The following is a 229,569-nucleotide window of genomic DNA, read 5'->3' as shown; positions in this document are numbered from 1 at the left end:
CGGGATGGTCAAATATGAGGAAGGTATGATGGAAACCGGAAGCAGTGAAAAAATAGCCGACAGGATTGCGAATATTTTCCTGTCGCCAGATACGATATATTTCCTCATTGAACCTGTCGTCAAATTTTTCGTGGATGCGATTCACATTGCCGTTACCCGCGGACAGCCCGAATTTGAAAAAATAATAAATATGGTTGGAGAGAAATTACATGTCCTTCAATAAGGTAACACGCGGCTTGTTAGACATTCTGCTGTTTGCCATCGTAAATACCTGGGACGTTGTCCAGTCAATCATTTTTATCGGCGGCTTTATTGTCTGCATCATGCTGCCTGTGGTGTGGCCGATGAAATTTGTCTATATGGCCGTATGGTTCATTACTGCCTGGGCCATATCAAAGCTCGTCGATCGTTTAGACGAGTATCGTAAAAAAGGTAAAAATATAAATTAAGGATATCGCATGTCAAATCCAGCCTATTTGTGGTTTATCGATGAAAATGGATCTCCAATTGTTGGCGGTTCCATGGTACTCGGGCGTGAAGGTTCAATTGAGATAAAATCGCTCTCTCATCATCTGACTATTCCGACTGACCATAACACGGGGAAGTTAACCGGTACGCGTATTCACACCCCAATACTGATACAAAAAGAGTTCGACCGCACTACACCTTTGTTGGCTCGGGCTATCTGCAAAGGGGTTACGCTCAAGTCGGCCGAGATAAAGATGTATCGTATTAACGAGGCTGGGTTTGAGGTCGAGTACTTCAACATGCTTTTAGAAAATGTAAAGGTAACAGGCTTCACTCCAGGTCTGCATCCGGGAGTTGCATCGGGAACGCATCTGGAAAATATTGAAATGCGTTATGAAACCATTCAGTGGAAGTATATTGACGGGAATATCATATTTAAAGATGGCTGGAACGAACGAGCCACTGCGTAGCTTGATATTGGCTATCAAAGGCCCAAATTCTTGGGGCCTGTTTCTTTCTCTGAATTGAGTTGGGTACCTTAGTCGGATGCAAGGTCGGTACAGCGTCAATAGCAGGCGGAGCAGGGGGTTAGGGCGTTTGTGAACCAGAAGCTGGTGGTGATTCGCCGGTAAGTCTGGGACACTAAAAGAAAAACCTGCCATCCGGCAGGTTTTTTCGCGCTTATTGGCGCTATCAGAAGGTGATTCCGCCGCCAACGTAGGCGCCATCGATCAGGGTGTGGTTCGGACGGCCATCTTTCCCGTCGACGCTCACGTGACGGTAACCCACTTTCAGCGTCACCGGGGTAATCGGGGTCCAGCTCACGCCGCCGTTGGCTTCAACGTAGTTTTTCACGCTGTTGTTCAGGCCTTCCGGTGCGGCATAGCCTTCACCGAATACGTGGATACTGTCAGTCAACGCAACGTTAACGCCGCCACCGATTGGGAACGCCACGCCGTTATCGCCTTTTTTCGGCCCAAGGTAGATGGCTTTTGCGCCGGCATTGAACATCACCGGGCCAACTTCCAGGTTATAACCCGCGCCAACACCCCCGGTCTGGGTACCGTCGTCGGTATTTTTGAGCCAGTTGCTTTCGGCATAAACGCCGGAGGAGGATTTACCCAGTTCCATATTGAGGTTGGTAAAGTTTTTCCCCTGCTCGACGGTGAAGCCCATCGCCATTGCGGAGCCTGAAACTGCGGTCAGCGCAGCAAGGATAAGGATATTGAGCTTTTTCATGGTTTATACCTCGTCATCAAATTAATCTGAGGACACCCTAACAGGTGATATTTACAACTGCAAATTTGATGGCGGTCGAGGTTTTATGCCGAAACTGTTATTAAAACCCTCTATTGATGTTGTTGATGGGGTGCTTTGTCGCAGCGTCAATGGTTAACGTTTTGGCGTTTAGGTTAAGTTTAATTTTTTGCCTAAACATTGACTGAACGAGGCGGGAGATATTGATTGGCGCTGAACTAATTCGCTTTCTAATAATTTCCGAAAATGTTTCTATAGTTACAAGTAAAAACTTAAATTTACATTTTTGTGATTAAAAATGACGCAGTGATACCTTAAAACAGGCTCTGCCGAAGAGGCATGGTGCATAGTGATGAGCCTTATTGATGTGGAGAAACGGCATCCGGCTAATGCCTTTACAGTTGTCGGTGCAGTTTATCTTACCTCTTTATTATTTAACGTTCTGGTAATTATTAAATTGATGGTATGAATATATCCCTGCCCGTTGTGCTGGTGCGTGAGAAATCTAAAACAGATGATGTAATAATCTTGTAATTGTTGCGTTATTTAAACTGCATTTTTATCTGCTTAATATCCGATCGCGATCGCAACCCTATCTCTAAATAGACGTTTACCAGAAAATGTAGAGTGTTTAAACTTTGCTCATGGAGTTAGTAATTGCAAGGAGCGGCTATGTACTATCGAAATGAAGTTGTCAGTTATTTACAGGCTAACAGAATTCTCGCATTGAAGCTTGACCATGCATTAACGGGTGTCGGAAAGACGGTATCAGAACAGATTAAATTGACGGGCGTGGGCGCTAAACGTGCGCTGTATTATACATCCTGCTTTACGGATGAATATCAGGAGGTATGTCAGCGGCAGAAGAGTGAGGATGTCCGGTTTACTATGGGTGTGACCCATCTTTTACGGCATAGCGATGTTGTCTATGAAATGCTCAAAATATATTTTGAAGAAATATTTAAATACAAAACGTCCGATCAAATAGAGCATATCCAAAAAATGCTGATGGCGGTCAATGTGCATATTGCCGCCAGCTCTCTTACCAAAGTAGGCTTCGCTTTAGCGGCTGCTACATCGGTGGCTGTTAGCATGAATCTTAGACTTGAATTGAGCAGCCTAGCCGGTAGGGCGATTGGTACGGCGTCAATGATAGCTGGTATTTATGGCATTTTTCAGAAGGCCGCCGATAGCGCCTGGCGTCTGCATATTACCTCCCCTGCTTATTACGACGCGTTATATGCAAGAGAACTTGAAATGATGTATTTCCTGGTGGAGCCGATTTTTGAACGCGCTGGCGCCTTTAGCGCTCACCGGATCTCCGACGCGGATATTGCGGATATCATAGCTAAAATGATTCGATAGCTATGATTAATTTCCTCAAAAGATTTTTATGCTGGCAATGTCGGTTTTTATTTTCCATGTATGAGCCTGGACTGCTCACTCTGGTATTTGCAATGGCTGCACAGTACTTTTTTCCAGGTAGCCCCATTTGGCCTGTAGGCGTGTTCGCCATATTAGTGATAGTGATGGTTGGGCGCTATGTGAAATGGTAGTGCAAGAAAATGAGGATATTATATGGTGTTTTCAGCGTGATTGGTGGAATGGTGATATACATCAGGAGAATGCTTTTGTGGCTATGCCGTCAATTATTTTCTTTATACGCGCCTTCGATTTGCGTAATCATCTTTATATTGATTTATATACCTTTGTTTCCTGATGGTCCATTCTGGCCTGTAGGATTGTTCATAATATTAATAATCTATATATTTGCGCGCTACGTGAAATGGTAGCACCAAAAATAAACTTTTTATCAAATTGATTTATGCCCTAAATATTTCGAGCCGCGGCGGCCCATAAGGGCGAGGCATCATGCATGCGCCGAGTAGTAAAGCCAGCGCGCATGCGGCTTGAAGTTCGACGGGTATATAAGGAAATGAAATATGTCTACTCCCGCGCACCTGTGGCTTGAGGATGAAAACGGTTCTCCGCTTGTTGGTGGTTGTTTAATGCCTCTGCGTTTAGGCTCCATCGAATTAAAATCCTTCTCGCACGGCATCACCATTCCCGTAGATACGAACCGGGGCAAACTTACCGGCACGCGTATTCATCGGCCGATCGCCATCGTGAAAGAGTTCGACAAGACGACGCCCGCTCTCTATCGCGCCGTGTGCGAGGGGCGGACCCTGAAAAAAGCCACCATCAGGATGTACCGCATTATGGAGTCAGGCATTGAGTCCGAGTATTTCAATATCATCCTCGAAAACGTCAAAATCACCACGGTTTCGCCGTACCTTTCCCCCAACGGCCTGAGCAGCACCCACCTTGAAACGCTCGAGCTGCGTTATGAGGCCATAACCTGGAAGTACACCGAAGGAAACGTTATCTATCGTGATACCTGGAATGAGTTCTGCACTTCCTGATGCCTTCACGCTGGCCCTCTTCCACAGGAAGAGGGAACGTGCGAACCGCTACTTCCGCAATCCGGCAAACGCCGCCCGAATCTCCTCTTCCGGCAGGTTAATGCCGATGAACACCAGCGTGCTGTGCGGCCGCTCGTCGCCCCAGGGGCGATCCCAGTCGGCGCTATACAGGCGCTGGACGCCCTGGAACAGCAGGCGGTTAGGCTCGCCGTCAATCCACAGCATCCCCTTGTAGCGCATCAGCTGCTCGGCGAATGAGAGCAGCAGGTTTTCCATAACCCGCGATACCTCGCTGATATCGACCGGATAGTCCAGCTCCACCACGATCGACGAGACGTCGTTTTGCTGGTCGGCAATAAAGTGGAAGCGCGGCTTCGCGCTCACCACCTGCTCTTCCAGCATAAAGCCGCTGGTATTAAACAGCTGGCCGAGGTCGATATCGCCATGGGTGACGGCGTAAACCGGCGCCCGGGCGTTGATGCGCGCCAGCCGTTCGCGCAGCGCTTCGCTGTCGCCGGCGACGTCGGTTTTGGTTAGCAGAATACGGTCGGCGTAGCCCACCTGCGACTGGGCGATGGTGAACTGATTCATCTGCTGGTCGGCGTGGACCGCATCAACCAGCGCAATCACCCCATCCAGCAGGTAGCGTTCACAGAGGATCTCATGGGAGAAAAAGGTCTGAATAATCGGGCCGGGATCGGCCATGCCGGTGCACTCAATCACCAGCCGGTCAAAGGCAATCTCACCGCGATCGCGGCTGTCGAGCAGGTCGAGCAGGGCGTCTTCCAGCTCGTTGGAACGGGTGCAGCAGATGCAGCCGTTGGTCAGGGTTTTGATCTGGGTGGCGCGATCGCCAATCAGCTGGTCATCAACGGAGACTTCACCAAATTCGTTTTCGATCACCGCGATTTTAAAGCCGTGCTGCGCGTTGAGAATATGCCGCAGCAGGGTGGTTTTGCCTGCGCCAAGAAATCCGGTCAGCAGGGTGACTGCAATCGGTGTCATGCGTGCCTCCATTAACAGCAGCGTACGCCGCCTTCTCCGCTCCCGCCGTAGCGCGCTTGCTGGCGCTCGCGGAAGAATTCGTTGTAGGTCATATACGGTTTATCCGGATGGTTGGTCTGCATATGTTCGACGTAATTGTCGTAGTCCGGAATGCCAATCAGCATCTTCGCCGCCTGACCCAGGTATTTTTTAGCCTGACCTAAGTTACCAAACATTGCTCGTTCCAGATATGCGTTGCGCCCGTCGTTCGGGCTATTTTAGTGCCGGGTTGAGTCGCTCACTGAAAAGCCCCGCCGAAGCGGGGCTGAACGGGGCTGGACTAGTGGTGTGAAGAGGTCTTCACGCCGCCTTCCGGCACCGGCACGTACGGGGTCTCTTTGTCGGTGCGTACCTTATTGTTACGCACGTTGATCCACGTTTTGATGCCGTAGAAGATGATGCTGTAGACCACCACCAGGAACAGAATACTCAGGCCGGCGTTGGTATAGTTGTTGACCACGATATGGTTCATGTTGGCAATCTGCTGCGCGCTCAGTTCGCCGCCGGCGGCAATCTTCTCTTTGTACTGCTGGGCCATAAAGAAGAAGCCTTCCATCTGCGGGTTGGTGCTGAACAGTTTCAGACCCAGCGCCCAGGTGGTGCACAGCAGCAGCCACAGGGCGGGAACCACGGTGACCCAGATGTATTTGGTGCGCTGCATTTTGACCAGCACCACGGTGCCAAGAACCAGCGCCACGGCGGCCAGCATCTGGTTAGAGATACCGAACAGCGGCCACAGGCTCTTCACGCCGCCCAGCGGGTCGACCACGCCCTGATACAGCAGGTAGCCCCACAGGCCGACGCAGCCGGCGGTTCCCACGACGCCGGCAACCAGCGAATCGGTTTTCTTCAGGAACGGCACGAAGTTGCCCAGCAGATCCTGGAGCATAAAGCGGCCTGCGCGGGTACCGGCATCCAGCGCGGTGAGGATAAACAGCGCCTCAAACAGAATACCGAAGTGGTACCAGAAGCCCATATCCGCCATCGGGATGATTTTGTGGAACACGTGGGCGATACCGACGGCCAGGGTCGGCGCGCCGCCCGCGCGGTTCAGCACCGACGGTTCGCCGATGTCTTTCGCCGTTTGCAGAATCTGCTCGGGCGAAATCACGAAGCCCCAGGAGCTGACGGTGGCCGCCGCGTGTACGGTCACGTCTTTCAGCTGCGCGGCAATCATCGCGGCGTTTTCACCGCCCATTTCATGCAGGTTCGGCATCACGATACCGAGGCCGGCCGGCGGGGTGTTCATCGCGAAGTAGAGGCCCGGCTCGATAATCGACGCCGCTACCAGCGCCATGACCGCTACGAAGGACTCCATCAGCATTGCGCCATAGCCGATAAAGCGCGCGTCGGTTTCATTCGCCAGCAGCTTCGGCGTGGTGCCGGAAGCGATCAGCGCATGGAAGCCGGAGACCGCGCCACAGGCAATGGTGATAAACAGGAACGGGAACAGGGCGCCTTTCCACAGCGGGCCGGTACCGTCGATGTACTGGGTGACCGCCGGCATTTTCAGGTCCGGGTTAAGGATAACGATACCCAAAGCCAGGCCGACGATAACGCCGATTTTCAGGAACGTCGCCAGGTAGTCGCGCGGCGCCAGAATCAGCCACACCGGCAGCAGGGCGGAGATAAACGCGTAGCCGATCAGGGTAAAGGTGATGGTGGTGTCTTTAAAGGTCAGCGCCGGGCCCCAGTACGGGTCGTGGGCAATCACGCCGCCGAACCAGATGGCGGCCACCAGCAGCACGATGCCAATCACCGACACTTCGCCCACGCGGCCGGGGCGCAGGAAGCGCATGTAGATCCCCATAAACAGCGCGATCGGCACGGTTGAGCAGACGGTGAAGACGCCCCACGGGCTTTCCGCCAGCGCCTTCACGACGATCAGCGCCAGCACCGCAAGGATAATGATCATAATCAGGAAGCAGCCGAACAGGGCAATCGACCCCGGAATCGGGCCCATCTCTTCTTTGATCATCTCCCCCAGCGATGAGCCGTTACGGCGCGAGGAGATAAACAGCACCATAAAGTCCTGCACCGCCCCCGCCAGAACCACGCCCGCCAGCAGCCACAGCGTGCCGGGCAGGTAGCCCATCTGCGCGGCCAGCACCGGGCCGACCAGCGGGCCGGCGCCGGCAATCGCGGCAAAGTGGTGGCCGAACAGCACGTAGCGGTTGGTCGGCACGTAGTTGAGGCCATCGTTGTTAATAACCGCCGGCGTCGCGCGGGTCGGGTCGAGCTTCATCACCTTTTGGGCGATGTACAGGCTGTAGTAGCGGTAGGCCACCAGATAGACCGATACCGATGCGACGACAATCCACAGGGCGCTGACGTGCTCCCCGCGACGCAGGGCGACGACCGAGAGGCAAAATGCCCCGATGATTCCAAGAATCACCCAGGGTATGTGCTTGAATAGTTTTTTAGTATCCATAGTAAAACCTGGCGTTATGAGATGAATAATTGGCCGAAGCCGTCTGAACGTAATTTTGCGGAGGTATTGAGTCACTATGCTGGGGACGATCTTGCCAGAACTCTGCGCGCGTAAAGTTGGGTAAATCTATGAGTGGTTGTATGGCGGGTTAAGCGGTCACTTGCGGGAGTAAGCGGTTGGGCGGGAAACGTACAGTGGCATAATATGTGATTGAGATCACAAGAATTTCTCCCCCTCGCGGAGGGGGAGAATAAGCCCGGTTAGACGGCGGCTTCCATCGCCATCATCACCGGATGGAAGCGACGCTTGAAGTAAATCAGCCCGTGGCCTTCCTGACTTAGGGTGATGTGCTTAATCTCGACCAGATAGACCAGGTGGCTGCCAATGGTCTGCACCTGGCTGATATCGCCTTCGAGGCTGGCCAGAGAATCCTTCAGCACCGGCTGCCCCAGCGCGCCTTTTTGCCAGCACGAGAGGCTGAAGCGCTCCTCCATCGTCACCCCGGTCATCCCGGCGAAGTGGCGCGCCATCACCTCCTGCTCGTGGTTCAGGACGTTGATGCACAGCCTGCCGTTGCCCTGGAACACCGGGTTCATGGCGCTGTTGGCGTTGATGCACACCATCACCGATGGCGGCGTGTCGGTGACCGAGCACACCGCGGTGGCGGTGATGCCGCAGCGGCCGGCATCGCCTTCGGTGGTGATCACGTTCACCGCCGCCGACAGGCTGGACATGGCATCGCGAAAGCGCAGGCGTTGTTCATCTAATTGCATTGTGACCTCCCGCTGTGAATTACTTCAGCAGCTTATCCAGGATATTGATATCTGAGTTATTGTGCAGGTGCGGCACCGTCCAGCCGTGCTGGTCGTACTCGGAAAGGCAGCGCTCGACCATCGCCATCATTTTGTCCATGTTGCCGGAGCTCTGCGCCTGACGCAGGCACTGTAGGCGAATCTCATCCTGGCTGCCGGAGTAGTTGATTTCATACAGCTCGTGGCGGCCGCCGAATTCGCTGCCGATCGCGTCCCACATCAGCTTGAGGATCTTGATGCGTTCGACGTGATCCATGCCGTTCGATCCGCGCACATATTTCGCCAGATACTGGTCGATCTGCGGATTGTTGAGATCGCGCGCGCTGGACGGCAGGTAGATCAGGCCGCTGGTAACGTTGCGCTCGATGATGTTTTTGATTTTGGCGTAGGCCATCGGCGCCATCACCCGGTAGGTCTGCAGCGCGGCGTGATCCGGCAGCCAGGCGCCGTTGATCCACGGGGTGGCTTCCGAGCACATCGAATCGCTCAGCGCCCAGAACATATTGCGCCAGGCCACCACCTCGCCGAGATCCGCCTGCACGCCGCGGAACTCCAGGGTGCCGGTACACTCCAGCGAGCGCTTGAGCAGGGCGGTGATAAAGTCGAGTTTAACCGCCAGGCGCACGCAGGCCTGCAGCGGGTACATGCGGGCGAAGCCGCCCTCCATCGTCCAGCGGCGGCAGCGGTCGAAATCGCGATAGATCAGCACGTTCTCCCACGGGATCCGCACCTTATCCATCACCAGGATCGCGTCGTTCTCGTCGAAGCGGCTGGAGAGCGGATAGTCGTACGGCGAACCGGTGGCGCCGGCGACCATCTCATAGGAGGCGCGGGAGATTAGCTTGACGCCTTCGGCATCCATCGGGGCGACGAACATCAGGGCGAAGTCCGGGTTTTCCCCCATCACCTGCGCGGAGCCGAAGCCGATCATGTTGTAGTGGGTCAGCGCCGAGTTGGTGGCGACGACTTTCGCCCCGCTGACGACGATCCCGGCGTCGGTCTCCTTTTCCAGCTTGATGTAGACGTCTTTCACCTCGTCGGCCGGCTTATGGCGGTCGATCGGCGGGTTGACGATGGCGTGGTTAAAGTACAGGCCGGTCTCCTGAATGCGGGAGTACCAGCTGCGGGCGTTCTGTTCAAACTGGCCGTAAAACGCCGGGTTGGCGCCCAGCGCGCAGCCGAAGGCGGCCTTGTAGTCCGGGGTGCGGCCCATCCAGCCGTAGCTCAGGCGCGACCACTCGGCGATGGCGTCGCGCTGCTGGCGCAGATCGTCGGCGCTTTTCGCCTTCCGGAAGAACTTATGCGTATAGCCGCCGCTGCCGGTATCGGTGTTCCAGCACAGGGAGTCCTGCAGCTCGGGCTTGTGCAGCGCATCGTACAGCTGGCCGACGGAGGCGGCGGCGTTGCGGAACGCCGGGTGGGTGGTAACGTCCTTGACGCGCTCGCCGTAGATATAAATTTCGCGGCCGTCCTGCAGGCTCTTCAGGTACTCCTCCCCGGTTAACGGGCGTTTAGCGTCTGCGCGGAAATCTTCAGGTTTCATCGGGACCTCTTCAGTATTAATCGGCGTATCCCGTCATGCTGCGGGCGGCGCTGTTCGGTCGCGGCTCGAATCATTCAGGGCACAAAGGTTAAATTTATGTTTTCTTTTTGTTGCTTAATTGAATCGGTTCAGACGGGTTACGTGAAGAGACTTTTAGGTCAACGGCGGGTACTTTTCAGGCAGGATGGCGTTCTGTGATCCGGGTCGGTTTTTCGTTTTTTTGCCGCCGGCGCCGGGCGCTACGGCGGCGGATTTCCCCAACCGCGCGCCGCGGCCGGGGAAAATTCAGGACACCGGCACTTTTTGCGTTCTGAAGGTGCTGGGCGAGCAGCCGACCAGGCGATGGAAAAAACGGGAAAAATAGGCCGGATCTTTAAACCCCAGCTGCCAGGCGATCTCATTGACCGCGCTATCGGAAAACAGCAGCAGCCGCTTGGCCTCGCGCAGCTGCCGGTCGAAAATAAGGCGCTTCGGCGGCCGGTTGGCAAAGCGCCGGCAGATGTCGGTAAGCCTTGATTCGGTAATATGTAGCTCATTGGCGTAATCCGGCACCGTCCAGTGCTGGTGGTAGTGGCCGTCGATGGTCTGGTTAAAGCGCTGGAACAGCTTGAGCTCGCCGCGGATGCCGCTGGCGGCGTGGTCGTCGAGCCTGGCGTTACGCAACAGCAGGGTGAACACCGCCTGCGCCAGCAGCACCAGCGTATGCTCGCGTCCCGCCAGCTGGGAGGTCGACTCGCGCTCAATCAGCCGCCAGTAGTGGGCCAGCGCCGCGAGCTCGTCCGGCTTATCGGCCAGCGACAGGCACATCCCCGGCAGGCCGAAGGCCTCCCGGGTGCCGGGATAGAGCACCTCCAGCAGCGGCCAGATCAGATCCTCGCGCACGGTCAGCACGTGGCCGTCGCTCTCGGAGCCGGTGATAAACGCGTGCGGTACCGACGGCGGCGTCAGGACGAACAGCGGCGCCTGTACCGAGTAGCGGTGGTCGTCGAGCTGCAGCTCAATCTGCCCGGTATCGAGAAAGTGCATCTGAAAATACTGGTCGTGGCGATGGGCCTGCATGTCGCGGCCAAAAAAGGCCGCCATGCGGGCGAACGACTGGTAGTGCACGTCCTCCGTGCCCAGGCTTTCATCGTACTCTTTATTGATATCGATATTGGCGATCGAACGCTGGGGCATAGCCGCTCCTTAAGGCGTAGCGCGCGGGCGCGAGGCTTTCATCGGAATGGCCCAGATAATCACGGCGCCAATCACCAGCAGGCTGGCGACGAACCACAGGCCGCTGTTAAAGCTGCCGGTCAGATCCTTCAGCCAGCCGATCATCAGCGGGCTTAGCGCCGATCCAATATTGCCGGTCGCGTTGATCACGGCGATGCCGATGGCCCGCGCGCGCAGGCTGATCGACTGGTCCGGCGTGGTCCAGAAAATGGCCATTGCGCTAAAGGAGCCGGTGGAGGCCATAACGATCCCCAGCATCTGGATCAGGCTGTGATCGGTCGCCGAGGCCAGCAGCCAGCCGGCGGCGGCAAACAGAAACGGCAGGGCGGTATGGTGCTTGCGCTCCTGGCATTTATCCGAGTGCCGGCTCCAGTAAATCATCCCCAGAATGGTGCAGATCTGCGGGATCGCCGCCAGCAGGCCGATGGTGATATTGCTGCTTCCCTCGTTAAAGCTTTTGAGGATCTGCGGCGTCCAGATGCTGATCGCGCTGAGGGTATTGGTCAGGCAAAAATAGGCCAGGGTGTACATCAGCACGATCGGCGTGAAGACTTCGCGCCACAGGCTGCGCTGCTGCATCGCGCGGTGGCTGACGGCGCCTTCCGGCTGCACCAGCGTCAGCCGGTCGTTATCCATCATCTCCTGCAGGCACTTTTTGTCCTCTGTAGTCAGCCATTTGGCTTTTGCCGGGGAGTCATCCAGCCAGTACCACACCATGATGCCCAGCAGCACCGACGGGAAGCCTTCGAGCAAAAACAGCCACTGCCAGCCGTGCAGATTGAACAGGCCGTCCAGCGACAGTATATAGCCGGAAATAATCGAACCGATGGCGGTGGTCACCGGCATGGCGATCATAAACAGGGCGTTGGCGCGGGCGCGGAAAAAGGCCGGAAACCAGTAGGTTAAATAGAGCAGAATGCCGGGCAGAAAGCCGGCTTCGGTAATCCCCACCAGCATGCGCAGCACGTACAGGCTTTTGGGGCCGGTGGCGAACATCGTGGCGGTGGAGGCGATCCCCCACAGCACCATGATGGTGGCTATCCAGCGGCGGGCGCCGACAATGCTGAGCATGATATTGCTCGGAATGCCGAAGATAACGTAGGCGGCGTAAAACAGCGTGGTCGCCAGGCCGAACATGGTGGCGTTGAGCCCCAGATCCTGGCCCATCGTCAGCCCGGCAAAGCCGATATTGATGCGGTCAAGGAATGAGAAGATAAACAGCACGAACAAAAATACGATCAGGCGGCGAAACAGCTTGTTGATAACCGACTGCTGCTGCGCCGTCAGCTGCTTGTGCTGATTAGCGGGATCGCGCGTCTCCGGAATGGCTGATGATGTGTCGCTCATGGTTCTTTCCTCTAATGGGAATTTTTGTAGGGTCGTGATTTGGCGTTAATAGACGCCGGACTGGGCCGCGCTTCCGCCGGCGCCAAAACGCCCGGCTAAGGCTTCGGCGGCGCGGGCGAGCAGGGTGGTGTCGACGCCGACGGCGACGAACAGCGCGCCGAGCTCGAGATAGCGTTTTGCCAGCTGCTCGTTGGCCATCAGAATGCCCGGCGCTTTGCCCGCCTGCCGGATTTGCACGATGGCGCTTTCAATTGCCGCCTGCACTTGCGGATGCTGCGGATTGCCGCCGAAGCCCATATCGGCGCTGAGATCCGCCGGGCCGATAAACACGCCGTCCACCCCCTCGACCTCGAGGATCTGCGGCAGGTTTTTCAGCGCCTCGCGGGTCTCAATCTGCACCAGCACGCACATGGCGTCGTTGGCCAGGTGGAGATAGTCCGGGATGCGGTTCCAGCGTGAAGCGCGGGCCAGGGCGCTGCCGACGCCGCGGATACCTGCCGGCGGATAGCGGGTGGCTTTCACCGCCAGCCGCGCTTCTTCGGCGTTCTGCACCATCGGCACCAGCAGGGTTTGCGCCCCGACGTCCAGCAGCTGCTTAATCTGTACCGGGTCATTCCACGAAGGGCGAACCACCGGCTGGCTGGCGTAGGGCGCCACCGCCTGCAGCTGGGTCAGCACCGTTTGCACGTTATTCGGCGCGTGTTCGCCGTCAATCAGCAGCCAGCCGAATCCGGCGCCGGCCAGCAGCTCGGCGCTGTAGCTGCTGCAGAGTCCCAGCCACAGGCCGATTTGCGGGCGCCCGGCCTGCAGCGCATCTTTAAAGGCATTATTCATCTTCTTTCCCCTACGCAAAGCGGCAGCTAATCGCGCCCATGCGGCCGTAATCGACGTGGAAGGTATCGCCTTTGCACGCCGCCACCGGACGGGTAAACGAGCCGCCGAGGATAATTTGCCCGGCCTCCAGCTGCACGTCGTGCGCCGCCAGCTTGTTCGCCAGCCAGGCCACGCCGTTGGCCGGGTGATTCAGCACCCCGGCGGCCACGCCGGTCTCTTCGATGACCCCGTTGCGGTACAGCAGGGCGGAGATCCAGCGCAGATCCAGCTCATCGGGCTTAACCGGCCGGCCGCCGAGGATCACCCCGGCGTTGGCGGCGTTATCGGAGATGGTGTCGAACACCTTGCGCGGGCGCTGGGTTTCAGGATCGACGTTGTGGCAGCGGGCGTCGATCAGCTCCAGCGCCGGGATCACGTAGTCGGTGGCGTTATAGACGTCGAACAGCGTGCAGTTCGGGCCGCGCAGCGGTTTGGCCAGCACGAAGGCCAGCTCGACCTCGATGCGCGGCACGATGAAACGGTCGGTGGGAATATCGCCGCCGTCGTGGAAAAACATATCATCGAGCAGCGCGCCGTAGTCCGGTTCGCTAATCTGCGAGCTGGCCTGCATCGCCTTCGAGGTCAGGCCAATCTTATGGCCCTTCAGCACCCGGCCTTCGGCAATTTTCAGCTCGACCCACTCGCGCTGAATGGCGTAGGCGTCCTCGATGGTGATTGAGGGATAGTCGAGCGAGATGGCGCGGATCTGTTCACGCTGCTTTTCGGCCTGGTTCAGCCGCCGGGCGATCAGGGTGCGGGTCTGTTTATCGAGCATAGGGATTCCTGTGACATTGCCTGCGAATGTGTACTATCGGGTCTTCGGCGCTGCGCCCGCCGGATGACGTCAATTATTTAAACAGCGCGTGGACGTTGTTCTGCTTGTAGTTCAGGGTTGGGTGCAGCTCCTCAATCTCAAACGACAGCGCCAGGTAGCGGCTCTCCATCAGCGCGGCGAAGTGCGCCTTTATCAGGGCGAAGAGCATCTCTCCCGTCTCCTGGCGGCTTTCGAGGCTGCGCCCGCTGCCGATTTTCAGCGTCATATGCACGAAGGCGTAATCGTGCCTGCCGTCGGCCATCTGCCAGGTATCCAGCCAGATGGCGCGGCTGCGGATGCCGCCGATCGGGAAAATACCGGTGGCGGCCAGCGCCTGATTGACCTCGGCGAACAGGCCCGGTAGGTCGGCCTGTTCGCGGATGTTGTCCGTACACTCGGCGATAAAATGTGGCATCGCGGACCCCTTACGCCTGAGCCGGCAGCGGGAAGACGGCGTTGACCTGGCCGGTGCCGGAGCTGGCGAACAGGTCGGTGATAAACTCGACCTTGCCGTCGTATTTATCCCAGCCGAGCACCCCGAGCAGCATCACCGTGTCGTGCATATTGCCCTCGCCGTAGCAGTAGTCGGCGTACTCCGGCAGCATGGTGCAGAACTCTTTGAATTTGCCTTCGCGCCATAGCTTCACCACCCGCTCATCCATCTGATGGTCAAACTCGCGGGTGTAGCTGTTCATCCCCTCTTCGGCGCGCTGGTCGTCGATAAAGCGGTGCGAAAGCGAGCCGCTGGCGAGGACCGCCACGGTACCGTCATATTTTGCAATTGCTTTGACGATGGCTTCCCCCAGCCTGCGGCTGTCGGCGAAGTCGTGGACGGTGCAAAAGGCGGAGATCGACACCACTTTGAAATGTTTATCGCTGTTCATATAGCGCATCGGCACCAGGGTGCCGTACTCCAGCTTGAGGCTCGGGATGTTGTGCGCCTTGGCGCGCACGCCCAGTTTGACCGCTTCATCGGCAATCAGCTGGCCCAGCTCCGGGTTGCCGTCGTAGTCGTAGGTCATGTCGCGAATAAAGTGCGGCAGCTCGTTGCTGGTATAGACGCCCTTAAAATGGTCGGCGCAGTTAATGTGGTAGGCGCTGTTCACCAGCCAGTGGGTATCGAAAACGATAATCGTATCGACGCCCATTTCGCGGCACCGTTTACCGATCTCCTTATGGCCGTCGATCGCCGACTGGCGGCAGCCGTGGTTTTTCCCCGGCAGCTCGGAGAGATACATCGAAGGTACGTGAGTAATCTTGGCGGCTAACGCTAATTTGCCCATTTTGTGCTCCTTATAAGCCCCATTTCGGGATCGGATGGTCACCCATGGAAATACAGACGTTTTTCATTTCGGCGAACACCTCGAAGCTGTACTCGCCGCCTTCGCGGCCGGTGCCGGAGGCCTTCACGCCGCCGAACGGCTGGCGCAGGTCGCGGACGTTCTGGGTATTGACGAAGACCATGCCTGCTTCAATCCCGCGCGCGAGGCGCAGGATCTTGCTGACGTCCTGGGTCCAGATATAGGAGGCCAGGCCGTATTCGATATCGTTGGCGAGGCGCAGGCCTTCGGCTTCGTCTTTAAACGGCAGCAGGCAGGCCACCGGGCCAAAAATCTCTTCCTGGGCCACCCGCATGCGGTTATCGACGTCCGCCAGCACCGTCGGGCGCAGGAAGTTGCCGCCTCGAAGATGCGCCGGCAGGTCGGCGGGCTTATCCGGGCCGCCGGCCAGCTGGGTGGCGCCTTCTTCGATGCCGAGGCGGATATAGCCGGAGACTTTTTCCCAGTGCTGCTGGCTGATCAGCGCCCCGACCTGGGTGTTGGGATCGGTCGGGTCGCCGACGCGCAGGCGGCCGGCGCGTTCGGCGAAGCGCTTGACGAACTCCGGGTAAATGCTCTGCTGAATGAAGATGCGCGAGCCGGCGGTGCAGCGTTCGCCGTTGATCGAGAAGATGGTGAACAGGGCGGCATCCAGCGCGCGCTCGATATCGGCATCTTCAAAAATCAGCACCGGCGATTTACCGCCCAGCTCCATCGAGTACTTTTTCAGCCCGGCGTTTTTCATGATGTTGCGCCCGGTGGCGGTGCCGCCGGTAAACGACACCGCGCGCACGTCGTGATGGCGCACCAGCGCGTCGCCGGCGCTGGCGCCGTAACCCTGCACCACGTTCAGCACCCCTGGCGGAATACCGGCTTCCAGCGCCAGCTCGCCGAGACGGTCGGCGGTGAGCGGCGACAGCTCGGACATTTTCAGCACCGCGGTGTTGCCCAGCGCCAGGCACGGCGCCACCTTCCAGGTGGCGGTCATAAACGGCACGTTCCACGGCGACACCAGCGCGCAGACGCCCACCGGCTGCACGAGGGTGTAGTTGAGCATCTTGTCGTCAACCGGATAGGTCTTACCGTTCATCTGCTGGCACACTTCGGCGAAGAACTCGAAGTTGTGTGAGGCGCGCGGGATCAGCACGTTTTTGGTCTGGTGGATCGGCAGGCCGGTATCGGCGGTCTCCATCGCGGCGATCTGCGGGACGTTCTGGTCGATCAGATCGCCCAGCCGGCGCATCAGGCGCGCGCGCTCCTTCATCGGCAGGTTGGCCCATTTCGGGAACGCCGCTTTGGCCGCCGCGACCGCCTGATTCACCTCGGCCTCGCCGCCGGAGGCGACCTCTGCCAGCACTTCGCCGGTGGCCGGGTTGGTGGTGTGGAAGTATTCCGCGCTTGCCACGCTTTCGCCGTTGATCCAGTGGTTAATTTTTTTCATGACAGCTTCTCCTCATAAGCTTGCTGGCTGATGATGCGGTTGACCAGACGGCCCACGCCCTCGACTTCGACGATCACTTCGTCACCCGGCACTACGTCGGACAGCCCCTTCGGCGTGCCGGTGGCGATCATGTCGCCGGGCTGCAGGGTCATAAACTCGCTCAGGTACGCGATCAGGAACGGGATGCTGAAGATCAGATCGGCGGTGGTGCCCTGCTGGCGCAGCTCGCCGTTGACCCAGGTGCGCAGGGTCAGGTTGTGTGGGTCGGGGACCGTTTCTTTGCTGACGATCCACGGGCCGATGGGGGTCAGGGTGTCGCGGCTTTTGACCCGCAGATTCGGCCGGTAGTAGTTCTCGAGATAGTCGCGGATGGCGTAGTCGTTGCAGACCGTATAGCCGGCGACGTACTCCAGGGCGTCGGCCTCGCTGACCCTGCGCGCGGTTTTGCCTATCACCACCACCAGCTCGGCTTCGTAATGCATATATTCGACGTTATCCGGACGCACCGACTCCTGGCGATGGCCGAGGAAGGTGTTCGGCGCTTTGATAAACACCAGCGGCTCTTCCGGCGGCTTGAATTCCAGCTCGCTGGCGTGGTCGGCGTAGTTCAGCCCCAGCGCGAACAGGGTGCCGTCGGCGGGCGGCAGCCAGCGGAACTCCCCCTCCTGCAGCCGGGTGCCGTCGTCGAGAATGACCTGCTCGCGATCGTCGACCTGTACGCTGCGTACCTGTCCCTGCCACTCAATACGTGCCTGTTTCATGCCGGCTCTCCTTCTGCGACGACCGGGTTTTCCAGCGCCGGGAAGCCCTCGGCGAGAATGCGTACGCGATCGCCGGGGTGCAGCGTGACGCGGGCGTGCGGGGTGCCGATCAGAATGGCATCGCCGGAAGTAAGGGTGGCGAACTCGCTCAGGGCGCTCAGCAGCTCGGCGGCGCCGCGCTGCAGGTCGGCGGTGTTCCAGCTATCCGCTTCGCGACCGTTGATTTCGGTGATGATGGTCAGGTTATCGACGCTCCGTACCGGGGCGAGGGCGCCCAGCGGACAAAAACCGTCGCGGCATTTGGCCTTGATCGCCGGGCGGTAAAAGCTCTCTTCCGGCAGGCTGACGTCGTTGGCCAGCGCGTAGCCGGCGATGCAGGAGGCGGCCTCTTCGACGGAGACGTCGCGGGCGGTTTTGCCGACGATCAGCGCTACGGTGGCGCCGCTCTGCACGATTTCCCCCTGCGGGTAAGGGATCGCGTCGCCGCTGCCGATAACGGTATTGCGCGGTTTGATAAACCAGACCGCGGTCTGCGGCGGCGTTTTGTACGGGGCCTGTTGGAACGCTTCGCGCCAGGCGGCGATCTGGCTGGCGTGGTTAAGCGCAACGGCGAAGATGGTACCTTTCATTCACCACTCCTCTGGGACTGATTTCGGAAGCTTAAGGGATTTCATTAATATGTTAATGATTACCTTTTATTCCTTGCGGTAGGGTTTGGCAAACAGAAGTGAATGTTTTGTGATCGGATTAACATTAAATTTACAAAAATGAAATTTAATTGTTTATAATCAAACTGTTAATTTTTAATTCTGAAAAGGCTGGTACTTTTCAGCAGCAGAAACCGGTTGCGTCATCGGCAAATAAGCGCTAGTTATTAACTTGTTAATAGATTCTGAAATACGATGTAGAGGGTATGTGATGCATGATTCGTTAACTATTGCGCTGTTGCAGGCGCGGGAAGCGGCGATGGGCTATTTCCGGCCGATCGTCAAACGCCATAATCTCACCGAGCAGCAGTGGCGTATTGTGCGCATCCTTGCCGAAAGCCCGTCGATGGATTTCCACGATCTCGCCTTCCGCGCCTGCATTTTGCGCCCGAGCCTGACCGGTATTTTGACCCGCATGGAGCGCGGCGGCCTGGTGCTGCGCTTAAAGCCGGTCAGCGATCAGCGCAAGCTGTACGTTTCGCTGACGGCGGAAGGGACAAAGCTGTATCAAAGCGCCCAGGCTCAGGTTGAAGAGGCCTATCGGCTGATCGAAGAGGAGTTTACCAGCGAAAAAATGCGTCAGCTGACCGCGCTGCTGGAGGAGTTTATCGCGCTCGGCAACCGCAACGGCGCCGCGCGCGACGATCGGCAGGAGGAGTAGGTCAGCGCTCGCCGCTCTCCTGGGCGAGGGCGATAAGCGTTTCCGCCCGCGCGGGGGAGAGCGGCTCGCGCGGCGCGACCAGCGGCCAGCCGTACAGCCAGCGGGCCGTGGTCGCGCAGGTTTTCCCCTGGCAGGAGCCCATGCCGCAGCGCAGCGCCAGCTTTGCCTGCTGCCAGCCCTCGGCGTTCGCCACCTCGCCGCAGCGGACGTCTTCGCAGCGGCACAGCAGGCTCTCCGGCGTGGCGAGGGTTTTCAGGCTCTCCGGCAGGATAAACGCCCGCCTGACGGCGTCGGCAAAGCGCTGCCAGCGCGCGCGGCGGGTGAAGAGGGCCCGCGCCCGATCGCCGGCATCCGCCGCCGCAAAGCCGGCAATCTCCCCTTCGGCCAGCGCCAGCTCGCTGCCGCCGAAGCCGGTGCACTCTCCGGCGGCATACACGTCCGCGACGCTGGTTTGCTGCCAGCAATCAACCTGCACCGCCTCATCCACAATGGCGCAGCCAAAAAACAGCGCGCTCTCGAGGCTCGGCACCAGGCCGTAGCCAATTGCCAGCCGATCGCACGCCAGCGTACGCTCGACGCCGCGCCGGCGGATCGTCACCGCTTCAAGACGCGTTTTGCCGTGGGCGCGAATAACATGGCTGCCGCTCAGGTAGCGCCGCGGGGCGAGGCTGGCGAGCTGGCGCAGCTTTTCCGGCCAGCGCCACAGCCGGCTGCCGAAGCGCATCAGGGCGGAGAGCGGCGCCTGCTCGACAATCTGCACTATCTCGCCGCCGCTTTTTTTCACCGTCTCGGCCACCGCCAGCAGCAGCGGACCGCTGCCGGCCACCACGACCCGCTCGCCGTTTTTCAGCGCCAGGCCGTGCTTGATCTGCGCCTGCAGGCCGCCTGCCGCCGTTACGCCGGGCAGCGTCCAGCCGGGAAACGGCAGCGACAGCTCGCGCGCCCCGCAGCACAGAATCAGCTTCTGCCATTCGACGATCCCGCACGCCCCGGCGGTTTCAAACATCACGCTGCGCTCGGTCGGTCGGGCGATGAGGCGGGCGCCGCTGAGCAGGGTGATATTTTCAGCCGCGGCGACGGCTTCGCGATAGCGCCGCGCCGGGGCCGGGAGCTTGACCTGCGGCCCGTCGCGCCAGATCTGCCCACCGGGGCGCGGGTTGTCATCAAGCACGATCGTTCGCTTACCGCAGGAGGCGGCGGCCAGCGCGGCGGCGAGGCCGGCAGGGCCCGCCCCGAGAATCAGCACCTCACAGCGTAGCGTTTGCATGGCGACTCCTTTCAATGTTCATTCCCGGCAGGCACAGCGTCTGGCAGGCCAGCACCCGACGGCCGTTGGCGGTCACCCGGCACTCCTGGCAGACTCCCATACCGCAAAACGGCGCGCGCGGATCGCCGCCGACGGCAATTCGCGTCGTGGGGTCGGCGGTGAGCGCCAGCGCGGCGGCGATGCTGATCCCCGCCGGCACTTCGAGGCTGGCGCCTTCAATGATTATCTGGATCGTAGGCATCAGGCGATGGCCTCCTGTTTCCGCAGGCGAGCGGGCAGCCAGGCGTCGGGGGCCAGCGCCGTACGTTCGCCCGTCAGCTGGGCGCAGAGGAGCTCCGCGCTGGCGGGGGCGGTGGTCACGCCGAGCCCCTCGTGGCCCAGCGCCAGCCACAGGCCGCGGCGCGACGGGTGAGGGCCAATCAGCGGATTGCCGTCCTGCGACGCGGCGCGAAAGCCGCTCCAGCAGCGGATGATATTCAGCTCGCCGAGGGTCGGCAGAAACTGCCGCGCGCGGCCCAGCATCTGCGCCAGCAGGGGTAAATTCAGCTGGCGATCGGTGGTATCAAACTGGCGGGAAGAGCCGATCAGCAGCTGTCCGGTGGGCCGCGGCTGGACGTTAAAGGCCACCGAGGTGCCGCTGCCGTGGGCGCTGGCGCCGTAGCCGAGCTCGACCAACTGATGCCGGAGCAGCGGGCCGTAGCGATCGGTAATCGCCAGCTGGCCCTTTTTCGCCCGCAGCCAGCTTTCTCCCAGCAGCGTGTTGGCATCAAGGCCGCAGGCGACCACGATAGCCGGCGCCCGCAGCCGCCTGCCGCTGGTCAGGGTCACCGTCGGCTCCTCCAGCGTTTGGGCGGCTTCCCGCAGATGGGTCAGCCCGGCGCCGGCGTCGGCGATAAACCAGCGGGCGGCGTTGGGGGCATAGACGATTCCGTCGCCGGGAACCCACAACCCGCCCGGCAGGCCCGCGCGCAGCAGGGGCTCGCGCTGCGCCAGCTGCTCCGCGCTCTGCATCTGCGTGATGACCTGATACTCCACCATCCGCCGCTGCTTTTCCCGGGCGATCTCCAGCTCCTGCGTCGTTTCCGCCAGCCACAGGGTGCCGCAGCCGCGCCAGGCGCAGCTCTCCGGCATGCGCGGCGTGATTGCGCGCCAGCGCTCGAGCGACCAGGCGGAGAGGGCCAGCTCGGCGGGGTTATCATCCATGCACACCAGGTGGCCCATTCCGGCGGCGGTCGCCCCCGGCTGGCCGCTGTCGATCAGGGTGACCTTTTGGCCGCGCTTTGCCAGCCGCCAGGCGCAGGCTGCGCCGACGATCCCCGCGCCGATGACTATGACGTCGCTGCCGCTCACGGCACGATCCCCCAGCGGAAGGGATCGTCAGGATTGAGGATCAGGCGATTATCGCCGCATACCCAGGCTTCGCCGCGAATGGTCGGGATAATGCCGACGGCCTCGCGGGCGTAGCTGGCGGTAAAGCGGCTGCCGATGATGCTGGCCTGCTGCCAGATCTCGCCGGGCCGCAGCTTGCCGTCCTCCGCCAGGCAGGCCAGCTTGGCGCTGGTTCCGGTCCCGCACGGCGAGCGATCCCACGCCCTGCCGGGGCACAGCACGAAGCTGCGGCTGTCAGCGGTTTCATCGTCGGCAAACAGCTCAACGTGGTCGATCGCGCCGCCGTCATCGCCGCGGATCCCTGCGGCCTCCAGCCCTTCGCGTACGGCCCAGGCGTATTCGGTGAGCTGGGGGATCTGCGCGGGCTCAATGCTGAAGGGGTGATCGCTAATGAGAAAGAACCAGTTGCCGCCCCAGGCGATGTCGCCGGTCACGGTGCCGAAGGCGGTTTCCACGCCGATCCCCTTTTTCCAGCGTCGGGCCGGAACGTTCTCCACCGACACGCTGCCGTCTTCATGCAGCGTCGCGCTCACGTCGCCGACCGGGGTCTCAATCAGGTGCCTGCCCGGCCTAATGCGGCCCAGCCACGCCAGCGAGGCGATAAGGCCGATCGTGCCGTGGCCGCACATATTCAGGAAGCCGGCGTTGTTGAAGAAGATCACCCCGGCGGTGGCGGCCGGCGAAACCGGCTCGCACAGCAGCGCGCCCACCAGCACGTCGCTGCCGCGCGGCTCGAGGATAATCGCCTGACGCCAGCGGTCGAATTCGGCGGCAAAGCGCTCGCGACGTTCCGCCATGCTGCCCTGGCCGAGATCCGGAAAACCGTCAACGATCAGGCGGGTTGGCTCGCCGCCGGTATGTGAATCAATGGCCCTCAGTTCAGCGGGCCGGCGTGGCGCGGTCATGAATCTCTCCGGTGGTTAATAAGATGTTTCACAATGCTGGCGCAAGAGGCCGCCTCCCGCTTGAGCGCTTTCATCAGGCGAAGTGACGAAATCAGCACAGTCAGCGGCGGAACTATCCGTTGAAATTCATAATTATTTCTTATTAATCATTCCATTAACGATGTGGTAAACCGAAAGGCGCAATAACGCCAGCCGGCTATTCGGCAGAAAACTTAAACCGCCGCCAGGATCGCAAAACGCGCTGCTGCCGCTTGATGTGTTAATAAAAGGTGAATAAATATCCTCCCGTTACCCGCCATGAGGAAGCGTTATGTTGTGTGTTACCGAGGCTGCTCCGGCATGCGAGCCGGTGGATGAAACGGGCCTGGCCGTGGACGAGCTGAGCCAGATTTGCGAAGGGCTGGCGCGCCAGCGTCCGGAGAATATGCCGGCGCTGCTCAACGCGCTGGCGCTGATTGCCCCTCTGCTGAACGCCATTCCCAACGTCGTGTTTTTTATTAAAGACCACCAGGCGCGCTATCTGCTGGCCAACCTGACGCTGGCCCGCCGCTGCGGGTTTAAAACCGTCTCGATGCTGCTGGGCAAAACCTCGGCCGACGTCTTTCCCTCGGCGCTCGGCCAGGGCTACACCGAGCAGGATCTGCGGGTTCTGCGCGAAGGGGTGATGCTGCGCGACCAGCTGGAGATGCACCTTTACAACGGCCGCGAACGCGGCTGGTGCCTGACGCAGAAGCTGGCGCTGCGCGATATTCACGGGCAGGTGATCGGGATGGCCGGGATCTCGCACGATCTGCAGGAGGCCCACGCCCGCCACCCGGCGTGGCAGCGGCTGGCGATCGTCGACGATCATATCCGGCGCCACTATCATCGGCCGATCGCCATGGATGAGCTGACCGCGCTCAGCGGCATGTCGGTGGCGCAGATCGAACGCTACTGTAAGCGAATCTTTCACCTCACTCCGCGGCAGATGATCCATAAGGTCCGGCTCGAAAAAGCCACCGAGCTGCTGGCGGGAGATACGCCGATTACCGACATTGCGCTGCAGTGCGGCTATACCGATCACAGCGCCTTCAGCCGTCAGTTTAAGGCGATGACCGGCTCAACTCCCCGCGATTTCCGCATAACCCTGGCGGGATAACCGCCGCTTCACGCTTTTGCGACTGTGCTAATTTCGTCATCGTATTGGAGGAAAACCCACAAGCCGCCGGAACCATGACGCGTCAATCTGTCAGTGAATATTCACCAATCATTCACTTTGACTTAACAAAATGACGACAAGGAACCGAGCATGAGCACAAAAGCGATTCACTGGAGCGGCGTATTTCCGGCAGTCAGCACGCAGTTTCATCGCGACTATTCTCTCGACTTAGACGCCACCCACGCGGTGATGAAAAATCTGGTGAAAGATGGCGTTTCCGGGCTGGTGGTGTGCGGCAGCGTCGGGGAAAACACCTCTCTGAGCACCCAGGAAAAGTTGCAAATTATCGAGGCGGCGAAGGACGCCGCCGGCGGCAAAATCCCGGTTCTTGCCGGCGTTGCCGAATTCACCACCGCCTTCGCCCGGACGATGGCGAAAGAGGCGGAGCGCGTGGGGGTCGACGGGATTATGGTCATGCCCGCGCTGGTCTACTCATCAAAACCGCATGAAACCGCCGCCCATTTCCGCAGCGTGGCCGCCGCCACCGACCTGCCGATTATGGTTTATAACAACCCGCCGATTTACAAAAACGACGTCACGCCGGAGATTCTCGCGACGCTGACCGACTGCGACAACATCGTCTGCTTTAAGGATTCATCGGGCGATACCCGGCGCTTTACCGACCTGCGCAACACCGTGGGCGATCGCTTCGTGCTGTTTGCCGGCCTTGACGACGTGGTGGTCGAGAGCATCGCCGTCGGCGCCGAGGGGTGGATTTCGGGGATGTCGAACGCCTTCCCGCGCGAGGGCGAGACGCTGTTCCGCCTGGCTATTCAGAAACGCTATGACGAAGCGATGGCGCTCTACCGCTGGTTTATGCCGCTGCTGCACCTCGACGCGCGTCCCGATCTGGTGCAGTGCATCAAGCTCTGCGAAGAGCTGCTGGGCCGCGGGAGCGAAGTGACCCGTCCGCCGCGCCTGGCGCTGGAAGGTGAGACCCGCCGGCAGGTGATCGCGATAGTCGAGCAGGCGATGGCGACGCGCCCCGAGCTGCCGGACGTGGGCCTTTAGGCCGAGGAGCGATGATGAGCGAAAAACAGATAACGGCGGGGCGACAGTTTATCGCCGGCCGCCGCGTAGCCAGCGGTGAAGCCACGCTGCTGAGCCTGCGGGCGGCGGATGGCGAAGCCACCGGCCACCGTTTCTATCCGGCCTCCCGCGAGGAGGCGGCGCAGGCGGCGCAGGCGGCACAGCAGGCGTTCAGCGCCTTTTCTCAGACCTCGCCCGAGCTGCGGGGGCGCTTTCTGCAGCGCGTTGCCGACGAGCTGGACGCCCTCGGGGAGGATTTTTTGGCGATTGCCCACGAGGAGACCGCGCTGCCGCTGGCGCGGCTGCAGGGGGAGCGGGCGCGCACCAGCGGCCAGCTGCGGATGTTTGCCGACCTGCTGGCCCGCGGCGATCTGTTCGGGGCGCGCATCGATACCGCGCTGGCGGAGCGCAAGCCCGCCCCGCGGCCCGACCTGCGCCAGTATCAGACCGCGATTGGCCCGGTGGCGGTGTTCGGCGCCAGCAACTTCCCGCTGGCGTTCTCCACCGCCGGCGGCGACACCGCGTCGGCGCTGGCGGCCGGCTGTCCGGTGGTGGTCAAAGCGCATCCCGGACATATGGCGACCGCCGAGCAGACGGCGCAGGCCGTGGTTCGCGCGGTGGAGGCGTGCGGCCTGCCCGGCGGCGTGTTTAACCTGATTTTTGGCACCGACATCGGCGCGGAGCTGGTGAGCCATCCGGCGATTCAGGCTGTGGGCTTTACCGGCTCGCTGGAGGGCGGACGCGCGCTCTACCAGCGGGTGCAGCAGCGCCCCCAGCCGATTCCGATGTTTGCCGAAATGTCGGCCATCAATCCGCTGATTATCCTGCCGCAGGCGCTGGCCTCCCGGGCGCCGCTGCTGGCAAAAGAGCTGGTGGCGTCGTTTACCCTCGGCGGCGGCCAGTTTTGCACCCGTCCCGGCCTGATTCTGCTGCTCAAAGGGGCGGGCAGCGAGCGCTTCAGGGCGGCCCTCTGCGAGCAGGTGCGCGCCGCCGCCGCGCAGGTGCTGTTGAATGCGCCGACGCGCGAGCACTATCGCGCGGGCGTCGCGGCGCTCGACGCCTGCCCCGGCGTGCAGCGTCTGGCCGCCGGCCAGGCCGCAGAGGGCGCCCAGGCGCAGGCCATGCTGTATCAGGCGACGGCGGAGCAGGTGATGGCCGCCGACTCTCTGCTCCAGCGCGAAATCTTTGGCCCGCTGTCGGTGCTGGTGGAGGTGGCCGATGAGGCCCAGCTGCAGGCCCTGCTGCAGAGCCTGCAGGGGCAGCTCACCGCCACGCTGCACGCGGAGGCCGACGATCGTCCGCTGGCGTCGCGCCTGCTGCCGCTGCTGAGCGAGAAGGCGGGGCGGGTGCTGTTCAACGGCTATCCCACCGGGGTGGAGGTGTGCGATGCGATGGTCCACGGCGGGCCCTGGCCGGCCACCACCGACGCACGCGGCACCTCGGTCGGCACCCGGGCGATAGAGCGCTTTCTGCGCCCGGTTTGCCTGCAGAACGCGCCCGCCGCGCTGCTGCCGCCGGCCCTGCAGGATGCGAACCCTTTAAACCTGCTGCGCCTGGTGAACGGGCAGTGGACCCGGGAAGCAATTTCCCCACTCTGATTGATGAAAGGGCAACACCATGACCATTCACACTACGCATAGCAGTCAAACCCGCGTTGCTGAGTCGGGTAAGTTTAAAAAGCAGCTGACCTTAACCGACCTGACGTTTATCGGCCTGGGGGCGATTTTTGGCTCCGGCTGGCTGTTCGCCGCCAGCCACGTGGCGTCGATTGCCGGGCCGGCGGGGATCGCCTCCTGGACGATCGGCGGGTTTGCGGTGCTGCTGCTGGGGATCGTCTACTGCGAGCTGGGGGCGGCGCTGCCGCGCGCCGGCGGGATTATCCGCTATCCGGTCTTTTCCCACGGCGAGCTGATGGGCTATCTGCTGGGATTTATCACCCTTATCGCCTTTTCCAGCCTGATCTCGATTGAAATTGTCGCCGCTCGCCAGTACGCCGCGGCGTGGTTCCCGATGCTGACCCAGCCGGGCTCCGGCTCGCCGACGCTGCTCGGCTGGATCGTGCAGTTTCTGCTGCTGTGCTTTTTCTTCGGCCTCAACTACTACAGCGTCAAAACCTTCGCTCGCTCGAATAACGTGATTAGCGTGCTGAAGTTTCTGGTGCCGCTGCTGGTGGTCATCACCCTGTTCGCCTTCTTCAAGCCGGAAAACCTGCATACCCAGGGATTCGCGCCGTTCGGCATGTCGGGGGTGGAGGCGGCCATCAGCGCCGGCGGTATTATTTTTGCCTACCTGGGGCTGACGCCGATTATCTCGGTGGCCAGCGAGGTGAAAAACCCCCAGCGCACGATCCCGGTGGCGCTGATCCTCTCGGTGGTGCTGTCGACGATTATCTACGTGCTGCTGCAGGTGGCGTTTCTCGGCAGCATCCCGACCGATATGCTGAGCGGCGGCTGGGCTGAGGTCAGCAAGCAATTCTCGCTGCCGTATCGCGATATCGCCATCACCCTCGGCATGGGCTGGCTGGCGTTTATGGTGATTAGCGATGCGATCGTTTCCCCGAGCGGAACCGGCAATATCTATATGAACGCCACGCCGCGGGTGATTTACGGCTGGGCGAAAAGCGGGACCTTTTTTAAAGCCTTTACCCATATCGATAAAGAGTCCGGTATTCCGCGTCCGGCGCTGTGGCTGACCTTCGGCCTCTCTATTTTCTGGACCCTGCCGTTCCCGTCGTGGGAGCAGTTAATTAGCGTGGTGTCGGCGGCGCTGGTGCTGAGCTACGCTATCGCCCCGGTGACCGCCGCCGGGCTGCGCCGCAACGCGCCGGATATGCTGCGCCCGTTCCGCGTACGCGCGTTCCATATCATTGGCCCGGTGTCGTTTATGGTTTCGGCGCTGATCGTCTACTGGTCCGGCTGGACGACCCTCTCCTGGCTGCTGGGGCTGCAAATCGTGATGTTTGCGGTGTACGTGCTGTGCAAAAGCAAGGTGCCGGTCCATGCGGTGAGCTTTGCGCAGCAGGTGAAATCTTCGCTGTGGCTGATTGTCTTCTATGCCCTGATTATGCTCTGCTCGTGGCTGGGGAGTTTTGGCGGCATTAACGCGCTACCTCACCCCTGGGATACGATAATAGTGGCGGCAATGTCGCTCGGTATTTATTACTGGGGCGCGCGCAGCTGTCTTCCTCAGGCTAACTTTAATGGCGATGAAGAAGAGTAGAAGAGTAGAAGAGTAAAGGAGAAGAGTATGGATACGGTAACGCTGACGTTGCCAGAGGCTGAGGCGCTTTCCCGCGAGGTGCTCAGCGACAATGGTTTCAGCGAGAGCCATGCGGCGGCCGTGGCGCGTAACGTGACCGCCGGGGAGCGCGACGGCTGCGCTTCCCACGGCCTGTGGCGCCTGCTGGGGATCGTCGATACTCTGCGCAAGGGGAAGGTTTCGCCCGACGCCGAGCCGCAGATTGACGACCGGGCGCCGGCGGTGGTGCGGGTGGATGCCAACGGCGCCTTTTCGCTGCTGGCCTTTGAGCGCGCGCTGCCGCTCTTGTGCGCTAAGGCGCGCCACAGCGGTATTGCCGCGCTGGCGATTAACCGCTGCGTGCACTTCTCGGCCCTGTTCGCCGACGTTGAGCCGCTTACCGAGGCGGGGCTGGTGGGGCTGGCCTGCACGCCGGGCCACGCGTGGGTTGCGCCGGCGGGCGGCAGCCGGCCGCTCTTCGGCACCAACCCTATCGCCTTTGGCTGGCCGCGCGGCGACAAGCCGCCGTTTATTTTTGATATGGCAACCAGCGTGGCGGCGCGCGGCGAGATCCAGCTGCATCAGCGCGCCGGGAAACCTTTACCGGAAGGCTGGGGAATCGACGCCGAAGGAGAGCCCACCACCGATGCCGCCGCCGTTCTCGACGGGGCGATGCTGACCTTTGGCGGCCACAAGGGGTCGGCGCTGGCGGCGATGGTGGAGCTGATCGCCGGGCCGCTGATCGGCGATATGACCAGCGCGGAGTCGCTGGCGTGGGACAACGGCGCCGGCGGGCTGCCGTACGGCGGTGAGCTGATCCTGGCGCTCGATCCGCAGTGCTTTCTCGGACCGCAGGCGGACGAGCACCTGGCGCGGGCGGAGACGCTGTTTGACGCCATGCGTTCGCAGGGGGCCCGGCTTCCCGGCGAGCGCCGCTTTGACCGTCGTCAGGTCAGCGAACGCCAGGGGGTGACCATCGGGCGTTCGCTGTACGAGGAGATTGTCGCCCTGCGGCGTTAGGTTTTTTTGCGCCCGGCGGGCCCGGGCGCAGGCCGTCATCCGGGATTAATCAGAACAGCGTATCCAGCTCTTCCAGCACGTTATAGTCGTCGTCGACCAGCAGCAGCGCCTTCCATTTGTCGAAGGTCAGGCACGGGTGCGAGGTGCCGAAGACCAGGATATCGCCGACCTGCACGTCGCTGCCCGGCGCCAGGCGCAGCATGCAGTGCTGATCCATGATCCCGACGCTGACGATCGCCTCCGCGCGCAGCGCCAGCGGCTCTCCGTCGCGATAGTGGGCGATGGGCTGCGGCAGTCCGGCATCGAAAGCGCAGTCGCGCTTGCCGAAGTTCACCACCGCGCGATCCGCTTCCGGAACCGACTGCACCATCGCCATCAGTTCGAGGGCCGAGGTCAGGTCGCCTGCCAGACCGCAGGCGATCGGATCCCGAGCGATCAGCGCCCGCTGGGCATCATCGTAGATCCCCATATCGTGCGTGATGTAGCAGCCGGGGCGGATGGCTATCCGGCAGCGTGCCGGCTTTTTGGCCGCCAGCCAGATGTTGCACACCACGTCATACCATACGGTGCCCGCGCCGGTGAGGATGAACTCGCCGTCGACCAGTGGCTCCATCCGGCAGGCGAGGTCCGCGGCCTGGCGCAGCAGCGCTTCGACCTGCGGCTGCGGATCGTCGCCGTGCAGCACCCCTTCATACAGCTCCAGCCCGCGCAGCGTCAGGCCCGGCAGCTCCGCCGCGGTCTGCGCCAGCGCCAGCGCATCCTCTACGCTGCGGCAGCCGCAGCGCCCGCCGGGTACTCCTAGCTCAATCAGCACGTCCAGGGTTTGCCGGCGTTCGGCGAAAAAGGCCGACAGCGCCCGGGCGTTAGCGAGGCTATCGATGCAGCAGATGAAATCGACGCCGCGGTAGTGGGTTTTCAGCTGCGAAACGGCCTGCATGTTGGCCTTGCCCACCAGCTGATTGACCATCAATACGCGCTGGACGCCGCTGGCCATCGCCGCTCCGGCCTGCCAGGCGCTGCCGACCCCGATCCCCCAGGCGCCGGCCCGCTGCTGGGCCTGAAAAATCCACGGCGTCATCGTCGTTTTGCCGTGCGGCGCCAGCGAGACGCCGCGGGCGTCGGCGTAGCGCTGCATCCAGGCGATATTGTTTTCCAGCGCGCTTTTTTTCAGCAGCGCGGCGGGCAGGCAGACCTCTTCCGCCAGCAGGTTCGCCGGCGATGTCATCGGCGCGGACTTATGCGGGACAAGCGTCGTGCAATGGTATTTCATAACACTATCCTTTCAGGTTTCACGTGCGGACTTGGAATGAGTATCATGTATAACTGTTTGATAAATATTATTTTAATACTTAAAAATTATTCGTTGTGAATAAAAGTATCACAAAACGATCTGGGTTTTGCGTAGTTTTCCACTGTTTTTATGCCTTGTAAATGGTTAACTTGTCGGCAGAGTTGAAAGGGAGTAATTGCGATGAAGGTTGACTGGCTTTTTAAGAACGTCACGGTAATTGACGGCAGCGGCGGGCCGCAGTATCGCGGCGACGTGGCGGTGAAGGGGGATCGTATTGTGGCGATCGCTCCGGCGCTGCCGGTGACGGCAGAGCGCGAAATTGAGGGCCAGGGCCGCGTGCTGGCGCCCGGCTTTATCGATGTGCATACCCATGACGATATTAACGTCATCCGGATTCCGGAATATTTACCCAAACTCAGCCAGGGCGTGACGACGGTGATCGTCGGCAACTGCGGGATCAGCGCGGCGGTGGCGACCATGCGCGGCGCGGTGCCTGACCCGATGAACCTGCTGGGCGAGCAGGAGCACTTTATCTATCCCACCGTGCAGGACTACGCGCACGCGGTGGAGGTGGCCAGGCCCTCGCTTAACGTCGGCACGCTGATTGGCCATACCGCGCTGCGTAATAACCATATGGACGATCTGTTCCGCCCGGCGACGGAGACGGAGATTGCCGGCATGCGCGTCCAGCTGCGCGATGCGCTACGTGAAGGGGCGCTGGGTCTGAGCACCGGCCTGGCCTACGCCAGCGCGTTCCACTCCACCACTGAAGAGGTGATGGCGCTGGCGGAGGAGTTGGCGGCGGAGAAGGGGATCTACACCACCCATCTGCGGTCCGAGTTTGAGCCTATCCTTGAGGCTCTCGACGAAGCGTTTCGCATCGGCCGCCACGGCAACGTCCCGGTGGTGGTTTCTCATCACAAGTGCGCCGGGGCGAAGAACTGGGGGCGCACGCGCGAGACGCTGGCCTTCTTCGACGAGATGCGCCAGCGCCAGGAGATCGCCTGCGACTGCTATCCCTATTCCGCCAGCTCCTCGACGCTGGATATGAAGCAGGTGACCGATGAATTCGACATCGTGATCACCTGGTCCGAGTCCCGGCCGGAGCAGGCGGGAAAAACGCTGCGGCAGATCGCCGACGAGTGGCAGGTCAGCCTGCACGACGCCGCGGCGCAGCTGATGCCGGCGGGCGCTATCTACTACAACATGGACGAGCAGGACGTGCGGCGGGTGATGCGCTATCCGGTGACCATGATCGGCTCCGACGGCCTGCCGAACGATCCGATGCCGCATCCGCGGCTGTGGGGCGCTTTCCCGCGGGTGCTGGGGCACTACAGCCGCGACGAGCAGCTTTTCCCGCTGACCACCGCGATTCACAAAATGACCGGGCTGTCGGCGGCGCGCTTCCAGCTGCCGGAGCGTGGGCTGGTGAAAACCGGCTACTTTGCCGATTTGGTGCTGTTTGACCCACAGACGGTGCGCGACGTGGCCAGCTTCTCCGACCCGAAGCGGCCGGCGGAGGGCATTGAGGCGGTGATGGTCAACGGCGTTATGAGCTACGGCAGCGATAAAAAAATTACCGGGCGCGCGGGGCGTTTCCTGCGCCGCCGGATGGACTAAGGAGTGAGTATGAGCATTAAACGTTACGGCGTGGAAGGTGGAACTGGCACCGGCGGGCAGCATCTGCCGTTTGCCCGCGCGGTGGAAGCGGGCGGCTGGCTGTACGTGTCCGGCCAGACGCCGATGAAAAACGGTGAAGTGGTGGAGGGCGGTATCGTCGAGCAGTCGCGGCTGGCGATGCAGAACTGCGTCGATATCATGAATGAAGCGGGCTATGCCCTTGCCGACGTGGTGCACGTGAAGGTGATCCTCACCGACTCGCGCTATTTCCAGTCTTTCAACAAAGTGTTCCGCGAATTCTTTGGCGAACATCCGCCGGCGCGGATCTGCTGCGTCGCCGATCTGGTGGTGGACTGTAAAGTTGAAGTGGATGTGACCTGCTATAACGCCGCCCGCGTCTAAATAATAGCTCCCCGCCGCGGGCCGGGGAGCGACCCATAACAATGTACAAGCAGCGCCAGGCCGAATATATCGGCCGGCGCGACCGGGATTGCTGTGCCTTTTTTCGGCATCGTTACTATTAACTCATAATATTCAGCGGTACGAATATTATTTATTACGCCTGGATGTGAGCAATGAATAATATGTCATTCCTGATTTGGTTTTCCGTTTATGCCTGCGCGATGATCGCCTTAGGCTGGTACGTTTCGCGCAAGCAAAAGAACGGCGACGACTTCCTGCTGGGCGGGCGCTCGCTGCCGATGTTCCTGACGCTGGGGTCGACGGTCGGCACCATGGTCGGCACCGGCTCCAGCGTCGGCGCCGTCGGCTTTGGCTACAGCAACGGCTGGGCGGGGATGCTGTACGGCCTCGGCGGCGCGGTCGGTATTTTGCTGGTGGCGTGGCTCTTTGCCCCGGTGCGTAAATTTCGCTTTATGACCATGAGCGAAGAGATGGCGTATTACACCGGCGGCAGCAAAATTATTAAAAACCTGGTGGCGATCCTTATATTTATTGCCTCTATCGGTTGGCTCGGGGCCCATATATTGGGCGGCGGCCTCTATCTGGCGTGGGCCAGCGGCATTGATATCAACGTCGCCAAAATTATTATTGCGCTGGCTTTTGTGGTTTACGTCGGCATTGGCGGCTACTCGGCGGTGGTGTGGATCGACACCATTCAATCAATCGTCCTGTTTGTCGGCTTTATTTTAATGGCGATCTTCGCGGTCCACCACGTCGGCGGCTGGAACCATATTCAGCAGGCGGTTGACCCGGCGGCCCAGAGCCTGTTTGCCGTCGATAAGCTCGGGGTGCTGCCGGCGCTCTCTCTGGCGGTGGTGATTGGCGTAGGCGTTCTGGCAACCCCATCCTACCGCCAGCGTATCTACTCGGCAAAAACCGTCTCCTCCGTGCGCCAGTCGTTCACCATCACCGGCCTGCTCTATCTCGGCTTTTCGTTCCTGCCGGCGATTATCGGCATGGCGGTGTGGACGATGAACGCCAATCTCGAAAACAGCGGCTTTGCCTTCCTGTTTGCCACCCAGGTCCTGCCGCCGGTGCTGGCGATGGCGATTCTGATCGCCGGGATGTCGGCCAATATGTCCTCCGGCAGCTCTGACGCCATCGCCGCCGTCTCGATTATGCTGCGCGACCTTTACACCCTGGTGACTGGCCATATGCCTGCGCCAGAGAGGGCGATTCGCCTGTCGCGGATGTTCCTCGTGCTGGTTATCGCCCTGGCGCTGCTATTTGCCCTGACCTCCAACGACATCATTAGCTACATCACCAAAATGATCTCGATGATTATGTCCGGGATGTTTATCTGCACCATGCTCGGCCGCTTCTGGACGCGCTTTAACTGGCAGGGTGCGGTGGCCGCGCTGGCCGGCGGCGCCGGCGCATCGGTCGCCGTGCTGATGGACAGCGGCTGGCTGGCATCCTGGGGCAACCCGTGCATTCCGTCGGTGCTCACCAGCCTGGTGGCTTCGGTGGTCGTCACGCTGCTGACGCCGGCGAGCGGCATGAGCCGCGAAGAGGCGCTGGAGATGATTACCCGCGAACGGGAAAGCACCCCGGCGGCACCGCCGCTGGCCATCGGCAAACGCAATACGTCGCAGGGCTAAGGGGACGCAGATGCAGGACTATATCGCCGTCGACTGGGGATCCACGCAGCTGCGCGGCTGGCTGATACGCGACGGGAAGTGCGTGACAACGAAACAGCTGCCGCTGGGGATCTCGCGGCTTAACGGGCAGGCGCCGGCGGAGATCTTCCGCCAGCATCTGGTGCCCTGGCGCGGCGAGCGGGCGCTGCCGGTAGTGATGGCCGGGATGGTCGGCAGCGATGCCGGCTGGCAGCCGGTGCCCTATCTGGCCTGTCCGGTCGCCATCGACGCGCCGGGCCGCCGGCTGTTCAGCGTTGCTGAAAACGTGTGGATCGTGCCCGGTCTCAAGGTCGAACAGGCCGGGGACTACGGCGTGATGCGCGGCGAAGAGACCCAGCTGCTGGGCGCCGGGCACATTGCTCCGGCCGATTGTTACATTATGCCGGGCACCCACAGCAAGTGGGTACAGGTCGAGCGCGGGGTCGTGCAGCATTTCTCCACCGCCATGACCGGCGAGCTGCATCACCTGCTGCTTAGCCAGTCGCTGATTGGCAGGCAGCTTCCCGAACAGCGGCCGGACGACGCCGCTTTTGAACTGGGGCTGGAAAAAGGCATGGCCTCGCCGCTGGCAGCCGAGCTGTTCACCGCCCGCGCCGCGCGGCTGCTGGGGGCGCTGGCGCCGGCTTCGGTCAGCGACTATCTCTCCGGGTTGCTGATTGGCGCCGAGGTGGCGGCTTTTGGCGATCGCTACCGCAGCGCCGCCGTCACCCTGGTAGGCGATCCGGCGCTGACTGCCCGCTACCGACGGGCAATGTCGGCGCAAGGTTGGGTCGTGCAGAGCTGTAGCGGCGATGAGGCGTTTCTGAATGGTATGGCGAGGATAATGAATGAACGCAGTTAAACTGATCGCGATTTTGCGCGGTATTGGCCCCGCAGAGGCGGCGGAACACGTTGAGACGCTGATTGACGCCGGTTTTCGCTATATCGAAATCCCGCTTAATTCACCGGACTGGCAGCACAGTATTCCGCAGATGGTCGGCCGCTTTGCAGATCGGGCGGTGATTGGCGCAGGGACGGTACTTAACGTCGAACAGGTGGATTTTCTTGCCGCGGCGGGGGCGAAGCTGGTGGTGACGCCGAATACCCAGCCGGCGGTGATCCGCCGGGCGGTGGCGCAGGGGATGCTGGTCTGCGCCGGGTGCGCCACTGCGACCGAAGCGTTTAACGCCCTGGAGGCCGGCGCGCAGTGGCTGAAAATCTTTCCGTCATCCGCCTTTGGCCCGGACTATATCCGGGCGCTGAAGGCGGTGCTGCCCCCGGAGGTGCCGGTGCTGGCGGTAGGGGGCGTTACGCCGGATAACCTCGCTATCTGGGTACAGGCCGGATGCGCCGGCGCGGGGTTGGGGAGCGACCTCTACCGAGCCGGGCAGACGCCGGCGCACACCCGCGCGCAGGCGGATCGCTTTATTGCCGCCGGCCGGGGGCTAGTCGCCTAGGGGCTGACGATCGACGCCGCCGCGGTGGCTGTCGAGCGCCAGCTTGATGCGCCGCAGGCGGTCTTTGGCCTGCGGCTTGTTGGCCATTGCCAGTTCGGTGGCCAGCACGTCGACCATCGCCAGCATGGCGTAACGCGAGGTGCTGGGTTTGAAAATATAGTCGTTTTCGCGCACCAGCAGCGGCAGCAGCAGATCCGCCTGCTCCGCCAGCGGCGTACCCGCCGGGGCGATAGCGATCACCTTCGCCCCGTACTGCCTGGCGATCGCCGCGCTTTCAATAATCTCTTTGGTATAGCCCCCCAGCGACAGCACGATAACCACGTCCTTCGGCGTCACGGCCGAGCTCATCATGCGCACCAGCAGGCCGTCGTTCTGGCTGACGACCGGCAGGCCGAGGCGAAACAGGCGATACTGAATCTCCTGGGCGCAGATGGTCGAGCCGCCGCCCATGCCGAGCGCCAGTATTTGCCGGGCATCGCTAAGCCAGGCGACGGCGCGCTTGAGCGCGTTAATATCCAGCGCCCGACGGTTGGTCTCGAGGACGCCAATGATTGACTCGTAGATCCCCTGTACGCCTTCCAGATCCGGGACATCCAGAATAAAGCGCTGCCCGACGGCCAGCGACTGCGCGAGCTTCATTTTCAGCTCGCGGACGTCCTTGCATCCCAGCGCCCGCGCAAAGCGGGTGACGGAGGCCTGGCTGGTGCTGGTCAGGCGAGCGATTTCGGCAATCGGCAGCTCGGCCGCGGCGGCGACATCGTCGAGAATAAACTGGGCAATTCGCTTTTCGGTAACGGTCAGCTCGAGAAAGCGATCGGTGATGCAGGAGATGATATCGATCGAGTAGGCCATACGGGTGTCAGTCGCTAAATGTGTAATGATACTTTGTACCATATTCAGGGCCAAAAAAGCAGCGCCGGCGCGGCAATGTGGCCTACAGCGCGAGGCGCATGGCGCAGCGGGTCTCCGGTAGCAGGCCGTGGTCCGTTTCCCGCTGCCTTTTGGCCGCCAGCCCGGACGGCAGGTGCTGCTCATCGAGCATGCAGAACCCCAGGCGGGTGTAGAACGGGGCGTTCCACGGCACCTCGCGGAAGGTGGTGAGGGTCAGCGCCGGATAGCCCATGCCGCGGGCGGTATCGATAACCCGTGCCAGCATCATCCGGCCAATGCCGCGCCCCTGCCACTGCTGATGGACGGCGATTTCCACGATAAACAGCGCATCATCGAGCGGCTCGCTCAGCAGGAAGCCGACGGGCTCGCCGCCGACGATGGCCAGCAGGCTGTGGTCCGTTTCGAGATACTGATAATGCTCCCGGGCGCTGATGACCGCGCTATCTGCCAGCCAGGCGAGAGCGGGGATCTGACGAAAAGCCTGCGCCGCCGATCGCTCAATAGCGGGCAGCCGGGGAATATCGCTCTCCCCGGTCAGGCGCAATGTCACTTCGGCGGTTATAGTGTTAGTTTTCATTGCCTCAGCATAGCACCTTTGGGAGAAACGTATGGAGTTGACCGCCGTCCCCGCCACCTGCTTTAGCAGCGAACAGCTGACGACGATCCTATGCGACTGCTTCGAAGATTACCTGGTGCCCGTTGCGCTGTCGGTCGAGGTGTTTGTCCAGCGCTTCGGCTCTGAAGGGCTGAGCCTGCTGGATTCCTGCGTCTGGCTGGCGGGGGATACGCCGGCGGCGTCCGGCCCTCAGAGAGCCGGACGAGTAGGTTTAGCCTTCGCGCTTGACGATTTTTATATCCACCATGCCGATTCCTAGCTGGCGCGGCGCGTGGCCGAGAATATTGCCTTCGTTGGTGGACTGCGGGTCCGGCGGGACGATGATCAGCGTATCGCTGCGCGCCGGGTTGTCGAAATGCAGCGTGGTGGTGGAGACGTCATTCGCCAGCGTCAGCATCTGTTCGCTATCGCCAACGCGCACCGGGATCGGCTTGTTGGCGTTGGGTCCGTAGGCCTTGGCGGTGATCACCAGATCGAATTTCTCCGGCAGCGGGTTCTTAAACTCGATTTTGACTTCGCTGCCCAGCTGCGCGTTGGACCAGCGGCCCCAGGATTCCGGCCGGGAGATGCCGCTAAACTGCCTGACCTCCTCCGGCGCGCCGGCGACGTTAAACACGAAGCTGTCGGCCTTATAGCGAATATCGTTATCGACAATTTTCAGCGTGTTGACGTTGCCTTTATAGCGCTCCATATCGATGAGGGTGTCTTTAAATGCCGTTTTTCCCTGCCACTGGGGCTTATCGACGCGCTGGACGGTCTGCTCGCCGCCGAGCTGGCCCTGCGATACGCACCAGTCGGTGGAGAGCGACAGCTCGCTGGACCACAGCTGGCCCATCTTGTAGCAGCGGTCGATCCAGACAAAGTTATCGCGCGGGGCAAAATCGGCCAGCTGGTAGCGCAGCGGGGCGGAGTATTCGCTCTCCGGCAGCGGCTCGACGCGCTTATCGGAGACCCGCAGCAGCAGCGGCAGGCGGAAGTGGCTGCCGGAGAAGGAGACCATGCTTTTCTGCGCGTCAACGGTGAAGTTTTTCATCTCTTTCGGGAAGTTCCACAGGCGGATGACGTCCGGCTTCCAGGCCAGCACCTTCTCTTTCATATTGAGGAATATACCGGAAAGCGACTGCCCGGAGAGGCTGCTGCGGCCGAGACCGATATAGTTGTCGCCGCCGAGGATATCCAGCACCGTGGCGCCGTTGTCCATGGTATTGCGCTTCACTGCCAGCGTATCCTGCTGCGGCTGGTCACCGCGCAGCACGAAGAACAGGTTGCTGCGATCCTGCTTGTTGAGATATTCCCAGGCGGTGTTTTTCATCGCCAGGTGATCGGAAGAGACCACGATCACCGTGTTTTTGAAATAGGGCGAGGCTTTGATCTTCTCGATAAGCGCCGCGATATGCTCCTGGCTGCAGCTTACCGCGCTAAAGGAGAGGTTCTTTTTACCGCCTATTTCATAGCTTTTGCGTTGGCAGGTGCGCGAAATAAAACCGTCAGGATGGTGGGTATCCACCGTCAGCGCAAAGAGCGAGAAGCGTTTACCGGACTGCGAAAGCTGTTCGAATTTTTTCCAGGTTTCATCCAGCACGGTATCGTCGTAGAAGCCCCAGTCGTTGCGATAGGCGGGGTCGGCAACGGTGGTTTTCAGCTCTTCAGCGCCGTACAGGTGATCGAAGCCGTGGGACTTCAGGAACACGTCCTTCCCGGCGAAACGCAGGTTGGCGCCCTGTACAAAATAGTTTTCATAGCCGGAGTTTTTCAGAATGTCGCCGAGGCAGATATTCTGCGGGAAGAAGCTGGATACCGAGGCCGAGGCGTTGCCTTCAAACGGCGCAAACAGCGGAATACCGCACTGCGAGGCGACCATCCCGGCGATAGTGTAGTCGGTACCCGGCAGCTGCACGGTGTTGCTGAAATCGAGGCCTTCGCTTTTCAGCCTGCCAAGCTCGGGCGCCAGGTCAGGGAAAGCGTCGTTATCAAAATAGGTGCGCTCAAGGCTTTCGCCGTAGATATAGACCAGGTTGAGCTGCGGGTTGGCGATGCTTTTCGACGGCTCTTTATAGTAGGCGACAAAATCCGGATCGCCGTCGCGGGACTGGGATTTCACCAGCTCGCTAATCTGGCGGAACGCCGGGCTGGCGTCAACGGAAGCCAGCGCGAGAACCAGCGCCAGCAGGCTGTAGCCAAAGTGGTGAGGATGATGGCGGCGTCGGCGCAGTATCCAGCCAAGGGCGCTAAAAACGCTCACCAGCGCCACGATAATCCCGGCGCCGGGAAGAATATATTTGCCGACGCCCGCGCCGGTCAGGCTGTTGGTCAGGGTATAAAGCACCGCGTCATTAATGCCGTCGCCGGTAAAATAATCGCTGGCGTAGAGGGTGATGTTGAGGACCACAAACAGGCCCAGCACCGTCAGCGTAGCGGCAAACCACCAGGTATTGCGACCGGCTTTTAAGGCATAAATCACCACCGAGGTGAAAAACAGGGCGATGGATAACAACTCTGACACAGCTTACCCTCATTAGCGCCAGCTGACCGCAGGCAGAATGGATCGGTTTCCACGGTACACTGTAATGGCAGCGCCATATTGCTGCAATTGTAGAGTCATTAAAGTGTGCTGTGGTTCAGAATTGGTCTATAAGTCGCCATTTTTGATCGACGTCTCATCCTTCCCGGCGGGGAAAAATGAGACCATCAATGTTAAAAAACGGCGTTGCGGCCGCGTTGGCTACGCTAAGGCGCCAAACGCGGCATCGGGGGAGGGGATCAGGAGAGGAATTTCGCGCCCTGCTCGAGGACCAGATCGCAGGCTTTGGTTTTCACTTTTTCCGCCAGCGGGCTGCTGCCGAGAGTGCTCAGGTTCAGCTGCTGGCCGTTATTGCTGTTCAGCAGACCCTGTAAACCTTCAAGATAGCCGGTATCCTCTTTCTGTTTTTCCGCGGTGCCGAGGCCGAGCTTATCCAGAACCTGGTTTTTGATGTTTTCGGTATTGGTCACCGAGGCGAGCTTTTGCTTCGCGCAGTACGACATAATGCCGGCGGCGTTGTTCATGCTGCTGGAGGTTAGCGACTGGCTCCCTCCGTTCAGCAGGCCGGTCAGCGAGGAGAGCGACAGCGCGCCGCTTTGCTGCGAGCCGCTCTGGCTGCTGCCGCTGAGCTCGCTGGCGGCGCTGGAGAGGGAGTCCTGCCAGGAGGCGGCCTGCGCGCCGGCTGCGAAAAAGGCGCCGGCAATCATCAGAGTGCGGAACAAGGAGTGTGCAGATTTCATAAGTTTACTCATCGTGGTTACGGAAGTATTCCGCAGTATAACCCCGCCTGAGCTCGGAAATGTCTTAATACTCTTTGCCGGTGACCCGGTGACGATAGCTATCCCAGTTGAAAATCACCCACAGGCTATTGCCGAGGCGCATGCGGTCCATCACGCGCTCGCCGAGCAGCTTGTTCATCTCGTCCATGTTGCTGTTGGTTAACATGCCTGTCGGGCGCTTTGATGAGGAGCGGCGATCGACGATCTGATTGATGATCACCTTTTCATAGCGCGATTCGGTTTGCATGCCGATCTCATCGATCACCAGCAGATCGACCCGGCTGAGATCGTTCAGCAGCTGCTCTTCGCTGATCTCCCGGTTGCCGAAGGTGTCCTTCATTGCCGACATAATGTCGGCGACGGTAATGATCAACACCGATTTACCGCGCAGCAGCAGCTCGTTGCAAATGGCGGCCGCAAGGTGGTTTTTACCGGTGCCGGGCTTGCCGGAAAAGATAAAGCTGGCGATGTTGCCGTCGAACTCTTCAACGTACTGGCGGGCTCTGGACAGCGCGTTCATCTGGCCCTCGCACTCAACCCGGTAGTTCTCAAACGAGCAGTTCTGGTGCAGCGGGCGGATGCCGGAGCGGTTAAACGTGCGCTGCATTTTCATCGCCCGGTTCTCCCGCTCAAGGGCCTCAGAGCGCAGCTTGCCCTGCTCTTTCTGCCAGGCCAGCAGCTCTTCGCCGCTTTTGAACGCCGGTTCGATATGGGCAGGCATCATCTTTTGCAGGCGCTTCATCAGTTCGCCAACGTTTTTCATGCTCATCCTCTGAACCCCCGTGGAATATGGCTATCCGGCTCGCTGAGCGTATTCACATCGCGTCGTGGCTGGCCGCCGTTGCCGGCACGCCCGATTTGCACGCTACGCGCCAGCTTCTGCTGCCACTGCACGTGATGAAAGACTTTACCTTCCGCCTGCCAGTAGGCGACGAATGCCGCCAGCTCTTCCGGCGTGACCGGCTGGCTTAGGGCGATGCCCCACAGCGCCGCGAGGCGCTGAAAATCCGCGTCCGGCTGCCAGTCGGCGTACATGGCGAATTTCCCCATGGGGACTGCGACCGGCGCGGCGGCCGGCTCGTCAAAAAACTGCGTATCAAGCGCGATATCGCTGCCGGGGCGCGTCAGCTTACTCTCCAGCTCAAGCAGCTGGGCCAGGCGTTCCGGCGTCAGCGCATAGAAGGCGGGAGCGTTGTTGGCAAAAACGGCAACCGCGCCGCGGGCCGATTTTGCGAGAATGGCCGCAGGATCCTGCATGAAATCATCCAGGCCGCTAAAATCGGTAGTTAAAATTCGCGAAGACATAACACTATCTCAACTCTGAACAACGATAGAGAGGGGGAATAGCACACATAGTAGCACAGCGCCCGGCCGGGATGGAGCGACTGACCGATCCCGGCGGCGCGGCTCGCTATACCCGCGGACGCTTGCGGTACAGCCACAGGCCAGGAATAGAGAGGCCGATAGAGAGCGCACCCACGATCGACGATGCTTTTAAAAAGTTGCTTAACAGCATAATCATCATCTCTTCAGAATAACCAAAATGACTGATTTTTACCGCCGAGATCATCGCCGTATAGGCGGAGATGCCGGGGAACATTGGGATCACCGCGGCAACGGTAAAGATCTTCGGGTGCGCCAGGTACCAGCGGGACCACTGAATGCCGATGCTGCCAATCAGCAGGGCGGCAAGGAAGGTGGCCCACTCGATATTAAAGCCCGCCGTCATCATCACCATCCGTGAACCGTGACCAATGGCGCCCAGCAGCGCGCACCAGCGCAGCGCCCGCTGCGGAACGTTAAATACCATCGCGAAGCCAACGGCAGGGATGGCCGCCAGCGCCATATCCTGCGCCAGCGCAAACAGATACGTCATTATGCCCATCCGCGCAGCCCCCACATGGTCATCGCCATCACTACGCCAATGCAGGTGGCAAGGGTCAGCAGGCTGGCCAGCGCCCAGCGCGCAAGGCCGGTATTGATATGCCCTTTGAACATATCCGCCACGGCGTTGATCAGCGGAAAACCGGGTACCAGCAGCAGCACGCTGGCGGCCATCGCCACGGTTGGCGTGCTGGAAAATGCCGGTAAACGTAGCATCAGCCCGGAGATGGTGGTGGCGACAAAGGCGGTAATGCAAAAGTTAATCTGCGGATGCATCGAGCGGTGGGTCAGCAGCTGGCGGATATACATGGCGATGGTGCTGGCGCAGAAGGTGACCAGCGCGCCGTCCCAGCCGCCGTTGTTTAATTTGCAGAAGCAGGCGCAGGAGAGCCCGACCATCAGCACCAGCAGCCAGCGCGGGTAGCGCAGCGGCTTGATCTGGGAGAAGCGCTTTTCCACATCTTTATAATCCAGCAGCTTATGCTCGGTAAGGATCACTATATGCTGCACTTCGGTCACCACGTGCATATTAATGCCGCGATCGATATTCTTGCGCGTGGAGGTCAGGCATTCGCCGTCTTTGATGGTGGTGAGGACAATCGCATTCGATGAAATGGCGCTTTCCACGCTGTCCATGCCTAACGCCCGCCCCAGGCGAGTAGAAAGCTCCTCAACCAGCGCGCTTTCCGCCCCGTGTTGCAGTAAGAAAAGACCACACTGAATGCACAATCGCGTAATTGTGCGCTGAACTGCTCGATCTGCTTGCATAAATACCTGCCGTCAGTAACGCCCGATGCCGTAGTGTCCGTTGCTACTTTAACCTGAACTCTCGCTTTAACTGAGGGGGCGAGTCAAACAATATGAAAAAAGCCGCCTCCCGGACGGATGGATAAATTTTGCACCGCAGCACATTTATAAAACTGTCGAAAAGTGCAGTTCTTGCCGCCGTTATTGCTTTGAACGACAGACGCCTGAATAGGTCCGCGGACGGATCCGGCAGGTATCCTCGAAAGCGGCATCGTCGATCTGCTCCGCGAAGCGGCCGCGGCGCGCGGATGGCCGCGGAGGAACTGGTGCATCACGGCGTTGAATTTTTATGTGAGGGGCAGCGCGTCCCGGCCGTCCTGACGGAGCTCAGCGGCGGGGGAAACGCACCGCCTCAGCGGTGATTTCATTGTCGGCTGCGATGGCTTTCACGGCGTGTCGCCAAAGGTATTCAGAAATAGCATCAAATGAAATAGCGTTATTCTCTCCCGCTATAAATTACTTATCCTAATTTTTATTTTAAATTTTTCTAACTTATTGAGCGTTATTGCCTGTGCTAGCGTTGATGGTTGGCAAGGTCAGGCTCAATTCCTCGCCAGACCAATAAAGATTTATCTGGCGCGGTAATATAAAGATCGCCAGGTTATTCATCTTTATTGTAAAAGGCGCGAGTCTTCGATGGGAAGCGGAGGGTTTATGTTACCGGGACAGGGTAAATACGGCATTATTATCAGTAAAACACCGGTTATGCAGCGCGGACTAAAGGCGATTGCCGGGGAGCACCTTCCCGAATATGCCTTCGGCGCCTGCGGCTCTCTGGAAGAGCTGACTCTTCTTCAGCTGCGGCAGGCGGCGCTGGTTGTCGCGGATTTATCGGGCGAAATCCATCAGCCCCGCGAGGTGTGTAAGGGCTATCACTCATTGATGACCCAATATGGCGACATTCACTGGGTCTATATGATTGGTCATTCCTGCTATCTCCACGCCATGGAGATATTAGTCTGTACGCAAAGTACGCTCGTTTCCAGCCATGAGTCGGTAAAACACCTGGTTGAGGTTATTCGCGCGGACGATACGGCGCGGGAGAGTGTCAGCCAGACGCTAGTATCCTCCACGTTAGGAAATAGCGAAGAGATTCGGCCAACGGCGATTTTTCTGACGCTATCCGAACGTAAAGTTTTACGTTTGCTGGCGAAAGGCTGGGGAATTAACCAAATTGCCGCGCTGTTGAAAAAGAGCAATAAAACGATTAGCGCGCAGAAAAATAGCGCTATGCGCCGCCTCTCTTTGCGCAGCAATGCGGAAATGTACGCCTGGATTAATAGCGCTCAGGGAATGAAGGAGCTGAATATCTACGCCGCTTTTGGAGAACAAAAGCAATGGAAAAAAACAACTCACCGCGATATGTCGCTGTCGTAGAAAAATGCATGCTGACCGAGCTGGCGCTGCGTCATATATTAACCGGCGTGGGAGCGGGTAACTATATTGTCCGGTTTTTTAAAGATACCCAATCGCTGCGCTGGATGCTGAGGTCCCAAAAAGCTATTGCCGTTATTTTTTCACTCTTCAGCAATCGCCTGTTCCGCATGGAGAGCCTGCTTTTTCTTCATGAAATCGCCTGCGCCACTCCTGAAATACGGCGCATCGTTTTAGCTCATGATAGCGCTGAAGCGCGCTTAGTCAGACAGCTGACGCCGTCCAGCCTGCACGGCGTGCTGAATAAATCGATCTGCCATATACGGCTGCAGGAGCAGCTGATTGAGCTGGTTAACCAGACGCTGCAGGCGGAGGAGCCGTTAATTAGCCCGGTGCCGGGCTTCGGCTGCCAACTTCTGAGCCCAACGGAACAGCAAATTCTTCGCTATATGACCCGTGGCTATTCATTGCCAGAGATAGCGGCCCGGTTGGATCGTAATATCAAAACCATCCGCGCCCATAAATTTAACGCTATGACTAAGCTCGGCGTCAGTTCAGATATCGGCCTGCTGAGCGCGGCCGATATCCTGATGCATTTATCGGCCCTTAACGAAGACGCGGCGGAGGAGTGTCTCGGCTAACCTTGCTGCAGGTTTTTACAGACAAACGTCAACCCAGGTGGCGCCGGTGAGCTGGGCCATTCGCTCAGGAGAAATGCGTACCGCGCTGTGGATGGCGCCAGCCGCGGGCAGGACTTCCTGATACTGCTTCAGTGAAATATCGCAATAGACCGTCAGCGGGTTTTCCAGGCCGAAAGGGCATACGCCGCCAACGGGATGCCCGGTTAGCGTAACGACCTCATCGCTGCTCAGCATGCGGGCCTTCGCCCCAAACGCTTCCTTCAGCTTTTTATTATCCAGACGCACGTCGCCACGAGAGACGACGAGTATTACCCGGTCTTTGACCTTTAACGACAGGGTTCTGGCGATTTGTCCCGGCTCAACGCGATGCGCCGCGGCGGCGAGAGCCACGGTGGCGGTACTTTGCGTAAGCTCGATGATTTCGATATCGGGGGCGTGTTCGGCAAAAAACTGCCGTACGGACTGCAGACTCATTAGGATCTCCTGATTAATGCCCGTTTAAATCTGGCATAAGCCTGGCGGAGTGTAAATATTGCCGGCTGATAATCGAGAATTTTTCTAATTTCTGGATCTTCTTCACAATCGCCGCAACCGGTTACTGTAACCGGTTGCGGTTACGGTCGGTCAGATGAATACTGAATGGGTAACTTCCCTGCGTCACTTATAACAAAGAGCCGTGTATGAATCGTACTGACTTGAGCAGTATAGCTGGGCGAATGGCTAATGTGTTTTTTCGCTCACAGAACATGTTTCATCACAACGGCAGGATAATCGTTGTTGGGCCTGTTTCTATAGCCTGTCAGGAGGGCTGCTATGTCTGCTAACCAAGCTGCGTTTAATCTGATATTCCGCTTTGTCGAAAATTATATTAGCCCTGTCGCCGGGCGAATCTCGTCGCAGCGCCACGTCATGGCTATCCGTGACGGCTTTATCTCGGCCATGCCGTTTATGATCGTCGGTTCATTTCTGCTGGTTTTTGCCTATCCGCCGTTTTCCCCGGATACCACCTGGGGTTTTGCGCGCACCTGGCTGGATTTAGCAAAAGAGTTTGAAGGGCGAATTCTGACGCCGTTCGATATGACGATGGGCATCATGTCTATCTACATCTGCGCCGCGATTTCTTATAACCTCGGCAAGCATTACGTAAAATCTCACCAGCTCGATCCCTTTATGTGCAGCATGCTGTCAATTATGGCATTCCTGCTGGTGGCGGCGCCGAAAACTAACGGGACTTTACCGGTGGATAGCATGGGCGGGACGGGGATCTTTACCGCGATCCTGGTGGCGATCTATTGCGTTGAGATGATGCGCTTTCTGAAGGCGCATAACATCGGGATCCGCCTGCCGGATCAGGTTCCGCCGATGATTAAAAACTCGTTTGACCTGCTGATCCCGGTGCTGGTGGTGGTGCTGACGCTCTATCCGCTCAGCCTGTTTATTCAGCATCAGTTTGACATGCTTATTCCGCAGGCCATTATGTCCGTCTTTAAGCCGCTGGTTTCCGCCGCGGATTCACTGCCGGCAATTTTACTGGCGGTACTGATTGGCCATCTGCTGTGGTTCGCAGGGATCCACGGAGCGGCAATCGTCTCCGGCATGCTGCAGATGTTCTGGCTGACCAACCTGGGCATGAACCAGCAGGCTCTGGCGCAAGGCGCGCCGTTACCGCACATCTTTATGGAGGCGTTCTGGACGTTCTTCATTGTGATCGGCGGGTCTGGCGCCACGATGGGACTGGTTATCTGCTATCTGCGCAGCCGCTCGGCCCATCTGCGGTCTATTGGTCGTCTGAGCGTGGTGCCGAGCCTGTTTAACATTAACGAGCCGGTTATTTTCGGCACGCCAATCGTCATGAACCCGGTATTCTTTATTCCGTTCCTGCTGTCACCGATGGTGAACGCCGTGCTCGCCTGGGCGGCCATGAAGCTGGATCTGATTGGCCGGGTTATCTCGGTTGTTCCCTGGACGGCGCCGGCGCCGATTGGCGCAGCATGGGCGTTAGGCTGGGATTTCCGCGCGGCGGTCCTGGTGATTCTTCTGGCCTGCGTTTCAGCCATCATCTATTTCCCGTTCTTCAAGGTATACGAGAAACAGCTTTTAGATCAGGAGGCGGAAGAGGCCCAGCGCGTATCTGAAGAGAGCCAGCAAACGGCATAAAAACGGGCGGGCGGCGCTAATGCCGCCCGCGTCAAAAAGCGGATTATTTTAGCGTACAGTCTCCGCACTGCTGAACATCCGGCAGGCGATAGCGCTGGCAGCAGGTACGCCGTACCAGCGTGCCTTCACGGATAACGACCGTACGCCATAGCGGGTTATCCCGGCCATCGGCGAACTGCTTTTCAAAGAAGCAGTGCTGGCGCAGAGCCGCCACCTGTTCCTCTCCCAGCAGCGTTTTCATCTCACCCAGATACCAGTTAATCAAATAGCCGGTATTGCTCCAGACAAGCTTCGCGTTAATATCGCCGGTCGCTTCCAGCGCCTGAATGACCGGCTGCAGAGCGTCATTGACCAGCGTTTCTATCCGCCGCTGCGGCGACTGCGCGCTGCCGGCGGCAGCGGAGTGGACGTCGATCCAAAAGCAGGCCGCCCGGCCGGTTTCATGAAACTCGACGCGAAAATGTTCCGGCGCCAGGCTGATGGTTTGCTCTTCGCTTAACAGGGCCAGCATCAGCGGCGGTACCAGCAGGCCGATATACCATTGCGCCCACAGCGAGAGCAGCGGTTTTTGCTCGCGCGGCCGCGTTGGCTGATTGCGGTAGATATGATCGGAGTAGGTGGCCAGCAGGGAGCTCAGGGTAACCGGCGAGGACCACTCGGCAAGCGTCAGCGCGCAGGGCGGGGCCTCTTCATCCAGGCGGAGGAAATCCAGCAGATGCGGGCGTAAGGCGGTGATTTTTTCCCGTATGGCATCCGCCAGCGCACGCTCAGCGGGCTGAAACGGGGCCTGCCAGATAATGTCGTTGCTGAATGGAATTGAACGGTAAGCCATCAGATTGTCAAATATAAATCTAAATGATAATGATTTCTGATACTAGTTGCTTGCGTAGAGGATGGCAAGATCTTTGTCCGCGCTGCGCTACCATGGCGGCGCGGGGAGGGGATTAGCTGGCGAGAATAATATTACGGCCGAGGTTTTTAGCCTCGTAGAGCGCGCTATCGGCCCGCTTCAGGGCACCGTCGATATCGGCATCGATCAGCGGCGTCATGCCGATGCTGATGGTGACGTTGGTGGCGACGCTCTCATTAAACATATGGGCGATTTTCAAATCGTAGACCCGCTGGCGGATCCGTTCTGCTGCCTGCTGGGCGGTTTCCGCCGTGCTGTTGGTCAGCAGTACCATAAACTCTTCTCCGCCGAAACGGGCCACAATATCGCGTGAACGAACGGCGTTACGGATCGCGGCGGAGACCTGAATCAGCGCCTGATCGCCCATCATATGCCCGTAGTGATCGTTGTAGGCTTTAAAGTGATCGATATCCAGCAGCAGCACGTGATGGCTATTACCATCCAGAGCCAGCAGCGTATCCAGCCGATTTTGCAAACCGCGGCGGTTGTACAGCCCGGTAAGCGGGTCGAGCATGCTCAGGTCATTCAGCGTATTACGCTCCTTCAACAGCTTATCCATCAGGCCCTGGGTAAAGGTATCGCTATGTTTCTGAATCAGGTTTTGTATCGTGATGCCCACAATGGGCAGCACAAAGCAGTAGAGCATGCGCAGCCACTGCTCGCCTTCCGCAAGGATCAGGCAGGCTGCAAAAGTAGGGAAGGAGTGCAGGGTAAAGGCAATGATATTATTGGAAAAAGCGATTGCGCCAATAAACAGCACGCTTAACAGGGCGATGGCCAGAAAGTTAAAATGCGGCGGCGGCATCATTAATGATTTTTCGCTAACGTGCCACGCCCATAGCAGGCCAAATATCAGAGAAATAAAGGAAATGTTTATTCTACGCCGGGCGAATCTCCAGTGCCATAACAATAAACCGGCGCTGCAGGCGAAAATCAGGGTGCAGGGCAGGGTAAAGCCCACGACGGCAAAGAGCGGGCTGGCCATGGATAAGAGGGCTGAAAGCAAATTAAGGACTAAAAAAAGTCGTAAGGAATACTGATATTTTTTTTCGTAATGAGCTTGCCAGGATTGTGCAGTCATATGGGGATATCATTATTAGTCGTTAAATTTCAAAATGATGGCTGCCAAAAAATGAACGATAAAAAACAATACGCAATATAAGGTTTTTGCGAAATAATCAAATGTTTTAATATATAAACGTTTCGCGCTTAATTTATCACCTTCATGAATGTATGTCATTACCGCGAACGTAAAGAATAAAGTATCCGCTCTGGTTAACATGACAAATGATAAAAGTTATCATATGATATTGGTTATCATTATCGTTATGAGAGGTAGAAACATGTTGCAGCGGACTTTAGGCAGCGGGTGGGGCGCACTGCTTCCTGGCGCAGTCATTGCTGCTCTCGGGTTTGCTGATTTGTCGCTGGATGCCTGGCGCGGATTGGTCACCCTGGGACTGCTGATGTCTGCCGTGATGATCTGGCACCGACAGCTGCGTCATTTCGTTTTGCTGCCGTCATGCGTGGCGTTGGTTAGCGGTATTATGCTGATAACGTTGAATTTAAGGCTGATGGGGTAATTCAGAGAAGGGTAAGAATAGTGGTGCGAGGGGGGGGACTCGAACCCCCACATCCTAAGGACACTAACACCTGAAGCTAGCGCGTCTACCAATTCCGCCACCTTCGCACAGTATTCTTAATTTCGATATCGCCTCGTTGGTGCGAGGGGGGGGACTCGAACCCCCACATCCTAAGGACACTAACACCTGAAGCTAGCGCGTCTACCAATTCCGCCACCTTCGCACAGTGCGAGCGATATCTACGTGGTTTATGGTGCGAGGGGGGGGACTCGAACCCCCACATCCTAAGGACACTAACACCTGAAGCTAGCGCGTCTACCAATTCCGCCACCTTCGCATACCATCGACACTATGAAAGTATCGTTACCACGGAGGCGCATTCTAGTGGTTTTCAGCTATTCGTCAATAGTTAATTGTGCCAGTGGAATTGATTGTTGCAAAAATACGCGTCGGGAGGCGCTAACGGCCGGCGACGCGCGTCTCGTCGCCGGACGGTTGCGGAGACTATTTCTTCGCCTGACGGGTCATCACGGTGCGGTAGACCTTAAAGCGCCCGGTCTGCGCGAGGACTTCGTGGAAGCCGAAGACTTCGTCAAGCACGTCCGGATAAGGCAGGAAGGCGTTAGCGACAATGCGTAGCTCGCCGCCGCTGCCGAGGTGGCGTACCGCCCCGCGAATCAGAGTTTGCGCCGCTTCCTGGCTGGTCTGCAGGCCGTCATGGAACGGAGGGTTGGAAATGATCATGTCAAAGCGGCCGTTAACTTCGGAAAAGACGTTGCTGGCGAAGACTTCACCTTCAATGCCGTTGGCGGCGAGGGTCGCGCGGCTGGCCTCTACCGCCGGCGCGCTGACGTCACAGAGGGTTAGGCGGACCTTCGGCGAGTGGCTTGCCAGAACGGTCGCCAGCACTCCCGCGCCGCAGCCGACGTCGAGCACTTTGCCCTTGGTATGCGGCGTCAGCGTTGAGAGCAGCAGCTGGCTACCAACGTCCAGCCCGTCGCGGCTGAAAACGCCCGGCAGGGTTTTAATCGTCAGGTTGTCGAGCGGATATTCGCCCCAGTACTGCTCGGGGTCGAAGGTTGGCTGTTTTTCCAGGCGACCGTGATACAGCCCACAGCGGCGGGCGCTGTCCACTTTGGTCAGCGGCGCGTAGTCGGCCAGCATCTGCTCGGCGCTGCGCACGCCGCTGCGGTTTTCACCGACCACGAAAATATCGATACCGATCGGCAGCAGCGAAAGCAGGTTCATCAGCTGGAACTGGGCTTCCGGCTTATTCTTCGTCCAGTAGTAAATCAGCGTATCGCAATCGGCGACGTCGCTGGCCTGCGCCACCAGGCCAAAGCTGGCGTCCTCGCCCATCTGGCGGCTCAGGACCTGCCAGTGGTGAAACTGCTGGGTGTGGACGCGGCTGGCGGCGGTCTCCAGACGTGCGGGCAGGTCATCCTGCAGGTCACCGGCAAACAGAACGCGGGCGGACTCGAAATCATCACTGTGGCGCAGCAAGACTTCACTTGCCGGGGTAAAAGCAGACATGAAACACTCCTTCATTAAGACTGGCGCCGATTATACACGTTATCCTTCGCGCTGCCTCTTTGTTGGCTGCCCCTGCGAGCATCGCCCTATTCTGCCGCCGACGGGGCGGAGTTTGTTGGCGCAAATACGACGGATTTGCTATATTGCGCGCTTGATTAACAGGAGTGTTTCGCTATGACATCCCGACGAGACTGGCAATTACAGCAGCTGGGCATTACCCAGTGGTCGCTGCGTCGCCCCGGGGCGTTGCAGGGCGAAATCGCTATCTCGCTTGCCGGGCATATTCGTCTGGTGATGGTGGCGGAAAATCCGCCGTCGCTCAGCGAACCGCTAATCGGCGACGTTCTGCGCGCGCTGGCGCTGACGCCGGATCAGGTGCTGCAGCTGACGCCGGACCGCGTGGCCATGCTGCCGCAGAATAGCCGCTGCAACAGCTGGCGGTTAGGCACGGACGCGCCGTTGCTGCTGGCGGGCGCCCAGGTAACCTCGCCCGCTTTTGATGAACTCCAGACCAGCGCGCCTGCCCGTATGGCGCTCTGGCAACAAATCTGCGCACATGAACACGATTTCTACCCTCAACGCGGCTGATTTGCCCCGCGCCTGGCAAATAGAAACCCTCGCCCACGCGTTTCCGTGGAGTGAGCAAACCTTCGCCAGCAATCAGGGAGAGCGCTACCTGAATCTTCAGCTGGCGGTCGATGGTGAAATGGCGGCCTTTGCTATTACGCAAATTGTGCTGGACGAAGCGACCCTGTTTAACATCGCCGTCGATCCGGTCTTCCAGCGGCGCGGCCTCGGGCGAGAGCTGCTGGAGCGGGTAATTGATGAGGTCGAAAAGCGCGGCGTCGTCACGCTGTGGCTGGAGGTGCGCGCCTCTAACGCTGCGGCCATTGCGCTGTATGAAAGCTTAGGCTTCAACGAGGCGACCATCCGCCGCAACTACTACCCCACGGCCGACGGTCGTGAGGATGCAATCATTATGGCTCTACCGCTAAGCATGTAAGACAAGGTGATACGATGAAGTGGGACTGGATTTTCTTTGATGCCGATGAAACGCTGTTTACGTTTGACTCCTTCACCGGTTTACAGCGGATGTTCCTCGACTATAGCGTGACGTTTACCGCTGAAGATTTTCAGGACTATCAGGCCGTGAATAAACCGCTGTGGGTGGATTATCAAAACGGCGCTATCACCTCGCTACAGCTGCAGCACCAGCGTTTTGACAGCTGGGCCAGCCGCCTGAGCGTACCGCCGGGCGAGCTGAACGATGCGTTTATGAACGCGATGGCCGAGATTTGCTCGCCGCTTCCCGGTGCGGTATCGCTGCTGAATGCGCTGCAGGGCAGGGTGAAGATGGGGATTATCACTAACGGCTTCACCTCGCTGCAGCAGATCCGTCTGGAGCGCACCGGTTTGCGCGATCACTTTGATTTATTGATTATTTCTGAAGAAGTGGGCGTCGCAAAACCGGATGCGCGGATCTTTGATTACGCGTTGGCGCAGGCGGGCGTGGCGGATCGTTCCCGCGTGCTGATGGTGGGAGACACCGCAGAGTCTGATATCCGCGGCGGCGTCAACGCCGGCCTCGCGACCTGCTGGCTCAACGCCCATCAGAACGAGCTGCCTGCGGATCTCCGTCCGGACTGGACGGTAACTTCGTTAAGCGAACTGGAGCAGCTCCTGTGTAAACACTGATTGCCTCCCCCCCGTTGATGGGTAAAATAGCCGCAATTTTTCGTATTTAACATGCGTGGCCGGTTGCCGCGTTCACTAAGAAGATTCAATTATGACGTTGTCTCCTTATCTGCAAGAGGTGGCGAAGCGCCGCACTTTTGCCATTATTTCTCACCCGGATGCCGGTAAAACTACCGTCACCGAAAAGGTGCTGCTGTTCGGACAGGCGATTCAAACCGCCGGTACCGTTAAGGGTCGCGGCTCCAGCCAGCACGCCAAGTCGGACTGGATGGAGATGGAAAAGCAGCGCGGTATCTCTATTACCACCTCGGTGATGCAGTTCCCGTATCACGGTAGCCTGGTTAACCTGCTCGATACCCCGGGCCACGAAGACTTCTCCGAAGATACCTATCGTACGCTGACGGCGGTGGACTGCTGCCTGATGGTGATCGATGCGGCCAAAGGCGTCGAAGATCGTACCCGTAAGCTGATGGAAGTCACCCGTCTGCGCGACACGCCGATCCTGACGTTTATGAACAAGCTCGACCGCGATATTCGCGATCCGATGGAGCTGCTGGACGAAGTTGAAAACGAGCTGCGCATCGCCTGCGCGCCGATCACCTGGCCGATTGGCTGCGGGAAGCTGTTTAAGGGCGTGTATCATCTCTATAAAGATGAAACGTATCTCTATCAGACCGGTAAGGGCCACACCATTCAGGAAGTCCGCATTGTTAAGGGCCTGAATAACCCGGATCTCGACAGCGCGGTCGGTGAAGACCTCGCACAGCAGCTGCGCGATGAGCTGGAGCTGGTGCAGGGCGCCTCTAACGAATTTGATAAAGACCTGTTCCTCTCAGGGGAGATCACCCCGGTCTTCTTCGGAACGGCTTTAGGCAACTTCGGCGTCGATCATATGCTGGATGGTCTGGTGGAGTGGGCGCCAGCGCCGATGCCGCGTAAGACCGATACGCGCGAAGTTCGCGCGGAAGAGGAGAAGTTCAGCGGCTTTGTGTTTAAAATTCAGGCCAATATGGACCCGAAACACCGCGATCGCGTCGCCTTTATGCGCGTGGTTTCCGGGCAGTATGAAAAGGGCATGAAGCTGCGCCAGGTGCGTATTGGCAAAGACGTGGTGATTTCCGATGCGCTAACCTTTATGGCCGGCGACCGCTCGCACGTTGAAGAAGCGTACCCTGGCGATATTATCGGCTTACATAACCACGGCACCATTCAGATCGGCGATACCTTTACCCAGGGCGAGATGATGAAGTTCACCGGCATTCCGAACTTCGCGCCGGAGCTGTTCCGTCGTATTCGCCTGAAGGATCCGCTGAAGCAGAAACAGCTGCTTAAAGGGCTGGTTCAGCTCTCTGAAGAGGGCGCGGTACAGGTCTTCCGTCCGATCGCCAATAACGATCTGATCGTTGGAGCCGTTGGGGTGCTGCAGTTTGACGTGGTGGTTGCGCGCCTGAAGAGTGAATATAACGTGGAAGCGATTTACGAATCGGTAAACGTGGCGACCGCCCGCTGGGTCGAATCGACCGACGTAAAGAAATTCGAAGAATTTAAGCGTAAAAACGAAATTCAGCTGGCCCTCGATGGCGGCGATAATTTGACCTATATCGCCCCGACGATGGTAAATCTCAACCTGACTCAGGAGCGTTATCCTGAGGTCATGTTCCGTAAAACACGCGAGCACTAATCCCTTCTGGAGCGCGGCTTTAGCCGTGCTCTACTCGATTTCCCCGCCGTTCCCGCCGCTAAAGAAAGTTCTTAAATTTTTCCGCTCTCTCATTTTTTTATGCATATTTCCCTCTCTCCTTGCGACCTTCTACTATATTTAATAAGCAATTTTTAAAATTCTGGCTTAATAAACTACTTATTTTGCTTTACCGATATAGAAATAACGAGGAGATCACCATGACAAGACTAAAGAATACCAGCACGCTGCTGGCTCTCTTCTTAGGCTCGGCCATGATCAGCGCCTCGGCATATGCGGACAACTCAACGACGGATAGCGCCAGGTCCGTTGCTAACAGCGCCGGGCAGGCTGTCGATAGCTCGATGAATAAAGTCGGCGACTTTATGGACGACAGCACGATTACCGCCAGAGTTAAGGCGGCGCTGATCGATGATAAAAGCATCCGCAGTACGGATATTTCGGTGAAAACCGAGAATAAAGCGGTCATCCTGAGCGGCTCGGTAGAGAGCTCCGCGCAGAAAGAGCAGGCGGTCAGGATCGCGAAAGAGGTTAAGGGCGTCTCGACGGTTAACGATAAGCTGAGCGTGGTCAACGAGCCGTCCGCAAGCCTGAAGGGCTACGCTGGCGATACGGCGATCACCAGCGAAATTAAAGCTAAGCTGCTGGCCGATGACATTGTCCCTTCGCGCAAGGTGACGGTTGAAACCAGCGCCGGCACCGTGCATCTCTCCGGGACGGTGGCGTCTCGTCAGCAGGCGGAGCGCGCCGCCGGGATCGCGAAAGAGGTGACTGGCGTAAAAACCGTGAAAAACGACCTCAAAGTTCAATAACACCGTTCACTAAACACATTTTTTCGGCTACTGCCGTTGAATCAGAGCACGACAGGGTTGGTGCCTGCGCGACCTGAGCGCGTAGAAAAGCGACCGTTATCCACTATGGTAAGGAGAGCATTATGTTTCGATGGGGCATTATTTTTCTGGTCATCGCCTTAATTGCCGCCGCTTTAGGATTCGGTAGCCTGGCAGGTACGGCAGCCTGGGCGGCGAAAATTGTCTTTGTCGTCGGTATTATTCTGTTCCTGGTCAGCCTGTTTACCGGGCGTCGGCGCCCGTAGATGCTAAGGCCGGAACGGCGTCAGGCGTATTAAGGAAATAGTGTTTTACATAAAGCCAGTCTATATGACTGGCTTTTGCTGTATCAGGGGTATAAAAATTGCGTTACCTTGATGTTATAAAATAAGCAAAACAGGAACGCAGAGTGGGGCATCGAATTCCCGTCACGCTTGGCAATATTGCGCCATTATCGGTTAAACCTTTTCACCCGGGCAAGCTTGGCCTGGTGTGTGAGGGGGGTGGACAAAGGGGGATCTTTACCGCCGGGGTGCTGGATGAGTTTATGCGCGCCGGATTCAACCCTTTTGACATCATGCTCGGCACCTCTGCCGGGGCGCAAAATCTGTCAGCCTATATGTGCAATCAGCAGGGCTACGCGCGCAAGGTCATCACCCGTTACACCACCTCCCGCGAGTTTTTTGACCCGATGCGCTTCGTGCGCGGCGGGAATCTTATCGACCTCGACTGGCTGGTGGGCACCACCGCGGAAAAAATGCCGCTGGCGATGAGCTATGCCGAAGAGCGGTTTGCGCAGGGCAAAGAGCTGTGGATGTGCGCCTGCCGCGGCGATGACTATATGCCAAACTACTTTTCCCCGACGCAGGCCACGTGGCTCGATCAGATCCGCGCCTCCAGCGCGATCCCCGGTTTTTATCGCAGCGGCGTGGTGCTTGACGGCATCAGCTATCTCGACGGCGGCGTCAGCGATGCGATCCCGGTGCAGGAGGCCGCAAAACGCGGCGCGCAGACGATTGTGGTGATCCGCACGGTTCCGTCGCAGATGTACTATACCCCGCAGTGGTTTAAACGTATGGAGCGCTGGCTCGGCGAAAGCAGCCTGCAGCCGTTTGTGAATCTGGTCCAGCACCATGAGGCGACCTATCGTGCGACCCAGCAGTTTATTGAGACACCGCCGGGCAAGCTGCGGATCCTCGAAATCTACCCGCAGAAGCCGTTAAAAAGCATGGCCCTGGGGAGCCGGCTGCCGGCGCTGCTCGAGGACTATAAAACCGGGCGCCAGTGCGGCCGCTATTTTCTGGCCACCGTGGGCAAGCTGCTGGCCGATCGTCCGCCGCTGCTGCGCCATATGCCGCGTCTCGCGGTGCCCGCGCCGGTGGTGGTGCCGCCGGCTTCCGTGGCCAACGATGCGCATCAGGCAACCCTGATTGACGCCGCCCAGGCCAACGATGCCAGCTTCGATAATGAGGATCTGGCATGATGCGGCAGTTTATCGATACCCACTGCCATTTCGATTTTCCACCGTTCGCAGGTGATGAGGCGGAGAGCATCGCCCGGGCCGCGCGCGAAGGGGTGATGCAGATTATTGTCCCCGCCATCGAGGCGGATAATTTTCCCCGCGTGCTGGCCCTGGCCGAACGTTACGATGCGCTGTATGCCGCGCTGGGCCTGCATCCGATAGTGATTGAGCGCCACGACGAGAGCAGCCTTCAGCGGCTTGAAGCCTGCCTGCAGCAGCGTAGCGCCAGGGTAGTGGCAATAGGTGAAATTGGCCTCGATCTCTATCGTGAGGACCCGCAGTTCGATCGCCAGCAGGCGCTGCTTGAGGCGCAGCTGCGGCTGGCAAAACGCTACGATCTGCCGGTGATCCTCCATTCGCGACGCACCCACGATAAGCTGGCGATGCTGCTGAAAAGGCATGCGCTGGCGCGTACCGGCGTGGTGCATGGTTTTGCCGGCAGCCTGCAGCAGGCGGAGCGATTCGTGCAGTCAGGCTACAAAATTGGCGTTGGCGGCACCATCACCTATCCCCGCGCCAGCAAAACCCGCGAGGTTATGTCGCGGCTGCCGCTGTCGGCGCTGCTGCTGGAAACGGATGCCCCGGATATGCCGCTAAACGGTTTTCAGGGTGAGCCAAACCGCCCGGAGCAGGCGGCGCGGGTCTTTGACACGCTGTGCGAGCTGCGCCGGGAGCCGGCCGATGTTATCGCCCACGCTCTCCTGAGCAACGCCAAAGCGTTGTTCGGCACGCTGTAAATCCTCGCTAAACGGTCCTGGCCTGCCCTCTCCGCCGCCGCGGCGGCAAAATGTACGCTACAGTCCTTTTTTGTGAAAATTCCATCATTTCCTAACGTTAAATAAAATATCTATTTTTCAATGGATAACTATATATCCTCTTTTCTTTAGCACAATATGTGCGCGCTGTAGTCGAGTTTGTTAGCGCCTTTATGTTACAATAATAACATTGTCGCGCGATGAGGAATTCTGATTATGCTTAAAGAAAACTTGTCGCTGAGATGGTGAGTGTGGCTATTTTGTGTGATTTGCATCTCATTATGGTTGTGCAATCTAGTAATTAGTTTTCATTAACTGTGATGGATGTCGAAGTGTGGCGGCGAGGTGATGTTACAATAGTAACAGACTCGCAAGGTGACAAACTATTCAACCGGCAATAGGCCGTTGGAGTATGAAATGACTGATTTATCTGCAAGCAGCCTGCGCGCATTGAAACTGATGGATCTGACTACCCTGAATGACGACGACACCAATGAGAAGGTGATTGCGCTGTGTCATCAGGCAAAAACCCCGGTAGGCAATACGGCTGCTATCTGTATCTATCCACGCTTTATTCCGATTGCTCGTAAGACCTTGAACGAGCAGGGCACTCCGGATATCCATATCGCCACGGTGACCAACTTCCCGCACGGTAATGACGATATCGCTATCGCCCTTGCGGAAACCCGCGCCGCGATCGCCTACGGCGCCGATGAAGTTGACGTGGTATTCCCGTACCGGGCGCTGATTGCCGGCAACGAGCAGGTTGGATTCGACCTGGTTAAAGCCTGTAAAGAGGCCTGCGCGGCGGCTAACGTGCTGCTTAAGGTGATCATCGAAACCGGCGAGCTGAAAGAAGAGGCGCTGATCCGCAAAGCTTCCGAAATCTCCATCAAAGCGGGCGCGGATTTCATCAAAACCTCTACCGGTAAAGTGCCGGTCAACGCCACGCCGGAAAGCGCGCGCATCATGCTGGAAACGATCCGCGATATGGGCGTACAGGAAACCGTAGGCTTTAAACCAGCGGGCGGCGTACGCAGCGCGGAAGACGCACAGCAGTTCCTGGCCATTGCCGATGAGCTGTTCGGCGCCGACTGGGCCGACTCGCGCCACTACCGTTTTGGCGCTTCCAGCCTGCTGGCTAGCCTGCTGAAAGCGCTGGGCCACGGCGACGGCAAGAGCGCCAGCAGCTACTAAGGCGTTGCGGCGATATCGCCGTATCCCGGACGAGGCGCCACAACGCCGACGCCGGGAGATCCCCGGGCCGCAACCTGCGGCCGGGCTTCAGGATTTTAGCGCGGGCGCAGATAACTCCGCCCGTCGTATTTAACCTTATCTCTCAGGGGGTTACCTTGTTTCTCGCACAAGAAATTATTCGTAAAAAACGCGATGGTCACGCGCTGAGCGATGATGAAATTCGCTTTTTCATCAACGGCATCCGCGATAATACCGTCTCCGAAGGGCAGATAGCCGCCCTGGCGATGACCATTTTTTTCCACGATATGACTATGCCGGAACGCGTTTCGCTGACCATGGCGATGCGGGATTCAGGAACCGTCCTGAACTGGAAAAGCCTCAATCTAAACGGCCCGATCGTGGATAAGCACTCCACCGGCGGCGTGGGCGACGTGACGTCGCTGATGCTTGGCCCGATGGTCGCCGCCTGCGGCGGCTACGTGCCGATGATCTCTGGCCGCGGTCTCGGCCATACCGGCGGAACGCTCGATAAGCTGGAAGCGATCCCGGGCTTCGATATTTTCCCGGACGACGGCCGTTTTCGCGACATCATTAAGGATGTTGGCGTGGCGATCATCGGACAGACCAGCTCGCTGGCGCCTGCCGACAAACGTTTCTACGCCACCCGCGATATTACCGCGACGGTGGATTCCATCCCGCTGATCACCGCTTCTATTCTGGCGAAAAAGCTGGCTGAAGGCCTGGATGCGCTGGTGATGGACGTGAAGGTTGGCAGCGGCGCCTTTATGCCGACCTACGAACTCTCTGCGGCGCTGGCCGAAGCGATCGTTGGCGTCTCCAACGGCGCGGGCGTGCGTACCACCGCTCTGTTGACCGATATGAATCAGGTACTGGCTTCCAGCGCCGGTAACGCCGTGGAGGTTCGCGAAGCGGTGCAGTTCCTGACCGGCGAATACCGCAATCCGCGCCTGTTTGACGTGACGATGGCGCTGTGCGTCGAAATGCTGATCTCCGGCAGGCTGGCCCAGGACGAGGCCGACGCGCGGGCGAAACTGCAGTCGGTGCTGGATAACGGTAAGGCGGCCGAGGTCTTTGGCCGCATGGTGGCTGCGCAGAAAGGTCCGAACGATTTCGTTGAAAACTATGATAAATATCTGCCGACCGCGATGTTGAGCAAAGCGGTCTATGCTGATGGCGAAGGCTTTATTAGTGCAATGGACACCCGGGCGCTGGGCATGGCGGTGGTGTCGATGGGCGGCGGTCGCCGCCAGGCATCCGACCCGATTGACTATAGCGTCGGCTTTACCGATATGGCCCGCCTGGGCGATAGCGTAGACGGGCAGCGGCCGCTGGCGGTGATTCATGCGAAAGATGAATCCAGCTGGCAGGATGCCGCCAAAGCCGTGAAAGCGGCAATTAAACTGGACGGTACCGCAGCGAAAGAAACGCCGACGGTCTATCGTCGCATTACCGAATAGCGGTATACTGATCTGATCGCTTTTTTGCAGCGCAAAAGGTACGGAGAACAATATGAAACGTGCATTTATTATGGTGCTGGACTCCTTCGGCATCGGTGCGACTGAAGACGCCGCTCGCTTTGGCGACGTTGGCGCAGACACCCTGGGACACATTGCGCAAGCCTGTGCCAAAGGGGAAGCCGACAACGGCCGTCAAGGCCCGCTGAATTTACCAAACCTGACCCGTCTCGGTCTGGTAAAGGCGCACGAAGGTTCTACGGGTTCCATCGCGGCGGGTATGGATGGCAATGCGGAAGTTGTCGGCGCCTATGCGTGGGCACACGAACTCTCTTCCGGTAAAGACACGCCGTCAGGCCACTGGGAAATCGCCGGCGTGCCGGTGCTGTTCGACTGGGGCTACTTCCCGGAACACGAAAACAGCTTCCCGCAGGAGCTGCTGGACAAACTGGTTAAGCGCGCAAATCTGCCGGGCTACCTCGGCAACTGCCACTCTTCCGGTACCGTCATTCTGGATCAGCTCGGCGAAGAGCATATGAAAACCGGCAAGCCGATTTTCTACACCTCCGCTGACTCGGTGTTCCAGATTGCCTGTCACGAAGAGACCTACGGTCTCGATAAGCTGTATGAGCTGTGCGAAATCGCGCGCGAAGAGCTGACCGAAGGCGGCTACAACATCGGCCGCGTCATTGCGCGTCCGTTTATCGGCGACAAGGCGGGTAACTTCCAGCGTACCGGCAACCGTCATGACCTCGCCGTTGAGCCGCCTGCCGCCACCGTGCTGCAGAAGCTGGTGGATGAGAAAGACGGTCACGTGGTATCGGTGGGTAAAATCGCCGACATCTACGCGAACTGCGGGATCACCAAAAAAGTGAAGGCGACCGGCCTTGACGCGCTGTTTGACGCCACCGTCAAAGAGATGAAAGAAGCGGGCGATAAGACCATTGTCTTCACCAACTTCGTCGATTTCGACTCTTCCTGGGGCCACCGTCGCGATATCGCCGGCTACGCCGCGGGCCTGGAGCTGTTCGACCGCCGCCTGCCTGAGCTGATGGAGCTGGTCGGGGAAGATGACATTCTGATCCTCACCGCCGACCACGGCTGTGACCCAAGCTGGCAGGGCACCGACCATACCCGGGAACATATTCCGGTGCTGGTTTACGGTCCGAAGGTTAAACCCGGCTCGCTTGGCCAACGCGAAACCTTCGCGGATATCGGTCAGACTCTGGCTAAGTACTTCGGTACCTCTGATATGGAATATGGCAAAGCCATGTTCTGATGGATTTGGGCGGGGACTTCCCGCCCATTATGCAGACAAAAATAAAAGGATAAAACGATGGCAACTCCACACATTAACGCCGAGATGGGTGATTTCGCTGACGTCGTGCTGATGCCGGGCGACCCGCTGCGCGCGAAGCACATTGCGGAAACCTTCCTTGAAGACGTGCGCGAAGTGAACAACGTGCGCGGCATGCTGGGCTTCACCGGGACCTACAAAGGCCGCAAAATCTCCGTTATGGGCCACGGTATGGGTATCCCATCCTGCTCCATCTACACCAAAGAGCTGATCACCGATTTCGGCGTGAAGAAAATCATTCGCGTCGGCTCCTGCGGCGCGGTGCGCGCTGACGTGAAGCTGCGCGACGTGGTTATCGGTATGGGCGCCTGCACCGATTCCAAAGTGAACCGTCTGCGTTTTAAAGACCATGACTTTGCCGCGATTGCCGACTTTGGCATGGTGCGCAACGCCGTTGATGCCGCGAAAGCGCTGGGCGTTGACGCGCGCGTCGGTAACATCTTCTCCGCCGATCTGTTCTATACGCCGGATCCGTCCATGTTTGACGTGATGGAAAAATACGGCATTCTGGGCGTGGAAATGGAAGCGGCCGGTATCTACGGCGTGGCGGCGGAGTTCGGGGCGAAAGCGCTGACCATCTGCACCGTCTCTGACCATATCCGTACGCACGAGCAGACCACCGCTGCCGAGCGTCAGACCACCTTTAACGATATGATCAAAATCGCGCTGGAATCCGTTCTGCTGGGCGATAAAGAGTAAGATGAGCGGCTCTCCCCCGATGCGGGGAGGGTCGTCTTTTCCGGCTAAGGCGTGAACGCCGCAGCCGGATACCCGCCTCCCGAGATTACCGCACCGCGCCCGCTATCCACGCGGACAGCTCATTGAGCTCGGACTCCTGTTCAGGAAAATCGGCCCGTAGCGCTTCGCACTGCTGCTGCAGCGCTTCGCACTGCTGCTGCAGCGCCTCGGCGCGATACGCACAGCCCTGCAGCCGCGCGGCCAGCGCCTCCAGCGGCGCCGGGTTCAGGCTATCGGTAAACATCTGCGTACGGGTGATATGCCCCTTCTCAACGTCGAAATGCAGCTCGACGCCTCCCCAGCGAAAGCGCTCATCCAGCAGGTGAGAGAAGGCCGGCGCCTGGCCAAAATTCCACTCCCAGCTGCTCTGACGGGCGAAGGTTTCGGCAAAATTGGGCAGATCGGGCGTTTTATCCGGGGAAATGACTTCGGCTTCCACCCGCTCGCCGTAGTAGTTGAAAAAAGCCTCTTCAATGGCGGCGCAAACCTGACGGTGGGTGATCCCCGGCAGCAGCTCCACCAGATTAGCCACCCGGCCGCGTACCGAGGTTATCCCCTTGGCCTGCAGCTTTTTTTGGTCCGGATTGAGGTAGTTGGCGAGGCGGCTTAAATCGGCGTTCAGCAGCAGCGTGCCGTGGTGAAAACCGCGATCCAGGGTTTCACGGTAGGCGGAGCCGGAGACCTTGCGGTCGCCTTCGGTGGTTTTCACCACCAGATCGTTGCGCCCGGATGCTTCCGCTACGACCCCCAGCGCGTTGAGCGCCTGCAGGACGATACGCGTGGAGACGGTTTTATCGTACTCGGGCTTGCCCGCCATAAAGGTAAAGCAGGTGTTGCCCAGATCGTGAAAAACGGCGCCGCCGCCGCTGCTGCGGCGGGCCAGACGCACGTTGTCTTCCTCCATCCGCCGGGTGTTGCACTCTTTCCACGGGTTTTGCGCCCGGCCAATCACCACCGTATCGGCATTGCGCCACAGGAACAGGACTCTCTGGGTTGCCGGCATCTGGCGGAAAATAGACTCCTCAACCGCGAGGTTGAACCATGGGTCATAAGAGTCGGAGAGCAGCAGGCGTAGCGTCGACATTGGCGATTTCCTTATTCATCTTTATCTTCGTCCTGTACCGGCTTATTGGCGGTGAGCAGGAAGGGCGATTGCTGCCAGCGGGTACGCTTGCCCTGCAGCAGGGTACGGGTCAGCACGACGCCGATAGCCAGCGACAGCAGCAGCATCAGGCGGAGAATGTTGGTGGTATTATCCACCTGTTTCGCCTCGGTGGCTAAGGTGTGGGTATCGAGGGTCAGGCGCAGATAGCCCAGCGGACCGTTTTTACCCGCAATGGGTTCGACGATTTGCTGATTAAAGTAGCCGCCGGCTTTTTTGCCGTCCAGCGCCAGCCGGTCGCGCACGTCGACGCCTTCGCCGGAGCGTGCTACCAGGTCGCCCTGGTCGTCATAGACGCCGGCATCAAGAATGCGGCTGCGCTGGGTCAGCTGTTCCAGCAGCTGGCCGATGCGCTTCTCATCGGGCGTTTCGCTGCGCATCATCGGCGCAAGATTTAGCGAAACCTGCCGGGCAAGCGTGCGGGCCAGCTCTTCCAGCTGCGGGTTCCGCTGCTTTTGGCTGTTCTGGCTGAACCACGAGGCGCCCTGCATCAGGGCAACGAGAAGCGCCAGACAGATCAGAACGATGACGGCGCGATGCAGTCGGAATTTCAGTTTTGCGCGTACCATATTCCACCTTTAATATTTGCAGCTTAATGTTGCCAGAAGCGCTGGTTACAAGGTAGCCTCATGCGTTATTTTCCTCGCCTGAATGAAGAGATCTGGAGCCGTAATGCCAAACAGTTTGACCTGGTGCGATCTGCCCGAAGATGTTTCCCTGTGGCCTGGATTACCGCTTTCGCTGAGCGGTGACGAGGTCATGCCGCTGGATTATCATGCCGGACGCAGCGGCTGGCTGCTCTACGGCCGGGGCCTTGATAAGCGTCGTCTAACCGACTGGCAGCGTGAGCTGGGCGCGGCGCTGGTTATCGTCGCCTCCTGGGTCGTTGAGGACTATCAGGTGATTCGTCTGGCCGGCTCTCTGACCCTGCGCGCGACCCGGCTGGCCCACGAAGCCGGGCTGGACGTCGCGCCGCTGGGCAAAATCCCGCACCTGCGCTCGCCGGGGCTGCTGGTGATGGATATGGACTCCACCGCCATTCAGATTGAGTGTATCGATGAAATTGCGAAGCTCGCGGGAACCGGCGAGCTGGTATCGGAAGTGACCGAACGCGCGATGCGCGGCGAGCTGGACTTTACCGCCAGCCTGCGCCAGCGGGTGGCGACGCTGAAAGATGCCGATGCCAATATTTTGCTGCAGGTGCGTGACGCGCTGCCGCTGATGCCGGGGCTGACCCAGCTGGTGCTGAAGCTGGAGGCGCTGGGCTGGAAGGTGGCTATCGCCTCCGGCGGCTTCACGTTCTTTGCGGAATACCTGCGCGACAAGCTGCATCTTGACGCCGTGTTCGCCAACGAGCTGGAAATCATGGACGGCAGGCTAACCGGCAACGTGATTGGTGATATCGTCGATGCTAAATACAAAGCCGCGACGCTGCGCAAGCTGGCGGAAAAGTATGAAATTCCGCCGGCGCAGACCGTGGCCATCGGCGACGGCGCCAACGATCTGCCGATGATCAAGGCCGCAGGCCTCGGTATCGCCTATCATGCGAAACCGAAAGTGAACGAGCTGGCGGAAGTGACGATCCGCCACGCTGACCTGATGGGGGTATTCTGTATTCTCTCGGGCAGCATGAATCAAAAGTAAGAGGTTAACGTGGCGAAAGCTCCAAAACGCGCATTTGTCTGTAATGAATGTGGTGCGGATTACCCCCGCTGGCAGGGGCAGTGCAGCGCCTGTCATGCCTGGAATACCATCACCGAGGTGCGTATTGCCGCTTCGCCGCAGGTGGCGAGAAACGAACGCCTGACGGGCTATGCCGGTCATGCCGGCGTGTCGAAGGTGCAAAAGCTGTCGGAGATAAGCCTTGAGGCGCTGCCGCGCTTTTCCACCGGCTTTAAAGAGTTTGACCGCGTGCTTGGCGGCGGCGTGGTGCCAGGGAGCGCGATTCTGATTGGCGGCAGCCCGGGAGCGGGGAAATCGACTCTGTTGCTCCAGACGCTGTGCCGGCTGGCGGAAGGAATGAAAACCCTGTACGTCACCGGAGAGGAGTCGCTGCAGCAGGTGGCGATGCGCGCGCGTCGTCTGGGGCTGCCGACGGCCAATCTCAATATGCTCTCCGAAACCAGCATTGAGCAAATCTGCCAGATCGCCGACGAAGAGAAGCCGCAACTGATGGTGATCGACTCGATCCAGGTGATGCATATGGCCGACGTCCAGTCCTCGCCGGGCAGCGTGGCCCAGGTGCGTGAGACCGCCGCTTATCTGACGCGGTTTGCCAAAACCCGTGACGTGGCGATTATCATGGTGGGTCACGTCACCAAAGACGGCTCGCTGGCCGGGCCGAAGGTGCTCGAACACTGTATTGACTGCTCGGTGCTGCTGGATGGCGACGCCGATTCCCGCTTTCGCACCCTGCGCAGCCATAAAAACCGCTTCGGCGCGGTGAATGAGCTGGGGGTCTTCGCGATGACCGAGCAGGGGCTGCGCGAAATCAGCAACCCTTCGGCTATTTTCCTCAGCCGCGGCGATGAGGTCACCTCCGGCAGCTCGGTGATGGTGGTCTGGGAAGGCACCCGCCCGCTGCTGGTGGAGATTCAGGCGCTGGTCGATCACTCGATGATGTCCAATCCGCGCCGGGTGGCCGTGGGGCTGGAGCAGAACCGTCTGGCGATACTGCTGGCGGTGCTGCACCGTCACGGCGGCCTGCAGATGGCCGACCAGGACGTCTTCGTCAACGTCGTTGGCGGGGTGAAGGTGGCGGAAACCAGCGCCGATCTCGCGCTGCTGCTGGCGATGGTTTCAAGCCTGCGCGATCGTCCGCTGCCGCACGATCTGGTAGTGTTTGGCGAAGTGGGGCTGTCCGGTGAGATCCGCCCGGTGCCCAGCGGTCAGGAGCGCATCTCCGAGGCGGCCAAGCATGGGTTCCGTCGCGCCATCGTCCCGGCGGCCAACGTGCCGAAAAAAGTACCGGAAGGGATGCAAATCTTTGGCGTGAAAAAACTTGCGGATGCGCTAAGCGTTTTTGACGACTTATAATTAAATATCCGTCGTCTTTCCGGCGGCAGGTATGTTGGCGGCGTTCGCTTGCCGCCTTCCTGCCGGCCGAAACCCAGCGGATATTTTTTCAGTATTGCTAAAGCAGGAGGCTCTTGTGTCATCGTTCGACTATCTCAAAACCGCGATTAAGCAAAAAGGCTGCACGCTGCAGCAGGTGGCTGAAGCCAGCGGGATGACCAAAGGCTATCTGAGCCAGCTGCTGAATGCGAAAATTAAGAGCCCGAGCGCGCAGAAGCTGGAAGCCCTGCACCGCTTTCTCGGCCTTGAGTTCCCGCGTCGGCAGAAAAGCGTCGGCGTGGTGTTTGGTAAGTTTTACCCGCTGCATACCGGCCATATCTATTTGATCCAGCGCGCCTGCAGCCAGGTCGATGAGCTGCATATCATCATGGGCTATGACGATACCCGCGACCGCGAGCTGTTTGAAGAGAGCGCCATGTCGCAGCAGCCTACGGTGCCCGACCGCCTGCGCTGGCTGCTGCAAACGTTCAAATATCAGAAAAACATCCGCATTCACGCCTTTAATGAAGAGGGGATGGAGCCTTATCCGCACGGCTGGGACGTCTGGAGCCGCGGGATCCGCGCCTTTATGGACGAGAAGGGCATTCAGCCGAACTGGATCTATACCTCAGAAGAGTCCGACGCGCCGCAGTATCTGGAGCACCTCGGGATCGAGACGGTTCTGATCGATCCGAAGCGCACCTTTATGAGCATCAGCGGCGGGCAGATTCGCGAAAACCCGTTCCGCTACTGGGAATATATTCCCACCGAAGTGAAGCCGTTCTTCGTGCGTACGGTGGCGATTCTGGGCGGCGAGTCGAGCGGTAAATCGACGCTGGTCAATAAGCTGTCCAATATCTTTAATACCACCAGCGCCTGGGAGTACGGCCGGGATTATGTCTTCTCGCATCTGGGCGGCGACGAGATGGCGCTGCAGTATTCTGACTATGACAAAATTGCGCTTGGGCACGCGCAGTACATTGATTTTGCTGTTAAATATGCCAACAAGGTCGCGTTTATCGATACCGATTTCGTCAGTACTCAGGCGTTCTGTCTGAAGTATGAAGGCCGCGAGCATCCCTTCGTCCAGGCGCTGATTGACGAGTACCGTTTCGACCTGGTTATCCTGCTGGAGAACAATACGCCGTGGGTGGCCGACGGTTTACGCAGCCTGGGAAGCTCGGTGGATCGTACGGAGTTCCAGACCCTGCTGGTGTCGTTGTTGAAAGAGAACGAAATAGACTTCGTGCACGTGAAAGAGGCGGACTACGATACGCGCTTTCTGCGCTGCGTCGAGCTGGTGAAACAGCTGATGGGCGAGCCGGGCTAACGACCGCTCCGGCTCCGTGGCAGAGGCGTGGAGCAGAAAAACGGGCGGCCCAGGCCACCCGTTTTTTATTACCTGCTTTTATTACTTGGCAATACGTTTGTACTTGATGCGCTTCGGCTCCAGCGCATCGGCGCCGAGGGTACGCTTCTTGTACTCTTCGTATTCGGTAAAGTTACCTTCGAAGAACTCCACCTTGCCCTCATCCTGGTAATCCAGAATGTGGGTCGCGACGCGGTCAAGGAACCAGCGGTCGTGCGAGATAACCATCGCACAGCCCGGGAACTCCAGCAGGGCGTTTTCTAACGCGCGCAGGGTTTCGATATCCAGGTCGTTGGTTGGTTCATCGAGCAGCAGCACGTTACCGCCAACCTGCAGCAGCTTGGCGAGGTGCAGACGACCGCGCTCACCGCCGGACAGCTCGCCGACGCGTTTGCCCTGATCGACGCCTTTGAAGTTAAAGCGGCCAACGTAGGCGCGGCTCGGCATCTCGGTGTTGCCGATCTTCATGATATCCAGCCCGCCGGAGACCTCTTCCCACACGGTTTTGCTGTTATCCATCGCGTCACGGAACTGATCGACGGAGGCCAGCTTGACGGTCTCGCCCAGGGTGATAGTACCGGCATCAGGCTGTTCCTGACCGGACATCATGCGGAACAGGGTGGATTTACCCGCGCCGTTTGGCCCGATAATCCCGACGATGGCCCCTTTCGGTACCGAGAAGCTCAGGTCGTCAATCAGCAGGCGATCGCCGTAGGATTTACGCAGGTTGCTAACCTCAACGACCTTATCCCCCAGACGGGCTCCAGGCGGAATAAACAGTTCGTTGGTTTCGTTACGCTTCTGGTACTCAACGCTGTTAAGCTCTTCGAAGCGCGCCAGACGGGCTTTACCCTTGGACTGACGGCCTTTGGCGCCCTGGCGGACCCACTCCAGCTCTTTCTCAATCGACTTGCGGCGCGCCGCTTCCTGAGAGGCTTCCTGGGCCAGACGCTGATCTTTTTGCTCCAGCCAGGAGGAGTAGTTGCCTTCCCACGGAATGCCTTCGCCGCGGTCGAGCTCGAGGATCCAGCCGGCGACGTTATCAAGGAAGTAACGGTCGTGGGTAATGGCCACAACGGTGCCTTCGAAGTCGTGCAGGAAGCGTTCCAGCCAGGCCACGGATTCGGCATCCAGGTGGTTGGTCGGTTCGTCGAGCAGCAGCATGTCCGGCTTTTCCAGCAGCAGGCGGCACAGCGCCACGCGGCGGCGCTCACCGCCGGAGAGGTTGGCGATTTTGGCATCCCAGTCCGGCAGGCGCAGGGCGTCGGCCGCGCGCTCGAGCTGCACGTTCAGGTTATGGCCGTCGTGCGCCTGAATAATCTCCTCAAACTTGCCCTGCTGGGCGGCGAGCTTATCGAAGTCGGCATCCGGCTCGGCGTACTTCGCGTACACCTCATCGAGGCCTTTCAGCGCGTTAACCACTTCGGCAACCGCTTCTTCCACGGACTCGCGAACGGTCTGCTCCGGGTTAAGCTTCGGTTCCTGCGGCAGGTAGCCAATCTTCAGGCCCGGCTGCGGGCGGGCTTCGCCTTCGATATCGGTATCGATACCGGCCATAATGCGCAGCAGGGTGGATTTACCGGCGCCGTTCAGGCCGAGAACGCCGATCTTCGCCCCAGGGAAGAAGCTCAGGGAGATATTTTTCAAAATATGACGTTTCGGCGGAACCACTTTGCCGACACGATGCATGGTATAAACGAATTGAGCCACGTTGGACTTCGCCTCTTTTATATACTCTTCATCCTTCAGGCTGCATTAGCGAGAATGATTTTGAGTAGGGTAGTGAATAGTTTTCAAAGGCGAAGTGTAGCCTTTTTCGCGCTTTAATCCCAGAGAGGCGATGGGATTCACAGAAGAGTAAAAAAATGTTCAGGACGTGGCGCGTTTGGCGTTGTCTGGTTAGCATATCTAAAGCGATACCGGAATATTTTAAAAGCGGCACGATGCTGCTCTGATGGACTTAAATAGGGGAATAGCTTGTGGAAAAGGCCAAAACTACGGCATGGCGCCTTCTGGCTGCCGGCGTAAGTCTGCTGACGCTTAGCCAGCTGGCGCATGCGGATTCACTGGATGAACAGCGCAGCCGCTATGCCCAAATTAAGCAGGCGTGGGATAACCGGCAGATGGCGGTCGTCGATGCGCTGATGCCCACGCTGTCGACCTATCCGTTATATCCGTATCTCCAGTACCGGCAGATAACCGATGACCTGATGAATCAGCCGGCGCTGGTGGTGAAAAATTTCATTGAGGCTAACCCCACGCTTCCGCCCGCCCGCTCCCTGAAATCGCGCTTCGTCAACGAGCTGGCCCGCCGCAGCGACTGGCAAGGCCTGCTGGCGTTTAGTCCCGACAAGCCGGCCGGCACCGAGGCGCAGTGTAACTATTACTATGCGAAGCTGAGCGTGGGCCAGGCGCAGGAGGCCTGGGAGGGCGCAAAAACGCTGTGGCTCACCGGTAAAAGCCAGCCCAACGCGTGCGATGCGCTGTTCAGCGCCTGGCGCGCTTCCGGCCAGCAGGACCCACTGGCGTGGCTCGAACGCATCCGCCTGGCGATGAAGGCGGGCAACACCAGCCTCGTGCGATCGCTGGCGCAGCAGATGCCGCCGGAGTATCAGACCATCTCTTCGGCGATTGTGGCGCTGGCCAACGACCCGAATAGCGTGATGAATTTTGCCCGCACCACCGGGGCCACCGATTTCACCCGTCAGATGGCGGCGGTGGCCTTTGAAAGCGTGGCGCGTCAGGACGTTGAAAACGCCCGGCTGATGATCCCCTCACTGGTCCAGGCGCAGCAGCTCAATGACGATCAAACCCAGGCGCTGCGGGATATCGTGGCCTGGCGCCTGATGGGCACCGACGTTACCGACGAGCAGGCGGCCTGGCGCGATGACGCCATTATGCGCTCGCAGTCCACGCCGCTGGTGGAGCGCCGCGTGCGCATGGCGCTGGGGACCGGCGATCGTCGCGGCCTGAATACCTGGCTGGCTCGGCTGCCGATGGAGGCCAAAGAGAAAGACGAGTGGCGCTACTGGCAGGCGGATTTGCTGCTGGAGCGCGGGCGTGACGATGAAGCGAAAGCGATTCTCCGTTCGCTGATGCAGCAGCGCGGCTTCTACCCGATGATTGCCGCCCAGCGGCTAGGGGAAGCGTTCACCTTCCGCATCGACAAGGCGCCCGCTACCCTCGATTCGGCGCTGACTTCGGGGCCGGAAATGGCCAGGGTACGCGAGCTGATGTACTGGAATATGGACAACACTGCGCGCAGCGAGTGGGCCAACCTGGTGACCAGCCGGACCAAAGATCAGCAGGCGCAGCTGGCGCGCTACGCCTTCAACCAGCACTGGTGGGATCTTAGCGTGCAGGCGACGATCGCCGGGAAGCTGTGGGATCAGCTGGAAGAGCGCTTCCCGCTGGCCTGGAACGATCTTTTCTCCCGTTACATCAGCGGCAAAGATATTACGCAAAGCTACGCCATGGCGATCGCCCGTCAGGAGAGCGCCTGGAACCCGAAGGTCCGCTCGCCGGTTGGCGCCAGCGGCCTGATGCAGATTATGCCGGGCACTGCGACCCATACGGTCGGGATGTTTAATATTGCCGGCTACGGCGGCCCGTCGCAGCTGCTGGATCCGGAAACCAATATCAATATTGGCACCAGCTATCTGCAGTACGTTTATCAGCAGTTCGGCAATAACCGCATTTACGCTTCCGCCGCCTACAACGCCGGGCCTGGACGGGTGCGCACCTGGCGGAGCAATAGCGCCGGGCGGATCGACGCGGTGGCGTTTATCGAGAGCATTCCGTTCTCGGAAACGCGCGGCTACGTGAAGAACGTGCTCTCCTATGACGCTTACTATCGCTACTTCATGGGCGAGAAAGCGGGGATGCTCAGCGATGCGGAGTGGCGGCAGCGTTACTAGCGCCGGCGGGCGGCATAGCATTTTGCTATGCCGCCCGAAATCGATAGAGTATTGACCGGAGTATGCTATGCTTTGTACTCGTTAATGAGTACATACGCCCGGCGGTTCGAACCGTCGGCCTTAACATGGCGGCGCAACATGACCCAACAATCCCCTTATTCTGCGGCGGTGGCCGAACAACGTCATCAGGAGTGGCTTCGCTTCGTGGCCTTACTTCAGCAGGCGTACGCCGACGATCTGCACCTGCCGCTGCTGCAGCTGATGCTGACGCCCGACGAGCGCGAAGCGCTGGGCACCCGGGTGCGGATTATCGAAGAGCTTTTGCGCGGGGAGATGAGCCAGCGCGAGCTGAAAAGCGAGCTCGGCGCCGGGATTGCCACCATTACCCGCGGCTCGAATAGCCTGAAATCGGCGCCCGCCGAGCTGCGCCAGTGGCTGGAGCAGGCGCTGCTGAACGTTAACGATAAATAGCGTTATGAAACGGGCTAAGAGCCAGCACCACCGCCTGATGATACACGCTGCTGCGCGTCAGCTTACCGGCGGTAAAAATGCCGATAGCCCCCTCTTTACGGCCAATTTCATCGATGCCGGTGTGCTGTGACATCACCGGCCCGAGGGCCGCGCCGGCGCGGACCTGCTCGAGAATGACCGCCGGTAGCGGCAGGGTGGCCGAGCGCGCTTCGCCGCGCTGTAGGCTATTTTCGATAACCACCCAGCTAAACGTGCTGCCGTCATCTATTCCGGCCTCAATGGCGACCCAGAAATCGGCATTCGGGCGCGCGGCCCGCGCATTCGCGACCCGATTTCGTGCGCCAGCGCGCGTTTCGGCGCTGCCAAACGGCTGTTCCGGCACGCCGCTCTCGACGGAGACGGACTCAATGTGGCAGGATCCTTCGCCGAAGATCTCGTTAAAAGCCTGCAGAATTGCCTGAATTTTGGCGGGATTAGTGGTAGCTGAGACAACATGGTGCATAATCAAACAACTCAGAATAAATTAACGTCATCGCAGTATACTCCAAATCGTTTTCGCTGCAGGCCGCCGGCCCGCTAGCTGAAATTATGAAGAGCACAGAACGGATAAAAAGCATGTTACAGGTACACCTTGTTCGCCACGGTGAAACGCAGTGGAACGCCGAGCGACGTATTCAGGGCCAGTCCGACAGTCCGCTAACCGCCCACGGTGAGCGTCAGGCCTGGCAGGTTGGCGAACGCGCCAAGACGCTGAACATTACGCATATTATTGCCAGCGATTTAGGACGTACGCGCCGAACGGCAGAAATTATCGCGGAAGCCTGCGGCTGTAGCGTTGTCCTCGACTCACGCCTGCGCGAGCTGGATATGGGGGTTCTTGAGAAACGCCATATTGATTCGCTGAGCGAGGAGGAGGAGAGCTGGCGTCGTCGGCTGGTTAACGGCACCCCGGACGGACGTATTCCGCAAGGCGAGTCGATGCAGGAGCTTAGCCAGCGTATGCACGCGGCCCTGACCGCCTGTCTGGAGCTGCCTGAAGGGAGCCGGCCGCTGCTGGTGAGTCACGGGATGGCGTTGGGCTGTCTGGTGAGTACGATTCTTGGCCTGCCCGCGCACGCCGAACGTCGGCTGCGTCTGCGCAACTGTTCGATTTCACGCGTTGATTATCAGCAAAGCCCGTGGCTGGCTTCAGGCTGGGTGGTGGAGACCGCGGGGGATATTTCGCATCTTGATGCCCCCGCGATGGACGAACTGCAGCGCTAGCGGCGGATCGGGATCAGATACTCGCAGCGTAGCTGAATCGGCGTATCCTGATCCCGGTTTTCATCCTGAGGGAAGAAGCGTTCGATATCCAGGCCCTTGCGGCGGGTGAGGTTCAGCATCGGCATGCAGGTACCGTACACCGTCAGGATAAACTCCTGCAGCCCGCTCCCCAATCCTTCATAGGTGAACATCACATACTCACCGCCTTCCAGGACGATCGGATGCGAATTGTGCAGGTGACCGCTGGCCATCTCAGGCGTCACGGCGGTGGTATAGAAGACCTCCTGCTCGTCATCTTTCTCAAGGCTTGGGCGCGGTTCATGCAGGCCGTAGAGGGTGGGTGGAATCGACGGCGAATTGCCGAGGAAATCCCGCCAGAACTGCACGCGCATCTGGTTACGGAAGTCAGAGATCTCCTCCAGCTTACAGGTATAGCTCTGGGTCACGCCAATCAGCGGCGTATTGCGCAGGGTGATAAACTCGTGCTGCGGCATGGTGAATTCGCCAAGGCGCAGCGGAGGACGGATACCGTAAGCGCTCCAGTCAGGGGTGCGGCGGTAGAGCGCAGGGGTCAGAGAGAACTGTTTTTTAAACGCCCGGGTAAACGTCTGCTGAGAGTCAAAGCGATACTGCAGCGCGATGTCGAGGATTGGGCGCGCGGTCAGGCGCAGCGCCACCGCCGATTTTGATAAACGGCGCGCGCGGATATAGGCACCTATAGCATGGCCGGTCACGTCTTTGAACATTCTTTGCAAATGCCACTTGGAATAACCGGCCTTCGCTGCCACATTGTCCAACGACAGCGGTTGATCCAGGTGACCTTCCAGCCAGCTAAGGAGATCGCGAATAATCCCTGCTTGATCCATAAAATGTCCTCATCCTTAAACTTAGGTGCCTGCTACTTAAGGTAGCGGATAATAGCATTTTTTGATGTTTTAGCATTCAGTGTTTTTTTTGCCTTTAAATGCGATGTGTCAGCGAACACTCCTGCTATTTTTGTAAAGCTGTGATCTATAAACCTTTTCCATTGAGCCAATAATCATCGCTCGGGGAAAATCTAAAAAATGGTAACAATATGAAATACAAGAAGTTAATGATCGGACTGCTCTTACTGGCCGGCTGCCAGGCGGCTCAGGCGGAGCAGATTGGCTCGGTGGATACCGTTTTCAAATTCTTTGGCCCGGACCATAAGATCGTCGTTGAAGCCTTCGACGATCCGGACGTGCAGAACGTGACCTGCTATATCAGCCGGGCGAAAACCGGCGGCATTAAGGGCGGTCTGGGGCTGGCGGAAGATACCTCTGACGCGGCGATCTCCTGCCAGCAGGTCGGGCCGATTGAAGTGACCGATAAAATCAAAAACGGCAAGTCGCAGGGCGAAGTGGTGTTCCAGAAACGCACCTCGCTGGTGTTTAAAAAGCTGCAGGTCGTCCGTTTTTATGACAGCAAACGTAACGCCCTGATCTACATGAGCTATTCCGATAAGGTCGTCGACGGATCGCCGAAGAATGCGCTCAGCGCCGTGCCGATCATGCCGTGGAATAAATAACAGGGAACGACGATGCAACAGCCGCGGATCTGGTTGGTGGAGGATGAGCAGAGTATCGCCGACGCGCTGGTCTACATGCTCCAGCAGGAAGGCTTTGTGGTGAGCGTTTTTGAGCGCGGTCTGCCCGCGCTCGACGCCGCCCGCCAGCAGATGCCGGACCTGGCCATTCTGGACGTGGGCCTGCCCGACATCAGCGGTTTTGAGCTGTGTCGTCAGCTGCTGGGCCGCTATCCGACGCTGCCGGTTCTGTTCCTCACCGCCCGTAGCGAAGAGGTGGATAAGCTGCTGGGTCTTGAAATAGGCGCCGACGACTACATCGCGAAGCCCTTTTCGCCGCGCGAGGTTTGCGCCAGAGTGCGCACCGTTCTGCGGCGGGTGCAAAAGTTTGCGGCCCCTTCCGCGGTGCTGCGGGTCGGCGAATTTTTGCTCGACGAGGCCGCGGCGCGGGTCACATGGTGCGGCCAGCCGCTATCCCTGACGCGCTATGAATTCCTGCTGCTAAAAACGCTCCTGCACTCGCCCGGGCGGGTCTTTTCCCGCCAGCAGCTGATGGATAGGGTGTGGGGAGATGCGCATGAAAGCTTCGACCGCACCGTCGATACCCATATCAAAACCCTGCGCGCCAAGCTGCGCGAGGTAAACCCCCATCTCTCACCGGTTAATACACATCGCGGCATGGGATATAGCCTGGGAGGCGCCTGATGCGCATCGGCATGCGGCTGCTGCTGGGCTATTTTCTGATTGTCGCGATTGCGGCATGGTTCGTGCTGTTCATTTTCGTCCAGGAGATCAAGCCCGGAGTGCGCCGGGCGACGGAAGGTACGCTGATTGATACCGCCACGCTGCTGGCGGAGCTGGCGCGCCAGGATCTACTTTCCGCTCAGCCGCAGCAGGGGCGCCTGGCCCAGGCGTTTCAGGCGCTGCACCAGCGACCGATTGAGGCGAATATCGCGGGTATCAGCAAAACGCGCAACGAGTATCGCGTCTACCTGACGGATGCGAAGGGCAAGGTGGTTTTCGATTCCGCGGGAGAAGCGGTGGGGCAGGATTATTCTCGCTGGAATGACGTCTGGCTGACCCTGCGCGGTGAGTACGGCGCGCGCAGCACCCTGGCCGATCCCAACGACGCGGACAGTTCGGTGATGTACGTTGCCGCGCCGGTTACCGATGGCGGCCGAATTATCGGGGTGCTTAGCGTCAGTAAACCCAACCAGGCGATGGCGCCGGTGATTCAGCGCAGCGAGCGGAGAATACTCTGGGCCGGCGGGGCGCTGCTGGGGATCGCGCTGCTGATCGGCTCGCTGATGGTCTGGTGGATTAATTTCTCGATCGGCAAGCTGGTGCGCTACGCCGATTCGGTCGCCGCCGACCGTCCGCTTCCGCTGCCCGACGTCGGCAGTAGCGAGCTGCGCAAGCTGGCGCTGGCGCTGGAAAGCATGCGCGTCAAGCTGGAAGGGAAAAACACGATTGAAAACTACGTTCACGCCTTGACGCATGAGCTGAAAAGCCCGCTGGCGGCCATTCGAGGCGCCGCGGAGATCCTGCGCGAAGGGCCGCCGCCGGAGGTCGCCGCGCGTTTCACCGACAATATTCTTACGCAGAATGCGCGCATGCAGTCGCTGGTAGAAAAGCTGCTGCGCCAGGCGAGGCTGGAGAACCGGCTGGAGATCGCCCTCCAGCCGCTGGCGATTGATAGCCTTTTCCGTCAGCTAGCCGAGGAGCGCGAGGCGGTGCTGGCGGTGAGGCAAATCAGATTGCGCTGGCAGGAGAGCGGCGTGACGGCTGAGGGCGACGGCGAGCTGCTGGCGCAGGCTCTGGGCAATCTGTTGGATAATGCTATAGATTTTACCCCCGCGGCAGGGGAGATCGTCATGAGCGCGGAGCAGCAGGAAGCGGGCGTGGCGCTGACCATCAGCGATAGCGGCAGCGGCATCCCGGATTATGCGCTCGGACGCGTTTTTGAACGTTTCTATTCGCTCCCGCGCGATAACGGCCATAAAAGCAGCGGCCTGGGGCTGGCTTTCGTCCGCGAGGTGGCGCGGCTGCATCAGGGGGATATTCAGCTGAGCAATCGCCCGGAAGGCGGCGTCCGCGCGGTGCTGATACTTCACCGTCCCTTCACATAGCTTCAAACTTTCCCCACATAGCCCGGCTAAGGTGAGCGCTTCACCGAGGAGGACGCTATGTTGAAATCACCGCTATTCTGGAAAATGGGCACCCTGCTGGGGTGCATTATGTTGTTATCTATCCCCCTGATGATGGTCCGGCAGCTAATCGTCGAGCGGGCGGACTATCGTAGCGACGTTGTGGATGCGCTGGAGAGCAGCACCAGCGGTGCGCAAAAGCTGACCGAGCCGCTAATCGCCATCCCCGTCACCGAGACGTTGACCCGTCTTGAGGATAAAAAAGAGGTCGAGTATCAGCAGACATGGGTGCACTACTGGCTACCGGAATCGCTGGCGATAAGCGGAAAGCAGAACGTGGAGTCCCGGCAGATAGGCATTTATGAGGGGCAAATCTGGCACAATACGCTCGGGATCAGGGCGCAGTTTGATACCTCCCGGCTGGCTGAACTCAAAAAAGATAATATTACGCTGGGTAGACCCTTTGTGGTGGTCGGCGTTAGCGATGCGCGCGGAATTGGCGCTATTGAAGCGCCGGAGATAGACGGCGAGACGCTGCCCGTGGAGCCCGGGCTGGGCCTTAGCGGCAGCGGAGAGGGGATTCATATGCCGCTGCCGCCGCTGTCGGCGCAGCAGAAAACGCTGGACCTTGCGTTCACCCTCAACCTGAACGGAACGGGAAGCTTTTCGGTGGTGCCCGTTGGGCGCAATAGCGAGTTGCAGCTGGCAAGCAACTGGGCGCATCCCGGTTTTCTTGGCGATTTTCTTCCCGTTAGCCGCGAGGTCAGCGCTTCGGGCTATAGCGCCCGCTGGCAAAGCAGCTGGTTTGCTAACAATATGGCGAAGTTCTTTGTTGACGATCGTGAGGTTGAGTGGAGTCAACTGCCGGCTTTCAGCGTAAACGTCACCACGCCCGCCGATCAATATCAGTTGACCGATAGGGCGACTAAATATGCCATTCTTTTGATTGCGCTGACTTTTATGGCTTTCTTTGTTTTCGAAAGCCTAACGATGTACCGCCTGCATCCTCTGCAGTATCTGCTGGTTGGCCTGTCGCTGGTGATGTTCTACCTGGTATTGCTGGCGCTCTCGGAACATATTGGCTTTACGCCATCATGGATTGCCGCCAGCGCGATCGGGGCGCTGATCAACGCCGTGTATCTGCACGCCGTGCTGAAAGGCTGGCGCAACAGCCTGCTCTTCGTCTGCGCGCTATTATTGCTGGATAGCGTTATGTGGATGCTGCTGCGTTCGGAAGATAGCGCGCTGCTGCTCGGGACCGGCGTACTGCTGCTGGCGTTAAGCGCGCTGATGCTGCTGACCCGCCACGTTGACTGGTATGCGCTATCGTCTCAGAAGCCAAAAAAAGCGGAGCAGCCTGACGGCGGGGGTGACGATACGTTCAGAATCTGGAAATAAAAAAACGGCGCCCTGGGCGCCGTTTTACGTTGTTGCTGCGGGAAAAGTTAATTATTCCTGCAGATCGCCACAGAAGCGGTAACCTTCACCGTGAATGGTAGCGATGATTTCCGGCGTATCCGGAGTAGATTCAAAGTGCTTACGAATGCGACGGATGGTCACGTCTACGGTACGGTCGTGCGGCTTAAGCTCACGGCCGGTCATTTTCTTCAGCAGTTCAGCGCGTGACTGGATTTTGCCCGGGTTTTCGCAGAAGTGCAGCATTGCGCGGAATTCACTGCGCGGCAGCTTGTACTGCTCACCGTTCGGGCTGACCAGAGAACGGCTATTGATATCCAGTTCCCAGCCGTTGAACCTGTAGCTTTCTACGCTGCGGCGTTCTTCGCTTACGGTACCCAGATTCATGGTACGGGAGAGCAGGTTGCGCGCGCGGATAGTCAGTTCACGGGGGTTGAATGGCTTGGTGATATAGTCATCTGCGCCAATTTCAAGGCCCAAAATCTTATCAACTTCATTATCGCGGCCGGTAAGGAACATCAGCGCGACGTCCGCCTGTTCGCGCAGTTCACGCGCCAGCAGGAGACCATTTTTACCCGGCAGGTTAATATCCATGATTACCAGGTTGATATCATTTTCAGACAGGATCTGATGCATTTCCGCGCCATCGGTCGCTTCGAACACATCATAACCTTCTGCTTCGAAAATACTTTTTAACGTGTTGCGTGTTACCAACTCGTCTTCAACGATAAGAATGTGCGGGGTCTGCATGTTTGCTACCTAAATTGCCAACTAAATCGAAACAGGAAGTACCAAAGTCCCTGACCTGCCTGGTACATGTCGCAAATTAACATGTCCGGCGTAACATGACTAAAGTACGTAATTGCGTTCTTGATGCACTTTCCATCAACGTCAACAACATTATTAGCTTGGTCGTGGGTACTTTCCCTCTGGACCCGACGGTGTCAAAAACGGCTGTCATCCTAACCATTTTAACAGCAATATAACAGGCTAAGAGAGGCTGAACACCCAATAAAACTACGCTTCGTTGACATATATCAAGTTCAATTGTAGCACGTTAACAGTCTTGTGAAATCATCGTATTAAAATGCTATTTATAGTCACAAACATTACACAGCTCAAATGGTTGCGTGGAGAAACTGATAAATATGCTGAATCCAACGCCTGAAACGGTATCCGGTGGGAAATTTCATTGGCAAACATATGGATAAAAGCGTTCTATTAACATACCTCGTGTCGCGGCTGGTTGGAAATAGTTTAGTTTTTTTTAAGGGTGATCGAACGCAATTTTAGTGATACTTGTTGCAAATTTGTAAATTTTCGCTGCGTAAAATGAGGGATAACTTTCATTTTCGCCCCCTGAGAGAGTAGAAGAGAAGCACAATGCGCGTATCTATTGTATTGGTATCCCCGGCTCGGGCAGAGAACGTTGGCGCGGCCGCGCGAGCGATGAAAACGATGGGTTTTAGCGATATGCGGATCGTTGAAAGCGATACCCATTTGCAGCCTGCGGCGCGCTGGGTCGCCCATGGTTCCGGAGATATTCTCGATAATATAAGCACTTATTCAACCCTGGAGCAGGCGCTGCACGATGTTGATTTTACGGTCGCCACCACGGCCCGTAGCCGGGCGCGTTTCCATTACTACGCCACCCCGCAGCAGCTCCTGCCGCTGATGGAGGAGAAGGCGCAGTGGATGAACCACGCGGCGCTGGTGTTTGGCCGGGAAGATTCCGGCCTGACCAACGACGAGCTGGCCCTTGCCGACGTGTTGACCGGCGTGCCGATGGTTGCCGACTACCCGTCGCTCAACCTCGGCCAGTCGGTGATGGTCTACTGCTATCAGCTAACCTCCCTGGTTCAGCAGGCGTCCGCCGTTTGCGCGAGCGTCGATGAAAACCAGCTGCAGGCGCTGCGTTTGCGAACCCTCGATCTATTGACCCGCCTCGGCGTTGCGGAAGACGTAAAGCTCACCGATTGGCTACAGCAGCGGATCGGGCTTTTGCAGCAGCGCGATACGGCAATGCTCCATCGCCTGCTGCACGATATTGAAAAAAACCTTCCAGATTAAAGTTCTGTCATAAGTTTTGGGTATAGTCTTTTCTGCTGATTGAAGTCGCGCGACTGTGCGAACAGGGATGAATGAGGGGGGCATTTTGGCGCATTGCCCAGGTGCGTGAAAACCGGCGAAAAGCAGAAATTCATTGACTTAAGCCGGCAGATACTTTAACCAATATAGGCACAGGACACAGACAGATAAAAATTACAGAGTACACACATCCATGAAACGCATCGGCATGATTACAACGATTATCACCACCACTATTACCACAGGTAACGGTGCGGGCTGACGCGTACAGGAAACACAGAAAAAAGCCCGCACCTGAACAGTGCGGGCTTTTTTTTCGACAAAAAATCTAGGGGTAACAACCATGCGCGTGTTGAAGTTCGGCGGTACATCAGTGGCAAATGCGGAACGTTTTCTGCGTGTTGCCGATATTCTGGAGAGCGATGCCAGGCAGGGGCAGGTAGCGACCGTCCTGTCTGCCCCGGCTAAAATTACCAACCATCTGGTCGCGATGATTGAAAAAACCATCGGCGGTCAGGACGCGCTCACCAATATCGCTGACGCTGAACGCATTTTTGCCGAACTGCTGCAGGGACTCGCCGATGCTCAGCCGGGCTTTGCGCTGGCGCAGCTGAAAACCTTCGTCGAGCAGGAGTTCTCCCAGATAAAGCACGTGCTGCACGGCATCAGCCTGCTTGGCCAGTGCCCGGATAGCGTTAACGCGGCGCTGATTTGCCGCGGTGAAAAGCTCTCCATCGCGATTATGGCCGGCCTTCTCGAAGCGCGCGGCCATAAGGTCAGCGTGATCAATCCCGTCGAAAAACTGCTGGCCGTAGGTCACTATCTCGAATCCACCGTCGATATCGCCGAATCTACCCGCCGCATCACCGCCAGCCAGATCCCGTCAGACCATATGGTGCTGATGGCCGGTTTTACCGCCGGCAATGAAAAGGGCGAGCTGGTGGTTCTCGGCCGTAACGGCTCCGACTATTCTGCCGCCGTACTCGCCGCCTGCCTGCGCGCCGACTGCTGTGAAATCTGGACCGACGTCGACGGCGTTTACACCTGCGATCCGCGTCAGGTACCGGATGCCCGCCTGCTGAAGTCGATGTCCTATCAGGAAGCGATGGAGCTCTCCTATTTCGGCGCGAAGGTTCTGCACCCGCGCACCATTGCCCCTATCGCCCAGTTCCAAATCCCCTGCCTGATTAAAAATACCGGTAATCCGCAGGCGCCAGGTACGCTTATCGGCGCCAGCCTTGATGACGACGGCCTGCCGGTGAAGGGGATCTCTAACCTCAATAATATGGCGATGTTCAACGTCTCCGGCCCGGGCATGAAGGGCATGGTCGGCATGGCCGCCCGCGTCTTCGCCACCATGTCCCGCGCCGGCATTTCGGTGGTCCTGATCACCCAGTCCTCTTCCGAGTACAGCATCAGCTTCTGCGTGCCGCAAAGCGACTGCGCCCGGGCAAAACGGGTGATGGAGGAGGAGTTTTATCTGGAACTGAAAGAGGGGCAGCTGGAGCCGCTGTCGATCATGGATCGCCTGGCGATCATCTCCGTTGTCGGCGACGGTATGCGCACCCTGCGCGGTATTTCAGCCAAGTTCTTCGCCGCGCTGGCCCGCGCCAATATCAATATCGTGGCGATTGCCCAGGGCTCTTCCGAACGCTCCATCTCCGTCGTCGTTAGCAATGACGATGCCACCACCGGGGTCCGCGTTACCCACCAGATGCTGTTCAACACCGACCAGGTCATCGAGGTGTTTGTCATCGGCGTTGGCGGCGTTGGCGGCGCGCTGATTGAACAAATCAAGCGTCAGCAGGGCTGGCTGAAGAACAAGCATATCGACCTGCGAGTGTGCGGCGTCGCCAACTCCCGGGCTCTGCTGACCAACGTCCACGGCCTGAATCTGGAAAACTGGCGCGCTGAGCTGGCCGAAGCGAAAGAGTCGCTTAACCTCGGCCGCCTGATTCGCCTGGTGAAAGAGTATCACCTGCTGAATCCGGTGATCGTTGACTGTACTTCGAGCCAGGCGGTCGCCGATCAGTACGCTGATTTCCTGCGCGAAGGTTTCCACGTGGTGACGCCGAATAAAAAGGCCAACACCTCATCGCTGGACTACTATCATCAGCTGCGTCACGCGGCGAGCAGCTCAAGGCGTAAATTCCTCTACGACACCAACGTCGGCGCCGGCCTGCCGGTTATTGAGAACCTGCAAAACCTGCTCAACGCCGGCGACGAACTGCTGCACTTCTCCGGTATCCTCTCCGGCTCGCTGTCGTTTATCTTCGGTAAGCTGGACGAGGGAATGACGCTCTCCGCGGCGACGACGCTGGCGCGGGATATGGGCTATACCGAACCGGATCCGCGCGACGATCTCTCCGGCGTCGACGTTGCCCGCAAGCTGCTGATCCTGGCCCGTGAAACGGGACGCGAGCTCGAGCTGTCGGATATTATCGTTGAGTCGGCCCTGCCTGAAGCGTTTGATGCCAGCGGCGACGTCGACAGCTTTATGGCGCGCCTGCCAACGCTGGATAACGAATTTGCTTCCCGGGTGGCGAAGGCGCGCGATGAAGGTAAAGTCTTGCGTTACGTCGGTAATATCGAAGAGGATGGAACCTGCCGCGTGAAAATCGCCGCGGTGGACGGGAACTATCCGCTGTTTAAAGTCAAAAACGGTGAGAACGCGCTGGCCTTTTACAGCCACTATTATCAGCCGCTGCCGCTGGTGCTGCGCGGCTATGGCGCGGGTAACGATGTGACGGCGGCCGGCGTATTCGCCGACCTGCTGCGTACCCTGTCATGGAAGTTAGGAGTTTAAGATGGTCAAAGTATATGCCCCGGCTTCCAGTGCCAATATGAGCGTCGGGTTTGATGTGCTGGGCGCGGCGGTCACGCCGGTTGACGGTACGCTGCTGGGGGACAACGTCTCGGTTGAGGCGGCCGCCAGCTTCAGCCTGCAAAACGTCGGCCATTTTGCCAGTAAACTGCCGGCGGTGGCGCAGGAGAATATCGTTTATCAGTGCTGGGAGCGTTTCTGCGAAGAAATTGGCCGGAAGGTTCCGGTGGCGATGGTGCTGGAAAAAAATATGCCGATTGGCTCCGGCCTCGGCTCCAGCGCCTGTTCGGTGGTGGCGGCGCTGGTGGCGATGAATGAATTTTGCGGCAAGCCGCTGAACGAAACGCGGATGCTGGCGCTGATGGGCGAGATGGAAGGGCGCATCTCCGGCAGCATTCATTACGATAACGTCGCGCCGTGCTATCTGGGCGGCATGCAGCTGATGATTGAAGAAAACGACATTATCAGCCAGCAGGTGCCCGGTTTTGACGAGTGGCTGTGGGTACTGGCCTACCCCGGTATTAAAGTCTCGACGGCGGAAGCGCGCGCCATTCTGCCGGCCCAGTATCGCCGGCAGGATTGTATTGCGCACGGCCGTCATCTGGCGGGCTTTATTCACGCCTGCTATACCCGCCAGCCGCAGCTGGCAGCGAAACTGATGAAAGATGTGATTGCCGAACCCTATCGTACAAAGCTGCTGCCGGGCTTCAGCGAAGCACGGCAGGCGACGCTGGAGATTGGCGCGCAGGCCTGCGGAATTTCCGGCTCTGGTCCGACGCTGTTTGCGTTGTGCGATAAGCCGGAAACCGCGCAGCGCGTCGCCGACTGGCTGGGTACGCATTATCTGCAGAATCACGAAGGTTTTGTTCATATTTGCCGGCTGGACACGGCGGGCGCACGAGTAGTGGGATAACCAATGAAACTCTATAACTTAAAAGATCATAACGAACAGGTCAGCTTTGCGCAGGCCGTCACGCAGGGGCTTGGCAAGCATCAGGGGCTGTTCTTTCCGCACGATCTGCCGGAATTTAGCCTGACCGAAATCGATGAGATGCTGGCGCTGGATTTTGTCACCCGCAGCGCGAAGATCCTGTCGGCATTTATTGCCGAAGAGATCCCGCAGGCGGTCCTGCAGGAGCGTATCGGCGCGGCCTTCACCTTCCCGGCGCCGGTCAGCAAGGTGCAGGATGACGTCGGCTGCCTTGAGCTGTTCCACGGCCCGACGCTGGCGTTTAAAGACTTCGGCGGCCGTTTCATGGCCCAGATGCTGACCCATATCGCAGGCGACAAACCGGTCACTATCCTGACGGCGACGTCCGGCGATACCGGCGCGGCGGTAGCCCATGCGTTCTACGGTCTGCCAAACGTGAAGGTGGTGATTCTCTACCCGCGCGGCAAGATTAGCCCGCTGCAGGAGAAGCTGTTCTGCACCCTGGGCGGCAACATTGAAACCGTGGCTATCGACGGCGACTTCGACGCCTGCCAGGCGCTGGTGAAGCAGGCCTTCGACGACGAAGAGCTGAAAGCGGCGCTGGGCCTGAACTCCGCCAACTCGATTAACATCAGCCGCCTGCTGGCGCAGATTTGCTACTACTTCGAAGCGGTCGCGCAGCTGCCGCAGGAAGCGCGCAACCAGCTGGTGATTTCGGTCCCCAGCGGCAACTTTGGCGACCTGACCGCCGGCCTGCTGGCGAAGTCTTTGGGCCTGCCGGTGAAGCGCTTTATCGCCGCCACCAACGCCAACGACACCGTTCCTCGTTTCCTGCAGGACGGCAGCTGGGCGCCGAAAGCGACTCAGGCGACGCTGTCCAACGCGATGGACGTCAGCCAGCCTAACAACTGGCCGCGCGTCGAAGAGCTGTTCCGCCGCAAAACCTGGCGCCTGAACGAGTTGGGTTACGCGACCGTGGACGATGAGACGACCAAAGAGGCGATGCGCGAGCTGAAAGCCATCGGCTACACCTCGGAGCCGCATGCGGCCATCGCCTGGCGCGCGCTGCGCGACCAGCTGCAGCCGGGCGAATATGGCCTGTTCCTCGGTACCGCGCATCCGGCGAAGTTTAAGGAGAGCGTTGAAGAGATCCTCCAGGAGACGCTGCCGCTGCCGAAAGAGCTGGCCGATCGCGCCGACCTGCCGCTGCTGTCGCATAACCTGCCTGCGGACTATGCGGCGCTGCGCGAGCTGATGATGGCGAAAGCGTAACGACCGCGACCGACGCTTTTTACTACGTAAACCGGGCCAGGGCGTCCGGTTTTTTTACGGCCAAAAAAGGAGAAATTATGCATGAATTATCAATAAATGCCGGGGCCTGAAGAATAGGATTGCGGAGAATAACAAGCGCCGCTAGGCAGGGTTAACCTTTGGCTATCGACCCGTTGCGGGCACTGTTAACAAAGGGGAAACCTATGTCAAAGCTGAAATCTGTGATCCTTGCGCTTTCGATGCTGCTGGTGGCTCCTGCGGCCGTTCACGCCGCTGAAATTACGCTGGTTCCGGCGGTAAAACTGCAGATTGGCGATCGCGATAACTCCGGCAACTATTGGGACGGCGGCCGCTGGCGCGATCGCGAGTGGTGGGGACATCATTACGACTGGCGCGACAACCGCTGGCATCCGCATGATGAGCATCGTTATCACCCGCGCGAACGCTATCATAACGATCGCGGTCCGGATCGCGACTGGCACCACCGCTAGGAGATGCTCCCGGCCGGCAGGCTGTCGGCCGGGAAGCCTGTTAGCGTTCGTGGCGCTTAAAGACCATCTCGCCTTTATCGGAATCGGAAGCATCGGCGTCGAAGAAGTACCCCTCGCTGTCGAAATGCGCGAGCTGCTCCGGCCGGGTTAAGCGGTTCTCAATGATATAGCGGCTCATTAAGCCGCGCGCTTTTTTGGCGTAGAAGCTGATCACCTTGAACTGGCCGTTTTTCTCATCGAGGAACACCGGCTTGATAATCTGGCCCTGCAGCCGCTTCGTCTTGACCGAGCGGAAGTATTCGTCGGAGGCGAGGTTAATCACCACGTCGTCGCCCTGCGCCTTCAGCGCCTGATTCAGCGTATCGGTAATCGTCTCATCCCAGAACTGGTAGAGATCCTTGCCTCTGGCGTTTTCCAGCTTAATGCCCATCTCCAGGCGATAGGGCTGCATCAGATCCAGCGGGCGCAGCACGCCGTACAGGCCGGAGAGCATGCGCAGATGCTGCTGGGCGAAATCGAAATCCGCCTCGTCGAAGGTTTCCGCCTGCAGCCCGGTATAGACGTCGCCTTTAAAGGCCAGAATGGCCTGGCGGGCGTTTTGCGGCGTGAAGTCAGGATGCCAGTCGTGAAAACGGGTGGCGTTGAGATCCGCCAGCTTATCGCTAATGCCCATCAGCTTGCCTATCTGCGGCGCCGAAAGCTGGCGCGCCACGCCGATAAGCTGTTGAGAGTACTCCAGCAGCTCGGGCTGGGTGTAGCGCGTCGTCGCCAGCGGGCTTTGATAATCGAGCGTTTTAGCAGGTGAAATCAGAATCAGCATATCCAGTCCTTGCGGGAGATTTTCCGCGATTTTAGCAAAAAAAGAGCGCGGAGGGAGCGATAGCTGCGATTGCTGCGCTATTCGCGCGACGGTCCGTCCCAGGTTCCCGGCGCCAGCTGCTGGCTAATTTCCGGGTAGCGCGTGGCGTCGAACGCGGGCTGTACGCCCAGCCGTCGCTGGTGGAGGTAGTCGCTGGCCAGCAGCCGCACCGTGGGCGACAGCAGGAGGATGGCCGTCAGGTTGGTGATAGCCATTAGCGCCATAATAATATCCGCCAGCCGCCAGACGACGGGAAGGCTCATCATCGTTCCCGTTAAGACCATCAGGATAGTGGTAATCCGCAGCGCCCAAATGCAGCGAGGGCTATTAAGACGCAGAAAAATCAGGTTATTTTCGGCATAAATATAGTTTACTACGATGGCGCTAAAGGCAAACAGCAGCACGATGACGGCGACGAAGCCGGCGCCCCAGCCGCCGACGAGTCCGCTCATCGCATGCTGAATGGCCTGGATACCGTTAACGCCATCCTCGCCGCCTGCGCGCGGCGCCAGCATGATAATCACCGCGCTGGCGGTGCAGATAATAACGGTATCGATAAACACGCCAATCATCTGGACTATCCCCTGGGCCGCCGGATGCGGGGGCCAGGAGGCGGCGGCCGCGGCGGCGTTAGGCGTTGAACCCATCCCCGCCTCGTTAGAGAACATCCCGCGCTGAAAGCCGCTGGTTAACGCCTGACTGATGGTATAGCCCACCGCCCCGGCGGCGGCCTCCTGCCAGCCGAACGCGCAGCGGAAAATGGTGTTAAAAATGGCCGGCAGGGCGGTGATGTGCCACAGGCCGATTAGCAGGCTGGCGGCGACCCACAGGATTGCCATCAGCGGGACGAGCCATTGCAGGATTTTTGCCACGTTGCGTAAGCCGCGAACGATAACCAGCAGGGTGAGCAGCGCCAGCGCGCCGCCGGTGATAATGCCGGGCAGATCGAAGGCGTAGGCCATCGCATGCGCCACCGAGTTGGCCTGAACGGTGTTGAAAATAATGCCGTAGGCGAGCAGCAGCAGGATTGAGAACAGCACGCCCATCCAGCGCATCCCCAGGCCCCGGGCCATATACCACGCGGGACCGCCGCGAAATTGCCCCTGCGCATCGCGCTCTTTGTAGAGCTGCGCAAGAGAGCATTCGGCGAAGCTGCTGGCCATTCCGAGCAGGGCGGAGACCCACATCCAGAAGATGGCGCCCGGCCCGCCGGCGGCGATAGCCAGCGCCACGCCGGCCAGGTTACCGCTACCGACGCGGGCGGCCAGGCTGGTGCACAGGGCCTGAAAAGAGGTTAGGCCGTCGGGCTGGGGCAGAAGGCTTTTGCGCAAACTTTTCCCAAACTGGCTAACATAACGGAACTGAATGCATTTCGTCCGCCAGGTAAACCATACGCCGGCGCCCAGTAACAGATAAATCATTACCGAACCCCAGAGTATTTCATTGATAAATGAGAAAAAGTCAGGCATCAGGCATCCTCTTGTCCATGTTGGTCGGCGCATGTAAGCGCTACCATTTTAGTGACAATCCTTTAACATTCAGAGAATTAATTCATCCAGTTTATCACACTCTGCGCTCTTGCATGGTCCGCAGTTGCGCTGACCCGGCAGCGTGTTATCATCTTGGCAGACCGGTTACATCCCCTTAACTGCTGTTTAAGAGAACACTATCATGACGGATAAATTGACTTCTCTGCGTCAGTACACCACTGTCGTAGCTGATACCGGAGATATTGCGGCAATGAAGCTGTATCAGCCTCAGGATGCCACGACTAACCCTTCCCTGATTCTTGGCGCGGCTCAGATCCCTGAGTACCGTAAGCTGATTGATGACGCTATCGTCTGGGCCCGCGCCCAGAGCAGCGATCGCGCTCAGCAGGTTATCGACGCTTCCGATAAGCTGGCGGTGAATATTGGTCTCGAAATCCTTAAGCTGATTCCAGGCCGTATTTCTACCGAAGTTGACGCTCGTCTCTCCTATGACACCACGGCATCCATCGCTAAAGCTAAACGCATCATCAAGCTCTACAACGATGCGGGCATTGGCAACGATCGCATTCTGATCAAACTGGCCTCTACCTGGCAGGGCATCTGCGCCGCCGAGCAGCTGGAAAAAGAAGGCATCAACTGTAACCTGACCCTGCTGTTCTCCTTCGCTCAGGCTCGCGCTTGTGCGGAAGCGGGCGTATTCCTGATCTCTCCGTTCGTAGGCCGTATCCTCGACTGGTACAAAGCGAACACCGATAAAAAAGAGTATGCGCCGGCGGAAGATCCGGGCGTGGTTTCCGTTAGCGAAATCTACGAGTACTACAAGCAGCACGGTTATGAAACCGTGGTGATGGGCGCAAGCTTCCGTAACGTCGGCGAAATCCTCGAGCTGGCCGGCTGCGACCGGCTGACCATTGCTCCGACGCTGCTGAAAGAGCTGGCGGAAAGCGAAGGCGCTATCGAACGTAAGCTGGCCTTCAGCGGCGAAGTGAAAGCCCGTCCGGAACGCATCACCGAATCTCAGTTCCTGTGGCAGCACAACCAGGATCCAATGGCGGTAGACAAACTGGCGGAAGGTATCCGTAAGTTTGCTATCGACCAGGAAAAACTGGAAAAAATGATCGGCGACCTGCTGTAATCATTGCGCGTGGCCGGGCTCCCGGTCACGCTACTTCTTTTACGCCCTGTCTGTATTTCCCTCAAGCGTGTATCATTCCGTCTAACTGCACTATTTGAACGGAATAACGATGAATACCTTACGAATCGGCTTAGTTTCCATCTCCGATCGCGCCTCCAGCGGCGTTTATCAGGATAAAGGCATCCCGGCGCTTGAAGAGTGGCTGGCGCGTGCGCTGACGACCCCTTTTGAGCTCCAGACCCGCTTAATCCCCGATGAACAGGCGATCATCGAGCAAACGCTATGCGAGCTGGTTGACGAGATGGGTTGCCATCTGGTGTTGACCACCGGCGGTACCGGCCCCGCGCGGCGCGACGTGACGCCGGATGCGACGCTGGCGATTGCCGATCGCGTGATGCCGGGCTTTGGCGAGCAGATGCGTCAGGTGAGTCTGCACTTTGTCCCGACGGCCATTCTCTCCCGCCAGGTTGGGGTGATCCGTAAACAGGCGCTGATCCTCAATCTACCCGGCCAGCCGAAGGCTATTCAGGAAACCCTGGAAGGGGTCAAAGATGCCGACGGCCAGGTGCTGGTACATGGCGTCTTTGCAAGCGTACCGTATTGTGTACAGTTGCTTGAAGGGCCTTACGTCGAGACTGCGCCGCAAGTGGTAGCGGCTTTCCGCCCAAAAAGCGCAAGACGCGAAAGTTTATCCTGAATTTGATGCTTTCCTGACATAACCTGCAATCCTGGTGGTGTGCCGTTTTATTTACGATATAGTGTTTTTTACTTTACATATTGCGTGATAACACCTACATATCTCTGGATGAATAGCTCGTTATGTCACAACATACCCGACCTCTGAATCGACAAGACTATAAAACTCTGACGCTGGCCGCCCTTGGCGGGGCGCTGGAGTTTTATGACTTCATTATCTTCGTCTTCTTTGCCGCCGTCGTCGGCGAGCTCTTCTTCCCGGCGGATATCCCGGAATGGCTGCGCCAGGTGCAAACCTTCGGCATCTTCGCCGCCGGCTATCTGGCGCGCCCTCTCGGCGGCATTATCATGGCCCACTTTGGCGATCTGGTCGGGCGCAAGAAAATGTTTACCTTGAGCATTTTGCTAATGGCGCTGCCGACGCTGGCGATCGGTCTGCTGCCGACCTATGAATCGATGGGGATCGTCGCCCCGCTGCTGCTGCTGCTGATGCGCGTGCTGCAGGGCGCGGCGATTGGCGGTGAGGTTCCCGGCGCCTGGGTGTTTGTTGCGGAGCACGTGCCGGAGAAAAAAATCGGTATCGCCTGCGGCACGCTGACGGCGGGCTTAACGGTGGGGATCCTGCTGGGGTCGGTGGTGGCGACGCTGATTAATACCAGCCTGACGCCGCAGGGCATCCATGACGGCGGCTGGCGCATTCCTTTCCTGCTGGGCGGCGCGTTTGGCCTGGTGGCGATGTATTTACGCCGCTGGCTGCAGGAGACGCCAATCTTCCTCGAGATGCAGCAGCGCAAAGCATTAGCCCAGGAGCTGCCGGTTAAAGCCGTGGTGCTGAAGCACCAGAAAGCCGTGGTGGTCTCGATGCTGCTGACCTGGATCCTCTCCGCCGGCATCGTGGTGGTGATTTTGATGTCGCCGGTGTGGCTGCAAAAACATTACGGTTTTGCGCCGGCGCTCACCCTGCAGGCGAACAGCATTGCGACGATTATGCTGTGCGTCGGCTGCCTGCTGGCGGGTCTGGCGGCAGATCGCTTTGGCGCCAGCCGAACTTTTATCGTCGGCAGCCTTCTGCTGGCGGTTTCCAGCTGGGCGTTCTACCACCTTTCCGGCACCTCGCCTGAAAATCTTTTCCTGCTGTACGGCACCGTAGGGCTGTGCGTCGGCGTGGTTGGGGCGGTGCCTTATGTCATGGTCCGCGCCTTCCCCGCGGAAGTGCGTTTTACCGGGATTTCATTCTCGTACAACGTCTCCTACGCCATTTTCGGCGGCCTGACGCCTATTGCCGTCACTATGCTGATGGGCGTGTCGCCGATGGCTCCGGCGTGGTACGTGCTGGCGCTTTCGCTGATCGGGCTGGGGCTGGGAATTTGGCTGCGTCAGGGGCTGGGGAGAGATGCCGCCGTTGCGGCTGGCGAACTGCAGCGCCTGCCTTAGCGCGACTGCGGAATACCCTCGCCGTCAGGCGAGGGTATCGTCGATCAATGAGGCGCGCCGATCGGCAGAATGGTGCGGCCAAACTGCTCGTTGAGCACTTCACCCATCGCCAGATAGATGGCGCTACCGCCGCAGACTAAACCAATCCAGCCCGCGATTTTAACGATGCCTTCGTTATCAGCCAGGTGACCAATTGCCAGCAGGGCAAACAGTACGGTCAGGCTGAGGAAGACGAACTGCAGCATCCGTGCGGCTTTCAGGGTACCGAAGAACATAAACAGCGTGAAGATGCCCCACAGTCCGAGATACATGCCCAGGAAGTGCGCGTTCGGCGCCTCTGCCAGGCCCATTTTCGGCATGAGAAGAATCGCGACCAACGTCAGCCAGAAGGAGCCGTAGGACGTAAAAGCGGTTAAACCAAAGGTGTTACCTTTTTTGAACTCCAGCAGGCCTGCGAAAATCTGCGCAATGCCGCCGTAAAAAATGCCCATCGCCAGGATAGCTACATCAAACGCGAAAAGGCCGCTATTCGCCAGGTTAAGCAGAATAGTGGTCATGCCGAAGCCCATAAGGCCCAGCGGTGCCGGATTAGCCAACTTAGTGTTGCCCATAATTCCTCAAAATAATGATTAGAAAGGGAAGCATTACCCCGCCGCTCGGCGGTGGGGCGCGGCATAATAATGAGGAGTCGACAGGCTGTCTATGATCTGGCGAGGTATTTTTCACCAATTTTATACTCTGGCCGAACGATGGCGGGCATTTGCCTGAAGTCGGGCGGGGGATGATGGTTGTAAGGCTATGATCCGTTTGGCTTCAGGCCCCTCAAAGTCGGAGCGAACCCCCTGCTGCAAGCGTATGGCTTTAATCATCATTCATTTAAAGGGCCACCGCGGATGAACGATGTGAAGCTCGTTTTTTCGCGCTATATCGGCAAAACCCCCCACGTCGTCGCCCGGCTTCGTGGAACGATGAAAATAAAAATTTTTTTGTCTCCCCCCTTGATGAAGCGGTGGGCGACCCCATCTTGTAGTCAACCGCAGTGAATGAACCTGAAAAAAAAAGATGTTGGGCAGTTGAAACCGCACGTTTCGCCCTTATTACAGGTTCACAACCACATGTTGACTGAATTTTTAGTGGAGACGTTTAGATGGGTAAAATTATTGGTATCGACCTGGGTACTACCAACTCTTGTGTAGCGATTATGGATGGCACTACTGCTCGCGTGCTGGAAAACGCCGAAGGCGATCGCACCACGCCTTCTATCATTGCTTATACCCAGGACGGTGAAACTCTGGTTGGTCAGCCGGCTAAACGTCAGGCAGTGACAAACCCGCAAAACACCCTGTTTGCGATTAAACGCCTGATTGGCCGCCGCTTCCAGGATGAAGAAGTTCAGCGTGACGTTTCTATCATGCCGTACAAAATCGTTGCCGCAGACAATGGCGACGCATGGCTTGACGTGAAAGGTACCCGCACCGCGCCGCCGCAGATTTCTGCTGAAGTGCTGAAGAAAATGAAGAAAACCGCGGAAGATTACTTGGGTGAGCCGGTAACTGAAGCCGTTATCACCGTACCGGCATACTTCAACGATGCTCAGCGTCAGGCGACGAAAGACGCCGGTCGTATCGCGGGTCTGGAAGTTAAGCGTATCATCAACGAACCGACCGCCGCCGCGCTGGCCTACGGTCTGGATAAAGAAGTTGGCAACCGTACTATCGCGGTTTACGACCTCGGCGGTGGTACCTTCGATATCTCTATTATCGAAATCGACGAAGTTGACGGCGAGAAAACCTTCGAAGTTCTGGCAACCAACGGTGATACCCACCTGGGCGGCGAAGACTTCGATAGCCGTATGATCAACTACCTCGTTGACGAGTTTAAGAAAGATCAGGGCATTGACCTGCGTAACGACCCGCTGGCGATGCAGCGCCTGAAAGAAACGGCAGAAAAAGCGAAAATCGAGCTTTCTTCCGCTCAGCAGACCGACGTGAATCTGCCGTACATCACCGCAGACGCCACCGGTCCGAAACACATGAACATCAAAGTGACCCGTGCGAAACTGGAAAGCCTGGTAGAAGACCTGGTTAACCGTTCTATCGAGCCGCTGAAAGTTGCGCTGCAGGATGCTGGCCTGTCCGTATCCGACATCCAGGACGTTATTCTGGTTGGTGGTCAGACTCGTATGCCAATGGTGCAGAAGAAAGTTGCCGAGTTCTTTGGTAAAGAGCCGCGTAAAGACGTTAACCCGGATGAAGCTGTTGCTATCGGCGCAGCGGTTCAGGGCGGCGTACTGACTGGCGAAGTTAAAGACGTTCTGCTGCTCGACGTTACCCCGCTGTCGCTGGGTATCGAAACTATGGGCGGCGTGATGACTGCGCTGATCAACAAGAACACCACTATCCCGACCAAACACAGCCAGGTGTTCTCAACGGCGGAAGATAACCAGTCTGCGGTAACTATCCACGTGATTCAGGGCGAGCGTAAACGCGCCTCCGATAACAAATCACTGGGTCAGTTTAACCTCGACGGCATCAACCCGGCGCCGCGCGGCATGCCGCAGATCGAAGTGACCTTCGATATCGATGCCGATGGTATCCTGCACGTCTCCGCGAAAGATAAAAACAGCGGTAAAGAGCAGAAAATTACCATTAAAGCGTCTTCCGGCCTGAACGAAGAAGAGATCGCCAAAATGGTTCGTGAAGCGGAAGCGAACGCGGAATCTGACCGTAAGTTCGAAGAGCTGGTTCAGACCCGCAACCAGGGCGACCATCTGCTGCACAGCACCCGTAAGCAGGTTGAAGAAGCGGGCGACAAGCTGCCGGCCGATGACAAAACTGCGATCGAGTCTGCGCTGACCGCGCTGGAAGCTTCCCTGAAAGGTGAAGATAAAGCCGATATCGAAGCGAAAATGCAGGCGCTGGCTCAGGCTTCCCAGAAGCTGATGGAAATTGCCCAGCAGCAGCATGCTCAGCAGCAGGCTGGCGGTGCTGAAGCTTCCGAAAGCAATGCGAAAGACGATGACGTCGTCGACGCTGAGTTTGAAGAAGTGAAAGACAAAAAATAATCGCCCTTTGAACGGGTAAAACACTGGCACGGGCGAAGAGGTTTCCTCTCCGCCCGTGCACGCATGTTAAGGGGCTGAAAAACACCAATGGCAAAGCAAGATTATTACGAGATTTTAGGCGTTTCCAAAACAGCGGAAGAGCGTGAAATCAAAAAGGCGTACAAACGCCTGGCCATGAAATATCACCCGGACCGCAACCAGGGCGATAAAGAGGCCGAAGCTAAATTTAAAGAAATCAAAGAAGCCTACGAAATCCTGACGGATGACCAGAAGCGTGCGGCCTACGATCAGTACGGCCACGCCGCGTTTGAGCAGGGCGGCATGGGCGGCGGCGGCGGTGGTTTCGGCGGCGGCGCGGATTTCAGCGATATCTTTGGCGATGTTTTCGGCGACATCTTCGGCGGCGGCCGCGGTCGTCAGCGCGCATCGCGCGGGGCTGACCTGCGCTATAACATGGATCTGACGCTGGAAGAAGCGGTTCGCGGCGTAACGAAAGAGATCCGTATCCCGACGCTGGAAGAGTGTGACGTCTGCCACGGCAGCGGCGCGAAATCGGGCAGCAAGCCGCAGACCTGTCCGACCTGTCACGGTGCCGGCCAGGTGCAGATGCGCCAGGGCTTCTTCGCCGTTCAGCAGACCTGTCCGCACTGTCAGGGCCGCGGAACGTTGATTAAAGACCCGTGCAATAAATGCCACGGTCACGGTCGCGTAGAGAAAACCAAAACGCTGTCGGTGAAAATCCCGGCGGGCGTAGACACCGGCGATCGCATTCGTCTGTCTGGCGAAGGTGAAGCCGGCGAGCACGGCGCTCCGGCTGGCGATCTGTACGTTCAGGTGCAGGTCAAACAGCACGCCATCTTTGAGCGTGAAGGCAATAACCTGTACTGCGAAGTGCCGATTAACTTCACCATGGCGGCGCTGGGCGGCGAGATTGAAGTCCCGACGCTGGATGGCCGCGTGAACCTGAAGGTGCCTGGCGAAACGCAGACCGGTAAGCTGTTCCGCATGCGCGGTAAAGGCGTGAAGTCCGTACGCGGCGGCGCGCAGGGCGACCTGCTGTGCCGCGTGGTGGTTGAAACGCCGGTCGGCCTCAACGACAAGCAGCGCCAGCTGCTGAAAGAACTTCAGGAAAGCTTCGGCGGCCCGACGGGTGAGAACAACAGCCCGCGCTCGAAAAGCTTCTTTGACGGCGTGAAGAAATTCTTCGACGATTTGACGCGCTAACCATCATGCAGCGTAAAAAGCCACTTTATTGCGAAGTGGCTTTTTTATTTCTCACCGTCTGTCCGCGAAGGGGTCTCAATCTCTCACGCGGATGCCTTTCTGGACCTTCATTTTCCATTTCGTAAAAGTCGAGTTAAGTGGCAGTAATAATCTTATTTTTTCGATCTGTTATGGCGTTTAAACTAGCTTAAACGATGAGTAATCTGATAGAGAGAATAAAAAGTGAAACACCTGCAGCGTTTTTTAAGTAGCGATGCGTCCGGGGGCATAGTGCTTATTTTTGCCGCCGCGCTGGCGATGCTGTTGGCGAATACCGACGCCACCAGCGCTCTGTACCACGCCTTTTTGGACACGCCCGTGCAGCTGCGCGTGGGCGTGTTAGAAATTAACAAGAACATGCTGCTGTGGATTAACGATGCGCTGATGGCCGTCTTCTTCCTGCTGATTGGCCTCGAAGTGAAGCGCGAGATGATGCAGGGGGCGCTGGCCAGCCGCCGTCAGGCGGCGTTCCCGGTGCTGGCCGCCCTGGGTGGGATGATCGTCCCGGCGCTGATCTACCTTGCGTTTAACGCTCAGGATCCGATTGCCAGAGGAGGCTGGGCGATCCCGGCGGCAACCGATATCGCGTTTGCGCTGGGCGTGCTGGCGCTGCTGGGCAGCCGCGTGCCGGTGGCGCTGAAGGTTTTCCTGATGGCGCTGGCCATTATTGATGACCTGGGGGCGATCGTTATTATTGCCCTGTTCTATACTCACCACCTTTCGATGCTGTCGCTGGTGGTCGCGGCCGGAGCCATCGTCGCGCTGGCGGCACTGAATTGGTGTGGCGTACGGCGGACCGGTATTTATATTCTGGTGGGCGTTGTGTTGTGGACCGCGGTGTTGAAATCCGGCGTGCACGCGACCTTAGCCGGGGTGATTGTCGGCTTTATGATCCCACTGAAGGAGCAGGACGGCAAATCGCCGGCGAAGGAGCTGGAGCACGTTCTGCATCCGTGGGTTGCGTGGCTTATTTTGCCGCTTTTCGCCTTCGCCAATGCCGGCGTGTCGCTGCAAGGGGTAACGCCTCAAGGGCTGACCTCGCTACTGCCGCTGGGGATTATTGCCGGGCTGTTTATTGGCAAGCCGCTGGGGATCGGCCTGTTCTGCTGGCTGGCGCTGAAGCTGAAGTGGGCTTCGCTGCCGGCAGGGGCCAGCTTCCGGCAGATTATGGCCGTCGGCGTGCTCTGCGGGATTGGCTTTACCATGTCGATTTTTATCGCCAGCCTGGCCTTCGGTAGCGTGAGCCCTGAATTAATCACCTGGGCGAAGCTGGGGATCCTGACGGGGTCTGTCCTGTCGGCGGTCATCGGCTATACGATTCTTAGGATGCGGATGACGGCTCCCGCCGCCGCTTAACCTTCAAGCGAGAGCCGGCAGAGGCTCTCGCGACATTATCAGGGAGAGAAATATGTCGCATATGAATTACAACCACCTTTATTACTTCTGGCACGTCTACAAGGAAGGCTCCGTGGTCGGGGCGGCAGAAGCGCTATTTCTGACGCCGCAGACTATCACCGGGCAAATTAAAGCGCTGGAAGAGCGTCTGCAGGGCAAGCTGTTTAAGCGCAAGGGCAGGGGGCTGAAGCCGAGCGAGCTGGGCGAACTGGTGTTCCGCTATGCCGACCGCATGTTTACGCTAAGCCAGGAGATGCTGGATATCGTCAACTATCGCAAGGAGTCTAATCTGCTGTTCGACGTTGGCGTAGCGGATGCGCTGTCGAAGCGGCTGGTGAGCGGCGTGCTGGATGCCGCGGTGGTGGAGGATGAGCAGATCCACCTGCGCTGCTTTGAATCGACCCACGAGATGCTGCTGGAGCAGCTGAGCCAGCATAAGCTCGATATGATTATCTCCGACTGCCCCATCGACTCAACCCAGCAGGAGGGGCTGTTTTCGGTGCGCATCGGCGAATGCAGCGTGAGCTTCTGGTGCATGAATCCGCCGCCGGAAAAGCCGTTTCCCGCCTGCCTTGAGGAGCGTCGCCTGCTGATCCCCGGCCGCCGTTCGATGCTGGGCCGCAAGCTGCTGAACTGGTTTAATTCGCAGGGGCTCAAGGTTGAGATCCTCGGGGAGTTTGACGACGCGGCGCTGATGAAGGCGTTCGGCGCGGCGCACAACGCGATTTTTGTCGCGCCGACGCTCTACGCGCATGATTTCTACCATGACGAGTCGATTATGGAGATTGGCCGGATGGAGAACGTGATGGAGGAGTATCACGCCATCTTTGCCGAGCGCATGATCCAGCACCCGGCGGTGCAGCGTATCTGTAACCGCGACTATTCGGCGCTCTTCACCTCGCCGCCGCGCTGACGGGCGGCGGATTTCAGGCATAAAAAAACCCGCTTTCGCGGGTTTTTCTACAAAGCGATAACAAGCAGGCGATTAAGCCAGTTTGTTGATCTGAGCGGTCAGGTTTGCTTTATGACGCGCAGCTTTGTTTTTGTGGATCAGACCTTTAGCAGCCTGACGGTCCACGATCGGTTGCATTTCGTTAAATGCTTTCAGTGCAGTAGCTTTGTCGCCAGCTTCGATAGCTGCGTATACTTTCTTGATGAAAGTACGCATCATAGAGCGACGGCTAGCGTTGTGCTTGCGGGCCTTTTCAGACTGAACGGCGCGCTTCTTAGCTGATTTGATATTAGCCAAGGTCCAACTCCCAAATGTGTTCTATATGGACAATTCAAAGGCCGAGGAGAATGCCCGTTTAGCCTTCTTTTGTCAATGGATTTGTGCAAATAAGCGGCGCTTAAAACAACGACGCTTCATTACGTAGTGATGGCGCAAGATTCTATCAGCTTGTTGTCGGCGAATACAGCCTTTCCACCATAAAAATCGACGGGCGCGCGTAGTTTTCCCCGCATTCCAGCGCTGAGTTGATGAATTCTCGGGATCTTTCAACTAAGAGGTGCAATCGCTGGTTAACGTCGCCAGTTGTACAAGGTATACTCGGACGATTTTCACTGTTTTGAGCCAGACATGAAGCTGATACGCGGCATACATAATCTCAGCCAGGCCCCGCGCGGGTGTGTGCTGACCATTGGTAATTTTGACGGTGTGCACCGCGGGCATCAGGCGCTGCTGCAGCGCCTGCGCGCAGAGGGCCGCCAGCGTGGCTTGCCGGTGGTGGTGATGATTTTCGAACCGCAGCCGCTGGAGCTGTTTGCCGCCGATAAGGCGCCCGCACGCCTGACGCGCCTGCGTGAAAAGCTGCGCTATCTGGCTGAAAGCGGCGTCGACTACGTGCTGTGCGTGCGCTTCGACCGGCGTTTTGCCGCCCTGACCGCTCAGGACTTTATCAGCGAACTGCTGGTCCGCCGGCTGGGCGTGCAGTTCCTCGCAGTGGGCGATGATTTCCGCTTTGGCGCTGGTCGTCAGGGGGATTTCTTGTTATTACAGAAAGCCGGGGCGGAGTTTGGCTTTGACATCACCAGCACCCAGACCTTCTGTGAAGGCGGCGTCCGCATCAGCAGCACCGCGGTGCGGCAGGCGCTGGCGGATGACGATCTGGCCCTCGCGGAAACCCTGCTGGGCCATCCGTTTACCATCTCCGGGCGCGTGGTCCACGGCGATGAGCTGGGGCGCACCATCGGCTTCCCGACGGCGAACTTACCGCTGCGTCGTCAGGTTTCCCCGGTTAAAGGGGTCTATGCGGTGGAAGTGACGGGGCTTGGCGACAAACCTTTGCCGGGGGTTGCCAATATCGGCACTCGGCCAACGGTCGCCGGCGTCCGTCAGCAGCTGGAAGTGCATCTGCTGGACGTTGTAATGGACCTCTACGGTCGCCATATAGATGTAATACTGCGTAAAAAAATACGTAACGAACAGCGATTTGCGTCGCTCGATGAGCTGAAGGCGCAAATTGCACGTGATGAGTTAACGGCCCGAGAGCTTTTTGGGCTGACCAGCCAGGCATAAACCTGTTGGTGTTTATCAAACCGAAATACGGAACCGAGAATCTGATGAGTGACTATAAATCCACCCTGAATTTGCCGGAAACAGGGTTCCCGATGCGTGGCGATCTCGCCAAACGCGAACCGGGAATGCTGGCGCGTTGGACCGATGATGATCTGTACGGCATCATCCGTGCGGCGAAAAAAGGCAAAAAAACCTTCATTCTGCATGATGGCCCTCCTTATGCGAATGGCAGCATTCATATTGGTCACTCGGTTAACAAGATTCTGAAAGACATTATCGTTAAGTCCAAAGGGTTGGCGGGCTATGATTCTCCCTACGTTCCGGGCTGGGACTGCCACGGTCTGCCGATCGAGCTGAAAGTGGAGCAGGAGTACGGCAAGCCGGGCGAGAAGTTCACCGCGGCTGAGTTCCGCGCCAAATGCCGTGAATACGCGGCGACCCAGGTTGACGGCCAGCGTAAAGACTTTATCCGTCTCGGCGTGCTGGGCGACTGGTCGCATCCGTACCTGACCATGGACTTCAAAACCGAAGCCAATATCATCCGCGCGCTGGGTAAAATCATCGGCAACGGCCACCTGCACAAGGGCGCGAAGCCGGTGCACTGGTGCGTAGACTGCCGCTCCGCGCTGGCGGAAGCGGAAGTTGAGTATTACGACAAAACCTCCCCGTCTATCGACGTGGCGTTCCACGCGGTCGATAAAGCGGCGGTGTTGGCGAAATTCGGCGTTGCCGACGTCAGCGGCCCGGTCTCCCTGGTTATCTGGACCACCACGCCGTGGACCCTGCCGGCTAACCGCGCTATCTCCCTGTCGCCGGAGTTCGACTATGCGCTGGTGCAGGTTGACGGCCAGGCGCTAATCCTGGCGAAAGACCTGGTTGAAAGCGTGATGAAGCGCACGGGCGTTGCGGATTACACCATCCTTGCGGTGGTCAACGGCGCCGGGCTGGAGCTGATGCGCTTTAAGCACCCGTTCCTCGACTTCGACGTTCCGGCGATCCTTGGCGACCACGTTACCCTTGATGCGGGTACCGGCGCGGTGCATACCGCCGGCGGCCACGGCCCTGACGACTACACCATCAGCCAGAAATACGGTCTGGAAATCGCCAATCCGGTTGGTCCGGACGGCGCCTACCTGCCGGGAACCTATCCGTCGCTGGACGGTATCAACGTCTTCAAAGCTAACGACATCATCGTTGAGCTGCTGCGCGACAGCGGCGCGCTGCTGCACGTTGAAAAAATGCAGCACAGCTATCCATGCTGCTGGCGCCACAAGTCGCCGATCATCTTCCGCGCCACGCCGCAGTGGTTCGTCAGCATGGATCAGAAAGGCCTGCGCGCGCAGTCGCTGAAAGAGATTAAAGGCGTGCAGTGGATCCCGGACTGGGGCCAGGCGCGTATCGAATCGATGGTGGCCAACCGCCCTGACTGGTGTATCTCCCGCCAGCGTACCTGGGGCGTGCCGATGTCCCTGTTCGTGCATAAAGAGACCCAGGAGCTGCATCCGCGCACCCTGGAGTTGATGGAAGAGGTGGCGAAGCGCGTTGAGGTTGACGGTATTCAGGCGTGGTGGGATCTCGACTCCCGCGACATCCTCGGCGCAGACGCAGACAGCTACGAGAAAGTGCCGGATACCCTCGACGTGTGGTTCGACTCCGGCTCTACCCACTCCTCGGTGGTCGACGTGCGTCCGGAGTTTGCCGGTCACGCCGCCGATATGTATCTGGAAGGCTCCGACCAGCACCGCGGCTGGTTCATGTCCTCGCTGATGATCTCCACGGCGATGAAGGGCAAAGCGCCGTATCGCCAGGTGCTGACCCACGGCTTTACCGTTGATGGCCAGGGCCGCAAGATGTCCAAATCCATCGGCAATACCGTCTCTCCGCAGGACGTGATGAACAAGCTGGGCGCTGATATCCTGCGCCTGTGGGTGGCTTCCACCGACTATACCGGCGAAATGGCGGTCTCCGATGAGATCCTCAAACGCGCCGCCGACAGCTATCGTCGTATCCGTAACACCGCGCGCTTCCTGCTGGCGAACCTTAACGGCTTCGACCCGCAGACCGACATGGTGAAACCGGAAGAGATGGTGGTGCTCGATCGCTGGGCGGTGGGATGCGCGCAGGCGGCGCAGGAAGATATCCTCAAAGCCTACGAGTCCTACGATTTCCACGAAGTGGTGCAGCGCCTGATGCGCTTCTGCTCCATCGAGATGGGCTCGTTCTACCTCGACATCATCAAGGACCGCCAGTACACCGCGAAAGTGGACAGCGTAGCGCGTCGCAGCTGCCAGACCGCGCTGTTCCACATCGTGGAAGCGCTGGTGCGCTGGATGGCGCCGATCATGTCCTTCACCGCCGACGAAATCTGGGGCTACCTGCCGGGTTCCCGCGAGCAATACGTCTTCACCGGCGAGTGGTATGAAGGCCTGTTCGGTCTGGCCGAGGACGAAGCGATGAACGACGGCTTCTGGGACGAACTGCTGAAAGTGCGCGGCGAAGTCAACAAGGTTATCGAGCAGGCGCGCGCCGACAAGCTGGTAGGCGGCTCTCTTGAGGCTGCGGTCACCCTGTATGCCGATAGCGAGCTGGCGACCAAGCTGAACGCGCTGGGCGACGAGCTGCGCTTTGTCCTGCTGACCTCCGGGGCGAAAGTGGCCGATTACGCGCAGGCGCCGGCCGATGCCTGGCAGAGTGAACTGCTGAAGGGGCTGAAGGTGGTGCTGAGCAAAGCGGAAGGCGATAAGTGCCCACGCTGCTGGCACTACACCAGCGACGTCGGTAAGGTGGCGGAACACGCGGAAATCTGCGGTCGCTGTGTCAGCAACGTCGCCGGTGACGGCGAACAACGTAAGTTTGCCTGATGAGTAAATCTGTCTGTTCAACCGGGCTACGCTGGCTGTGGGTCGTCGTCGCCGTGCTGATTATCGATCTGGGCAGCAAATTCCTGATCCTCCAGAACTTTGCTCTGGGGGATACGATTTCGCTGTTTCCATCGCTGAACCTGCACTATGCGCGCAACTACGGCGCCGCTTTTAGCTTCCTCGCCGATAGCGGCGGCTGGCAGCGCTGGTTCTTTTCGGGGATCGCCCTCGGCATCTGCGTGATTCTGACGGTGCTGATGTACCGCTCGAAGGCGACGCAGAAGCTGAATAACATCGCCTACGCGCTGATTATTGGCGGGGCGTTAGGCAACCTGTTCGACCGGCTGTGGCACGGTTTTGTCGTCGATATGATTGATTTCTACGTCGGTGAGTGGCATTTCGCCACCTTCAACCTGGCCGATACCGCCATCTGTATCGGCGCGGCGCTGATTGTGCTGGAAGGCTTTTTGCCCGGCGCTGCGAAGAAAACCGCGTAATTCTTGCCGGGTGGCGTTTTCGCCGGCCCGGCCTACATTATAAGCGTACCCCACCGCCGCGCGGGGGAAACGCAGAACCAACTTAGAGCAAACCTGCATGTCAAACTCTGTACAGAGCAACAGCGGGGTGCTAGTGCACTTCACGCTGAAACTTGATGATGGCTCCACCGCGGAGTCTACGCGCAATAACGGCAAGCCGGCGCTGTTCCGTCTCGGCGATGCTTCGCTCTCCGAGGGGCTTGAGCAGCACCTGCTGGGGCTGAAGGCGGGGGATAAAACCAACTTCTCTCTCGAGCCCGATGCCGCGTTTGGCGTACCCAGCCCGGACCTGATTCAGTACTTCTCCCGCCGCGAATTTATCGATGCGGGCGAGCCGGAAATCGGCGCAATTATGCTCTTTACCGCAATGGATGGCAGCGAAATGCCCGGCGTGATTCGGGAAGTTAACGGCGACTCTATCACCGTTGATTTCAACCATCCGCTGGCCGGGCGCACCGTTCATTTTGATATTGAAGTGCTGGAAGTCGATCCGGCGCTGGAGGAGTAAAATGCAGATCCTGTTGGCTAACCCGCGCGGCTTCTGCGCCGGCGTTGACCGCGCTATCAGCATTGTCGAAAACGCGCTGACGCTGTACGGCGCGCCGATCTATGTTCGTCATGAAGTGGTGCATAATCGCTATGTGGTCGATAGCCTGCGCAAGCGCGGCGCTATTTTTATCGAGCAAATCGGTGAAGTGCCGGACGGCGCGATCCTGATTTTCTCCGCTCACGGCGTCTCGCAGGCGGTACGCAACGAGGCGAAAAACCGCGACCTGACGGTTTTCGATGCCACCTGTCCGCTGGTGACCAAGGTGCATATGGAAGTGGCTCGCGCCAGCCGCCGCGGCGAAGAGTCGATTCTGATCGGTCACGCCGGCCACCCGGAAGTCGAGGGGACGATGGGCCAGTACAGCAACCCGCAGGGGGGCATGTACCTGGTGGAGTCGCCGGACGACGTCTGGACGCTGGAGGTGAAAAACGACGTCAGGCTGTCGTTTATGACTCAGACCACGCTCTCCGTCGATGACACCTCCGACGTCATTGACGCCCTGCGCGAGCGCTTCCCGAAAATCGTCGGGCCGCGTAAAGACGATATTTGCTACGCCACCACCAATCGCCAGGAAGCGGTACGCGCGCTGGCGGAACAGGCGGACGTGGTGCTGGTGGTGGGGTCGAAGAACTCCTCCAACTCCAACCGCCTGGCCGAACTCGCGCAGCGCATGGGGAAAGCGGCATATCTGATCGATGATGCGGCCGATATCCAGGAGTCGTGGGTCACAGCGGCTAAATGCGTGGGCGTGACCGCTGGCGCATCGGCGCCGGATATTCTGGTACAGAACGTGATCGCTCGCCTGCAGGAGCTGGGCGGCGGCGAAGCGGTGCCGCTGGAAGGGCGCGAAGAGAATATTGTCTTTGAAGTGCCTAAAGAGCTGCGGGTTGATGTCCGTGAAGTAGAGTAGGTTCTTTACGCCGTCAGTATGCGAAGATGCCAGACTTAATGTCTGGCATTTTTTTTGGAGAATTTATGCGCTTACCGATCGTTCTTGATACCGATCCCGGCATTGATGATGCGGCGGCGATCGCCGCCGCGCTGTTCGCGCCCGAGCTGGATCTACAGCTGATGACCACGGTGGCCGGCAACGTGTCGGTGGAAAAAACTACCCGCAACGCGCTGCAGCTGCTGCATTTCTGGAACGCCGACGTTCCGCTGGCTCAGGGCGCCTCGATGCCCCTGCTACGCCCGCTGCGCGATGCGGCCTCCGTCCACGGCGAATCGGGAATGGAAGGATATGATTTCGTCGAGCATGACGGTCAGCCGCTGCAGAAGCCGGCGTTTCAGGCCATTCGCGATGCGCTGATGCACGCCCCGCAGCCGATGACGCTGGTGGCCATTGGCCCGCTGACCAATATTGCGCTGCTGCTGACGCAGTATCCGGAGTGCCGCTTTAACATTCGCCGGCTGGTGATTATGGGCGGCTCCGCCGGGCGCGGTAACTTTACCCCTAACGCCGAGTTCAATATCGCCATCGACCCGGAAGCGGCGGCGAAGGTGTTTCAGAGCGGGCTGGAGATCGTGATGTGCGGGCTGGATGTCACTAATCAGGCCATGCTGGCGCCGGGGTACCTCGCTACGCTACCGACGCTAAACAGGACCGGGAAAATGCTCCACGCGCTGTTCAGCCACTACCGCAGCGGCAGTATGGAGAGCGGGCTGCGCATGCACGACCTGTGCGCCATCGCCTGGCTGGTTCGCCCCGAGCTGTTTACCCTGAAATCGTGCTTTGTGGCGGTGGAAACCCAGGGCGCCTGGACGGCGGGCACCACGGTCGTAGATATCGAAGGCCGGCTTGGCCAGCCGGCGAACGCCAGCGTGGCGCTGGATCTGGACGTGGCGGGCTTCCAGCGCTGGGTGGCTGAAGTCCTGGCGCTGGCGCCGTAGGCCGCCTAGCGGCGGTAAATTTTCTCGCTCAGATAGTCGATCATGGCCCGCATCCTGGCGGGCATATGCTTATTTCCCGCCCACAGCAGCCACAGCTGGCCAGAGTAGCTGCTGATAAACTCCCATTCCGGCAGAACCTGCACAATCTCCCCGCGCTCCAGCGCTTCGCGGGCGGTGAACAGCGGCAGGCTGCCAATGCCTAAATTCTGCTTCACCGCATCCAGCCGCACGGCTGTGTGGTTGGCGGCGTAGCGTCCGCGGGTCTGAACGGTTTCGGTTTTCCCTTCACGACGAAATTTCCAGCGCGCATCGGCGGGCGTTTCACCGAGGCTGATACAGCTATGGGCGCGCAGATCCTGCGGATTTTGCGGCGCGCCGTGCTGCTGTAAATAGCGCGGGGTGGCGCAGATCACGTGGCCGATCGGCATTAGCGGCTTACCGTGCAGCCCCGGCGAAGGAGAATGGGTGATGCGCAGCGCCAGGTCGATGCCATCATCAATCAGATCCAGATAGCGATCTTCGAGACGCAGACAGACATCAACCTGCGGAAAGCGGGTCAGAAACTCCGTCATCAGCGGATGGATAACAAACCGCCCGACGGCCTTCGGCACGCTGAGCGTCAGCTTACCCTGCGCCACCTGCTGGGCGCTGCCGCCAGCATCCATCGCCAGCCGCGCGGCTTCCAGCATCTCCAGCGCATGGGCGTAAACCGTCTTGCCGGCATCGCTCAGGCGGAGTTTGCGCGTGGAACGATGCAGCAGCTTGCTGCCCATCTCCCGTTCAAGGCGCGAGACGCTGCGGCTGACCGCCGAGGGCGTGGTACCCGCAAGCCGGGCGACCGCGGAAAAGCTGCCCTGGTCGACGATCTGCACGAAGAGGGCCAAATCGGGAAGTAAGTTTAAGTTCATTTGTGCTCTTTAAGCAAAGGTGCATTGATGGATGGCGGGATTATCGCTACGCGCATTATCAATATACTGTGCGCAAAGAGAGGAGAACAACCATGACCGAACGTCTTTATTACACCAGCGATGCCACCGAAGGGCGCGCGCGGGTGGTGAGCTGCTTGGCGCAGGCCGATGGCCGCTACGCAATCGAGCTGGACCGGACGCTATTTCATCCGCAGGGCGGCGGGCAGCCGGCGGATCGCGGCTGGATAGCGGAGATCGCCGTTGAAGGGGTGACGGCGTTTGGCGACAGTATTCTGCACCTTGTCCCGCAGCCGCTGGCCCCGGGGGAGGTGACGATCCGGATTGACGCCGACGTGCGGCGAGAGCACGCCCGCCTGCACTCCGCCGGCCACCTGATTGGTCTGGCAGGAGAGCAGTGCGGCTGGCAGCCGACGAAGGCCCACCACTGGCCCGGTGAGGGGCGGATTACCTTCACTTCAGACGCTAACGCGGCCCTGCCGGAGGCCGGCGCGCTGCAGGCAAAAGTTGCCGGCTGGCAGGCGGAAAACCTGGCGCGTCATATCTCCGTGAGCGACGGGCTGCGCCGGGTGGGGTTTGGTTCGCTGCCCGCCTATCCCTGCGGCGGAACCCACGTTGCCAGGCTCGCTGAGCTGGGGGAGGTGGTGATAACTCAGGTGAAAATGAAAAAGGGCCAACTGATCGTGAGCTACACGCTGGCGTGAAGGCGCGTTAGCTGTGATATGGGCTACAAAGTGGCGTGCTGGTCCAGCCGGCGCTGACCACCATATCGGTGGCGGCGAAAGAGATCGGCCGTAAAGCGGGGGAGCTGCTGTATAGCCGTATTCAGGGTAATGATGAGCCGCCGAAACGGATTATCCTGCCGCCGGCGCTGGTCATCCGTGAATCATGCGGATTTCGCCAGGAAGAGTCAGCGATATCAGGCCGTTAGCGGCGCATTTCGTGCGCTATCTGCCGGCGAAGCGGCGCTTTCGCGCAATGATATCTCTCCTTTACACGATGACAAGCATATAGTTTTTACTGATATCGACCGCGGTTTGTCATAAATTTCTAATTATCGGCGTTTTTGAGTAGCGGCCCGTCGATGGGCTGGTTACTCTGAAAACAATTTACGTAAAGTTAACAAAAGAGAATAGCTATGCATGATGCACAAATCCGCGTGGCCATCGCCGGCGCGGGCGGCCGGATGGGACGCCAGTTAATCCAGGCGGTACAGCAGATGGACGGCGTGGCGCTTGGCGCGGCGCTGGAGCGCGATGGCTCCTCCCTGATCGGCAGCGACGCCGGCGAACTGGCGGGCGCAGGTAACATGGGCGTCACGGTGCAAAGCAGTCTGACGGCGGTGAAAGATAATTTTGACGTGCTGATCGATTTCACCCGCCCGGAAGGGACGCTGAACCATCTCGCGTTCTGCCGCGAGCACGGGAAAGGGATGGTGATCGGCACCACCGGCTTTGACGATGCGGGAAAAGAGGCCATTCGCGACGCGGCGCAGGAGATTGCAATCGTCTTCGCGGCCAATTTCAGCGTCGGTGTCAACGTCCTGCTCAAGCTGCTGGAAAAGGCGGCGAAGGTGATGGGCGACTACACTGATATTGAAATTATTGAAGCGCACCATCGGCATAAAGTGGATGCCCCGTCGGGCACCGCCCTGGCGATGGGCGAGGCGATTGCCGGCGCGCTGAACAAAGATCTGAAAGATTGCGCGGTCTACAGCCGAGAAGGCTATACCGGCGAACGCGTGCCGGGGACGATCGGCTTTGCCACGGTGCGCGCGGGGGATATCGTCGGCGAACATACGGCGATGTTCGCCGATATTGGCGAGCGTATTGAGATCAGTCATAAAGCGTCAAGCCGGATGACCTTTGCCAACGGCGCGGTTCGCTCGGCATTATGGCTGAAAGGCAAGAAAAGTGGACTTTTCGATATGCGTGATGTCCTGGAACTGAACGCTTTATAAGGTTTATTACCCATCGTGATGTGGTTGTGGAATTCAATAAGTGATTGATTGCAGAGGGCAATGCTTTATTGCCCTTTTTATTTTTATCGTATTTTCATTTCATATTCATTAAGATTGCTATAATCTTCTCTTATCCTGTCTCATTCTGTTATTTTTATGTAAATTTTGACCATCCGGTCTACTTTTTTGCACTCATGAGTCATTCTTTACAGTCCAGGCGCTGCGCAAGCGTTTTCTAAGGCTAGTTTGTTGATCTTTTTAGCGGCTAAGGCGGAGCTAATGGATAAGTTGCGTAAAATGATATTAAAAATATGCGCTTTAAGTTGACTTTTCCCCGACATCTCTCCAGAATGCCGCCGTTTGCCAGAAATCCATAGGTAAGCAAATTTGCATTGATTCATGCTACGTGGATGCATTAATATGCAAATAAAGTGAGTGAATATTCTCTGGAGGGTGTTTTGATTAAGTCAGCGCTATTGGTTCTGGAAGACGGAACCCAGTTTCACGGTCGGGCCATCGGGGCAACGGGCACGGCGGTTGGGGAAGTCGTTTTCAATACTTCAATGACCGGTTATCAAGAAATCCTCACTGATCCTTCCTATTCTCGCCAAATCGTCACTCTTACTTATCCCCATATCGGTAACGTCGGCACCAACGCCGCCGATGAAGAGTCTTCTCAGGTACATGCTCAGGGTCTGGTTATTCGCGACCTGCCGCTGATTGCCAGCAACTTCCGCAATACCGAAGATCTCTCTTCTTACCTCAAGCGCCATAACATCGTGGCAATTGCCGATATCGATACCCGTAAGCTGACTCGCCTGCTGCGTGAAAAAGGCGCGCAGAACGGCTGCATCATCGTTGGCGATAACCTCGACGCGCAGCTGGCGCTGGAAAAAGCGAAAGCGTTCCCGGGGCTGAATGGCATGGACCTGGCAAAAGAAGTCACGACTTCAGAGACCTACAGCTGGACGCAGGGCAGTTGGACTCTGGCGGGCGACCTGCCGGAAGCGAAGGCGGAAAGCGAGCTGCCGTTCCACGTGGTGGCCTATGATTTCGGCGCGAAGCGCAACATCCTGCGCATGCTGGTGGACCGCGGCTGCCGCCTGACGGTGGTGCCGGCAAAAACCCCCGCCGAAGAGGTGCTGAAGATGAATCCGGACGGCATCTTCCTCTCTAACGGCCCGGGCGACCCGGCGCCGTGCGACTATGCGATTGAGGCCATTGAGAAATTCCTCACCACCGATATTCCGGTATTCGGCATCTGCCTCGGCCATCAGCTGCTGGCGCTGGCGAGCGGAGCGAAGACCGTGAAGATGAAGTTCGGCCACCACGGCGGCAACCACCCGGTTAAAGATATTGATAATAACGTGGTGATGATTACCGCGCAGAACCACGGTTTTGCGGTAGACGAAGCCTCCATGCCGGCTAACCTGCGGGTGACCCACAAGTCCCTGTTCGACGGCACGCTGCAGGGCATTCACCGCACCGATAAGCCGGCTTTCAGCTTCCAGGGGCACCCGGAAGCGAGCCCAGGCCCGCACGATGCCGCGCCGTTGTTCGACCATTTCATCGAGTTAATTGAGCAGTACCGCCAGTCCGCGAAATAATCAGGAGAAAAAAGCCATGCCAAAACGTACAGACATAAAAAGCATCCTGATTCTTGGCGCTGGCCCGATCGTTATCGGCCAGGCTTGTGAATTTGACTACTCTGGAGCTCAGGCCTGTAAAGCCCTGCGCGAAGAGGGTTACCGCGTCATTCTGGTGAACTCGAACCCGGCCACCATCATGACAGACCCGGAAATGGCCGATGCGACCTATATTGAGCCGATCCACTGGGAAGTGGTACGCAAAATCATCGAAAAAGAGCGTCCGGACGCAGTACTGCCGACCATGGGCGGCCAGACCGCGCTGAACTGCGCGCTGGAGCTGGAACGTCAGGGCGTGCTGGAAGAGTTTGGCGTCACCATGATTGGCGCCACCGCCGACGCGATTGATAAAGCGGAAGACCGCCGTCGCTTCGACGTGGCGATGAAGAAAATCGGCCTCGACACCGCCCGTTCCGGTATCGCGCACACCATGGAAGAAGCGCTGGCGGTTGCCGCTGACGTCGGCTATCCGTGCATCATCCGTCCCTCCTTTACCATGGGCGGCACCGGCGGCGGTATCGCCTATAACCGCGAAGAGTTTGAAGAAATTTGTACCCGCGGCCTGGATCTCTCTCCGACCAACGAACTGCTGATCGATGAATCGCTGATCGGCTGGAAAGAGTACGAGATGGAAGTGGTGCGCGATAAGAACGACAACTGCATCATCGTCTGCTCCATCGAAAACTTCGATGCCATGGGCATCCATACCGGCGACTCCATCACCGTGGCTCCGGCGCAAACCCTGACCGATAAAGAGTACCAGGTGATGCGTAACGCCTCGATGGCGGTGCTGCGCGAAATCGGCGTCGAAACCGGCGGTTCCAACGTTCAGTTCTCGGTGAACCCGAAAGACGGTCGCCTGATTGTTATCGAAATGAACCCGCGCGTATCGCGCTCGTCGGCGCTGGCCTCGAAGGCGACCGGCTTCCCGATTGCCAAAGTGGCGGCGAAGCTGGCGGTGGGCTACACCCTTGACGAGTTGATGAACGACATTACCGGCGGCCGTACCCCGGCCTCGTTCGAGCCCTCTATCGACTACGTTGTCACCAAGATCCCGCGCTTCAACTTCGAGAAGTTCGTCGGCGCCAACGACCGCCTGACCACGCAGATGAAATCGGTCGGCGAAGTGATGGCGATTGGCCGCACCCAGCAGGAGTCCTTGCAGAAAGCGCTGCGCGGCCTGGAAGTGGGCGCCACCGGCTTTGACCCGAAAGTGAGCCTCGACGATCCGGAAGCGCTGACCAAAATTCGCCGCGAGCTGAAAGACGCGGGCGCCGAGCGTATCTGGTACATCGCCGACGCCTTCCGCGCCGGCCTGTCCGTTGACGGCGTCTTCAACCTGACCAACATCGACCGCTGGTTCCTGGTGCAGATTGAAGAGCTGGTGCGCCTGGAAGATAAAGTGGTAGAGACCGGCATCAACGGCCTTGACGCTGACTTCCTGCGGACGCTGAAGCGTAAAGGCTTTGCCGACGCGCGCCTGGCTAAGCTGGCGGGCGTTCGCGAAGCGGAGATCCGCAAGCTGCGCGACCAGTACAACCTGCACCCGGTCTACAAGCGTGTGGATACCTGCGCGGCGGAGTTCGCCACCGACACCGCCTATATGTACTCCACCTATGAAGACGAGTGTGAAGCGAACCCGTCGGTTGACCGCGATAAAATTATGGTCCTTGGCGGCGGCCCGAACCGTATCGGCCAGGGTATCGAATTCGACTACTGCTGCGTGCACGCCTCGCTGGCTCTGCGCGAAGATGGTTACGAAACCATTATGGTTAACTGTAACCCGGAAACCGTCTCCACCGACTACGACACCTCCGACCGCCTGTACTTTGAGCCGGTCACCCTCGAAGACGTGCTGGAAATCGTGCGAATCGAGAAGCCGAAGGGCGTGATCGTCCAGTACGGCGGCCAGACTCCGCTAAAGCTGGCGCGCGCGCTGGAATCGGCCGGCGTGCCGGTTATCGGCACCAGCCCGGACGCGATTGACCGCGCGGAAGACCGCGAGCGTTTCCAGCAGGCGGTTGACCGTCTGAAGCTGAAACAGCCGGCGAACGCCACCGTGACGGCTATCGAGCAGGCGGTCGAGAAAGCGAAAGAGATTGGCTACCCGCTGGTGGTACGTCCGTCCTACGTTCTCGGCGGCCGGGCGATGGAAATCGTCTATGACGAAGCCGACCTGCGCCGCTACTTCCAGACCGCGGTAAGCGTCTCTAACGACGCGCCGGTGCTGCTGGACCGCTTCCTTGACGATGCGGTAGAAGTCGACGTTGACGCCATCTGCGACGGCGAAATGGTGCTGATTGGCGGCATTATGGAGCACATCGAGCAGGCCGGCGTTCACTCCGGCGACTCCGCGTGCTCTCTGCCGGCCTACACCCTGAGCCAGGAGATCCAGAACGTGATGCGCGAGCAGGTGCAGAAGCTGGCCTTCGAACTGCAGGTGCGCGGCCTGATGAACGTCCAGTTCGCGGTCAAAAACAACGAAGTGTATCTAATTGAAGTCAACCCGCGTGCCGCGCGTACCGTACCCTTTGTCTCCAAAGCCACCGGCGTTCCGCTGGCGAAAGTGGCGGCACGCGTGATGGCTGGCCAGACGCTGGCGCAGCAGGGCGTCACCAAAGAGATTATCCCGCCGTACTACTCGGTGAAAGAGGTGGTGCTGCCGTTCAACAAGTTCCCGGGCGTCGACCCGCTGTTAGGGCCGGAAATGCGCTCTACCGGGGAAGTGATGGGCGTTGGCCGCACTTTCGCGGAAGCCTTCGCCAAGGCGCAGCTGGGCAGTAACTCGACGATGAAAAAACAGGGCCGCGCGCTGCTCTCCGTGCGCGAAGGCGACAAAGAGCGCGTGGTGGACCTCGCGGCGAAGCTGCTGAAGTTCGGCTTCGAGCTGGATGCCACCCACGGGACCGCGATTGTCCTCGGCGAAGCCGGGATCAACCCGCGTCTGGTGAACAAGGTGCATGAAGGTCGTCCGCACATTCAGGACCGCATCAAGAATGGCGAATACACCTACATCATCAACACCACCGAAGGCCGCCAGGCGATTGAAGACTCCAAGCTGATTCGCCGCAGCGCCCTGCAGTACAAGGTGCACTACGACACCACCCTGAACGGCGGCTTCGCCACGGCGATGGCGCTGAACGCCAACGCCGTTGAGAAGGTAACCTCGGTTCAGGAAATGCACGCGCAAATCAAAAAATAAGCCGTTCCGGCGCTGCCGGCTGCGCAACAAAACGGGCTGACGTTATCGTCGACCCGTTTTTTTATATTGGTCATCTTCGGAGAGTTCTGCTTTTAACTGCCTCCCTGCTCGGGCTAACTATAATTAGCACGATAAGCATATTCATTGACGGAAAAACAGGAGGATACAATGCGGAACAAAATTCTGGTGGCATCCGCACTGGCAGCGACGGCAGCGTTATTTGTGGCGGGGTGCTCGTCAAATCAGTCGCTGAAAACCACCGATGGCAGGACCATCGTGACCGACGGCAAACCGCAGGTGGATAGCGATACCGGCATGGTCTCTTACAAAAATGCCGCAACCGGCCGCACCGAGCAGATCAATCGCGATCAGGTGAAATCGATGGACGAGCTGGATAACTAAGCGTTATCCATGGCCCCGCGAGGGTGAGTGCGGGGCCGGTTATCGCTACCGGATTTAAAGCAGGGCGTGGTCTATTTTGACGATAATTTTACGCAGCGGCGCGCCGGCATCCAGGGCGCCCATTGGCCGGTGAAGCTCGCCGGGAAACAGAATCGCCAGCTCCTCAGGATGTAAGTGAATCAGCGTTTCGCTGCTAATTTCGCTGCAAAAGCCAATATCGTGAGCCTCTTTAAACGGCCCGTCCGGGGTGATGGTCAGCCCTTTATTTCCCGCCCCAATAATCTCCGTCCCCGCCAGCACGATATGAATATCGATGTACTGACGATGGTACTCCGGGCGCTGCTCCGCCAGCGGGCGCGTCTGGCCTTCGACGACGGTGAAAAACAGGTTGTCGCCGTCGACCGTATATTTCCCCGGCGGCAGGGAGTGCGGATCCTGCTGAGCGACGGCCTGCAGCGCCCGGCGAATCACCGACGGATAGAACGTATTTTTTGCCGCGGCGGTTAAGGTATCAATAATCATGCCGGCATTCCCTGTAGTGATTGATGCTCTAGTAAATGTAATGACTGCGCCACGATGCTGGCGACGTCGGGGGCAATATCAACGGCTACAATATCGCCTTCGCTGGCGTCCGGCGCCTCCAGGGCGGCAAACTGGCTGCGCAGCAGCGCCTCCGGCATAAAATGCCCCTTACGCTGCTGCATCCGCTGCAGAATGCATTCGTACTCGCCGGTCAGCCACAGAAAGCGCAGATTGCCGCTGCCCTCGCGCAGCCGATCGCGGTAGCGCCGCTTCAGCGCCGAGCACACCAGCACGCCCGATTCATTCTTCTGCTCAAGGCTAAAAATCACGTCCGCGATCCGCTCCAGCCACGGCCCGCGGTCTTCGTCATTGAGCGGCTGGCTGGCGGCCATTTTAACGATGTTCTGCCGCGGGTGGAGATCGTCGCCATCGATAAATTTCGCGCCGAGCGCCCGGGCTAACGCCTGGCCGACGGTGGTCTTGCCGGTGCCTGAGACACCCATCAAAATAATGCATTGCCCTGCCATAATGCGCTCCTTAATTACACCGCAACCAGCATGCCGCCGTCGACGAACAGCAGGTGGCCGTTGACGAAATCCGAGGCTTTAGACGACAGGAACACCGCGGCGCCAACCAGCTCCTGCGGATCGCCCCAGCGGGCGGCCGGCGTGCGCTTGCACAGCCAGTCGGTAAAGGCTTTATCATCAACCAGCGCCTGGGTCATGGCGGTTTTAAAGTAGCCCGGCGCGATGCCGTTGACCTGGACGTTATAGCGCGCCAGCTCGACGCACATGCCGCGGGTCAGCATTTTTACCGCGCCTTTGGCGGCGGCGTACGGCGTAATGGTGTCGCGGCCAAGCTCGCTCTGCATTGAACAGATATTGACGATTTTTCCGCCCCGGCGTGCGACCATGCGCTTCGCCACCGCCTGGGAGACGAGAAATACCGCGGTTTGGTTCACGGAAATAACATCGTTCCACTCCTGCAGCGGAAATTCGGTAAACGGATGGCGGCGCTGAATGCCCGCATTATTAAATAATACGTCGATAGCGCCAATTTCTTCTTCGATTTTACTAATTGCCTGCTCGACGGAATCCGCATCGGTAACATTAAATACCGCCGCGTGGGCGATGGCGCCTTCGTCACGTAATTTCATGACCGCATCATCCGCACGGGGCGCAGAAATATCGTTGATAATAATTTCTGCGCCATATTGTGCAAGACCCTGGGCCATGACAAAACCAATACCTTGTCCTGCGCCAGTAATTAAAATGCGTTTACCCTGTAAGCTGAAAAGATCTTTCATCTTGATATCCTGATTAACGGCTGAATATAAATGACGGTGTGCGCTTTTATTCCTGATTCACGAAAAGGCGAAGCGAAGAACCTGTGCTCTATCTCACGGATTTTCGCCGGGTAAAACCGTGATGGAGATCACTCAAAACGGTGTTACGAAAAGGGGTTACATTAAACGTGAAGCCGGGCGTAAATTACCGTTACTCAAGGGGTTAACGATAGTGAGGTGCGATTCTCTTTTTGTTCAGCGGCAGGCATAATGGCCTGATGCAGTGGACGTATTTGACGGGCAGGTAGATGAAAGCACAACGCATAACGCTCAATGATATTGCGGCGCTGGCCGGCGTAACCAAAATGACCGTCAGCCGCTATTTACGCACCCCGGATAAAGTCAAACCGGAGACGGCGGAGCGCATCGCCGGCGTGATCGCGGAAATTGGCTATGAGCCCGATCCCGATAATCCGGCGATGATCGGCGCCGTCGTACCGCGCATCGGCGTGCTGATCCCCTCCTTTCATAACCAAATTTTTGCCGACCTGCTGGCCGGTATCGAATCGGTTACCGCTGCCCACGGCTACCAGACGCTGGTGGTGAACTATGATTATGACCGCCAGCGCGAAGAGGAGCAGATTGCCGCCGTGCTGGCCTTTAACGTCAAAGGCCTGCTGCTGACCGAATCTGTTCACACCCTGCGGGCCGATAAGTACCTCAATGCGGCGAAAATCCCCGTCGCGGAAGTTATGGGGCTGGCGGAGAACCCGGGGCGAATCAACGTGGGCTTTGACAACTTCAAGGCCGGGTTCGATATGACCAATATGCTGCTGGCCAGCGGTAAACGGCAGATCGTCTATTTTGGCGCGATGTCCGACGTGCGCGACGAGCAGCGCTACGCCGGCTACTGCCAGGCGATGGAAAATGCCGGGCTGGCGGTGGGGCGTATCGCGCCGAATAAGGTGTCGTCGGTTTCGATCGGTACCGGCATGATGACCCTGGCGCGCCAGATGTACGCCCGCATGGACGGCATTCTGTGCACCAATGACGATCTGGCGGTTGGCGTGTTACAGGAGTGCCTGGCATCGGGTATCAATGTGCCTGAAGAGCTGGCGATAGCCGGTTTTCATGGCCTGGAGATCGGTCAGATTGTCTCCCCACGCCTGGCAAGCGTGCTGACGCCGCGCTTCGAAATGGGCAAGGTCGCAACGGAGATATTAATTAAAAAAATCAAAGGACTGCCCACCATTGAAAAGGTCGATCTGCACTATCGCCTGTCGATGGGGGAGACCATCTAGCGCCCCCGGTGCGGTGATAGCGCGGTGTTAGCAGAACGTTAACGTACGATCCGCTCGAGGCCCGCTATCCGCGGGTTTTGTCTTAGCGATCACGCAGGGCGTAACAGCTATTTTTAACACGATTCAGCGTGATGCAGATCGCAAAACGCTGCGCCAAAAACCCGTTTGATAGTGGCTACAGTCGTTACGAAACTTCAAACAGGTGATCCGATGAATAGTGCTATTACCCGAGCCGTCCTTTTAGTGGCCCCCGTTATTGAGACCTTACAGGAGCAGCTGGCCGCTGAATTCCCGCTGCTGCGCCTGTACGAGCAGGACGATCCGATCGCCTTTTTGCGCGAACAGGGGGAGAACGTGGCGGCCGTCGTCACCCGCGGGGACGTCGGCGTGCAGAACGCCGTGCTGGAGCTGCTGCCGCACGCAGGCCTGATCGCTATCTTCGGCGTCGGCACCGACGCGGTGGATTTAGCGTATGCTCGCTCCCGGCAGATCGCCGTCTCCATTACCTCCGGCGTGCTGACCAACGATGTCGCCGACCTGGCGATGGGGCTGCTGCTGGCCGGCTCGCGTCAGCTGGTTCAGGGCGACCGCTTTGTGCGCGAAGGGCGCTGGCTGAACGGCGGCCTGCCGCTGGCGACCCAGGTCAGCGGCAAGCGCATCGGCATTCTGGGGATGGGCAATATCGGCCAGGCCATCGCCCGCCGCGCCCGCGGTTTTGATATGCAGGTGCTCTATTCCGACCGTAAGCCGGTGGCCGAACCCGATTATCAGCGCTGCGCCGATCTGCATACCCTGGCCCATGAAAGCGATTTTTTGGTGATTGCCGCCTCGGGCGGTGAAGCCAACCGTGGGATTATCGATGCCTCCGTCTTTAACGTGATGCCGAAACGGGCGTGGCTTATCAACATCGCCCGCGGGTCGCTGGTCGACGAAAAGGCGCTGATTCAGGCGTTACAGGATGGTGTTATCGCCGGGGCCGCTCTTGACGTCTTTGAAGACGAACCGTGGGTTCCCGCCGAGCTGATTGCGCTCGATAATGTGGTCCTGCAGCCGCACGTGGCCAGCGCAACCCATGAAACCCGGCAGAAAATGAGCGATGTGGTGTTTGCTAACGTTGCCGCCTATTTTGCCGGCAAGCCGCTGCCCAACGCGATTAATTAATTACCGCTCTTATTTCTGTACCCGACTTTAATTTAATGACAACAATAACCTCTGCATAGAGAGTGCGAAATATGAATGATAAAATTCCCGGCACCCGCTGGCTGCGTATTATTACGCCGGTGCTGATCGCCTGTATTATTTCGTTTATGGATCGGGTTAATATTAGTTTTGCTCTGCCCGGCGGCATGGAAGAGGATTTAGGTATTACCAGCCAGATGGCCGGCGTTGCCAGCGGTATATTTTTTATCGGCTATTTATTTCTGCAAATACCCGGCGGGCGAATTGCGGTTAACGGCAGTGGAAAACGTTTTATTGCCTGGTCGCTGGTGGCCTGGGCGATAGTATCGGTGGCCACCGGCTTTGTGACCCACGAATATCAGCTGCTGGTGCTGCGCTTTATTCTCGGCGTTTCCGAAGGCGGAATGCTGCCGGTGGTCCTGACGATGGTCAGCAACTGGTTCCCGGAAAAAGAGCTGGGCCGGGCCAACGCCTTTGTCATGATGTTTGCCCCGCTGGGCGGCATGCTGACCGCCCCGGTTTCCGGCGCCATTATTGCCGCGCTCGACTGGCGCTGGCTGTTTATTATCGAAGGGCTGCTGTCGCTGGTAGTGCTGGCGGTGTGGTGGTTCATGATTAGCGACCGCCCGGAAGAGGCCCGCTGGCTGCCGGAGAAGGAGCGCGACTATCTGGTCACCACCCTCGCCGCCGAGCGGGCGGCAAAGCTGGCGGAAGATGCGGTGAGCAACGCGCCGGTAAAAGACGTGTTCCGCAATTCCGGATTGATGAAGCTGGTGATCCTCAACTTCTTCTACCAGACCGGCGATTACGGCTACACCCTGTGGCTGCCGACCATTCTTAAAGGGCTGACCGGCGGCAATATGGCCAGCGTTGGCCTGCTGGCGGTGCTGCCGTTCGTCGCGACCCTCGCCGGGATCTATGTGATTTCACTATTTAGCGATCGCAGCGGCAAGCGTCGGCTGTGGGTTCGCTTCTCGCTGTACAGCTTCGCCGCGGCGCTGGTGGCGTCGGTGGTGCTGCGCGAACACGTGGTGGCGGCCTATATTGCGCTGGTGATTTGCGGCTTCTTCCTGAAATCGGCCACCAGTCCGTTTTGGTCGATGCCGGGACGGATTGCCTCAGCGGAAGTGGCCGGCAGCGCGCGCGGGGTGATTAACGGCCTCGGCAACCTCGGCGGCTTCTGCGGCCCTTATCTGGTGGGCGTGATGATCTATTTCTACGGGCAAAACGTGGCGGTCTGCGCGCTTGCCGGATCGTTGATCATTGCCGGAACCATGACCTTCCTGCTGCCGAAACGCTGCGACCTTGCGGTCAGCGAGCCCGAGGTCAGCGTCAGCAAGCAGCCGCGCAACGCGTAGGCTAAGGCGGCATAAATCACAGTTATCATTGTAAGCGTTTCGATTAACTGACTACACTCTTGCTGATTACAACAAGAGTTAACGCAGGCTAATCAATGATTCTGATAATTTATGCCCATCCCTATCCGCATCACTCGCATGCGAATAAGCGGATGCTTGAGCAGGCAGGGACGCTGGACGGCGTAGAGATACGCTCCCTTTATCAACTTTACCCCGATTTTAATATCGATGTCGCCGCCGAACAGGCGGCGCTGGCCCGCGCGGATCTGGTTATCTGGCAGCATCCCTTACAGTGGTACAGCGTCCCGCCGCTGCTAAAGCTGTGGATGGACAAGGTGCTTTCGCACGGCTGGGCCTACGGCCATAACGGCATCGCGCTGCGCGGCAAATCGCTGCTATGGGCGGTTACCACCGGCGGCGGCGAAAGCCACTTCGATATTGGCTCCTTCCCCGGTTTTGAGGTGCTGGCCCAGCCGCTGCAGGCCACCGGACTGTACTGCGGGATGACGTGGCTGCCGCCGTTTGCGATGCACTGCACTTTTATCTGCGATGATGAAACCCTCCAGGCGCAGGCGCGCCGCTATCGACAACGCTTAATCGAATGGCAGGAGGCGCACAATGGATAGCCATACACTGATACAGGCGCTGATCTATCTCGGATCCGCCGCGCTGATCGTTCCGATTGCCGTCCGCCTTGGCCTCGGCTCGGTGCTGGGCTATCTGATCGCCGGCTGTATTATCGGTCCGTGGGGGCTGAAGCTGGTGACCGACGCCGGGACGATCCTCCACTTCGCCGAAATCGGCGTGGTGCTGATGCTGTTCGTGATCGGCCTTGAGCTCGACCCGCAGCGCCTGTGGAAGCTGCGGGCCTCGGTATTTGGCGGCGGGGCGCTGCAGATGGCGGCCTGCGGGGCGCTGATTGGCCTGTTCTGCATGCTGCTGGGCATGCGCTGGCAGGTGGCGGAGCTGATCGGCATGACGCTGGCGCTATCGTCTACAGCGATCGCGATGCAGGCCATGAATGAACGCAACCTGACGGTGTCGCAAATGGGGCGTAGCGCCTTTGCGGTGCTGCTGTTTCAGGATATCGCGGCCATCCCGCTGGTGGCGATGATCCCGCTGCTGGCCAGCAGCGGCGGCTCCACCACGCTGTGGGCGTTCGCCCTGTCGGCGCTAAAAGTGGCGGGCGCGCTGGCGCTGGTGGTAGTGCTCGGTCGCTACCTGACCCGGCCGGTGCTGCGCTTCGTTGCCCGCTCCGGCCTGCGGGAGGTGTTCAGCGCCGTGGCCCTGTTCCTGGTCTTTGGCTTTGGGCTGCTGCTGGAGGAGGTCGGGCTGTCGATGGCGATGGGCGCCTTCCTCGCCGGGGTGCTGCTGGCCAGCTCCGAGTACCGCCACGCGCTGGAAAGCGATATTGAACCGTTCAAGGGCCTGCTGCTGGGGCTGTTCTTTATCGGCGTCGGGATGTCGGTGGATTTTGGCACCCTGGTGAGCCATCCCCTGCGCATTTTGATTCTGCTGGCCGGGTTCCTGGCTATCAAAGCCCTCATGCTGTGGCTGATTGCGAAACCTCTCGGCGTGCCGCGCGCCCAGCGCCGCTGGTTTGCGGTGCTGCTGGGGCAGGGGAGCGAGTTTGCTTTTGTGGTATTCGGCGCCGCGCAGATGGCCGAGGTGCTGGATAGTGAATGGGCGAAGGCGCTGACCCTGACGGTGGCGCTGTCGATGGCGGCGACGCCGATTCTGCTGGTGCTGCTGACCCGGCTGGAGAAATCCTCCTCCGGCCAGGAGCGCGAGGCCGATGAGATTGATGAGGAGCAGCCGCGGGTGATTGTCGCCGGCTTTGGCCGCTACGGGCAGATCGTCGGCCGCGTGCTGCTCTCCGGCGGCGTGAAGATGGTTATCCTCGACCACGATCCTGACCACGTTGAGACGCTGCGTAAATTTGATATGAAGGTGTTCTACGGCGACGCGACGCGGGACGATCTGCTGGAGTCGGCGGGGGCGGGAAAAGCGGAAGTGCTGATCAACGCTATCGACGATCCGCAGACCAGCCTGCAGCTGGTTGAGCTGGCGAAAGAGCGCTTCCCGCATCTGCAAATTATCTCGCGGGCCCGCGATATCGACCACTATATTCAGCTGCGCCAGGCCGGGGTCGAGGCGCCCGAGCGTGAAACCTTCGAGGCGGCGCTGAAATCCGGGCGCACGGCGCTTGAGGCCCTGGGCCTCGGCGCCTATGAGGCGCGCGAGCGCGCCGATCTGTTCCGCCGCTTCAATATCAAAATGGTGGAAGAGATGGTGGAGATCGCGGGCAACGATCCGGCCTCCCGCGTGGCGGTCTTTAAGCGCACCAGCGATATGCTGACTGGCATCATCAACGAAGATCGCGCCCATCTGTCGCTTGTTCAGCGCCACGGCTGGCAGGGGACGGAAGAGGGCAGGCATACGGGTGATATCGCCGATGAGCCGGAGAATAAGCCTTCAGCTTAAGGCATCGCCTAAGGTATAGCGCATCGTTCTAATCTGGCGGCCCGCGAGGCTGACGTGGGCCTGCCAGCAAATGCGAAAATTTTCGTATTCTTTACTCTCCGTCCAGTCGACGAAGTATTATGCTTTCCGTATAGTGGCGGCAATTTTTTGTATTTGGGAAATATTCAATGATCAGTCTGATTGCGGCGTTAGCGGTGGATCGCGTCATTGGTATGGAAAACGCCATGCCATGGAACCTGCCTGCCGATCTCGCCTGGTTTAAACGTAATACGTTAAACAAGCCGGTAATTATGGGGCGTCTGACCTGGGAATCTATTGGTCGTCCGCTGCCTGGCCGTAAAAATATCGTCATCAGCAGCCAGCCCGGGAGTGACGATCGCGTGCAGTGGGTTAAATCGGTTGATGAAGCCATTGCCGCCTGCGGCGACGTTGAAGAGATGATGGTGATCGGCGGCGGCCGCGTGTACGAGCAGTTCCTGCCGAAAGCCCATAAGCTCTACCTGACGCATATTGATGCTGAAGTGGAAGGCGACACCCACTTCCCGGATTACGATCCGGACCAGTGGGAATCGGTATTCAGCGAATTCCACGACGCCGATGCACAGAACTCACATAGCTACTGCTTCGAAGTTCTCGAACGCCGCTAAGCCACTTCCCGGTAGCGTCGAGCTTCCGGGAACAGGGCTTCCCAGATAACCCGGATAACGCGCAGCTATCCGGGATGTTTCTCAGGAGGCGACCGCCTCACCTTCATGCAGATCCTTCTGCCGGTTTGACGGCTGGGTGAAGTACGCCTTGTCTTCCCAGCGCAGGCAGGTGAGATCTCCCCCCCAGCAGCAGCCGGTATCGAGCGCATAAATGCCCTCAGGCGTCCCGCGCCCCTCCAGCGAAGCCCAGTGGCCAAACGCAATGCTGTACTCGTTCGCCACCGGTCCGGGGATGGTAAACCACGGCTTCAGGGGCGCCGGCGCATCCTCCGGCGCTTCTTTGGCATACATATCCAGCTGTCCGTTCGGGAAGCAGTAGCGCATGCGGGTAAAGGCGTTGGAGATGAAGCGCAGTCGCGCAAGGCCGCTCAGCTCGCTGCTCCAGTTATTGGGCATGTCGCCATACATGGCGTCGAGGAAGAACGGATAGGAGTCGCTGGAGAGCACTGCTTCTACATCGCGCGCGCACTGCTGCGCCGTTGGCAGATCCCACTGCGGCGTGATGCCGGCATGGGCCATCACCAGCTTTTTCTCTTCATCAATCTGCATCAGCGGCTGGCGACGCAGCCAGTTGAGAAGCTCATCGGCATCCGGCGCTTCCAGCAGCGGCTTCAGGCGATCTTTCGGCTTGTTGCGGCTAATGCCGGCGAAGACCGCCAGCAGATGGAGATCGTGATTGCCAAGGACAATACGCACGCTGTCGCCAAGGGATTTTACGTAGCGTAAAACCTCCAGCGAGCCCGGGCCGCGGGCGACTAAATCACCGGTAAGCCATAGCGTATCGCTGCCGGGGGTAAACGCCACCTGCTTTAATAATGCGATCAGTTCATCGTAGCAACCGTGAACGTCGCCAATAAGGTATGTAGACATGGTTTTAGTGAATGAGCGTTGGTACTGCGAGACGGAAAACAGGGATGTCGACGGAGAACGGCGCGCCGTTCACGTCGATCATGGCGTAATGTCCCTGCATGGTGCCCAGCGGCGTTTCGATAACCGCGCCGCTGGTGTATTGAAACTCCCCGCCAGCGGGAATATGCGGCTGCTCGCCGACAACCCCTTCACCCTGCACCTCGGTCTCACGACCGTGACCGTTGGTGATCAGCCAGTAGCGGCCAAGAAGCTGAACCTGACTCCGCCCCAGATTGCGGATGGTGACGGTATAAGCGAAGACGTAACGATCGTTTTCCGGAGAAGATTGCGATTCGATATAGACGCTCTGTACCTGTACACAAACTCGGGGCGAATTGATCATGGTTAGCTCTCCTTGGTGGGCGAGTTTTCAGTTAACCAGTTAGCTAGCTGACAATACTGCGCCACGGAAATATTCTCTGCACGTTGCGCCGGGTCGATGTCCAGCTCGGTCAGCACTTCAACGCTGAACAGATTGCCGAGGCTATTGCGAATCGTTTTCCGCCGCTGGTTGAACGCTTCGGTGGTGATTCGGCTCAGTACGCGAACCTCTTTCACCGGATGCGGCAGCGTGCGATAGGGCACCAGGCGCACCACGGCGGAATCGACTTTAGGCGGCGGCGTAAAGGCGGTCGGCGGAACTTCAAGCACCGGGATTATCTGGCAGTAATATTGCGCCATCACGCTCAGTCGACCATACGCCTTACTGTTCGGACCGGCAACCAGGCGATTGACGACCTCTTTTTGCAGCATAAAGTGCATGTCGGCAATGGCATCAGTATAGCTGAACAGGTGGAACATCAGCGGCGTGGAGATGTTGTAAGGCAGGTTGCCGAACACGCGCAGCGGCTGACCCATGTTCTGCGACAGCTCGCCGAAGTTCATGGTCATGGCATCCTGCTGATAAATGGTCAGCTTTGGCCCTAAGAACGGGTGCGTTTTCAGGCGGGCGGCGAGGTCGCGGTCCAGCTCGATAACGGTGAGCGCGTCCAGACGTTCGCCTACCGGCTCGGTCAGCGCGGCCAGGCCCGGGCCGATTTCGACAATCGCCTGGCCCTTCTGTGGATTAATGGCTGAGACGATACTGTCGATCACGAACCGATCGTTGAGAAAGTTTTGCCCGAAGCGTTTACGGGCTAAGTGGCCCTGATGGACTCGATTATTCATTGCGTATTAACAATCATTTTAATGGCGAGATTAAGCGCCGTGATAAAACTGCCGACATCCGCTTTCCCCTGGCCCGCCAGTTCAAGGGCGGTGCCGTGGTCAACGGAGGTTCGAATAAAGGGTAAACCGAGCGTAATGTTCACGCCGCGGCCAAAGCCCTGGTATTTTAGCACGGGAAGGCCCTGATCGTGGTACATCGCGAGCACCGCATCGGCATGGTCGAGATATTTGGGCTGAAAAAGGGTATCCGCCGGCAGCGGCCCGCTGAGATTCATCCCCCGAGCGCGCATCTCTTCCAGTACCGGAATGATGGTGTCGATCTCTTCCGTGCCCATATGGCCGCCTTCTCCCGCGTGCGGGTTCAGACCGCACACCAGCACATGTGGCTGGGCAATACCAAACTTGTGCCGCAGATCGTGCTCAAGGATGGTGATGACTTCGCGCAGCAGGTCGGGGGTAATGGCGTCACTGATCGCTTTCAGCGGCAGATGGGTGGTCGCCAGCGCGACGCGAAGCTCTTCCGTGGCCAGCATCATTACCACTTTACTGGCCTGGGAACGCTCTTCAAAGAACTCGGTATGCCCGGTGAAGGCGATCCCGGCGTCGTTGATATTGCCTTTATGAACCGGCCCGGTAATTAACGCCGCAAACTCGCCGTTCAGGCAGCCGTCGCAGGCGCGCGCCAGGGTGTCTACCACGTAGCTGCCGTTGCGCACCTCCAGCACGCCGGGCGTTACCGGGGCGTTTAGCGGGACGGGAAGCAGGGTCAGGGTGCCGGCGCGCTGCGGGGCGGCGGGGCGGGACGGGTCGTAGGGCTGAAGCGATAAAGGAAGACCGAGCCGTTGGGCTCGGTCAGATAACAGCGCGCCATCGGCGCAAACCACCAGTTCAACCGGCCAGTCTCTCTGCGCAAGCTGCGCGACGAGGTCAGGCCCAATCCCGGCAGGTTCCCCGGGAGTGATGACAACACGATTCATACGCTTCATCCTTCAGGCTATTTCCTGGTTGGCTACGCCGTTGGCGGTTCATCCATGAGCCTCGCCCGTTTTGGGCCGTCGCAGGCAACGTTGCGGTCAGCGGCAGCGCCCCGGCGGCTCATCGGTCAGCCTGGGGCGCTATGCGCTTGCCGCCCGATACGCGTGGAACGGCTGGCGTATCGGGCGGTAAATTAGTTACTCAGAACTTTGACGTAAGCGCTGGCGCGCTGTTCCTGCATCCAGGTCGCCGCTTCTTCCGAGAACTTACGGTTCATCAGCATCCGGTAGGCGCGATCTTTCTGCGCCGCGTCGGTTCTGTCAACCTGGCGGGTGTCCAGCAGCTCGATCAGGTGCCAGCCGAAGGAGGAGTGCACCGGAGCGCTGGTCTGGCCTTTGCTCATGTGCATTAGCGCATCGCGGAACGCCGGATCGAAGATATCGGTGGTTGCCCAGCCCAAATCGCCGCCCTGGTTAGCAGAGCCCGGATCTTCAGAAAACTCTTTCGCGGCTTTCGCGAAGGTAGTTTTGCCGCTCTTAATATCCGCAGCGATCTGTTCCAGCTTGGCCTTCGCCTGGGCATCGTTCATGATCGGCGACGACTTCAGCAGAATGTGGCGGGCGTGGACTTCGGTAACGGAGATATTCTTGCTTTCGCCGCGCATGTCGTTGACCTTCAGGATATGGAAGCCAACGCCGGAGCGGATCGGGCCGACGATGTCGCCTTTCTTCGCGGTGCTCAGCGCCTGGGCGAAGATCCCCGGCAGCTCCTGAATACGGCCCCAGCCCATCTGGCCGCCTTTCAGCGCCTGCTGGTCGGCAGAGTAGCTGATCGCCAGCTTGCCGAAGTCCGCGCCGCTGCGCGCCTGCTCAACGATAGAATTCGCCTGATCCTGCGCGGCGGCTACCTGGTCGGAGGTTGGGTTTTCCGGCAGCGGAATCAGGATGTGGCTCAGGTTCAGCTCGGTGCTGGCATCGTTCTGATCGCCAATCTGTTTTGCCAGCGATTCAACTTCCTGCGGCAGCACGGTAATGCGGCGACGCACTTCGTTATTACGCACTTCTGAAATCAGCATCTCTTTGCGAATCTGATTACGGTAGGTGGCAAAGTTCAGACCATCATAGGCCAGACGGCTGCGCATCTGATCCATGGTCATATTGTTCTGCTTCGCGATGTTGGCAATCGCCTGATCGACCTGGTCGTCAGAGATTTTCACGCCCATCTTCTGGCCCATCTGCAAAACAATCTGGTCCATAATCAGTCTTTCGAGGATCTGATGACGTAGGGTGGCATCATCCGGCAACTGCTGACCGGCCTGGCCGGCGTTAAGCTTAACCGATTGCATCAGGCCGTTGACGTCGCTTTCAAGAACAACGCCATTATTGACGACAGCCGCTACTTTATCGACAACCTGTGGGGCAGCGAAACTGGTATTCGCGATCATGGCGATACCGAGAAGCAGCGTTTTCCAGTTCTTCATACTTTTTCCATTTCAATTAACCGCAAAGGCGGATTACGTTTTAAACCAGCCACATCACAGGGAGTTCTGGTACGGTAGAATGTTCGAACGCAGCATCTGCTGGGTGCCGAGACCGTAGTTGGAGCTCAGACCGCGTAGCTCAATGTTGATGCCAAAGGTATTGTCGTATTTGCTCTCGCCGTTACCGCTGTTATCCCAGCCGTTGATCTTGCGTTCATAGCCGAGGCGAATCGCGTAGCAGCAGGAGTTATACTGGACCCCTAACATCTGGTTGGCGCTCTTTTTGGTATTGGTATCAAAGTAGTATGCGCCGACAACGGACCAGCGATCGACAACAGGCCAGCTGGCGGTCATACCCACCTGAGAAATACCGTTTCTGTACTGCTCAGCGGTTGAATACGAAGGCAGGGTTGCCTGAATGTATTCCGGGCTGGCGTAACGATAGTTAAGTTGGACTAAGCGGTTTTCGTCGCGACGGTATTCAACGGTGCCGTTACCGGTTGCGACGTTATCCAGACGCGTATCGTACTGAATTCCCCCGCGTAAACCCCAGTCATCGGCGATGCGCCAGTAAGTATCTCCGGCCCAAACCAGTGAACCCCTTGTGTCGTTATTCTCCCAGTTGATGTTGTCATCACCGGTACGGGACTCGGTGAAATAATAGATTTGACCAACGGAAATATTAAAACGTTCAACGGCGGCTGCATCATATACGCGAGACGTGACGCCGGTGGTCACCTGGTTTGCGGATGCTATACGGTCCAGGCCGCTGTAGGAGCGGTCGCGGAACAGGCCGCTGTAGTCCGATTGCAGCAGGGTGGAGTCGTAAGAACCGATATGGCTCTGGTCGCGATACGGGATGTACAGGTATTGCACGCGCGGTTCCAGAGTCTGGGTAAAGCTCTCCTGCATATCGCGCTCGAAGACCATTTTGCCGTCGATTTTGAACTGCGGCATCACGCGGTTAACGGACTCTTTGTAGTCCGCATTGTTCGCCGCGTTGTAGTCGTCGAGGTTGCTCTGCTGGTAGTGGGTCGCCAGCAGCTTGGCTTCGGTATTGATGCTGCCCCAGCCGTTGGACAGCGGCAGATTGATCGTCGGCTCGAAGTGAACGCGGGTCGCTTCCGGCATGTTGGCGTTACTGTTGACGAAGTGCACCGCCTGGCCGGACAGGTGGGTATCAAACGGCCCAACGTCGTTCTGGTAGTAGTTAACGTCCAGCTGCGGCTGAGCGGCGTAGGAGTTGCTCGACTGGCGGTTAAAGACCTGAAACTGTTTGGTCGACACGGTGGCGTCGAAGTTCTGGTTGACGTAGCCGGCGCTGAATTTCTGCGTGGCGTAGCCGTCGGTGCTGGAGCCGTATTTTGAGCTGAAATCGTTAAAGTAGTCCGGATCGCTGACCTTGGTATAGTCGGCGTTCAGGCGCCATACCTGATCGATAACTCCGGAGTGGTTCCAGTAGAACAGCCAGCGGCGGCTGTTGCTGTCGCTGGAGTGATCGTCCTGGTAAATTTTATCGGACGGCAGATAGTCGAACTCGAACAGGCCCGCGCCGGCTTTGGTCAGATAGCGGAATTCGTTTTCCCACATCACGCCGCCGCGCTTGCTCATATAGTGCGGCGTCAGGGTGGCGTCGAAGTTAGGCGCGATATTCCAGTAGTAAGGAAGAGAGAACTCCGCGCCATTTTTGGTGCTGTATTTGGCGTTAGGGATCAGGAAGCCGGAACGACGCTTATCGCCTACCGGCAGCTGCAGGTAGGGGCTGTAGAAAATAGGCACCGAGCCGAGCTTAAAGCGCGCGTTCCAGATTTCCGCCACCTGCTCTTCGCGGTCGTGGATAACTTCGCTGCCGACGACGCTCCAGGTGTCAGAACCCGGCAGACAGGAGGTAAAGCTGCCGTTTTCCAGAATGGTGTAGCGGTTTTCACCGCGCTGTTTCATCAGATCGGCCTTGCCGCGGCCCTGACGGCCGACCATCTGGTAATCGCCTTCCCAGACATTGGTATCTTTGGTGTTCAGGTTTGACCAGCCTTTCGGCCCTTTGAGGATGACCTGATTATCGTCATAGTGAACGTTGCCCAGCGCATCGACCGTGCGCACGGGCTGAGGCTGGCCCGCAGCCTGCTGCTGATGAAGCTGAACCTCATCCGCCTGAAGACGGCTATTCCCCTGGTTAATATCGACGTTACCGGTGAATGTGGCATTATCCGGATAGTTGCCCTTCGCATGATCGGCATCGATCGTCACCGGCAGCTCGTTCGTTTTGCCTTCTACGAGGGGACGATTATAGCTTGGGACGCCAAGCATACACTGCGTGGCGAGATCGGCAGCGAGGCCCTGTTGACTATACAAGGCGCTGGCGATCATGGTGGCCAGGAGGCTGGGAATACGTTTTTTCATACGTTGTATTTGTTGTTCCGTCATCTTGTGGCAGCGGCTTGCAAACGGTCAGAGCCTAACGTACTCATCCTGATCGCGCTAGTGTTAATCCTGCCCGTTTCAGTCCCGAGCGTTAGGCACCGTGTAGAATGACGAGTATGATAAAGCAAATTATAGGCTATGTCCCACAATTGACCGAAGCGTCAGTGCTTTGTAACGTGCGGTCATATATAGCTTAACTGGCGGCGTAAAGTTTGGGGAGTCTATGCAGTATTTGGGAAAAATAATTGGGGTTGCGGTGGCGCTGATGATGGGCGCGGGCTTTTGGGGCGTGGTGCTGGGCCTGCTGGTCGGCCACATATTCGATCGCGCGCGCCATCGGCGGATCAACGTTTTTGCTAACCAGCAGGAGCGGCAGTCGCTGTTCTTCTCCACCACCTTCGAGGTGATGGGCCATCTGACCAAATCGAAAGGTCGCGTGACCGAAGCCGATATTCACGTCGCCAGCATTCTGATGGATCGCATGAATCTGCACGGCGAGTCGCGCACGGCGGCGCAGCAGGCGTTTCGCGTAGGGAAATCAGACGATTATCCGCTGCGTGAGAAAATGCGCCAGCTGCGTAGCGTCTGCTTCGGCCGCTTTGATTTGATTCGGATGTTTCTGGAAATTCAGCTGCAGGCGGCCTTCGCCGACGGCGAATTGCATCCTAATGAACGCGAGGTTCTGTTCGTCATCGCCGACGAGCTGGGGATCTCCCGCGCCCAGTTTGAGCAGTTCCTGCGCATGATGCAGGGCGGGGCCCAGTTTGGCGGCGGTTCGCAGCAGCACTCCGGATACCAGGGCCGCGGCCAGGGCGGCTGGCAGCAGGCGCAGCGCGGGCCGACCCTTGAGGACGCCTGCAACGTGCTGGGCGTGAAGCCGACCGATGACGCGGCGACCGTCAAGCGCGCCTACCGCAAGCTGATGAGCGAGCACCATCCGGATAAGCTGGTGGCGAAGGGCCTGCCGCCGGAAATGATGGAGATGGCGAAGCAGAAAGCGCAGGATATTCAGAAGGCCTGGGAGCTGGTCAAAGAGCAGCGCGGCTTCTGAGTTAACGGCCTCTCCCGCCGGGGAGAGGCATCAGGACGGGCTCCTGGCGCGGCGGTACATCCTCCGCGGATGGCCAATTTTGCCGTACAGCATCTCCACTTCCAGAAAGCCCGTTTCCACGCAGTGCTCCAGATAGCGGCGGGCGGTTGTTTTACTCAGCCCGGCGTCGTTCACCACCTCATCGACCGAAAAGCAGTGTTCTTCCCGCCCGCTAAACAGGTTCTGCACCAGCGCCAGCGTTTTCTCTTCAATTCCTTTGCTGCCGCTATCGGCGCGATAGTTTTTCGCCTGCAGCTGATATAGCGAATCCACGTTTTGCTGATCGACAATCTTCCATTCCCGCTGCTGGTCATAAAACTGAACGAAGCGCTCGAGCGACTGGCTCAGGCGCTTCCACGACACCGGCTTCAGGATGTAGTCGAAGGCGCCGTTGCGAATGGCGAGGCTGCAGGTTTCCATGTCGCTGGCGGCGGTAATAAAAATCACCGAACAGTTGGCGTTTGCCAGCAGCGGGTCGGTTATCAGCGTCACCCCCTTGCCGTCGGGTAAATAGTTGTCGAGCAGCACCAGCTGCGGCGGACGGGCGTTGAGCATCTGCCGCGCCTGGGTGAGGGAGGCGGCCATTCCCGCCAGCCGCATGCGCGGGTGTTTTTGAATCAGCTCGGCGTGGAGCCGCGCCAGCTCGCTCTCATCTTCGACGATCAGCACATCGACCAGGTCATGATGCATAGTTTGCCCCTTGTGGCGGGTGGGCCGGACCGTCGGCGGGGATAAATAGCGTAAAGATGGCCCCGCGCGGCGAGTTATCGGCAACCTCGATGGTGCCGCCAGCCTGAGTGACATAATGTTCAATAAGATACAGGCCGATGCCGTGATCGCCACGGGTTTTGGTGGTGACGCCGCGTTCAAAGATTCGATCGCGGATTTCCGGGCGAATCCCGACGCCGCGGTCGGCCACTTCAATCATCAGCTCCCGGGCGTTGAGCTGGATCAGCACCTCAACCGGCTCGTGCGGCAGTTCGGCGCGCTGGGTGGCTTCAATGGCGTTATCCAGCAGGTTGCCGATAATCGAGATCAGCTCCGATTCGATTAATGACGGCAGCGGCCGGTCGATGTGGCAGGCGGGATCGAAGCTCAGCGCGACGCCTTTCTCCCGCGCCCGGGCGGCCTTGCCAAGCAGCAGGCCGCAGAGCGTCGGCGAGCTAAAGCGGGATGATATAAAGTCCAGCAGCTCCTGGGCGTGTTCCGACTGCGCCTGAATATAGCGAATGGCCTCGTCGTAGTGGCCCATATGCAGCAGACCGGAAAGCGTGGTCATGCGGTTCAGCTGCTCATGGCGCATGATGCGCAGGTTATCCACGTAGCGCTTCACCTGGCTGAGCTGGGCGCTAAGCGAGTTGATCTCATCGCGATCGCGGAAGGTGATCACCCAGCCCTGCAGCGAGTTCTCCAGCATGATGCGTACCCGGCTGGCAAGAACGGTGAGCTGGTTGAAGCGGCATAGCTCATCGTGCGTATCGCTTTCCAGCATCTCGCCGCTGGCGAAAAACGGCTGCGGGACGATGACGCTATCGATAGACTGCCCGCGCAGCCGGTGCGCGGGCTGGCTAAGGCCGAGCAGGCTGCGGGCGGCGTGGTTAATGACGTTAATGCGGCGGGTATGATCGATGACGATAACCCCTTCATAAATTGACTCCATCATCGCCTTTTGCTGGCGCACCAGCAGGCCGATCTCCCGCGGCTCCAGGGAGAAGATCTGCTTTTTGATGCTGCGGGTGAAGTACCAGGAGAAGATAAATAGCGCAACCAGCAGCAGCACGGCGGCGACGAAGATATTGATGACTTTTTGCAGCGTAACGCTCTCGAGATAGCTGGTCAGATAGCCGACGGAAACAATCCCCACCACCTGGCCCGCGTCGTTACGTATCGGCGCCTTGCTGCGCAGCGAAACCCCGAGCCCGCCTTTGCGGATGGTGGTAATAGTTTGCCCCTCCAGCACCGCCTGATTATCGCCGCCCACCAGCCGGGTGCCGATCCACTCCGGGTGCACGGAGTGGAACAGATGCACGCCCCGCGCGTCGCCGATAACAATAAAGCTGGCGTCGCTGCGGGCGGCGATTTCCTGCATAAAGGTTTTTATTCCCTGCGGGTCCTTGCGGGCAACCTGCTGGCGTAAATTGGGCATCAGGGCGATCTCTTCGGCCTGTATTTGGGCGCGGGTGCTCATCTCCTGATAAAGCTGATGGCTGGCATCGAAATAGTAATAAACGCCCAGCAGGGCGAACAGGATCGAGAAAAACGCCACCAGGGAAATAAACAGCTTAAATTGAAAGGAAACTTTCATAGGCTTTGTTCAGAGTCTCAGTAAGGCGGGCAAGAAACGAGTGGCCGCCTGCGCCGGGGTCAGGGAACGGAAACGATCCGCGAAGCCTATTTATAAATGATCTATAGCGCTGACGACAAAAAACCATAAAAACCACGCTAATAAATCAGAGATATATCACGCCGGGAATAGAAACCATAAAAACCATAGTGCCCATTAAAACTTCATTTTTAATCTGGCGATCCTCACATTAAGCCGGCTTATTCCCCCCTAGTCTGAAGATGGATAATAACTAAAGGGCTAAACCTATGAGCACCACAGACAATGCATTCTCTGCGACCCTCGACCCCATCGACACCCCAAAGGCCACGCTGAAACAGCGCTGGTGGCACGTTATGGACAACCGGAAAGTCGGGATTATCCCGCTGCCTCTGTTCCTGCTGGCTGGCGGCTTAATTGCCCTTGACTGTCTGGGCGGCAAGCTGCCGAGCGACATTGTGGTGATGGTGGCGACGCTGGCCTTTTTTGGCTTTGCCTGCGGCGAGTTTGGCAAGCGCCTGCCGGTGCTCGGCAAGCTCGGCGCGGCGGCAATCTGTGCGACCTTTATTCCCTCGGCGCTGGTCCACTACGGCCTGCTGCCGGACGTGGTGGTGGAATCCACCACCAAATTCTACAAGTCGACCAATATTCTCTATCTCTATATCTGCTGCATTATCGTCGGCAGCATAATGAGCATGAACCGCACCACGCTGATTCAGGGCTTTCTGCGCATTTTCTTCCCGATGGTGTGCGGTGAAATTGTCGGCATGCTGGTCGGCGTTGGCGTCGGGACGGCATTAGGCCTGGAGCCGTTCCAGGTATTTTTCTTTATCGTCCTGCCGATTATGGCCGGCGGCGTAGGGGAAGGGGCGATACCGCTGTCGATTGGCTACGCCGCGCTGATGCATATGGATCAGGGCGTCGCGTTAGGCCGCGTCCTGCCGATGGTTATGCTGGGCAGCCTGACGGCGATTGTCATCTCCGGCAGCCTGAACCAGCTGGGCAAGCGCTTCCCGCATCTGACCGGCGAAGGCCAGCTGATGCCGAACCGCAGCAACGAAGCGCAGCGCAACGATTCCGGTGACGAAAGCTTCGGCGGCAAAACGGACGTGGCGACCCTGGCGTCCGGGGCGCTGCTGGCGGTGCTGCTCTATATGCTTGGGATGCTGGGCCAGAAGATGATTGGCCTGCCGGCGCCGGTGGGCATGCTGTTCCTGGCGGTGCTGCTGAAGCTGGCTAACGGCATATCGCCGCGCCTGCAGGAGGGCTCTCAGGTGGTGTATAAGTTCTTCCGCACGGCGGTGACCTATCCGATTCTGTTTGCCGTTGGCGTCGCCATTACGCCGTGGCAGGAGCTGGTTAACGCCTTTACTATCACTAATCTGCTGGTGATTATCTGCACCGTTTCCGCGCTGGTGGCGACCGGGTTCTTTGTCGGTAAAAAAATTGGTATGCACCCGATCGATGTGGCGATCGTCTCCTGCTGCCAGAGCGGCCAGGGGGGAACCGGCGACGTGGCGATTCTGACCTCCGGCAACCGCATGAACCTGATGCCGTTCGCCCAAATCGCCACCCGCATCGGCGGCGCGATCAATGTCTCTCTGGGGCTGCTATTTCTTAGCCACTTCATGGCGTGATTTAGTTCTGCGCTAACAGGAAAAACTGCTATTTCGCACCACAGGACGAAGAAAATTTCTTTGTCCTGTATCGCTAAATTCTGTGCATTTAGCGATACAATCAGCAGCGAAATCCGTTATCGCGACGGCCCCTGCCGCCGTTATTTTATTTAGTGAAGGAGAGGAATTAATGTCCGTGGATACTCCCGCCCGTGCGGGCGCCAGCGTTGAAAACCTGCTGGCGGTGAAAGCGCAGCGTGAAGCTCGTCAGAACGACTGGTTAACCCATTATCAGCAGCCGGTTATTTCGCTCACCCTGGTGACGCCGGGCGCGGAGAAAGACAGCATCCGCTATCGCAATATGATGGGCGTGGCGCTGCAGGCTTTCGATCAGCTGCTGTGGAAACACCGCTGGCAAACGCTGGATCGTCAGGTGCAGTGGCTGCCAACCGGGCCGGAAGCGCTGTGGTGCGTTGAGCACTCTGCCGGTGAAATTAACGCGCTGTGCACGGAGCTGACGCAATCCCATCCGCTGGGGCGTTTATGGAATATCGAAGTGATTTGCCCGGCGGACGGCCTGCAGAGCCGCCCGTCTGCTGCCGAGAGCAACGATCGCCACCCGCAGCAGTCGGCCGCTCACGTAGAACAGATGATTGACGCCTGGTTTGCCCGCGACTAACGGATGCGTGCCTGAGGATCGCCCGGGCAAGGCGTGACGCCGTAGCCCGGGGAATCAGCGGTCAGAAGTCGACCGGCGCGCGGAAGGTCATCGCGTTGCCGAACGCGGGATGGGTGATGGTCAGCGTCTCGGCGTGCAGCAGCAGGCGCGGGGCCATCGCCAGCGCTTCCGGCGTCGCATAAAAGCGGTCGCCGAGAATCGGGTGGCCGAGGGCCAGCATATGCACGCGCAGCTGGTGCGAGCGCCCGGTAATTGGCTTCAGGCGCACGCGGGCGCTGTTATCGTCCGCGTACTCCAGCACCTCATACTCGGTTTGCGCCGCCTTGCCGGTTTCGTAGCACACCTTCTGCTTTGGCCGGTTCGGCCAGTCGCAAATCAGCGGCAAATCCACCAGACCTTCCGCAGGCTGCGGGTGCCCCCACACGCGGGCGACGTACTGCTTCTTCGGCTCGCGCTCGCGAAACTGCCGCTTCAGCTCGCGCTCCGCCGCTTTGGTCAGCGCCACCACAATCACGCCGCTGGTGGCCATATCCAGCCGGTGAACCGACTCGGCCTGCGGGAAGTCGCGCTGCACGCGCGTCATCACGCTGTCTTTATGCTCCTCCAGGCGCCCCGGCACGGACAGCAGGCCGCTCGGCTTGTTGACCACCATAATGTGCTCATCCTGATAGAGGATAATCAGCCAGGGATCCTGCGGCGGATTGTAGTTTTCCATCGCCATATTCGCGTTCCGTTACTGGTGAGTGACGACGATTAAACGCAGCGCATCCAGACGCCAGCCGGTCTGGGCCAGCGCATCCATTACTTGCTGACGATTGCTCTCAATGGCCGACAGTTCGTCATCGCGGATGTTCGGGTTCACCGCCTTAAGCGCTTCCAGACGCGACAGCTCCGCCGACAGCCTGTCGTTAGCCTCATCGCGCGCCGCGTCGATCAGCGCCTGAGCGGCCTTCGCGACCTGCGCTTCGCCGAGCTGCAGGATCGCGTGAACGTCCTGCTGCACCGCGTTGACCAGCTTGCTGCCGGTATGGCGGTTAACGGCGCTCAGCTGGCGGTTGAAGCTCTCAAACTCCACCTGGCCGGCGAGGTTGTTGCCGTTCTTATCCAGCAGCATGCGTACCGGCGTGGCCGGCAGGAAGCGGTTAAGCTGCAGCTGCTTCGGCGCCTGGGCTTCGACGACGTAAATCAGCTCGAGCAGCAGCGTCCCGACCGGCAGCGCCTTATTCTTCAGCAGCGAGATGGTGCTGCTGCCGGTATCGCCGGAAAGGATCAGGTCCAGGCCGTTGATAATCAGCGGATGCTCCCAGGTGACGAACTGCGCGTCTTCGCGGGAGAGAGCGACGTCGCGCTCGAAGGTGATGGTGCAGCCGTCCTCCGGCAGGCCCGGGAAGTCCGGAACCAGCATATGATCGGACGGGGTCAGCACGATCAGGTTTTCGCCGCGGTCATCCTGGTTGATACCGACGATATCAAACAGGTTCATGGCAAAGGCGATCAGGCTGGTGTCGTCATCCTGCTCTTCAATGCTTTCGGCGAGCGCCTGCGCCCCTTCGCCGCCGTTGGAGTGGATCTCCAGCAGGCGGTCGCGGCCCTGCTCCAGCTGCGCTTTCAGCGCGTCGTGCTGCTGGCGGCAGGCTTTAATCAGCTCGTCGAAACCGTCGGTGGTTTCCGGCGCGGCAAGATAGTTAATCAGCTGGTCATGGACGCTATCGTAAACGGTACGGCCGGTCGGGCAGGTGTGCTCGAAGGCATCAAGCCCTTCGTGATACCAGCGGACCAGTACCGACTGGGCGGTTTTTTCCAGATACGGCACGTGGATCTGAATTTCGTGCGCCTGGCCAATACGATCCAGGCGGCCAATACGCTGCTCCAGCAGATCCGGGTTGAACGGCAGATCGAACATCACCAGGTTGCTGGCGAACTGGAAGTTACGGCCTTCGGAGCCGATTTCAGAACACAGCAGCACCTGCGCGCCGGTGTCCTCTTCGGCAAACCACGCCGCGGCGCGGTCGCGTTCGATGATCGACATCCCTTCGTGGAATACCGCGGCGCGAATGCCTTCCCGCTCGCGCAGCACCTGCTCCAGCTGCAGCGCGGTGGCGGCTTTGGCGCAAATCACCAGCACCTTCTGCGAACGGTGGCTGGTCAGGTGACCCATCAGCCACTCGACGCGCGGGTCGAAGTTCCACCAGGTTCCGCTATCGCCTTCGAACTCCTGATAGATCTGCTCCGGGTAGAGCATGTCGCGCGCGCTCTCTTCGGCGGTTTTACGCGCGCCCATAATGCCGGAGACTTTGATGGCCGTCTGGTATTGTATCGGCAGCGGCAGGCGAATGGTGTGCAGCTCGCGTTTCGGGAAGCCTTTGACGCCGTTACGGGTGTTGCGGAACAGGACCCGGCTGGTGCCGTGGCGGTCCATGAGCATGGAGATCAGCTCCTGGCGCGCGGAGGGCGCCCCGTCGCGATCGCTGTTAGCGGTCTGCAGCAGCGGCTCAATATCCTGCTCGCCGATCAGCTCGCCGAGCATATTCAGGTCGGCATCGCTCAGCCTGTTGCCCGCCAGCAGCAGGGCTACGGCGTCGGCCACCGGGCGGTAGTTCTGCTGCTCTTCAACGAAGCGGGCGAAGTCGTGGAAACGGTTCGGGTCCAGCAGGCGCAGACGGGCGAAATGGCTCTCCATGCCCAGCTGCTCCGGCGTGGCGGTCAGCAGCAGGATCCCCGGCACGCGCTCGGCCAGTTGCTCAATCGCCTGATATTCGCGGCTCGGCGCCTCTTCGCTCCACACCAGGTGGTGCGCCTCATCGACGATTAGCAGATCCCATTCGGCGTCGCACAGGTGCTCAAGGCGCTGCTTGCTGCGGCGCACGAAATCCAGGGAGCAGATCACCAGCTGCTCGGTTTCAAACGGATTATAGGCGTCGTGCTGCGCTTCGGCGTAGCGCTCGTCGTCAAACAGCGAAAAGCGCAGGTTGAAGCGGCGCAGCATTTCGACCAGCCACTGGTGCTGCAGGGTTTCCGGCACGACGATCAGCACCCGCTCGGCGGCGCCGGCCAGCAGCTGCTGATGCAGGATCATTCCGGCTTCAATGGTTTTACCGAGCCCGACTTCGTCCGCCAGCAGCACGCGCGGGGCGTGGCGACGGCCAACGTCGTGAGCGATGTGCAGCTGGTGCGGGATCAGGCTGGTACGCTGGCCGCGCAGGCCGCTCCACGGCATCCGGTACTGCTCGCTCTGATATTTACGCGCGCGGTAGCGCAGCGCAAAACGGTCCATGCGGTCGATCTGCCCGGCAAACAGGCGATCCTGCGGCTTGCTGAAAACCAGCTTGCTGTCGAGCAGCACTTCACGCAGGACCACGTTGGTCTCCTCGGTATCCAGACGGGTACCGATATAGGCCAGCAGGCCGTTCTCTTCATTAACTTCGTCAACCTGGAGCTGCCAGCCTTCGTGGCTGGTGATGGTGTCGCCTGGATTAAACATCACGCGGGTGATCGGGGAGTCATTGCGCGCGTACAGACGATTTTCGCCGATGGCGGGGAAAAGAAGGGTAACCATGCGCGCATCCAACGCGACTACCGTCCCTAATCCCAGTTCGCTCTCTGTGTCGCTAATCCAGCGTTGACCAAGTGTAAAAGGCATATGTGTTCGGCTCTTTAGTTCTTAAATTGCAGGCAATAGTTGATCATCTCCAAATAGGCTGGAGAGAGATCAAAATTGAGGCCAGGAGTGGAAAGGGCGCTATGGTACTGGATGCCGCGGTGATAGTCACCTGTCAAAATAGCCCCAGCTGCCCTGTCACTATTGTAGCAAAATCATCGTCGACAAAGGGAAGTATTCCTTCCGCGACCGGCTGCAGTTGCTTCGACAAATAGTGCTCGTAATCGAGCGGCGAGTGCTGATAATCGACCGGCTCCGGCCCGCTAGTGGTCCAGACATATTTGATGCTGCCGCGCTGCTGGTACTGCTGCGGCCTGCCCAGCCTGACGTTGTGCTCGTCGGCAAGTCTTGCCGCGCGGACGTGCGGCGGAACGTTGCGCTGATATTCCGCCAGCGGCCGGCGCAGGCGCTTGCGGTAGATCAGCCGATCGTCGAGCTCGCCGTTCATCAGCTGACGAATCGTCTCCAGCACGTAGTCGCGGTAGGGCTGGTTGCGGAAGATGCGCAGGTACAGCTCCTGCTGAAACTGCTGGGCCAGCGGCGTCCAGTCGGTTCGCACCGTCTCCAGCCCTTTAAAGACCATTTTCTGCTGCTGCGCCTCCTGAATCATCCCGGCGTAGCGCTTTTTGCTGCCGGTATCGGCGCCGCGGATGGTCGGCATTAAAAAGCGGCAGAAGTGGGTTTCAAACTCCAGCTCCAGGGTGCTGGTGAGGCGCGCTTTCCCCAGCTCGGCGGCCCACCAGTCGTTGACATAGGCCACCAACGAACGGCCGATTTTCGCCGCCTCTTGTTCATCATGGGCGCGCCTGAGCCAGACAAAGGTGGAGTCGGTGTCGCCGTAGATAACGTCATAGCCCTGCGACTCAATCAGCGCTTTGGTCTGGCGCATGATGGCGTGGCCGCGCATGGTGATGGACGAAGCCAGCCGCGGGTCGAAAAAGCGGCAGGCGCTGGTGCCGAGTACGCCATAAAAGGCGTTCATAATGATCTTCAACGCCTGCGACAGCGGTTTATTTTTATGCCGCCTGGCGTCGTCGCGGCCGAGCCAAATCTGGCCGACGATGTCCGGCAGGCAGTGCTTTTCGCGAGAGAAGCGCGCGCCGAGAAAGCCTTCGGTGCTGTGCTCGTCATCGGGCAGAGCGCCGCCTTCGACCAGCCCCACCGGGTCGATCAGGAAGGTGCGGATAATCGAGGGGTACAGGCTTTTGTAGTCCAGCACCAGCACCGAATCGTAGAGGCCGGGGCGGGAGTCCATCACGTAGCCGCCGGGGCTGGCCTGCGGCGGCACTTCGCCGAGGTTCGGCGCAACGTAGCCCAGCCGGTGCATGCGTGGAAAGTAGAGGTGGCTGAAGGCGGCCACCGACCCGCCGTGGCGGTCGGCGGGCAGGCCGTTAACCGTGGCGCGCTCCAGCAGAAACGGCACGATCTCCGTTTTCTGGAAGATGCGCGTCACCAGCTCGCAGTCCTGCAGGTTGTAGGTTGCCAGCGCGGGTTTATCCTCGCTGAAGCGGCGGTCGATTTCGTCCATCCGATCCCACGGGTTATCAATGGCTTTGCCTTCCCCCAGCAGCTCGCGGGCCACCGTCTCAAGCGAAAAAGAGGGGAAGTTCCAGAACGCGGATTTCAGCGCCTCTATGCCGTCAATAATCAGCCGCCCGCTGGCCTGGGCAAAGAAGACGCCGTTTTTAAAACCGTGCTCGCGCCACTCCAGCTCGCTGTTGCCGCGGCCGAGCAGCAGCGGAATGCGGTAGCGCTCGGCGTGTTTTTGCAGCACGCGCAGGTCGAACTGGACGACGTTCCAGCCGATCAGGATGTCCGGATCGTGGGCGGCAAACCAGGCGTTGAGCTTTTCCAGCAGCTGCGGGCGGCTGGCGACGTACTCCAGCTGAAAATCGACGGTAGGAGCGACCGCCGGCTCCGGCCCGAGCATGTAGACCACCCGCTGGCCGCAGCCCTCCAGGCCGATGCAGTACAGCTCGCCGTGGCGGCTGGTTTCGATATCCAGCGAGACCCACTTCAGCGGCGGCCGGTAGTGCGGGCTGGCCTTCATACGGGCGTTGATCAACTGCGCGCCGCGCGCTTCGCCTTCGACCCAAACCGGGGCGGTAATAAAGCGCTCCATCAGATAGCGTTCCGGCGGGCGGACGTCGCCTTCGTAGACGGTAACCCCCTGTTCGCGCAGCTTCTTTTCGAGGCGCATCAGCTAGCGATGGGCGCGGCAGTAAAGGCCGAAAACCGGCTGGCGGTGAAAATCTTTCAGGCTGAGCGGGGCGAGGCGCAGGCCGTTTTCGCCCTGCAGCAGGCGCTCAGCCTGGGCGCGCTGCGCTTCCGGGATAAAGGCCACCGACTCCTGCGGCGGCAGGGTGACCAGCAGGGGGCCGTCGTCGGTCGCCAGCCAAAAGGTCAGCTCCGTGCCCTGGGGAGTATCCCGCCAGTGACGGGTCAGTAAAAAACCTTCTCGTGGCTGAGTCACGCCGCGCTCTCATCAAGTCAAACCAGGCCTGAGTATAGCCTGGTTCACGGCGCGATGCTGGGGTTTTATACAGGCGTTTGGCCGGATGCGGCGGCGCTACTGACCGTAATAGGCCTGCGCGCCGTGCTTGCGTAGATAGTGCTTATCCAGCAGGGTTTGCTGCATATCCGCCAGCTGCGGCGCCAGCTGGCGGCAGAAAATCCCCATATAGGCGATCTCTTCCAGCACAATCGCGTTATGCAGCGCATCCTCCGCGTTTTTTCCCCACGCGAACGGGCCGTGGGAGTGCACCAGCACGCCGGGCATTTGCGCCGGGTCGATGGCGTTGTCGCGGAAGGTTTCGACGATCACGCGCCCGGTTTCCCACTCATACTCGCCGTTGATTTCGCTGTCGGTCATCAGCCGGGTGCAGGGAACCGCGCCGTAGAAGTAGTCGGCGTGGGTGGTGCCGGTGGCCGGGATGGGCTGGCCCGCCTGCGCCCAGATGGTCGCGTGGCGCGAATGGGTATGTACGATACCGCCGAGGGTCGGGAAGGCCTGGTACAGCAGGCGATGGGTCGGGGTATCCGACGAGGGTTTCTTTTTCCCCTCCACCACTGCGCCGGTTTCGAGGCTTACTATCACGATATCCTCAGCGCTCATCGCGCCGTAGTCGACGCCCGACGGTTTAATCGCCAGCAGGCCTCGCTCGCGGTCGACGGCGCTGACGTTGCCCCAGGTTAAGGTCACCAGGTTGTGCCTGGGCAGCGCGAGATTCGCTTCCAGCACCTGACGTTTCAGATCTTCTAACATGATGTGCTCCGAGTCGCGGGTCTGCGCGGTTTCCCCTCTCCTTAGCGGTGGAGAGGGGGGAAGTGCGCGCGATCGCCTAGCGTTTGCCGGCGTAATAAACTTCGTTCCAGCGCAGCGCATCTTTGAAGGAAGGCAGGCGGGTTTCGTTATCAATGACGGTCAGCTCGATATCCTGCAGCTCCGCAAACTGACGCATATCGTCGAGAGTCAGGGCGTGGCTGAAGACGGTATGGTGCGCGCCGCCGGCAATGATCCAGGCTTCGGAGGCGGTGCGGAGATCCGGCTGCGCTTTCCACAGGGCGTTGGCCACCGGCAGCTTCGGCAGAGCGTGCGGCGTCGCGACCGTCTCCACGGTGTTAACCAGCAGGCGGAAGCGATCGCCGAGATCGATCAGGCTGGCGACGATCGCCGGGCCGGTCTGGGTGTTGAAGATCAGGCGCGCAGGGTCGGCTTTACCGCCAATGCCCAGCGGCTGGACGTCGAGGATCGGTTTTTCCGCCGTGGCGATGGTGGGGCAGACCTCCAGCATATGCGAGCCGAGCACCAGATCGTTGCCGCTGTCGAAGTGGTAGGTGTAATCCTCCATAAAGGAGGTGCCGCCCTGCAGACCGGTCGACATCACCTTCATGATGCGCAGCAGGGCGGCGGTTTTCCAGTCGCCTTCGCCCGCAAAGCCGTAGCCCTGCTGCATCAGACGCTGCACGGCGAGGCCCGGAAGCTGCTTGAGGCCGTGTAAATCTTCAAAGGTGGTAGTGAAGGCGTGGAAGCCGCCCTCCTGCAGGAAGCGCTGCATTCCCAGCTCGATGCGCGCGGCATCGACAACGTTCTGCCGCTTATCGCCGTGAACCTGCGCCGCCGCGGTTAGGCGGTAGCGGCTTTCATACTCGTCAACCAGGGCGCTAATCTCGCCGTTGCTGACGTCGTTGACCACCTGCACCAGATCGCCCACCGGCCAGGTATTGACCGAGAAGCCGAATTTGATCTGCGCGGCGACCTTATCGCCGTCGGTGACCGCCACTTCGCGCATATTATCGCCAAAGCGGCAGACCTTCAGATGGCGGGTATCCTGCTTCGAGACCGCCTGGCGCATCCACGAGCCAATGCGCCGATGCGCCTCGCCATCCTGCCAGTGGCCGGTCACCACGCTATGCTGCTGGCGCATGCGGGCGCCAATAAAGCCGAACTCGCGGCCGCCGTGCGCGGTCTGGTTGAGGTTCATAAAGTCCATATCGATGCTGTCCCACGGCAGCGCCGCGTTGTACTGGGTGTGGAACTGCAGCAGCGGTTTATTGAGGATGGTCAGGCCGTTAATCCACATCTTGGCCGGAGAGAAGGTATGCAGCCACACCACCATGCCGGCGCACTTATCATCGTAGTTAGCGTCGCGGCAGATATGGGTGATTTCGTCCGGCGTGGTGCCCAGCGGCTTTAACACCAGCCGGCACGGCAGTTTGGCCTCGGCGTTCAGGCTGTTCACCACCTGCTCGGCGTGCTTCGTAACCTGACGCAGCGCCTCCGCGCCGTACAGATGCTGGCTGCCAATCACGAACCAGACTTCATAGTTAGCAAAAATCGTCATTTTGGTGTCCTTAATGGGTGAGGGCTGGCTGAGATTGCGAGGCTTTTTCCGCCTGTGCAGCCGAAGGGAGATACCGTTGTTCAGCGCTGGCTGCCCACTGCTGGTAGCGCTGATAGAGCTGTTCGAAGCGCTCGGCCTCATCCGGGCGCGGCTGCAGGGTGCTTTCCACCCGGCTTGCCATATGCCGCTGGGCCGTTGGAATATCGCGATATACGCCGGCGGAGACGGCGGCAAAGATGGCGGCGCCCAGCGCGCAGCACTGATCGGAGGCGACAATCTGCAGCGGGCGGTTCAGCACGTCGCAGCAGGCCTGCATGATGACCGGGTTTTTGCGCGCGATGCCGCCCAGCGCCATCACGTTGGTTACCGGGATCCCCTGGCCGGTGAAGCACTCCATAATGGCGCGGGCGCCGAAGGCGGTGGCCGCCACCAGGCCGCCGAACAGCGCCGGCGCATCGGTGGCGAGATTCAGATCGGTTATCACCCCTTTCAGGCGCTGGTTAGCGCCCGGGGTGCGTCGCCCGTTGAACCAGTCCAGCACCACCGGCAGATGGTCGAGGGAGGGATTTTGCGCCCACGCCTCGGTCAGCGCCGGCAGCAGCTGCTTCTGGCTGGCGCGGATCGGCTCTTTCAGCTCCGGATGGGCCAGCGCCAGCTGCTCCAGCGGCCAGCCGAGAATGCGGCCAAACCAGGCGTAAATATCGCCGAAGGCCGACTGTCCGGCTTCCAGACCGATAAAGTCGGGCACCACGCTGCCGTCGACCTGGCCGCAGATGCCCTTCACCGTGCGGTCGCCAACGCTGTGCTTATCGGCAATCAGGATGTCGCAGGTGGAGGTGCCGATGACTTTAACCAGCGTATTCGGCTGCGCGCCGGCGCCCACCGCCCCCATATGGCAGTCGAAGGCGCCGCCGGAGAGGGTCACCGTTTCCGCCAGGCCCAGGCGCAGCGCCCATTCGGCGCTGAGGGTGCCGACCGGCGCGTCGGCGGTCCAGGTGTTGCTAAACAGCGGCCAGCTGAGGTGCTGATTGATAACCGGGTCGAGCTCGTCGAAGAAGCTGGCCGGCGGCAGGCCGCCCCAGTCGGCGTGCCACAGCGATTTGTGCCCGGCGCTGCAGCGGCCGCGGCGAATATCCTGCGGGCGAGTGGTGGCGGAGAGCAGCGCCGGAACCCAGTCGCACAGCTCAACCCACGAGGCCGCGGCCTGCGCGACGGCGCTATCCTGACGGGTGATGTGGAGGATCTTGGCCCAGAACCATTCGCTGGAGTAGATGCCGCCGATGTAGCGGGAGTAGTCCTCTTTGCCCGGCTGGTGGCACAGACGGGTGATGGCCTCCGCCTCTTCCACCGCGGTATGGTCTTTCCACAGCACGAACATCGCGTTCGGGTTATCGGCGAACTCTTCCCGCAGGGCCAGCACGTTGCCGTCGGCGTCGACCGGCGCCGGCGTCGAGCCGGTGCTGTCAACGCCGATGCCGACGACGGCGGCGCACTGCCCGGGGCTCAGCTGCGCCAGCACGCTTTTCAGCGCGGCTTCCATTGATTCAATGTAATCCCGCGGGTGGTGGCGAAACTGATTATTCGGGGCGTCGCAAAACAGCCCCTGCTGCCAGCGCGGATACCATTCGACGCCGGAGGCGAGCTCTGCGCCGGTGGCGCATTCCACCGCCAGCGCGCGAACTGAATCGCTACCAAAATCGAGGCCAATCGCAATTGCCATGCTGTTACTCCATGCTGAAAACCATTCATGGTGAAACAGTAGATATCCCCAGCAAAAACCGTCAGGCCGTATTCGCTAATCTTATGGACTATATTGCTATGGCATCGCAAAGTGTGACGCCGTGCAAATATTCAATGTGGACTTTTCTGCCGCATTTATAGACACTTTTGTTATGTGCTGGAAGGGCTTACGTTGGGCGATGTTATCGATTTTTGCTGAAATCAGGCGGGTTTTACTTCAAATTTCAACCCACATCCCATTACGAAAATCGCGTCAGGAATAAAATAACCAGTATGGACAATTAGTGTCCAGCACCTCTCCGGGAGAGCTGAGTTTATGGCTGAAACACAAAACGATCCTTTGCTGCCGGGCTACTCTTTTAACGCCCACCTGGTGACGGGCCTGACGCCGATTGATGCGGATGGCTACCTGGATTTCTTTATTGACCGCCCGCTCGGCATGAAAGGCTTCATCCTCAACCTGACGATCCGCGGCGAAGGGGTGATCAACAACCAGGACGAACAGTTTGTCTGTCGGCCCGGGGATATTTTACTCTTCCCGCCGGGGGAGGTTCATCACTACGGCCGCCATCCCGACGCCCGCGAGTGGTATCACCAGTGGGTCTATTTCCGTCCGCGGGCCTACTGGCTCGAGTGGCTGAACTGGCCGACGATTTTCGCCCATACCGGTTTTTTCCGCCCCGATGAGCAGTGGCAGGCGCGCTTCGGCGAGCTTTTCGGCCAGATCGTCGACGCCGGACAGGGGGCCGGACGCTACTCCGAGCTGCTGGCGATCAACCTGCTGGAACAGCTGCTGCTGCGGCGCATGGAGGCGATAAACGAATCCCTCTATCCGCCGCTGGATAACCGGGTTCGCGACGCCTGCCAGTATATTAGCGATCGCCTGGCGGACAGCCGCTTTGATATCGCCAGCGTCGCCCGCCACGTCTGCCTGTCGCCGTCGCGGCTATCGCACCTGTTCCGCCAGCAGCTGGGCATCAGCGTGCTGGGCTGGCGGGAAGATCAGCGGATTAGCCAGGCCAAGCTGCTGCTGAGCACCACGCGAATGCCCATCGCCACGGTGGGGCGCAACGTCGGTTTCGAAGATCAGCTCTATTTTTCGCGGGTCTTTAAAAAATGCACCGGCGCCAGCCCGAGCGAATTCCGTGCAGGATGTGAATAAAACGTAAATAAAGTGAAATGATGCGCCGAACAATGGTCGTAACCGGTAAACTATTCAGACAATTGATGGCTTGACGAAGGCGCGACGGCTCTGGAGAATCCGTGCTTCGTTTTTAAACCGGGCACACTATGCAAGCATTGCTGGAACATTTTATCACCCAATCCACGGTCTACTCGCTGATAGCCGTGATGCTGGTCGCCTTTCTTGAATCGCTGGCGCTGGTGGGGTTGATACTGCCGGGCACGGTGATGATGGCCGGGCTGGGGGCGCTTATCGGCAGCGGAGAGGTTAACTTCTGGCAGGCGTGGCTGGCGGGCATTGTCGGCTGTTTATTCGGCGACTGGATCTCATTTTGGCTCGGCTGGCGGTTTAAAAAACCGCTGCATCGCTGGTCGTTTATGAAGAAAAACAAAGCGCTGCTTGATAAGACCGAACACGCGCTGCACCAGCACAGCATGGTCACGATCCTGATCGGGCGCTTCGTCGGGCCGACGAGGCCGCTGGTGCCGATGGTTGCCGGGATGCTCGACCTGCCGGTGGCGAAGTTTATTCTGCCGAATATTATCGGCTGCCTGCTGTGGCCGCCGCTCTACTTTTTGCCGGGCATTCTTGCCGGCGCGGCCATTGATATTCCCGCCGATGAGAACAGCGCCAGCTTTAAGTGGCTGCTGCTGAGCGCCGCGCTGCTGGCGTGGCTGGCCGGCTGGCTATGCTGGCGCCTGTGGCGCAGCGCAAAAATGCGCGATCGGCTGACCCGGCTGCTGCCGCGTGCGCGCCTGCTGTGGCTGACGCCGCTGGCGCTGGTGCTGGCGGGCGTGGCGTTAACGGTGGTGATTCGCCACCCGCTGATGCCGGTCTATCTCAATATTCTGCACCACGTTATCGCGCGCTGATCCCGAGCAGATGGGAGGCGCTGCTGTTGCCGCTTAAGAGCGCCTCGGTGGCGCCATCCCAGGCGATGCGTCCGTCGGCCACCACCAGCGACCGCGGCGCGATGCGGGCGGCATCCTCCACGCTATGCGACACCATCATCAGCGTCAAATTGCGGCGCTGGCAAACCTCTGCGACCAAAACCAGCATCTCCTGGCGCAGCGCCGGATCGAGCGCGGAAAACGGCTCATCCAGCAGCAGTACCGGCTGCTCGCGCACCAGACAGCGCGCCAGCGCCGCCCGCTGCCGCTGACCGCCGGATAGCTCGCCGGGAAGCCTCTCCAGCAGGGAATCGATGCCCATCTGTTCGGCAATAGTCTGCAGGCTGGCATTTTGCCCGGCGCTCAGCTTAAGCCCTGGGTTCATGCCGAGGCCGATGTTCTGGCGGATGGTGAGATGGTTAAAGAGGTTATTTTCCTGAAACAGCATCGATACCGGGCGCCGGGCCGGCGGAGTCGCGGTATGCGGCTGACCGTCGATGACGATGCTGCCGCTCGCCGGCGGCAAAAAGCCGGCGATCAGGTTCAGCAGCGTGCTTTTCCCCGCCCCGCTGGGGCCGAGTACCGCAAGACGTTCGCCGCGCTGTACGGAGAGGGTGAAGCGCATCGGTAGGTGCTGATACAGCCAGGTCACATCATTCAGTTTTAACATCACGCCCCGGTAGCTTCTCAATTACGGTAAAGAGGACAAAGCACAGCGCCAGCAGCAGCAGGGCGGTAACGGCACCGTCCTGGCTACGATAGGCGCCAATCTGCTGATACAGATAGAACGGCAGGGTGCGGAAATCGTCGTTGCCGAACAGCGCCACCACGCCGAAATCACCGATCGAAAGCACGCAGGCAAAGGCCAGCGCCTGGGCCAGCGGGCGCTTCAGGGCGCGCAGCTCAACCACCCGCAGGCGGGTAAAGCCGCTCATCCCCAGCGAGTGACAGAGCATGCCGTAGCGCGCGGCGACGTCGCGCATCGGGTTTTCCAGCACCTTCAGCGCATAGGGGATCGCCATCAGCGCATTGGTGAAGATAACGATGCCGTCGGCGGAGTCGGGCAGGCCAACGCTATTATTGAGCAGCAAAAAGAAGCCGGTCGCTAGCACGATCCCCGGCATGGCGAGGATCAGCATCCCGCTAAGCTCCAGCGCCTGACCGGCCAGCGGGCGGCGGCGGATGCGCAGCTCGCGGCTGCTCCACAGCAGCATCATCGTCAGAACAACGCTGAGCACGCCGGCGGCCAGCGCGATGCGCAGGGAGGTCGCCAGGGTCTGCCATAGCGCAGGCTGGGCCAGCACCCGCGGCAGATTGCTATTCAGACCGTCGATGACGACCGCCAGCATCGGCGGCAGCAGCAGCAGCAGGGCGATCGCGATCAGCACGAAGTCGGTGAGGCGGCTGTGCAGGCGATCGTCGGGGTCGCGCCAGCCGCGAACGTGGGTCACGCCGATCGCCACGGCCTTGCTCAGGCGCTGGCTGAGCAGCACCAGCCCGAGGCAGCAGCCCATCTGGATCAGCGCCAGCATCGCCGCGCGGGCCGGATCGTAATCAAAGCTCAGCGCCTGGTAGATCGCCAGTTCGATGGTGGTGGCCCGCGGGCCGCCGCCGAGGGAGAGGACGGTCGCGAAGCTGGCGAAGCAGAGCATAAAGATCAGCGCCGCCACCGGCGGAATTTGCCGCCGCAGCCACGGCCACTCCACGAAGCGGAAAAAGTGAAAGCCGCGCATACCAAGCTGGGCCGCTATTTGCCGTTGTTCGCCGGGGATATTCTCCAGCGCCTGCAGCAGCAGGCGGGTCGCCATCGGCATATTGAAGAAGACGTGGGCCAGCAGAATTCCCTGCAGCCCGTAAGGGGAGAAATCCCACCGCCATCCCAGGGCGCTAAACGCCGCCGCCAGCCAGCCCTGACGGCCGTAAACGCTGAGGATGCCGAATACCGCCACCAGCACCGGCAGGATCAGCGTCATCGCGCACAGGCGCAGCAGCAGCGTGCGGCCGGGAAAGCGGCGCCGGTAAAGGGCGCGGGCAAGAAAAACAGCCGGCGCCACCGAAAGCAGCGCCGAAAGAGACGCCTGCCAGAAGGAGAAGCGCACGACGTGCCAGAGATAGCTGTCGTCAACGAAGGTCAGCCAGGCAGCCTCCGGCGCGCTGCTCCAGAGCGCCAGAAAGGCGGCCAGCGCCACCACAACCAGCACGGCCGCGGCGATCAGGCCCGGCAGCAGCCAGCCGATGCTTAGCGGCTGACGGCGCGTTGCCATGCGTTAATCCAGTTCTGCCGTTCGCCAGCAACCTGCTGCGGAGTGAACTCCAGGGTGGTCTGCGGTTTGACCAGCGTGTCAAAGCCGGCGGGGAGCGCCACCTGGGCGACCGGGTACATCCAGTTGCCCGCCGGAATCGCATTCTGGAATCCCGGAGAGACCATAAACTTAAGGAACTTCTCCGCCAGCTCCGGCTGCTTGCTGGCCGCGGTGCGGGCCGCCACTTCGACCTGCAGGTAGTGGCCTTCGCTGAAGCCGGCCGCCGCGTAGTTATCCTTTTTCTCTGCGATAATGTGATAAGCCGGAGAGGTGGTATAGCTCAGCACCAGATCGCTCTCCCCCTTCAGGAACAGGCCGTAGGCCTCGCTCCAGCCTTTGGTCACGGTGACGGTTTTCGCCGCCAGCTTCTCCCATGCCTGCGGGGATTTGTCGCCGTACACTTTCTGCATCCACAGCAGCAGGCCGAGGCCCGGCGTGCTGGTGCGCGGATCTTCGTAGATCACCCGCCATTTCTGGTCGCTCTCAACCAGCTCTTTCAGGCTCTTGGGCGGATTTTTGAGCTTGTTTTTATCGTAGACGAAGGCGAAATAGCCGTAATCAAAGGGGACGAAGGTATCGTTGTTCCAGCCGCCGGGGACGGTGAGCGCGTCGGTCGGCACGTTGCTTTTGGCGAACAGCTTGCTTTGCGCCGCCGCTTCCAGCAGGTTGTTGTCCAGCCCGAGCACCACGTCGGCTTTGCTGTTTTTGCCTTCCATGCGCAGGCGATTGAGCAGCGAGACGCCGTCTTCCAGCGCCACGAACTTCAGCTCGCAGCCGCAGTCGGCTTCAAACGCCTTTTTGACGGCCGGGCCCGGGCCCCAGTCCGCGGAAAAGGAGTCGTAGGTATAGACGGTGAGAACGGGCTTAGCCAACGCGGGAGCGGCGACTAGCACCAGCAGCGGGAGTAGTTTTTTCAACACTTTGCACCTCATAAAAAAGGGGTGGCAAAGGATTTTGAGTGAGCCTCAAATCCCTTCGCCGGCGTTATCCGGATCAGGTTCGACGGGTATTTTCTCAGCCCATACGCTTTATCCCACAGGTTGCCTTGCAGCGGCCTGGATGATACGGCGTATGTTAATTAGCACCCCGTTGAGAACGGCGACCAGTGTAATGATTTTGTTAGCGGACCGAAAGGGCTTAAGCGTCCGCCGGGGAGGGAGCTAGGGCTCCGGCGGCGCAAACCACGCCGATTTAAAATCAAACCAGCCGAGGGTGTTCATTCTCACCCCGCGCATGCTGCGCTGCCCCTGGATCATCAGCCAGTGGTGGATCAGCGGCACGATCGTTTGATTGGCCAGCAGCTGCTGGCTCCAGGTGGCCGGGTTTAGCTCGCCTGCATGCCAGCGGCCGGCATCCTCCTGCCAGTCAATCGGGATGCAGTGGCGAACGAGCGGGACTTCATACAGCCAGGCGAACAGGGAAAAGTCGATCGGCAGGGTAAAGTTGGCGCTGTTGAGCCAGATGTCGCTGACCACCTCGCCGCGATGCCACTCCGCGTACTCCAGCTCCCGGATCTCCAGCCTGACCTGATGCTTGGCCAGCAGCGTCGCCATAATACCGCCGATTGCGCGGTGCTCAATATGGTCCTGGTAATAGGTCAGCGTTACCGACTCGAGGCCCGCGGGCTTCTCGCAGGCGTGGCTGCGCGCGTGATGCCAGCGCGGCAGCAGGCCGTAGGCCGGGAACCAGTTGCCCTGATAATGTTCGCCCGCGTGGTAAAGCAGGTTCGCCGGCTGGAACAGATAGCTCAGCCACTGGCGCACGGCCGCATTGGCGCCGAGCGGGCTGCGGGAATCAAACAGCAGGTAGTAGCAGCCCTCTTCCAGGCGGCTTTCGATGGCTTTCTCGCTCTGCGTGGTGCCCTGCAGGGTCAGGCCGCCGTTCGGCTCGTCGCCAATCTCCGGCAGCACCCAGACGTTGACCTCGTCAATTAATGCCCGATAGCCGAAGTAGTCGTCGAAGGCGTGGATCTTTAGCTGGTTTTGGTTATTGCGCGCCACCGCATAGGGCCCGGTGCCGATCGGCATCGCGGAGAAGTTCTCCATCGAATGCCATTCGCGCGGCAGTATCACCGCGGAAACCTGGCCCAGCAGCCACGGCAGCCAGCGATCCGGCTGCGTCAGATGGATATCCAGCGTCCAGGCGGTAGGCGAGACGATGCGCTCAATATGGGAGTAGAGCGGCAGGGCGTTGCTGCGCTGCAGGGAGGCGATCACGTCCTCCATTTCCAGCTCGCGGCCGTGGTGAAAGTGGATACCGGGGCGCAAAAAGAAGCGCCAGTGGGTGGGCGAGAGCTGCTGCCAGTGGTGGGCAATATCGGCTTCCAGTTCCCCATTTTCCTCATTTACCCGCGTCAGGGCGCTGAAGATTTGCCGGGCGATATGGTTTTCCGAACGGCGCAGCGCGCTGCCGGGGAGCAGATTTTTCATCGGCCGGTAGTAGAGCACGCGCAGAATATGCCGCCCCTGGCGAAAGCTCCGTCCGAGATGGGAGACCAGCATCTGGCGCACGGCGGCCTTATCGCCGACCAGTTGTACCAGCTGATCGATGCGATCCTGCTCCAGCAGATCTTCCGCCCGCTGCTGCTGCAGCGCCAGGCCGGTGTAGAGGAAGGCCAGCTTCGATCGCTTACCGCGTCCCGCTTCCGCCTCCCAGGTGAGCCAGCCGCGCTCCTCCATCATGTTCAGCAGGGTTCTCATATGGCGGCGCGAACAGCTAAGCATCTCCGCCAGCTCGTTGAGCGTCGTCTCCTGCGACCTGCCTTCGCAGCATTGCCATAAGCGGATGAACTGTTGTTGCAGACGGGCGGAAGACATAAAAGGGGAACTCCTGATGAAAACTCAGCAATTTATTAATCCCTATATTAGGCCAATAATAGATTCCGATGAAGCGAGGAGATGAATATGATGGGGTCAACCGCTAAGCAGTTCTACCAACGCTACTTTTCTGCGACGCAGGATGCGTCATGGCTAGCCCGCCTGATGGCAGGACGACAGCAGGAAATACTCGGCGAGCTGATGCAGTGGGGAGTTACGTCACCGACCTCTGATCGTTAACTTGCAGACATCATGTGTGACTGAGTATTGGTGCATACCTGTCGTCTTTCACGTTTCCGGCGTTACCGCGGCCCGCTTGCTATAGCCGCCGGCCTGTAACCTGAAATAGATAGCGTATAAAATCACCCGCCAGCAGATGACTTCTGCTGGCTTTTTTCGTTTTCTTCGCGCGCTAAGGACATGACATGCTGTGGTTAATGACGATGGGGCGGCGGCTGAACGGCGTCTACGCGGCTTTTATGCTGGTCGCTTTTATGATGGGGATTGCCGGCGCGCTGCAGGCCCCGACGCTCAGCCTGTTTCTCAGCCGCGAGGTGGGCGCGCAGCCCTTCTGGGTCGGGCTGTTTTATACCGTTAACGCCATTGCCGGGATTGCAGTCAGCCTGGCGCTGGCGAAGCGCTCCGACAGCCAGGGCGATCGCCGGCGGCTGATTATGTTCTGCTGCCTGATGGCGGTGGGCAACGCGCTGCTGTTTGCTTTTAATCGCCACTACCTAACCCTGATTACCTGCGGCGTGATGCTGGCATCCATCGCCAACGCCGCGATGCCGCAGCTGTTCGCCCTGGCGCGGGAGTATGCCGACAGCTCGGCGCGGGAAGTGGTGATGTTCAGCTCGATCATGCGCGCCCAGCTGTCGCTGGCGTGGGTTATCGGCCCGCCGCTGGCCTTTATGCTGGCGCTGAACTACGGCTTTACCACCATGTTCACGATTGCGGCCGGGATTTTCGTCATTAGCCTGGCGCTGATTGCGTTTAAGCTGCCGTCGGTGGCGCGGGTGGAGCAGCCTTCGGAAGCGGCGGGAGCGATAGCCCAGGCCGGCGGCTGGCAGGATAAAAACGTGCGGATGCTGTTTATCGCCTCGACGCTGATGTGGACCTGCAACACCATGTACATCATCGATATGCCGCTGTGGATCAGCAGCGATCTCGGCCTGCCGGATAGCCTGGCGGGGATCTTAATGGGCACCGCGGCCGGGCTGGAGATCCCGGCGATGATCGTTGCGGGCTACTATGTTAAACGCTGGGGCAAGCGGCGGATGATGGTCGCCGCCGTAGCCGCCGGGGTGCTGTTCTACGCCGGGCTGATCCTGTTCCACGACCGCACCGCGCTGCTGGCGCTGCAGCTGTTTAACGCGATTTTTATCGGTATTGTCGCCGGGATCGGCATGCTGTGGTTCCAGGACCTGATGCCGGGACGCGCGGGAGCGGCCACCACGCTGTTCACCAACAGTATTTCCACCGGCGTGATTCTGGCCGGCGTGCTGCAGGGGGCGCTGTCGCAAAGCTACGGCCACGCCAGCGTTTACTGGGCGATTGCGGCGATTTCGCTGGTGACCCTGTTCCTGACCGGCAGGGTCAAGGATATCTAGCGCCGGGCGGCGAAAGAGCTAAAAAAATGCCCGGTCACGGGACCGGGCAGGATAGCAGGCGGCTCTATGAGTTCATAAAGGCCGGCAGCTTGCGCTCGTAGGTCGAAATCGCCTCCTCGTGCTGCAGCGTCAGGCCGATGCTGTCGAGGCCGTTAAGCATGCAGTGGCGGCGGAAGGCGTCGATTTTAAAGCGGTACGACCGGTCGCCCGCTTTCACCACTTCTGCTTCCAGATCCACCTCAAACTTAATGCCCGGGTTGGCCTGCACCAGCTTAAACATCTCGTCAACCTGCTCGTCGCTCAGGGTGACCGGCAGCAGCTGGTTGTTGAAGCTGTTGCCGTAGAAGATGTCGGCGAAGCTTGGCGCGATTACCACTTTAAAGCCGTAGTCGGTCAACGCCCAGGGCGCGTGCTCGCGCGATGAGCCGCAGCCGAAGTTTTCCCGCGCCAGCAGAATCGAGGCGCCTTTAAACTCCGGGAAGTTGAGCACGAACTCCGGGTTCGGCTGCTCTCCCTTGTCATCGAGGAAGCGCCAGTCGTTGAACAGATGCGCGCCAAAACCGGTGCGGGTCACTTTCTGCAGGAACTGCTTGGGAATGATCGCATCGGTATCGACGTTTGCGGCATCCAGCGGCACCACCAGGCCAGTATGTTGGGTAAATTTCTCTGCCATGATGGTCTCCTTATTTGATATCGCGGATATCGGCGAAATGACCGCTAACGGCCGCCGCTGCGGCCATTGCCGGGCTGACTAAGTGGGTACGTCCGCCGCGGCCCTGACGGCCTTCAAAGTTACGGTTGCTGGTGGATGCGCAGCGCTCGCCCGGGTTCAGGCGGTCGTTGTTCATCGCCAGGCACATGGAGCAGCCCGGCAGACGCCATTCAAAGCCGGCTTCGATAAAGATCTTATCCAGACCTTCCGCTTCCGCCTGCGCCTTCACCGGGCCGGAGCCAGGGACAACCAGCGCCTGCACGCCCGGCGCGACCTTGCGACCTTTGGCAATTTCCGCCGCCGCGCGTAAATCTTCAATGCGCGAGTTGGTACAGGAGCCGATAAAGACTTTATCAATTGCGACTTCGGTCAGCGGGATGCCGGGCTTCAGGCCCATGTAGGCCAGCGCTTTTTCCGCGCTCGCGCGCTCTACCGGATCGGCGAAAGAGGCCGGGTCGGGAATGATGTCGGTGACGGAGATAACCTGGCCCGGGTTGGTTCCCCAGGTGACCTGCGGCGCGATCTCTGCGGCCTGTAAGGTGACGACGGTGTCAAAGGTGGCGTCGGCGTCGGTGGTCAGGGTTTTCCAGTATTCAACGGCTTCGTCGAAGTTCTGACCCTTCGGCGCATGCAGACGCCCCTTCACGTAGCTGAAGGTGGTTTCGTCCGGCGCCACCAGGCCGGCTTTGGCGCCCATCTCGATGGCCATATTGCACAGGGTCATGCGGCCTTCCATGCTCAGGTTGCGAATGGCTTCGCCGCAGAATTCGACCACGTGGCCGGTACCGCCGGCGCTGCCGGTTTTGCCGATGATCGCCAGTACGATATCTTTCGCGGTGATGCCGGGAGCCGCCTGGCCCTGAACCTCAATCTTCATCGTTTTGGCGCGGCCCTGCTTCAGGGTCTGGGTGGCCAGCACGTGTTCAACTTCGGAAGTCCCGATGCCGAAAGCCAGCGCGCCGAACGCGCCGTGGGTTGCGGTATGGGAGTCGCCGCAGACGATGGTCATCCCCGGCAGGGTCACGCCCTGCTCGGGGCCCATCACGTGAACAATCCCCTGATACGGGTGGTTCAGGTCGTACAGCTCAACGCCGAACTCTTTACAGTTCTTAATCAGCTCCTGCATCTGGATACGCGCCATTTCGCCGGACGCGTTGATGTCTTTGGTCTGAGTCGAAACGTTATGATCCATGGTGGCGAAGGTTTTCCCCGGCTGGCGCACCTGGCGGTTGTGCGCGCGCAGGCCGTCAAACGCCTGCGGGGAGGTCACTTCGTGTACCAGATGACGGTCGATGTACAGCAGCGGGGTTTCGTTTTGTGCTTCATAAACTACGTGAGCATCAAACAATTTTTCATACAACGTCTTCGCCATGATTACACCCCTTCAGCGACATAGCGAGCAATGATGTCGCCCATTTCATCGGTACTGACCGCCGCCGCGCCGCGCGCTAAATCGCCGGTGCGGATGCCTTCTTCTAACGCGCGGTTGATCGCGCTTTCGATTGCCGTTGCTGCAGCGTCCGCATCGAGGCTGTAGCGCAGCAGCAGAGCCAGCGACAGGATCTGGGCGATCGGGTTGGCGATGTTCTTGCCGGCGATATCCGGCGCCGAGCCGCCTGCCGGCTCATACAGGCCAAAGCCCTGTTCGTTCAGACTGGCGGACGGCAGCATGCCCATTGAGCCGGTGATCATCGCGCATTCGTCGGACAGAATGTCGCCGAACAGGTTGGAGCACAGCAGCACGTCGAACTGGGACGGGTCTTTAATCAGCTGCATGGTGGCGTTGTCGATGTACATATGCGCCAGCTCAACGTCCGGGTACTCTTTGGCGATTTCGCCGACGATTTCCCGCCACAAAATGGAGGACTGCAGCACGTTAGCTTTGTCGATAGAGGTCACTTTGCTCCGGCGCTTGCGGGCCGATTCAAACGCGATGTGCGCGATGCGCTCGATCTCAAAACGGTGATAAACCTCGGTATCAAAAGCCTTTTCGTGATGGCCGCTGCCTTCGCGGCCCTTCGGCTGGCCGAAGTAGATGCCGCCGGTCAGTTCACGGACGCACAGGATGTCGAAGCCGTTGGCGGCGATATCCGCGCGCAGCGGGCAAAACTCTTCCAGCCCCTGGTACAGCTTCGCCGGGCGCAGGTTGCTGAACAGCTTAAAATGTTTACGCAGCGGCAGCAGCGCGCCGCGCTCCGGCTGCTCTGCCGGCGGCAGGTGCTCCCATTTCGGGCCCCCGACCGAGCCGAACAGAATGGCGTCTGCCTGCTCGCAGCCGTCTACGGTTGCCTGCGGCAGCGGGGTGCCCTGACGGTCGATGGCGATGCCGCCAACGTCATACTGGCTGGTGGTAATGCGCATATCAAAACGGTTACGGACGGCTTCCAGTACTTTCATCGCCTGGTTCATGACTTCCGGGCCAATACCATCACCTGGCAAAACAGCAATATGGTAATTCTTCGACATTACACGGTTTCCTTCTTGTTCTCGTTATTTTGAGCTTTGCGTTGCAACTCTTTTTCGACTTCAGCGGCGCGCCAGATATTGTTCAGGACGTGAACCATCGCCTTCGCCGAGGATTCGACGATATCCGTCGCCAGCCCGACGCCGTGGAAGCGGCGGCCGTTGTAGTTAACGACGATATCAACCTGGCCCAGCGCGTCTTTACCGTGGCCCTTGGCGCTTAAACCATACTTAACCAGCTCGATGTCATATGCGGTGACGCGGTTGATTGCCTGATAGACGGCATCGACCGGGCCGTTGCCGTTGGCCGCTTCGGACTTAACTTCATCGCCGCAGGCCAGCTTGACGGAGGCGGTGGCGATGGCGTTGGAGCCGGACTGCACGCTGAAGTAGTCCAGGCGGAAATGCTCGGGCTCTTCCTGCTGCTTGTTAATAAAGGCCAGCGCTTCCAGGTCGTAGTCGAAGACCTGACCCTTTTTGTCCGCCAGCTTCAGGAAAGCGTCATACAGGTGGTCCATGTTGTAGTCGCTTTCCTTGTAGCCCATCTCTTCCATGCGGTGCTTCACCGCCGCGCGGCCGGAGCGGGAGGTCAGGTTCAGCTGTACCTGATTCAGGCCGATGGATTCCGGGGTCATGATTTCGTAGTTTTCGCGGTTCTTCAGCACGCCGTCCTGGTGAATACCGGAAGAGTGGGCGAAAGCGCCGGTGCCGACGATGGCTTTGTTTGCCGGGATCGGCATGTTGCAAATCTGGCTGACGGTCTGGCTGGTGCGCCAGATTTCGCTGTGATTAATGCGGGTGCGTACGTCCATAATATCTTTACGCACCTTGATGGCCATGATGACTTCTTCCAGTGAGCAGTTGCCCGCGCGCTCGCCAATGCCGTTCATGGCGCCTTCAACCTGGCGCGCGCCGGCGTGGACGGCGGCAATGGCGTTGCCGACGGCTAAGCCCAAATCGTCATGGGTGTGAACCGAAATGATCGCTTTGTCGATGTTCGGCACGCGCTCGTACAGGCCGGTAATGATGTTGGAGAATTCGAACGGCATGGTATAGCCGACGGTATCCGGGATGTTAATGGTGGTCGCACCGGCGCGAATGGCCGCTTCAACGACGCGCGCCAGGTCGGCAATCGGCGTACGGCCGGCATCTTCACAAGAAAATTCAACATCGTCGGTATAGTTACGGGCGCGTTTAATCATATAGATCGAACGCTCAATCACTTCATCGAGGGTGCTGCGCAACTTGGTCGCGATGTGCATCGGCGAAGTGGCGATAAAAGTATGAATACGGAACGCTTCGGCGACTTTCAACGACTCGGCCGCGACGTCGATATCTTTCTCTACGCAGCGGGCCAGGGCGCAGACGCGGCTATTTTTGACGGTGCGCGCGATGGTCTGTACGGATTCAAAGTCGCCCGGAGATGAGACAGGGAAACCGACTTCCATCACGTCTACGCCCATACGCTCAAGGGCCAGAGCAATCTGCAGCTTCTCTTTAACGCTCAGGCTGGCCTGTAACGCTTGTTCCCCGTCACGTAAGGTCGTATCGAAAATAATGACTTGCTGGCTCATGGTTAAATCCTTAATCGGTGTCCTGGGCGCCTTGCTGACGAGCATAAAAAAACCCGCGCAATGGCGCGGGTTTTATAGTCTTACTGGAAGATGACTAACGCTTAACGTCGCCCAGCAGCCTACCGCGCAAATTGGATGCGTTTAGTAGTAGTAGGCTGGTGAAACGAGTGCTGCGAATCATTGCGTCATGCTCCAGATGAAATCGATATGCTTTTAGAGTTACTGGATACGCCTTTTGATGTCAACCCCTGAGGGAGAAAAACGTCTTTTTACCCTGGCGCTGAATTAGCTAATTGTGCTGAAGATCGCGCTTTTTTGCCGACAATCGTTTTTGGCGCCGCGGCAGGGGCGAGGCCATTTAAAACATTCACAGCATTTCCTTTTCATTCAAGGCATCACGTTGCCGGGGCGGCAGCGGTCGGCATCTTAATGAAAATGGTGAGAATATTTTCCTTGTGAATATATTTAAATAAGCTTAGGTTAATTATCTATGATAATGGAATGTTAATTTTAATAGCGATTTTTAATCGATACTTTAATGTGGCTTAAATTTAAATTAACTATTTCTGCCGTTGTTTATCTTTATAAGTTATGAGTAAACTTAACCCCATCAAGTAATCGATATAGTTAAAATAAATCGGTCATTTTCTTATTGTGCTTATTTTTGTCGAAATCATAACTTTGATATATTCCTAAAATGCGTTTTTACCCTTTTGCAAATTTCATATGCGTGCTAAATGATATTCTCAACATTAATTACGGTACTTGTGCAAAGGGAATTTAGCCTGATGGTGAAATTAGATATGATAATTGAAAGTACTGAATATCAAACGGCCCCCGCGGTGGAAGCGGTGAAACCTCAGCTACGAATGGTCGATCTCAATCTGCTCACCGTGTTTGATGCGGTGATGCAGGAGCAGAATATCACCCGGGCGGCGCACTCTCTGGGGATGTCGCAGCCGGCGGTCAGCAACGCGGTAGCGCGCCTGAAGGTAATGTTTAATGACGAGCTGTTCGTTCGCTACGGCCGCGGCATTCAGCCTACGGCGCGCGCGTTTCAGCTTTTTGGCTCGGTGCGCCAGGCCCTGCAGCTGGTGCAGAACGAGCTGCCGGGATCCGGCTTTGAGCCAATAAGCAGCGAGCGGGTGTTTAATCTGTGCGTCTGCAGCCCGTTGGATAACTATTTGACGGCAACGATCCTCAATAAAGTTAGCGAAGCCGCGCCAAATATTCATTTGATTTTTAAATCGGCGCTGAATCAAAATACCGAACATCAATTACGTTATCAGGAAATTGAATTCGTGGTGGGCTATGAAGAGTTTCGCCGTCCTGAATTTTCCTGCGTGCCGCTGTTTAACGATGAGATAGTATTAGTCGCCAGCCGTCAGCATCCGCGTATTAGCGGATTGTCGGCAGAGGACGACATTTATCGGGAAGAGCACGCGGTTGTTGCCCTGGATCGCTACGCCTCGTTCAGTCAGCCCTGGTATGACAATCTCGATAAGCAGGCGCGGATTGCCTATCAGGGCAATGCGCTGGTCAACGTATTAAACGTGGTTTCACAAACGCAAATGGTGGCGATTGCGCCGCGGTGGCTGGCGGCTGAATTCGCGGATAAGCTTAACCTGCAGCTGGTCACGCTACCGCTGCCGGTTAATAGCCGGACCTGCTATCTTTCATGGCACGAAGCCGCTGGCCGCGATAAAGGCCACCAGTGGATGAAAGAACTGCTGGTCAATATCTGCCGGCGCTAATCTGTCCGCGCATCACCACAAACGGGAGCCGCGGCTCCTGCTTTGTGAAGGGGCCGCAGGGGATATTCGAGCCTGCCGTTGAGGGAGGCTCATAGGGTGGCCCTTTTAGATTTCATTATCTATTTATAAGCAATAAAGTAGAATTTTATTCTGTTTGACGGCCTCGACTATGCGCAGATGCAGATGAAAAATGGATGATTTACTGCGACGCGGCAATTTGCCCGAGTAATGATTTGCGCCATTCCCTGTCGATGAAGTTTTCCACCTGATTTTTTATTAAATCCTGTTTTTTATTCTTTTAATACCTCTCGCGTACCCGCGGCGGCTAATTGCCTGCCCGTTAGCGACCAGTTATGGTAATGGCATCCAGTCCATTCACCTCAATGCGAAGACAAGTTTCTGCGCATTTGTGCGAACGCGCGGAAATTGAATTCCGCCGTCGTTAAAAACAATAAGCCGGGAGGCAAACCATGGAGATGTTGTCAGGAGCCGAGATGGTCGTCCAGTCGCTTGTCGATCAGGGCGTCAAGCAAGTATTCGGTTATCCCGGGGGGGCGGTCCTCGATATCTATGATGCGTTACACACCCTCGGCGGTATCGATCATATTTTGGTCCGCCACGAGCAGGCCGCGGTGCATATGGCGGACGGGCTCGCCCGCGCAACGGGTGAGGTCGGGGTCGTGCTGGTGACCTCCGGACCCGGAGCAACGAACGCCATCACCGGCATTGCGACAGCGTACATGGACTCGATCCCTCTGGTGATCCTCTCCGGGCAGGTGGCGACTTCCCTGATTGGCTACGACGCTTTCCAGGAGTGCGATATGGTCGGTATTTCCCGGCCGGTGGTGAAGCACAGCTTCCTGGTTAAGCAAACCGAAGATATCCCCGGCGTCCTGAAGAAAGCCTTCTGGCTGGCGGCCAGCGGCCGTCCCGGCCCGGTTGTCGTCGATCTGCCGAAAGATATCCTCAACCCGGCGAACAAGCTGCCGTACGTATGGCCGGATGCGGTCAGCATGCGTTCCTATAATCCGACAACCAGCGGGCATAAAGGACAAATTAAACGCGCTCTGCAAACGCTGATCGCGGCCAAACACCCGGTGGTGTACGTCGGCGGCGGGGCGATTAACGCCCGATGCGAAGAGCAGCTGTATAGCCTGGTGGAAAAACTGAATCTGCCGGTTGCTTCGTCGCTGATGGGGCTGGGAGCTTTCCCGGCCACGCACCGGCAGGCGCTGGGCATGCTGGGCATGCACGGTACCTATGAAGCCAACATGACGATGCATCATTCCGACGTGATTTTCGCCGTTGGCGTCCGCTTTGACGATCGCACGACCAACAATCTGGCAAAATATTGCCCGAATGCCACGGTGCTGCATATCGATATCGATCCGACGTCAATTTCGAAAACGGTGCCGGCAGACGTGCCGATCGTTGGTGATGCCCGTCAGGTGCTGGAGCAGATGCTGGATCTGCTGGAGCAGGAAGAGGCGCAGCAGCCGCTGGACGAGCTCCGCAACTGGTGGCAGCAGATCGAACAGTGGCGAGCGCGTCACTGCCTGCAATACGATACGCAAAGCGGCAAGATCAAACCGCAGGCGGTGATCGAGACCATCTGGCGTCTGACCAATGGGGATGCCTACGTCACCTCCGACGTTGGCCAGCATCAGATGTTTGCCGCGCTCTATTATCCCTTTGATAAGCCGAGACGTTGGATCAACTCCGGCGGCCTGGGCACCATGGGCTTCGGCCTGCCGGCGGCACTCGGCGTGAAGATGGCGCTGCCGGATGAGACCGTTATTTGCGTCACCGGCGACGGCAGTATTCAGATGAATATCCAGGAGCTTTCCACCGCGCTGCAGTACGAACTGCCGGTCCTGGTGCTGAATCTGAATAACCGCTATCTCGGGATGGTGAAACAGTGGCAGGACATGATCTATTCCGGCCGTCACTCGCAGTCGTATATGGAGTCGCTCCCGGATTTTGTCCGCTTGGCAGAAGCGTATGGCCACGTCGGGATTCGCATTAACGAGCCGCACGAGCTGGAGTCGAAGCTGGCCGAAGCGCTGGAACAGGTGCGTAATAATCGCCTGGTCTTCGTCGACGTAACGGTTGACGGCAGCGAGCACGTGTATCCGATGCATATTCGCGGCGGCGGGATGGACGAGATGTGGTTGAGCAAAACGGAGAGAACCTGATTATGCGCCGGATATTATCGGTATTACTGGAAAACGAATCGGGCGCCTTATCGCGCGTTATTGGTCTCTTTGCGCAGCGTGGGTACAACATTGAAAGCCTGACGGTGGCGCCCACCGATGACCCGACGCTCTCGCGGATGACGATTCAGACCGTGGGCGATGAGAAAGCGATTGAGCAGATCGAAAAGCAGCTGCATAAGCTGGTGGACGTGCTGCGCGTCAGCGAGCTCGCACAAAACTCGCACGTTGAGCGCGAGATTATGCTGGTGAAGGTGCAGGCCAGCGGCTTTGGCCGCGAAGAGGTCAAGCGCAACACCGAGATCTTCCGCGGGCAGATTATCGACGTCACTCCGTCTATCTACACCGTTCAGCTGGTTGGTACCAGCGATAAGCTGGATGCGTTCATCGCCTCGCTGCGCGACGTCGCGAGAATCGTTGAAGTGGCTCGCTCGGGCGTCGTTGGCCTGTCGCGCGGTGATAAAATAATGCGCTGAGTCGCTGAAAATGACGTAAAAATAGCCCGTCATAAACTGTCGGGCTATTTTTTTGCGAAATCGGTAGGAACTGGAGATAAAAGCGGTTGCTGCGCTAACTATTCTGCGTTTAGATGTTATAGAAATGAATCCATACCTGAAGAAAGGTTATGTTCTGTACTAAATTACCCAAGGGGCAATTGTGAAACTGGATGAAATCGCCCGGCTGGCCGGTGTCTCGCGAACCACCGCTAGCTATGTGATTAATGGTAAAGCGAAGCAGTACCGCGTGAGCGATAAAACGGTCGAAAAAGTGATGGCTGTGGTTCGTGAACACAACTATCACCCAAATGCGGTCGCTGCCGGTCTGCGTGCAGGACGCACGCGTTCTATTGGTCTGGTCATTCCGGATCTGGAAAACACCAGCTATACCCGCATTGCTAACTATCTGGAGCGTCAGGCGCGCCAGCGCGGCTATCAGCTGCTGATCGCCTGTTCGGAAGATCAGCCAGATAACGAGATGCGCTGCATTGAGCACCTGCTGCAGCGCCAGGTCGACGCCATTATCGTGTCGACCTCATTACCGCCTGAGCATCCGTTCTATCAGCGCTGGGCCAACGATCCGTTCCCGATAGTCGCGCTCGATCGCGCTCTCGATCGCGAACACTTCACCAGCGTCGTCGGCGCCGATCGGGACGATGCCGAAATGCTGGGCGCCGAGCTGCGCAAATTCCCCGGCGACAGCGTGCTCTATCTTGGTGCTCTGCCGGAGCTTTCAGTAAGCTTCCTGCGCGAGCAGGGCTTCCGGGCCGCGTGGCAGGACGATCCGCGGGAGGTGCAGTATCTCTACGCTAACAGCTACGAGCGTGAAGCGGCGGCTCAGCTGTTCGAAAAGTGGCTGGAAACCAACCCGATGCCGCAGGCGCTGTTTACCACTTCGTTCCCGCTGCTGCAGGGCGTGATGGACGTGACGCTGCGTCGGGAAGGCAAGCTGCCCTCCGAGCTGGCGATTGCGACCTTCGGCGATAACGAACTGCTGGATTTCCTCCAGTGTCCGGTGCTGGCAGTGGCCCAGCGCCACCGCGATGTTGCCGAGCGCGTGCTGGAGATCGTCCTCGCCAGCCTCGACGAACCGCGCAAACCAAAGCCAGGCCTAAGCCGAATTCGCCGGAATTTGTATCGCCGCGGGAGCCTGAACCGCCGTTGAATATTTCCGGCAGGAGGCTGCCGGGATAATTCTGCCGCTCGCCAGACGGATGCGCATCTGGCGATAATCCATACAAATTGCCTTAAAAATGCAAAACTGAATATCTTTCAGACAAATCCCTAAACTTCTTTACGTATTATTTTGTTTTATCCTGGAGCAGGGGCTTTCTTGCACCTGCTGGGTATAAGAAAAGATCTCCCGGCCGATATTTGTATTATTTTGTTACATTCACTAAGTTAATCGCTGAATTAACACTCATTTTAACGCGGATAATACCCCCTAATCTTCTCCACCCCGCAACAAGAGAGCCTCTGCGACGACAACAGGCACTGTTAACGGGCATCAGAATCGCCTAAAATGCCGCTCGCGTCGCAAACTGACACTTTATATTTTCCCGCCGAAGATATTTTGTTGCTTTTAACTGTTACGAATTTGTTGGTTATTTTCTTACACGTATTCATAGCGTTAATTTGCCTCGTTAGTTGATGATTATTTCATCAGGCCTAATATCGGCTGCAAATAATGGGTTTTTGAGCTTCGTTAGTATTCATGCTGGCTTGACAAGCTTTTCCTCCGCTCCGTAAACTCCTTCTGGTGGGAATTTGTGGGGTAAAGTGGCGAAAAGGGGTGAGGCTGGCATGTTCCGTGGGGCAACGTTAGTCAATCTCGACAGCAAAGGCCGTCTGGCCGTACCGACGCGTTACCGCGACGGGCTGATTGAGAGCGCTTCCGGTCAATTGGTTTGCACCATTGACATTCATCACCCGTGCCTGCTGCTTTACCCCTTGCCTGAATGGGAAATCATCGAGCAAAAATTGTCGCGTTTATCGAGCATGAATCCCGCTGAGCGGCGCGTCCAGCGTCTGCTTTTGGGACATGCCAGCGAATGTCAGATGGATAATGCCGGGCGGCTATTGATTGCCCCGGTGTTACGGCAGCATGCCGGGCTGACAAAAGAAGTGATGCTGGTCGGGCAGTTCAATAAGTTTGAGCTGTGGGATGAAACGACCTGGTATCAACGGGTCAAGGAAGATATCGACGCTGAGCAGTCCGCAACCGGGGAACTGCCGGAGCGACTGCAGGATTTGTCTTTATAAAATGATGGAAAATTTTAAACATACTTCGGTACTTCTGGATGAAGCCGTTAACGGCCTGAATATTCGCCCGGATGGTATCTACATTGATGGCACTTTTGGCCGCGGTGGTCACTCGCGCCTGATCCTCTCCCGGCTGGGAGCGGAAGGACGCCTGCTGGCAATCGATCGCGATCCGCAGGCGATCGCCGTGGCGAAAACCATTGATGACCCCCGCTTTTCCATCGTACACGGACCTTTTTCTGCGCTCGCGGATTATGTTAGTGAGCGCAAACTTACGGGCAAGATCGACGGTATTCTTCTCGATCTTGGCGTCTCGTCACCCCAACTGGATGACGCGGAGCGTGGCTTCTCGTTTATGCGCGATGGCCCGCTGGATATGCGTATGGATCCGACGCGCGGCCAGTCGGCCGCCGAATGGCTGCAGACGGCTGAAGAGGCCGATATTGCCTGGGTGATTAAGACCTTTGGCGAAGAGCGTTTCGGTAAGCGCATCGCGCGCGCCATCGTCGAGCGCAACCGCATTGAGCCCATGACCCGCACCAAAGAGCTGGCGGAAGTGGTGACGGCGGCGACCCCGGTGAAGGATAAGTTCAAACATCCCGCGACCCGTACCTTCCAGGCGGTGCGCATTTGGGTGAATAGTGAACTGGAGGAGATAGAGCAGGCGCTAAAAAGCTCGCTCAGCGTGCTGGCCCCGGGCGGGCGGCTTTCCATCATCAGCTTCCACTCGCTGGAAGACCGTATTGTGAAGCGCTTTATGCGTGAGCAAAGCCGCGGTCCGCAGGTTCCGGCAGGGCTACCGATGACCGAAGAGCAGCTTAGTAAACTGGGCGGCCGTGAGCTGCGAGCATTAGGCAAGTTGATGCCGGGCGAAGAAGAGGTGGCAGAGAATCCACGCGCCCGTAGTTCAGTTCTGCGCATTGCAGAGAGGACGAACGCATGATCGGCAGAGTGACAGAAGCCTTAAGCAAGGTTAAAGGGTCGATAGGAAGCAACGAGCGCCATGCCTTGCCTGGCGTCATCGGGGACGACCTTCTGCGGTTTGGGAAGCTGCCACTCTGTCTGTTCATTTGCATCATCATTACGGCAATTACGGTGGTCACGACGGCGCACCATACTCGTTTGTTAACCGCCCAGCGCGAACAGCTGGTTCTGGAACGTGACGCGCTGGATATTGAATGGCGCAACCTGATCCTCGAAGAGAACGCCCTGGGCGATCACAGTCGGGTTGAGCGGATCGCGACCGAGAAGTTGCAGATGCAACACGTCGATCCATCACAAGAAAATATCGTTGTACAAAAATAAGGATTATTGCGACGCATGAAAGCAGCGCCGAAAACGCCAAGACCAAAACGTCAGGAAGAACAGGCCAACTTTATCAGTTGGCGTTTTGCGTTGCTGTGCGGCTGTATTCTGCTGGCTCTGACTTTCCTGCTGGGCCGCGTGGCGTGGCTGCAGGTTATCAGTCCGGACATGCTGGTGCGTCAGGGCGATATGCGCTCCCTGCGCGTACAGGAGGTGTCGACCGCGCGCGGAATGATTACCGACCGCTCGGGCCGTCCGCTGGCGGTGAGCGTGCCGGTGAAGGCGATCTGGGCCGACCCGAAAGAGCTGCACGATGCCGGCGGCGTCACTCTCGACAACCGCTGGAAAGCGCTGGCGGACGCGCTGAATATGCCGCTGGATCAGCTGGCGTCGCGCATCAATAGCAACCCGCGGATGCGCTTTATCTATCTGGCTCGTCAGGTCAATCCTGATATGGCCGATTACATCAGGAAGCTTAAGCTGCCGGGGATCCACCTGCGCGAAGAGTCGCGCCGTTACTACCCGTCAGGCGAAGTCACCTCTCACCTGATCGGTTTTACCAACGTCGATAGCCAGGGGATTGAGGGCGTTGAGAAGAGCTTTGACAAGTGGCTTACCGGCCAGCCCGGCGAGCGTATCGTGCGTAAAGACCGCTATGGCCGGGTCATTGAGGATATCTCTTCCACCGACAGCCAGGCCGCGCACAACCTAGCCCTGAGCATCGACGAGCGCCTGCAGGCACTGGTTTATCGCGAGCTCAACAACGCGGTGGCGTTTAACAAGGCGGAGTCGGGAAGCGCGGTGCTGGTTGACGTCAGCACCGGCGAAGTGCTGGCGATGGCCAACAGCCCGTCCTACAACCCGAATAACTTCTCCGGCACGGCAAAAGATATCATGCGTAACCGCGCCATCACCGACGTCTTCGAACCGGGTTCAACGGTCAAGCCGATGGTGGTAATGACGGCGCTCCAGCGCGGGATCGTCAACGAAAATACCGTGCTGAATACCATTCCTTACCGGATTAACGGCCACGAAATTAAAGACGTGGCGCGCTATAGCGAATTGACCCTGACCGGGGTACTACAGAAGTCGAGTAACGTCGGTGTTTCCAAGCTGGCGTTAGCGATGCCGTCCTCAGCGTTAGTAGATACTTACTCACGTTTTGGACTGGGAAAAGCGACCAATTTGGGGTTGGTCGGAGAACGCAGTGGCTTATACCCTCAAAAACAACGGTGGTCTGACATAGAGAGGGCCACCTTTTCTTTCGGCTATGGGCTAATGGTAACCCCGTTACAGTTAGCGCGAGTCTACGCAACGATCGGCAGCTATGGCGTTTATCGGCCGCTGTCGATTACTAAAGTTGATCCACCGGTTCCGGGCGAGCGAGTCTTCCCGGAACCGCTCGTTCGTACCGTGGTGCACATGATGGAAAGCGTGGCGCTGCCGGGCGGCGGCGGCGTGAAGGCGGCGATTAAAGGCTACCGCATCGCGATCAAAACCGGTACGGCGAAAAAAGTGGGGCCGGACGGCCGCTATATCAACAAATATATTGCTTACACCGCAGGCGTTGCGCCCGCCAGCCACCCGCGTTTCGCGCTGGTGGTGGTGATCAACGACCCGCAGGCGGGTAAATACTACGGCGGCGCCGTTTCCGCTCCGGTCTTCGGTGCCATCATGGGCGGCGTTCTGCGCACCATGAACATCGAACCGGATGCGCTGGCAACGGGCGAAAAAAGTGAATTTGTGATTAATCAAGGCGAGGGAACAGGTGGCAGATCGTAATTTGCGCGACCTTCTCGCTCCGTGGGTGCCAAATGCGCCGGAGCGAATTCTGCGAGAGATGACGCTGGACAGCCGGGTGGCTGCTTCCGGCGATCTCTTTATCGCGGTATTAGGTCATCAGGCGGACGGGCGTCGTTATATCCCGCAGGCGATAGCGCAAGGTGTTGCTGCCATTATAGCTGAGGCCAAAGATGAGGCCGACGACGGTGAAATCCGTGAAATGCACGGCGTGCCGGTCATTTATCTTAGCCAGCTCAACGAGCGCCTTTCCGCGCTGGCCGGGCGTTTTTACCATCAGCCCTCTCAGCAGCTGCGCCTGATCGGCGTGACCGGGACCAACGGCAAAACCACCACCACTCAGCTGCTGGCGCAGTGGGGCAAGCTGCTCGGCGAAACCAGCGCGGTCATGGGGACGGTAGGCAACGGCCTGCTGGACAAGGTTATCCCGACGGAAAACACCACCGGTTCTGCGGTAGACGTTCAGCACGTGCTGTCCGGTCTGGCAGGGCAGGGGGCGACGCTGGCGGCAATGGAAGTTTCTTCTCACGGCCTGGTGCAGCACCGCGTAGCCGCGCTGCAGTTTGCCGCCTCGGTCTTTACCAACCTCAGCCGCGATCACCTGGATTATCACGGTGATATGGCGCATTACGAAGCGGCAAAATGGCTGCTCTACTCCGCCCACCACTGCGGTCAGTCGATCGTCAACGCCGATGATGAAGTGGGCCGCCGCTGGCTGGCGAAGCTGCCGGATGCGGTTGCGGTATCGATGGAAGACCATATTAATCCGAACTGCCACGGCCGCTGGCTGAAGGCCACCGCGGTGAGCTATCACGACAGCGGGGCGACCATTCAGTTTGACTCCAGCTGGGGCAAGGGCGAAGTCGAAAGCCGCCTGATGGGCGCCTTTAACGTCAGCAACCTGCTGCTGGCGCTGGCTACGCTGCTGGCGCTGGGCTATCCGCTGGCCGAGCTGCTGAAAACGGCTTCCCGACTGCAACCGGTTTGCGGGCGCATGGAAGTCTTTAGCGCGCCGGGCAAAGCGACCGTGGTGGTGGATTACGCTCATACGCCCGATGCGCTTGAAAAAGCGCTGCAGGCCGCGCGTCTGCACTGCAACGGCAAGCTGTGGTGCGTATTCGGCTGCGGCGGCGATCGCGATAAGGGCAAACGTCCGCTGATGGGCGCTATCGCCGAAGAGTTCGCCGATATCGCCGTGGTCACCGATGATAACCCGCGTACCGAAGAGCCTCGCGCCATTATCAACGATATCCTCGCCGGCATGCTTGATGCCGGGCGCGCGAAGGTGATGGAAGGCCGGGCGGAAGCGGTGACCAATGCGGTCATGCAGGCGAAAGAGGGCGACGTGGTGCTGGTCGCGGGCAAAGGCCATGAGGATTACCAGATTGTCGGCAACCGCCGCCTGGACTACTCCGATCGCGTGACCGTCGCGCGTTTACTGGGGACGGTAGCATGATTCGCTTTACGCTCACTCAGCTTGCCGATATCGCCAGCGGCGAACTGCACGGTAGCGATCTGGCCATCGATGAGGTCACATCGGATACCCGCAAAATAACGGCGGGGTGCCTGTTTGTGGCCCTCAAAGGCGAGCGCTTCGACGCTCACGACTTTGCCGCGCAGGCTAAACAGGCCGGCGCCGGCGCGCTGCTGGTCAGCCGCAGGCTGGAGTGCGATTTACCCCAGGTGGTGGTGAAGGATACCCGGCAGGCTTTCGGTAAGCTGGCCGCGTGGGTTCGCCAGCAGGTGCCGGCGCGCGTGGTCGCGCTGACCGGCTCCTCCGGGAAAACCTCGGTGAAAGAGATGACCGCGGCGATCCTCGGACAGTGCGGCACCACGCTGTATACCGCCGGCAACCTGAATAACGATATTGGCGTCCCGATGACGCTGCTGCGCCTGACTCACGAGCACCGGTACGCGGTGATTGAGCTGGGCGCCAACCACCAGGGCGAAATCGCCTGGACCGTTAATCTGACGCGTCCGGAAGCCGCGCTGGTGAACAATCTGGCCGCCGCGCACCTTGAGGGCTTTGGCTCGCTGGCGGGCGTGGCGAAAGCGAAAGGCGAAATCTTTACCGGCCTGCCGGCAAACGGCATCGCCATTCTCAACGCCGACAATAACGACTGGCTGAACTGGCAGAGCGTGATTGGCGATCGTAAAGTTTGGCGCTTCTCGCCAAACGCCGCGAACAGCGACTTTACGGCGACCAATATTCATGTCACCAGCCACGGTACGGAATTTACCCTGCAAACCCCGACGGGAAGCGCGGACGTGCTGCTGCCGCTGCCGGGCCGCCATAATATCGCCAACGCATTGGCCGCAGCCGCGCTGGCGATGGCGGTCGGCGCTGATTTAGCCGCGGTGAAGGCCGGGCTGGCTCAGCTTACCGCGGTGCCTGGGCGCCTGTTCCCGATCCGGCTTACGGAAAATCAGCTGCTGCTTGATGATTCCTATAACGCCAACGTCGGGTCAATGACCGCCGCGGTGCAGGTGCTGTCCGAAATGCCGGGCTACCGGGTGCTGGTGGTCGGCGATATGGCCGAGCTCGGCGCGGAAAGCGCCTCATGCCACCGTCAGGTTGGCGAAGCGGCGCGGGCCGCAGGGCTCGATCGGGTACTGAGCGTCGGCGCGCTGAGCGCCGATGTCAGCTCCGCCAGCGGCGTTGGAGAGCACTTTAGCGAGAAATCCGCGCTGGTGGCTCGTCTGCGCGAGCTTATCGCAGAGCATAAAATTCTGACCGTTTTAGTGAAAGGTTCACGTAGTGCCGCCATGGAAGAGGTAGTACGCGCATTACAGGAGAATGGAACATGTTAGTATGGCTGGCCGAACACCTGGTCAAATATTATTCAGGCTTTAACGTCTTTTCCTACCTGACGTTTCGCGCCATCGTCAGCCTGCTGACCGCGCTGTTCATCTCTTTGTGGATGGGCCCGCGTATGATCGCTCGTCTGCAAAAACTCGCTTTCGGCCAGGTCGTTCGCAACGACGGTCCGGAGTCCCACTTCAGCAAACGCGGTACGCCGACCATGGGCGGGATCATGATCCTCACCGCGATCGTGGTATCGGTCCTGCTGTGGGCTTACCCCTCTAACCCGTACGTCTGGTGCGTGCTGACGGTGCTGGTCGGCTACGGCATCATTGGCTTCGTTGATGACTACCGCAAGGTGGTGCGCAAAGATACCAAGGGCCTGATTGCCCGCTGGAAATACTTCTGGATGTCGGTGATTGCGCTGGGCGTCGCCTTTGCGCTGTATATGGCCGGGAAAGACACGCCGGCCACCCAACTGGTGGTGCCGTTCTTCAAGGACATCATGCCGCAGCTGGGGCTGCTGTACATTCTGCTGGCCTACTTTGTGATTGTCGGTACCGGCAATGCGGTTAACCTCACCGACGGCCTTGACGGCCTGGCGATTATGCCTACCGTGTTTGTTGCCGCCGGCTTCGCGCTGGTGGCGTGGGCGTCGGGCAACATGAACTTCGCCAACTATCTGCATATTCCCTATCTGCGTCACGCCGGCGAACTGGTTATCGTCTGTACGGCCATTGTCGGCGCGGGCCTTGGCTTCCTGTGGTTTAACACCTATCCGGCTCAGGTCTTTATGGGCGACGTGGGTTCGCTGGCCCTCGGCGGCGCGCTGGGCATCATTGCCGTGCTGCTGCGTCAGGAATTCCTGCTGGTTATTATGGGGGGCGTTTTTGTTGTTGAGACCCTGTCGGTCATTCTGCAGGTCGGCTCCTTTAAGCTGCGCGGTCAGCGCATCTTCCGAATGGCGCCGATTCATCACCACTATGAACTGAAAGGCTGGCCGGAACCGCGCGTGATCGTGCGCTTCTGGATTATTTCGCTGATGCTGGTGCTGATTGGCCTGGCGACGCTGAAGGTACGTTAATCATGGCAGATTATCAGGGTAAGAAAGTCGTCATTATTGGGCTGGGTATGACCGGCCTGTCTTGCGTGGACTTTTTCATGGCCCGCGGCGTGACGCCGCGCGTCATGGATACCCGCGCTGCGCCTTCCGGCCTGGATAAGCTGCCGGAAGAGGTGGAGCGCTATGTTGGCGGCCTGAATGAAGATTGGCTGCTGGCGGCCGATCTGATCGTGGCAAGCCCGGGTATCGCCCTGGCGCATCCCTCCCTCAGCGCGGCGGCGGACGCCGGCGTGGAAATCGTTGGCGATATCGAGCTGTTCTGCCGCGAGGCGCAGGCGCCGATCGTGGCGATTACCGGCTCAAACGGTAAAAGCACCGTCACCACCCTGGTGGGTGAAATGGCGAAAGCGGCCGGCGTCAACGTCGGCGTCGGCGGCAATATTGGCCTGCCGGCCCTGATGCTGCTGGATGCTGAACGCGAGCTGTACGTTCTGGAACTTTCCAGCTTCCAGCTGGAAACCACCTCCAGCCTGCGGGCGGTGGCGGCGACGATCCTCAACGTGACCGAAGATCATATGGACCGCTACCCGCTGGGCCTGCAGCAGTATCGGGCGGCCAAGCTGCGCGTTTATGAAAATGCGAAGAGCTGCATCGTGAATGCCGATGACGGATTGACGATGCCGGTGCGCGGGGCCGATGACCGCTGCATTAGCTTTGGCGTTGACGTCGGCGACTACCACCTCAACCGCCAGCAGGGGGAAACCTGGCTGCGGGTGAAAGGTGAGAAAGTGCTGAACGTCAAAGAGATGCGCATCACCGGCCAGCATAACTACAGCAACGCCCTGGCGGCGCTGGCGCTGGCGGATGCCGCGGGTCTGCCGCGGGCCAGCAGCCTGAAAGCGTTGACTACCTTTACCGGCCTGGCGCACCGTTTCCAGCTGGCGCTGGAGCATAACGGCGTGCGCTGGATTAACGATTCCAAAGCCACCAACGTTGGCAGCACCGAGGCGGCGCTGAACGGCCTGCATCTGGACGGCACGCTCTATCTGCTGCTCGGCGGTGACGGCAAATCCGCTGATTTCACGCCGCTGAAGCGTTACCTGGCCGGCGATAATATCCGCCTCTACTGCTTCGGTCGAGACGGCGAGCAGCTGGCGGCGCTGCGCCCTGAGGCGGCGACGCAAACGGAAACGATGGAGCAGGCGATGCGTCAAATTGCGCCGCTGCTTAAGTCTGGCGATATGGTGCTGCTGTCACCGGCCTGCGCCAGCCTCGATCAGTTTAAAAGCTTTGAACAACGGGGAGATATCTTTACCCGCCTGGCGAAGGAGTTAGGCTGATGCGTTTCTCTCTCCCGCGCCTGAGAATGCCCCGATTGACGCTGCCGCGTTTCCCGGGTATGCGTATCTTCTCCTGGCTGTTTGCCGCGCTGAAGGGCTGGGTGATGGGCTCGCGGCAGAAAGATAACGACAGCCTGGTGATGTATGACCGGATGCTGCTGTGGCTGACGTTTGGCCTGGCGGCGATCGGCTTCATCATGGTGACCTCGGCCTCGATGCCGGTGGGTCAACGTCTGGCGAACGATCCGTTTTTGTTTGCCAAGCGCGATGGCCTCTACATCCTGCTGGCGCTGGGGCTCGCGCTGGTGACCCTGCGCCTGCCGATGGAATTTTGGCAGCGGCACAGTACCGCGATGCTGATCGCCTCGATCGTGATGCTGCTGATCGTGCTGGTGGTGGGGAGTTCGGTAAACGGGGCATCGCGCTGGATTGCGCTGGGCCCGCTGCGTATTCAGCCCGCGGAGTTTACCAAGCTGTCGCTGTTCTGCTACATCGCCAACTACCTGGTGCGTAAGGGCGATGAGGTGCGTAATAACCTGCGCGGCTTCCTGAAGCCGATGGGCGTGATTTTCGTGCTGGCGATTCTGCTGCTGGCGCAGCCGGACCTCGGAACGGTAGTGGTGCTGTTCGTGACGACCCTGGCGATGCTGTTTCTCGCCGGTGCCAAGCTGTGGCAGTTCATTGCCATTATCGGCATGGGGATCTCGGCGGTGGTGCTGCTGATCCTCGCCGAACCGTATCGTATTCGCCGCGTGACCTCCTTCTGGAACCCGTGGGAGGATCCGTTCGGTAGCGGCTACCAGCTGACCCAGTCGCTGATGGCCTTTGGCCGCGGCGAAATGTGGGGGCAGGGCTTAGGCAACTCGGTACAGAAACTGGAGTATTTACCGGAGGCGCACACTGACTTCATCTTCGCCATTATCGCCGAGGAACTCGGTTATATCGGTGTGGTACTGGCGCTTTTAATGGTATTCTTCGTCGCTTTTCGCGCCATGTCCATTGGCCGCAAAGCCCTGGAGATTGACCACCGTTTCTCCGGCTTTCTGGCCTGCGCGATCGGGATCTGGTTTAGCTTCCAGGCACTGGTTAACGTCGGCGCGGCTGCGGGCATGCTGCCGACCAAGGGGCTGACGCTGCCGCTTATCAGCTACGGCGGCTCCAGCCTGCTGATTATGTCGACGGCCATTATGCTGCTGTTGCGTATTGATTATGAAACGCGTCTGGAAAAAGCCCAGGCGTTTACACGGGGTGTTCGATGAGCGGTCAGGAAAAGCGGTTAATGGTGATGGCGGGCGGTACCGGCGGGCATGTGTTCCCGGGACTGGCGGTCGCGCACCATTTAATGGACCAGGGCTGGCAGGTTCGCTGGCTGGGTACCGCCGATCGTATGGAAGCGGACTTAGTGCCGAAGCACGGTATTGAGATCGATTTTATCCGCATCTCCGGCCTGCGCGGCAAAGGCCTGAAGGCGCAGCTGCTGGCGCCGGTACGTATTTTCAACGCCTGGCGCCAGGCGCGCGCGATTATGCAGCGTTTCCGGCCGGACGTTGTGCTGGGGATGGGCGGATACGTTTCCGGCCCCGGCGGGCTGGCGGCGTGGTCGCTGGGCATTCCGGTGGTGCTGCACGAACAGAACGGTATTGCCGGCCTGACCAATAAATGGCTGGCAAAAATTGCGAAGAAAGTGATGCAGGCGTTTCCCGGCGCTTTCCCCCACGCCGACGTGGTGGGCAACCCGGTGCGTACCGATGTGCTTGCGCTGCCTCTGCCGGAGCAGCGGCTGGTTGGGCGTCAGGGGCCGACCCGCGTTTTAGTGGTTGGCGGCTCGCAGGGCGCCCGTGTGCTGAACCAGACCATGCCGCTGGTGGCCGGAAGGCTGGGCAGCGCGGTAACTCTCTGGCACCAGAGCGGCAAAGGCGCCCAGCAGACGGTACAGCAGGCTTACGCCGATGCCGGGCAGCCGCAGCACAAGGTGACCGAATTTATTGATGACATGGCGGCGGCGTATGCCTGGGCCGATGTGGTGGTCTGTCGTTCCGGTGCGCTGACGGTGAGCGAAATTGCCGCCGCAGGATTACCGGCGCTGTTTGTGCCGTTTCAGCACAAGGATCGCCAGCAGTACTGGAACGCGCTGCCGCTGGAGAAAGCAGGAGCCGCGAAAATTCTCGAACAGCCCCAGTTCACGGTGGATGCCGTGGCGCACACCCTGGCCGGCTGGGATCGTGAAACGCTGCTGGATATGGCGGAACGAGCGCGTAGAGCCTCGATTCCGGATGCTACCGAGCGGGTAGCGGAAGAAGTGAGCGCTGCAGCACTGGCGCGCTAATCGCGGTGAATCCCACCGCTCGAATAGAGAAGTTGATGGCGTAAAGAATGAATACACAAGATTTGGCGAAACTGCGTTCCATAGTGCCCGAGATGCGTCGCGTCCGGCACATCCACTTTGTTGGCATTGGCGGTGCCGGTATGGGCGGTATTGCCGAAGTTCTGGCCAACGAAGGCTACCAGATTTCCGGCTCCGACCTGGCGCCGAATCCGGTTACGCAACAGCTGACTAAGCTTGGCGCCACGATCTATTTCAACCATCGCCCTGAAAACGTGCGTGACGCCAGCGTGGTGGTGGTTTCCAGCGCAATCTCTGCGGACAATCCGGAGATTGTTGCCGCCCATGAAGCGCGTATTCCGGTTATCCGTCGCGCGGAGATGCTGGCAGAGCTGATGCGTTTTCGCCACGGTATCGCTATCGCCGGCACGCACGGTAAAACCACGACCACCGCGATGGTCTCCAGTATTTATGCCGAGGCCGGCCTCGATCCGACCTTTGTCAACGGTGGGCTGGTCAAAGCCGCCGGCGTGCACGCCCGTCTTGGGCACAGCCGCTATCTGATTGCGGAGGCGGATGAGAGCGATGCGTCGTTCCTGCATCTGCAGCCGATGGTTGCCGTGGTGACCAATATCGAAGCCGATCACATGGATACTTACCACGGTGATTTTGAAAACTTAAAGCAGACGTTCGTTAACTTCCTGCACAACCTGCCGTTCTACGGACGCGCGGTGATGTGTGTGGACGACCCGGTCATTCGCGAACTGCTGCCGCGCGTTGGCCGCCAGACGACGACCTACGGCTTTAGCGATGATGCCGACGTGCGTATTGAAGACTACCGCCAGCTCGGCGCGCAGGGCCATTTCCGCCTCGTGCGCCAGGACAAAGAGGTTATCCAGGTCACGCTAAACGCGCCGGGTCGCCATAATGCGCTGAATGCGGCGGCGGCCGTGGCGGTGGCGACGGAAGAGGGCATTGAAGACGACGCGATTCTGCGGGCGCTGGAAGCGTTCCAGGGCACCGGCCGTCGTTTTGATTTCCTCGGTGAATATCCGCTGGCCGAGGTCAACGGTAAAAGCGGCAGCGCGATGCTGATTGATGATTACGGTCATCACCCGACGGAAGTGGATGCGACCATTAAAGCGGCCCGCGCCGGCTGGCCGGATAAAAATCTGGTGATGCTGTTCCAGCCGCACCGCTTTACCCGCACGCGCGATCTGTACGACGATTTTGCCAACGTGCTGACCCAGGTCGACTCGCTGCTGATGCTGGACGTCTACTCCGCCGGCGAAGCGGCGATCCCGGGGGCGGACAGCCGCTCCCTGTGCCGCACTATTCGCGGTCGCGGCAAGGTGGACCCGATTCTGCTTTCCGACCCGGCCCAGGCGGCAGAGATGCTGGCATCGGTGCTGACCGGCAACGACCTGGTGCTGGTGCAGGGCGCAGGGAATATAGGCAAAATTGCCCGCCACCTGGCTGAAATTAAACTCATGCCGCAAAAAGCGGAGGAGGAGCGCCGTGGCTGATAAAATCGCGGTTCTTTTCGGCGGGACCTCCGCCGAGCGCGAAGTGTCGCTCAACTCCGGCGCGGCGGTGCTTGCCGGTCTGCGTGAGGGCGGCGTTGACGCGCATCCCATCGACCCTCGCGATGTCGATATTACCCAGCTAAAGCATCTGGGTTTTAAGAAAGCGTTTATTGCTTTGCACGGCCGCGGTGGGGAAGATGGAACGTTGCAGGGACTGCTGGAGCTGATTCAGCTGCCTTATACCGGCAGCGGCGTGATGGCGTCGGCAATCTCGATGGATAAAGTGCGCAGTAAATTACTGTGGCAGGGCGCGGGTTTACCCGTTGCGCCGTGGGTAGCGCTGACCCGTTCGCAGTTCAACGCGGGCCTTACCGCTGAGGTCGCGCAGCAGATTACGGCGCTTGGCCTGCCGCTGATTATTAAGCCGAGCCGGGAAGGTTCCAGCGTCGGCATGTCGAAAGTGAGCGAAAGCTGTGAATTACACAATGCATTGGCGCTGGCTTTTCAGCATGATGATGAAGTTCTGATTGAGAAATGGCTCAGTGGGCCGGAATTCACCGTCGCTATCGTCGGTGAAGAAATTTTACCGTCAATTCGTATCCATGCGGCTGGAACCTTCTATGATTATGAGGCGAAGTATCTCTCTGATGAGACGCAATATTTCTGCCCTGGTTGTGAGGATCCGGCCCGCGAGTCAGAAATTCAGGCTCTGGTACTGAAAGCCTGGCATGTTCTTGGCTGTAGCGGCTGGGGACGGATTGACGTGATGCTGGACAGCGATGGCCAGTTTTATCTGTTGGAAGCGAATACTTCTCCTGGCATGACCAGCCATAGCCTGGTGCCGATGGCGGCGCGTCAGGCGGGGATGAGCTTCTCACAGCTTGTTGTTCGAATTTTGGACCTGGCGGGGTGATATGTCGCAGGCTGCGCTGAATACGCGGAACCACGAAGAAGAAGAAACCTCTTCTTCGCGCCGAAGTAATGGAACTCGTCTGGCGGGGATTTTCTTCCTGCTGGCGGTGCTGTGTACCGTATTGGTCAGCGGGTGGATGGTTCTGGGCTGGATGGAAGACGCACAGCGTTTACCGCTGTCCAAGATGGTGGTAACCGGTGAGCGTCACTACACGCGTAATGACGATATTCGCCAGGCAATTCTGGCGCTGGGTTCTCCGGGGACCTTTATGACTCAGGATGTGAATATCATCCAAAGTCAGATTGAGCGCCTGCCGTGGATTAAGCAGGCGAGCGTCAGAAAGCAGTGGCCGGACGAATTGAAGATTCATCTGGTTGAATATGTGCCGATTGCGCGTTGGAATGATCAGCATATGGTCGACGTCGAAGGTAACTCTTTCAGCGTCCCGGCGGATCGCACCAATAAACAGAATTTACCGATGTTGTATGGCCCGGAAGGCAGCGAGAACGAAGTGTTGCAGGGATATCGCGACATGGGGCAGGTGCTGGCAAAGGATAAATTCACGTTGAAAGTGGCGGCGATGACCGCGCGTCGTTCCTGGCAGCTGACGCTTAATAACGATATTAAGCTCAACCTTGGCCGCGGCGACACCATGAAACGTCTCCAGCGCTTTATGGAACTTTACCCGGTTCTTCAGCAGCAGGCGCAGACCGATGGCAAACGGATAAGCTACGTTGATTTGCGCTATGACTCGGGCGCGGCGGTAGGCTGGGTGCCTGCTCCCGTAGAGGAAACTAATCAACAACAGAATCAGGCACAGGCAGAACAACAATGATCAAGGCGACGGACAGAAAGCTGGTAGTTGGACTGGAGATTGGCACCGCGAAGGTTGCCGCTTTAGTAGGGGAAGTTCTGCCCGACGGCGTGGTTAATATCATTGGCGTGGGTAGCTGCCCATCGCGTGGTATGGATAAAGGCGGGGTTAACGATCTGGAATCGGTGGTGAAATGCGTACAGCGCGCCATTGATCAGGCCGAGCTGATGGCGGATTGCCAGATTTCGTCAGTGTATCTGGCGCTTTCAGGTAAACATATTAGCTGTCAAAATGAAATTGGCATGGTGCCGATTTCAGAAGAAGAGGTGACGCTGGACGACGTTGAAAACGTGGTGCATACCGCCAAGTCGGTCCGCGTACGCGATGAGCATCGCGTGCTGCACGTCATCCCGCAGGAGTACGCCATTGACTACCAGGAGGGGATTAAAAACCCGGTTGGCCTGTCCGGCGTGCGTATGCAGGCAAAAGTGCATTTGATTACCTGCCATAACGATATGGCAAAAAATATTGTTAAAGCGGTGGAGCGCTGCGGTCTGAAAGTGGACCAGCTTATCTTCGCCGGTCTGGCGGCCAGTTATTCCGTGTTGACGGAGGATGAACGTGAGCTGGGCGTCTGCGTGGTGGATATCGGCGGTGGTACAATGGATATCGCCGTCTATACCGGCGGCGCGCTGCGTCATACCAAAGTGATCCCGTACGCGGGCAACGTGGTAACCAGCGATATCGCCTATGCCTTCGGTACGCCGCCGAGCGATGCCGAAGCGATCAAGGTGCGCCACGGCTGCGCGCTGGGCTCAATGGTCGGCAAAGACGAAAACGTCGAAGTCCCGAGCGTAGGCGGACGCCCGCCGCGCAGCCTGCAGCGTCAGACGCTGGCAGAGGTTATTGAGCCGCGTTATACCGAACTGCTCAACCTGGTCAATGAAGAGATCCTGCAGCTGCAGGAACAGCTCCGCCAGCAGGGCGTTAAGCACCATCTGGCGGCGGGGATTGTTTTAACCGGCGGCGCGGCGCAAATTGAAGGCCTTGCCGCCTGTGCGCAGCGGGTATTTCATACGCAGGTGCGTATCGGTGCCCCGCTGAACATTACCGGTTTAACGGATTATGCCCAGGAGCCGTATTATTCAACGGCGGTTGGGCTGCTGCACTACGGGAAGGAATCTCATCTTAGTGGTGAAGCAGAAGTGGAAAAACGCGTAACTGCATCAGTTGGCTCGTGGATTAAGCGACTAAATAGCTGGCTGCGAAAAGAGTTTTAATTTTTTAAGAGAACGCAGAAAATTAGCGTTCTCAGGCGACAGGCACAAGACGGAGAGAAACTATGTTTGAACCAATGGAATTAACCAACGACGCGGTGATTAAAGTCATCGGCGTCGGTGGCGGCGGCGGTAATGCCGTAGAACACATGGTGCGCGAGCGCATCGAGGGCGTTGAATTCTTCGCGGTGAACACCGACGCGCAGGCGCTGCGTAAAACGGCCGTTGGCCAGACGATTCAGATCGGTAGCGGTATTACCAAGGGTCTGGGCGCAGGCGCTAACCCGGAAGTCGGCCGCAATGCGGCGGATGAAGACCGCGAAGCGCTGCGCGCTGCGCTCGACGGCGCAGACATGGTGTTTATCGCGGCAGGTATGGGCGGCGGTACCGGCACCGGTGCGGCGCCCGTTGTCGCAGAAGTGGCGAAGGATCTGGGGATCCTGACCGTTGCAGTTGTGACTAAGCCCTTCAATTTTGAAGGCAAGAAGCGTATGGCTTTTGCCGAGCAGGGGATCACCGAGCTTTCCAAGCACGTGGATTCACTGATCACTATCCCGAACGACAAGCTGCTGAAAGTTCTCGGCCGCGGCATTTCGCTGCTGGACGCCTTCGGCGCAGCAAACGACGTGCTGAAAGGCGCAGTGCAGGGGATCGCCGAGCTGATTACCCGTCCGGGTCTGATGAACGTCGACTTTGCGGACGTGCGCACCGTGATGTCCGAAATGGGCTACGCGATGATGGGCTCCGGCGTGGCGAGCGGTGAAGACCGTGCGGAAGAAGCGGCTGAAATGGCGATTTCTTCTCCGCTGCTGGAAGATATCGATCTGTCCGGCGCGCGCGGCGTTCTGGTCAACATCACCGCTGGCTTCGACCTGCGTCTGGATGAGTTCGAAACCGTTGGTAACACTATCCGCGCATTCGCATCGGATAACGCGACCGTGGTTATCGGTACTTCTCTGGATCCGGATATGAACGATGAGCTGCGCGTGACCGTGGTTGCTACCGGTATTGGCATGGACAAACGTCCGGAAATTACCCTGGTAACCAACAAGCAGGTTCAGCAGCCGGTAATGGATCGCTACCAGCAGCACGGTATGGCGCCGCTGAATCAAGAGCAGAAACCGGCAGCGAAAGTGGTGAACGACAATACGCCGCAAGCCGCGAAAGAGCCGGATTATCTGGATATCCCAGCCTTCCTGCGTAAGCAAGCTGATTAAGAATTGGCTGGAAGTTGGGCATCAGCGCTCTTTGTGCTAAACTGGCCGTCCGAAAGTGTTATACACTTCGGTTGGATTGGTAACTTGGCGAGATTATACGATGATCAAACAAAGGACACTTAAACGTATCGTTCAGGCGACTGGCGTCGGTTTGCATACCGGCAAGAAAGTCACGCTGACGTTACGACCTGCGCCGGCCAATACCGGGGTCATCTATCGTCGCACCGACTTGAATCCACCGGTAGATTTTCCGGCAGATGCCAAATCCGTGCGGGATACTATGCTGGCGACCTGCCTGGTAAACGAGCATGATGTGCGGATTTCAACGGTCGAGCACCTGAATGCTGCGCTGGCCGGGCTGGGTATCGACAACATTATTGTTGAAGTCGATGCGCCGGAGATCCCGATTATGGACGGTAGCGCCGCGCCGTTCGTCTACCTGCTGCTTGATGCCGGGATTGACGAACTGAACTCGGCCAAAAAGTTTGTCCGCGTGAAAGAGACGGTTCGCGTTGAAGACGGTGACAAATGGGCTGAAATCAAACCGTTCAATGGTTTTTCGCTGGACTTTACCATCGATTTTAACCATCCGGCGATTGATTCAAGCACTCAGCGCTACGCGATGAACTTCTCTGCTGATGCATTTATGCGCCAGATTAGCCGCGCGCGTACCTTCGGTTTTATGCGTGATATCGAATATCTGCAGTCCCGCGGCCTGTGCCTGGGCGGCAGCTTCGATTGTGCCATCGTTGTTGACGATTATCGCGTATTGAACGAAGACGGCTTACGCTTTGAAGATGAGTTTGTCCGCCACAAAATGCTGGATGCGATTGGTGACCTGTTTATGTGTGGTCACAATATCATTGGCGCATTCACGGCGTTCAAATCAGGTCACGCGTTGAATAACAAACTGCTGCAGGCCGTCCTGGCAAAACAGGAAGCCTGGGAGTATGTGACCTTCGAAGACGAAGCGGAAATGCCGTTAGCATTCCGTGCGCCATCAATGGTTATGGCGTAAGCCTGACCATTCAGTAAAATCGACTGGTAACCTGGTACTCTCTCTCCGGCCAGGGAGCCAGTCGTTTTCTTTTTTGCCTCCCGGTTCTCATTTCATTCCGATTCCACGCTCGCTGACGCCGCGCGTTCGCTGCTTAATTGACCGCTTTTACCTGCGCAAAGCTTTCATTCCTGCTGCCGTGGCGCGGTATTAATGGTAAGATTTGGGCGCAAAATTATTTACTGGGATTGCTTCAACTAAAGGTAATGGACGTGAGTGGATTGCTGACGCGCTGGCGACAGTTTGGCAGACGGTATTTCTGGCCGCATCTCCTGTTGGGGATGGTCGCGGCTAGCCTTGGCCTGCCTGCGTTAAGCAATAGTCACGAAACGGCATCCCCGACGAAAGCAACCGCCAGCAGCCATACGCCAAATAAAGTTAATTTCTCCCAGCTGGCGCTGCTGGACGCCAGCCGCCGGCCAAACTTTACCGTCGATTACTGGCACCAGCACGCCATCCGCACGGTTATTCGCCATCTCTCATTTGCGATGGCGCCGCAGGCGCTGCCGGTAGCGGAAGAGTCTTCGCCGCTGCAGGCGCAGCACCTGGCCCTGCTTGATACGCTCAGCGCGCTGCTGACCCAGGAAAGCAAACCGCCGGTCATGGTGCGCCAGACGGCATACAACCCCTCCCATCGCGCCTTTTGCGTCTCCGCCTGGATTAGCCAGGTCTCCGGGATACGCGCCGGGCCACAACGCCTCAGCTGAACTAAAAACGGATCATTCTATTTTTTGTGACTCCGCATCGCGGGGCGTTTGAGATTTTATTATGCTAATCAAATTATTAACTAAAGTTTTCGGTAGCCGTAACGATCGTACACTGCGCCGTATGCGCAAAGCTGTGGCGCTGATTAACGCCATGGAACCTGCCATGGAGAAGCTCTCTGATGATGAGCTGAAGGCGAAAACCGAGGAGTTCCGCGCGCGTCTGGCAAAAGGCGAAAGCGTAGAAAGCCTGATCCCGGAAGCCTTTGCCGTGGTACGTGAAGCCAGTAAGCGCGTATTCGGTATGCGTCACTTTGACGTACAGCTGCTTGGCGGCATGGTGCTCAACGAGCGCTGCATCGCAGAAATGCGTACCGGTGAAGGTAAAACTCTGACCGCTACCCTCCCGGCCTACCTGAACGCGCTGTCGGGTAAAGGCGTTCACGTCGTGACCGTCAACGACTACCTGGCGCAGCGTGACGCTGAAAACAACCGTCCGCTGTTTGAGTTCCTCGGTATGACCGTGGGTATCAACATGTCCGGCCTGCCGGCTCCGGCCAAGCGTGAAGCCTACGGTGCCGATATCACCTATGGCACCAACAACGAATACGGCTTTGACTATCTGCGCGATAACATGGCGTTCAGCCCGGAAGAGCGCGTCCAGCGTAAGCTGCACTACGCGCTGGTGGATGAGGTCGACTCCATCCTGATCGATGAAGCGCGTACGCCGCTGATCATTTCCGGCCCGGCTGAAGACAGCTCGGAAATGTACAAGCGGGTGAACAAAATTATCCCGAGCCTCGTGCGCCAGGATAAAGAGGACTCCGACACCTTCACCGGCGAAGGCCACTTCTCCGTCGATGAGAAGGCGCGTCAGGTTAACCTGACCGAACGCGGGCTGGTGCTGATCGAGGAGCTGCTGGTACAGGAAGGCATTATGGAGGAGGGCGAATCCCTGTATTCACCGTCCAATATTATGCTGATGCACCACGTGACCGCCGCGCTGCGTGCACACGTGCTGTTCACTCGCGACGTTGACTACATCGTCAAAGACGGCGAAGTCATTATCGTCGATGAGCATACCGGCCGTACCATGCAGGGGCGCCGCTGGTCAGATGGCCTGCACCAGGCCGTCGAAGCCAAAGAAGGCGTTGATATTCAGAACGAGAACCAGACGCTGGCCTCTATCACCTTCCAGAACTACTTCCGTCTGTACGAGAAGCTGGCGGGGATGACCGGTACTGCGGATACCGAAGCCTTCGAGTTCAGCTCTATCTATAAGCTGGATACCGTCGTCGTACCGACCAACCGTCCGATGATCCGTAAGGATATGGCGGATCTGGTCTATATGACCGAAGCGGAAAAAATTCAGGCGATTATCGAAGATATCAGAGAGCGTACTGCCGCCGGTCAGCCGGTCCTGGTGGGTACGATTTCTATCGAAAAATCAGAAGTGGTTTCGCAGGAGCTGACCAAAGCGGGCATCAAACACAATGTCCTGAACGCCAAGTTCCACGCCAGCGAAGCGGATATCGTGGCTCAGGCCGGCTACCCGGCCGCGGTGACCATCGCGACCAACATGGCCGGTCGCGGTACGGATATCGTGCTGGGCGGCAGCTGGCAGGCGGAAGTCGCCATGCTGGAAGACCCAACGCCAGAGCAGATCGCCCAGATCAAAGCCGACTGGCAGACGCGTCACGAAGCGGTGCTGGCCTCCGGTGGTTTACATATCATCGGTACCGAACGTCATGAATCTCGCCGTATCGATAACCAGCTGCGCGGCCGTTCAGGTCGTCAGGGCGATGCCGGTTCTTCCCGCTTCTATCTGTCGATGGAAGATGCCCTGATGCGCATCTTCGCCTCCGACCGCGTGTCGGGCATGATGGGTAAGCTGGGGATGAAGCCGGGCGAAGCGATTGAACACCCGTGGGTGACCAAAGCTATCGCCAACGCGCAGCGTAAGGTGGAAAGCCGCAACTTTGATATTCGTAAGCAGCTGCTGGAATATGATGATGTAGCCAACGATCAGCGCCGTGCCATTTACAGCCAGCGTAATGAACTGCTGGACGTCTCTGATGTTAGCGAAACTATTAACAGCATTCGCGAAGACGTTTTCAAAACGACTATCGATGCGCACATTCCGCCGCAGTCGCTGGAAGAAATGTGGGACGTCGAAGGTCTGCAGGAACGTCTGAAAAACGACTTCGATCTCGATCTGCCGCTCAAAGAGTGGCTGGACAAAGAGCCTGAACTGCATGAAGAAACTCTGCGCGAGCGTATTCTGCAGAACGCGGTGGAAACCTATCAGCGTAAAGAAGAAGTCGTCGGCGCCGAAATGATGCGTCATTTCGAAAAAGGCGTGATGCTGCAGACCCTGGACTCCCTGTGGAAAGAGCATCTGGCGGCGATGGACTACCTGCGTCAGGGTATCCATCTGCGCGGCTACGCGCAGAAAGATCCGAAGCAGGAATATAAGCGTGAATCGTTCTCGATGTTTGCGGCGATGCTTGAATCCCTGAAGTATGAAGTGATCAGCACCCTAAGCAAAGTTCAGGTACGGATGCCGGAAGAAGTTGAAGCGATGGAGCAGCAGCGTCGCGAAGAGGCGGAGCGCCTGGCGCAGATGCAGCAGCTGAGCCATCAGGATGACGATACCCTGGCCGCTGCCGCATTGGCTGAGGAAACCGGCGAACGTAAAGTTGGCCGCAACGATCCTTGCCCGTGCGGTTCCGGTAAAAAATATAAGCAGTGCCATGGTCGCCTGAGCTAAGCCCAGAGAATAAAAACGAAGGCGCAGATATCTGCGCCTTTTTTATGGAATTAACGCAATGAAAATACTGCAAATCTCAGTTGGTATCATCCGTAACCCGCAGGGTGAAATCTTTATTACCCAGCGCGCTGCCGATGCGCATATGGCCAATAAGCTAGAGTTTCCCGGTGGCAAAATTGAGGCGGGAGAGTCTGCCGAGCAGGCGCTGGTGCGCGAGCTGCAGGAAGAGGTGGGTATTACGGTACGCGCGTCCAGCCTGTTTGATAAGCTGGAGTATCAGTTCCCCGATCGGCATATCACGCTGTGGTTCTGGCTGGTTGATGAGTGGGAAGGTGAACCCTGGGGCAAAGAGGGGCAGCCGGGGCGCTGGATTGCCCAGCGGGAGCTGCTGGCCGAGGAGTTTCCGCCGGCTAACGAACCGATTATCAGCAAGTTAGTGCAGTCCGCTCGCTGAGAAAATGGCCCGGACAGGACGCAAGGTCATCTCCGGGATTTTCTCTGCCGCCGCGTCGCTACTGCTGCTGTTCGCTCCAGTCATCGCTATCGGACAGGTCGCCGGCGCTGGGAATGCGTTTTTCTTCCGCAGCCCATTCACCTAAATCAATGAGCTGGCAGCGTTTTGAGCAAAACGGCCGAAACGGGCTATGCTCATTCCAGACCACATTTTTACCGCAGGTCGGGCAGTTAACGGTTGTCTCTTCCGACATATTTCCTCCTTAACAACAGGCCAGTTCAAAATCAAAGCGCTCGGGGACGATACCGAGCTCGCTGTCCAGCGGGAGAAAGCGAATGGCAAAGCGGCTTTTATGGCCAGAAATTTGCGGATACAGCTGGCTGGCGAGATCGAGGCGTAAGCGCAGCAGATCGGCATCATCGCCGTTATCCTGATAAAAACCGTTGAGGCTGGTCTGCTTGCGAAAGGGCGCCGAGTTGCGAATCAAATCGAGGATCAGCACCAGCGCCTGGGTGAGCGGCTGAAGGCTCGCTAACCACCTGCCCACCTGCTCGTCGCGATACTCCTGAGGCATATGCAGCCAGATATGCAGCGTCGGCAGATCGAAGCTGCAGCAGCCTCCCGGAATGCTCAGACGCTGGCGAACCAGCGCAATTAAACGATCTTCACGCAGGAACTGGCCGATGCGTGGAGCGGACATCAGCGCGCTGCCGGAGTGCTTCAGCTGCTGGCGCAATTCGTCAATACGCCCGCGGTCGACGCCCGGCTCTTCTGCCCAGGACTGCAGCTTACGCTGCTGGCGCTCGAGCTCTTTGAGCAGATCCGTCCGCACCTCGCCGCGTTCAAGGACGTCCAGCAGGTCGCCCGTATTGCGAAAGAAGTGGAGCGCGTCCGCGTAGGTGGCGATGGCCGGGAGCGCGGAGAGCTGTTGAATCAAAAATTCAATACGCAGCCAGGTGCGCATTTTCTCATTGAGTGGATGTTCAAATAGAACGGGGGTATGCATTACGATTTTTCCTGTGAGGCGGCCTGCGCTGCCAGCATTAGATACTTTTCGTGCAGGCGGGCGACATCCTGAGCGATGGCATCCGGAGGGCCCATATTTTCAATGACATCATCCGCAGCGGCGAGGCGTTGTTCACGCGTCGCCTGGGCGGCGAGAATGCGTTCTGCGTGCTCACGGCTGACCCGATCGCGCAGTATGGTTCGCTCTATCTGCGTCTCTTTTGGCACATCGACGACCAGTACGCGGTCTGCGTTGGCCACGAGGTTGTTTTCGACCAGCAGGGGAACGACCCAGAGAACATAAGATGAGGACGCCGCCTGCATTTGCCGGCGGGTTTCCTGCTGAATGAGCGGGTGCAGCAGCGCGTTAAGCCAGGCTTTATCCTCCGCGTGAGCGAAGATGCGTTCCCGCAGGCTGCGGCGGTTCAGCGTGCCGTCATCGTTAATCATTTGTTGGCCGAAGCGAGCGGCAATCGTCGGTAGTGCGGGGGTTCCAGGTTCGACCACCTGCCGGGCGATAACGTCGGCATCAATAACGTTAACACCAAGGTGAGAAAATGCATCGGCTACGGTGCTTTTACCGCTACCGATGCCGCCCGTTAACGCTACCGTATACCTCATATACCCCGTTCCTGAAACTGACCATACACACATTGACTTTTCAGCAGCGCCCGCGCTTCACGAGCCGTGACTCTGCGGTGGGTGTCCCGCCAGGCAGTTCAGGCCGGGACGAGACTTTTACGACGGATACTGGATTGCTTTGTACATATAAATCAAATGGTTAAAAACAACGCTCTGGCCGTTGATTGTCGCGATCGCGCTTTTTTCAATCCACCAGGTAAATTTGTACGATTGTAGCGTAAAAAAAGTGAAAATCGCAGTCTTGCGCGGTCATGATTCGCGCGTATGATAACGTCACTGGAGTTGTGCTCTCACAATAATGCAATTAACCCCAGGAATTCGCACATGCGTATTGAAGAAGATCTGAAGCTTGGTTTTAAAGACGTTCTTATCCGCCCCAAGCGCTCTACCCTCAAAAGTCGTTCTGATGTTGAACTGGAACGCGAATTCACTTTTAAACATTCTGGCCTCTCCTGGTCCGGCGTGCCGATCATCGCAGCGAATATGGATACCGTCGGTACATTTAGTATGGCAAAAGCGCTGGCTTCTTTCGGGATCCTGACTGCCGTACATAAGCACTACAGCGTAGAAGAGTGGCGCAGCTTTGTGCAGACCACGCCTGCCGATGTGCTGAAGTACGTCATGGTTTCTACCGGCACGTCGGATGTCGATTTCGAAAAAACCAAACAGATCCTCGCGCAGAACCCGCAGCTCGGCTTCGTTTGTATTGATGTGGCAAACGGTTATTCCGAGCATTTTGTGCAGTTCGTGGCGAAGGCGCGCGAAGCCTGGCCGCTGAAAACGATCTGCGCGGGTAACGTCGTGACCGGCGAAATGTGCGAAGAGCTGATTCTGTCCGGCGCGGATATTGTGAAGGTCGGCATCGGTCCGGGTTCCGTTTGTACTACCCGCGTGAAAACCGGCGTTGGCTACCCGCAGCTCTCTGCGGTTATCGAATGCGCCGATGCGGCTCATGGCCTTGGCGGTCAGATCGTCAGCGATGGCGGGTGCACCACGCCGGGCGACGTCGCGAAAGCCTTCGGCGGCGGCGCTGATTTCGTCATGCTGGGCGGTATGCTGGCAGGCCACGAAGAGAGCGGCGGCAGCGTAGTCGAAGAGAACGGCGAGAAGTTTATGCTGTTCTACGGTATGAGCTCTGAATCCGCCATGACCCGTCACGTCGGCGGCGTTGCGCAGTATCGTGCTGCGGAAGGTAAAACCGTTAAGTTGCCCCTGCGCGGCCCGGTTGAGAATACCGTCCGCGATATCCTCGGTGGCCTACGTTCCGCCTGCACCTATGTCGGCGCATCTCGCCTGAAAGAGCTGACCAAACGCACAACCTTTATTCGCGTACAGGAGCAAGAGAACCGCGTGTTCAATAGCCTGTAGCCTGTAGTGCCGTTTGCTGGCGCACCTCCTGCGCCAGCCGCTATCCCCCCATTCCGCTAATGGCATCGCCCAGATGAAAAATGGGTAAATACATCGCCACCACCAGCAGGCCGACAACGGCGCCGGTTGTCAGCAGCAGCATCGGCTCCAGCAGCGTGGCCAGACCATCCGCCTGACGGTGCGTGCGTTCGCTATGATGGCGGGCAAGGTTCTCCAGCATGATATCCAGCGACCCTGAAGCTTCACCGGTACGGATGAGCTGCAGGCAGAGCGGGGTAAATCCTCCACTGTTCGCCAGCGCCTGCCAGATGGCGCTCCCGTGGGCAATCTGCGTATTAACCTGATGGATCCTCTGGCGCCAAAGCGGGCAGCTTAGCGTCTCCTCTACGCTTTCCAGTCCCTGGATAAAGCTGATGCCGGCGCTCTGGGTGAGGGTTAAAACGGTAAATATCTGGCTGAGCCGCTGTCCGCCTATCAGCTTTCCGACCACCGGCAAAGCGTGCAGCAGCTTTTGCCGCCGCAGTAGCCAGGACGGGCGACGCCGGGCCAGCCGGTTGAGGAGAAACGGCAATGTCGCCATCAGCAGCAGCAGCGGCCAACTGCCGCTGAGGCTTTCTCCGGCACCTATCACTACTTTGGTCAACAGGGGGAGCGGCGTGTTGAAGGTCTGGTAGATAGCGGCAAACTCCGGCAGGACAAAGGTGAGCATGCCCATCACCACCAGCAGCGCCAGCAGCAGAATGACCAGCGGATAGCGCAGCGCCTTTTTGACCTTGTCGCTCAGCTGCAGCTGCTCCTGCTGCTGGCGAGCCAGGTGAAAGCAGCAAAGATCTAGCTTACCGGTAAGCTCGCCGGTGCGGATCATGGCCAGATAGAGCGGAGGAAACGCCTGCGGCCATCTTTCCAGAGCGCGGGAAAGCGAGGTGCCCTGCGCGAGATCCTGAGCCAGCGTTCGCAGCAGCGCCTGCCACTGCGCGCCCGTCTGCTGCTGCGCCAGCAGCTCCAGCCCCTCGGCCAGAGGCAGACCCGCCTGCAGGAGGGTCGCCAGCTGATGGATAATCTGGCCGCTGTAGCGCGGATGCCAAAGCGCGCTGCGTACCGCGCAGCGGCGGAGCGCGAGGGGAATAATCCGTTCATGCTGCAGCGCCTGAATCGCCTCCGGACGAGAGCTTTTCCACAGCGATCCCTGGCGGAGCGCACCTTTGGCATCAAGCCCGCGCCAGCGCCAAAGACGCTCAGTCGCCATGGGGGAGCCCCAGCACGCGGACCACCTCTTCAAAGCAGGTCAGCCCCTGCTCAATGGCAAGGCAGCCGCTTTCAAACAGCGTCGTCATTCCGCCCTCGCGCGCCAGAGTCTCAATCTCCATCGCGCTCAGCCCCTGGGAAATAGCCTGCTGCAGCGCGCTGCCTATCGGGAGCACCTCAAATAGCGCCAGGCGCCCATAGTAGCCGTGATAGCAGTGTCGACAGCCCGTCGCCTGCCAGCGGGGCAGCCGGCGCGGCCACAGGCTGTGCGGCACGTCAATACCGCCTTCGGCCTCCCGCCGGCAGTGCGGACAGAGCCTGCGCACCAGGCGTTGCGCAATGACCAGCGATAGCGCGGATGAGAGCATCCAGCAGGCGATCCCCATCTGCTGCAGGCGAATAAGCGTTTCGCTGGTCGAGTTGGTGTGCAGCGTTGAGAGCACGAGGTGCCCGGTTTGCGCCGCTTTAATCGCAATTTCTGCGGTTTCCGCATCGCGAATTTCGCCCACCATAACAATATCCGGATCCTGACGCAGTAGCGCGCGCAGAACGCTGTTAAAGGTTAATCCGGATCGCGGGTTGATCTGCGTTTGATTCAGGCCGGCGATGGGAATTTCCAGCGGGTCCTCTACGCTGCAAATATTAACCTCATCCTGGTTTCGCTTCTGCAGAGCGCTGTAGAGCGTGATGGTTTTGCCGCTGCCGGTTGGGCCGGTGACCAGCAGCAGCCCCTGGGGCTGATTGAGCGCCGAATCAAAGGTGGCGAGCTGCTCCGGGGAGAAGCCGAGCGCCTCCAGCTCCAGCGCCTGTTCTACCTGGTGCAGCAGGCGCAGAACGATTTTCTCACCGTAGCGGCAGGGCAGGGTGGCGATGCGAAATGACACTGATTGCCCCGACAGCGTCTGCGTAAACTGACCGTCCTGCGGCAGGCGGTGTTCGGCGATATCAAGGTTCCCGAGCACCTTAAGCCGTGCCGTTATCGGCAGCGCCAGTTCGGCAGCAAGGGGCGCAAGCGGATGGAGCACCCCATCGACCCGCAGGCGGATGCGCAGGCTATTTTCGCAGGGCTCGACGTGAATATCCGATGCGCGCTGGCGCAGCGCCTGCTCCAGAATCTGATTGACCTGGTCGATGATGCCCGTCGGCGCGTCACCGCTGGCGGCAGCTCGCGCAGGCTGCGTGGACGATTGTTGGCGCTGGTTCATTTTATCCTGGCTCCAGCACTCGATATCGATCCGCTTTTGCGTGGCAAAGCGCAGCGCTTCCATCAGCTCAGGAGGCGGAGAGTCTACCACCGCGATGGAGAGGGTTTGCTCATCGCTGTTGAGCAGCAGGGCGTGGTAGCGCTGGCAGAGGGCGATCAGTTTTTCGGCTTTCATCGCGGTGGCCTCAGTTAAAGCGGAAGACGTCTTCACACGCCTGCTTGAGCGCGCTGCCGCTGGCGATGTCGCACTCTCTCTGCCAGCCGGTAATACCATTTGCGCTATCCCAGCCCGGCGTCATGATGACGCGTAGCCCATTCAGGCTCTCCTGCCCGCTAAGGGTGACGACGCCTTTAGCCACCGTCAGCGCGGAAACGTAGCGCGTGGTGGTGGGAGAAGGAATGCCGTTGCTGCCGCCATCGCAGCTTGCCAGGCCGCCGTGCTCAAGGGCGCATAGCTCAACCGCCGTGCGGTAGGGAATAAAGGTTTGCAGCACATCGGTGAGCGCCGCCTTGCGCAGATAGTTCTGGTAGGCGGGAATGCCGATGGCGCTGAGAATGGCGATAATGCCAATCACCACCATCAGTTCGATAAGGGTAAAGCCGCGTTGTTTGTCCATCGATTGCTCCTTGTTATCGTCGGGAGCACTGTGGCGGTCTGCGAGGAGGATGACGAGCGATAAATGAGCGCTCAGGAAACGGCTTCCCAGGCTTTCTTTGTTCGTTACAGGGAGAGGGCAAAGCGCTGAGATCGCGCTCGCAAAGCGTGCGCCCCGGCAGGTGAGCTGCGCCGGGGCGGAGCCTTAGCGAAAACGCATTGACAGATCGAGCGCGCGGACGTGCTTGGTCAGGGCGCCAACGGAGATGTAATCGACGCCGGTTTCGGCAAATTCGCGGATAGTATCGAAGGTGACGTTGCCGGAGACTTCCAGCGCGGCCTGGCCGTTGGTACGTTTCACCGCTTCGCGCATCAGGTCGAGGGTGAAGTTATCGAGCATGATGATATCGGCCCCGGCCTTCAGGGCTTCATCCAGCTCATCAAGGGATTCAACCTCAACTTCTACCGGCACGTCCGGATGCAGCCAGAAGGCCTTCTCGACGGCCTGGCGCACGGAGCCGGAGGCGATAATGTGGTTCTCTTTGATCAGGAAGGCATCGAACAGCCCCAGGCGGTGATTGGCGCCGCCTCCGCACAGGACCGCGTACTTCAGCGCGGTACGCAGGCCGGGCAGGGTTTTACGGGTATCGAGCAGCTGGGTTTTGGTGCCCGCCAGCAGATCCACGTAGCGGCGCACCTCGCTGGCGACCCCGGAGAGGGTCTGCACGAAGTTCAGCGCGGTACGCTCGCCGGTCAGAAGCAGGCGGGAAGGGCCCTGCAGCTCAAACAGCGGCTGATCCGCCTTGACCGCGTCGCCATCGTCAACCAGCCAGGTGACGCTAACGTCGTCGCCGGCCAGCTGAATAAAGACCTCCTCCACCCAGCGCTTGCCGCAAAACACGCCGTCTTCGCGCGTAATGACCACCGCGTGCGAACGCGCGCTTTCCGGCAATAATTGCGCGCTAATATCGTTGCGAGCGTCAACTTCGCCGCCTAAATCTTCGCGCAGGGAGTGGGCTACGGCATCGGTAATATCGAGGTTAATTCGTTCCAGCAGCGCGTCACGGCGGCGGTCGGGGTTGTAGCGACGAGGCGACATGATAAAGCTCCAGATAGATAAGATTCAGAAGTGGGAAACATGCTAACCTGAACGGCGTTTCTACACCATATACTCTTCATCCTTCAGGCTATTGCAGCGCCGGCGGAGGTTGAGGCGGGGCGGCCATAGCAGGACACCGGACATCTTCGCGGATGACGCATTTTCCGCCCGCCGGCTGCGGCGATCGGCCCCGAACGAATGTGTTTATGATAATCGGCATTCCCGGGCCATGGGCGGCCCGGGAGCATGCGTTAGCGAAAGGAGACTCCGCAATGCAGTTGAACGGAGGATGGCTGGTGGGCGCGCGTCGGGTACCTTCGCCGCACCATGATTGCCGCCCGGATGATGAAACCCCCTCTCTGCTGGTGGTGCATAATATTAGCCTGCCGCCGGGTGAATTTGGCGGTCCGTGGATTGATGCTCTGTTCAGCGGCACGCTCGATCCCAACGCGCATCCCTATTTTGCCGGGATCGCTCAGCTGCGGGTTTCGGCACATTGTCTGATTCGCCGCGATGGTGAAATCGTGCAGTATGTACCTTTCGATAAGCGCGCGTGGCACGCCGGCGTATCCTGCTATCAGGGGCGCGAGCGCTGCAACGACTTCTCCATTGGTATTGAGCTGGAAGGAACGGACACGCTGGCCTATACCGACGCGCAGTATCAGCAGTTGGCCGCGGTTACGCGGCAGCTGACCGCGCTCTATCCGGCCATCGCTGAAAACATGACCGGCCATAGCGATATCGCGCCGGTGCGTAAAACGGATCCCGGCCCGGCGTTTGACTGGGCAAAATTTCGCGGTCTGCTGACCGCTTCGTCAGATAAGGAGATGCCATGACGTTGTTTTCTACGCTGCTGGTTCTCATCGCCGAACGCTTGTTTAAGCTGGGCGAGCACTGGCAGCTCGATCATCGCCTCGAGGTTCTGTTTCGCCGCGTGAAGCACTTCTCGCTGTTCGGCACGCTGCTGATGGCGGCGGTGGCGATGGTCGCGGTGTACATTATTCAGCGCCTGCTGCACGGCGTGCTGTTTAACGTTCCGCTGCTGGTGTTCTGGATCCTGCTCGGCCTGCTGTGCATTGGCGCCGGCAAAGTTCGCCTGCACTATCACGCCTACCTGAAGGCCGCTTCCCGCAATGATAAGCATGCCAGCGACGCGATGGCCAGCGAGCTAACGCTTATCCACGGCGTTCCGCCGGGCTGCGACAACCGTGAATATCTCAGCGAGCTGCAGAATGCGCTGCTGTGGATCAACTACCGCTACTACCTTGCGCCGCTGTTCTGGTTTGTGGTCGGCGGGCCGTGGGGACCGATCACCCTGATTGGCTACAGCGTCCTGCGCGCGTGGCAGTCGTGGCTGGCCCGCTATCAAACGCCGCACCATCGTTTACAGTCAGGAATTGATGGTATTTTGCACGTCGTGGACTGGGTGCCGGTGCGGCTGGTTGGCGTGGTTTACGCGCTGGTGGGGCACGGCGAGAGGGCGCTACCCGCGTGGTTCGCTTCGCTGGGCGATCGCCATTCGTCGCAGTATCAGGTACTGACGCGCCTGGCGCAGTTCTCACTTGCCCGTGAGCCGCATGTCGATAAGGTCGAGACGCCGAAAGCGGCCGTTTCAATGGCCAAGAAAACGTCGCTGGTGGTGGTGGTGATTATGGCCCTGCTGACGATTTACGGCACGCTGATTTAAGCGCCCGCCGTTGGGTTTGTCTCCGCAAGCGGGATGCCAAAATCAGGCATCCCGTTTTTTTGCCGGACGATCCGCTTCAGCCGCGCATCGTGGCCAGGAACGATATGGACAGAACGACTGATGTGCGGGAAGCTTGAGGGGGCTGTGCCCGCGAAGATACGGCGGGCACAGCGTTTAGCGATGTATTAGTGCGCTTTTACGGCGCTGGCGCTTTTTTGCTTGACCAGGTAGCCGACGCCGAGAATGGCAATCCACACCGGGATCAGGTAGACGGAGATGTCCATGCCCGGGGTGATCAGCATGATGTACAATACCGCAGCCATGAACAGCAGGCAGATCCAGTTACCGACCGGATAGAACAGGGCCGGGAAGCGGGTAACCACGCCCTGCTGCTGTTTTGCGCGACGGAACTTCATATGCGCCAGGCTGATCATCGCCCAGTTAATTACCAGAGCGGAAACCACCAGCGCCATCAGCAGACCAAACGCCGATTCCGGCGCGAGGTAGTTAATCAGCACGCACAGCGCGGTCACCACGGCGGAAACCAGGATGGTGTTCACCGGCACGCCGCGCTTGTCGACGTTCATCAGCGCTTTCGGCGCGTTACCCTGCTGGGCAAGGCCGAACAGCATCCGGCTGTTGCAGTAAACGCAGCTGTTATACACCGACAGCGCGGCGGTCAGCACCACCACGTTCAGCGCGTTGGCAACGAAGGTATCCCCGAGCTCGTGGAAGATCAGCACAAACGGGCTGGTGTCTGCGGTTACGCGCGTCCACGGCAGCAGGGAGAGCAGCACCGCCAGCGAGCCCACGTAGAAAATCAGAATACGGTAGATAACCTGATTGGTGGCTTTGGGAATGCTCTGCTCGGGGTTATCCGCTTCCGCCGCGGTGATCCCAACCAGCTCCAGGCCGCCAAACGAGAACATGATGATGGCCATCATCATCACCAACCCGGTGAAGCCGTGCGGCAGGAAGCCGCCCTGATCCCACAGGTTGCGTACGGTTGCCTGCGGGCCGCCGTTGCCGCTGAACAGCAGCCAGCCGCCGAACAGAATCATCGCCACAACGGCAACGACTTTAATAATGGCGAACCAGAACTCCATCTCGCCGAAGACCTTCACGTTGGTGAGGTTGATGGCGTTAATGGCCACGAAGAAGATCGCCGCAGAGACCCAGGTCGGGATCTCCGGCCACCAGAACTGGACGTATTTTCCGACCGCCGTCAGCTCGGCCATGGCGACCAGCACGTACAGCACCCAGTAGTTCCAGCCGGAGGCAAAGCCGGCAAAACCGCCCCAGTACTTGTAGGCGAAATGGCTGAATGAACCTGCCACCGGCTCTTCCACCACCATCTCACCGAGCTGGCGCATAATCAGAAAAGCAATAAAACCGGCGATGGCATAGCCAAGGATAATGCCGGGACCTGCCGACTGGATAACGGACGCGCTGCCCAGGAACAGACCGGTACCGATAGCGCCGCCCAGAGCAATGAGCTGTATATGGCGGTTTTTCAGGCCGCGCTTTAGCCGATCGCCTTGCTGTTGACCTTCCATCATGAAACCTCGTGTGTGGTTATTTTGCGTTTACGCTTCATCCTTCAGGCTGTTGCTTTATTGTCGACTCCTGCCAGATAGCATAGCTATCTCTATTGCAGAGAGTTGATGACCAGCCCTGTTATACGTGATTCAGCGTCGACATTATTGTGTTGTGTAATTATGAAATTCCGTTTCTGTATTAATTTCTTTACGAAAGGCGGAATATAAAATCACTAAAAGGCCTTTTGTATCATGGAGAATAGTGATAAGTGCGGGCGAATGCACCTGCTTTATGAAGGGGTGATGACGAAGCGAGCAAAAAGAAAGCATTTGTAAATAGAGCAGCGGCAGGGGGCTTTACCCCTAATGACTATCTACGCAGTAAAACTGAATTTAAAGACGCTTTTTTGCCTGTTGAATCGGTTCATATGGCGTATTTTTCGTTTCATAAAAGTTAACGCTACTTCCAATGGGGTAAAGACGTCATTTGTGAGAAGTTACAATTCTGAAATGTTATTTCTGTAAGGTTGTTAAAATGTGCCTGCTTTACTGATTTCAATCAAAACCTGTATGGACAGAAGGTGAATACTTTGTTACTTTACCGCTACGAACTGCAAATTGGTAAGACCAATTGACTACGGGCTAATGGCAGAGACAGGGAATATGGCCTACAGCAAAATCCGCCAACCAAAACTATCTGATGTGATAGAGCAGCAGCTTGAGTTTTTAATCCTTGAGGGGACCTTGCGCCCCGGTGAAAAACTCCCGCCTGAACGCGAACTGGCTAAACAGTTCGACGTTTCCCGTCCCTCGCTGCGTGAGGCGATTCAACGCCTCGAAGCCAAGGGCCTGTTGCTTCGTCGCCAGGGCGGTGGAACTTTTGTACAGAGCAGCCTGTGGCAGAGCTTCAGCGACCCGCTGGTTGAGCTCCTGTCCGATCACCCTGAATCCCAATTCGACCTGCTGGAAACCCGTCACGCGCTTGAAGGCATCGCGGCTTATTACGCGGCGCTGCGCAGCAATGATGCCGACCGCGAACGCATTCGCGAGCTGCATCAGGCCATTGAGCGGGCTCAGCAGTCCGGCGATCTTGACGCCGAATCCGATGCCGTCGTCCAGTATCAAATTGCCGTCACCGAAGCGGCGCATAATGTTGTGCTGCTGCATCTGCTACGCTGCATGGAGCCGATGCTGGCGCAAAACGTTCGCCAGAACTTTGAATTGTTGTACGCCCGTCGGGAAATGCTCCCGCAGGTCAGCAATCATCGCACTCGTATTTTCGAGGCGATAATCGCCGGGGAGCCGGAGCTGGCGCGTGAAGCGTCGCATCGACACCTGGCGTTCATTGAGGAAATTTTGCTGGATCGTAGCCGTGAGGAGAGTCGTCGAGAACGCTCACTGCGTCGTTTACAGCAACGAAAGGATGAGAACTCCGGTTCTTAAGCGCCATTTTTTAGAGCGCGGCAACTAAACGCAGAACCTGTCTTATTGCGCTTTTAGTTTCAGTTGCCCTAAATAATTCGGCTTGTATCGCGGCGGTAAGCGTCGGAATTCCCGGGAGCATAGCTAACTATGTGACCGGGGTGAGGACGAGAAGCCAACAATGAGACAAGCCGAAGTATGACGGGCAAAGAGTGCAATGGGACAGGTTCCAGATTAATCAACGATTAGATAGATAAGGAATACCCCCCATGTCAGAACGTTTACCAAATGACGTGGATCCGATCGAAACTCGCGACTGGCTACAGGCGATCGAATCGGTCATCCGTGAAGAAGGTGTTGAGCGTGCTCAGTATCTGATTGACCAACTCCTTTCTGAAGCCCGCAAAGGCGGGGTGAAGGTTGCTGCTGGCACATCTACGGGCAGTTACGTCAACACTATTGCCGTTGAAGATGAACCGGAATACCCGGGGAATCTGGATCTGGAACGTCGCATTCGTTCTGCGATTCGCTGGAACGCCATCATGACCGTTCTGCGCGCATCGAAAAAGGATCTTGAGCTGGGCGGCCACATGGCTTCCTTCCAGTCCTCCGCGACCTTCTATGAAGTGTGCTTCAACCACTTCTTCCGCGCGCGTAACGAGCAGGACGGCGGCGACCTGGTTTACTTCCAGGGCCACATCTCCCCGGGCGTATACGCACGTGCGTTCCTCGAAGGCCGTCTGACCGAAGAGCAGATGAACAACTTCCGTCAGGAAGTTCATGGCAAAGGCCTCTCTTCCTACCCGCACCCGAAACTGATGCCGACCTTCTGGCAGTTCCCGACCGTATCCATGGGTCTGGGGCCAATCGGTGCAATCTACCAGGCTAAATTCCTGAAATATCTGGAACACCGTGGCCTGAAAGATACTTCCAAACAAACCGTTTACGCCTTCCTGGGCGACGGCGAGATGGACGAGCCGGAATCTAAAGGCGCTATCACCATCGCGACCCGTGAAAAACTGGATAACCTGGTCTTCGTCATCAACTGCAACCTGCAGCGTCTGGACGGCCCGGTCACCGGTAACGGCAAAATCATTAACGAGCTGGAAGGCATCTTTGCCGGTGCCGGCTGGAACGTTATCAAGGTTATCTGGGGCGGCCGCTGGGATGAGCTGCTGCGTAAAGACACCAGCGGTAAGCTGATTCAGCTGATGAACGAAACCGTTGATGGCGACTACCAGACCTTCAAATCCAAAGACGGTGCCTACGTCCGCGAGCACTTCTTCGGTAAATATCCGGAAACCGCAGCGCTGGTTGCCGACTGGACTGACGAGCAGATCTGGGCCCTGAACCGCGGCGGTCACGATCCGAAGAAAGTCTTCGCCGCGCTGAAAAAAGCGCAGGAAACCACCGGCAAAGCTACCGTCATCCTGGCCCATACCATCAAAGGTTACGGCATGGGTGATACCGCTGAAGGTAAAAACATCGCTCACCAGGTTAAGAAAATGAACATGGACGGCGTACGTTACGTCCGCGATCGTTTCAACGTGCCGGTTGCCGATGCCGATATCGAAAAACTGCCGTACGTGACCTTCCCGGAAGGTTCCGAAGAGCACACCTATCTGCACGGGCAGCGTGAGAAGCTCCACGGCTACCTGCCGAGCCGTCAGCCTAACTTCGATGAGAAGCTGGAGCTGCCGACCCTGGAAGATTTCGCTCCGCTGCTGGAAGAGCAGAACAAAGAAATTTCTACCACCATCGCCTTCGTTCGAGCCCTGAACGTGATGCTGAAGAACAAGTCTATTAAAGACCGCTTGGTGCCGATCATCGCCGATGAAGCGCGTACCTTCGGTATGGAAGGCCTGTTCCGTCAGATCGGTATCTACAGCCCGAACGGCCAGCAGTACACCCCGCAGGACCGTGAGCAGGTTGCTTACTATAAAGAAGACGAGAAAGGTCAGATCCTGCAGGAAGGGATCAACGAACTGGGTGCCGGCGCATCCTGGCTGGCTGCTGCGACCTCTTACAGCACCAACAACCTGCCGATGATCCCGTTCTACATCTACTACTCCATGTTCGGGTTCCAGCGTATCGGCGACCTGTGCTGGCAGGCAGGCGACCAGCAGGCTCGCGGCTTCCTGGTAGGTGGGACTTCCGGTCGTACCACGCTGAACGGCGAAGGTCTGCAGCACGAAGATGGCCACAGCCATATTCAGTCTCTGACTATCCCGAACTGTATCTCCTACGATCCGTCCTACGCGTACGAAGTTGCCGTCATCATGCACGATGGCCTGGAGCGTATGTACGGTGAGAAACAAGAGAACGTTTACTACTACATCACCACGCTGAACGAAAACTACCACATGCCGGCAATGCCGGAAGGCGCTGAGGAAGGTATCCGTAAAGGTATCTACAAACTCGACACCCTCGAAGGTAGCAAAGGTAAAGTTCAGCTGCTGGGTTCCGGTTCTATCCTGCGTCACGTGCGTGAAGCCGCAGAGATTCTGGCGAAAGACTACGGCGTAGGTTCCGACGTCTACAGCGTAACCTCCTTCACCGAGCTGGCGCGCGATGGCCAGGACTGTGAGCGTTGGAACATGCTGCACCCGCTGGAAACCCCGCGCGTACCGTACATCGCTCAGGTGATGAACGACGCACCGGCCGTGGCTTCTACCGACTATATGAAACTGTTCGCCGAGCAGGTTCGTACCTATGTACCGGCTGATGATTACCGCGTACTGGGTACCGACGGCTTCGGTCGCTCTGACAGCCGTGAAAACCTGCGTCACCACTTCGAAGTAGATGCTTCCTACGTGGTTGTTGCGGCGCTGGGCGAACTGGCTAAACGTGGTGAAATCGATAAGAAAGTTGTGGCAGAAGCAATCGCCAAATTTAACATCGATGCAGATAAAGTTAACCCGCGTCTGGCGTAAGAGGTAAGAGAATAATGGCTATCGAAATCAATGTACCGGACATCGGGGCTGATGAAGTTGAAATCACCGAAATCCTGGTCAAAGTTGGCGACAAAGTTGAAGCTGAACAGTCGCTGATCACCGTAGAGGGCGACAAAGCCTCTATGGAAGTCCCGTCTCCGCACGCTGGCGTTGTTAAAGAGATCAAAGTCTCCGTTGGCGACAAAACCGAGACCGGTAAACTTATCATGATTTTCGATTCCGCCGATGGTGCAGCAGCCGCTGCACCTGCGCAGGAAGAGAAAGCAGCAGCGCCGGCTCCGGCCGCTGCACCGGCTGCGGCCGCGGCGAAAGACGTGCACGTGCCTGATATCGGCGGCGATGAAGTTGAAGTCACCGAGATCATGGTTAAAGTGGGCGACACCGTTACGGCTGAACAGTCACTGATCACCGTTGAAGGCGACAAAGCGTCAATGGAAGTTCCGGCTCCGTTCGCGGGTACCGTGAAAGAGATCAAAGTCAGCACCGGCGACAAAGTTTCTACCGGCTCGCTGATTATGGTCTTCGAAGTGGCGGGTGCGGCACCTGCTGCGGCACCGGCGCAGGCTGCTGCTCCGGCAGCGGCGGCTGCACCAGCGGCTTCCGGTTCTAAAGAAGTCAACGTACCGGACATCGGCGGCGACGAAGTTGAAGTGACCGAAGTGATGGTTAAAGTGGGCGACAAAGTTGCCGCTGAACAGTCACTGATCACCGTTGAGGGCGACAAAGCCTCGATGGAAGTTCCGGCTCCGTTCGCGGGTACCGTGAAAGAGATCAAAATCAGCACCGGCGATAAAGTCTCCACCGGTTCGCTGATTATGGTCTTCGAAGTGGAAGGCGCGGCGCCTGCTGCGGCTCCGGCGGCAGCTGCTCCGGCACCTGCGGCGGCTGCACCGGCTCCGGCTGCGAAAGCGGCGGCGCCAGCGGCGAAAGCCGAAGGCAAATCCGAGTTCGCTGAGAACGACGCCTACGTCCACGCGACTCCGCTGATCCGCCGCCTGGCGCGCGAATTTGGCGTGAACCTGGCGAAAGTGAAAGGCTCCGGTCGTAAAGGCCGCATCCTGCGCGAAGACGTTCAGGCCTACGTGAAAGACGCCGTTAAACGCGCTGAAGCAGCGCCTGCTGCCGCGACCGGCGGTGGTATCCCGGGCATGCTGCCGTGGCCGAAAGTGGACTTCAGCAAGTTTGGTGAAGTTGAAGAAGTCGAGCTGGGCCGTATCCAGAAAATCTCTGGTGCTAACCTGAGCCGTAACTGGGTGATGATCCCGCACGTTACGCACTTCGACAAAACCGACATCACTGACCTGGAAGCGTTCCGTAAGCAGCAGAACGCGGAAGCCGAGAAGCGTAAGCTGGACGTGAAATTCACCCCGGTGGTCTTCATCATGAAAGCGGTGGCCGCTGCCCTTGAGCAGATGCCTCGCTTCAACAGCTCCCTGTCCGAAGATGCGCAGCGTCTGACGCTGAAAAAGTACATCAACATCGGTGTTGCGGTTGATACGCCTAATGGTCTGGTTGTTCCGGTCTTCAAGGACGTGAACAAGAAGAGCATTACCGAGCTGTCCCGTGAGCTGACGGTGATCTCTAAGAAAGCGCGTGACGGTAAGCTGACCGCTGGCGAAATGCAGGGCGGTTGCTTCACCATCTCCAGCATCGGCGGCCTGGGTACTACCCACTTCGCGCCGATTGTTAACGCGCCGGAAGTGGCTATCCTCGGTGTGTCCAAATCCGCGATGGAACCGGTATGGAATGGTAAAGAGTTCGTTCCGCGTCTGATGATGCCGATCTCTCTCTCCTTCGACCACCGCGTGATCGACGGTGCTGATGGTGCTCGCTTTATTACCATCATCAACAATACCCTGAGCGATATTCGCCGCCTGGTGATGTAAGCGCAAAGCCGGCCTGACGGCCGGCTTTTTTCTGGTAACCTCCCGTGCGTTTTGGGGTTATCGGCAATCAAAGGACAAAATCGTTTGCCGTTTGTTGTTTCAAAATTGTTAACAATTTTGTAAAATGCAGGCGGATAGAACGTCCCGGTGGATATAAGGGTATTAATATACATACCCTATGGATTTCTGGATGCAGCAAGGCAGCAAGCGCCAGAGTCCCCAGCAGCTTACTTAAGTAAGTGGCTGGGGTGAAGGCGTGAAGCTAACGCAGTTGCGGCCTGAAAGACGACGGGTATGACCGCCGGATACTAACTACAGAGGTCATGATGAGTACTGAAATCAAAACTCAGGTCGTGGTACTTGGGGCTGGTCCCGCAGGTTATTCTGCTGCCTTCCGTTGCGCTGACTTAGGTCTGGAAACCGTCATCGTCGAACGTTACAGCACCCTGGGCGGTGTTTGTCTGAACGTCGGCTGTATCCCTTCTAAAGCGCTGCTGCACGTTGCTAAAGTTATCGAAGAAGCAAAAGCGCTGGCCGAACACGGTATTGTTTTTGGTGAGCCGAAAACCGATATCGACAAAATTCGTACCTGGAAAGAGAAAGTTATCACTCAGCTGACCGGCGGTCTGGCCGGCATGGCCAAAGGCCGTAAAGTTAAAGTGGTAAACGGTCTGGGTAAATTTACCGGGGCTAACACCCTGGAAGTTGAAGGCGAAAACGGCAAAACCGTGATCAACTTCGACAACGCGATCATCGCGGCGGGTTCCCGTCCGATCGAACTGCCGTTCATTCCGCATGAAGATCCGCGCGTGTGGGACTCCACCGACGCCCTCGAACTGAAATCCGTACCGAAGCGCCTGCTGGTTATGGGTGGCGGTATCATCGGTCTGGAAATGGGTACCGTTTACCATGCGCTGGGTTCAGAGATTGACGTGGTTGAAATGTTCGACCAGGTTATCCCGGCTGCCGATAAAGACGTGGTGAAAGTCTTCACTAAACGCATCAGCAAGAAGTTCAACCTGATGCTGGAAACCAAAGTGACCGCCGTTGAAGCAAAAGAAGACGGCATCTACGTTTCGATGGAAGGCAAAAAAGCCCCGGCTGAAGCGCAGCGTTACGACGCCGTGCTGGTAGCTATCGGCCGCGTGCCGAACGGTAAAAACCTCGATGCGGGCAAAGCCGGCGTTGAAGTTGACGACCGCGGCTTTATTCGCGTTGATAAGCAGCTGCGTACCAACGTACCGCACATCTTCGCGATCGGCGATATCGTCGGTCAGCCGATGCTGGCGCACAAAGGCGTTCACGAAGGTCACGTTGCCGCAGAAGTTATTTCTGGCCTGAAGCACTACTTCGACCCGAAAGTGATCCCGTCTATCGCCTATACCGAACCGGAAGTTGCCTGGGTTGGTCTGACCGAGAAAGAAGCGAAAGAGAAAGGCATCAGCTACGAAACCGCCACCTTCCCGTGGGCGGCATCCGGCCGTGCGATCGCTTCCGATTGTGCAGACGGTATGACCAAGCTGATCTTCGACAAAGAGAGCCACCGCGTTATCGGCGGCGCGATTGTCGGCACCAACGGCGGCGAGCTGCTGGGTGAAATCGGTCTGGCTATCGAAATGGGCTGTGACGCAGAAGACATCGCTCTGACTATCCACGCGCACCCGACTCTGCACGAGTCCGTTGGCCTGGCGGCGGAAGTCTTCGAAGGTAGCATCACCGATCTGCCGAACGCGAAAGCGAAGAAAAAGTAACTTTTTCTTTCCGACAAAAAGCATAAGCGGCTCTGTGAGCCGCTTTTTTTATGCCTGATGTTTAGATCTGTGTCTGCATTCATAACCTGCTACAGGTTATAGATACTTTGACAATAATTGCGAAGTAAACTTATAGCTGGTTAATTATTAGTGGGGTGGGTTATGAAACTATTTTTAACAACGACGTTGTTAGCGGCAACGCTGGCATCCGTTATGGCCTGTGCCGCCGATCCTTCCATTCCGTGGGCTGACAACAGCGGCGGCACGGAAAATACGCATATCGCCACGATGGGGCAGAACCTGAATACGCAGCACCAGGCGATCAGCAAAACGAGTGAAGGCGTCTGGGCGGCGAACTCGGGCAGCATCAAGGATGATGAAGCCGCATTGAGCAGCACTAAGCCGGCATTTAGCGGCTACCCGCAGCTGATGCCGCATCAGGGCTAAAATCGCTTCAGCCTCTCAGATGCCCGGCGCAGGCTGAGGCGCCGGGCATGTTTTATGCCTTTTCCCCTGAAAGGGCGCGCCAGCCGCACGACGGGATGAGACGGCCGATTTTGCCGAAATATTGCCCAGTCCCCGACGGCGGTATGAAATTTATATACCGGGAAAGCGGTGTAAAGGCTGCAAAATCCTGCCCTTAACGATTCAGCTAATTTTTAATGTTGCTTTTTTGTAAACAGATTAACACCTTCCCAAAATCCTGCTATGCTGCCGACGCGGTATCGGGCATTTACCCTACAAACTGCTGTCTCACAGGAGCGTGAAGAGAATCGCCTACCGCATTTTACAATGAGAGCGAGGAGAACCGTCGTGCTAGAAGAATACCGTAAGCACGTAGCTGAGCGTGCCGCCGTTGGGATTGTTGCCAAACCCTTAGATGCTACCCAAATGGCCGCGCTGGTAGAACTGCTGAAAAACCCGCCAGCGGGTGAAGAAGAATTCCTGTTAGACCTGTTAATTAACCGCGTACCGCCGGGCGTCGACGAAGCCGCCTACGTTAAAGCCGGATTCCTTGCCGCCATCACCAAAGGTGAAGCGACCTCCCCACTGGTTACCCCTGAAAAAGCCGTTGAACTGCTGGGCACCATGCAGGGCGGCTACAACATTCATCCGCTGATTGACGCGCTGGACGATGCTAAACTGGCTCCGATTGCCGCCAAAGCCCTGTCCCATACGCTGCTGATGTTCGATAACTTCTATGATGTAGAAGAGAAAGCAAAAGCGGGTAACGAACACGCTAAGCAGGTGATGCAATCCTGGGCCGACGGCGAGTGGTTCCTGAGCCGCCCGCAGCTGGCGGAAAAAATCACCGTCACCGTTTTCAAAGTTACCGGTGAAACCAACACCGATGACCTTTCCCCGGCGCCGGACGCCTGGTCCCGCCCGGATATTCCGCTGCACGCCCTGGCGATGCTGAAAAACGCCCGTGAAGGCATCGAACCGGATCAGCCGGGTTCAGTTGGCCCGATCAAGCAAATTGAAGCGCTGCAGAAAAAAGGCTTCCCGCTGGCGTATGTGGGCGACGTGGTCGGCACCGGTTCTTCGCGTAAATCCGCCACCAACTCCGTACTGTGGTTCATGGGCGACGATATCCCGAACGTGCCGAACAAGCGCGGCGGCGGCCTGTGTCTTGGCGGGAAAATTGCGCCAATCTTCTTTAACACCATGGAAGATGCGGGCGCACTGCCGATTGAAGTGGACGTCAATAACCTGAATATGGGCGACGTTATCGACGTGTACCCGTTCAAAGGCGAAGTGCGTAACCACGAAACCAACGAACTGCTGGCAAGCTTTGAGCTGAAAACCGACGTGCTGATCGACGAAGTCCGCGCCGGTGGCCGTATTCCGCTGATTATCGGTCGTGGCCTGACTACCCGCGCGCGCGACGCCCTGGGTCTGCCGCACAGCGACGTTTTCCGTCATGCGAAAGACGTTGCCGAAAGCACCAGCGGCTTCTCGCTGGCGCAGAAAATGGTTGGCCGCGCCTGCGGCGTTGCCGGCATTCGTCCTGGCGCCTACTGCGAGCCGAAAATGACCTCCGTTGGCTCCCAGGATACCACCGGCCCGATGACCCGCGATGAGCTGAAAGACCTGGCGTGCCTCGGCTTCTCCGCCGACCTGGTGATGCAGTCCTTCTGCCATACCGCGGCCTATCCGAAGCCGGTTGACGTCACCACGCACCATACTCTGCCGGACTTCATTATGAACCGCGGCGGCGTTTCGCTGCGTCCGGGCGATGGCGTTATCCACTCCTGGCTGAACCGCATGCTGCTGCCGGATACCGTCGGCACCGGCGGTGACTCCCATACCCGTTTCCCGATCGGTATCTCCTTCCCGGCGGGCTCTGGTCTGGTGGCGTTTGCCGCGGCAACCGGCGTAATGCCGCTGGATATGCCGGAATCCGTGCTGGTGCGCTTCAAAGGGAAAATGCAGCCGGGGATCACCCTGCGCGATCTGGTTCACGCCATCCCGCTGTACGCTATCAAGCAGGGCCTGCTGACCGTTGAGAAGAAAGGTAAGAAAAACATCTTCTCCGGCCGCATTCTGGAAATCGAAGGTCTGCCGGATCTGAAGGTTGAACAGGCGTTTGAGCTGACCGACGCCTCCGCCGAGCGCTCTGCGGCCGGCTGTACCATCAAGCTGAACCAGGAGCCGATCGTTGAGTATCTGAACTCCAACATCGTTCTGCTGAAGTGGATGATTGCCGGAGGTTACGGCGATCGCCGCACCCTGGAGCGTCGCGTTCAGGGGATGGAAAAATGGCTGGCGGATCCGCAGCTGCTCGAAGCCGATGCGGATGCGGAATATGCCGCGGTTATCGACATCGATCTGGCGGATATCAAAGAGCCGATCCTCTGCGCGCCGAACGATCCGGACGACGCTCGTCTGCTGTCCGACGTTCAGGGTGAGAAGATCGACGAAGTCTTTATCGGTTCCTGTATGACCAACATCGGCCACTTCCGCGCCGCAGGTAAGCTGCTGGATAGCCACAAAGGCCAGCTGCCGACCCGCCTGTGGGTGGCTCCGCCAACCCGTATGGATGCGGCTCAGCTGACCGAAGAAGGCTACTACAGCGTATTTGGTAAGAGCGGCGCGCGTATCGAAATCCCGGGCTGCTCCCTGTGCATGGGCAACCAGGCGCGCGTAGCCGACGGCGCGACGGTGGTTTCCACCTCAACCCGTAACTTCCCGAACCGTCTGGGGACCGGCGCGAACGTCTACCTGGCTTCCGCAGAGCTGGCGGCCGTGGCTTCGCTGCTCGGCAAGCTGCCGACGCCGGAGGAGTACCAGACCTTCGTGGCGCAGGTCGATCAGACGGCGGTGGATACCTATCGCTACCTGAACTTCAACCAGCTGGATCAGTACACTGAAAAAGCGGATGGGGTTATTTTCCAGACCGCGGTATAAGGTGACGCGTCAGTCCGTCTGACGAATTGCCTGTAAACTCGCCAGTGCCCGGTGAACATTGCAGCGCCGGGCATTTTTATTTCCAATCCTTCATCCTCCGCGCTTTTTTTCTCCCCCGCTGCTGCGATAATTACCCTATGGGTACAGTGCAGCGTGACGCATTGCCCTTGCAGAGGAAGAGACTATGGATTACGAATTTCTGCGCGATATTACCGGAGTGGTAAAGGTGCGGATGGCAATGGGCCACGAAGTGGTGGGGCACTGGTTTAATGAAGAGGTGAAGGATAATCTCGCCCTGCTGGATGAAGTGGAACAGGCCGTGCGGACCGTAAAAGGCAGCGAGCGCTCCTGGCAGCGTGCCGGACATGAATACACGTTATGGTTAGACGGCGAGGAGGTCATGATCCGCGCTAACCAGCTGGAAATTACCGGCGATGAAATTGAAGAAGGGATGAGCTACTACGACGAAGAGAGCTTCTCCCTCTGCGGCGTTGAAGATTTTCTGCTGGTGGTGCGGGCCTATCGCGACTTCCTGCAAAATAAGTGAGGCGCGGGCGCGCCCCTGAATCCTTACACCAGGTGCAGCTGCGCGGGCAGTTCGCGCAGCTGGGCCTGAATTGCGCCGGGCAATGCGCTATCGGTAATCATGTCGCTCAGGTCGCTTAGCTGAGCGACGCAGAACAGCGACCAGGCGCCATATTTGCTGCTGTCGGCCAGCATCACCCGGCGGCGGGCGTTGGCCAGCAGATCCTGCTTGAGACCGGCTTTCTCCTCCGTCGGGGTGGTGATTCCCTGTTCCAGACTCCAGCTGTTACAGCTGACGAAGGCGATATCCGGGTACAAATTGCGCAGCAGTCGCCGGCCGTGCTCGCCGATGCAGGACTGGCTGCTGTCATCGATGCGCCCGCCGATAATCGTCACTTCAATTTGCTTAAATTCCGACAGAAATAACGCGATGCGCAGATCCGCGGTGATCACCCTCAGCGGCAGATGCGTGAGCTGCCGCGCCAGCTCCATCATGGTGGTGCCGGCGTCCAGCACCACCGCGTCGCCGGGGCGAATCAGGGACAAGGCGTGCTGCGCGATGGCCTGTTTTTCCTTCAGGCTGCGCTGCTGTTTCTCCGTCGTGGTCGGCTGAGCGGGGATAAAACGGTTCAGCGCCACGCCGCCGTGGCTGCGATTAATCACGCCGCGCTCATCCAGCTTGATCAGGTCGCGGCGAATGGTCGCGGGAGACGCATCAATCGCGCCGACTAACTGTTCCACAGTGACCAGATTATGGCTTTTCAGATACTCCAGAATCTGGTCAAGACGATCTTGTCCCTTCATAGTGTCGATAGTATTACGCGAGTTGTAAGGCTAATTTAATGGAGATCGCCATGCTCTCAAACTTAGCTTTGCCTGTCCACGCAATATCAAATGCCGTACCGTGATCCGCGGAGGTGCGAATAAACGGCAGGCCGGCGGTAATATTAACGCCATCGTAGAAGCCCAGTAATTTCAGCGGGCTATGTCCCTGATCGTGGTACATGGCGACCACCATATCGTATTTGCCTTCCCAGGCCTGGAGAAAAACGGTATCCGGCGGGCAGGGGCCGTATACGTCAATGCCTTCGGCTTTCATCGTCTCGATAGCCGGGCTGACGGTGGTGATCTCTTCATCGCCGAACAGGCCGTGCTCGCCCGCGTGCGGGTTAACTCCCGCCACCGCGATACGCGGATGCGCGTAGCCCACGCGTTTAAGGAAGCTGTCCGCCAGACGAATCACGGTGCGGATACGCGGCTGGTTCAGGGTGTCGAGGAATTTACGCAGCGCGATATGGGTGGAAACGTGAATGACTTTGAGCTTGTCGGTATACAGCACCATCGCGTAATCCTGGCTGTGGGTCAGTTTCGCCAGCAGTTCGGTGTGGCCGGGATAGATATGGCCCGCCGCGTGCAGCGCTTCTTTATTCAGCGGCGCGGTAGCGATGGCCTGAACGTCGCCCGCCAGCGCCAGCTCGCAGGCGCGGGCAATGCAGCGGTAGGCGAGGTCGCCCGCTTCCGGCTGGATTTCGCCCGGACGTAGGGCCTGCGGGTCGGCCAGCGGCACATCCACCACGTGAATCACGCCCGGCGTGAAATGGGCGTCCTGCACCGCGGTGATTTCTTTCAGCTCAACCCGCGGCGTAATCCCCAGCGCCTGAATGCGCTGCAGGGTTTGCAAACACCCGACCACCACCGCCGGGCAGCCGGATAGTTCTCCCTCCGCCAGGGCTTTCAGAATAATTTCCGGGCCGATCCCCGCGGGGTCGCCCATCGTAACGGCAATCGCTTTAGTTACCACTGTACATCTCCTCAATAAAATTCAATGCATTGCATAATGTCCGGTCGTCGCCAAAACCGCCCGCTTTGGTGATCACCGGTAAATCGTCGATATCGCTGTTCACGAAGGTGCCGCACGGCACGCAGGGGGTCACTTCGCTGCTGATGCGGTATCCCTGCGCGCCGAGCGCCCGGGCGATGGCAATCGCAATATCGCCGCCGGTTAAAAACAGGCCGCCAATGCGGGTGCGCGCGATAATTTCCTGAGTAAGTTTCCCCAGCCAGTTGCCGATAGTTTCGCCCAGCTGCGTGCGGGTAAGCTGATAGCGCTGGCACAGCGCGTCGATGCGGCTGCGCGCCGCTTCGTCGCGGCAGGTACGCAGTACGCAGTGCTCGCCGCGATCGAGGATCGCCACCGCCTGCGCTATCAGCGGCTGAATGACCTGGCCGTCCGCGGCGGCGAGCAGGGACTCGACCTCAATATCGATAATGCTGAGGTGCTTCTCCTGCTCCGCGAGGATTATCTGGCGGCGGGTGGCTTCGCTCATCGAACCGGCGACCACCAGTACCGGCAAGCTTTTCACCGGATCGAGATACAGGCCAGCCGGTAGCGCGTTCGCCAGCCCGGCGGCGCCGACCTGTAAATACGGGAAATGCAGCGCGGCGACCGCGTCGGCAATCGCGCGCAGGTCTTCGTCGCTTTCACTGTCCAGCACCGCGATGCCCGCGGTGTCCGACGAGGCGGCGAGGGCGGCCAGATGCGGTATCAGCTGTCCGCCGCGAATCACGTCGAGGCCGATTTCATGCACGACGCGGGCGGATTGCTGCCCAATCACGGTCTTAATGCGCGATGAGGTAATCGGCGTTTTGGGGTCGCTGGCGAATTCGGTTTCGACCAGCGGCACCTGCCAGACCAGGCATTCGCCGTTCAGCGTGGTGCGCCCGGCGGCGGGAATTGCGGCGGCGACAATCGCCAGCCGCGCGCCGCTCAGCTGCAGGGCCGCGTCGATTTCCGCCCCGACGTTGCCGCGAAAAGTGGAGTCGATCTTTTTATAAATCAGCGGCGGCGCGACGCCTTCCCGGCACCAGGGCTGCAGCATGTCGTTCAGCGTCTGACGGGCTTTTTCTGCGGGTAGCGCGCGGCTTTCGGTATTGATAACCAGAACGTCGCTGCGCGGCTGGTGCCGGGAGGCGGTATTGAGCACCACTTCGGTGCGCGCCCCTTTTTTGGCCAGCTGAACTCCGGTGTCGTTGGCCCCGGTGAAATCATCCGCAATGACGATCATTTTCATGCTTGTTTTTCCGTCTGTTGGCTGGCCGCGGCGTTGCGTTTGGCAACCCAGGTGGTCAGCAAGGGCGCCAGCAGCGCGGTGGTGATCACCGACGCGGCGATCAGCGGCGTGGCGGCTTCCGCGATAGTGGCGAAGGAGGGGTCGACCTGGGCGATTGCCAGCGGGGTGGCGACGGCGTTCCCGGCGGTGCTGGAAGCAGCTGCGCCCGCAATGCCGCTGCCGCCGACCAGGCGATCGACGCGGATGTTAAAGAACCCGCCGACAAACGTGGTCAACACGCCGAGGCAGATCCCGGCCAGGCCGCCTTTCACCAGCATATCCAGGTTAATGTTGGCGCCCAGCGCGAAGGCGAATATGGGGATCAGCACCGGCGCGCCGCGGGTCAGGAAGTCGCGCATTTGCGGGTCAAGGTTACCGAGGATCATGCCGATAATAATCGGCACCAGTACCGCCAATAGCGCCATTAGCGGGATGTTGGCAAGCCCTGCCGCGCCGAGCGCGATCATTGTGAACAGCGGGCCGTCGCCCAGCGACAGGATTGAAATTGCACCGACATCGCGTTCGTTACCGTATTCGCCGACCAGCGCGGCGTATAGCCCGCCGTTGGCGTTGCTGAAGGCGACGATCACCGCCAGGCTGCTCAGCCCGAACAGGCCGTTGGCGCCGAACAGATGGTCGATGCCGAAGCCGATAATCACCCCGGTGAGCACTTTGGTTACCGTAATGGTGGTGCCCTGCAGCAACGCGCGCGGCGCGGCTTTAAAACTGATCCCCGCGCCCATGCACAGCAGGAAGGCGCCGATCAGCGGCAGGGCGCCGTGTTTGAACAGCGCGGTGGTGAAGCCGCCGATCTCCAGCACTTTCGGAGCGAAGGTGTTGAGGAGCGCCGCCAGAATCAGCGGCACCAGCATCATTCCCCCCGGTAATTTTTCGATGGTACTTTTGATTTTCATTCTGCCCTCTTTGATTTTATTTAATCATAATGATTATATTTAATCAATCAGGAGTAAAAATGAGATCTGGATCGATATTCAGCGAAGAAGTGATCAAATTAAATCACTATCAGTCTTTTTTGATTTATTTTATTCATTTCGCGATGCGTTCGCAGGGCGGAATTCACGAACAGTATATGCGTAAGGCAGGGATGTGGCGGGCCGCAGATTGCGGCCCGCGGCACGGTTTACAGGTACTTTAACCCTACGGAAGGAATATTGCGCCCGTAATAGATTTCGCGCATCTCTTTCCACAGTAAATCGGTAATCGTCCTGCGCTCCTCCTCGCTTAAATCTTCCGGTCGGGTATGGAACATGTAGTGCTTCAGGTCGAACTCCTTCAGCAGCATCTTGCTGTGGAAGATATTTTCCTGATACACGTTAACGTCCACCATGTCATACAGCGCCTTGATGTCGTCGGACATAAAGTTCTGTATTGAGTTAATCTCGTGATCGATAAAGTGCTTCATACCGTTGATATCGCGCGTAAAGCCGCGGACGCGGTAGTCAATGGTGACGATATCGGACTCCAGCTGGTGAATAAGGTAGTTCAGCGCTTTCAGAGGCGAAATAACGCCGCAGGTTGACACTTCAATATCGGCGCGGAAGGTGCAGAGCCCGCCCTCGGGATGGCTTTCCGGGTAGGTGTGGACGCAGATATGGCTTTTATCAAGATGGGCGACGACGGTTTCCGGCAGCGGGCCCGGATGTTCGCTTTGATCGATAAGCTGCGGGTCAATCGGTTCTTCACTGACCAGAATGGTGACGCTGGCACCCTGCGGCTCATAATCCTGGCGCGCGATATTCAGGATGTTGGCGCCGATTATCGAGCACGTCTCGGACAAAATCTCGGTCAGGCGGTTGGCGTTATAGAGTTCATCGATATAGGCGATATAGCCGTCGCGCTCTGCCGCCGTTTTGGCGTAGCAGATATCGTAAATACAAAAACTCAGGCTCTTGGTCAGGTTGTTAAAGCCGTGCAGCTTCAGTTTTTTCAATTTAGTTCACCCCCTTACTTAAGAGCGCTGATGGACAGCGCATCCAGCAGATATTGCGGTAGGGCGAATGCCGCCGTATGAATTGCCGGATTGTAATAGCGGCACTTCAGATTCGCTTTGTGGAAACGCGCCTGGATAATTTCGCCGGAAAGATGGCGCAGCGCGTCGTTATCCGTCGCCCAGGCGAAGGTCATGATGCCGCCGTAATAGGTGGGCACCGCCGCCTGATAGAAGCTGACGTCGCTGAAATAGTGGCTCAGCTTGCGGTGGCTGTCGACGGCTTCATCCTGCTGCAGAAAGCTCACGCCGTTCTGGGCGACGAAAATTCCGCCGGGGTTCAGACAGCGCTTACAGCCGGCATAGAACGCTGAGGTGAACAGGCTTTCGCCGGGACCAATGGGGTCGGTGCAGTCGGAGATGATGACGTCAAACGTTTGCGTCGTCTGGTTAACAAAATTGACGCCGTCGTCGATAACCAGCGTAAAGCGCGGATCGTCGTAGGCGCCGGCGTTGTGGTTTGGCAGATACTGGCGGCAGAAGGAGACCACGCCCGCGTCAATCTCAACCATGGTGATTGTTTCGATATGGGGATGACGGGAGACTTCGCGCAGCATGGCGCCGTCGCCGCCGCCGATAATCAGCACGTGCTTCGCCTGTCCGTGGGCCAGCAGCGGCACGTGGGTCATCATTTCATGATAGATAAACTCATCGCGCTCGGTGGTTTGCACCACGCCGTCCAGCGCCATCACGCGGCCAAAAGCGGCGTTCTCAAAAATGATCAGATCCTGATGATCGGTCTTCTCGTGATACAGCACGTTATCAACGGTAAAATACTGACCAAAATGGTCGTGCAGCGTTTCATGCCACAGGTTGCTATCGGCCACGGCCTGGTTCCTCCTTTGTTAACATCTGTTACACCCGTAAAAACGAGCGCAACATCATAGCCAACTATAGATGAGGATGCACGGCGGATATGTCAGCGATGCGGGCGCGGACAAATACGCCTGAAAATAGAGGGCGATAGCGGGTGGATATCTTTTGCCGGCGAGCTTATTTAGCGACGTTATTTAACGTAAGCCAGCAGGCTTAGGGAATCGCGGGCCAGCGCTTTGCATTTCTTGGGGGTCGAAATCTGGATGCCGCTGAGATCGCGGTAGCTGTCTTCGCCGAGCGCTTTCATATTAAAGCTGTCGTAGTTGCTCAGGTCCCATTGATTCTGTTGAGCAAAGAAGACCAGCGCGCGACGGATCTGGGTATTAGGCAGGTTCTGGTAACCGCAGTCGTTTTTCAGAAAAACAAATACCGCTGTTAAATCAGCCATATCTTCCGCTTCAGACTCGCTTAACGCGTAGCTATTGGCGGATAGTGCAAGCAGGCTGCCGAGCACTAGTGTTCTGCAAAGCGTCTTCATTTTGTTTACCATTGAATCACGGACGAACAAAGTTAGCATACTTCTTTACATGACGCCGAGCTTTATTCTTACTCTTCTGCTTGACCTTCCCGTTGCTGGAGGGTTTAAGCTCAAAAGTTCACCAGCAGAATAAAAGGATGTGAAATGCAACGTCGTGAATTTATCAAATTAACCGCCGCGCTTGGCGCATTCAGCGCGCTTCCGCTCTGGAGCCGCCCGGCGTTTGCCGCCGCTCGTCCGGCATTGCCGATACCAGACCTGCTCGCCGCCGACGCGCGCAATCGCATCACGTTAACCATCCAGTCCGGGAAAACGCAGTTTGGTCCCCATAGCGCGACCACCTGGGGCTATAACGGTAATCTGCTGGGTCCTGCGCTGCGCCTCAAACAAGGGGAGGCGGTCACCGTGGATATTCATAACCGCCTGGCCGAGGAGACCACCGTGCACTGGCACGGGCTGGAGGTTCCCGGCGAGGTTGACGGCGGGCCGCAGGGAGTCATTGCGCCGGGGGCTTCCCGCAGCGTGAGCTTCACGCCGACGCAGCGGGCCGCCACCTGCTGGTTCCATCCGCATCAGCACGGTAAAACCGGACGTCAGGTGGCGATGGGGCTGGCGGGTCTGGTGCTGATTTCCGATGAGGAGAGCGAGCGCCTGCTGCTGCCTAAACAGTGGGGAATCGATGATGTGCCGGTGATCGTGCAGGATAAGCGCTTCACCGCCGCCGGCGAAATTGACTACCAGCTGGATATCATGAGCGCCGCCGTCGGCTGGTTTGGCGATACGCTGCTGACCAACGGGGCGCTCTATCCCGAGCACGCCGCCCCGCGCGGCTGGCTGCGGCTACGTCTGCTTAACGGCTGCAACGCCCGATCGCTGAATTTCGCTACCAGCGACGGCCGGCCGATGTACGTGGTGGCCAGCGACGGCGGGCTGCTTGCCGAGCCGGTCAAAGTGAGCGAACTGCCGGTACTGATGGGGGAACGCTTTGAAGTGCTGGTGGATGCTCGCGACGGCAAAGCCTTCGATCTGCTCACGCTGCCGGTCAGCCAGATGGGCATGGCGATTGCGCCGTTCGATAAGCCGCAGCCGGTGCTGCGCATCCAGCCGTTGGCGATTCAGGCTTCCGGCCAGCTGCCGGATACGCTGGCGACGCTGCCCGGGCTGCCGCCGCTGGCGGGCCTGACCCAGCGCACGCTGCAGCTGTCGATGGACCCGATGCTGGATATGATGGGCATGCAGGCGCTAAGGCAAAAGTACGGCGACGCGGCGGTATCAGGTATGGACCACGGAAACATGATGGACGGCGGCAGCATGGGAAATATGAGCCACGGCGAGATGGGCCAGATGAACCACGCGGATATGGGGCAGATGCACCACGGCGGCGGGTTCGACTTCCACAATGCCAACCGTATCAACGGCAAAGCTTTTGATATGGCCGTGCCGATGTTCGCCGCGGCGAAGGGGCAGTATGAGCGCTGGGTGATTTCCGGCAAAGGCGACATGATGCTGCACCCGTTCCATATCCACGGTACCCAGTTCCGCATCCTGTCGGAAAACGGCCGGCCGCCCGCCGCGCATCGAACGGGGTGGAAAGATACCGTGCGGGTCGATGGCGACGTCAGCGAGGTGCTGGTGAAGTTTGACCACGAGGCGCCGAAGGAGTTTGCCTATATGGCGCACTGCCATCTGCTGGAGCATGAGGATACCGGCATGATGCTCGGCTTTACGGTCTAGCCTGTCTCGCAAAAGAAAAGGCCCGGTTCTCACCGGGCCTTCTGCTCTTCGACTTCAGCGTTTATTTGGCCTCGTCCGGCAGGGCGTAAGCGACGATATAGTCGCCCATTTTGGTCCCGAACGAACCGTGGCCGCCGGCGGAGATGACCACATACTGCTTGCCATCTACCTCGTAGGTCATCGGCGTCGCCTGACCGCCCGCCGGCAGGCGCGCCTGCCACAGCTTCTCACCGTTGCTCATATTGTATGCGCGCAGGTAGTTATCCGCGGTAGCGCCAATAAACAGCACGTTACCCGCCGTGGAGATCGGGCCGCCCAGCATTGGCATGCCGAGGTTAAACGGCAACTGGACGGGCATCGGGAACGGCAGGCTGTCCTGCGGCGTCCCGATGCGTTTTTTCCATACCACTTCGTTGGTCTTCAGATCCAGCGCCGAGATATAGCCCCAGGCCGGCTGTTTGCACGGCAGGCCAAACGGCGACAGGAAGGCGTTGAGGGTCACGCCGTACGGCACGCCATACTGCGGCTGGATGCCGGATTCGGTACCGGAACCTTTGGCATCTTTTGGCGGCTCCATCGGGTTGCCCGGACCGCGTGGGATCAGCTTAGAGACGAACGGCAGCGCCATCGGGTTGGCAATTGCCACCTGGCGGTTCGGATCGACGGAGATACCGCCCCATTCGAACATCCCGAGGTTACCCGGGAACACCAGCGTGCCCTGCTCTGACGGCGGGGTGAAGATACCTTCATAGCGCAGCTGGTGGAAGATAACGCGGCACACCAGCTGGTCGAACATGGTGGCGCCCCACATATCCGCGCCGGTCAGATCTTTCTTCGGCCGGAAGCTCAGGTCGGAGAACGGCTGCGTTTTGTTGACGTAATCGCCTTTCGCCGCGCCCTGCGGAACTGGTTTTTCCGGCGCCGGGACCACCAGCTCGCCGTTACGACGGTCGAGAACGAAGATGTTACCGGTTTTGGCCGGCGCGTAGATAACCGGTACGGTCTTACCGTTGACGTCGATATCTGCGAGGGTTGGCTGCGACGGCATATCCATATCCCACAGATCGTGATGCACGGTCTGGTAGCTCCACGCCAGTTTACCGGTGGTTGCGTTCAGCGCCACGATCGAGCTGGCGAAGCGCTCCTGCTCCGGCGTACGGTTGCCGCCCCAGATATCCGGCGTGGTGACGCCCATCGGCAGATAGATTAAATCCAGCTTCGCGTCATAGGCCGCAGGCGCCCACGAGTTCGGGGAGTTCAGCGTAAAGTGGTGCTGGTCGTCGGGAATCGCGTTCGGATCTTTTGCCGCCGGATCGAATACCCACAGCAGCTTGCCGGTATTGACGTCGAAACCGCGAATCACGCCTGACGGCTCGCGGGTGGAGAAGTTATCGGTCACCGCGCCGGCGATGATAATTGTGGTATCGGTGACGATCGGCGGTGATGTCGGCTCGTACATCCCCGGGGTGGTCACCGGCATATTGGTCTGCAGGTTGAGGATCCCTTTATTGGCAAAGGATTCGCACAGCTGACCGTTGTCGGCGTTAATGGCGAACAGGCGACCATCGTTGACCGGCAGGATGATGCGGCGCGGGCAGTTGGCGACGACATCGGCCGGCGCGTTTTCCGCTTTCGCTTCGTGGTAAGAGACGCCGCGGCAGGTTACGTGCTGGAACGACGGGTCCGAGTTCAGCTGCGGATCGAAGTGCCACTTCTCTTTCCCGGTTGCCGCGTCGAGGGCGAACAAGCGCTGGTGGGCGGTACACAGGTAGAGCATGTTGCCGACCTTAATCGGCGTCACTTCGTTAGTGATCTCACCCGGATCGTTTGCCTGCTTCAGATCGCCGGTGCGGAACACCCAGGCTTCCTTGAGGTTCTTCACGTTATCGGCGTTGATTTGCTTCAGCGGCGAATAGCGCTGGCCCTCCTGGTTACGACCATAGGCCGGCCAGTCGCCGTCGGCAACGGCGGAGATTGGCGCCGCAGGCGTGGCGTCGGCGCTCAGGGTGCCGTTCACTTCCTGCGGATCGTTAAATCCGGCCCAGGTCAGGATGCCGCCGCTGATTAGCAGGGCGATAACCAGCCCGGCCACCGCGCCGGCGGAAGGGACGGGCAGACGACGCCAGACGAAGGGCAAAATCAGCCAGATGCCGAAGAATACCAGGATATCGCTGCGCGGGGTGAGCGCCCAGAAGTCGAAGCCGACCTCCCAGACTCCCCAGACCATCGTGGCAAGAAGCAGCGCGGCGTACAGCCAAAGCGCAGAACGCTTACCGCGCAGCAGCATTACGGTGACGGCGAGCATAACCAGACCGGCAATCGGGTAGTACCAGGAGCCGCCGATAGCGGCCAGCCATATCCCGCCAACTAAAAGATAGAGACCGCAGAACGCGGCAAAGAGAGCAGTCAGCGTCACGACGAGACGCCGCGATTGTTGAGGTTTTGTTTCTGCCATAGAAGGTTACTCGTTTTGTTTGTTAATATTTTAGATGCAATTAATTATAGGATTTAACAAGTGTGATCGGAATCACAAAATGGCTTTTATTATTCCCTGCACCGCAGATTTCTTTTTACTGGTATACTGCTCAGCTTGCCGGTCAACGTCGATGTGAGAGCAGCGGCTTTGATGATTTACATTAAGAATCAAGTGGTTAGTTTAATGAAACATACTGTAGAAGTGATGATCCCGGAAGCCGAGATCAAAGCACGTATCGCCGAGCTGGGTCGTCAAATCAACGAATGCTACAAAGACAGCGGCAGCGAAATGGTGCTGGTGGGGCTGCTGCGCGGCTCATTTATGTTTATGGCCGACCTGTGCCGCGAAGTTCTGGTGCCGCATGAAGTCGATTTTATGACCGCTTCCAGCTACGGCAGCGGTATGTCGACAACCCGCGACGTTAAAATCCTCAAGGATCTGGATGAAGACATTCGCGGTAAAGACGTCCTGATCGTGGAAGACATCATCGACTCCGGCAACACGCTCTCCAAAGTGCGTGAGATCCTCAGCCTGCGCGAGCCGAAATCGCTGGCCATCTGCACGCTGCTCGATAAGCCGAGCCGTCGCGAGGTGAGCGTCCCGGTTGAGTTTGTCGGCTTTGCTATCCCTGACGAGTTCGTGGTCGGCTACGGTATTGATTACGCCCAGCGCTATCGCCATCTGCCGTACGTGGGCAAAGTGGTGCTGCTGGACGAGTAGGGCGCAGGTGAGCAATATGGCGGCACCCGGCTAAGCGGCGCGCCGCCTGCCCGGATACGTAAAGCACGTCGGCTACTTGTGGTTGACGTGCTTAATTTTGAGGTTGGAAATTCCGTGGCGGTAGCGCTGTTCGAGGGTTTCGCGGCTGACGGCGGTCACGTCGAGATCGCGCAGCAGCCCATCGTGAATGCCGTAGGCCCAGCCGTGGATCGTCACCTTCTGCCCGCGTTTCCACGCCGAGCGCATAATCGTTGAGTGGCCCAGGTTATAGACCTGCTCCATCACGTTCAGCTCGCACAGCGTATCAAGCCGGCGCTCTTCGGGCATCTCGCCCAGCAGCGAGCTGTGTTTAAACCAGATATCGCGAATATGCAGCAGCCAGTTATCAATCAGGCCGAGCTCGGTGTTTTCAATCGCCGCCTGCACGCCGCCGCAGCCGTAGTGGCCGCAGATGATGATATGTTCGACCTCCAGCACGTCAACGGCGTACTGCACCACGGAAAGACAGTTCAGGTCGGTATGAATCACCAGGTTGGCGACGTTGCGGTGCACAAACAGTTCGCCAGGCTCGAGGCCGGTTAACCGTTCGGCGGGTACGCGGCTATCAGAACATCCAATCCACAGAAAGCGCGGTTTTTGCGCCTGCGACAGGGTTGCAAAAAAACCGGGATCTTCTTCCACCAGCATTTTTGACCATAGTGCATTATTGCTGATGAGTGTATCTATATCGTTCATGGACGTTCACGGCCTATAACCAGGTAAGTGCGTTGCGCTAATATAGGTTAACCTCACGTTTTTTAAAACAACCCATCGCGTGTCACGACACGAGAAGAGACATTTAATGACCATTGCTCTGGAATTAAAACAGCTGACTAAAACCTACCCCGGCGGGGTTCAGGCGCTGCGGGGAATCGATCTGCAGGTTGAAGCGGGCGACTTTTACGCGCTGCTGGGTCCTAACGGTGCGGGTAAATCCACCACGATTGGCATTATCAGCTCGCTGGTAAACAAAACCTCTGGCCAGGTCAACGTCTTTGGTTACGACCTGCAGAAGGACGTGGTTAACGCCAAGCGTCAGCTCGGCCTGGTGCCGCAGGAGTTTAACTTTAACCCCTTCGAAACCGTGCAGCAGATCGTCGTCAACCAGGCGGGCTACTACGGCGTTGAGCGTAAAGAAGCGGTAAAACGCAGCGAAAAATACCTGAAACAGCTCGATTTATGGGAAAAACGCGGCGAGCGCGCGCGGATGCTATCCGGCGGCATGAAGCGCCGGCTGATGATCGCCCGCGCCCTGATGCACGAGCCGAAACTGCTGATCCTTGATGAGCCGACGGCGGGCGTGGATATCGAACTTCGCCGCTCGATGTGGGGGTTCCTCAAGGATTTGAACGATAAAGGCACCACTATTATCCTCACCACCCACTACCTGGAAGAGGCGGAGATGCTGTGCCGCAATATCGGCATTATTCAGCGCGGGGAGTTGGTGGAGAACACCTCCATGAAGTCGCTGCTGGCGAAGCTAAAATCGGAAACCTTTATTCTCGATCTGGCGCCGAAAAGCCCGCTGCCGATGCTCGAAGGCTATCAGTATCGGCTGGTGGACACTTCAACCCTGGAAGTTGAAGTGCTGCGCGAGCAGGGGATCAACAGCGTATTTTCTCAGCTGAGCGCGCAGGGCGTTCAGGTTTTAAGCATGCGTAACAAAGCCAACCGCCTGGAAGAGCTGTTTGTCACGCTGGTACATGACAGGAAAGGAGAGTCAGCATGATGCAGCTGTACTGGGTCGCGCTGAAAAGCATCTGGGCCAAAGAGATCCACCGTTTTATGCGTATCTGGATCCAGACGCTGGTGCCGCCGGTGATCACCATGACGCTCTATTTCGTCATTTTTGGCAACCTGATCGGTTCGCGCATCGGTGAAATGCACGGTTTCACCTATATGCAGTTTATCGTGCCGGGCCTGATTATGATGGCGGTGATCACCAACGCCTACGCCAACGTGGCCTCCTCGTTTTTCAGCGCTAAGTTCCAGCGCAATATTGAGGAGCTGCTGGTGGCGCCGGTGCCGACGCACGTGGTTATCATCGGCTACGTTGGCGGCGGCGTGGCGCGCGGGCTGTTCGTCGGGATCCTCGTCACCGCGATCTCGCTGTTCTTCGTCCCGTTCCAGGTTCACTCCTGGCTGTTCGTCGGGCTGACGCTGATCCTGACGGCGATCCTCTTCTCGCTGGCGGGCCTGCTGAATGCGGTATTTGCCAAAACCTTCGACGATATCAGCCTGATCCCGACCTTCGTGCTGACGCCGCTGACCTACCTCGGTGGGGTCTTCTACTCCCTGACCCTGCTGCCGCCGTTCTGGCAGGCGCTGTCGTACCTTAACCCGATCGTCTATATGATCAGCGGCTTCCGCTACGGCTTCCTCGGCATCAACGATGTTCCGCTGATTACCACCTTTGGCGTACTGGTGGTGTTTATCGTCGCCTTCTATCTGCTGTGCTGGTCTCTGATCCAGCGTGGACGCGGCCTACGCAGCTAGCGGGCCGTTTCTGGCGCTTCGCTGCGCGATTAGGCGAAGCGCCAGCGGCTAATCTTGACTGACATCACCGACATCAATCATTCCCCTTGTTAAATTAGCCTCCTGCTAAGGAGGTAGGCGATGTTAGGTTGGGTTATTGCGTGTCATGACGAGAAGGCGCAGGAGCTGTTGGACCGGCTGGAAAAAAGATATGGGCCGCTGGTGCAGTGTCGGACGGTGAACTACTGGCGTAACCTCAGCAGCAATATGCTGAGCCGGATGATGTGCGACGCCCTGCACGCGGTCGATAGCGGCGATGGGGCGATCTTCCTGACCGATGAAACCGGCGCGGCGCCGTATCGGGTCGCGGCGCTAATGAGCCATAAGCATACCCACTGCGAAGTGATTTCCGGAATCGACTATCCATTGTTAGAGCAAATGTATCTTCTGCGCGAGAGCCTGAGCAGCGCAGCGTTTCGCGAGGCGATAGTTAGCGTCGGAGGCCCGGCCGTCAGCAGCCTCTGGCACCAGCAGCAAAAAAATCCGCCTTTCCGCCTGCAGCATGAAGCGTTCGGCAATTAGGCGTTGGTATTGATGGCGCTTTTGTTACAATGGCGGCAGTTTTTTCCAGCGGTTAGACGTCGATGTTTGCCCGAATCCTTGCTCTGCTCCTCCTGCTGACTTCGCTCAGCGCCTCCGCCAGCCTGTTAAGCCAGCAGGGCGTGCCTGCTCGCTATATGCAAGTCTCCGAAGACGCGGCGATCTGGGCGCAGATCGGTAATGAGGTGGTCAGCGTCGGCAATATCCGCGCCGGGCAAATTATTGCCGTGGTGCCGACCTCCGCCGACTATTATGAGTTCAGCTTCGGCTTTGGCACCGGCTTTATCGATAAAGGCCATCTGGGGCCGGTGCAGGGCAAGCAGCGGGTGGAGGACAGCCTCGGCGATTTGCACAAGCCGCTGAGCAATCAAAACCTGCTCACCTGGAAAGATACCCCGGTCTACGACGCGCCATCCAGCGGCAGCGCGCCGTTCGGCACCCTGGCGAATAATCTGCGCTATCCGATAATCAGCAAGCTAAAAGATCGGCTCAATCAGACCTGGCTGCAAATTCGTATCGGCAATCGCCTGGCGTGGGTCAGCAGCCTCGACGCCCAGCAGGATAACGGCATTCCGATCCTCACCTATCACCATATCCTGCGTGATGAAGAGAACACCCGCTTTCGCCATACCTCGACCACCACCTCCGTTCGCGCCTTCAGCAACCAGATGACCTGGCTGCGCGACCAGGGCTACACCACCCTGACCATGTATCAGTTGGAAGGCTACGTGCGCAATAAGATCAACCTGCCGGCGCGCGCGGTGGCGATCACCTTTGATGACGGCCTGAAGTCGGTCAACCGCTACGCCTGGCCGATCCTCAGGCAGTATGGCTTTCACGCCACGGCGTTTATTATCTCCTCGCGTATTAAGCGCCACCCGCAGAAGTGGGATCCGAAATCGCTGCAGTTTATGAGTGTTTCTGAGCTAAAGCAGATTCAGGACGTCTTTGACGTCCAGTCCCATACCCACTTCCTGCACCGGGTTGACGCCCTGCGTCATCCGATTCTGCTGAGCCGCAGCTACCACAACATCCTGTTTGATTTTGAGCACTCGCGCCGCGCGCTGTCGCAGTTTAATCCGCACGTGCTCTATCTCTCCTATCCATTTGGCGGCTATAACGCTACGGCGGTGAAGGCGGCGAACGACGCCGGTTTTCATATGGCGGTGACCACGGTGAGAGGGAAGGTGAAACCGGGGGATAATCCGTTCTTATTGAAGCGGCTCTATATTCTGCGCACCGATTCGCTGGAGACGATGTCGCGGCTGATCAGCAACCAGCCGCAGGGGTAGCTCGACGCCCGTCCTGAACAGGGCGTCGCAAGGCATCAGGCAACCTGGACCGGAATGGCTTTGGCCTGGCGCTTCATCTCGTTGTCGCCTTCAAAATAGGCCACCTTTGGCCGCCAGCTGTGGGCTTCTTCATCGCTCATGGTGACGAAGCTGGCGATGATCAGAATATCGCCGACGCTGGCGCAGTGCGCCGCCGCGCCGTTAACGGAAATGATTCTGGAACCGCGCTCGGCGGCAATGGCGTAGGTGGTGAAGCGGTTACCGTTGGTCACGTTCCAGAGATGGATCGCCTCATTTTCGAGGATCCCGGAGGCATCAAGGAAATCCTGGTCAATAGCGCAGGAGCCTTCATAGTGCAGATCGGCCTGGGTGACTTTTACGCGGTGGAGTTTGCCCTGCAGCATATTACGAATCATAGTGTCTACCTTTATTCCCGTCATACTTCAAGCGGCATACAGGCTGGCTGCACTCGAACTATTGCGGGTATCTACCTGACGAAAACGAAGCGGATGTCGCATCCGCTTGAGCAAATGCCGGGCAGTATTGCCCGATTTTTAACCTTTGTCTACCGGCCGAGCTCGACGATTTTATTGTCGATAAGCCGCGCCTGGCCAAGCCATGCTGCCATCAGGAGCACCGCCCGCTGGCTGGTCTCGGTGAGCTCCAGCAGCGTATCGGCATCGCGGATCTGAATATCGTCAGAGCGGAAGCCCTTTTCGTCCAGCTCCTGCCCGGCAAGGGTGATCATTTCATCCAGGTTACGGTCGCCGGCCGCCAGCTTTTCCGCCACGCTATTCAGCACTTTATACAGCCCTGGAGCGATCTTGCGCTGGTCAGCGGTCAGGTAGCCGTTGCGTGAACTGAGCGCTAAGCCATCTTTGGCGCGGATAATCGGTACGCCGATAATCTCGATATCGTAGCCCATGTCGGCAACCATCTTGCGGATCAGCGCCAGCTGCTGGAAGTCCTTCTCGCCAAAGCAGGCGACGTCCGGCTGTACCAGGTTGAACAGCTTGCTGACGATGGTGGAGACGCCGCGGAAGTGGCCCGGACGGCTGGCCCCTTCAAGCATGGTCGACAGGCCGGGAACATCGACGTAGGTCTGATTTTCGGTGCCGTGCGGATAGATCTCCGCCGGAGCCGGTGCGAATACGAAGTCCACTTTGCGTTTGTTCAGCTTCTCGCAATCGTCCTGCAGCGTGCGCGGGTAGCGCGTCAAATCGTCGGGGCGGTCGAACTGCATCGGGTTCACGAAAATGCTGACCACCACGACGTCAGCGCTGGCTTTCGCTTCATCAACCAGCTTCATATGACCGTCATGCAGGTTGCCCATGGTAGGGACCAGCGCAATGCGCTTGCCTTCCTGACGTAAACGGCGGATATGCTGACGCAGCAGCGGCAGGGATTCAATAATCAGCACAACAAGACTCCTTAATGGAAACTGTGTTCTTCGCCCGGATAGACGCCGGACTCCACTTCGGCAATATACTGCCGTACCGCCGCGCGCATGTCGCCAGCTGCGGCGAGGAAATTTTTAGCGAATTTAGGAATATGGCCGCCGGTGATGCCGAAGGCGTCGTGCATCACGAGGATTTGCCCGTCGGTAACGTTGCCGGCGCCGATGCCGATCACCGGGATAGTCAACGCGTCGGTCACGCGCTGGGCCAGTTCGACCGGCACGCACTCCAGCACCAGCAGCTGCGCGCCTGCGGCTTCCAGCGCCAGCGCGTCGTCAAGCAGCGTCTGCGCCGCATCGCCGCGTCCCTGGACCTTATAGCCGCCAAAAACGTTAACCGACTGCGGCGTCAGGCCAAGATGGCCGCAAACCGGTACCGCCCGTTCCGTCAGCATTTTGACGGTCTCAGCCAGCCACGCGCCGCCTTCGATCTTGACCATATTCGCCCCCGCGCGCATCACCACGGCGGCGTTAGCGAAGGTCTGTTCCGGCGTGGAGTAGGCCATAAACGGCAGGTCGGCGAGCAGCAGGCAGGCCGGAGCGCCGCGACGTACCGCCCGGGTGTGGTAGGCAATGTCTTCGACCGTCACCGGCAGCGTGGAGTCGTGGCCCTGTACCGTCATGCCCAGTGAGTCGCCAACCAGCATCACGTTGATGCCTTCATCGGCAAACAGCCTGGCGAAGCTATAGTCGTAGGCGGTGATGGTGGCGAAGCGCTTCTTCTCCTGTTTGCATTTCTGCAGCAGGGCGATAGTGGTCGGTTTCATAACGTTTCCTGATGATGAAAGTCATATTAACCGGCATTCTAACAGCAGCACTGGAGGGGGCAACGGTTTTAGGCAACCGATAACGACGATCGCCGTAATTGTGAAAGGGCGCGGGGCCTACCAGAGAGCGGGTTTATCGGCGGCGAGCCGGGTCAGTACGCTGCGTAACGCGACGCCGTCAGGAAAACGGAGCTCGGGGGCAATCTCAAACAGCGGCCACAGCATAAATCCGCGGTTTTCCATATCGTAGTGCGGTACCGTCAGGCGTTCGCTGACAATAACCTGCTCGCCAAACAGCATGATATCGAGATCGAGCGTGCGCGGACCCCAGCGTTCGGCCTTGCGTTCGCGACCCTGCTGCAGCTCGATGCGCTGGGTATGATTCAGCAGCTCTTCTGCGGCAAGCCCGGTCTCCAGCGCGACGGCGGCGTTGAGATAATCAGGCTGATCCTGCGGCCCCAGCGGCGGCGTGCGGTAGAAAGAGGAGACGGCGACGATCCGGCTTTGGGGGATCTCCGCCAGCGCGGCGACGGCAGCATTCACCTGCTCCAGCGGAGAGGCCAGATTGCTGCCGAGGGCGATAAAGGCGAGCGTCATGCGCCGCCCGGGCGCGGGGCGCGTTTGCGTGGACGACGATGGCGACGGCGCGGCGCCGGCTCTTCATCGAGCTCGTTCAGCATATCTTTTTGATCCGGCGGCGGAGCAACCTGGAACTCGCCCCACCATTTGCTCAGGCGCAGCAGCTCGCCGTTCTTTTCGGCGCCGGCGCGCAGCTCAAGCAGATCGTACGCGGCGCGGAATTTTGGATGCTCCATCAGCTTCCACGCGCGTTTGCCCTGGCGGCGGGACATCCGCAGCTGCAGCTGCCAGATATCGCGCACCAGGGTGGTGATGCGCTTCGGAATCGCCAGCGTACGGCAAGCTTCGTCCAGCACGTCGTTCATCGCCAGCAGGAAGGCGTCGTTGTACGCCAGACCGCTCTCCTGGGCAATTTTCTGCGCCATTTCCAGCAGCGGATACCAGAACATCACCGCGAACAGGAACGCCGGGTTAACGCGCATATCGTTATGGATGCGGTTATCGGTGTTCTTCAGCACCTGGGTGATGATGTGTTCCATCGGGCTATCGCCGCGCTCGGTAAAGTAGCGGGTGATGGTCGGGAACAGCGGCTGGAACAGGTTGTATTCGCGCAGCAGCGTATAGGTATCAAAACCGTAGCCCGCCTGCAGCAGCTTGAGCACTTCTTCAAACAGACGCGCCGGAGGGACGTCGTGCAGCAGCGCCGCCAGGCGCGGGATCGGCTCGGCGCTTTCTGCGCTGATGCTCATATTGAGCTTGGCGGCAAAGCGCACCGCGCGCAGCATGCGTACCGGATCTTCGCGGTAGCGGGTTTCCGGATCGCCAATCAGGCGGATAACGCCTTCCTGCAGATCCTTCATGCCGCCAACGTAATCGCGTACGGTAAAGTCGGCA

General features: G+C 58.6%; 209 protein-coding genes, 3 tRNA genes, 5 pseudogenes, 1 riboswitch and 1 other annotated feature (1 of these 219 only partly in view). Of the genes and pseudogenes, 122 read left to right on the top strand and 95 right to left on the bottom strand.

The annotated features are described in order from the left end of the window. The first annotated feature begins 25 nt into the window (after window positions 1–25). From AC1M2H_RS23715 to AC1M2H_RS23705, 3 genes are read left to right on the top strand one after another with little or no spacing between them, the layout of a single operon-like run. Entirely contained in the window at window positions 26–223 is a 198-nt protein-coding gene (locus tag AC1M2H_RS23715) for a hypothetical protein (RefSeq protein WP_480149308.1), read from the top strand. After that, on the top strand, window positions 210–449 hold the full coding sequence (locus tag AC1M2H_RS23710) for a hypothetical protein (protein WP_283824461.1): 240 nt from the start codon (window positions 210–212) through the stop codon (window positions 447–449). Before AC1M2H_RS23715 ends, AC1M2H_RS23710 begins: the two co-directional genes overlap by 14 nt. Before the next feature lie 9 nt (window positions 450–458). Then, window positions 459–938 carry an Hcp family type VI secretion system effector gene (locus tag AC1M2H_RS23705; RefSeq protein WP_480149307.1) on the top strand — a complete coding sequence of 160 codons (480 nt, stop codon included), beginning with the start codon at window positions 459–461 and terminating at the stop codon, window positions 936–938. A 223-nt stretch (window positions 939–1,161) separates the two neighbouring features. On the opposite strand, the gene AC1M2H_RS23700 is transcribed toward AC1M2H_RS23705, so the two are convergent. After that, entirely contained in the window at window positions 1,162–1,707 is a 546-nt protein-coding gene (locus AC1M2H_RS23700; protein ID WP_480149306.1) for a YfaZ family outer membrane protein, read from the bottom strand. Between the two features lie 690 nt (window positions 1,708–2,397). Here AC1M2H_RS23700 and AC1M2H_RS23695 point away from each other — a divergent pair. Together AC1M2H_RS23695 and AC1M2H_RS23690 are read left to right on the top strand one after the other, a co-directional pair. Then, window positions 2,398–3,090 carry a hypothetical protein gene (locus AC1M2H_RS23695; protein WP_283824462.1) on the top strand — a complete coding sequence of 231 codons (693 nt, stop codon included), beginning with the start codon at window positions 2,398–2,400 and terminating at the stop codon, window positions 3,088–3,090. A 578-nt stretch (window positions 3,091–3,668) separates the two neighbouring features. Continuing rightward, the gene (locus AC1M2H_RS23690; RefSeq protein ID WP_480149305.1) at window positions 3,669–4,148 is read left to right on the top strand and encodes an Hcp family type VI secretion system effector; all 480 of its coding nucleotides are present in this window, start codon (window positions 3,669–3,671) and stop codon (window positions 4,146–4,148) included. A gap of 48 nt (window positions 4,149–4,196) precedes the next feature. Here the strand turns inward: AC1M2H_RS23690 and yjiA are convergent, their stop codons facing one another. The 14 genes from yjiA to AC1M2H_RS23620 all read right to left on the bottom strand — a co-directional run bounded on the left by yjiA (window position 4,197) and on the right by AC1M2H_RS23620 (window position 18,377). Beyond that, entirely contained in the window at window positions 4,197–5,153 is a 957-nt protein-coding gene (gene yjiA / locus AC1M2H_RS23685; RefSeq protein WP_480149304.1) for a GTPase, read from the bottom strand. Window positions 5,154–5,164: 11 nt separating this feature from the next. Continuing rightward, a complete protein-coding gene (locus AC1M2H_RS23680; RefSeq protein WP_426813195.1) occupies window positions 5,165–5,368 on the bottom strand; it encodes a YbdD/YjiX family protein in 204 nt (67 codons plus the stop codon). Between the two features lie 104 nt (window positions 5,369–5,472). Further along, window positions 5,473–7,623, bottom strand: a complete 2,151-nt coding sequence (locus AC1M2H_RS23675) for a carbon starvation CstA family protein (RefSeq protein ID WP_480149303.1) — start codon at window positions 7,621–7,623, stop codon at window positions 5,473–5,475. Window positions 7,624–7,883: 260 nt separating this feature from the next. Continuing rightward, window positions 7,884–8,396, bottom strand: coding sequence for a 4-hydroxyphenylacetate 3-monooxygenase reductase subunit (locus AC1M2H_RS23670; RefSeq protein ID WP_480149302.1), 513 nt, complete (start codon window positions 8,394–8,396; stop codon window positions 7,884–7,886). 19 nt (window positions 8,397–8,415) lie between these two features. After that, complete coding sequence (gene hpaB, locus AC1M2H_RS23665) at window positions 8,416–9,978, bottom strand: 4-hydroxyphenylacetate 3-monooxygenase, oxygenase component (protein WP_480149301.1); 1,563 nt, start codon at window positions 9,976–9,978, stop codon at window positions 8,416–8,418. Between the two features lie 285 nt (window positions 9,979–10,263). Further along, entirely contained in the window at window positions 10,264–11,154 is an 891-nt protein-coding gene (gene hpaA / locus AC1M2H_RS23660; RefSeq protein WP_480149300.1) for a 4-hydroxyphenylacetate catabolism regulatory protein HpaA, read from the bottom strand. A gap of 9 nt (window positions 11,155–11,163) precedes the next feature. Further along, entirely contained in the window at window positions 11,164–12,540 is a 1,377-nt protein-coding gene (gene hpaX / locus AC1M2H_RS23655; protein WP_480149299.1) for a 4-hydroxyphenylacetate permease, read from the bottom strand. A gap of 45 nt (window positions 12,541–12,585) precedes the next feature. Next, window positions 12,586–13,374 (bottom strand): 4-hydroxy-2-oxoheptanedioate aldolase, encoded by a 789-nt coding sequence (gene hpaI, locus AC1M2H_RS23650; protein WP_480149298.1) that lies wholly within the window; start codon window positions 13,372–13,374, stop codon window positions 12,586–12,588. Window positions 13,375–13,384: 10 nt separating this feature from the next. Then, on the bottom strand, window positions 13,385–14,188 hold the full coding sequence (gene hpaH, locus AC1M2H_RS23645; RefSeq protein WP_480149296.1) for a 2-oxo-hept-4-ene-1,7-dioate hydratase: 804 nt from the start codon (window positions 14,186–14,188) through the stop codon (window positions 13,385–13,387). Between the two features lie 73 nt (window positions 14,189–14,261). Next, entirely contained in the window at window positions 14,262–14,642 is a 381-nt protein-coding gene (locus AC1M2H_RS23640; RefSeq protein ID WP_480149295.1) for a 5-carboxymethyl-2-hydroxymuconate Delta-isomerase, read from the bottom strand. 10 nt (window positions 14,643–14,652) lie between these two features. Then, window positions 14,653–15,510 carry a 3,4-dihydroxyphenylacetate 2,3-dioxygenase gene (gene hpaD, locus AC1M2H_RS23635; protein WP_480149294.1) on the bottom strand — a complete coding sequence of 286 codons (858 nt, stop codon included), beginning with the start codon at window positions 15,508–15,510 and terminating at the stop codon, window positions 14,653–14,655. A gap of 10 nt (window positions 15,511–15,520) precedes the next feature. Further along, complete coding sequence (gene hpaE, locus AC1M2H_RS23630) at window positions 15,521–16,987, bottom strand: 5-carboxymethyl-2-hydroxymuconate semialdehyde dehydrogenase (protein ID WP_480149293.1); 1,467 nt, start codon at window positions 16,985–16,987, stop codon at window positions 15,521–15,523. Continuing rightward, a complete protein-coding gene (locus tag AC1M2H_RS23625) occupies window positions 16,984–17,748 on the bottom strand; it encodes a fumarylacetoacetate hydrolase family protein (RefSeq protein ID WP_480149292.1) in 765 nt (254 codons plus the stop codon). Before AC1M2H_RS23625 ends, hpaE begins: the two co-directional genes overlap by 4 nt. Then, the gene (locus tag AC1M2H_RS23620; RefSeq protein ID WP_480149291.1) at window positions 17,745–18,377 is read right to left on the bottom strand and encodes a fumarylacetoacetate hydrolase family protein; all 633 of its coding nucleotides are present in this window, start codon (window positions 18,375–18,377) and stop codon (window positions 17,745–17,747) included. The genes AC1M2H_RS23625 and AC1M2H_RS23620 overlap by 4 nt, the downstream gene beginning before the upstream one ends. A 289-nt stretch (window positions 18,378–18,666) precedes the next feature. On the opposite strand from AC1M2H_RS23620, the gene hpaR reads away from it, so the two are divergent. Beyond that, on the top strand, window positions 18,667–19,116 hold the full coding sequence (hpaR, locus tag AC1M2H_RS23615) for a homoprotocatechuate degradation operon regulator HpaR (protein ID WP_480149290.1): 450 nt from the start codon (window positions 18,667–18,669) through the stop codon (window positions 19,114–19,116). A 1-nt stretch (window position 19,117) separates the two neighbouring features. Here the strand turns inward: hpaR and AC1M2H_RS23610 are convergent, their stop codons facing one another. Genes AC1M2H_RS23610 through AC1M2H_RS23595 form a run of 4 tightly spaced genes read right to left on the bottom strand, consistent with a single transcriptional unit; the run spans window position 19,118 to window position 22,677 of the window. Then, window positions 19,118–20,383 carry an FAD-dependent oxidoreductase gene (locus AC1M2H_RS23610; protein WP_480149289.1) on the bottom strand — a complete coding sequence of 422 codons (1,266 nt, stop codon included), beginning with the start codon at window positions 20,381–20,383 and terminating at the stop codon, window positions 19,118–19,120. Further along, window positions 20,364–20,624, bottom strand: a complete 261-nt coding sequence (locus AC1M2H_RS23605; RefSeq protein ID WP_045860148.1) for a (2Fe-2S)-binding protein — start codon at window positions 20,622–20,624, stop codon at window positions 20,364–20,366. The genes AC1M2H_RS23610 and AC1M2H_RS23605 overlap by 20 nt, the downstream gene beginning before the upstream one ends. After that, entirely contained in the window at window positions 20,624–21,733 is a 1,110-nt protein-coding gene (locus AC1M2H_RS23600; protein ID WP_480149288.1) for an NAD(P)/FAD-dependent oxidoreductase, read from the bottom strand. The genes AC1M2H_RS23605 and AC1M2H_RS23600 overlap by 1 nt, the downstream gene beginning before the upstream one ends. Beyond that, entirely contained in the window at window positions 21,730–22,677 is a 948-nt protein-coding gene (locus tag AC1M2H_RS23595; protein ID WP_480149287.1) for a 4-hydroxyproline epimerase, read from the bottom strand. Before AC1M2H_RS23595 ends, AC1M2H_RS23600 begins: the two co-directional genes overlap by 4 nt. Window positions 22,678–22,987: 310 nt before the next feature. On the opposite strand from AC1M2H_RS23595, the gene AC1M2H_RS23590 reads away from it, so the two are divergent. The 5 genes from AC1M2H_RS23590 to AC1M2H_RS23570 all read left to right on the top strand — a co-directional run bounded on the left by AC1M2H_RS23590 (window position 22,988) and on the right by AC1M2H_RS23570 (window position 29,161). Beyond that, window positions 22,988–23,815 (top strand): helix-turn-helix domain-containing protein, encoded by an 828-nt coding sequence (locus AC1M2H_RS23590; protein WP_480149286.1) that lies wholly within the window; start codon window positions 22,988–22,990, stop codon window positions 23,813–23,815. A gap of 150 nt (window positions 23,816–23,965) precedes the next feature. Beyond that, entirely contained in the window at window positions 23,966–24,886 is a 921-nt protein-coding gene (locus AC1M2H_RS23585) for a dihydrodipicolinate synthase family protein (protein ID WP_480149285.1), read from the top strand. A gap of 14 nt (window positions 24,887–24,900) precedes the next feature. Next, window positions 24,901–26,502: an aldehyde dehydrogenase (NADP(+)) gene (locus AC1M2H_RS23580; RefSeq protein ID WP_480152023.1), complete on the top strand. Its 1,602-nt coding sequence runs from the start codon at window positions 24,901–24,903 to the stop codon at window positions 26,500–26,502. A 19-nt stretch (window positions 26,503–26,521) separates the two neighbouring features. Continuing rightward, complete coding sequence (locus AC1M2H_RS23575; RefSeq protein WP_480149284.1) at window positions 26,522–28,123, top strand: APC family permease; 1,602 nt, start codon at window positions 26,522–26,524, stop codon at window positions 28,121–28,123. Window positions 28,124–28,150: 27 nt separating this feature from the next. Further along, window positions 28,151–29,161, top strand: coding sequence for an Ldh family oxidoreductase (locus AC1M2H_RS23570; protein ID WP_480149283.1), 1,011 nt, complete (start codon window positions 28,151–28,153; stop codon window positions 29,159–29,161). A gap of 49 nt (window positions 29,162–29,210) precedes the next feature. Here the strand turns inward: AC1M2H_RS23570 and AC1M2H_RS23565 are convergent, their stop codons facing one another. Together AC1M2H_RS23565 and AC1M2H_RS23560 are read right to left on the bottom strand one after the other, a co-directional pair. Continuing rightward, a complete protein-coding gene (locus tag AC1M2H_RS23565; protein ID WP_480149281.1) occupies window positions 29,211–30,431 on the bottom strand; it encodes an amino acid deaminase in 1,221 nt (406 codons plus the stop codon). 79 nt (window positions 30,432–30,510) lie between these two features. Continuing rightward, window positions 30,511–30,664: pseudogene (locus AC1M2H_RS23560) on the bottom strand (hypothetical protein). Here AC1M2H_RS23560 and AC1M2H_RS23555 point away from each other — a divergent pair. From AC1M2H_RS23555 to AC1M2H_RS23535, 5 genes are all read left to right on the top strand, one after another. Then, window positions 30,633–32,072 carry an N-acyl-D-amino-acid deacylase family protein gene (locus tag AC1M2H_RS23555; protein WP_480149280.1) on the top strand — a complete coding sequence of 480 codons (1,440 nt, stop codon included), beginning with the start codon at window positions 30,633–30,635 and terminating at the stop codon, window positions 32,070–32,072. The pseudogene AC1M2H_RS23560 and the gene AC1M2H_RS23555 sit on opposite strands and share 32 nt — an antisense overlap. A gap of 9 nt (window positions 32,073–32,081) precedes the next feature. Then, complete coding sequence (locus tag AC1M2H_RS23550) at window positions 32,082–32,474, top strand: RidA family protein (protein WP_480149279.1); 393 nt, start codon at window positions 32,082–32,084, stop codon at window positions 32,472–32,474. Window positions 32,475–32,647: 173 nt separating this feature from the next. After that, complete coding sequence (locus tag AC1M2H_RS23545) at window positions 32,648–34,135, top strand: sodium:solute symporter family protein (protein WP_480149278.1); 1,488 nt, start codon at window positions 32,648–32,650, stop codon at window positions 34,133–34,135. Between the two features lie 10 nt (window positions 34,136–34,145). Beyond that, complete coding sequence (locus AC1M2H_RS23540) at window positions 34,146–35,015, top strand: 2-dehydro-3-deoxygalactonokinase (RefSeq protein ID WP_480149277.1); 870 nt, start codon at window positions 34,146–34,148, stop codon at window positions 35,013–35,015. Then, complete coding sequence (locus AC1M2H_RS23535; RefSeq protein ID WP_480149276.1) at window positions 35,002–35,610, top strand: 2-dehydro-3-deoxy-6-phosphogalactonate aldolase; 609 nt, start codon at window positions 35,002–35,004, stop codon at window positions 35,608–35,610. Before AC1M2H_RS23540 ends, AC1M2H_RS23535 begins: the two co-directional genes overlap by 14 nt. Here AC1M2H_RS23535 and AC1M2H_RS23530 read toward each other — a convergent pair. Together AC1M2H_RS23530 and AC1M2H_RS23525 are read right to left on the bottom strand one after the other, a co-directional pair. Next, window positions 35,599–36,462, bottom strand: a complete 864-nt coding sequence (locus AC1M2H_RS23530; protein WP_480149275.1) for a MurR/RpiR family transcriptional regulator — start codon at window positions 36,460–36,462, stop codon at window positions 35,599–35,601. The two genes, AC1M2H_RS23535 and AC1M2H_RS23530, sit on opposite strands and share 12 nt — an antisense overlap. Window positions 36,463–36,544: 82 nt before the next feature. Then, a complete protein-coding gene (locus AC1M2H_RS23525; RefSeq protein WP_480149274.1) occupies window positions 36,545–37,078 on the bottom strand; it encodes a GNAT family N-acetyltransferase in 534 nt (177 codons plus the stop codon). 31 nt (window positions 37,079–37,109) lie between these two features. Between AC1M2H_RS23525 and AC1M2H_RS23520 the strand changes: the two are divergent. Next, a pseudogene (locus AC1M2H_RS23520) lies at window positions 37,110–37,298 on the top strand (GNAT family N-acetyltransferase); the annotation flags it as partial. A gap of 30 nt (window positions 37,299–37,328) precedes the next feature. Here AC1M2H_RS23520 and opgB read toward each other — a convergent pair. The 6 genes from opgB to AC1M2H_RS23490 all read right to left on the bottom strand — a co-directional run bounded on the left by opgB (window position 37,329) and on the right by AC1M2H_RS23490 (window position 43,069). After that, complete coding sequence (gene opgB, locus AC1M2H_RS23515) at window positions 37,329–39,620, bottom strand: phosphatidylglycerol--membrane-oligosaccharide glycerophosphotransferase (protein ID WP_480149273.1); 2,292 nt, start codon at window positions 39,618–39,620, stop codon at window positions 37,329–37,331. Window positions 39,621–39,877: 257 nt separating this feature from the next. After that, entirely contained in the window at window positions 39,878–40,378 is a 501-nt protein-coding gene (locus tag AC1M2H_RS23510) for a YjjA family protein (protein ID WP_480149272.1), read from the bottom strand. Between the two features lie 64 nt (window positions 40,379–40,442). After that, window positions 40,443–41,180 carry a replicative helicase loader DnaC gene (gene dnaC, locus AC1M2H_RS23505; RefSeq protein WP_480149271.1) on the bottom strand — a complete coding sequence of 246 codons (738 nt, stop codon included), beginning with the start codon at window positions 41,178–41,180 and terminating at the stop codon, window positions 40,443–40,445. Between the two features lie 2 nt (window positions 41,181–41,182). Further along, complete coding sequence (dnaT, locus tag AC1M2H_RS23500) at window positions 41,183–41,722, bottom strand: primosomal protein DnaT (protein WP_480149270.1); 540 nt, start codon at window positions 41,720–41,722, stop codon at window positions 41,183–41,185. A gap of 106 nt (window positions 41,723–41,828) precedes the next feature. After that, on the bottom strand, window positions 41,829–42,302 hold the full coding sequence (locus AC1M2H_RS23495; protein WP_480149269.1) for a threonine/serine exporter: 474 nt from the start codon (window positions 42,300–42,302) through the stop codon (window positions 41,829–41,831). After that, window positions 42,293–43,069 (bottom strand): threonine/serine exporter family protein, encoded by a 777-nt coding sequence (locus tag AC1M2H_RS23490; protein ID WP_480149268.1) that lies wholly within the window; start codon window positions 43,067–43,069, stop codon window positions 42,293–42,295. The genes AC1M2H_RS23495 and AC1M2H_RS23490 overlap by 10 nt, the downstream gene beginning before the upstream one ends. A 190-nt stretch (window positions 43,070–43,259) precedes the next feature. Here AC1M2H_RS23490 and AC1M2H_RS23485 point away from each other — a divergent pair. The 3 genes and pseudogenes from AC1M2H_RS23485 to bglJ form a co-directional block, all read left to right on the top strand. Beyond that, window positions 43,260–43,446 (top strand): annotated as a pseudogene (locus tag AC1M2H_RS23485) (4-hydroxybenzoate 3-monooxygenase); the annotation flags it as partial. A 316-nt stretch (window positions 43,447–43,762) separates the two neighbouring features. After that, window positions 43,763–44,485 (top strand): helix-turn-helix domain-containing protein, encoded by a 723-nt coding sequence (locus tag AC1M2H_RS23480; RefSeq protein ID WP_480149267.1) that lies wholly within the window; start codon window positions 43,763–43,765, stop codon window positions 44,483–44,485. Beyond that, a complete protein-coding gene (bglJ, locus tag AC1M2H_RS23475) occupies window positions 44,446–45,123 on the top strand; it encodes a DNA-binding transcriptional activator BglJ (RefSeq protein WP_480149266.1) in 678 nt (225 codons plus the stop codon). The genes AC1M2H_RS23480 and bglJ overlap by 40 nt, the downstream gene beginning before the upstream one ends. A 15-nt stretch (window positions 45,124–45,138) precedes the next feature. On the opposite strand, the gene AC1M2H_RS23470 is transcribed toward bglJ, so the two are convergent. After that, a complete protein-coding gene (locus AC1M2H_RS23470) occupies window positions 45,139–45,597 on the bottom strand; it encodes a YbaK/EbsC family protein (protein WP_426813164.1) in 459 nt (152 codons plus the stop codon). A 339-nt stretch (window positions 45,598–45,936) separates the two neighbouring features. Here AC1M2H_RS23470 and AC1M2H_RS23465 point away from each other — a divergent pair, with 339 nt between their 5' ends. Continuing rightward, window positions 45,937–47,280: a PTS sugar transporter subunit IIC gene (locus AC1M2H_RS23465; RefSeq protein ID WP_480149265.1), complete on the top strand. Its 1,344-nt coding sequence runs from the start codon at window positions 45,937–45,939 to the stop codon at window positions 47,278–47,280. 43 nt (window positions 47,281–47,323) lie between these two features. Here AC1M2H_RS23465 and fhuF read toward each other — a convergent pair whose 3' ends face one another. Continuing rightward, the gene (gene fhuF / locus AC1M2H_RS23460; RefSeq protein WP_480149264.1) at window positions 47,324–48,112 is read right to left on the bottom strand and encodes a siderophore-iron reductase FhuF; all 789 of its coding nucleotides are present in this window, start codon (window positions 48,110–48,112) and stop codon (window positions 47,324–47,326) included. Between the two features lie 112 nt (window positions 48,113–48,224). Next, entirely contained in the window at window positions 48,225–49,271 is a 1,047-nt protein-coding gene (locus AC1M2H_RS23455) for a GGDEF domain-containing protein (RefSeq protein ID WP_480149263.1), read from the bottom strand. Between the two features lie 262 nt (window positions 49,272–49,533). On the opposite strand from AC1M2H_RS23455, the gene AC1M2H_RS23450 reads away from it, so the two are divergent. Beyond that, complete coding sequence (locus tag AC1M2H_RS23450) at window positions 49,534–49,773, top strand: DUF1435 domain-containing protein (protein ID WP_480152022.1); 240 nt, start codon at window positions 49,534–49,536, stop codon at window positions 49,771–49,773. A gap of 21 nt (window positions 49,774–49,794) precedes the next feature. Here AC1M2H_RS23450 and AC1M2H_RS23445 read toward each other — a convergent pair. The 4 genes from AC1M2H_RS23445 to rsmC all read right to left on the bottom strand — a co-directional run bounded on the left by AC1M2H_RS23445 (window position 49,795) and on the right by rsmC (window position 51,306). Beyond that, window positions 49,795–49,880, bottom strand: a tRNA-Leu gene (locus AC1M2H_RS23445). A 30-nt stretch (window positions 49,881–49,910) separates the two neighbouring features. After that, window positions 49,911–49,996, bottom strand: a tRNA-Leu gene (locus AC1M2H_RS23440). A gap of 28 nt (window positions 49,997–50,024) precedes the next feature. Then, window positions 50,025–50,110 (bottom strand) — tRNA-Leu (locus AC1M2H_RS23435). A gap of 167 nt (window positions 50,111–50,277) precedes the next feature. Then, a complete protein-coding gene (gene rsmC / locus AC1M2H_RS23430) occupies window positions 50,278–51,306 on the bottom strand; it encodes a 16S rRNA (guanine(1207)-N(2))-methyltransferase RsmC (protein WP_480149262.1) in 1,029 nt (342 codons plus the stop codon). Between the two features lie 174 nt (window positions 51,307–51,480). Here rsmC and AC1M2H_RS23425 point away from each other — a divergent pair, with 174 nt between their 5' ends. The 12 genes from AC1M2H_RS23425 (at window position 51,481) to deoD (ending at window position 62,535) form a co-directional block, all read left to right on the top strand. Further along, window positions 51,481–51,894, top strand: coding sequence for a DNA polymerase III subunit psi (locus tag AC1M2H_RS23425; RefSeq protein ID WP_426813160.1), 414 nt, complete (start codon window positions 51,481–51,483; stop codon window positions 51,892–51,894). Next, window positions 51,863–52,309: a ribosomal protein S18-alanine N-acetyltransferase gene (gene rimI / locus AC1M2H_RS23420; protein ID WP_480149261.1), complete on the top strand. Its 447-nt coding sequence runs from the start codon at window positions 51,863–51,865 to the stop codon at window positions 52,307–52,309. The genes AC1M2H_RS23425 and rimI overlap by 32 nt, the downstream gene beginning before the upstream one ends. A gap of 14 nt (window positions 52,310–52,323) precedes the next feature. Then, window positions 52,324–53,001, top strand: coding sequence for a pyrimidine 5'-nucleotidase (gene yjjG / locus AC1M2H_RS23415; RefSeq protein ID WP_480149260.1), 678 nt, complete (start codon window positions 52,324–52,326; stop codon window positions 52,999–53,001). Between the two features lie 91 nt (window positions 53,002–53,092). Beyond that, a complete protein-coding gene (prfC, locus tag AC1M2H_RS23410) occupies window positions 53,093–54,682 on the top strand; it encodes a peptide chain release factor 3 (protein ID WP_480149259.1) in 1,590 nt (529 codons plus the stop codon). Between the two features lie 218 nt (window positions 54,683–54,900). Then, window positions 54,901–55,512, top strand: coding sequence for a molecular chaperone OsmY (osmY, locus tag AC1M2H_RS23405; protein WP_480149258.1), 612 nt, complete (start codon window positions 54,901–54,903; stop codon window positions 55,510–55,512). A gap of 122 nt (window positions 55,513–55,634) precedes the next feature. After that, window positions 55,635–55,796 carry a DUF1328 domain-containing protein gene (locus tag AC1M2H_RS23400; protein WP_004857650.1) on the top strand — a complete coding sequence of 54 codons (162 nt, stop codon included), beginning with the start codon at window positions 55,635–55,637 and terminating at the stop codon, window positions 55,794–55,796. A 143-nt stretch (window positions 55,797–55,939) separates the two neighbouring features. Further along, window positions 55,940–57,013, top strand: a complete 1,074-nt coding sequence (locus AC1M2H_RS23395; protein WP_480149257.1) for a patatin-like phospholipase family protein — start codon at window positions 55,940–55,942, stop codon at window positions 57,011–57,013. Then, on the top strand, window positions 57,010–57,789 hold the full coding sequence (locus tag AC1M2H_RS23390) for a metal-dependent hydrolase (protein ID WP_480149256.1): 780 nt from the start codon (window positions 57,010–57,012) through the stop codon (window positions 57,787–57,789). Before AC1M2H_RS23395 ends, AC1M2H_RS23390 begins: the two co-directional genes overlap by 4 nt. A 435-nt stretch (window positions 57,790–58,224) precedes the next feature. Continuing rightward, the gene (gene deoC, locus AC1M2H_RS23385) at window positions 58,225–59,004 is read left to right on the top strand and encodes a deoxyribose-phosphate aldolase (RefSeq protein ID WP_480149255.1); all 780 of its coding nucleotides are present in this window, start codon (window positions 58,225–58,227) and stop codon (window positions 59,002–59,004) included. Window positions 59,005–59,159: 155 nt separating this feature from the next. Further along, window positions 59,160–60,482: a thymidine phosphorylase gene (gene deoA, locus AC1M2H_RS23380; protein WP_480149254.1), complete on the top strand. Its 1,323-nt coding sequence runs from the start codon at window positions 59,160–59,162 to the stop codon at window positions 60,480–60,482. A gap of 52 nt (window positions 60,483–60,534) precedes the next feature. After that, complete coding sequence (gene deoB, locus AC1M2H_RS23375; protein ID WP_480149252.1) at window positions 60,535–61,758, top strand: phosphopentomutase; 1,224 nt, start codon at window positions 60,535–60,537, stop codon at window positions 61,756–61,758. Between the two features lie 57 nt (window positions 61,759–61,815). Next, window positions 61,816–62,535 (top strand): purine-nucleoside phosphorylase, encoded by a 720-nt coding sequence (gene deoD, locus AC1M2H_RS23370; protein WP_004857662.1) that lies wholly within the window; start codon window positions 61,816–61,818, stop codon window positions 62,533–62,535. An 85-nt stretch (window positions 62,536–62,620) separates the two neighbouring features. Here the strand turns inward: deoD and lplA are convergent, their stop codons facing one another. Further along, window positions 62,621–63,658 carry a lipoate--protein ligase gene (gene lplA, locus AC1M2H_RS23365; protein ID WP_480149251.1) on the bottom strand — a complete coding sequence of 346 codons (1,038 nt, stop codon included), beginning with the start codon at window positions 63,656–63,658 and terminating at the stop codon, window positions 62,621–62,623. Window positions 63,659–63,669: 11 nt separating this feature from the next. Further along, the gene (locus tag AC1M2H_RS23360; RefSeq protein ID WP_480149250.1) at window positions 63,670–64,305 is read right to left on the bottom strand and encodes a YtjB family periplasmic protein; all 636 of its coding nucleotides are present in this window, start codon (window positions 64,303–64,305) and stop codon (window positions 63,670–63,672) included. A 103-nt stretch (window positions 64,306–64,408) separates the two neighbouring features. On the opposite strand from AC1M2H_RS23360, the gene serB reads away from it, so the two are divergent. The 3 genes from serB to nadR all read left to right on the top strand — a co-directional run bounded on the left by serB (window position 64,409) and on the right by nadR (window position 68,120). Beyond that, window positions 64,409–65,380: a phosphoserine phosphatase gene (serB, locus tag AC1M2H_RS23355; RefSeq protein WP_159237545.1), complete on the top strand. Its 972-nt coding sequence runs from the start codon at window positions 64,409–64,411 to the stop codon at window positions 65,378–65,380. 9 nt (window positions 65,381–65,389) lie between these two features. Next, entirely contained in the window at window positions 65,390–66,772 is a 1,383-nt protein-coding gene (radA, locus tag AC1M2H_RS23350; RefSeq protein WP_480149249.1) for a DNA repair protein RadA, read from the top strand. Between the two features lie 115 nt (window positions 66,773–66,887). Next, window positions 66,888–68,120 (top strand): multifunctional transcriptional regulator/nicotinamide-nucleotide adenylyltransferase/ribosylnicotinamide kinase NadR, encoded by a 1,233-nt coding sequence (gene nadR, locus AC1M2H_RS23345; RefSeq protein ID WP_480149248.1) that lies wholly within the window; start codon window positions 66,888–66,890, stop codon window positions 68,118–68,120. 81 nt (window positions 68,121–68,201) lie between these two features. Here nadR and ettA read toward each other — a convergent pair whose 3' ends face one another. Continuing rightward, a complete protein-coding gene (gene ettA / locus AC1M2H_RS23340) occupies window positions 68,202–69,869 on the bottom strand; it encodes an energy-dependent translational throttle protein EttA (RefSeq protein ID WP_426813150.1) in 1,668 nt (555 codons plus the stop codon). Window positions 69,870–70,138: 269 nt separating this feature from the next. Here ettA and sltY point away from each other — a divergent pair, with 269 nt between their 5' ends. Next, a complete protein-coding gene (gene sltY, locus AC1M2H_RS23335) occupies window positions 70,139–72,076 on the top strand; it encodes a murein transglycosylase (protein WP_480149247.1) in 1,938 nt (645 codons plus the stop codon). Window positions 72,077–72,214: 138 nt separating this feature from the next. Then, window positions 72,215–72,547 (top strand): trp operon repressor, encoded by a 333-nt coding sequence (trpR, locus tag AC1M2H_RS23330; protein WP_095103919.1) that lies wholly within the window; start codon window positions 72,215–72,217, stop codon window positions 72,545–72,547. Here trpR and yjjX read toward each other — a convergent pair. Next, window positions 72,534–73,049, bottom strand: a complete 516-nt coding sequence (gene yjjX / locus AC1M2H_RS23325) for an inosine/xanthosine triphosphatase (protein WP_480149246.1) — start codon at window positions 73,047–73,049, stop codon at window positions 72,534–72,536. The genes trpR and yjjX overlap by 14 nt on opposite strands. Window positions 73,050–73,162: 113 nt before the next feature. On the opposite strand from yjjX, the gene gpmB reads away from it, so the two are divergent. Further along, window positions 73,163–73,810 carry a 2,3-diphosphoglycerate-dependent phosphoglycerate mutase GpmB gene (gene gpmB / locus AC1M2H_RS23320; protein WP_480149245.1) on the top strand — a complete coding sequence of 216 codons (648 nt, stop codon included), beginning with the start codon at window positions 73,163–73,165 and terminating at the stop codon, window positions 73,808–73,810. Here gpmB and robA read toward each other — a convergent pair. Then, entirely contained in the window at window positions 73,807–74,676 is an 870-nt protein-coding gene (gene robA / locus AC1M2H_RS23315; protein ID WP_480149244.1) for an MDR efflux pump AcrAB transcriptional activator RobA, read from the bottom strand. The genes gpmB and robA overlap by 4 nt on opposite strands. 209 nt (window positions 74,677–74,885) lie before the next feature. On the opposite strand from robA, the gene creA reads away from it, so the two are divergent. Genes creA through creD form a run of 4 tightly spaced genes read left to right on the top strand, consistent with a single transcriptional unit; the run spans window position 74,886 to window position 78,901 of the window. Then, window positions 74,886–75,359 (top strand): protein CreA, encoded by a 474-nt coding sequence (gene creA / locus AC1M2H_RS23310; protein WP_480149243.1) that lies wholly within the window; start codon window positions 74,886–74,888, stop codon window positions 75,357–75,359. Window positions 75,360–75,371: 12 nt separating this feature from the next. After that, window positions 75,372–76,061: a two-component system response regulator CreB gene (gene creB / locus AC1M2H_RS23305; protein ID WP_480149242.1), complete on the top strand. Its 690-nt coding sequence runs from the start codon at window positions 75,372–75,374 to the stop codon at window positions 76,059–76,061. After that, window positions 76,061–77,485, top strand: a complete 1,425-nt coding sequence (gene creC / locus AC1M2H_RS23300; RefSeq protein WP_480149241.1) for a two-component system sensor histidine kinase CreC — start codon at window positions 76,061–76,063, stop codon at window positions 77,483–77,485. The genes creB and creC overlap by 1 nt, the downstream gene beginning before the upstream one ends. Before the next feature lie 57 nt (window positions 77,486–77,542). Continuing rightward, window positions 77,543–78,901, top strand: a complete 1,359-nt coding sequence (gene creD, locus AC1M2H_RS23295; protein WP_480149240.1) for a cell envelope integrity protein CreD — start codon at window positions 77,543–77,545, stop codon at window positions 78,899–78,901. A gap of 51 nt (window positions 78,902–78,952) precedes the next feature. Here creD and arcA read toward each other — a convergent pair whose 3' ends face one another. Further along, the gene (gene arcA, locus AC1M2H_RS23290; protein ID WP_045860047.1) at window positions 78,953–79,669 is read right to left on the bottom strand and encodes a two-component system response regulator ArcA; all 717 of its coding nucleotides are present in this window, start codon (window positions 79,667–79,669) and stop codon (window positions 78,953–78,955) included. A gap of 95 nt (window positions 79,670–79,764) precedes the next feature. Here arcA and yjjY point away from each other — a divergent pair, with 95 nt between their 5' ends. The 7 genes from yjjY (at window position 79,765) to AC1M2H_RS23255 (ending at window position 86,525) form a co-directional block, all read left to right on the top strand. Continuing rightward, window positions 79,765–79,905: a YjjY family protein gene (yjjY, locus tag AC1M2H_RS23285; protein ID WP_049268126.1), complete on the top strand. Its 141-nt coding sequence runs from the start codon at window positions 79,765–79,767 to the stop codon at window positions 79,903–79,905. Between the two features lie 397 nt (window positions 79,906–80,302). Then, complete coding sequence (locus AC1M2H_RS23280; protein ID WP_480149239.1) at window positions 80,303–80,989, top strand: tRNA/rRNA methyltransferase; 687 nt, start codon at window positions 80,303–80,305, stop codon at window positions 80,987–80,989. 211 nt (window positions 80,990–81,200) lie between these two features. Further along, complete coding sequence (gene thrL, locus AC1M2H_RS23275; protein WP_071845000.1) at window positions 81,201–81,269, top strand: thr operon leader peptide; 69 nt, start codon at window positions 81,201–81,203, stop codon at window positions 81,267–81,269. Beyond that, window positions 81,208–81,325, top strand: a sequence feature (Thr leader region). (Overlaps the previous gene by 62 nt.) A 25-nt stretch (window positions 81,326–81,350) precedes the next feature. Beyond that, entirely contained in the window at window positions 81,351–83,813 is a 2,463-nt protein-coding gene (gene thrA, locus AC1M2H_RS23270; RefSeq protein ID WP_480149238.1) for a bifunctional aspartate kinase/homoserine dehydrogenase I, read from the top strand. A gap of 1 nt (window position 83,814) precedes the next feature. Continuing rightward, window positions 83,815–84,744, top strand: coding sequence for a homoserine kinase (thrB, locus tag AC1M2H_RS23265; protein WP_283825032.1), 930 nt, complete (start codon window positions 83,815–83,817; stop codon window positions 84,742–84,744). Between the two features lie 3 nt (window positions 84,745–84,747). After that, window positions 84,748–86,034: a threonine synthase gene (gene thrC / locus AC1M2H_RS23260; protein WP_480149237.1), complete on the top strand. Its 1,287-nt coding sequence runs from the start codon at window positions 84,748–84,750 to the stop codon at window positions 86,032–86,034. A gap of 203 nt (window positions 86,035–86,237) precedes the next feature. Beyond that, window positions 86,238–86,525, top strand: a complete 288-nt coding sequence (locus AC1M2H_RS23255) for a DUF2502 domain-containing protein (protein WP_480149236.1) — start codon at window positions 86,238–86,240, stop codon at window positions 86,523–86,525. Between the two features lie 40 nt (window positions 86,526–86,565). On the opposite strand, the gene yaaA is transcribed toward AC1M2H_RS23255, so the two are convergent. Both yaaA and AC1M2H_RS23245 read right to left on the bottom strand, forming a co-directional pair. Beyond that, complete coding sequence (gene yaaA, locus AC1M2H_RS23250; RefSeq protein ID WP_480149235.1) at window positions 86,566–87,345, bottom strand: peroxide stress protein YaaA; 780 nt, start codon at window positions 87,343–87,345, stop codon at window positions 86,566–86,568. 77 nt (window positions 87,346–87,422) lie between these two features. Then, window positions 87,423–88,853 carry an alanine/glycine:cation symporter family protein gene (locus AC1M2H_RS23245; RefSeq protein WP_480149234.1) on the bottom strand — a complete coding sequence of 477 codons (1,431 nt, stop codon included), beginning with the start codon at window positions 88,851–88,853 and terminating at the stop codon, window positions 87,423–87,425. A gap of 202 nt (window positions 88,854–89,055) precedes the next feature. On the opposite strand from AC1M2H_RS23245, the gene tal reads away from it, so the two are divergent. The 3 genes from tal (at window position 89,056) to AC1M2H_RS23230 (ending at window position 92,139) form a co-directional block, all read left to right on the top strand. Then, on the top strand, window positions 89,056–90,009 hold the full coding sequence (tal, locus tag AC1M2H_RS23240) for a transaldolase (RefSeq protein WP_480149233.1): 954 nt from the start codon (window positions 89,056–89,058) through the stop codon (window positions 90,007–90,009). Window positions 90,010–90,118: 109 nt separating this feature from the next. Beyond that, window positions 90,119–90,706: a molybdopterin adenylyltransferase gene (gene mog, locus AC1M2H_RS23235; protein ID WP_480149232.1), complete on the top strand. Its 588-nt coding sequence runs from the start codon at window positions 90,119–90,121 to the stop codon at window positions 90,704–90,706. A gap of 122 nt (window positions 90,707–90,828) precedes the next feature. Next, window positions 90,829–92,139, top strand: coding sequence for an MFS transporter (locus AC1M2H_RS23230; RefSeq protein ID WP_480149231.1), 1,311 nt, complete (start codon window positions 90,829–90,831; stop codon window positions 92,137–92,139). 44 nt (window positions 92,140–92,183) lie between these two features. Here the strand turns inward: AC1M2H_RS23230 and satP are convergent, their stop codons facing one another. Further along, the gene (gene satP / locus AC1M2H_RS23225) at window positions 92,184–92,750 is read right to left on the bottom strand and encodes an acetate uptake transporter (protein ID WP_480149230.1); all 567 of its coding nucleotides are present in this window, start codon (window positions 92,748–92,750) and stop codon (window positions 92,184–92,186) included. Between the two features lie 536 nt (window positions 92,751–93,286). On the opposite strand from satP, the gene dnaK reads away from it, so the two are divergent. The 4 genes from dnaK (at window position 93,287) to nhaR (ending at window position 98,774) form a co-directional block, all read left to right on the top strand. Beyond that, window positions 93,287–95,203 carry a molecular chaperone DnaK gene (dnaK, locus tag AC1M2H_RS23220; protein ID WP_480149229.1) on the top strand — a complete coding sequence of 639 codons (1,917 nt, stop codon included), beginning with the start codon at window positions 93,287–93,289 and terminating at the stop codon, window positions 95,201–95,203. Between the two features lie 87 nt (window positions 95,204–95,290). Next, window positions 95,291–96,427 carry a molecular chaperone DnaJ gene (gene dnaJ, locus AC1M2H_RS23215; protein WP_045860025.1) on the top strand — a complete coding sequence of 379 codons (1,137 nt, stop codon included), beginning with the start codon at window positions 95,291–95,293 and terminating at the stop codon, window positions 96,425–96,427. 222 nt (window positions 96,428–96,649) lie between these two features. Continuing rightward, on the top strand, window positions 96,650–97,822 hold the full coding sequence (gene nhaA / locus AC1M2H_RS23210; RefSeq protein ID WP_480149228.1) for a Na+/H+ antiporter NhaA: 1,173 nt from the start codon (window positions 96,650–96,652) through the stop codon (window positions 97,820–97,822). A 52-nt stretch (window positions 97,823–97,874) separates the two neighbouring features. Next, window positions 97,875–98,774 (top strand): transcriptional activator NhaR, encoded by a 900-nt coding sequence (gene nhaR, locus AC1M2H_RS23205; RefSeq protein ID WP_480149227.1) that lies wholly within the window; start codon window positions 97,875–97,877, stop codon window positions 98,772–98,774. Window positions 98,775–98,846: 72 nt separating this feature from the next. Here nhaR and rpsT read toward each other — a convergent pair whose 3' ends face one another. After that, entirely contained in the window at window positions 98,847–99,110 is a 264-nt protein-coding gene (rpsT, locus tag AC1M2H_RS23200; protein WP_003018940.1) for a 30S ribosomal protein S20, read from the bottom strand. A gap of 330 nt (window positions 99,111–99,440) precedes the next feature. On the opposite strand from rpsT, the gene ribF reads away from it, so the two are divergent. From ribF to rihC, 6 genes are all read left to right on the top strand, one after another. Beyond that, on the top strand, window positions 99,441–100,379 hold the full coding sequence (gene ribF / locus AC1M2H_RS23195) for a bifunctional riboflavin kinase/FAD synthetase (RefSeq protein WP_480149226.1): 939 nt from the start codon (window positions 99,441–99,443) through the stop codon (window positions 100,377–100,379). Between the two features lie 44 nt (window positions 100,380–100,423). Further along, window positions 100,424–103,240, top strand: coding sequence for an isoleucine--tRNA ligase (gene ileS, locus AC1M2H_RS23190; protein ID WP_480149225.1), 2,817 nt, complete (start codon window positions 100,424–100,426; stop codon window positions 103,238–103,240). After that, entirely contained in the window at window positions 103,240–103,737 is a 498-nt protein-coding gene (gene lspA, locus AC1M2H_RS23185; RefSeq protein WP_480149224.1) for a signal peptidase II, read from the top strand. The genes ileS and lspA overlap by 1 nt, the downstream gene beginning before the upstream one ends. 97 nt (window positions 103,738–103,834) lie before the next feature. After that, complete coding sequence (gene fkpB / locus AC1M2H_RS23180; protein WP_045860016.1) at window positions 103,835–104,284, top strand: FKBP-type peptidyl-prolyl cis-trans isomerase; 450 nt, start codon at window positions 103,835–103,837, stop codon at window positions 104,282–104,284. A 1-nt stretch (window position 104,285) separates the two neighbouring features. Continuing rightward, the gene (ispH, locus tag AC1M2H_RS23175; protein ID WP_480149223.1) at window positions 104,286–105,236 is read left to right on the top strand and encodes a 4-hydroxy-3-methylbut-2-enyl diphosphate reductase; all 951 of its coding nucleotides are present in this window, start codon (window positions 104,286–104,288) and stop codon (window positions 105,234–105,236) included. A gap of 65 nt (window positions 105,237–105,301) precedes the next feature. Then, on the top strand, window positions 105,302–106,216 hold the full coding sequence (rihC, locus tag AC1M2H_RS23170; protein WP_480149222.1) for a ribonucleoside hydrolase RihC: 915 nt from the start codon (window positions 105,302–105,304) through the stop codon (window positions 106,214–106,216). 5 nt (window positions 106,217–106,221) lie between these two features. Here rihC and AC1M2H_RS23165 read toward each other — a convergent pair whose 3' ends face one another. Then, entirely contained in the window at window positions 106,222–107,124 is a 903-nt protein-coding gene (locus tag AC1M2H_RS23165; RefSeq protein WP_480149221.1) for a LysR family transcriptional regulator, read from the bottom strand. Window positions 107,125–107,216: 92 nt separating this feature from the next. Here AC1M2H_RS23165 and AC1M2H_RS23160 point away from each other — a divergent pair, with 92 nt between their 5' ends. The 6 genes and pseudogenes from AC1M2H_RS23160 (at window position 107,217) to AC1M2H_RS23135 (ending at window position 114,352) form a co-directional block, all read left to right on the top strand. After that, window positions 107,217–107,846, top strand: coding sequence for an alanyl-tRNA editing protein (locus tag AC1M2H_RS23160; RefSeq protein ID WP_480149220.1), 630 nt, complete (start codon window positions 107,217–107,219; stop codon window positions 107,844–107,846). A 35-nt stretch (window positions 107,847–107,881) separates the two neighbouring features. Continuing rightward, window positions 107,882–108,073, top strand: a pseudogene (locus tag AC1M2H_RS23155) (substrate-binding domain-containing protein); the annotation flags it as partial. A gap of 207 nt (window positions 108,074–108,280) precedes the next feature. Continuing rightward, entirely contained in the window at window positions 108,281–109,102 is an 822-nt protein-coding gene (gene dapB, locus AC1M2H_RS23150; RefSeq protein ID WP_480149219.1) for a 4-hydroxy-tetrahydrodipicolinate reductase, read from the top strand. 458 nt (window positions 109,103–109,560) lie between these two features. Next, entirely contained in the window at window positions 109,561–110,709 is a 1,149-nt protein-coding gene (gene carA, locus AC1M2H_RS23145; protein WP_480149218.1) for a glutamine-hydrolyzing carbamoyl-phosphate synthase small subunit, read from the top strand. 16 nt (window positions 110,710–110,725) lie between these two features. Continuing rightward, the gene (carB, locus tag AC1M2H_RS23140; protein WP_480149217.1) at window positions 110,726–113,950 is read left to right on the top strand and encodes a carbamoyl-phosphate synthase large subunit; all 3,225 of its coding nucleotides are present in this window, start codon (window positions 110,726–110,728) and stop codon (window positions 113,948–113,950) included. Window positions 113,951–114,118: 168 nt separating this feature from the next. Then, complete coding sequence (locus AC1M2H_RS23135) at window positions 114,119–114,352, top strand: YgdI/YgdR family lipoprotein (RefSeq protein ID WP_480149216.1); 234 nt, start codon at window positions 114,119–114,121, stop codon at window positions 114,350–114,352. 54 nt (window positions 114,353–114,406) lie between these two features. On the opposite strand, the gene AC1M2H_RS23130 is transcribed toward AC1M2H_RS23135, so the two are convergent. Genes AC1M2H_RS23130 through idnO form a run of 3 tightly spaced genes read right to left on the bottom strand, consistent with a single transcriptional unit; the run spans window position 114,407 to window position 116,180 of the window. Continuing rightward, a complete protein-coding gene (locus AC1M2H_RS23130) occupies window positions 114,407–114,874 on the bottom strand; it encodes a NanQ anomerase/TabA/YiaL family protein (RefSeq protein ID WP_480149215.1) in 468 nt (155 codons plus the stop codon). Then, window positions 114,871–115,401, bottom strand: a complete 531-nt coding sequence (locus tag AC1M2H_RS23125; RefSeq protein WP_480149214.1) for a gluconokinase — start codon at window positions 115,399–115,401, stop codon at window positions 114,871–114,873. The genes AC1M2H_RS23130 and AC1M2H_RS23125 overlap by 4 nt, the downstream gene beginning before the upstream one ends. A gap of 14 nt (window positions 115,402–115,415) precedes the next feature. Next, on the bottom strand, window positions 115,416–116,180 hold the full coding sequence (gene idnO, locus AC1M2H_RS23120; protein WP_480149213.1) for a gluconate 5-dehydrogenase: 765 nt from the start codon (window positions 116,178–116,180) through the stop codon (window positions 115,416–115,418). A 287-nt stretch (window positions 116,181–116,467) separates the two neighbouring features. Between idnO and AC1M2H_RS23115 the strand changes: the two genes are divergently transcribed. The 6 genes from AC1M2H_RS23115 to folA all read left to right on the top strand — a co-directional run bounded on the left by AC1M2H_RS23115 (window position 116,468) and on the right by folA (window position 123,128). Continuing rightward, on the top strand, window positions 116,468–117,460 hold the full coding sequence (locus AC1M2H_RS23115; protein ID WP_480149212.1) for a LacI family DNA-binding transcriptional regulator: 993 nt from the start codon (window positions 116,468–116,470) through the stop codon (window positions 117,458–117,460). 210 nt (window positions 117,461–117,670) lie between these two features. Continuing rightward, a complete protein-coding gene (locus AC1M2H_RS23110) occupies window positions 117,671–118,621 on the top strand; it encodes a 2-hydroxyacid dehydrogenase (protein WP_480149210.1) in 951 nt (316 codons plus the stop codon). Window positions 118,622–118,692: 71 nt separating this feature from the next. Beyond that, window positions 118,693–119,997 carry an MFS transporter gene (locus AC1M2H_RS23105; RefSeq protein WP_480149209.1) on the top strand — a complete coding sequence of 435 codons (1,305 nt, stop codon included), beginning with the start codon at window positions 118,693–118,695 and terminating at the stop codon, window positions 119,995–119,997. Between the two features lie 95 nt (window positions 119,998–120,092). Then, window positions 120,093–120,623 carry a glutathione-regulated potassium-efflux system oxidoreductase KefF gene (kefF, locus tag AC1M2H_RS23100; RefSeq protein WP_480149208.1) on the top strand — a complete coding sequence of 177 codons (531 nt, stop codon included), beginning with the start codon at window positions 120,093–120,095 and terminating at the stop codon, window positions 120,621–120,623. After that, a complete protein-coding gene (gene kefC, locus AC1M2H_RS23095) occupies window positions 120,616–122,481 on the top strand; it encodes a glutathione-regulated potassium-efflux system protein KefC (RefSeq protein WP_480149207.1) in 1,866 nt (621 codons plus the stop codon). The genes kefF and kefC overlap by 8 nt, the downstream gene beginning before the upstream one ends. 167 nt (window positions 122,482–122,648) lie before the next feature. Further along, window positions 122,649–123,128 (top strand): type 3 dihydrofolate reductase, encoded by a 480-nt coding sequence (gene folA / locus AC1M2H_RS23090; protein WP_095103835.1) that lies wholly within the window; start codon window positions 122,649–122,651, stop codon window positions 123,126–123,128. Window positions 123,129–123,209: 81 nt separating this feature from the next. Here folA and apaH read toward each other — a convergent pair whose 3' ends face one another. The 6 genes from apaH to lptD all read right to left on the bottom strand — a co-directional run bounded on the left by apaH (window position 123,210) and on the right by lptD (window position 130,119). Further along, window positions 123,210–124,058, bottom strand: coding sequence for a bis(5'-nucleosyl)-tetraphosphatase (symmetrical) ApaH (gene apaH / locus AC1M2H_RS23085; RefSeq protein ID WP_480149206.1), 849 nt, complete (start codon window positions 124,056–124,058; stop codon window positions 123,210–123,212). 4 nt (window positions 124,059–124,062) lie between these two features. Continuing rightward, window positions 124,063–124,440 carry a Co2+/Mg2+ efflux protein ApaG gene (gene apaG / locus AC1M2H_RS23080; protein ID WP_041144010.1) on the bottom strand — a complete coding sequence of 126 codons (378 nt, stop codon included), beginning with the start codon at window positions 124,438–124,440 and terminating at the stop codon, window positions 124,063–124,065. 2 nt (window positions 124,441–124,442) lie between these two features. Further along, a complete protein-coding gene (rsmA, locus tag AC1M2H_RS23075) occupies window positions 124,443–125,264 on the bottom strand; it encodes a 16S rRNA (adenine(1518)-N(6)/adenine(1519)-N(6))-dimethyltransferase RsmA (RefSeq protein ID WP_480149205.1) in 822 nt (273 codons plus the stop codon). After that, window positions 125,261–126,250, bottom strand: coding sequence for a 4-hydroxythreonine-4-phosphate dehydrogenase PdxA (pdxA, locus tag AC1M2H_RS23070; RefSeq protein ID WP_480149204.1), 990 nt, complete (start codon window positions 126,248–126,250; stop codon window positions 125,261–125,263). Before pdxA ends, rsmA begins: the two co-directional genes overlap by 4 nt. A 182-nt stretch (window positions 126,251–126,432) precedes the next feature. Next, window positions 126,433–127,719, bottom strand: coding sequence for a peptidylprolyl isomerase SurA (gene surA / locus AC1M2H_RS23065; protein ID WP_480149202.1), 1,287 nt, complete (start codon window positions 127,717–127,719; stop codon window positions 126,433–126,435). Window positions 127,720–127,773: 54 nt separating this feature from the next. Then, complete coding sequence (gene lptD, locus AC1M2H_RS23060; protein WP_480149201.1) at window positions 127,774–130,119, bottom strand: LPS assembly protein LptD; 2,346 nt, start codon at window positions 130,117–130,119, stop codon at window positions 127,774–127,776. Window positions 130,120–130,363: 244 nt separating this feature from the next. Between lptD and djlA the strand changes: the two genes are divergently transcribed. Further along, window positions 130,364–131,191: a co-chaperone DjlA gene (gene djlA, locus AC1M2H_RS23055; protein WP_464414917.1), complete on the top strand. Its 828-nt coding sequence runs from the start codon at window positions 130,364–130,366 to the stop codon at window positions 131,189–131,191. Window positions 131,192–131,221: 30 nt separating this feature from the next. Here djlA and AC1M2H_RS23050 read toward each other — a convergent pair whose 3' ends face one another. Both AC1M2H_RS23050 and AC1M2H_RS23045 read right to left on the bottom strand, forming a co-directional pair. Next, a complete protein-coding gene (locus AC1M2H_RS23050) occupies window positions 131,222–131,920 on the bottom strand; it encodes a response regulator (RefSeq protein WP_480149200.1) in 699 nt (232 codons plus the stop codon). Continuing rightward, entirely contained in the window at window positions 131,910–133,535 is a 1,626-nt protein-coding gene (locus AC1M2H_RS23045; RefSeq protein WP_480149199.1) for an ATP-binding protein, read from the bottom strand. The genes AC1M2H_RS23050 and AC1M2H_RS23045 overlap by 11 nt, the downstream gene beginning before the upstream one ends. A 287-nt stretch (window positions 133,536–133,822) precedes the next feature. Here AC1M2H_RS23045 and AC1M2H_RS23040 point away from each other — a divergent pair, with 287 nt between their 5' ends. After that, window positions 133,823–135,190, top strand: coding sequence for a 2-hydroxycarboxylate transporter family protein (locus tag AC1M2H_RS23040; protein ID WP_480149198.1), 1,368 nt, complete (start codon window positions 133,823–133,825; stop codon window positions 135,188–135,190). 169 nt (window positions 135,191–135,359) lie between these two features. Next, window positions 135,360–135,848 (top strand): citrate lyase holo-[acyl-carrier protein] synthase, encoded by a 489-nt coding sequence (gene citX, locus AC1M2H_RS23035; RefSeq protein WP_480149197.1) that lies wholly within the window; start codon window positions 135,360–135,362, stop codon window positions 135,846–135,848. A 61-nt stretch (window positions 135,849–135,909) separates the two neighbouring features. On the opposite strand, the gene rluA is transcribed toward citX, so the two are convergent. The 6 genes and pseudogenes from rluA to araB all read right to left on the bottom strand — a co-directional run bounded on the left by rluA (window position 135,910) and on the right by araB (window position 146,070). Further along, window positions 135,910–136,569 (bottom strand): bifunctional tRNA pseudouridine(32) synthase/23S rRNA pseudouridine(746) synthase RluA, encoded by a 660-nt coding sequence (gene rluA / locus AC1M2H_RS23030; RefSeq protein WP_480149196.1) that lies wholly within the window; start codon window positions 136,567–136,569, stop codon window positions 135,910–135,912. A 12-nt stretch (window positions 136,570–136,581) separates the two neighbouring features. After that, window positions 136,582–139,488, bottom strand: a complete 2,907-nt coding sequence (rapA, locus tag AC1M2H_RS23025) for an RNA polymerase-associated protein RapA (protein WP_480149195.1) — start codon at window positions 139,486–139,488, stop codon at window positions 136,582–136,584. Window positions 139,489–139,621: 133 nt separating this feature from the next. After that, window positions 139,622–141,979, bottom strand: a pseudogene (polB, locus tag AC1M2H_RS23020) (DNA polymerase II). 96 nt (window positions 141,980–142,075) lie between these two features. Then, window positions 142,076–142,771, bottom strand: a complete 696-nt coding sequence (gene araD, locus AC1M2H_RS23015) for an L-ribulose-5-phosphate 4-epimerase (protein WP_480149194.1) — start codon at window positions 142,769–142,771, stop codon at window positions 142,076–142,078. 76 nt (window positions 142,772–142,847) lie between these two features. Then, window positions 142,848–144,350, bottom strand: a complete 1,503-nt coding sequence (gene araA / locus AC1M2H_RS23010; RefSeq protein ID WP_480149193.1) for an L-arabinose isomerase — start codon at window positions 144,348–144,350, stop codon at window positions 142,848–142,850. A 10-nt stretch (window positions 144,351–144,360) separates the two neighbouring features. Continuing rightward, window positions 144,361–146,070: a ribulokinase gene (gene araB, locus AC1M2H_RS23005; RefSeq protein ID WP_480149192.1), complete on the bottom strand. Its 1,710-nt coding sequence runs from the start codon at window positions 146,068–146,070 to the stop codon at window positions 144,361–144,363. Between the two features lie 336 nt (window positions 146,071–146,406). On the opposite strand from araB, the gene araC reads away from it, so the two are divergent. Further along, window positions 146,407–147,252 carry an arabinose operon transcriptional regulator AraC gene (gene araC / locus AC1M2H_RS23000; protein WP_480149191.1) on the top strand — a complete coding sequence of 282 codons (846 nt, stop codon included), beginning with the start codon at window positions 146,407–146,409 and terminating at the stop codon, window positions 147,250–147,252. Window positions 147,253–147,380: 128 nt separating this feature from the next. After that, entirely contained in the window at window positions 147,381–148,145 is a 765-nt protein-coding gene (locus AC1M2H_RS22995; protein WP_480149190.1) for a DedA family protein, read from the top strand. Here AC1M2H_RS22995 and thiQ read toward each other — a convergent pair. The 4 genes from thiQ to sgrR form a co-directional block, all read right to left on the bottom strand. After that, window positions 148,132–148,833: a thiamine ABC transporter ATP-binding protein ThiQ gene (gene thiQ / locus AC1M2H_RS22990; RefSeq protein WP_480149189.1), complete on the bottom strand. Its 702-nt coding sequence runs from the start codon at window positions 148,831–148,833 to the stop codon at window positions 148,132–148,134. The two genes, AC1M2H_RS22995 and thiQ, sit on opposite strands and share 14 nt — an antisense overlap. Further along, on the bottom strand, window positions 148,817–150,427 hold the full coding sequence (thiP, locus tag AC1M2H_RS22985) for a thiamine/thiamine pyrophosphate ABC transporter permease ThiP (protein ID WP_480149188.1): 1,611 nt from the start codon (window positions 150,425–150,427) through the stop codon (window positions 148,817–148,819). The genes thiQ and thiP overlap by 17 nt, the downstream gene beginning before the upstream one ends. After that, window positions 150,403–151,386: a thiamine ABC transporter substrate binding subunit gene (gene thiB / locus AC1M2H_RS22980; RefSeq protein WP_480149187.1), complete on the bottom strand. Its 984-nt coding sequence runs from the start codon at window positions 151,384–151,386 to the stop codon at window positions 150,403–150,405. The genes thiP and thiB overlap by 25 nt, the downstream gene beginning before the upstream one ends. A gap of 32 nt (window positions 151,387–151,418) precedes the next feature. Next, window positions 151,419–151,565, bottom strand: a riboswitch (TPP riboswitch). A 61-nt stretch (window positions 151,566–151,626) separates the two neighbouring features. Continuing rightward, window positions 151,627–153,282: an HTH-type transcriptional regulator SgrR gene (gene sgrR, locus AC1M2H_RS22975; RefSeq protein ID WP_480149186.1), complete on the bottom strand. Its 1,656-nt coding sequence runs from the start codon at window positions 153,280–153,282 to the stop codon at window positions 151,627–151,629. 87 nt (window positions 153,283–153,369) lie between these two features. Here sgrR and sgrT point away from each other — a divergent pair, with 87 nt between their 5' ends. Beyond that, window positions 153,370–153,522 carry a glucose uptake inhibitor SgrT gene (sgrT, locus tag AC1M2H_RS22970; RefSeq protein WP_480149185.1) on the top strand — a complete coding sequence of 51 codons (153 nt, stop codon included), beginning with the start codon at window positions 153,370–153,372 and terminating at the stop codon, window positions 153,520–153,522. 185 nt (window positions 153,523–153,707) lie between these two features. Further along, window positions 153,708–154,892 (top strand): sugar efflux transporter, encoded by a 1,185-nt coding sequence (locus AC1M2H_RS22965; protein ID WP_480149184.1) that lies wholly within the window; start codon window positions 153,708–153,710, stop codon window positions 154,890–154,892. A gap of 64 nt (window positions 154,893–154,956) precedes the next feature. Here the strand turns inward: AC1M2H_RS22965 and leuD are convergent, their stop codons facing one another. The 5 genes from leuD to leuL all read right to left on the bottom strand — a co-directional run bounded on the left by leuD (window position 154,957) and on the right by leuL (window position 159,822). Next, window positions 154,957–155,565, bottom strand: a complete 609-nt coding sequence (gene leuD / locus AC1M2H_RS22960) for a 3-isopropylmalate dehydratase small subunit (protein WP_480149183.1) — start codon at window positions 155,563–155,565, stop codon at window positions 154,957–154,959. A gap of 10 nt (window positions 155,566–155,575) precedes the next feature. Beyond that, window positions 155,576–156,976, bottom strand: coding sequence for a 3-isopropylmalate dehydratase large subunit (gene leuC / locus AC1M2H_RS22955; protein WP_480149182.1), 1,401 nt, complete (start codon window positions 156,974–156,976; stop codon window positions 155,576–155,578). A gap of 2 nt (window positions 156,977–156,978) precedes the next feature. Then, window positions 156,979–158,070 carry a 3-isopropylmalate dehydrogenase gene (gene leuB / locus AC1M2H_RS22950; protein WP_041144036.1) on the bottom strand — a complete coding sequence of 364 codons (1,092 nt, stop codon included), beginning with the start codon at window positions 158,068–158,070 and terminating at the stop codon, window positions 156,979–156,981. Then, window positions 158,070–159,641 (bottom strand): 2-isopropylmalate synthase, encoded by a 1,572-nt coding sequence (gene leuA, locus AC1M2H_RS22945; RefSeq protein ID WP_480149181.1) that lies wholly within the window; start codon window positions 159,639–159,641, stop codon window positions 158,070–158,072. The genes leuB and leuA overlap by 1 nt, the downstream gene beginning before the upstream one ends. Window positions 159,642–159,735: 94 nt before the next feature. Next, a complete protein-coding gene (gene leuL, locus AC1M2H_RS22940) occupies window positions 159,736–159,822 on the bottom strand; it encodes a leu operon leader peptide (protein WP_115193567.1) in 87 nt (28 codons plus the stop codon). Window positions 159,823–160,426: 604 nt separating this feature from the next. Here leuL and leuO point away from each other — a divergent pair. The 23 genes from leuO (at window position 160,427) to mutT (ending at window position 187,733) form a co-directional block, all read left to right on the top strand. Next, on the top strand, window positions 160,427–161,395 hold the full coding sequence (gene leuO, locus AC1M2H_RS22935; RefSeq protein ID WP_480152021.1) for a transcriptional regulator LeuO: 969 nt from the start codon (window positions 160,427–160,429) through the stop codon (window positions 161,393–161,395). A gap of 470 nt (window positions 161,396–161,865) precedes the next feature. Continuing rightward, entirely contained in the window at window positions 161,866–163,590 is a 1,725-nt protein-coding gene (gene ilvI / locus AC1M2H_RS22930) for an acetolactate synthase 3 large subunit (RefSeq protein ID WP_480149180.1), read from the top strand. Window positions 163,591–163,592: 2 nt separating this feature from the next. Then, entirely contained in the window at window positions 163,593–164,084 is a 492-nt protein-coding gene (gene ilvN, locus AC1M2H_RS22925) for an acetolactate synthase small subunit (RefSeq protein WP_426815549.1), read from the top strand. Between the two features lie 181 nt (window positions 164,085–164,265). After that, window positions 164,266–165,270: a catabolite repressor/activator gene (cra, locus tag AC1M2H_RS22920; RefSeq protein ID WP_480149179.1), complete on the top strand. Its 1,005-nt coding sequence runs from the start codon at window positions 164,266–164,268 to the stop codon at window positions 165,268–165,270. A gap of 638 nt (window positions 165,271–165,908) precedes the next feature. Continuing rightward, window positions 165,909–166,367 carry a division/cell wall cluster transcriptional repressor MraZ gene (gene mraZ, locus AC1M2H_RS22915; RefSeq protein ID WP_041144041.1) on the top strand — a complete coding sequence of 153 codons (459 nt, stop codon included), beginning with the start codon at window positions 165,909–165,911 and terminating at the stop codon, window positions 166,365–166,367. 1 nt (window position 166,368) lies between these two features. Further along, a complete protein-coding gene (gene rsmH, locus AC1M2H_RS22910) occupies window positions 166,369–167,310 on the top strand; it encodes a 16S rRNA (cytosine(1402)-N(4))-methyltransferase RsmH (protein WP_480149178.1) in 942 nt (313 codons plus the stop codon). Further along, entirely contained in the window at window positions 167,307–167,672 is a 366-nt protein-coding gene (ftsL, locus tag AC1M2H_RS22905; RefSeq protein ID WP_002888550.1) for a cell division protein FtsL, read from the top strand. The genes rsmH and ftsL overlap by 4 nt, the downstream gene beginning before the upstream one ends. A gap of 15 nt (window positions 167,673–167,687) precedes the next feature. Further along, window positions 167,688–169,454, top strand: a complete 1,767-nt coding sequence (locus AC1M2H_RS22900; RefSeq protein ID WP_426813087.1) for a peptidoglycan glycosyltransferase FtsI — start codon at window positions 167,688–167,690, stop codon at window positions 169,452–169,454. Continuing rightward, window positions 169,441–170,928 (top strand): UDP-N-acetylmuramoyl-L-alanyl-D-glutamate--2,6-diaminopimelate ligase, encoded by a 1,488-nt coding sequence (gene murE / locus AC1M2H_RS22895; RefSeq protein WP_480149177.1) that lies wholly within the window; start codon window positions 169,441–169,443, stop codon window positions 170,926–170,928. Before AC1M2H_RS22900 ends, murE begins: the two co-directional genes overlap by 14 nt. After that, entirely contained in the window at window positions 170,925–172,283 is a 1,359-nt protein-coding gene (gene murF / locus AC1M2H_RS22890; protein ID WP_480149176.1) for a UDP-N-acetylmuramoyl-tripeptide--D-alanyl-D-alanine ligase, read from the top strand. Before murE ends, murF begins: the two co-directional genes overlap by 4 nt. Continuing rightward, window positions 172,277–173,359, top strand: coding sequence for a phospho-N-acetylmuramoyl-pentapeptide-transferase (gene mraY / locus AC1M2H_RS22885; RefSeq protein WP_045859908.1), 1,083 nt, complete (start codon window positions 172,277–172,279; stop codon window positions 173,357–173,359). The genes murF and mraY overlap by 7 nt, the downstream gene beginning before the upstream one ends. Window positions 173,360–173,361: 2 nt before the next feature. After that, on the top strand, window positions 173,362–174,678 hold the full coding sequence (gene murD, locus AC1M2H_RS22880; protein WP_480149175.1) for a UDP-N-acetylmuramoyl-L-alanine--D-glutamate ligase: 1,317 nt from the start codon (window positions 173,362–173,364) through the stop codon (window positions 174,676–174,678). After that, entirely contained in the window at window positions 174,678–175,937 is a 1,260-nt protein-coding gene (ftsW, locus tag AC1M2H_RS22875) for a cell division protein FtsW (RefSeq protein WP_480149174.1), read from the top strand. The genes murD and ftsW overlap by 1 nt, the downstream gene beginning before the upstream one ends. Next, window positions 175,934–177,004 (top strand): undecaprenyldiphospho-muramoylpentapeptide beta-N-acetylglucosaminyltransferase, encoded by a 1,071-nt coding sequence (murG, locus tag AC1M2H_RS22870; protein ID WP_480149173.1) that lies wholly within the window; start codon window positions 175,934–175,936, stop codon window positions 177,002–177,004. Before ftsW ends, murG begins: the two co-directional genes overlap by 4 nt. Window positions 177,005–177,051: 47 nt before the next feature. After that, window positions 177,052–178,527: a UDP-N-acetylmuramate--L-alanine ligase gene (gene murC / locus AC1M2H_RS22865; protein WP_480149172.1), complete on the top strand. Its 1,476-nt coding sequence runs from the start codon at window positions 177,052–177,054 to the stop codon at window positions 178,525–178,527. Then, complete coding sequence (locus tag AC1M2H_RS22860) at window positions 178,520–179,440, top strand: D-alanine--D-alanine ligase (protein WP_480149171.1); 921 nt, start codon at window positions 178,520–178,522, stop codon at window positions 179,438–179,440. The genes murC and AC1M2H_RS22860 overlap by 8 nt, the downstream gene beginning before the upstream one ends. Before the next feature lies 1 nt (window position 179,441). After that, on the top strand, window positions 179,442–180,275 hold the full coding sequence (ftsQ, locus tag AC1M2H_RS22855) for a cell division protein FtsQ (protein ID WP_426813084.1): 834 nt from the start codon (window positions 179,442–179,444) through the stop codon (window positions 180,273–180,275). Next, window positions 180,272–181,534: a cell division protein FtsA gene (ftsA, locus tag AC1M2H_RS22850; protein ID WP_426813083.1), complete on the top strand. Its 1,263-nt coding sequence runs from the start codon at window positions 180,272–180,274 to the stop codon at window positions 181,532–181,534. The genes ftsQ and ftsA overlap by 4 nt, the downstream gene beginning before the upstream one ends. Window positions 181,535–181,596: 62 nt before the next feature. Continuing rightward, window positions 181,597–182,748, top strand: coding sequence for a cell division protein FtsZ (gene ftsZ, locus AC1M2H_RS22845; RefSeq protein WP_480149170.1), 1,152 nt, complete (start codon window positions 181,597–181,599; stop codon window positions 182,746–182,748). 100 nt (window positions 182,749–182,848) lie between these two features. Then, a complete protein-coding gene (gene lpxC / locus AC1M2H_RS22840; RefSeq protein ID WP_426813082.1) occupies window positions 182,849–183,766 on the top strand; it encodes a UDP-3-O-acyl-N-acetylglucosamine deacetylase in 918 nt (305 codons plus the stop codon). Between the two features lie 251 nt (window positions 183,767–184,017). Next, on the top strand, window positions 184,018–184,512 hold the full coding sequence (secM, locus tag AC1M2H_RS22835; protein WP_480149169.1) for a secA translation cis-regulator SecM: 495 nt from the start codon (window positions 184,018–184,020) through the stop codon (window positions 184,510–184,512). Window positions 184,513–184,573: 61 nt separating this feature from the next. Further along, window positions 184,574–187,279, top strand: coding sequence for a preprotein translocase subunit SecA (gene secA, locus AC1M2H_RS22830; protein WP_480149168.1), 2,706 nt, complete (start codon window positions 184,574–184,576; stop codon window positions 187,277–187,279). A 58-nt stretch (window positions 187,280–187,337) separates the two neighbouring features. Further along, entirely contained in the window at window positions 187,338–187,733 is a 396-nt protein-coding gene (gene mutT / locus AC1M2H_RS22825; RefSeq protein ID WP_480149167.1) for an 8-oxo-dGTP diphosphatase MutT, read from the top strand. A gap of 58 nt (window positions 187,734–187,791) precedes the next feature. On the opposite strand, the gene yacG is transcribed toward mutT, so the two are convergent. The 3 genes from yacG to coaE are packed head-to-tail and all read right to left on the bottom strand — an operon-like array spanning window position 187,792 to window position 189,359. Next, a complete protein-coding gene (gene yacG / locus AC1M2H_RS22820; RefSeq protein ID WP_480149166.1) occupies window positions 187,792–187,986 on the bottom strand; it encodes a DNA gyrase inhibitor YacG in 195 nt (64 codons plus the stop codon). Window positions 187,987–187,995: 9 nt separating this feature from the next. Further along, window positions 187,996–188,739: a cell division protein ZapD gene (gene zapD, locus AC1M2H_RS22815; protein ID WP_480149165.1), complete on the bottom strand. Its 744-nt coding sequence runs from the start codon at window positions 188,737–188,739 to the stop codon at window positions 187,996–187,998. Continuing rightward, window positions 188,739–189,359: a dephospho-CoA kinase gene (gene coaE, locus AC1M2H_RS22810; protein WP_480149164.1), complete on the bottom strand. Its 621-nt coding sequence runs from the start codon at window positions 189,357–189,359 to the stop codon at window positions 188,739–188,741. The genes zapD and coaE overlap by 1 nt, the downstream gene beginning before the upstream one ends. Before the next feature lie 345 nt (window positions 189,360–189,704). On the opposite strand from coaE, the gene AC1M2H_RS22805 reads away from it, so the two are divergent. Continuing rightward, the gene (locus tag AC1M2H_RS22805) at window positions 189,705–190,748 is read left to right on the top strand and encodes a GMP reductase (protein WP_480149163.1); all 1,044 of its coding nucleotides are present in this window, start codon (window positions 189,705–189,707) and stop codon (window positions 190,746–190,748) included. A 40-nt stretch (window positions 190,749–190,788) separates the two neighbouring features. Here the strand turns inward: AC1M2H_RS22805 and hofC are convergent, their stop codons facing one another. From hofC to nadC, 4 genes are all read right to left on the bottom strand, one after another. After that, complete coding sequence (hofC, locus tag AC1M2H_RS22800) at window positions 190,789–191,994, bottom strand: protein transport protein HofC (RefSeq protein ID WP_480149162.1); 1,206 nt, start codon at window positions 191,992–191,994, stop codon at window positions 190,789–190,791. Beyond that, on the bottom strand, window positions 191,984–193,372 hold the full coding sequence (gspE, locus tag AC1M2H_RS22795) for a type II secretion system protein GspE (protein WP_480149161.1): 1,389 nt from the start codon (window positions 193,370–193,372) through the stop codon (window positions 191,984–191,986). The genes hofC and gspE overlap by 11 nt, the downstream gene beginning before the upstream one ends. A gap of 10 nt (window positions 193,373–193,382) precedes the next feature. After that, complete coding sequence (gene ppdD, locus AC1M2H_RS22790) at window positions 193,383–193,814, bottom strand: prepilin peptidase-dependent pilin (protein WP_480149160.1); 432 nt, start codon at window positions 193,812–193,814, stop codon at window positions 193,383–193,385. A 183-nt stretch (window positions 193,815–193,997) separates the two neighbouring features. After that, complete coding sequence (nadC, locus tag AC1M2H_RS22785; protein ID WP_480149159.1) at window positions 193,998–194,891, bottom strand: carboxylating nicotinate-nucleotide diphosphorylase; 894 nt, start codon at window positions 194,889–194,891, stop codon at window positions 193,998–194,000. Between the two features lie 272 nt (window positions 194,892–195,163). Between nadC and ampD the strand changes: the two genes are divergently transcribed. Both ampD and ampE read left to right on the top strand, forming a co-directional pair. After that, window positions 195,164–195,727 carry a 1,6-anhydro-N-acetylmuramyl-L-alanine amidase AmpD gene (gene ampD, locus AC1M2H_RS22780; protein ID WP_426813072.1) on the top strand — a complete coding sequence of 188 codons (564 nt, stop codon included), beginning with the start codon at window positions 195,164–195,166 and terminating at the stop codon, window positions 195,725–195,727. Beyond that, window positions 195,724–196,578, top strand: a complete 855-nt coding sequence (gene ampE, locus AC1M2H_RS22775) for a beta-lactamase regulator AmpE (protein ID WP_045859866.1) — start codon at window positions 195,724–195,726, stop codon at window positions 196,576–196,578. The genes ampD and ampE overlap by 4 nt, the downstream gene beginning before the upstream one ends. Window positions 196,579–196,763: 185 nt before the next feature. Here ampE and aroP read toward each other — a convergent pair whose 3' ends face one another. Beyond that, on the bottom strand, window positions 196,764–198,137 hold the full coding sequence (gene aroP / locus AC1M2H_RS22770) for an aromatic amino acid transporter AroP (RefSeq protein ID WP_480149158.1): 1,374 nt from the start codon (window positions 198,135–198,137) through the stop codon (window positions 196,764–196,766). A gap of 642 nt (window positions 198,138–198,779) precedes the next feature. On the opposite strand from aroP, the gene pdhR reads away from it, so the two are divergent. From pdhR to yacL, 7 genes are all read left to right on the top strand, one after another. Continuing rightward, on the top strand, window positions 198,780–199,559 hold the full coding sequence (gene pdhR, locus AC1M2H_RS22765) for a pyruvate dehydrogenase complex transcriptional repressor PdhR (RefSeq protein WP_480149157.1): 780 nt from the start codon (window positions 198,780–198,782) through the stop codon (window positions 199,557–199,559). A gap of 248 nt (window positions 199,560–199,807) precedes the next feature. Continuing rightward, entirely contained in the window at window positions 199,808–202,471 is a 2,664-nt protein-coding gene (gene aceE, locus AC1M2H_RS22760; protein WP_480149156.1) for a pyruvate dehydrogenase (acetyl-transferring), homodimeric type, read from the top strand. A 14-nt stretch (window positions 202,472–202,485) separates the two neighbouring features. Continuing rightward, a complete protein-coding gene (gene aceF, locus AC1M2H_RS22755) occupies window positions 202,486–204,378 on the top strand; it encodes a pyruvate dehydrogenase complex dihydrolipoyllysine-residue acetyltransferase (protein WP_480149155.1) in 1,893 nt (630 codons plus the stop codon). 326 nt (window positions 204,379–204,704) lie between these two features. After that, window positions 204,705–206,129, top strand: coding sequence for a dihydrolipoyl dehydrogenase (lpdA, locus tag AC1M2H_RS22750; RefSeq protein ID WP_480152020.1), 1,425 nt, complete (start codon window positions 204,705–204,707; stop codon window positions 206,127–206,129). Window positions 206,130–206,291: 162 nt separating this feature from the next. Continuing rightward, window positions 206,292–206,576 carry a hypothetical protein gene (locus AC1M2H_RS22745; protein WP_480149154.1) on the top strand — a complete coding sequence of 95 codons (285 nt, stop codon included), beginning with the start codon at window positions 206,292–206,294 and terminating at the stop codon, window positions 206,574–206,576. Between the two features lie 366 nt (window positions 206,577–206,942). Further along, the gene (gene acnB / locus AC1M2H_RS22740) at window positions 206,943–209,540 is read left to right on the top strand and encodes a bifunctional aconitate hydratase 2/2-methylisocitrate dehydratase (protein ID WP_480149153.1); all 2,598 of its coding nucleotides are present in this window, start codon (window positions 206,943–206,945) and stop codon (window positions 209,538–209,540) included. 184 nt (window positions 209,541–209,724) lie between these two features. After that, window positions 209,725–210,087, top strand: coding sequence for a protein YacL (yacL, locus tag AC1M2H_RS22735; protein WP_480149152.1), 363 nt, complete (start codon window positions 209,725–209,727; stop codon window positions 210,085–210,087). Between the two features lie 23 nt (window positions 210,088–210,110). Here yacL and AC1M2H_RS22730 read toward each other — a convergent pair whose 3' ends face one another. The 7 genes from AC1M2H_RS22730 to AC1M2H_RS22700 all read right to left on the bottom strand — a co-directional run bounded on the left by AC1M2H_RS22730 (window position 210,111) and on the right by AC1M2H_RS22700 (window position 216,537). After that, the gene (locus AC1M2H_RS22730) at window positions 210,111–210,869 is read right to left on the bottom strand and encodes a DeoR/GlpR family DNA-binding transcription regulator (RefSeq protein ID WP_480149151.1); all 759 of its coding nucleotides are present in this window, start codon (window positions 210,867–210,869) and stop codon (window positions 210,111–210,113) included. Between the two features lie 13 nt (window positions 210,870–210,882). Continuing rightward, window positions 210,883–211,866, bottom strand: a complete 984-nt coding sequence (locus AC1M2H_RS22725; RefSeq protein WP_480149150.1) for a D-threonate 4-phosphate dehydrogenase — start codon at window positions 211,864–211,866, stop codon at window positions 210,883–210,885. After that, a complete protein-coding gene (dtnK, locus tag AC1M2H_RS22720) occupies window positions 211,856–213,136 on the bottom strand; it encodes a D-threonate kinase (RefSeq protein ID WP_480149149.1) in 1,281 nt (426 codons plus the stop codon). The genes AC1M2H_RS22725 and dtnK overlap by 11 nt, the downstream gene beginning before the upstream one ends. After that, window positions 213,133–214,089, bottom strand: coding sequence for a 2-keto-3-deoxygluconate permease (locus AC1M2H_RS22715; protein WP_426813063.1), 957 nt, complete (start codon window positions 214,087–214,089; stop codon window positions 213,133–213,135). Before AC1M2H_RS22715 ends, dtnK begins: the two co-directional genes overlap by 4 nt. A 227-nt stretch (window positions 214,090–214,316) precedes the next feature. Next, entirely contained in the window at window positions 214,317–215,126 is an 810-nt protein-coding gene (gene speD / locus AC1M2H_RS22710; protein ID WP_480149148.1) for an adenosylmethionine decarboxylase, read from the bottom strand. 14 nt (window positions 215,127–215,140) lie between these two features. Then, a complete protein-coding gene (gene speE / locus AC1M2H_RS22705) occupies window positions 215,141–216,010 on the bottom strand; it encodes a polyamine aminopropyltransferase (RefSeq protein ID WP_480149147.1) in 870 nt (289 codons plus the stop codon). A gap of 179 nt (window positions 216,011–216,189) precedes the next feature. Next, entirely contained in the window at window positions 216,190–216,537 is a 348-nt protein-coding gene (locus AC1M2H_RS22700) for a YacC family pilotin-like protein (protein WP_072051901.1), read from the bottom strand. Window positions 216,538–216,681: 144 nt separating this feature from the next. On the opposite strand from AC1M2H_RS22700, the gene cueO reads away from it, so the two are divergent. After that, window positions 216,682–218,271 (top strand): multicopper oxidase CueO, encoded by a 1,590-nt coding sequence (cueO, locus tag AC1M2H_RS22695; RefSeq protein ID WP_480149146.1) that lies wholly within the window; start codon window positions 216,682–216,684, stop codon window positions 218,269–218,271. A gap of 61 nt (window positions 218,272–218,332) precedes the next feature. Here the strand turns inward: cueO and AC1M2H_RS22690 are convergent, their stop codons facing one another. Then, entirely contained in the window at window positions 218,333–220,726 is a 2,394-nt protein-coding gene (locus AC1M2H_RS22690; protein ID WP_480149145.1) for a glucose/quinate/shikimate family membrane-bound PQQ-dependent dehydrogenase, read from the bottom strand. A gap of 204 nt (window positions 220,727–220,930) precedes the next feature. On the opposite strand from AC1M2H_RS22690, the gene hpt reads away from it, so the two are divergent. Beyond that, a complete protein-coding gene (gene hpt / locus AC1M2H_RS22685) occupies window positions 220,931–221,467 on the top strand; it encodes a hypoxanthine phosphoribosyltransferase (RefSeq protein ID WP_480149144.1) in 537 nt (178 codons plus the stop codon). Between the two features lie 72 nt (window positions 221,468–221,539). Here the strand turns inward: hpt and can are convergent, their stop codons facing one another. Further along, entirely contained in the window at window positions 221,540–222,202 is a 663-nt protein-coding gene (can, locus tag AC1M2H_RS22680; RefSeq protein WP_045859826.1) for a carbonate dehydratase, read from the bottom strand. Window positions 222,203–222,308: 106 nt separating this feature from the next. On the opposite strand from can, the gene AC1M2H_RS22675 reads away from it, so the two are divergent. The 4 genes from AC1M2H_RS22675 to AC1M2H_RS22660 all read left to right on the top strand — a co-directional run bounded on the left by AC1M2H_RS22675 (window position 222,309) and on the right by AC1M2H_RS22660 (window position 225,873). Next, a complete protein-coding gene (locus tag AC1M2H_RS22675) occupies window positions 222,309–223,235 on the top strand; it encodes an ABC transporter ATP-binding protein (protein WP_480149143.1) in 927 nt (308 codons plus the stop codon). Then, complete coding sequence (locus AC1M2H_RS22670; RefSeq protein ID WP_480149142.1) at window positions 223,232–224,002, top strand: ABC transporter permease; 771 nt, start codon at window positions 223,232–223,234, stop codon at window positions 224,000–224,002. Before AC1M2H_RS22675 ends, AC1M2H_RS22670 begins: the two co-directional genes overlap by 4 nt. A 120-nt stretch (window positions 224,003–224,122) precedes the next feature. Continuing rightward, window positions 224,123–224,563: a PTS sugar transporter subunit IIA gene (locus AC1M2H_RS22665; RefSeq protein WP_480149141.1), complete on the top strand. Its 441-nt coding sequence runs from the start codon at window positions 224,123–224,125 to the stop codon at window positions 224,561–224,563. Between the two features lie 62 nt (window positions 224,564–224,625). Continuing rightward, entirely contained in the window at window positions 224,626–225,873 is a 1,248-nt protein-coding gene (locus tag AC1M2H_RS22660; protein ID WP_480149140.1) for a polysaccharide deacetylase family protein, read from the top strand. Window positions 225,874–225,908: 35 nt separating this feature from the next. Here AC1M2H_RS22660 and panD read toward each other — a convergent pair whose 3' ends face one another. The 5 genes from panD to pcnB all read right to left on the bottom strand — a co-directional run. Next, entirely contained in the window at window positions 225,909–226,289 is a 381-nt protein-coding gene (gene panD, locus AC1M2H_RS22655) for an aspartate 1-decarboxylase (protein WP_480149139.1), read from the bottom strand. Between the two features lie 149 nt (window positions 226,290–226,438). Then, on the bottom strand, window positions 226,439–227,293 hold the full coding sequence (gene panC / locus AC1M2H_RS22650; protein WP_480149138.1) for a pantoate--beta-alanine ligase: 855 nt from the start codon (window positions 227,291–227,293) through the stop codon (window positions 226,439–226,441). An 11-nt stretch (window positions 227,294–227,304) separates the two neighbouring features. After that, a complete protein-coding gene (panB, locus tag AC1M2H_RS22645) occupies window positions 227,305–228,096 on the bottom strand; it encodes a 3-methyl-2-oxobutanoate hydroxymethyltransferase (RefSeq protein WP_480149137.1) in 792 nt (263 codons plus the stop codon). Between the two features lie 117 nt (window positions 228,097–228,213). After that, window positions 228,214–228,693 (bottom strand): 2-amino-4-hydroxy-6-hydroxymethyldihydropteridine diphosphokinase, encoded by a 480-nt coding sequence (folK, locus tag AC1M2H_RS22640; protein ID WP_480149136.1) that lies wholly within the window; start codon window positions 228,691–228,693, stop codon window positions 228,214–228,216. After that, on the bottom strand, window positions 228,690–229,569 hold the 3' portion of the coding sequence (gene pcnB / locus AC1M2H_RS22635) for a polynucleotide adenylyltransferase PcnB (protein ID WP_480152019.1). 515 nt of this gene lie beyond the right edge of the window; the window shows 880 of its 1,395 coding nt (coding positions 516–1,395); its start codon lies off the right edge, out of view — the gene reads right to left on this strand; the stop codon is at window positions 228,690–228,692. Before pcnB ends, folK begins: the two co-directional genes overlap by 4 nt.

The organism is Klebsiella sp. F11 (assembly GCF_056712265.1).
The sequence above is the reverse complement of the archived record's forward strand: the minus strand, read 5'-3'. Positions and strand labels throughout refer to the sequence as shown.

Coding starts and splice junctions, on each gene's coding strand:
- AC1M2H_RS23715 (WP_480149308.1), top strand. CDS start 26: ATGATGGAAACCGGAAGCAGTGAAAAAATAGCCGACAGGATTGCGAAT.
- AC1M2H_RS23710 (WP_283824461.1), top strand. CDS start 210: ATGTCCTTCAATAAGGTAACACGCGGCTTGTTAGACATTCTGCTGTTT.
- AC1M2H_RS23705 (WP_480149307.1), top strand. CDS start 459: ATGTCAAATCCAGCCTATTTGTGGTTTATCGATGAAAATGGATCTCCA.
- AC1M2H_RS23700 (WP_480149306.1), bottom strand. CDS start 1,707: ATGAAAAAGCTCAATATCCTTATCCTTGCTGCGCTGACCGCAGTTTCA.
- AC1M2H_RS23695 (WP_283824462.1), top strand. CDS start 2,398: ATGTACTATCGAAATGAAGTTGTCAGTTATTTACAGGCTAACAGAATT.
- AC1M2H_RS23690 (WP_480149305.1), top strand. CDS start 3,669: ATGTCTACTCCCGCGCACCTGTGGCTTGAGGATGAAAACGGTTCTCCG.
- yjiA (WP_480149304.1), bottom strand. CDS start 5,153: ATGACACCGATTGCAGTCACCCTGCTGACCGGATTTCTTGGCGCAGGC.
- AC1M2H_RS23680 (WP_426813195.1), bottom strand. CDS start 5,368: ATGTTTGGTAACTTAGGTCAGGCTAAAAAATACCTGGGTCAGGCGGCG.
- AC1M2H_RS23675 (WP_480149303.1), bottom strand. CDS start 7,623: ATGGATACTAAAAAACTATTCAAGCACATACCCTGGGTGATTCTTGGA.
- AC1M2H_RS23670 (WP_480149302.1), bottom strand. CDS start 8,396: ATGCAATTAGATGAACAACGCCTGCGCTTTCGCGATGCCATGTCCAGC.
- hpaB (WP_480149301.1), bottom strand. CDS start 9,978: ATGAAACCTGAAGATTTCCGCGCAGACGCTAAACGCCCGTTAACCGGG.
- hpaA (WP_480149300.1), bottom strand. CDS start 11,154: ATGCCCCAGCGTTCGATCGCCAATATCGATATCAATAAAGAGTACGAT.
- hpaX (WP_480149299.1), bottom strand. CDS start 12,540: ATGAGCGACACATCATCAGCCATTCCGGAGACGCGCGATCCCGCTAAT.
- hpaI (WP_480149298.1), bottom strand. CDS start 13,374: ATGAATAATGCCTTTAAAGATGCGCTGCAGGCCGGGCGCCCGCAAATC.
- hpaH (WP_480149296.1), bottom strand. CDS start 14,188: ATGCTCGATAAACAGACCCGCACCCTGATCGCCCGGCGGCTGAACCAG.
- AC1M2H_RS23640 (WP_480149295.1), bottom strand. CDS start 14,642: ATGCCACATTTTATCGCCGAGTGTACGGACAACATCCGCGAACAGGCC.
- hpaD (WP_480149294.1), bottom strand. CDS start 15,510: ATGGGCAAATTAGCGTTAGCCGCCAAGATTACTCACGTACCTTCGATG.
- hpaE (WP_480149293.1), bottom strand. CDS start 16,987: ATGAAAAAAATTAACCACTGGATCAACGGCGAAAGCGTGGCAAGCGCG.
- AC1M2H_RS23625 (WP_480149292.1), bottom strand. CDS start 17,748: ATGAAACAGGCACGTATTGAGTGGCAGGGACAGGTACGCAGCGTACAG.
- AC1M2H_RS23620 (WP_480149291.1), bottom strand. CDS start 18,377: ATGAAAGGTACCATCTTCGCCGTTGCGCTTAACCACGCCAGCCAGATC.
- hpaR (WP_480149290.1), top strand. CDS start 18,667: ATGCATGATTCGTTAACTATTGCGCTGTTGCAGGCGCGGGAAGCGGCG.
- AC1M2H_RS23610 (WP_480149289.1), bottom strand. CDS start 20,383: ATGCAAACGCTACGCTGTGAGGTGCTGATTCTCGGGGCGGGCCCTGCC.
- AC1M2H_RS23605 (WP_045860148.1), bottom strand. CDS start 20,624: ATGCCTACGATCCAGATAATCATTGAAGGCGCCAGCCTCGAAGTGCCG.
- AC1M2H_RS23595 (WP_480149287.1), bottom strand. CDS start 22,677: ATGACCGCGCCACGCCGGCCCGCTGAACTGAGGGCCATTGATTCACAT.
- AC1M2H_RS23590 (WP_480149286.1), top strand. CDS start 22,988: ATGTTGTGTGTTACCGAGGCTGCTCCGGCATGCGAGCCGGTGGATGAA.
- AC1M2H_RS23585 (WP_480149285.1), top strand. CDS start 23,966: ATGAGCACAAAAGCGATTCACTGGAGCGGCGTATTTCCGGCAGTCAGC.
- AC1M2H_RS23580 (WP_480152023.1), top strand. CDS start 24,901: ATGAGCGAAAAACAGATAACGGCGGGGCGACAGTTTATCGCCGGCCGC.
- AC1M2H_RS23575 (WP_480149284.1), top strand. CDS start 26,522: ATGACCATTCACACTACGCATAGCAGTCAAACCCGCGTTGCTGAGTCG.
- AC1M2H_RS23570 (WP_480149283.1), top strand. CDS start 28,151: ATGGATACGGTAACGCTGACGTTGCCAGAGGCTGAGGCGCTTTCCCGC.
- AC1M2H_RS23565 (WP_480149281.1), bottom strand. CDS start 30,431: ATGAAATACCATTGCACGACGCTTGTCCCGCATAAGTCCGCGCCGATG.
- AC1M2H_RS23555 (WP_480149280.1), top strand. CDS start 30,633: ATGAAGGTTGACTGGCTTTTTAAGAACGTCACGGTAATTGACGGCAGC.
- AC1M2H_RS23550 (WP_480149279.1), top strand. CDS start 32,082: ATGAGCATTAAACGTTACGGCGTGGAAGGTGGAACTGGCACCGGCGGG.
- AC1M2H_RS23545 (WP_480149278.1), top strand. CDS start 32,648: ATGAATAATATGTCATTCCTGATTTGGTTTTCCGTTTATGCCTGCGCG.
- AC1M2H_RS23540 (WP_480149277.1), top strand. CDS start 34,146: ATGCAGGACTATATCGCCGTCGACTGGGGATCCACGCAGCTGCGCGGC.
- AC1M2H_RS23535 (WP_480149276.1), top strand. CDS start 35,002: ATGAACGCAGTTAAACTGATCGCGATTTTGCGCGGTATTGGCCCCGCA.
- AC1M2H_RS23530 (WP_480149275.1), bottom strand. CDS start 36,462: ATGGCCTACTCGATCGATATCATCTCCTGCATCACCGATCGCTTTCTC.
- AC1M2H_RS23525 (WP_480149274.1), bottom strand. CDS start 37,078: ATGAAAACTAACACTATAACCGCCGAAGTGACATTGCGCCTGACCGGG.
- AC1M2H_RS23510 (WP_480149272.1), bottom strand. CDS start 40,378: ATGAAATCTGCACACTCCTTGTTCCGCACTCTGATGATTGCCGGCGCC.
- dnaC (WP_480149271.1), bottom strand. CDS start 41,180: ATGAAAAACGTTGGCGAACTGATGAAGCGCCTGCAAAAGATGATGCCT.
- dnaT (WP_480149270.1), bottom strand. CDS start 41,722: ATGTCTTCGCGAATTTTAACTACCGATTTTAGCGGCCTGGATGATTTC.
- AC1M2H_RS23495 (WP_480149269.1), bottom strand. CDS start 42,302: ATGGGCATAATGACGTATCTGTTTGCGCTGGCGCAGGATATGGCGCTG.
- AC1M2H_RS23490 (WP_480149268.1), bottom strand. CDS start 43,069: ATGCAAGCAGATCGAGCAGTTCAGCGCACAATTACGCGATTGTGCATT.
- AC1M2H_RS23480 (WP_480149267.1), top strand. CDS start 43,763: ATGTTACCGGGACAGGGTAAATACGGCATTATTATCAGTAAAACACCG.
- bglJ (WP_480149266.1), top strand. CDS start 44,446: ATGGAAAAAAACAACTCACCGCGATATGTCGCTGTCGTAGAAAAATGC.
- AC1M2H_RS23470 (WP_426813164.1), bottom strand. CDS start 45,597: ATGAGTCTGCAGTCCGTACGGCAGTTTTTTGCCGAACACGCCCCCGAT.
- AC1M2H_RS23465 (WP_480149265.1), top strand. CDS start 45,937: ATGTCTGCTAACCAAGCTGCGTTTAATCTGATATTCCGCTTTGTCGAA.
- fhuF (WP_480149264.1), bottom strand. CDS start 48,112: ATGGCTTACCGTTCAATTCCATTCAGCAACGACATTATCTGGCAGGCC.
- AC1M2H_RS23455 (WP_480149263.1), bottom strand. CDS start 49,271: ATGACTGCACAATCCTGGCAAGCTCATTACGAAAAAAAATATCAGTAT.
- AC1M2H_RS23450 (WP_480152022.1), top strand. CDS start 49,534: ATGTTGCAGCGGACTTTAGGCAGCGGGTGGGGCGCACTGCTTCCTGGC.
- rsmC (WP_480149262.1), bottom strand. CDS start 51,306: ATGTCTGCTTTTACCCCGGCAAGTGAAGTCTTGCTGCGCCACAGTGAT.
- AC1M2H_RS23425 (WP_426813160.1), top strand. CDS start 51,481: ATGACATCCCGACGAGACTGGCAATTACAGCAGCTGGGCATTACCCAG.
- rimI (WP_480149261.1), top strand. CDS start 51,863: ATGAACACGATTTCTACCCTCAACGCGGCTGATTTGCCCCGCGCCTGG.
- yjjG (WP_480149260.1), top strand. CDS start 52,324: ATGAAGTGGGACTGGATTTTCTTTGATGCCGATGAAACGCTGTTTACG.
- prfC (WP_480149259.1), top strand. CDS start 53,093: ATGACGTTGTCTCCTTATCTGCAAGAGGTGGCGAAGCGCCGCACTTTT.
- osmY (WP_480149258.1), top strand. CDS start 54,901: ATGACAAGACTAAAGAATACCAGCACGCTGCTGGCTCTCTTCTTAGGC.
- AC1M2H_RS23400 (WP_004857650.1), top strand. CDS start 55,635: ATGTTTCGATGGGGCATTATTTTTCTGGTCATCGCCTTAATTGCCGCC.
- AC1M2H_RS23390 (WP_480149256.1), top strand. CDS start 57,010: ATGATGCGGCAGTTTATCGATACCCACTGCCATTTCGATTTTCCACCG.
- deoC (WP_480149255.1), top strand. CDS start 58,225: ATGACTGATTTATCTGCAAGCAGCCTGCGCGCATTGAAACTGATGGAT.
- deoB (WP_480149252.1), top strand. CDS start 60,535: ATGAAACGTGCATTTATTATGGTGCTGGACTCCTTCGGCATCGGTGCG.
- deoD (WP_004857662.1), top strand. CDS start 61,816: ATGGCAACTCCACACATTAACGCCGAGATGGGTGATTTCGCTGACGTC.
- lplA (WP_480149251.1), bottom strand. CDS start 63,658: ATGTCGACGCTACGCCTGCTGCTCTCCGACTCTTATGACCCATGGTTC.
- AC1M2H_RS23360 (WP_480149250.1), bottom strand. CDS start 64,305: ATGGTACGCGCAAAACTGAAATTCCGACTGCATCGCGCCGTCATCGTT.
- serB (WP_159237545.1), top strand. CDS start 64,409: ATGCCAAACAGTTTGACCTGGTGCGATCTGCCCGAAGATGTTTCCCTG.
- trpR (WP_095103919.1), top strand. CDS start 72,215: ATGACCCAACAATCCCCTTATTCTGCGGCGGTGGCCGAACAACGTCAT.
- yjjX (WP_480149246.1), bottom strand. CDS start 73,049: ATGCACCATGTTGTCTCAGCTACCACTAATCCCGCCAAAATTCAGGCA.
- gpmB (WP_480149245.1), top strand. CDS start 73,163: ATGTTACAGGTACACCTTGTTCGCCACGGTGAAACGCAGTGGAACGCC.
- robA (WP_480149244.1), bottom strand. CDS start 74,676: ATGGATCAAGCAGGGATTATTCGCGATCTCCTTAGCTGGCTGGAAGGT.
- creA (WP_480149243.1), top strand. CDS start 74,886: ATGAAATACAAGAAGTTAATGATCGGACTGCTCTTACTGGCCGGCTGC.
- creB (WP_480149242.1), top strand. CDS start 75,372: ATGCAACAGCCGCGGATCTGGTTGGTGGAGGATGAGCAGAGTATCGCC.
- creC (WP_480149241.1), top strand. CDS start 76,061: ATGCGCATCGGCATGCGGCTGCTGCTGGGCTATTTTCTGATTGTCGCG.
- creD (WP_480149240.1), top strand. CDS start 77,543: ATGTTGAAATCACCGCTATTCTGGAAAATGGGCACCCTGCTGGGGTGC.
- arcA (WP_045860047.1), bottom strand. CDS start 79,669: ATGCAGACCCCGCACATTCTTATCGTTGAAGACGAGTTGGTAACACGC.
- yjjY (WP_049268126.1), top strand. CDS start 79,765: ATGACTAAAGTACGTAATTGCGTTCTTGATGCACTTTCCATCAACGTC.
- AC1M2H_RS23280 (WP_480149239.1), top strand. CDS start 80,303: ATGCGCGTATCTATTGTATTGGTATCCCCGGCTCGGGCAGAGAACGTT.
- thrA (WP_480149238.1), top strand. CDS start 81,351: ATGCGCGTGTTGAAGTTCGGCGGTACATCAGTGGCAAATGCGGAACGT.
- thrB (WP_283825032.1), top strand. CDS start 83,815: ATGGTCAAAGTATATGCCCCGGCTTCCAGTGCCAATATGAGCGTCGGG.
- thrC (WP_480149237.1), top strand. CDS start 84,748: ATGAAACTCTATAACTTAAAAGATCATAACGAACAGGTCAGCTTTGCG.
- AC1M2H_RS23255 (WP_480149236.1), top strand. CDS start 86,238: ATGTCAAAGCTGAAATCTGTGATCCTTGCGCTTTCGATGCTGCTGGTG.
- yaaA (WP_480149235.1), bottom strand. CDS start 87,345: ATGCTGATTCTGATTTCACCTGCTAAAACGCTCGATTATCAAAGCCCG.
- AC1M2H_RS23245 (WP_480149234.1), bottom strand. CDS start 88,853: ATGCCTGACTTTTTCTCATTTATCAATGAAATACTCTGGGGTTCGGTA.
- tal (WP_480149233.1), top strand. CDS start 89,056: ATGACGGATAAATTGACTTCTCTGCGTCAGTACACCACTGTCGTAGCT.
- mog (WP_480149232.1), top strand. CDS start 90,119: ATGAATACCTTACGAATCGGCTTAGTTTCCATCTCCGATCGCGCCTCC.
- AC1M2H_RS23230 (WP_480149231.1), top strand. CDS start 90,829: ATGTCACAACATACCCGACCTCTGAATCGACAAGACTATAAAACTCTG.
- satP (WP_480149230.1), bottom strand. CDS start 92,750: ATGGGCAACACTAAGTTGGCTAATCCGGCACCGCTGGGCCTTATGGGC.
- dnaK (WP_480149229.1), top strand. CDS start 93,287: ATGGGTAAAATTATTGGTATCGACCTGGGTACTACCAACTCTTGTGTA.
- dnaJ (WP_045860025.1), top strand. CDS start 95,291: ATGGCAAAGCAAGATTATTACGAGATTTTAGGCGTTTCCAAAACAGCG.
- nhaR (WP_480149227.1), top strand. CDS start 97,875: ATGTCGCATATGAATTACAACCACCTTTATTACTTCTGGCACGTCTAC.
- ribF (WP_480149226.1), top strand. CDS start 99,441: ATGAAGCTGATACGCGGCATACATAATCTCAGCCAGGCCCCGCGCGGG.
- ileS (WP_480149225.1), top strand. CDS start 100,424: ATGAGTGACTATAAATCCACCCTGAATTTGCCGGAAACAGGGTTCCCG.
- lspA (WP_480149224.1), top strand. CDS start 103,240: ATGAGTAAATCTGTCTGTTCAACCGGGCTACGCTGGCTGTGGGTCGTC.
- fkpB (WP_045860016.1), top strand. CDS start 103,835: ATGTCAAACTCTGTACAGAGCAACAGCGGGGTGCTAGTGCACTTCACG.
- ispH (WP_480149223.1), top strand. CDS start 104,286: ATGCAGATCCTGTTGGCTAACCCGCGCGGCTTCTGCGCCGGCGTTGAC.
- rihC (WP_480149222.1), top strand. CDS start 105,302: ATGCGCTTACCGATCGTTCTTGATACCGATCCCGGCATTGATGATGCG.
- AC1M2H_RS23165 (WP_480149221.1), bottom strand. CDS start 107,124: ATGAACTTAAACTTACTTCCCGATTTGGCCCTCTTCGTGCAGATCGTC.
- AC1M2H_RS23160 (WP_480149220.1), top strand. CDS start 107,217: ATGACCGAACGTCTTTATTACACCAGCGATGCCACCGAAGGGCGCGCG.
- dapB (WP_480149219.1), top strand. CDS start 108,281: ATGCATGATGCACAAATCCGCGTGGCCATCGCCGGCGCGGGCGGCCGG.
- carB (WP_480149217.1), top strand. CDS start 110,726: ATGCCAAAACGTACAGACATAAAAAGCATCCTGATTCTTGGCGCTGGC.
- AC1M2H_RS23135 (WP_480149216.1), top strand. CDS start 114,119: ATGCGGAACAAAATTCTGGTGGCATCCGCACTGGCAGCGACGGCAGCG.
- AC1M2H_RS23130 (WP_480149215.1), bottom strand. CDS start 114,874: ATGATTATTGATACCTTAACCGCCGCGGCAAAAAATACGTTCTATCCG.
- AC1M2H_RS23125 (WP_480149214.1), bottom strand. CDS start 115,401: ATGGCAGGGCAATGCATTATTTTGATGGGTGTCTCAGGCACCGGCAAG.
- idnO (WP_480149213.1), bottom strand. CDS start 116,180: ATGAAAGATCTTTTCAGCTTACAGGGTAAACGCATTTTAATTACTGGC.
- AC1M2H_RS23115 (WP_480149212.1), top strand. CDS start 116,468: ATGAAAGCACAACGCATAACGCTCAATGATATTGCGGCGCTGGCCGGC.
- AC1M2H_RS23110 (WP_480149210.1), top strand. CDS start 117,671: ATGAATAGTGCTATTACCCGAGCCGTCCTTTTAGTGGCCCCCGTTATT.
- AC1M2H_RS23105 (WP_480149209.1), top strand. CDS start 118,693: ATGAATGATAAAATTCCCGGCACCCGCTGGCTGCGTATTATTACGCCG.
- kefF (WP_480149208.1), top strand. CDS start 120,093: ATGATTCTGATAATTTATGCCCATCCCTATCCGCATCACTCGCATGCG.
- kefC (WP_480149207.1), top strand. CDS start 120,616: ATGGATAGCCATACACTGATACAGGCGCTGATCTATCTCGGATCCGCC.
- folA (WP_095103835.1), top strand. CDS start 122,649: ATGATCAGTCTGATTGCGGCGTTAGCGGTGGATCGCGTCATTGGTATG.
- apaH (WP_480149206.1), bottom strand. CDS start 124,058: ATGTCTACATACCTTATTGGCGACGTTCACGGTTGCTACGATGAACTG.
- apaG (WP_041144010.1), bottom strand. CDS start 124,440: ATGATCAATTCGCCCCGAGTTTGTGTACAGGTACAGAGCGTCTATATC.
- rsmA (WP_480149205.1), bottom strand. CDS start 125,264: ATGAATAATCGAGTCCATCAGGGCCACTTAGCCCGTAAACGCTTCGGG.
- pdxA (WP_480149204.1), bottom strand. CDS start 126,250: ATGAAGCGTATGAATCGTGTTGTCATCACTCCCGGGGAACCTGCCGGG.
- surA (WP_480149202.1), bottom strand. CDS start 127,719: ATGAAGAACTGGAAAACGCTGCTTCTCGGTATCGCCATGATCGCGAAT.
- lptD (WP_480149201.1), bottom strand. CDS start 130,119: ATGAAAAAACGTATTCCCAGCCTCCTGGCCACCATGATCGCCAGCGCC.
- djlA (WP_464414917.1), top strand. CDS start 130,364: ATGCAGTATTTGGGAAAAATAATTGGGGTTGCGGTGGCGCTGATGATG.
- AC1M2H_RS23050 (WP_480149200.1), bottom strand. CDS start 131,920: ATGCATCATGACCTGGTCGATGTGCTGATCGTCGAAGATGAGAGCGAG.
- AC1M2H_RS23045 (WP_480149199.1), bottom strand. CDS start 133,535: ATGAAAGTTTCCTTTCAATTTAAGCTGTTTATTTCCCTGGTGGCGTTT.
- AC1M2H_RS23040 (WP_480149198.1), top strand. CDS start 133,823: ATGAGCACCACAGACAATGCATTCTCTGCGACCCTCGACCCCATCGAC.
- citX (WP_480149197.1), top strand. CDS start 135,360: ATGTCCGTGGATACTCCCGCCCGTGCGGGCGCCAGCGTTGAAAACCTG.
- rluA (WP_480149196.1), bottom strand. CDS start 136,569: ATGGCGATGGAAAACTACAATCCGCCGCAGGATCCCTGGCTGATTATC.
- rapA (WP_480149195.1), bottom strand. CDS start 139,488: ATGCCTTTTACACTTGGTCAACGCTGGATTAGCGACACAGAGAGCGAA.
- araD (WP_480149194.1), bottom strand. CDS start 142,771: ATGTTAGAAGATCTGAAACGTCAGGTGCTGGAAGCGAATCTCGCGCTG.
- araA (WP_480149193.1), bottom strand. CDS start 144,350: ATGACGATTTTTGCTAACTATGAAGTCTGGTTCGTGATTGGCAGCCAG.
- araB (WP_480149192.1), bottom strand. CDS start 146,070: ATGGCAATTGCGATTGGCCTCGATTTTGGTAGCGATTCAGTTCGCGCG.
- araC (WP_480149191.1), top strand. CDS start 146,407: ATGGCTGAAACACAAAACGATCCTTTGCTGCCGGGCTACTCTTTTAAC.
- AC1M2H_RS22995 (WP_480149190.1), top strand. CDS start 147,381: ATGCAAGCATTGCTGGAACATTTTATCACCCAATCCACGGTCTACTCG.
- thiQ (WP_480149189.1), bottom strand. CDS start 148,833: ATGTTAAAACTGAATGATGTGACCTGGCTGTATCAGCACCTACCGATG.
- thiP (WP_480149188.1), bottom strand. CDS start 150,427: ATGGCAACGCGCCGTCAGCCGCTAAGCATCGGCTGGCTGCTGCCGGGC.
- sgrR (WP_480149186.1), bottom strand. CDS start 153,282: ATGTCTTCCGCCCGTCTGCAACAACAGTTCATCCGCTTATGGCAATGC.
- sgrT (WP_480149185.1), top strand. CDS start 153,370: ATGATGGGGTCAACCGCTAAGCAGTTCTACCAACGCTACTTTTCTGCG.
- AC1M2H_RS22965 (WP_480149184.1), top strand. CDS start 153,708: ATGCTGTGGTTAATGACGATGGGGCGGCGGCTGAACGGCGTCTACGCG.
- leuD (WP_480149183.1), bottom strand. CDS start 155,565: ATGGCAGAGAAATTTACCCAACATACTGGCCTGGTGGTGCCGCTGGAT.
- leuC (WP_480149182.1), bottom strand. CDS start 156,976: ATGGCGAAGACGTTGTATGAAAAATTGTTTGATGCTCACGTAGTTTAT.
- leuB (WP_041144036.1), bottom strand. CDS start 158,070: ATGTCGAAGAATTACCATATTGCTGTTTTGCCAGGTGATGGTATTGGC.
- leuA (WP_480149181.1), bottom strand. CDS start 159,641: ATGAGCCAGCAAGTCATTATTTTCGATACGACCTTACGTGACGGGGAA.
- leuL (WP_115193567.1), bottom strand. CDS start 159,822: ATGATTCGCAGCACTCGTTTCACCAGCCTACTACTACTAAACGCATCC.
- ilvI (WP_480149180.1), top strand. CDS start 161,866: ATGGAGATGTTGTCAGGAGCCGAGATGGTCGTCCAGTCGCTTGTCGAT.
- ilvN (WP_426815549.1), top strand. CDS start 163,593: ATGCGCCGGATATTATCGGTATTACTGGAAAACGAATCGGGCGCCTTA.
- mraZ (WP_041144041.1), top strand. CDS start 165,909: ATGTTCCGTGGGGCAACGTTAGTCAATCTCGACAGCAAAGGCCGTCTG.
- rsmH (WP_480149178.1), top strand. CDS start 166,369: ATGATGGAAAATTTTAAACATACTTCGGTACTTCTGGATGAAGCCGTT.
- ftsL (WP_002888550.1), top strand. CDS start 167,307: ATGATCGGCAGAGTGACAGAAGCCTTAAGCAAGGTTAAAGGGTCGATA.
- AC1M2H_RS22900 (WP_426813087.1), top strand. CDS start 167,688: ATGAAAGCAGCGCCGAAAACGCCAAGACCAAAACGTCAGGAAGAACAG.
- murF (WP_480149176.1), top strand. CDS start 170,925: ATGATTCGCTTTACGCTCACTCAGCTTGCCGATATCGCCAGCGGCGAA.
- mraY (WP_045859908.1), top strand. CDS start 172,277: ATGTTAGTATGGCTGGCCGAACACCTGGTCAAATATTATTCAGGCTTT.
- murD (WP_480149175.1), top strand. CDS start 173,362: ATGGCAGATTATCAGGGTAAGAAAGTCGTCATTATTGGGCTGGGTATG.
- ftsW (WP_480149174.1), top strand. CDS start 174,678: ATGCGTTTCTCTCTCCCGCGCCTGAGAATGCCCCGATTGACGCTGCCG.
- murG (WP_480149173.1), top strand. CDS start 175,934: ATGAGCGGTCAGGAAAAGCGGTTAATGGTGATGGCGGGCGGTACCGGC.
- murC (WP_480149172.1), top strand. CDS start 177,052: ATGAATACACAAGATTTGGCGAAACTGCGTTCCATAGTGCCCGAGATG.
- ftsQ (WP_426813084.1), top strand. CDS start 179,442: ATGTCGCAGGCTGCGCTGAATACGCGGAACCACGAAGAAGAAGAAACC.
- ftsA (WP_426813083.1), top strand. CDS start 180,272: ATGATCAAGGCGACGGACAGAAAGCTGGTAGTTGGACTGGAGATTGGC.
- ftsZ (WP_480149170.1), top strand. CDS start 181,597: ATGTTTGAACCAATGGAATTAACCAACGACGCGGTGATTAAAGTCATC.
- lpxC (WP_426813082.1), top strand. CDS start 182,849: ATGATCAAACAAAGGACACTTAAACGTATCGTTCAGGCGACTGGCGTC.
- secA (WP_480149168.1), top strand. CDS start 184,574: ATGCTAATCAAATTATTAACTAAAGTTTTCGGTAGCCGTAACGATCGT.
- mutT (WP_480149167.1), top strand. CDS start 187,338: ATGAAAATACTGCAAATCTCAGTTGGTATCATCCGTAACCCGCAGGGT.
- yacG (WP_480149166.1), bottom strand. CDS start 187,986: ATGTCGGAAGAGACAACCGTTAACTGCCCGACCTGCGGTAAAAATGTG.
- zapD (WP_480149165.1), bottom strand. CDS start 188,739: ATGCATACCCCCGTTCTATTTGAACATCCACTCAATGAGAAAATGCGC.
- coaE (WP_480149164.1), bottom strand. CDS start 189,359: ATGAGGTATACGGTAGCGTTAACGGGCGGCATCGGTAGCGGTAAAAGC.
- AC1M2H_RS22805 (WP_480149163.1), top strand. CDS start 189,705: ATGCGTATTGAAGAAGATCTGAAGCTTGGTTTTAAAGACGTTCTTATC.
- hofC (WP_480149162.1), bottom strand. CDS start 191,994: ATGGCGACTGAGCGTCTTTGGCGCTGGCGCGGGCTTGATGCCAAAGGT.
- gspE (WP_480149161.1), bottom strand. CDS start 193,372: ATGAAAGCCGAAAAACTGATCGCCCTCTGCCAGCGCTACCACGCCCTG.
- ppdD (WP_480149160.1), bottom strand. CDS start 193,814: ATGGACAAACAACGCGGCTTTACCCTTATCGAACTGATGGTGGTGATT.
- nadC (WP_480149159.1), bottom strand. CDS start 194,891: ATGTCGCCTCGTCGCTACAACCCCGACCGCCGCCGTGACGCGCTGCTG.
- ampD (WP_426813072.1), top strand. CDS start 195,164: ATGCAGTTGAACGGAGGATGGCTGGTGGGCGCGCGTCGGGTACCTTCG.
- ampE (WP_045859866.1), top strand. CDS start 195,724: ATGACGTTGTTTTCTACGCTGCTGGTTCTCATCGCCGAACGCTTGTTT.
- aroP (WP_480149158.1), bottom strand. CDS start 198,137: ATGATGGAAGGTCAACAGCAAGGCGATCGGCTAAAGCGCGGCCTGAAA.
- pdhR (WP_480149157.1), top strand. CDS start 198,780: ATGGCCTACAGCAAAATCCGCCAACCAAAACTATCTGATGTGATAGAG.
- aceE (WP_480149156.1), top strand. CDS start 199,808: ATGTCAGAACGTTTACCAAATGACGTGGATCCGATCGAAACTCGCGAC.
- aceF (WP_480149155.1), top strand. CDS start 202,486: ATGGCTATCGAAATCAATGTACCGGACATCGGGGCTGATGAAGTTGAA.
- lpdA (WP_480152020.1), top strand. CDS start 204,705: ATGAGTACTGAAATCAAAACTCAGGTCGTGGTACTTGGGGCTGGTCCC.
- AC1M2H_RS22745 (WP_480149154.1), top strand. CDS start 206,292: ATGAAACTATTTTTAACAACGACGTTGTTAGCGGCAACGCTGGCATCC.
- yacL (WP_480149152.1), top strand. CDS start 209,725: ATGGATTACGAATTTCTGCGCGATATTACCGGAGTGGTAAAGGTGCGG.
- AC1M2H_RS22730 (WP_480149151.1), bottom strand. CDS start 210,869: ATGAAGGGACAAGATCGTCTTGACCAGATTCTGGAGTATCTGAAAAGC.
- dtnK (WP_480149149.1), bottom strand. CDS start 213,136: ATGAAAATGATCGTCATTGCGGATGATTTCACCGGGGCCAACGACACC.
- AC1M2H_RS22715 (WP_426813063.1), bottom strand. CDS start 214,089: ATGAAAATCAAAAGTACCATCGAAAAATTACCGGGGGGAATGATGCTG.
- AC1M2H_RS22700 (WP_072051901.1), bottom strand. CDS start 216,537: ATGAAGACGCTTTGCAGAACACTAGTGCTCGGCAGCCTGCTTGCACTA.
- cueO (WP_480149146.1), top strand. CDS start 216,682: ATGCAACGTCGTGAATTTATCAAATTAACCGCCGCGCTTGGCGCATTC.
- AC1M2H_RS22690 (WP_480149145.1), bottom strand. CDS start 220,726: ATGGCAGAAACAAAACCTCAACAATCGCGGCGTCTCGTCGTGACGCTG.
- hpt (WP_480149144.1), top strand. CDS start 220,931: ATGAAACATACTGTAGAAGTGATGATCCCGGAAGCCGAGATCAAAGCA.
- can (WP_045859826.1), bottom strand. CDS start 222,202: ATGAACGATATAGATACACTCATCAGCAATAATGCACTATGGTCAAAA.
- AC1M2H_RS22675 (WP_480149143.1), top strand. CDS start 222,309: ATGACCATTGCTCTGGAATTAAAACAGCTGACTAAAACCTACCCCGGC.
- AC1M2H_RS22670 (WP_480149142.1), top strand. CDS start 223,232: ATGATGCAGCTGTACTGGGTCGCGCTGAAAAGCATCTGGGCCAAAGAG.
- AC1M2H_RS22665 (WP_480149141.1), top strand. CDS start 224,123: ATGTTAGGTTGGGTTATTGCGTGTCATGACGAGAAGGCGCAGGAGCTG.
- AC1M2H_RS22660 (WP_480149140.1), top strand. CDS start 224,626: ATGTTTGCCCGAATCCTTGCTCTGCTCCTCCTGCTGACTTCGCTCAGC.
- panD (WP_480149139.1), bottom strand. CDS start 226,289: ATGATTCGTAATATGCTGCAGGGCAAACTCCACCGCGTAAAAGTCACC.
- panB (WP_480149137.1), bottom strand. CDS start 228,096: ATGAAACCGACCACTATCGCCCTGCTGCAGAAATGCAAACAGGAGAAG.
- folK (WP_480149136.1), bottom strand. CDS start 228,693: ATGACGCTCGCCTTTATCGCCCTCGGCAGCAATCTGGCCTCTCCGCTG.